The sequence below is a fragment of the Staphylococcus sp. GDY8P67P genome (genome assembly GCF_017892545.1).
GTDB lineage: Bacteria > Bacillota > Bacilli > Staphylococcales > Staphylococcaceae > Staphylococcus > Staphylococcus ureilyticus.
In genome coordinates this window covers 1-230,686 of sequence record NZ_JAESLH010000029.1, presented here as the reverse complement: position 1 = coordinate 230,686, position 230,686 = coordinate 1, and the positions used below count along the sequence as shown (strand labels likewise).

General features: G+C 32.9%; 234 protein-coding genes, 2 tRNA genes, 1 other RNA gene, 2 pseudogenes, 2 riboswitches and 1 other annotated feature (1 of these 242 cut by a window edge). Of the genes and pseudogenes, 165 read left to right on the top strand and 74 right to left on the bottom strand.

Annotation, left to right across the window (positions count from 1 at the left end):
- From recF to dnaA, 4 genes are all read right to left on the bottom strand, one after another.
- Positions 1-429: the 5' end (the start) of a DNA replication/repair protein RecF gene (gene recF, locus KA833_RS11825; protein ID WP_046207175.1), read on the bottom strand. The gene continues 687 nt to the left of window position 1, outside the view; only the first 429 of its 1,116 coding nucleotides appear in the window; it begins with the start codon at positions 427-429; the stop codon falls past the left edge of the window.
- A complete protein-coding gene (gene yaaA, locus KA833_RS11820) occupies positions 426-659 on the bottom strand; it encodes a S4 domain-containing protein YaaA (protein ID WP_174894798.1) in 234 nt (77 codons plus the stop codon). Before yaaA ends, recF begins: the two co-directional genes overlap by 4 nt.
- A gap of 613 nt (positions 660-1,272) precedes the next feature.
- Complete coding sequence (dnaN, locus tag KA833_RS11815; RefSeq protein ID WP_046207173.1) at positions 1,273-2,403, bottom strand: DNA polymerase III subunit beta; 1,131 nt, start codon at positions 2,401-2,403, stop codon at positions 1,273-1,275.
- 241 nt (positions 2,404-2,644) lie between these two features.
- Positions 2,645-4,012: a chromosomal replication initiator protein DnaA gene (gene dnaA, locus KA833_RS11810; RefSeq protein ID WP_046207172.1), complete on the bottom strand. Its 1,368-nt coding sequence runs from the start codon at positions 4,010-4,012 to the stop codon at positions 2,645-2,647.
- A gap of 721 nt (positions 4,013-4,733) precedes the next feature.
- Here dnaA and rpmH point away from each other — a divergent pair.
- The 11 genes from rpmH (at position 4,734) to KA833_RS11755 (ending at position 17,320) form a co-directional block, all read left to right on the top strand.
- Positions 4,734-4,871: a 50S ribosomal protein L34 gene (gene rpmH, locus KA833_RS11805; RefSeq protein ID WP_000240855.1), complete on the top strand. Its 138-nt coding sequence runs from the start codon at positions 4,734-4,736 to the stop codon at positions 4,869-4,871.
- Between the two features lie 145 nt (positions 4,872-5,016).
- Positions 5,017-5,364: a ribonuclease P protein component gene (gene rnpA, locus KA833_RS11800; protein ID WP_046207171.1), complete on the top strand. Its 348-nt coding sequence runs from the start codon at positions 5,017-5,019 to the stop codon at positions 5,362-5,364.
- Between the two features lie 159 nt (positions 5,365-5,523).
- Positions 5,524-6,903, top strand: coding sequence for a tRNA uridine-5-carboxymethylaminomethyl(34) synthesis GTPase MnmE (gene mnmE / locus KA833_RS11795; RefSeq protein WP_210128385.1), 1,380 nt, complete (start codon positions 5,524-5,526; stop codon positions 6,901-6,903).
- A 16-nt stretch (positions 6,904-6,919) separates the two neighbouring features.
- Entirely contained in the window at positions 6,920-8,797 is a 1,878-nt protein-coding gene (gene mnmG, locus KA833_RS11790; RefSeq protein WP_046207169.1) for a tRNA uridine-5-carboxymethylaminomethyl(34) synthesis enzyme MnmG, read from the top strand.
- Position 8,798: 1 nt separating this feature from the next.
- Positions 8,799-9,524: a 16S rRNA (guanine(527)-N(7))-methyltransferase RsmG gene (gene rsmG, locus KA833_RS11785; RefSeq protein ID WP_046207168.1), complete on the top strand. Its 726-nt coding sequence runs from the start codon at positions 8,799-8,801 to the stop codon at positions 9,522-9,524.
- A gap of 35 nt (positions 9,525-9,559) precedes the next feature.
- On the top strand, positions 9,560-10,396 hold the full coding sequence (locus KA833_RS11780; RefSeq protein WP_046207167.1) for a ParB/RepB/Spo0J family partition protein: 837 nt from the start codon (positions 9,560-9,562) through the stop codon (positions 10,394-10,396).
- Positions 10,397-10,657: 261 nt separating this feature from the next.
- Positions 10,658-12,118, top strand: coding sequence for a carbon starvation CstA family protein (locus tag KA833_RS11775; RefSeq protein ID WP_046207166.1), 1,461 nt, complete (start codon positions 10,658-10,660; stop codon positions 12,116-12,118).
- A 268-nt stretch (positions 12,119-12,386) separates the two neighbouring features.
- Positions 12,387-12,953 carry a helix-turn-helix transcriptional regulator gene (locus KA833_RS11770; protein ID WP_064209816.1) on the top strand — a complete coding sequence of 189 codons (567 nt, stop codon included), beginning with the start codon at positions 12,387-12,389 and terminating at the stop codon, positions 12,951-12,953.
- Positions 12,954-13,192: 239 nt separating this feature from the next.
- Complete coding sequence (gene glpT, locus KA833_RS11765; RefSeq protein WP_046207164.1) at positions 13,193-14,551, top strand: glycerol-3-phosphate transporter; 1,359 nt, start codon at positions 13,193-13,195, stop codon at positions 14,549-14,551.
- A gap of 410 nt (positions 14,552-14,961) precedes the next feature.
- The gene (locus KA833_RS11760) at positions 14,962-15,393 is read left to right on the top strand and encodes a universal stress protein (RefSeq protein WP_064209818.1); all 432 of its coding nucleotides are present in this window, start codon (positions 14,962-14,964) and stop codon (positions 15,391-15,393) included.
- A 331-nt stretch (positions 15,394-15,724) separates the two neighbouring features.
- A complete protein-coding gene (locus KA833_RS11755; protein WP_225792164.1) occupies positions 15,725-17,320 on the top strand; it encodes a BCCT family transporter in 1,596 nt (531 codons plus the stop codon).
- A gap of 448 nt (positions 17,321-17,768) precedes the next feature.
- Here the strand turns inward: KA833_RS11755 and KA833_RS11750 are convergent, their stop codons facing one another.
- Genes KA833_RS11750 through KA833_RS11740 form a run of 3 tightly spaced genes read right to left on the bottom strand, consistent with a single transcriptional unit; the run spans position 17,769 to position 20,154 of the window.
- Positions 17,769-17,918 (bottom strand): FeoB-associated Cys-rich membrane protein, encoded by a 150-nt coding sequence (locus KA833_RS11750; RefSeq protein WP_192946338.1) that lies wholly within the window; start codon positions 17,916-17,918, stop codon positions 17,769-17,771.
- A 12-nt stretch (positions 17,919-17,930) separates the two neighbouring features.
- Positions 17,931-19,925 (bottom strand): ferrous iron transport protein B, encoded by a 1,995-nt coding sequence (gene feoB / locus KA833_RS11745; RefSeq protein ID WP_046207161.1) that lies wholly within the window; start codon positions 19,923-19,925, stop codon positions 17,931-17,933.
- Positions 19,918-20,154, bottom strand: a complete 237-nt coding sequence (locus tag KA833_RS11740; RefSeq protein WP_046207160.1) for a FeoA family protein — start codon at positions 20,152-20,154, stop codon at positions 19,918-19,920. Before KA833_RS11740 ends, feoB begins: the two co-directional genes overlap by 8 nt.
- Before the next feature lie 388 nt (positions 20,155-20,542).
- Between KA833_RS11740 and KA833_RS11735 the strand changes: the two genes are divergently transcribed.
- Complete coding sequence (locus KA833_RS11735; protein ID WP_046207159.1) at positions 20,543-20,842, top strand: hypothetical protein; 300 nt, start codon at positions 20,543-20,545, stop codon at positions 20,840-20,842.
- Positions 20,843-21,071: 229 nt separating this feature from the next.
- Here KA833_RS11735 and KA833_RS11730 read toward each other — a convergent pair whose 3' ends face one another.
- Positions 21,072-22,007 (bottom strand): helix-turn-helix transcriptional regulator, encoded by a 936-nt coding sequence (locus KA833_RS11730; RefSeq protein ID WP_070038525.1) that lies wholly within the window; start codon positions 22,005-22,007, stop codon positions 21,072-21,074.
- A gap of 79 nt (positions 22,008-22,086) precedes the next feature.
- Between KA833_RS11730 and KA833_RS11725 the strand changes: the two genes are divergently transcribed.
- Entirely contained in the window at positions 22,087-22,728 is a 642-nt protein-coding gene (locus KA833_RS11725) for an FMN-dependent NADH-azoreductase (protein ID WP_046207157.1), read from the top strand.
- Between the two features lie 269 nt (positions 22,729-22,997).
- Entirely contained in the window at positions 22,998-24,422 is a 1,425-nt protein-coding gene (locus tag KA833_RS11720; RefSeq protein WP_107360312.1) for an APC family permease, read from the top strand.
- 281 nt (positions 24,423-24,703) lie between these two features.
- Here the strand turns inward: KA833_RS11720 and KA833_RS13935 are convergent, their stop codons facing one another.
- The 3 genes from KA833_RS13935 to KA833_RS11710 form a co-directional block, all read right to left on the bottom strand.
- The gene (locus KA833_RS13935; RefSeq protein ID WP_245336301.1) at positions 24,704-24,841 is read right to left on the bottom strand and encodes an LPXTG cell wall anchor domain-containing protein; all 138 of its coding nucleotides are present in this window, start codon (positions 24,839-24,841) and stop codon (positions 24,704-24,706) included.
- A gap of 146 nt (positions 24,842-24,987) precedes the next feature.
- On the bottom strand, positions 24,988-25,374 hold the full coding sequence (locus KA833_RS13930) for a hypothetical protein (RefSeq protein WP_245336300.1): 387 nt from the start codon (positions 25,372-25,374) through the stop codon (positions 24,988-24,990).
- A gap of 186 nt (positions 25,375-25,560) precedes the next feature.
- Positions 25,561-26,478 carry a DMT family transporter gene (locus tag KA833_RS11710; RefSeq protein WP_107365386.1) on the bottom strand — a complete coding sequence of 306 codons (918 nt, stop codon included), beginning with the start codon at positions 26,476-26,478 and terminating at the stop codon, positions 25,561-25,563.
- Positions 26,479-26,583: 105 nt separating this feature from the next.
- On the opposite strand from KA833_RS11710, the gene KA833_RS11705 reads away from it, so the two are divergent.
- The 3 genes from KA833_RS11705 (at position 26,584) to KA833_RS11695 (ending at position 29,851) form a co-directional block, all read left to right on the top strand.
- Complete coding sequence (locus KA833_RS11705) at positions 26,584-27,471, top strand: AraC family transcriptional regulator (RefSeq protein ID WP_046207153.1); 888 nt, start codon at positions 26,584-26,586, stop codon at positions 27,469-27,471.
- An 81-nt stretch (positions 27,472-27,552) separates the two neighbouring features.
- Positions 27,553-28,353: a Cof-type HAD-IIB family hydrolase gene (locus KA833_RS11700; protein WP_046207152.1), complete on the top strand. Its 801-nt coding sequence runs from the start codon at positions 27,553-27,555 to the stop codon at positions 28,351-28,353.
- 121 nt (positions 28,354-28,474) lie between these two features.
- Positions 28,475-29,851, top strand: coding sequence for an MFS transporter (locus KA833_RS11695; RefSeq protein ID WP_371090914.1), 1,377 nt, complete (start codon positions 28,475-28,477; stop codon positions 29,849-29,851).
- Positions 29,852-30,118: 267 nt separating this feature from the next.
- On the opposite strand, the gene KA833_RS11690 is transcribed toward KA833_RS11695, so the two are convergent.
- A complete protein-coding gene (locus tag KA833_RS11690) occupies positions 30,119-31,024 on the bottom strand; it encodes a PhzF family phenazine biosynthesis isomerase (RefSeq protein WP_046207150.1) in 906 nt (301 codons plus the stop codon).
- A 600-nt stretch (positions 31,025-31,624) separates the two neighbouring features.
- Between KA833_RS11690 and KA833_RS11685 the strand changes: the two genes are divergently transcribed.
- The 10 genes from KA833_RS11685 to KA833_RS11640 all read left to right on the top strand — a co-directional run bounded on the left by KA833_RS11685 (position 31,625) and on the right by KA833_RS11640 (position 42,504).
- Positions 31,625-32,083, top strand: coding sequence for a LytTR family DNA-binding domain-containing protein (locus KA833_RS11685; RefSeq protein ID WP_046207149.1), 459 nt, complete (start codon positions 31,625-31,627; stop codon positions 32,081-32,083).
- A 20-nt stretch (positions 32,084-32,103) separates the two neighbouring features.
- Positions 32,104-32,484 (top strand): DUF3021 domain-containing protein, encoded by a 381-nt coding sequence (locus KA833_RS11680; RefSeq protein WP_046207148.1) that lies wholly within the window; start codon positions 32,104-32,106, stop codon positions 32,482-32,484.
- A gap of 194 nt (positions 32,485-32,678) precedes the next feature.
- Entirely contained in the window at positions 32,679-33,437 is a 759-nt protein-coding gene (locus KA833_RS11675) for an SDR family oxidoreductase (protein WP_046207147.1), read from the top strand.
- A 33-nt stretch (positions 33,438-33,470) separates the two neighbouring features.
- On the top strand, positions 33,471-33,791 hold the full coding sequence (locus KA833_RS11670; protein ID WP_046207146.1) for a hypothetical protein: 321 nt from the start codon (positions 33,471-33,473) through the stop codon (positions 33,789-33,791).
- A gap of 45 nt (positions 33,792-33,836) precedes the next feature.
- A complete protein-coding gene (locus tag KA833_RS11665; protein ID WP_046207145.1) occupies positions 33,837-34,184 on the top strand; it encodes a MerR family transcriptional regulator in 348 nt (115 codons plus the stop codon).
- Positions 34,185-34,584: 400 nt separating this feature from the next.
- Positions 34,585-36,159, top strand: coding sequence for a fatty acid degradation protein FadX (gene fadX / locus KA833_RS11660; protein ID WP_210128318.1), 1,575 nt, complete (start codon positions 34,585-34,587; stop codon positions 36,157-36,159).
- Between the two features lie 18 nt (positions 36,160-36,177).
- On the top strand, positions 36,178-37,704 hold the full coding sequence (fadD, locus tag KA833_RS11655) for a long-chain-fatty-acid--CoA ligase FadD (RefSeq protein WP_210128319.1): 1,527 nt from the start codon (positions 36,178-36,180) through the stop codon (positions 37,702-37,704).
- A gap of 72 nt (positions 37,705-37,776) precedes the next feature.
- A complete protein-coding gene (fadE, locus tag KA833_RS11650) occupies positions 37,777-38,985 on the top strand; it encodes an acyl-CoA dehydrogenase FadE (RefSeq protein WP_046207142.1) in 1,209 nt (402 codons plus the stop codon).
- Positions 38,986-39,029: 44 nt separating this feature from the next.
- On the top strand, positions 39,030-41,285 hold the full coding sequence (gene fadB, locus KA833_RS11645; RefSeq protein ID WP_064209692.1) for a 3-hydroxyacyl-CoA dehydrogenase/crotonase FadB: 2,256 nt from the start codon (positions 39,030-39,032) through the stop codon (positions 41,283-41,285).
- A gap of 34 nt (positions 41,286-41,319) precedes the next feature.
- Entirely contained in the window at positions 41,320-42,504 is a 1,185-nt protein-coding gene (locus KA833_RS11640) for a thiolase family protein (RefSeq protein WP_046207140.1), read from the top strand.
- Between the two features lie 204 nt (positions 42,505-42,708).
- Here KA833_RS11640 and KA833_RS11635 read toward each other — a convergent pair whose 3' ends face one another.
- The 9 genes from KA833_RS11635 to KA833_RS11595 all read right to left on the bottom strand — a co-directional run bounded on the left by KA833_RS11635 (position 42,709) and on the right by KA833_RS11595 (position 53,705).
- The gene (locus KA833_RS11635) at positions 42,709-43,167 is read right to left on the bottom strand and encodes a DUF4188 domain-containing protein (RefSeq protein WP_210128320.1); all 459 of its coding nucleotides are present in this window, start codon (positions 43,165-43,167) and stop codon (positions 42,709-42,711) included.
- On the bottom strand, positions 43,160-43,630 hold the full coding sequence (locus tag KA833_RS11630) for a DUF3021 domain-containing protein (protein ID WP_046207138.1): 471 nt from the start codon (positions 43,628-43,630) through the stop codon (positions 43,160-43,162). Before KA833_RS11630 ends, KA833_RS11635 begins: the two co-directional genes overlap by 8 nt.
- Positions 43,627-44,067: a LytTR family DNA-binding domain-containing protein gene (locus tag KA833_RS11625; protein WP_052722064.1), complete on the bottom strand. Its 441-nt coding sequence runs from the start codon at positions 44,065-44,067 to the stop codon at positions 43,627-43,629. Before KA833_RS11625 ends, KA833_RS11630 begins: the two co-directional genes overlap by 4 nt.
- Positions 44,068-44,282: 215 nt before the next feature.
- On the bottom strand, positions 44,283-46,184 hold the full coding sequence (locus KA833_RS11620; RefSeq protein ID WP_210128321.1) for a diflavin oxidoreductase: 1,902 nt from the start codon (positions 46,182-46,184) through the stop codon (positions 44,283-44,285).
- A gap of 445 nt (positions 46,185-46,629) precedes the next feature.
- Positions 46,630-47,370, bottom strand: a complete 741-nt coding sequence (locus tag KA833_RS11615; protein WP_210128322.1) for a cyclase family protein — start codon at positions 47,368-47,370, stop codon at positions 46,630-46,632.
- 24 nt (positions 47,371-47,394) lie between these two features.
- Complete coding sequence (gene metE, locus KA833_RS11610) at positions 47,395-49,641, bottom strand: 5-methyltetrahydropteroyltriglutamate--homocysteine S-methyltransferase (RefSeq protein ID WP_107359941.1); 2,247 nt, start codon at positions 49,639-49,641, stop codon at positions 47,395-47,397.
- Positions 49,635-51,476: a bifunctional homocysteine S-methyltransferase/methylenetetrahydrofolate reductase gene (locus KA833_RS11605; protein WP_070038481.1), complete on the bottom strand. Its 1,842-nt coding sequence runs from the start codon at positions 51,474-51,476 to the stop codon at positions 49,635-49,637. The genes metE and KA833_RS11605 overlap by 7 nt, the downstream gene beginning before the upstream one ends.
- Entirely contained in the window at positions 51,430-52,605 is a 1,176-nt protein-coding gene (metC, locus tag KA833_RS11600; RefSeq protein WP_064209685.1) for a cystathionine beta-lyase MetC, read from the bottom strand. The genes KA833_RS11605 and metC overlap by 47 nt, the downstream gene beginning before the upstream one ends.
- Positions 52,602-53,705, bottom strand: coding sequence for a PLP-dependent transferase (locus KA833_RS11595; RefSeq protein ID WP_070038475.1), 1,104 nt, complete (start codon positions 53,703-53,705; stop codon positions 52,602-52,604). The genes metC and KA833_RS11595 overlap by 4 nt, the downstream gene beginning before the upstream one ends.
- Before the next feature lie 64 nt (positions 53,706-53,769).
- Positions 53,770-54,144, bottom strand: a binding site (T-box leader).
- 173 nt (positions 54,145-54,317) lie between these two features.
- On the opposite strand from KA833_RS11595, the gene KA833_RS11590 reads away from it, so the two are divergent.
- The 16 genes from KA833_RS11590 to add all read left to right on the top strand — a co-directional run bounded on the left by KA833_RS11590 (position 54,318) and on the right by add (position 72,013).
- A complete protein-coding gene (locus KA833_RS11590; protein ID WP_210128323.1) occupies positions 54,318-55,151 on the top strand; it encodes a ParB/RepB/Spo0J family partition protein in 834 nt (277 codons plus the stop codon).
- 331 nt (positions 55,152-55,482) lie between these two features.
- Positions 55,483-56,628 (top strand): globin domain-containing protein, encoded by a 1,146-nt coding sequence (locus tag KA833_RS11585; protein WP_210128324.1) that lies wholly within the window; start codon positions 55,483-55,485, stop codon positions 56,626-56,628.
- A gap of 405 nt (positions 56,629-57,033) precedes the next feature.
- Positions 57,034-58,215: a YhgE/Pip domain-containing protein gene (locus KA833_RS11580; protein ID WP_210128325.1), complete on the top strand. Its 1,182-nt coding sequence runs from the start codon at positions 57,034-57,036 to the stop codon at positions 58,213-58,215.
- A 55-nt stretch (positions 58,216-58,270) separates the two neighbouring features.
- Complete coding sequence (locus KA833_RS11575) at positions 58,271-58,810, top strand: PadR family transcriptional regulator (protein WP_046207128.1); 540 nt, start codon at positions 58,271-58,273, stop codon at positions 58,808-58,810.
- A gap of 175 nt (positions 58,811-58,985) precedes the next feature.
- Positions 58,986-59,077: transfer RNA gene (locus KA833_RS11570), tRNA-OTHER, on the top strand.
- Between the two features lie 93 nt (positions 59,078-59,170).
- Complete coding sequence (locus KA833_RS11565) at positions 59,171-60,409, top strand: aminoacyltransferase (RefSeq protein WP_210128326.1); 1,239 nt, start codon at positions 59,171-59,173, stop codon at positions 60,407-60,409.
- A 703-nt stretch (positions 60,410-61,112) separates the two neighbouring features.
- The gene (locus KA833_RS11560; RefSeq protein ID WP_046207126.1) at positions 61,113-61,835 is read left to right on the top strand and encodes a phosphoadenylyl-sulfate reductase; all 723 of its coding nucleotides are present in this window, start codon (positions 61,113-61,115) and stop codon (positions 61,833-61,835) included.
- A 194-nt stretch (positions 61,836-62,029) separates the two neighbouring features.
- Positions 62,030-63,853: an assimilatory sulfite reductase (NADPH) flavoprotein subunit gene (locus tag KA833_RS11555; RefSeq protein ID WP_046207548.1), complete on the top strand. Its 1,824-nt coding sequence runs from the start codon at positions 62,030-62,032 to the stop codon at positions 63,851-63,853.
- A gap of 58 nt (positions 63,854-63,911) precedes the next feature.
- Positions 63,912-65,579, top strand: coding sequence for an NADPH-dependent assimilatory sulfite reductase hemoprotein subunit (locus tag KA833_RS11550; protein ID WP_226861048.1), 1,668 nt, complete (start codon positions 63,912-63,914; stop codon positions 65,577-65,579).
- 23 nt (positions 65,580-65,602) lie between these two features.
- Complete coding sequence (cobA, locus tag KA833_RS11545) at positions 65,603-66,373, top strand: uroporphyrinogen-III C-methyltransferase (protein ID WP_064209678.1); 771 nt, start codon at positions 65,603-65,605, stop codon at positions 66,371-66,373.
- A gap of 19 nt (positions 66,374-66,392) precedes the next feature.
- Positions 66,393-67,127, top strand: coding sequence for a sirohydrochlorin chelatase (locus KA833_RS11540; RefSeq protein ID WP_210128327.1), 735 nt, complete (start codon positions 66,393-66,395; stop codon positions 67,125-67,127).
- 44 nt (positions 67,128-67,171) lie between these two features.
- Positions 67,172-67,783, top strand: coding sequence for an NAD(P)-binding protein (locus tag KA833_RS11535; protein ID WP_070038454.1), 612 nt, complete (start codon positions 67,172-67,174; stop codon positions 67,781-67,783).
- A 23-nt stretch (positions 67,784-67,806) separates the two neighbouring features.
- The gene (locus KA833_RS11530; RefSeq protein ID WP_046207121.1) at positions 67,807-68,712 is read left to right on the top strand and encodes a sulfite exporter TauE/SafE family protein; all 906 of its coding nucleotides are present in this window, start codon (positions 67,807-67,809) and stop codon (positions 68,710-68,712) included.
- Positions 68,713-68,733: 21 nt separating this feature from the next.
- Positions 68,734-69,915: a sulfate adenylyltransferase gene (gene sat / locus KA833_RS11525; RefSeq protein ID WP_064209676.1), complete on the top strand. Its 1,182-nt coding sequence runs from the start codon at positions 68,734-68,736 to the stop codon at positions 69,913-69,915.
- A 19-nt stretch (positions 69,916-69,934) separates the two neighbouring features.
- Complete coding sequence (gene cysC / locus KA833_RS11520) at positions 69,935-70,543, top strand: adenylyl-sulfate kinase (RefSeq protein WP_064209675.1); 609 nt, start codon at positions 69,935-69,937, stop codon at positions 70,541-70,543.
- A gap of 492 nt (positions 70,544-71,035) precedes the next feature.
- A complete protein-coding gene (gene add / locus KA833_RS11515) occupies positions 71,036-72,013 on the top strand; it encodes an adenosine deaminase (protein ID WP_064209674.1) in 978 nt (325 codons plus the stop codon).
- Between the two features lie 22 nt (positions 72,014-72,035).
- Here add and KA833_RS11510 read toward each other — a convergent pair whose 3' ends face one another.
- From KA833_RS11510 to solA, 3 genes are all read right to left on the bottom strand, one after another.
- Positions 72,036-72,896: a LysR family transcriptional regulator gene (locus tag KA833_RS11510; protein ID WP_210128328.1), complete on the bottom strand. Its 861-nt coding sequence runs from the start codon at positions 72,894-72,896 to the stop codon at positions 72,036-72,038.
- 93 nt (positions 72,897-72,989) lie between these two features.
- On the bottom strand, positions 72,990-74,123 hold the full coding sequence (locus KA833_RS11505) for a M20 family metallopeptidase (protein ID WP_210128329.1): 1,134 nt from the start codon (positions 74,121-74,123) through the stop codon (positions 72,990-72,992).
- A gap of 2 nt (positions 74,124-74,125) precedes the next feature.
- Positions 74,126-75,310 (bottom strand): N-methyl-L-tryptophan oxidase, encoded by a 1,185-nt coding sequence (gene solA, locus KA833_RS11500; protein ID WP_210128330.1) that lies wholly within the window; start codon positions 75,308-75,310, stop codon positions 74,126-74,128.
- Positions 75,311-75,695: 385 nt separating this feature from the next.
- Between solA and KA833_RS11495 the strand changes: the two genes are divergently transcribed.
- On the top strand, positions 75,696-75,827 hold the full coding sequence (locus KA833_RS11495; protein WP_046207113.1) for a beta-class phenol-soluble modulin: 132 nt from the start codon (positions 75,696-75,698) through the stop codon (positions 75,825-75,827).
- 177 nt (positions 75,828-76,004) lie between these two features.
- Here KA833_RS11495 and KA833_RS11490 read toward each other — a convergent pair whose 3' ends face one another.
- Positions 76,005-76,613 carry a class I SAM-dependent methyltransferase gene (locus KA833_RS11490; protein ID WP_192946317.1) on the bottom strand — a complete coding sequence of 203 codons (609 nt, stop codon included), beginning with the start codon at positions 76,611-76,613 and terminating at the stop codon, positions 76,005-76,007.
- Positions 76,614-76,937: 324 nt separating this feature from the next.
- Between KA833_RS11490 and KA833_RS11485 the strand changes: the two genes are divergently transcribed.
- The 5 genes from KA833_RS11485 to KA833_RS11465 all read left to right on the top strand — a co-directional run bounded on the left by KA833_RS11485 (position 76,938) and on the right by KA833_RS11465 (position 80,332).
- Positions 76,938-78,125, top strand: a complete 1,188-nt coding sequence (locus KA833_RS11485) for an FtsW/RodA/SpoVE family cell cycle protein (protein ID WP_064209670.1) — start codon at positions 76,938-76,940, stop codon at positions 78,123-78,125.
- Positions 78,122-78,706, top strand: coding sequence for a phosphatase PAP2 family protein (locus KA833_RS11480; protein ID WP_210128331.1), 585 nt, complete (start codon positions 78,122-78,124; stop codon positions 78,704-78,706). Before KA833_RS11485 ends, KA833_RS11480 begins: the two co-directional genes overlap by 4 nt.
- 74 nt (positions 78,707-78,780) lie before the next feature.
- Positions 78,781-79,248, top strand: coding sequence for a nucleoside deaminase (locus KA833_RS11475; RefSeq protein ID WP_070657284.1), 468 nt, complete (start codon positions 78,781-78,783; stop codon positions 79,246-79,248).
- Between the two features lie 310 nt (positions 79,249-79,558).
- Entirely contained in the window at positions 79,559-79,957 is a 399-nt protein-coding gene (locus tag KA833_RS11470; protein WP_046207108.1) for a hypothetical protein, read from the top strand.
- 57 nt (positions 79,958-80,014) lie between these two features.
- Complete coding sequence (locus tag KA833_RS11465) at positions 80,015-80,332, top strand: YflT domain-containing protein (protein WP_064209668.1); 318 nt, start codon at positions 80,015-80,017, stop codon at positions 80,330-80,332.
- Positions 80,333-80,520: 188 nt separating this feature from the next.
- On the opposite strand, the gene KA833_RS11460 is transcribed toward KA833_RS11465, so the two are convergent.
- The gene (locus KA833_RS11460) at positions 80,521-81,924 is read right to left on the bottom strand and encodes an MDR family MFS transporter (protein WP_145381334.1); all 1,404 of its coding nucleotides are present in this window, start codon (positions 81,922-81,924) and stop codon (positions 80,521-80,523) included.
- A gap of 265 nt (positions 81,925-82,189) precedes the next feature.
- Complete coding sequence (locus tag KA833_RS11455; RefSeq protein ID WP_145381335.1) at positions 82,190-83,086, bottom strand: DUF5996 family protein; 897 nt, start codon at positions 83,084-83,086, stop codon at positions 82,190-82,192.
- Positions 83,087-83,362: 276 nt separating this feature from the next.
- Between KA833_RS11455 and mbcS the strand changes: the two genes are divergently transcribed.
- Positions 83,363-84,940 carry an acyl-CoA synthetase MbcS gene (gene mbcS / locus KA833_RS11450; RefSeq protein WP_210128332.1) on the top strand — a complete coding sequence of 526 codons (1,578 nt, stop codon included), beginning with the start codon at positions 83,363-83,365 and terminating at the stop codon, positions 84,938-84,940.
- 140 nt (positions 84,941-85,080) lie between these two features.
- Here the strand turns inward: mbcS and KA833_RS11445 are convergent, their stop codons facing one another.
- Positions 85,081-85,692 carry a YIP1 family protein gene (locus tag KA833_RS11445; protein ID WP_210128333.1) on the bottom strand — a complete coding sequence of 204 codons (612 nt, stop codon included), beginning with the start codon at positions 85,690-85,692 and terminating at the stop codon, positions 85,081-85,083.
- Between the two features lie 256 nt (positions 85,693-85,948).
- Between KA833_RS11445 and KA833_RS11440 the strand changes: the two genes are divergently transcribed.
- The 11 genes from KA833_RS11440 (at position 85,949) to ychF (ending at position 98,543) form a co-directional block, all read left to right on the top strand.
- Entirely contained in the window at positions 85,949-86,977 is a 1,029-nt protein-coding gene (locus KA833_RS11440) for an efflux RND transporter periplasmic adaptor subunit (protein WP_046207102.1), read from the top strand.
- Positions 86,974-87,654 carry an ABC transporter ATP-binding protein gene (locus tag KA833_RS11435; protein WP_046207101.1) on the top strand — a complete coding sequence of 227 codons (681 nt, stop codon included), beginning with the start codon at positions 86,974-86,976 and terminating at the stop codon, positions 87,652-87,654. The genes KA833_RS11440 and KA833_RS11435 overlap by 4 nt, the downstream gene beginning before the upstream one ends.
- On the top strand, positions 87,651-88,826 hold the full coding sequence (locus KA833_RS11430; RefSeq protein ID WP_210128334.1) for an ABC transporter permease: 1,176 nt from the start codon (positions 87,651-87,653) through the stop codon (positions 88,824-88,826). Before KA833_RS11435 ends, KA833_RS11430 begins: the two co-directional genes overlap by 4 nt.
- Positions 88,827-89,349: 523 nt before the next feature.
- The gene (locus tag KA833_RS11425; protein WP_064209663.1) at positions 89,350-90,195 is read left to right on the top strand and encodes an ABC transporter ATP-binding protein; all 846 of its coding nucleotides are present in this window, start codon (positions 89,350-89,352) and stop codon (positions 90,193-90,195) included.
- Positions 90,192-90,818 (top strand): ABC-2 transporter permease, encoded by a 627-nt coding sequence (locus KA833_RS11420; RefSeq protein ID WP_070038414.1) that lies wholly within the window; start codon positions 90,192-90,194, stop codon positions 90,816-90,818. The genes KA833_RS11425 and KA833_RS11420 overlap by 4 nt, the downstream gene beginning before the upstream one ends.
- 430 nt (positions 90,819-91,248) lie before the next feature.
- A complete protein-coding gene (locus KA833_RS11415) occupies positions 91,249-92,769 on the top strand; it encodes an NADH dehydrogenase subunit 5 (protein ID WP_210128335.1) in 1,521 nt (506 codons plus the stop codon).
- A gap of 1 nt (position 92,770) precedes the next feature.
- Positions 92,771-95,377, top strand: a complete 2,607-nt coding sequence (locus tag KA833_RS11410) for a DUF2309 domain-containing protein (RefSeq protein ID WP_210128336.1) — start codon at positions 92,771-92,773, stop codon at positions 95,375-95,377.
- A gap of 169 nt (positions 95,378-95,546) precedes the next feature.
- The gene (locus tag KA833_RS11405; RefSeq protein ID WP_046207547.1) at positions 95,547-95,915 is read left to right on the top strand and encodes a Na-translocating system protein MpsC family protein; all 369 of its coding nucleotides are present in this window, start codon (positions 95,547-95,549) and stop codon (positions 95,913-95,915) included.
- Between the two features lie 408 nt (positions 95,916-96,323).
- Entirely contained in the window at positions 96,324-97,208 is an 885-nt protein-coding gene (locus KA833_RS11400) for a mechanosensitive ion channel family protein (RefSeq protein ID WP_046207095.1), read from the top strand.
- Positions 97,209-97,228: 20 nt separating this feature from the next.
- Complete coding sequence (locus KA833_RS11395) at positions 97,229-97,432, top strand: DUF951 domain-containing protein (RefSeq protein WP_046207094.1); 204 nt, start codon at positions 97,229-97,231, stop codon at positions 97,430-97,432.
- Positions 97,433-97,445: 13 nt separating this feature from the next.
- Positions 97,446-98,543: a redox-regulated ATPase YchF gene (ychF, locus tag KA833_RS11390; protein WP_107525538.1), complete on the top strand. Its 1,098-nt coding sequence runs from the start codon at positions 97,446-97,448 to the stop codon at positions 98,541-98,543.
- Between the two features lie 286 nt (positions 98,544-98,829).
- On the opposite strand, the gene KA833_RS11385 is transcribed toward ychF, so the two are convergent.
- Positions 98,830-99,627 (bottom strand): GH25 family lysozyme, encoded by a 798-nt coding sequence (locus tag KA833_RS11385; RefSeq protein ID WP_210128337.1) that lies wholly within the window; start codon positions 99,625-99,627, stop codon positions 98,830-98,832.
- 391 nt (positions 99,628-100,018) lie between these two features.
- On the opposite strand from KA833_RS11385, the gene rpsF reads away from it, so the two are divergent.
- The 3 genes from rpsF to rpsR are packed head-to-tail and all read left to right on the top strand — an operon-like array spanning position 100,019 to position 101,143.
- Positions 100,019-100,324 (top strand): 30S ribosomal protein S6, encoded by a 306-nt coding sequence (rpsF, locus tag KA833_RS11380; RefSeq protein ID WP_019469843.1) that lies wholly within the window; start codon positions 100,019-100,021, stop codon positions 100,322-100,324.
- 18 nt (positions 100,325-100,342) lie between these two features.
- The gene (gene ssb, locus KA833_RS11375; protein ID WP_046207091.1) at positions 100,343-100,852 is read left to right on the top strand and encodes a single-stranded DNA-binding protein; all 510 of its coding nucleotides are present in this window, start codon (positions 100,343-100,345) and stop codon (positions 100,850-100,852) included.
- A 48-nt stretch (positions 100,853-100,900) separates the two neighbouring features.
- Positions 100,901-101,143, top strand: a complete 243-nt coding sequence (gene rpsR / locus KA833_RS11370) for a 30S ribosomal protein S18 (protein ID WP_042737618.1) — start codon at positions 100,901-100,903, stop codon at positions 101,141-101,143.
- 349 nt (positions 101,144-101,492) lie between these two features.
- Here rpsR and KA833_RS14105 read toward each other — a convergent pair whose 3' ends face one another.
- Together KA833_RS14105 and KA833_RS11360 are read right to left on the bottom strand one after the other, a co-directional pair.
- A complete protein-coding gene (locus tag KA833_RS14105) occupies positions 101,493-101,633 on the bottom strand; it encodes a hypothetical protein (protein WP_481906380.1) in 141 nt (46 codons plus the stop codon).
- A 1,471-nt stretch (positions 101,634-103,104) separates the two neighbouring features.
- Complete coding sequence (locus KA833_RS11360) at positions 103,105-103,320, bottom strand: hypothetical protein (protein ID WP_210128338.1); 216 nt, start codon at positions 103,318-103,320, stop codon at positions 103,105-103,107.
- Between the two features lie 276 nt (positions 103,321-103,596).
- On the opposite strand from KA833_RS11360, the gene KA833_RS11355 reads away from it, so the two are divergent.
- The 8 genes from KA833_RS11355 (at position 103,597) to KA833_RS11325 (ending at position 107,698) form a co-directional block, all read left to right on the top strand.
- Entirely contained in the window at positions 103,597-104,142 is a 546-nt protein-coding gene (locus tag KA833_RS11355) for a hypothetical protein (protein ID WP_210128339.1), read from the top strand.
- 321 nt (positions 104,143-104,463) lie between these two features.
- A complete protein-coding gene (locus tag KA833_RS11350) occupies positions 104,464-104,661 on the top strand; it encodes a hypothetical protein (RefSeq protein WP_107359920.1) in 198 nt (65 codons plus the stop codon).
- A gap of 145 nt (positions 104,662-104,806) precedes the next feature.
- Positions 104,807-104,974 (top strand): hypothetical protein, encoded by a 168-nt coding sequence (locus KA833_RS11345; RefSeq protein WP_019469855.1) that lies wholly within the window; start codon positions 104,807-104,809, stop codon positions 104,972-104,974.
- Entirely contained in the window at positions 104,971-105,111 is a 141-nt protein-coding gene (locus tag KA833_RS11340; protein WP_019469856.1) for a hypothetical protein, read from the top strand. The genes KA833_RS11345 and KA833_RS11340 overlap by 4 nt, the downstream gene beginning before the upstream one ends.
- A gap of 114 nt (positions 105,112-105,225) precedes the next feature.
- A complete protein-coding gene (locus KA833_RS11335) occupies positions 105,226-105,837 on the top strand; it encodes a stage II sporulation protein M (RefSeq protein WP_204179743.1) in 612 nt (203 codons plus the stop codon).
- Positions 105,838-106,078: 241 nt separating this feature from the next.
- Entirely contained in the window at positions 106,079-106,201 is a 123-nt protein-coding gene (locus KA833_RS14025) for a hypothetical protein (RefSeq protein ID WP_280953368.1), read from the top strand.
- Positions 106,202-106,291: 90 nt separating this feature from the next.
- Positions 106,292-106,741: a GNAT family N-acetyltransferase gene (locus KA833_RS11330; RefSeq protein ID WP_210128340.1), complete on the top strand. Its 450-nt coding sequence runs from the start codon at positions 106,292-106,294 to the stop codon at positions 106,739-106,741.
- Between the two features lie 738 nt (positions 106,742-107,479).
- A complete protein-coding gene (locus KA833_RS11325) occupies positions 107,480-107,698 on the top strand; it encodes a hypothetical protein (RefSeq protein ID WP_107359917.1) in 219 nt (72 codons plus the stop codon).
- A gap of 219 nt (positions 107,699-107,917) precedes the next feature.
- Here KA833_RS11325 and KA833_RS11320 read toward each other — a convergent pair whose 3' ends face one another.
- From KA833_RS11320 to KA833_RS11305, 4 genes are all read right to left on the bottom strand, one after another.
- Positions 107,918-108,151 (bottom strand): hypothetical protein, encoded by a 234-nt coding sequence (locus KA833_RS11320; RefSeq protein WP_107359916.1) that lies wholly within the window; start codon positions 108,149-108,151, stop codon positions 107,918-107,920.
- Between the two features lie 22 nt (positions 108,152-108,173).
- Positions 108,174-108,314, bottom strand: a complete 141-nt coding sequence (locus KA833_RS11315; protein ID WP_157948043.1) for a hypothetical protein — start codon at positions 108,312-108,314, stop codon at positions 108,174-108,176.
- Positions 108,315-108,335: 21 nt separating this feature from the next.
- The gene (locus tag KA833_RS11310; RefSeq protein WP_107359915.1) at positions 108,336-108,542 is read right to left on the bottom strand and encodes a hypothetical protein; all 207 of its coding nucleotides are present in this window, start codon (positions 108,540-108,542) and stop codon (positions 108,336-108,338) included.
- Between the two features lie 64 nt (positions 108,543-108,606).
- Positions 108,607-108,807 (bottom strand): hypothetical protein, encoded by a 201-nt coding sequence (locus tag KA833_RS11305; protein WP_046207083.1) that lies wholly within the window; start codon positions 108,805-108,807, stop codon positions 108,607-108,609.
- Between the two features lie 188 nt (positions 108,808-108,995).
- Here KA833_RS11305 and KA833_RS11300 point away from each other — a divergent pair, with 188 nt between their 5' ends.
- The 7 genes from KA833_RS11300 to KA833_RS11270 all read left to right on the top strand — a co-directional run bounded on the left by KA833_RS11300 (position 108,996) and on the right by KA833_RS11270 (position 112,239).
- Entirely contained in the window at positions 108,996-109,175 is a 180-nt protein-coding gene (locus KA833_RS11300; protein ID WP_064209644.1) for a hypothetical protein, read from the top strand.
- A gap of 139 nt (positions 109,176-109,314) precedes the next feature.
- Positions 109,315-109,506, top strand: coding sequence for a hypothetical protein (locus KA833_RS11295; protein ID WP_107359914.1), 192 nt, complete (start codon positions 109,315-109,317; stop codon positions 109,504-109,506).
- A 117-nt stretch (positions 109,507-109,623) separates the two neighbouring features.
- On the top strand, positions 109,624-109,899 hold the full coding sequence (locus KA833_RS11290) for a hypothetical protein (protein WP_210128341.1): 276 nt from the start codon (positions 109,624-109,626) through the stop codon (positions 109,897-109,899).
- Between the two features lie 11 nt (positions 109,900-109,910).
- Positions 109,911-110,129 (top strand): epilancin biosynthesis-related protein ElxI1, encoded by a 219-nt coding sequence (gene elxI1 / locus KA833_RS11285; protein ID WP_046207080.1) that lies wholly within the window; start codon positions 109,911-109,913, stop codon positions 110,127-110,129.
- A gap of 557 nt (positions 110,130-110,686) precedes the next feature.
- Entirely contained in the window at positions 110,687-110,938 is a 252-nt protein-coding gene (locus KA833_RS11280; protein ID WP_064209642.1) for a GlsB/YeaQ/YmgE family stress response membrane protein, read from the top strand.
- Positions 110,939-111,068: 130 nt separating this feature from the next.
- Entirely contained in the window at positions 111,069-111,599 is a 531-nt protein-coding gene (locus KA833_RS11275; RefSeq protein ID WP_210128342.1) for a hypothetical protein, read from the top strand.
- A gap of 151 nt (positions 111,600-111,750) precedes the next feature.
- On the top strand, positions 111,751-112,239 hold the full coding sequence (locus KA833_RS11270; RefSeq protein ID WP_064209641.1) for a GNAT family N-acetyltransferase: 489 nt from the start codon (positions 111,751-111,753) through the stop codon (positions 112,237-112,239).
- A 145-nt stretch (positions 112,240-112,384) separates the two neighbouring features.
- Here the strand turns inward: KA833_RS11270 and KA833_RS11265 are convergent, their stop codons facing one another.
- Entirely contained in the window at positions 112,385-112,570 is a 186-nt protein-coding gene (locus tag KA833_RS11265) for a helix-turn-helix transcriptional regulator (RefSeq protein ID WP_107359912.1), read from the bottom strand.
- Between the two features lie 13 nt (positions 112,571-112,583).
- Positions 112,584-112,907, bottom strand: coding sequence for a hypothetical protein (locus tag KA833_RS11260; RefSeq protein WP_210128343.1), 324 nt, complete (start codon positions 112,905-112,907; stop codon positions 112,584-112,586).
- Positions 112,908-113,133: 226 nt separating this feature from the next.
- On the opposite strand from KA833_RS11260, the gene KA833_RS11255 reads away from it, so the two are divergent.
- The 4 genes from KA833_RS11255 (at position 113,134) to KA833_RS11240 (ending at position 116,084) form a co-directional block, all read left to right on the top strand.
- Complete coding sequence (locus KA833_RS11255; RefSeq protein ID WP_046207074.1) at positions 113,134-113,322, top strand: hypothetical protein; 189 nt, start codon at positions 113,134-113,136, stop codon at positions 113,320-113,322.
- Between the two features lie 201 nt (positions 113,323-113,523).
- A complete protein-coding gene (locus KA833_RS11250) occupies positions 113,524-114,840 on the top strand; it encodes a LysM peptidoglycan-binding domain-containing protein (protein WP_210128344.1) in 1,317 nt (438 codons plus the stop codon).
- 139 nt (positions 114,841-114,979) lie between these two features.
- A complete protein-coding gene (locus KA833_RS11245; protein WP_210128345.1) occupies positions 114,980-115,675 on the top strand; it encodes a hypothetical protein in 696 nt (231 codons plus the stop codon).
- 172 nt (positions 115,676-115,847) lie between these two features.
- On the top strand, positions 115,848-116,084 hold the full coding sequence (locus KA833_RS11240; protein WP_046207071.1) for a hypothetical protein: 237 nt from the start codon (positions 115,848-115,850) through the stop codon (positions 116,082-116,084).
- 98 nt (positions 116,085-116,182) lie between these two features.
- On the opposite strand, the gene KA833_RS11235 is transcribed toward KA833_RS11240, so the two are convergent.
- Complete coding sequence (locus KA833_RS11235; RefSeq protein WP_046207070.1) at positions 116,183-117,487, bottom strand: TrkH family potassium uptake protein; 1,305 nt, start codon at positions 117,485-117,487, stop codon at positions 116,183-116,185.
- 94 nt (positions 117,488-117,581) lie between these two features.
- Positions 117,582-118,319, bottom strand: a complete 738-nt coding sequence (locus KA833_RS11230) for a poly-gamma-glutamate hydrolase family protein (RefSeq protein ID WP_210128346.1) — start codon at positions 118,317-118,319, stop codon at positions 117,582-117,584.
- A gap of 392 nt (positions 118,320-118,711) precedes the next feature.
- Between KA833_RS11230 and KA833_RS11225 the strand changes: the two genes are divergently transcribed.
- The 3 genes from KA833_RS11225 to merA all read left to right on the top strand — a co-directional run bounded on the left by KA833_RS11225 (position 118,712) and on the right by merA (position 121,022).
- Entirely contained in the window at positions 118,712-119,116 is a 405-nt protein-coding gene (locus KA833_RS11225) for an SRPBCC domain-containing protein (RefSeq protein WP_064209637.1), read from the top strand.
- A gap of 162 nt (positions 119,117-119,278) precedes the next feature.
- Positions 119,279-119,713 carry a redox-sensitive transcriptional regulator HypR gene (hypR, locus tag KA833_RS11220; RefSeq protein WP_046207067.1) on the top strand — a complete coding sequence of 145 codons (435 nt, stop codon included), beginning with the start codon at positions 119,279-119,281 and terminating at the stop codon, positions 119,711-119,713.
- Positions 119,700-121,022, top strand: a complete 1,323-nt coding sequence (gene merA / locus KA833_RS11215; protein ID WP_107359908.1) for a hypothiocyanous acid reductase MerA — start codon at positions 119,700-119,702, stop codon at positions 121,020-121,022. The genes hypR and merA overlap by 14 nt, the downstream gene beginning before the upstream one ends.
- Positions 121,023-121,127: 105 nt before the next feature.
- Here the strand turns inward: merA and KA833_RS11210 are convergent, their stop codons facing one another.
- Positions 121,128-121,304 (bottom strand): hypothetical protein, encoded by a 177-nt coding sequence (locus tag KA833_RS11210; RefSeq protein WP_164987250.1) that lies wholly within the window; start codon positions 121,302-121,304, stop codon positions 121,128-121,130.
- Positions 121,305-121,515: 211 nt separating this feature from the next.
- On the opposite strand from KA833_RS11210, the gene KA833_RS11205 reads away from it, so the two are divergent.
- Positions 121,516-121,935, top strand: coding sequence for a GNAT family N-acetyltransferase (locus KA833_RS11205; protein WP_210128347.1), 420 nt, complete (start codon positions 121,516-121,518; stop codon positions 121,933-121,935).
- A gap of 41 nt (positions 121,936-121,976) precedes the next feature.
- On the opposite strand, the gene KA833_RS11200 is transcribed toward KA833_RS11205, so the two are convergent.
- Entirely contained in the window at positions 121,977-122,201 is a 225-nt protein-coding gene (locus KA833_RS11200; RefSeq protein ID WP_019469882.1) for a hypothetical protein, read from the bottom strand.
- Between the two features lie 259 nt (positions 122,202-122,460).
- Positions 122,461-122,558, top strand: a riboswitch (guanidine-I (ykkC/yxkD leader).
- A gap of 52 nt (positions 122,559-122,610) precedes the next feature.
- Between KA833_RS11200 and KA833_RS11195 the strand changes: the two genes are divergently transcribed.
- The 3 genes from KA833_RS11195 (at position 122,611) to KA833_RS11185 (ending at position 124,067) form a co-directional block, all read left to right on the top strand.
- Positions 122,611-122,937 carry a DMT family transporter gene (locus KA833_RS11195; RefSeq protein ID WP_210128348.1) on the top strand — a complete coding sequence of 109 codons (327 nt, stop codon included), beginning with the start codon at positions 122,611-122,613 and terminating at the stop codon, positions 122,935-122,937.
- Positions 122,937-123,251, top strand: coding sequence for a DMT family transporter (locus KA833_RS11190; protein ID WP_064209633.1), 315 nt, complete (start codon positions 122,937-122,939; stop codon positions 123,249-123,251). The genes KA833_RS11195 and KA833_RS11190 overlap by 1 nt, the downstream gene beginning before the upstream one ends.
- 189 nt (positions 123,252-123,440) lie before the next feature.
- Entirely contained in the window at positions 123,441-124,067 is a 627-nt protein-coding gene (locus KA833_RS11185) for a LysE family translocator (RefSeq protein WP_046207063.1), read from the top strand.
- 105 nt (positions 124,068-124,172) lie between these two features.
- Here KA833_RS11185 and KA833_RS11180 read toward each other — a convergent pair whose 3' ends face one another.
- Positions 124,173-124,538, bottom strand: coding sequence for a DUF4870 domain-containing protein (locus tag KA833_RS11180; protein ID WP_070658200.1), 366 nt, complete (start codon positions 124,536-124,538; stop codon positions 124,173-124,175).
- A gap of 109 nt (positions 124,539-124,647) precedes the next feature.
- On the opposite strand from KA833_RS11180, the gene KA833_RS11175 reads away from it, so the two are divergent.
- Entirely contained in the window at positions 124,648-125,226 is a 579-nt protein-coding gene (locus KA833_RS11175; RefSeq protein WP_046207061.1) for a histidine phosphatase family protein, read from the top strand.
- A 54-nt stretch (positions 125,227-125,280) separates the two neighbouring features.
- On the opposite strand, the gene KA833_RS11170 is transcribed toward KA833_RS11175, so the two are convergent.
- The 6 genes from KA833_RS11170 to KA833_RS11145 all read right to left on the bottom strand — a co-directional run bounded on the left by KA833_RS11170 (position 125,281) and on the right by KA833_RS11145 (position 132,163).
- Positions 125,281-125,496, bottom strand: coding sequence for a hypothetical protein (locus KA833_RS11170; protein ID WP_046207060.1), 216 nt, complete (start codon positions 125,494-125,496; stop codon positions 125,281-125,283).
- Between the two features lie 325 nt (positions 125,497-125,821).
- Positions 125,822-126,442 (bottom strand): NDxxF motif lipoprotein, encoded by a 621-nt coding sequence (locus KA833_RS11165; protein ID WP_070038372.1) that lies wholly within the window; start codon positions 126,440-126,442, stop codon positions 125,822-125,824.
- A 269-nt stretch (positions 126,443-126,711) separates the two neighbouring features.
- Positions 126,712-128,235, bottom strand: a complete 1,524-nt coding sequence (gene ahpF / locus KA833_RS11160; RefSeq protein ID WP_046207058.1) for an alkyl hydroperoxide reductase subunit F — start codon at positions 128,233-128,235, stop codon at positions 126,712-126,714.
- Positions 128,236-128,251: 16 nt separating this feature from the next.
- On the bottom strand, positions 128,252-128,821 hold the full coding sequence (gene ahpC, locus KA833_RS11155; RefSeq protein ID WP_210128349.1) for an alkyl hydroperoxide reductase subunit C: 570 nt from the start codon (positions 128,819-128,821) through the stop codon (positions 128,252-128,254).
- 700 nt (positions 128,822-129,521) lie between these two features.
- Positions 129,522-129,872, bottom strand: a complete 351-nt coding sequence (locus KA833_RS11150) for a helix-turn-helix domain-containing protein (protein WP_046207056.1) — start codon at positions 129,870-129,872, stop codon at positions 129,522-129,524.
- A 299-nt stretch (positions 129,873-130,171) separates the two neighbouring features.
- Complete coding sequence (locus KA833_RS11145) at positions 130,172-132,163, bottom strand: catalase (RefSeq protein ID WP_210128350.1); 1,992 nt, start codon at positions 132,161-132,163, stop codon at positions 130,172-130,174.
- A 386-nt stretch (positions 132,164-132,549) separates the two neighbouring features.
- On the opposite strand from KA833_RS11145, the pseudogene nfsA reads away from it, so the two are divergent.
- From nfsA to KA833_RS13925, 6 genes and pseudogenes are all read left to right on the top strand, one after another.
- Positions 132,550-133,304, top strand: a pseudogene (nfsA, locus tag KA833_RS11140) (oxygen-insensitive NADPH nitroreductase).
- 75 nt (positions 133,305-133,379) lie between these two features.
- Positions 133,380-133,946 (top strand): hypothetical protein, encoded by a 567-nt coding sequence (locus KA833_RS11135; protein ID WP_210128351.1) that lies wholly within the window; start codon positions 133,380-133,382, stop codon positions 133,944-133,946.
- Between the two features lie 546 nt (positions 133,947-134,492).
- Positions 134,493-135,527, top strand: a complete 1,035-nt coding sequence (locus tag KA833_RS11130) for a PTS sugar transporter subunit IIC (RefSeq protein WP_046207053.1) — start codon at positions 134,493-134,495, stop codon at positions 135,525-135,527.
- 12 nt (positions 135,528-135,539) lie between these two features.
- Complete coding sequence (sdaAB, locus tag KA833_RS11125; RefSeq protein ID WP_210128352.1) at positions 135,540-136,217, top strand: L-serine ammonia-lyase, iron-sulfur-dependent subunit beta; 678 nt, start codon at positions 135,540-135,542, stop codon at positions 136,215-136,217.
- A gap of 12 nt (positions 136,218-136,229) precedes the next feature.
- Complete coding sequence (gene sdaAA / locus KA833_RS11120; protein WP_210139566.1) at positions 136,230-137,120, top strand: L-serine ammonia-lyase, iron-sulfur-dependent, subunit alpha; 891 nt, start codon at positions 136,230-136,232, stop codon at positions 137,118-137,120.
- 90 nt (positions 137,121-137,210) lie between these two features.
- Positions 137,211-137,390 carry a hypothetical protein gene (locus tag KA833_RS13925; protein ID WP_245336298.1) on the top strand — a complete coding sequence of 60 codons (180 nt, stop codon included), beginning with the start codon at positions 137,211-137,213 and terminating at the stop codon, positions 137,388-137,390.
- A gap of 130 nt (positions 137,391-137,520) precedes the next feature.
- On the opposite strand, the gene KA833_RS11115 is transcribed toward KA833_RS13925, so the two are convergent.
- From KA833_RS11115 to KA833_RS11100, 4 genes are all read right to left on the bottom strand, one after another.
- Positions 137,521-138,903 carry an L-cystine transporter gene (locus KA833_RS11115; RefSeq protein ID WP_046207050.1) on the bottom strand — a complete coding sequence of 461 codons (1,383 nt, stop codon included), beginning with the start codon at positions 138,901-138,903 and terminating at the stop codon, positions 137,521-137,523.
- Between the two features lie 466 nt (positions 138,904-139,369).
- Complete coding sequence (locus tag KA833_RS11110; protein ID WP_046207049.1) at positions 139,370-140,398, bottom strand: hypothetical protein; 1,029 nt, start codon at positions 140,396-140,398, stop codon at positions 139,370-139,372.
- Between the two features lie 121 nt (positions 140,399-140,519).
- A complete protein-coding gene (locus tag KA833_RS11105) occupies positions 140,520-141,185 on the bottom strand; it encodes a hypothetical protein (protein ID WP_070658209.1) in 666 nt (221 codons plus the stop codon).
- Positions 141,186-141,444: 259 nt separating this feature from the next.
- Positions 141,445-141,858 carry a general stress protein gene (locus KA833_RS11100; RefSeq protein ID WP_064209625.1) on the bottom strand — a complete coding sequence of 138 codons (414 nt, stop codon included), beginning with the start codon at positions 141,856-141,858 and terminating at the stop codon, positions 141,445-141,447.
- A 226-nt stretch (positions 141,859-142,084) separates the two neighbouring features.
- A riboswitch (purine riboswitch) is annotated at positions 142,085-142,187 on the top strand.
- A 215-nt stretch (positions 142,188-142,402) separates the two neighbouring features.
- Here KA833_RS11100 and xpt point away from each other — a divergent pair.
- Genes xpt through guaA form a run of 4 tightly spaced genes read left to right on the top strand, consistent with a single transcriptional unit; the run spans position 142,403 to position 147,316 of the window.
- On the top strand, positions 142,403-142,984 hold the full coding sequence (gene xpt, locus KA833_RS11095; protein WP_046207046.1) for a xanthine phosphoribosyltransferase: 582 nt from the start codon (positions 142,403-142,405) through the stop codon (positions 142,982-142,984).
- Positions 142,981-144,249, top strand: a complete 1,269-nt coding sequence (pbuX, locus tag KA833_RS11090; RefSeq protein ID WP_070038350.1) for a xanthine permease PbuX — start codon at positions 142,981-142,983, stop codon at positions 144,247-144,249. The genes xpt and pbuX overlap by 4 nt, the downstream gene beginning before the upstream one ends.
- Positions 144,250-144,286: 37 nt before the next feature.
- Positions 144,287-145,753: an IMP dehydrogenase gene (guaB, locus tag KA833_RS11085; RefSeq protein ID WP_210128354.1), complete on the top strand. Its 1,467-nt coding sequence runs from the start codon at positions 144,287-144,289 to the stop codon at positions 145,751-145,753.
- A gap of 21 nt (positions 145,754-145,774) precedes the next feature.
- A complete protein-coding gene (gene guaA / locus KA833_RS11080; protein ID WP_019469906.1) occupies positions 145,775-147,316 on the top strand; it encodes a glutamine-hydrolyzing GMP synthase in 1,542 nt (513 codons plus the stop codon).
- A 93-nt stretch (positions 147,317-147,409) separates the two neighbouring features.
- On the opposite strand, the gene KA833_RS11075 is transcribed toward guaA, so the two are convergent.
- Entirely contained in the window at positions 147,410-148,546 is a 1,137-nt protein-coding gene (locus KA833_RS11075) for a site-specific integrase (RefSeq protein ID WP_210128355.1), read from the bottom strand.
- Between the two features lie 87 nt (positions 148,547-148,633).
- Entirely contained in the window at positions 148,634-149,260 is a 627-nt protein-coding gene (locus tag KA833_RS11070; protein WP_210128356.1) for a helix-turn-helix domain-containing protein, read from the bottom strand.
- Between the two features lie 189 nt (positions 149,261-149,449).
- Here KA833_RS11070 and KA833_RS11065 point away from each other — a divergent pair, with 189 nt between their 5' ends.
- The 17 genes from KA833_RS11065 (at position 149,450) to KA833_RS10985 (ending at position 159,915) form a co-directional block, all read left to right on the top strand.
- Positions 149,450-149,659, top strand: a complete 210-nt coding sequence (locus KA833_RS11065) for a helix-turn-helix domain-containing protein (RefSeq protein ID WP_210128357.1) — start codon at positions 149,450-149,452, stop codon at positions 149,657-149,659.
- The gene (locus KA833_RS11060) at positions 149,660-149,920 is read left to right on the top strand and encodes a DNA-binding protein (RefSeq protein WP_135023929.1); all 261 of its coding nucleotides are present in this window, start codon (positions 149,660-149,662) and stop codon (positions 149,918-149,920) included. It abuts the gene before it with no gap.
- 30 nt (positions 149,921-149,950) lie between these two features.
- A complete protein-coding gene (locus KA833_RS11055) occupies positions 149,951-150,091 on the top strand; it encodes a hypothetical protein (RefSeq protein ID WP_167752541.1) in 141 nt (46 codons plus the stop codon).
- 1 nt (position 150,092) lies between these two features.
- Positions 150,093-150,440 (top strand): hypothetical protein, encoded by a 348-nt coding sequence (locus KA833_RS11050; RefSeq protein ID WP_245336297.1) that lies wholly within the window; start codon positions 150,093-150,095, stop codon positions 150,438-150,440.
- A 1-nt stretch (position 150,441) separates the two neighbouring features.
- A complete protein-coding gene (locus tag KA833_RS11045; RefSeq protein ID WP_210128358.1) occupies positions 150,442-150,648 on the top strand; it encodes a TscA family type II toxin-antitoxin system antitoxin in 207 nt (68 codons plus the stop codon).
- Between the two features lies 1 nt (position 150,649).
- Positions 150,650-151,081 (top strand): hypothetical protein, encoded by a 432-nt coding sequence (locus KA833_RS11040; protein ID WP_245336296.1) that lies wholly within the window; start codon positions 150,650-150,652, stop codon positions 151,079-151,081.
- A gap of 12 nt (positions 151,082-151,093) precedes the next feature.
- Positions 151,094-151,399, top strand: coding sequence for a type II toxin-antitoxin system toxin TscT (gene tscT, locus KA833_RS11035; RefSeq protein WP_204171028.1), 306 nt, complete (start codon positions 151,094-151,096; stop codon positions 151,397-151,399).
- Between the two features lie 80 nt (positions 151,400-151,479).
- Positions 151,480-152,379 carry a primase alpha helix C-terminal domain-containing protein gene (locus KA833_RS11030; protein WP_210128359.1) on the top strand — a complete coding sequence of 300 codons (900 nt, stop codon included), beginning with the start codon at positions 151,480-151,482 and terminating at the stop codon, positions 152,377-152,379.
- A gap of 82 nt (positions 152,380-152,461) precedes the next feature.
- Positions 152,462-153,886, top strand: coding sequence for a virulence-associated E family protein (locus KA833_RS11025; RefSeq protein ID WP_210128388.1), 1,425 nt, complete (start codon positions 152,462-152,464; stop codon positions 153,884-153,886).
- A gap of 273 nt (positions 153,887-154,159) precedes the next feature.
- Complete coding sequence (locus tag KA833_RS11020) at positions 154,160-154,501, top strand: pathogenicity island protein (protein WP_210128360.1); 342 nt, start codon at positions 154,160-154,162, stop codon at positions 154,499-154,501.
- A gap of 313 nt (positions 154,502-154,814) precedes the next feature.
- Positions 154,815-155,453, top strand: coding sequence for a hypothetical protein (locus KA833_RS11015; protein ID WP_210128361.1), 639 nt, complete (start codon positions 154,815-154,817; stop codon positions 155,451-155,453).
- Positions 155,454-155,465: 12 nt separating this feature from the next.
- Positions 155,466-155,921 (top strand): hypothetical protein, encoded by a 456-nt coding sequence (locus tag KA833_RS11010; RefSeq protein WP_011303606.1) that lies wholly within the window; start codon positions 155,466-155,468, stop codon positions 155,919-155,921.
- A gap of 1,515 nt (positions 155,922-157,436) precedes the next feature.
- Positions 157,437-157,946 (top strand): phage terminase small subunit P27 family, encoded by a 510-nt coding sequence (locus KA833_RS11005; RefSeq protein ID WP_210128362.1) that lies wholly within the window; start codon positions 157,437-157,439, stop codon positions 157,944-157,946.
- Positions 157,947-157,972: 26 nt separating this feature from the next.
- Complete coding sequence (locus KA833_RS11000; protein WP_210128363.1) at positions 157,973-158,509, top strand: pathogenicity island protein; 537 nt, start codon at positions 157,973-157,975, stop codon at positions 158,507-158,509.
- On the top strand, positions 158,506-158,820 hold the full coding sequence (locus KA833_RS10995; RefSeq protein ID WP_069796046.1) for a hypothetical protein: 315 nt from the start codon (positions 158,506-158,508) through the stop codon (positions 158,818-158,820). The genes KA833_RS11000 and KA833_RS10995 overlap by 4 nt, the downstream gene beginning before the upstream one ends.
- Positions 158,817-159,152: a sigma factor-like helix-turn-helix DNA-binding protein gene (locus KA833_RS10990; RefSeq protein WP_210128364.1), complete on the top strand. Its 336-nt coding sequence runs from the start codon at positions 158,817-158,819 to the stop codon at positions 159,150-159,152. Before KA833_RS10995 ends, KA833_RS10990 begins: the two co-directional genes overlap by 4 nt.
- A 238-nt stretch (positions 159,153-159,390) precedes the next feature.
- Positions 159,391-159,915 carry a hypothetical protein gene (locus KA833_RS10985; protein WP_069796055.1) on the top strand — a complete coding sequence of 175 codons (525 nt, stop codon included), beginning with the start codon at positions 159,391-159,393 and terminating at the stop codon, positions 159,913-159,915.
- A gap of 115 nt (positions 159,916-160,030) precedes the next feature.
- Here the strand turns inward: KA833_RS10985 and KA833_RS10980 are convergent, their stop codons facing one another.
- Positions 160,031-160,210 carry a hypothetical protein gene (locus KA833_RS10980; RefSeq protein ID WP_210128365.1) on the bottom strand — a complete coding sequence of 60 codons (180 nt, stop codon included), beginning with the start codon at positions 160,208-160,210 and terminating at the stop codon, positions 160,031-160,033.
- 120 nt (positions 160,211-160,330) lie between these two features.
- On the opposite strand from KA833_RS10980, the gene KA833_RS10975 reads away from it, so the two are divergent.
- Both KA833_RS10975 and KA833_RS10970 read left to right on the top strand, forming a co-directional pair.
- The gene (locus KA833_RS10975) at positions 160,331-160,522 is read left to right on the top strand and encodes a hypothetical protein (protein WP_069796059.1); all 192 of its coding nucleotides are present in this window, start codon (positions 160,331-160,333) and stop codon (positions 160,520-160,522) included.
- A 27-nt stretch (positions 160,523-160,549) separates the two neighbouring features.
- A complete protein-coding gene (locus KA833_RS10970) occupies positions 160,550-160,936 on the top strand; it encodes a YbgA family protein (protein WP_069796061.1) in 387 nt (128 codons plus the stop codon).
- Positions 160,937-160,986: 50 nt separating this feature from the next.
- Here KA833_RS10970 and KA833_RS10965 read toward each other — a convergent pair whose 3' ends face one another.
- Entirely contained in the window at positions 160,987-161,580 is a 594-nt protein-coding gene (locus KA833_RS10965) for a hypothetical protein (RefSeq protein ID WP_210128366.1), read from the bottom strand.
- A 569-nt stretch (positions 161,581-162,149) separates the two neighbouring features.
- Here KA833_RS10965 and KA833_RS10960 point away from each other — a divergent pair.
- From KA833_RS10960 to KA833_RS10925, 9 genes and pseudogenes are all read left to right on the top strand, one after another.
- Entirely contained in the window at positions 162,150-162,890 is a 741-nt protein-coding gene (locus KA833_RS10960) for a YrzE family protein (RefSeq protein ID WP_210128367.1), read from the top strand.
- 679 nt (positions 162,891-163,569) lie between these two features.
- Positions 163,570-164,010: pseudogene (locus KA833_RS10955) on the top strand (terminase small subunit); the annotation flags it as partial.
- A gap of 186 nt (positions 164,011-164,196) precedes the next feature.
- A complete protein-coding gene (locus tag KA833_RS13920) occupies positions 164,197-164,487 on the top strand; it encodes a hypothetical protein (RefSeq protein WP_245336295.1) in 291 nt (96 codons plus the stop codon).
- A gap of 49 nt (positions 164,488-164,536) precedes the next feature.
- Positions 164,537-164,683 carry a hypothetical protein gene (locus KA833_RS13915; RefSeq protein WP_245336294.1) on the top strand — a complete coding sequence of 49 codons (147 nt, stop codon included), beginning with the start codon at positions 164,537-164,539 and terminating at the stop codon, positions 164,681-164,683.
- Positions 164,684-164,701: 18 nt separating this feature from the next.
- Entirely contained in the window at positions 164,702-165,028 is a 327-nt protein-coding gene (locus tag KA833_RS10945) for a hypothetical protein (RefSeq protein WP_210128368.1), read from the top strand.
- Positions 165,029-165,209: 181 nt separating this feature from the next.
- Positions 165,210-165,638 (top strand): Ohr family peroxiredoxin, encoded by a 429-nt coding sequence (locus KA833_RS10940; protein WP_046207036.1) that lies wholly within the window; start codon positions 165,210-165,212, stop codon positions 165,636-165,638.
- Positions 165,639-166,189: 551 nt separating this feature from the next.
- Complete coding sequence (locus KA833_RS10935; RefSeq protein WP_245336293.1) at positions 166,190-166,453, top strand: hypothetical protein; 264 nt, start codon at positions 166,190-166,192, stop codon at positions 166,451-166,453.
- Positions 166,454-166,977: 524 nt separating this feature from the next.
- Complete coding sequence (locus KA833_RS10930) at positions 166,978-167,739, top strand: hypothetical protein (protein ID WP_210128369.1); 762 nt, start codon at positions 166,978-166,980, stop codon at positions 167,737-167,739.
- Positions 167,740-168,065: 326 nt separating this feature from the next.
- Positions 168,066-168,230, top strand: a complete 165-nt coding sequence (locus KA833_RS10925; protein WP_186821097.1) for a hypothetical protein — start codon at positions 168,066-168,068, stop codon at positions 168,228-168,230.
- Between the two features lie 81 nt (positions 168,231-168,311).
- Here KA833_RS10925 and KA833_RS10920 read toward each other — a convergent pair whose 3' ends face one another.
- Both KA833_RS10920 and KA833_RS10915 read right to left on the bottom strand, forming a co-directional pair.
- A complete protein-coding gene (locus KA833_RS10920; RefSeq protein ID WP_164987248.1) occupies positions 168,312-168,479 on the bottom strand; it encodes a hypothetical protein in 168 nt (55 codons plus the stop codon).
- 136 nt (positions 168,480-168,615) lie between these two features.
- Positions 168,616-168,825 carry a hypothetical protein gene (locus KA833_RS10915; protein ID WP_046207033.1) on the bottom strand — a complete coding sequence of 70 codons (210 nt, stop codon included), beginning with the start codon at positions 168,823-168,825 and terminating at the stop codon, positions 168,616-168,618.
- A 193-nt stretch (positions 168,826-169,018) separates the two neighbouring features.
- On the opposite strand from KA833_RS10915, the gene KA833_RS10910 reads away from it, so the two are divergent.
- The 3 genes from KA833_RS10910 to KA833_RS10900 all read left to right on the top strand — a co-directional run bounded on the left by KA833_RS10910 (position 169,019) and on the right by KA833_RS10900 (position 170,423).
- Entirely contained in the window at positions 169,019-169,213 is a 195-nt protein-coding gene (locus KA833_RS10910; RefSeq protein WP_046207032.1) for a hypothetical protein, read from the top strand.
- Between the two features lie 172 nt (positions 169,214-169,385).
- Positions 169,386-169,547, top strand: a complete 162-nt coding sequence (locus KA833_RS10905; RefSeq protein ID WP_186297052.1) for a hypothetical protein — start codon at positions 169,386-169,388, stop codon at positions 169,545-169,547.
- A 570-nt stretch (positions 169,548-170,117) separates the two neighbouring features.
- Positions 170,118-170,423, top strand: coding sequence for a hypothetical protein (locus tag KA833_RS10900; RefSeq protein WP_046207031.1), 306 nt, complete (start codon positions 170,118-170,120; stop codon positions 170,421-170,423).
- A 151-nt stretch (positions 170,424-170,574) separates the two neighbouring features.
- On the opposite strand, the gene KA833_RS10895 is transcribed toward KA833_RS10900, so the two are convergent.
- A complete protein-coding gene (locus KA833_RS10895; protein WP_046207030.1) occupies positions 170,575-170,988 on the bottom strand; it encodes a YxeA family protein in 414 nt (137 codons plus the stop codon).
- Positions 170,989-171,326: 338 nt separating this feature from the next.
- Here KA833_RS10895 and cspD point away from each other — a divergent pair, with 338 nt between their 5' ends.
- Entirely contained in the window at positions 171,327-171,527 is a 201-nt protein-coding gene (gene cspD / locus KA833_RS10890; RefSeq protein ID WP_019469926.1) for a cold-shock protein CspD, read from the top strand.
- Positions 171,528-172,099: 572 nt separating this feature from the next.
- Here cspD and KA833_RS10885 read toward each other — a convergent pair.
- Positions 172,100-173,533, bottom strand: a complete 1,434-nt coding sequence (locus tag KA833_RS10885) for an MDR family MFS transporter (RefSeq protein ID WP_210128370.1) — start codon at positions 173,531-173,533, stop codon at positions 172,100-172,102.
- Between the two features lie 253 nt (positions 173,534-173,786).
- A complete protein-coding gene (locus KA833_RS10880; protein ID WP_046207028.1) occupies positions 173,787-175,406 on the bottom strand; it encodes a PucR family transcriptional regulator in 1,620 nt (539 codons plus the stop codon).
- A gap of 317 nt (positions 175,407-175,723) precedes the next feature.
- On the opposite strand from KA833_RS10880, the gene allW reads away from it, so the two are divergent.
- The 3 genes from allW to KA833_RS10865 all read left to right on the top strand — a co-directional run bounded on the left by allW (position 175,724) and on the right by KA833_RS10865 (position 180,466).
- Entirely contained in the window at positions 175,724-177,214 is a 1,491-nt protein-coding gene (allW, locus tag KA833_RS10875; protein ID WP_046207027.1) for an allantoin permease, read from the top strand.
- Positions 177,204-178,565, top strand: a complete 1,362-nt coding sequence (gene allB / locus KA833_RS10870; RefSeq protein ID WP_046207026.1) for an allantoinase AllB — start codon at positions 177,204-177,206, stop codon at positions 178,563-178,565. The genes allW and allB overlap by 11 nt, the downstream gene beginning before the upstream one ends.
- A 554-nt stretch (positions 178,566-179,119) precedes the next feature.
- The gene (locus tag KA833_RS10865) at positions 179,120-180,466 is read left to right on the top strand and encodes an alanine/glycine:cation symporter family protein (RefSeq protein WP_046207025.1); all 1,347 of its coding nucleotides are present in this window, start codon (positions 179,120-179,122) and stop codon (positions 180,464-180,466) included.
- 123 nt (positions 180,467-180,589) lie between these two features.
- Here the strand turns inward: KA833_RS10865 and KA833_RS10860 are convergent, their stop codons facing one another.
- The 3 genes from KA833_RS10860 to KA833_RS10850 all read right to left on the bottom strand — a co-directional run bounded on the left by KA833_RS10860 (position 180,590) and on the right by KA833_RS10850 (position 183,543).
- Complete coding sequence (locus KA833_RS10860) at positions 180,590-181,177, bottom strand: histidine phosphatase family protein (RefSeq protein ID WP_192946363.1); 588 nt, start codon at positions 181,175-181,177, stop codon at positions 180,590-180,592.
- 273 nt (positions 181,178-181,450) lie between these two features.
- Positions 181,451-182,701: a M20 family metallo-hydrolase gene (locus tag KA833_RS10855; RefSeq protein WP_210128371.1), complete on the bottom strand. Its 1,251-nt coding sequence runs from the start codon at positions 182,699-182,701 to the stop codon at positions 181,451-181,453.
- A complete protein-coding gene (locus KA833_RS10850) occupies positions 182,701-183,543 on the bottom strand; it encodes an alpha/beta hydrolase (protein ID WP_210128372.1) in 843 nt (280 codons plus the stop codon). The genes KA833_RS10855 and KA833_RS10850 overlap by 1 nt, the downstream gene beginning before the upstream one ends.
- A 174-nt stretch (positions 183,544-183,717) precedes the next feature.
- Here KA833_RS10850 and allC point away from each other — a divergent pair, with 174 nt between their 5' ends.
- The 9 genes from allC (at position 183,718) to KA833_RS10805 (ending at position 194,203) form a co-directional block, all read left to right on the top strand.
- On the top strand, positions 183,718-184,950 hold the full coding sequence (gene allC / locus KA833_RS10845; RefSeq protein ID WP_210128373.1) for an allantoate deiminase: 1,233 nt from the start codon (positions 183,718-183,720) through the stop codon (positions 184,948-184,950).
- 125 nt (positions 184,951-185,075) lie between these two features.
- Positions 185,076-185,864 (top strand): (S)-ureidoglycine aminohydrolase, encoded by a 789-nt coding sequence (allE, locus tag KA833_RS10840; protein ID WP_046207020.1) that lies wholly within the window; start codon positions 185,076-185,078, stop codon positions 185,862-185,864.
- Between the two features lie 15 nt (positions 185,865-185,879).
- A complete protein-coding gene (gene allD / locus KA833_RS10835; RefSeq protein WP_210128374.1) occupies positions 185,880-186,911 on the top strand; it encodes an ureidoglycolate dehydrogenase in 1,032 nt (343 codons plus the stop codon).
- 156 nt (positions 186,912-187,067) lie between these two features.
- Positions 187,068-188,117, top strand: a complete 1,050-nt coding sequence (gene allD, locus KA833_RS10830; RefSeq protein WP_210128375.1) for an ureidoglycolate dehydrogenase — start codon at positions 187,068-187,070, stop codon at positions 188,115-188,117.
- A gap of 15 nt (positions 188,118-188,132) precedes the next feature.
- Positions 188,133-189,893 (top strand): acyl-CoA synthetase FdrA, encoded by a 1,761-nt coding sequence (locus KA833_RS10825; protein ID WP_064209612.1) that lies wholly within the window; start codon positions 188,133-188,135, stop codon positions 189,891-189,893.
- Between the two features lies 1 nt (position 189,894).
- A complete protein-coding gene (locus KA833_RS10820; protein WP_064209611.1) occupies positions 189,895-191,160 on the top strand; it encodes a YlbE family protein in 1,266 nt (421 codons plus the stop codon).
- Positions 191,157-191,927, top strand: a complete 771-nt coding sequence (locus KA833_RS10815) for an oxamate carbamoyltransferase subunit AllH family protein (RefSeq protein WP_046207015.1) — start codon at positions 191,157-191,159, stop codon at positions 191,925-191,927. The genes KA833_RS10820 and KA833_RS10815 overlap by 4 nt, the downstream gene beginning before the upstream one ends.
- 13 nt (positions 191,928-191,940) lie before the next feature.
- Positions 191,941-192,888 (top strand): carbamate kinase, encoded by a 948-nt coding sequence (gene arcC / locus KA833_RS10810; RefSeq protein WP_070038326.1) that lies wholly within the window; start codon positions 191,941-191,943, stop codon positions 192,886-192,888.
- A gap of 106 nt (positions 192,889-192,994) precedes the next feature.
- Entirely contained in the window at positions 192,995-194,203 is a 1,209-nt protein-coding gene (locus KA833_RS10805) for a CynX/NimT family MFS transporter (RefSeq protein ID WP_046207013.1), read from the top strand.
- 168 nt (positions 194,204-194,371) lie between these two features.
- On the opposite strand, the gene KA833_RS10800 is transcribed toward KA833_RS10805, so the two are convergent.
- Positions 194,372-195,601: a pyridoxal-phosphate-dependent aminotransferase family protein gene (locus KA833_RS10800; RefSeq protein WP_210128376.1), complete on the bottom strand. Its 1,230-nt coding sequence runs from the start codon at positions 195,599-195,601 to the stop codon at positions 194,372-194,374.
- Between the two features lie 456 nt (positions 195,602-196,057).
- Between KA833_RS10800 and KA833_RS10795 the strand changes: the two genes are divergently transcribed.
- Entirely contained in the window at positions 196,058-196,798 is a 741-nt protein-coding gene (locus tag KA833_RS10795) for an alpha/beta hydrolase (protein WP_046207011.1), read from the top strand.
- A 77-nt stretch (positions 196,799-196,875) separates the two neighbouring features.
- Here the strand turns inward: KA833_RS10795 and KA833_RS10790 are convergent, their stop codons facing one another.
- Together KA833_RS10790 and brnQ are read right to left on the bottom strand one after the other, a co-directional pair.
- Entirely contained in the window at positions 196,876-197,247 is a 372-nt protein-coding gene (locus tag KA833_RS10790) for an iron chaperone (RefSeq protein WP_046207010.1), read from the bottom strand.
- 259 nt (positions 197,248-197,506) lie between these two features.
- Entirely contained in the window at positions 197,507-198,811 is a 1,305-nt protein-coding gene (brnQ, locus tag KA833_RS10785) for a branched-chain amino acid transport system II carrier protein (protein ID WP_046207009.1), read from the bottom strand.
- Between the two features lie 274 nt (positions 198,812-199,085).
- Here brnQ and KA833_RS10780 point away from each other — a divergent pair, with 274 nt between their 5' ends.
- Together KA833_RS10780 and lip are read left to right on the top strand one after the other, a co-directional pair.
- Positions 199,086-200,414 carry a sodium-dependent transporter gene (locus KA833_RS10780; RefSeq protein ID WP_070038324.1) on the top strand — a complete coding sequence of 443 codons (1,329 nt, stop codon included), beginning with the start codon at positions 199,086-199,088 and terminating at the stop codon, positions 200,412-200,414.
- Between the two features lie 375 nt (positions 200,415-200,789).
- Positions 200,790-203,042, top strand: a complete 2,253-nt coding sequence (lip, locus tag KA833_RS10775) for a YSIRK-targeted triacylglycerol lipase (protein WP_210139564.1) — start codon at positions 200,790-200,792, stop codon at positions 203,040-203,042.
- Positions 203,043-203,909: 867 nt separating this feature from the next.
- On the opposite strand, the gene KA833_RS10770 is transcribed toward lip, so the two are convergent.
- Positions 203,910-204,683 (bottom strand): helix-turn-helix domain-containing protein, encoded by a 774-nt coding sequence (locus tag KA833_RS10770; RefSeq protein WP_107365399.1) that lies wholly within the window; start codon positions 204,681-204,683, stop codon positions 203,910-203,912.
- Between the two features lie 23 nt (positions 204,684-204,706).
- Positions 204,707-205,285, bottom strand: coding sequence for a LysE family translocator (locus KA833_RS10765; protein WP_046207005.1), 579 nt, complete (start codon positions 205,283-205,285; stop codon positions 204,707-204,709).
- 184 nt (positions 205,286-205,469) lie between these two features.
- Between KA833_RS10765 and KA833_RS10760 the strand changes: the two genes are divergently transcribed.
- Positions 205,470-205,877, top strand: a complete 408-nt coding sequence (locus KA833_RS10760; RefSeq protein ID WP_210128377.1) for a DUF2000 domain-containing protein — start codon at positions 205,470-205,472, stop codon at positions 205,875-205,877.
- A 132-nt stretch (positions 205,878-206,009) separates the two neighbouring features.
- Here the strand turns inward: KA833_RS10760 and ilvD are convergent, their stop codons facing one another.
- Complete coding sequence (gene ilvD / locus KA833_RS10755; protein WP_210128378.1) at positions 206,010-207,710, bottom strand: dihydroxy-acid dehydratase; 1,701 nt, start codon at positions 207,708-207,710, stop codon at positions 206,010-206,012.
- Positions 207,711-208,155: 445 nt separating this feature from the next.
- Between ilvD and KA833_RS10750 the strand changes: the two genes are divergently transcribed.
- Together KA833_RS10750 and KA833_RS10745 are read left to right on the top strand one after the other, a co-directional pair.
- Positions 208,156-208,935, top strand: a complete 780-nt coding sequence (locus tag KA833_RS10750; RefSeq protein ID WP_046207002.1) for an arylamine N-acetyltransferase family protein — start codon at positions 208,156-208,158, stop codon at positions 208,933-208,935.
- Positions 208,936-209,098: 163 nt separating this feature from the next.
- On the top strand, positions 209,099-210,064 hold the full coding sequence (locus KA833_RS10745) for a LysM peptidoglycan-binding domain-containing protein (protein WP_210128379.1): 966 nt from the start codon (positions 209,099-209,101) through the stop codon (positions 210,062-210,064).
- A gap of 124 nt (positions 210,065-210,188) precedes the next feature.
- On the opposite strand, the gene KA833_RS10740 is transcribed toward KA833_RS10745, so the two are convergent.
- Entirely contained in the window at positions 210,189-210,458 is a 270-nt protein-coding gene (locus tag KA833_RS10740; RefSeq protein WP_019467864.1) for a hypothetical protein, read from the bottom strand.
- Positions 210,459-210,638: 180 nt separating this feature from the next.
- Between KA833_RS10740 and KA833_RS10735 the strand changes: the two genes are divergently transcribed.
- From KA833_RS10735 to KA833_RS10725, 3 genes are all read left to right on the top strand, one after another.
- Positions 210,639-211,031 carry an NUDIX hydrolase gene (locus KA833_RS10735; protein ID WP_070657465.1) on the top strand — a complete coding sequence of 131 codons (393 nt, stop codon included), beginning with the start codon at positions 210,639-210,641 and terminating at the stop codon, positions 211,029-211,031.
- Between the two features lies 1 nt (position 211,032).
- Positions 211,033-211,503, top strand: a complete 471-nt coding sequence (locus tag KA833_RS10730; protein ID WP_107520760.1) for a GNAT family N-acetyltransferase — start codon at positions 211,033-211,035, stop codon at positions 211,501-211,503.
- A 739-nt stretch (positions 211,504-212,242) separates the two neighbouring features.
- Complete coding sequence (locus KA833_RS10725; protein ID WP_210128380.1) at positions 212,243-212,875, top strand: hypothetical protein; 633 nt, start codon at positions 212,243-212,245, stop codon at positions 212,873-212,875.
- Positions 212,876-213,061: 186 nt separating this feature from the next.
- Here KA833_RS10725 and KA833_RS10720 read toward each other — a convergent pair whose 3' ends face one another.
- The 3 genes from KA833_RS10720 to gltC form a co-directional block, all read right to left on the bottom strand.
- Positions 213,062-213,850 (bottom strand): YibE/F family protein, encoded by a 789-nt coding sequence (locus KA833_RS10720; RefSeq protein WP_064209965.1) that lies wholly within the window; start codon positions 213,848-213,850, stop codon positions 213,062-213,064.
- On the bottom strand, positions 213,847-214,959 hold the full coding sequence (locus KA833_RS10715; protein WP_046206995.1) for a YibE/F family protein: 1,113 nt from the start codon (positions 214,957-214,959) through the stop codon (positions 213,847-213,849). The genes KA833_RS10720 and KA833_RS10715 overlap by 4 nt, the downstream gene beginning before the upstream one ends.
- Positions 214,960-215,040: 81 nt before the next feature.
- A complete protein-coding gene (gene gltC / locus KA833_RS10710) occupies positions 215,041-215,928 on the bottom strand; it encodes a glutamate biosynthesis transcriptional regulator GltC (protein ID WP_210128381.1) in 888 nt (295 codons plus the stop codon).
- 141 nt (positions 215,929-216,069) lie between these two features.
- Here gltC and gltB point away from each other — a divergent pair, with 141 nt between their 5' ends.
- The 11 genes from gltB (at position 216,070) to recR (ending at position 230,268) form a co-directional block, all read left to right on the top strand.
- On the top strand, positions 216,070-220,569 hold the full coding sequence (gene gltB, locus KA833_RS10705) for a glutamate synthase large subunit (protein WP_210128382.1): 4,500 nt from the start codon (positions 216,070-216,072) through the stop codon (positions 220,567-220,569).
- 18 nt (positions 220,570-220,587) lie between these two features.
- Positions 220,588-222,051 (top strand): glutamate synthase subunit beta, encoded by a 1,464-nt coding sequence (locus KA833_RS10700; RefSeq protein ID WP_064209968.1) that lies wholly within the window; start codon positions 220,588-220,590, stop codon positions 222,049-222,051.
- Positions 222,052-222,111: 60 nt separating this feature from the next.
- Positions 222,112-222,204 (top strand) — tRNA-Ser (locus tag KA833_RS10695).
- Positions 222,205-222,531: 327 nt separating this feature from the next.
- Entirely contained in the window at positions 222,532-223,959 is a 1,428-nt protein-coding gene (gene treP / locus KA833_RS10690; protein ID WP_210128383.1) for a PTS system trehalose-specific EIIBC component, read from the top strand.
- 88 nt (positions 223,960-224,047) lie between these two features.
- Entirely contained in the window at positions 224,048-225,682 is a 1,635-nt protein-coding gene (gene treC, locus KA833_RS10685) for an alpha,alpha-phosphotrehalase (RefSeq protein ID WP_210128384.1), read from the top strand.
- 30 nt (positions 225,683-225,712) lie between these two features.
- Positions 225,713-226,438, top strand: coding sequence for a trehalose operon repressor (gene treR, locus KA833_RS10680; protein ID WP_064209971.1), 726 nt, complete (start codon positions 225,713-225,715; stop codon positions 226,436-226,438).
- Between the two features lie 71 nt (positions 226,439-226,509).
- Positions 226,510-226,779, top strand: an RNA gene (gene ffs, locus KA833_RS10675) — signal recognition particle sRNA large type.
- A gap of 181 nt (positions 226,780-226,960) precedes the next feature.
- Positions 226,961-227,491: a GNAT family N-acetyltransferase gene (locus tag KA833_RS10670; protein ID WP_046206988.1), complete on the top strand. Its 531-nt coding sequence runs from the start codon at positions 226,961-226,963 to the stop codon at positions 227,489-227,491.
- A gap of 59 nt (positions 227,492-227,550) precedes the next feature.
- The gene (gene dnaX / locus KA833_RS10665; protein ID WP_046206987.1) at positions 227,551-229,260 is read left to right on the top strand and encodes a DNA polymerase III subunit gamma/tau; all 1,710 of its coding nucleotides are present in this window, start codon (positions 227,551-227,553) and stop codon (positions 229,258-229,260) included.
- A gap of 89 nt (positions 229,261-229,349) precedes the next feature.
- Positions 229,350-229,667 carry a YbaB/EbfC family nucleoid-associated protein gene (locus tag KA833_RS10660; protein ID WP_210128390.1) on the top strand — a complete coding sequence of 106 codons (318 nt, stop codon included), beginning with the start codon at positions 229,350-229,352 and terminating at the stop codon, positions 229,665-229,667.
- 4 nt (positions 229,668-229,671) lie between these two features.
- A complete protein-coding gene (gene recR, locus KA833_RS10655; protein ID WP_046206986.1) occupies positions 229,672-230,268 on the top strand; it encodes a recombination mediator RecR in 597 nt (198 codons plus the stop codon).
- The last annotated feature ends 418 nt before the right edge of the window (positions 230,269-230,686 follow it).

Sequence of the window (230,686 nt, the reverse complement as noted above, 5' to 3'; positions counted from 1 at the left end):
TGAAATTTGTCCAAGTTCCATATCTATAAATCTACGTCTTATTTGAGGTGCCCCTTTGACAATGTTTAAATCTTCAGGTGCAAACAAGACAACGTTTAAGTGGCCTATATACTGTGTTAGCCTACTTTGTTCTAAGTGATTGATTTTAACCTGTTTACCCTTTTTAGTTATAAACATCGTTAAAGGCATTTCTCCATATCTATAACTGAGTTCACCCTCTATTTTAGCATAGTCTCGATCAAAACGTATGAGTTCTTTATCATTTGATGTTCTGTGACTTTTGGCTAATGCTAATGTATAAATAGATTCTAATAAATTAGTCTTCCCTTGCGCATTTTCACCAATCAATATATTGACTTCAGGGTGACAATTTAGGGTAATTGACTCATAGTTACGATAATTGTCTAGCTGGAGTGTCTTTAGTTTCATTCTTCACCTTGATGTATAATCAAAAATGAACCGACTTCTGGTATAACGATGTTATCTTGATGGTTTAATTTTTTACCACGACGTATTTCGCGCTCACCATTGATCATTACTTCAAAATCTTGCAGGAACCATTTCGCTTGACCACCAGATTCAATAATACCTTCTGTCTTTAGAAATTGCCCTAAAGTAATGTCTCCATCAACAATTACTTCTTCAACCAAATCAATCACTCCATTCCTTTTAAACTCATCTATATATTATACCTTTTTTCGAGAAAAATTTCATGCAAAATGCAGATGGAAAGCGTTTTCTTATGTATGATTTTTACTATTTTTGAAAATTATTTATAAAGGTACTTTTAACAATGTAATACTCATATATTATAACAAACTTTTATTCGTATTATTCTATTTCTTTTAAAAATATTCTAACTAAATAATTATTTATTAATGTTTTTAACTACGCAATACTTCATAAAAGTATTTTTATATAAAGCGAATGGCTAATATTGTGATTTTGAATTTTAAAGACTTTCTCAGCTTAATTATTAATTTTAGGTATCATAAGTCTAAAAAAGTTTAAGTTGCTTATATTTAAGCTCTAAGTAGCTTGTACGTATCTTTGAATATTTATTATTAATATATCTTTATCAATATACACGTTTCATTTTATGAAATTACTTCTAAAAAAAAGAGTGAGACAATGATTTAAATGTGACAGAGTTTAAGACAAGATAAAATTCTGACCTTTTCTACTTAAGTTGTCTCACTATGCTTTAAATATCCATATTATAAAAACCCGAGACATCAATTTGTCTCAGGTTCTATCTCTTTAAACAAAAGTTTAATATGTTCTGATTGGTAAAATTAATTGTGTAACTGAATCATCATCTTTTGGTTTTAAAATAAATGGTTTCATCGTACCAAAGAACTCAACTTCCACTTCATCGTTATCGATTGCTTTTAGTGCATCCATCATATACTTAGAGTTGAATGAAATTTTTAAATTGCCACCATCAACGTTATCCGCTTTTACTTCTTCTTTTACAGTACCGATTTCTGGTGATGTAGAGGATAATTCAACTAATTCATTACCTGTACTTAATTTAATAACATTGTTTCCACCTTCACGTGCTAATAGAGAGGCACGATCAATAGCATGATAGAAATCTCCGTTATCGATGCCTATTTTAATTTCATAGTTTTCTGGGAATAAACGTGAAGTATCTGGATAGTGACCTTCTAAGAGACGTGATATAAAGTTTATATTTCCGACTTTAAATAGCACTTGGTTTGAAGCAAAGAAAATATCGATATCTTCTTCACTATCTGACATAATTTTATTTAATTCTGCTAAAGCTTTACCTGGAATAATGACATTTTTATTTTCAGATTCATCTTCTAAAGCTACTTTTCGCACAGCTAAGCGGTGTGAGTCAGTCGCTGTGCATATTAATTCATTATCCTGTATAAGCCAGTTAACACCAGTGAGTACTGGACGTGTTTCTGAGGTGGACACTGCGAAATTTGTTTGTGCTATCACGTTTTTAAGGACTTTTACAGATAATTGAATCGCATCATCACGTGAAACTTGTGGTAATAAAGGATATTGATCTGGATCTAAACCACTTAAATTAAATTCTGAATGTCCAGAAGTTATTAAAGTTTGGAATTGTTCATTTGTTGATAATTTAACTTCTTTTCCTGGTAGTTTTTTAATAATATCTACAAAGAAACGACCAGGGAGTACAACTGAACCAGTTTCTGCAACTTCAATAATATCTTCTCCATCTACTTGTTTAGGAATTGTAATTTCTATTGAGATTTCTGAATCTGAACCAGTAAGTATGACTTCATTGTTTTTAACTTCAATTTTTATACCCGTTAGTATCGGTAATGTAGTTCTTGGGGAGATTGCTTTTAATGTGTCATTTAATTGATTTATAAAATAATCTCTTCTAATTGTAAATTCCATTTTTAAACTCCTTCCAGTCGTTTATATAATAATTATATAGGTTTTAAACCCGTAGTAATAGTAGTAGGGCTTGTGGATTAGGGGATAACTCAAATTAATACAATCATGTCATTGTTTGACGACTGTGGATAACTTGTGCACAGTGTGTACTACTTTTGCACATTGTCCACAAAGTTAAAAAAATAAGTTATTTTGTTATACCTCTAAATTGATTCATTAATCTGTTATAGTACAGATTGTTTTATTGGTTTCTAATTTCTTTTTCAAGATTTTCGACTTCTTGTTTAAATGTCGGATCATTATTGATATCCTTCACAATTTTTTCATGTGCATGAATAACAGTAGTATGATCACGTCCACCAAACTCTTCCCCGATTTTAGGTAGTGAGAAGTCGGTTAATTCACGTGATAAATACATTGCAATTTGACGTGGATATGCAATTGATTTTGTACGTTTTTTGGCACTAAAGTCTTCTATTCTCACACTATAGTATTCTCCAACAACTTTTTGGATATCTTGTATAGTAATTTTTTTAGATTTAGGTGCTTGGATGATATCTTTTAGCGCAGCTGCTGTTAATTCAGTTGTGATCGGTTGTCCTTGTAATTTTGAAAAGGCTAATACGCGATTAAGTGCACCTTCAAGTTCACGTATATTAGATTGTATTTGATTAGCGATATACGTCAGGGCTTCAGTAGGAATATTTATATTTTCTTCACCAATTTTTTTCTGTAAAATTGCCATTCTTGTTTCGTAATCCGGTGGAGTAATGTCTACTATTAATCCCCATTCAAAGCGAGAACGTAATCTGTCTTCTAATTTAGCAATTTCTTTAGGTGGTCTATCACTAGAAATAACAATTTGTTTATTCGCTTGATGTAAATCATTAAATGTGTGGAAAAATTCTTCTTGAGTTTGCTCTTTGTTTTGAATAAATTGTATATCATCTATTAAGAGCACATCGATATTACGATATTTTTCTCTAAAACGTTCAGTTTTATTGTCTCGGATAGATTTAATGAATTCATTAGTAAATTTTTCACTAGATGTATAGATTACTTTGGCATCTGGATTATTATCTAATACATAATGGCCAATAGCGTGCATTAGATGGGTTTTACCTAATCCCACACCACCATATATAAATAATGGGTTATATGCTTGGGCTGGTGCTTCAGCTACAGCTAAACTTGCAGCATGTGGGAATCTGTTTCCGGGGCCGATGACGAATGTTTCAAATGTATTATTGATATTGAATTGTTCATCACCCATTTTTGCTACATCCACTGTATCAAGATCTATCTCTTTTTCATCAGTACTCTGATTAGCATCTTGCTTTTTTTCAGATTTTAAACTTTCTAATTCATCTTCAGAGTAAAATACTGGCGTAATTTCATGACCAATAGCTTCATATAATGCAGATTGTACGATTTCAACATAATGTGTCTTTAACCAATTAGCTACAAAGGGATCGTCAATGACTACAATAGCTTCATCATTTTGCAACGAATAAAGTTTTGTATCTTTCAAAAAAGTTTGATAGCTAGGATAGCTGACTTTTTCTTGAGCTAAAGTTAAAACGTTTTCCCAAATTTCTTGTTCTGACATAATAGCAAACTCCAACTTTCTATATTTTAAAAGTTATACACAGAAATAACATGTGTGAATAAACATAATCACAAGCTGTTAATAATTATCCACAAGTTACACACATTCAGTGGATAACTCACAGTGAATTATAAGTTATACACAACCATTTAGGATATATTTTTATAAATTAATCCCTTATTTATCAATATTTACATAACTTATCCACACAATTATACTTTTTAACAAACACCTCTGTCAAATGGATGTGAATATGTTGTTAAATCGTCAATAAACCTGTGTATAGATGGAATATTATCCACAAAATAAGCGTGTATATCTGTGAATAAGTGGATAACTTACAAGAATGAATAGTATATCAAAAAATAACCAATTTGTGGTTTTGGGAAATAATTTATAAAAGTGTATGAAATTTGTATAATTGAAAAATCGATAGATTTGAAGCGAAAAATATTTATATGCTAAGGTGAATCTACTATATTAATAGATGTATTTATCAATACAGTTTTAAAGTATCAAGTGCTGATTTGTATTATTAGCCAGATGAAAATATGCTTGAAATTGATGCTTGCTTTATAAAAAAGATTTTGTTATATTGTAGTAGTTGCTTGAATTATGACTAGAAATTAATAATATTAAATCAAGACTTGAAGCAAAAAGCTTATATTAATTTATCTATTATAATAATTAGATAACCGAATACAGATGGAGGTGTTTTTGCATGGTAAAACGTACTTATCAACCAAATAAACGTAAACATAGTAAAGTTCATGGTTTCAGAAAACGCATGAGCACAAAAAACGGTCGTAAAGTTTTAGCGCGTCGTCGTCGTAAAGGCCGTAAGGTATTATCAGCATAAGATCACTGACTCATCAGTGGTCTTTTTTTTGGTTTAAAATAACGTAAATTAATAGCAAAATTATTGTTATTATTAAAAATTCAATACATGTTATGGCTTGATATATAATAATGAATGTAATGAAAAGATAAGCGAGTGATGTTTCGTGGAGAAAGCATACCGAATTAAAAAGAACAGTGATTTTCAATTTATATACAAAAAAGGAAAATCAGTAGCAAATCGTCAATTTGTAGTCTATACGAAACCTAATAAAGAACTAGAACACTTTAGACTGGGTATTAGTGTTTCTAAAAAATTAGGTAATGCTGTTGTTAGAAATAAAATTAAGCGTGCTATTCGTGAAAGCTTCAAGGTGCATAAGCAAAATATATTACCAATGGAAATTATTGTCATAGCTAGGCAGCCAGCTAAAGATATGGATACTCTTCAAATCCAAGCAAGTTTAGAACATGTTTTAAAAATCGCTAAAGTTTTTAATAAACGAATTAAATAGGGTAGGGAGATTGAATATTTAAGACTTACGTCAGTCTTACCTCAGACAACCCTTAGACTAACTTATTAGATTTTTTAAACAAGATGTTAGCTTTTTAATCCAAAACTATTTACAATATTATAATGATAAATTTTAGAATAAAAGGAGGCGAGATGGATGATGGATTTAGATACGATAACGAGTATATCCACACCTATGGGTGAAGGTGCTATCGGTATTGTACGTTTGTCAGGTGTTGACGCAGTAAATATTGCAGACAAATTATATAGAGGGAAGGAACCATTAGAACATGTACCTTCTCATACAATAAATTATGGGCATATTGTTGACCCTGAGACAAATGAAGTGGTCGAAGAAGTAATGGTGTCTGTCTTACGTGCACCGAAAACATTTACTAGAGAAGATATCGTTGAAATTAATTGTCATGGTGGTATTTTAACCATCAACAGGGTATTAGAGTTGACGATGACACACGGTGCTAGAATGGCAGATCCTGGTGAATATACAAAACGTGCGTTTTTAAATGGGCGTATTGATTTATCTCAAGCCGAAGCGGTGATGGATTTTATTCGTTCTAAAACCGATCGTGCATCTAAAGTTGCAATGAATCAAATTGAAGGTCGTTTAAGTGATATGATTAAGCGACAGCGACAATCCATTCTCGAAATCCTTGCACAAGTAGAAGTTAATATAGATTATCCAGAATATGATGATGTGGAAGATGCCACAACAGAAGTATTATTAGAAAAATCGAATCAAATTAAGTCAGAAATTAGTAAGTTATTAGATACAGGTACACAAGGGAAGATAATGAGAGAAGGTTTGGCAACGGTCATAGTTGGTAAGCCTAATGTTGGTAAGTCATCCATGCTAAATAACCTGATCCAAGACAACAAGGCGATTGTAACAGAGGTACCTGGTACGACTCGAGATACTTTAGAAGAGTATGTAAACGTCCGCGGTGTACCTTTAAGGTTAGTAGATACTGCTGGCATACGTGAAACAGAAGATATCGTTGAGCGTATTGGTGTAGAGCGTTCACGCAAAGCTTTAGGTGAAGCGGATTTAATCTTGTTTGTGTTAAATTACAACGAACCTTTAACAGAAGAAGATCGCAAGCTATATGAAGTTATTAAAAACGAAGATGCCATTGTCATAATTAACAAGATGGATTTAGACAAACGATTAGATATTTCAGAAGTTAAAGAAATGGTTGGAGATATGCCAATCATTCAAACATCAATGCTAAAACAAGAAGGTATTGATCAGTTAGAGATACAAATTAGAGATTTGTTCTTTGCAGGAGATGTCCAAAATCAGGATATGACATATGTATCGAATTCAAGACATATTTCATTGTTAAAACAGGCGAGAAATTCAATTCAAGACGCTATAGATGCTGCAGAAGCTGGTGTGCCAATGGATATGGTTCAAATAGACTTAACGAGAACTTGGGAAATTTTAGGTGAAATTATCGGAGAATCCGCAAGTGAAGAATTGATAAATCAGTTATTTAGTCAATTCTGTCTAGGGAAATAAAAGGGAGGAAAAAAATATGGCTCAAGAATATGATGTAATAGTAATTGGAGCCGGACATGCTGGTATAGAAGCTGGACTTGCTTCAGCAAGACGTGGTGCCAAAACGTTAATGTTAACAATAAATTTAGATAATATTGCATTTATGCCATGTAACCCATCAGTTGGTGGCCCGGCTAAAGGTATAGTAGTTCGTGAAATAGACGCATTAGGTGGCCAAATGGCAAAAACAATCGATAAAACACATATCCAAATGCGTATGTTAAATACTGGTAAAGGACCAGCAGTCAGAGCACTTCGCGCACAAGCAGATAAAGTACTTTATCAACAAGAAATGAAACAAGTCATTGAAGATGAAGAAAACCTTGATATTATGCAAGGAATGGTAGATGACTTAATCATTGAAGATGAAGTTATCAAAGGTGTACGTACGAACATTGGTACAGAATACTGGGCAGATGCAGTCATTATTACAACCGGTACATTTTTACGTGGCGAAATCATTTTAGGTAATATGAAATATTCAAGTGGTCCAAACCATCAATTACCATCTATTTCACTAGCTGATAATCTTAGAAATCTTGGATTTGAAGTAGTGAGATTCAAAACAGGTACACCACCACGTGTTAACGCCAAAACGATTGATTATTCTAAAACAGAAATACAACCAGGTGACGATGTTGGTAGAGCGTTTAGTTTTGAAACAACGGAATATATTTTAGATCAGCTACCTTGTTGGTTAACATATACGAATGGAGAAACACACCAAGTTATAGATGACAATCTACATTTATCTGCGATGTACTCCGGTATGATTAAAGGTACAGGACCTAGATATTGCCCATCAATTGAAGATAAATTTGTAAGATTCAATGATAAACCTAGACACCAACTTTTCTTAGAACCAGAAGGTAGAAATACTAATGAAGTATATGTACAAGGACTATCAACAAGCTTACCTGAACATGTTCAACGTCAGATGTTAGAAACAATCCCAGGCTTAGAAAAAGCGGATATGATGCGTGCAGGATATGCCATTGAATATGATGCGCTTGTACCAACACAATTGTGGCCAACACTAGAAACTAAAAAAATTAAAAATCTATATACTGCAGGACAAATCAACGGAACTTCTGGCTATGAAGAAGCGGCAGGACAAGGCATCATGGCTGGAATTAACGCAGCGTCAAGAGTATTAGGCGAAGAAGAAGTCATCTTAAGTCGTTCAGATGCTTATATTGGTGTCTTAATAGATGACCTTATAACAAAAGGTACAAATGAACCATACCGTTTATTAACATCTCGTGCAGAATATCGTTTATTATTAAGACATGACAATGCAGATTTACGATTAACAGATTTAGGTTATAAATTAGGTATGATTTCTGAAGAACGTTATGCACGTTTCAATGAAAAACGTCAAATGATAAAAGATGAGCAAGCACGCTTAAATGAAATTAGAATAAAACCTCACGAACGCGTACAAGAAATTATTGAAGCGCAAGGCGGTTCTCGTTTGAAAGATGGTATATTAGCTTTGGAATTATTGCGTAGACCTGAAATGACGTATAACTTAATTCTAGAAATTTTAGAAGAAGAAAACCAATTACCAAGTGATGTAGCAGAACAAGTTGAGATTCAGACAAAATATGAAGGCTATATCAATAAGTCGTTACAACAAGTTGAAAAAGTAAAACGTATGGAAGAAAAGAAAATTCCAGAAGACTTAGATTATAGTAAAGTCGATAGTTTAGCGACTGAAGCACGCGAGAAATTAGCGGAAGTTAAACCGTTAAATATTGCGCAAGCATCTCGGATTTCAGGTGTGAATCCAGCAGATATTTCGATCTTATTAGTGTTCCTAGAACAAGGTAAAATACAAAGGGTGGAAAGTTAAGATGAGTGTAAAATGGTTAACTGAGCAACTCAGCACACAAGGTATCGAACTTACAGAGAATCAACAACATCAATTTCAAACGTATTTTCAAATGCTCGTTGAATGGAATGAAAAAATGAATTTAACAAGCATTACTGAAGAACATGAGGTGTATTTGAAACATTTTTATGATTCGATTGCACTCAGTTTTTATACGGATTTGACACAAGCGCAAACAATTTGTGATATTGGTGCTGGTGCTGGTTTTCCAAGTATTCCATTAAAAATTATTTATCCTAATTTAAAAGTTACAATTGTAGATTCATTAAATAAACGCATCCATTTTTTAAATCAGTTAGCAGAAGCATTAGATTTAGAAAATGTGAGTTTTGTACATGATCGCGCAGAAATATACGGGAAGGGAGACTACAGGGCGTCTTATGATATTGTAACTGCACGTGCAGTTGCTAGACTTTCCGTATTAAGCGAATTGTGTTTACCGTTAGTTAAAAAGGGTGGACAATTCATTGCTTTAAAATCAGCTAAAGGCGAAGAAGAATTGGAAGAAGCGCGTTTTGGTATAGGAGTCCTCGGTGGTAAACTTCAGGATGTCATTTCATATGAATTACCAGAAGATGCTGGTGAAAGGCAAATAATCAAGATAGATAAGAGAAGCGAGACACCAAAGAAATATCCAAGAAAACCAGGAATGCCCAATAAGTCTCCATTACTTGAAAAAGAAAAGTGATTTAATACAACTAATTTAGAGGGAGCGCATAAAATATGAAGAAACCTTTTTCTAAATTATTTGGTTTGAAAAATAAAGATGACATTGTTGGTTATATTGAAGAGGATCATAATAGTGTTGAATCTATTCATACTGAACGTATTGTGCCAAATCGTTATCAACCAAGACAAGTATTTGAGCCAAATAAGATTAAAGAACTCGCAGAATCAATAGATGAGCATGGATTGTTACAACCGATTGTAGTGCGTCCTATAGAAGAGGATATGTTTGAAATTATTGCTGGAGAGCGTAGATTTAGAGCCTTACAATCGTTGAATAAGACATACGCAGATGTCATTATCAGAGATTTAGGCGATGAAGAAACTGCAGTGGTAGCTTTAATAGAAAATATTCAACGTGAAAATTTATCTGTTGTTGAAGAGGCAGAAGCTTATAAGAAACTTTTAGAACTAGGCGATACGACACAAAGTGAATTAGCTAAAAGTGTAGGTAAAAGTCAAAGTTTTATAGCAAATAAATTGAGATTACTAAAATTAGCGCCTAAAGTGATAGAACGTTTGCGTGAAGGCAAAGTTACAGAACGTCACGCACGTGCGATGCTAAGTTTATCAGATGAAGATCAAGAAACATTAGTGGAAACGATTATAAGCCAAAAGTTAAATGTGAAACAAACTGAAGCAAGAGTAAAACAAAAAGTTGGCCCTGAAAAAGTGAAAGCGCAAAGTTTTGCATTTGAAAAAGACTTAACAGATGCACGTGAAGCGGTAGGCAAAAGTTTAGAAGAACTTGAAAAAAGTGGCATCAAGTTTGAACATCAAGCGAAAGACCATGATGATTATTATGAAATCAAAATTAAACTTTATAAAAAATAACATTTGAGGTTAATTAAACATATGACCTCCGCAAAAAGTACAACTTCGTTTTAATTTAAATGAGGTTGTACTTTTTTTATTTATTATAAATATTTATGAATTAGTTTTCATTTAAATACAAAGATTATTTTAAAAGTATTATTTATTTTATATTCCCTAAAAATTAAAAATAAATAAATAAAAAAACGTTTGTAGGATTGTAGAATAATAAAATATGTGATTAAATTAAGAAAACGCTTACATATTAAAGGGGGATTTAAAATGGTAACGTTTATTGTATCTATTATATTATTAGTTATAGGTTATTTCACTTATGGGAAGTATATTGATAAAATGTTCGGAACGAAACAAGATAGGCCAACGCCGGCATATAATCAACGTGACAATGTTGATTATTTACCTATGAAGACGTCATCAAATTCACTCATTCAGCTATTGAACATTGCAGGTGTAGGTCCGATTTTTGGACCGATTATGGGCGCATTATATGGACCAGTAGCATTTATATGGATTGTTGTGGGATGTATTTTTGCAGGTGCAGTGCATGATTATTTGACTGGAATGATTTCAATTAGAAACAAAGGGGCACACTTACCGGAGCTTGCTGGTAAATTTTTAGGTCAGGTCATGAAACACTTTGTAAATATCTTCTCAATTTTATTATTATTGCTTACTGGTACAGTTTTTGTGACAAGTCCAGCGTTGTTACTACATAATTTATTAGATGGTCGCATTGCATTAGGTATCATTATCTTTGTGATTTTTGTTTATTATATTTTGTCTACAATTTTACCTATAGACAAAATCATTGGACGCATTTATCCAATTTTCGGTGCATTATTACTCATTAGCGCAGTAGGTATAGGTTTCCGTCTTATTCAAACAGGTGCACCGATACCTGAAATTAATTTGAAAAATATGCATCCAGACGGTGCTCCCATATTTCCACTACTATTTTTTACAATTACTTGTGGTGCTTTATCTGGTTTTCATGCTACACAAACGCCTATTATTTCGAGAACGACAAACAAAGAGAAAAATGGTCGCTTTATATTCTACGGCATGATGATTGCTGAAGGTATTATAGCTATGATTTGGGCTGCTGCAGGCATGAGTTTATTTAATGGATATAGTGGATTAAATGATGTTTTAGCACGTGGTGAAGCCGCACTTGTTGTAAGTGAAGCATCACATCTATTATTAGGTTCTGTGTTTGGAACGATTGCAGTACTGGGTGTTATCATCTTACCAATTACCAGCGGTGATACTTCTTTCCGTAGTGCACGTATGATTATAGCTGATTATTTAAATTATGGTCAGCGTAGTATGTTAAAACGAGTGATTGTAGCCGCACCATTATTTATCGTAAGCTTTGGTTTGACTCAGGTAGATTTTACTATTTTATGGCGCTATTTCTCTTGGGCAAATCAAACTACAGCTGTCGTCGCCTTATGGGTAGGTGCAATGTACTTACTTATTGCGAAAAAGAATTTTTGGGTGGCAGCAATTCCGGCAGTCTTTATGACTTGGAATATTTTCACTTATATTTTAAGTCAGAAGATAGGTTTAGGTTTGGATCTTAATTTAAGTTATATTCTCGCCTTTGTATTCACAATTTTATGGATTGGTTACTTTACTTATCAATATAAAAAAATTACTGCAGGTGCTTCATTTGAATTAGATCATCCTATACCGTATCAACAACAACAAACTGTGACGTAAGTATAAAACGATGATGGATGCTGATTTTTAAAATCAGTGATAAAAGCGAGTTAAAGATGAATGACAATAATGAGAGTAAGATACGTAATTAAAACATAATTTAGTTGCGGTCTTACTCTTGTTTTATGTAAGACTAAGGGATGTCTAATAAATGCTGTAATAGCAGCATGACAAAAAGTTTTTACATAATTAAATGTGCGTATGTCAATATAATTTGGTAGTCTAAATTAGAAACACACTATAGTCTCAAGTTAAAGGAGCTTGGCAAATGAACATAGGTAATCAAATTAAATTTTTTAGACAGCGCGATCATTTATCACAAGAAGATTTAGCCGCAAAATTGTATGTTTCACGACAAACAATTTCAAATTGGGAAAATGATAAAAGTTATCCAGATATACATAATTTGTTAATGCTTAGTTCTTTGTTTCAAGTTTCTTTAGATAACTTAGTTAAAGGAGACATAGAGATTATGGAACAAAAGTTAAAACAGAGCAAATTTAATTTATGGAGTCATTTAATGATTTGGCCTATGTTATTATCCGCAATCTTAGCAGGTCCAACCCTCTACTATTGGACGCCATTATGGATTATAGCTGAAACTATACTTTTAGCGACAATGATTATTTCATCATTTAAAGTAGAATCATTAAAAAAATCGTATAGAATACAAACGTATGATAGGATAGTTGCTTTTATGCATGGAAAAGACCCTAATGATATCTATAGTAGTAAATTACGTAATACCGTAACTTTTATGTATAGTTTTATACTTTGTGTTGGGTTATTTATAATACTTGTGCTATTAAGTATGTATTTTTTTGATGTATTGTAATAGTTATTTTTCGTAACGCCTTGTAGTTAAAGATTTATTATAACTACGAGGTGTTTTATTTATTAAATATATGATTTTTTCAATCGTATACACTACGCATGAGCAAATATTATTTCTTATAGAATAATATTCAAATTTTAATAATAGTATTGCTTTACCACCCGGGAAATATTAATATTAAGTAAATAATTTGTAAATAAAATATTAAGAAAAATGATTGCTAATTTAGGGGTGATTGTATGTTTCGTTTTTTAAAACCGGCAAAGCATGTGGATCCTTTACCATCTGACAAGGTAGATGATACATATAAAAAATTACGATTACAGGTTTTTTTAGGTATTTTTATCGGTTATGCAGGTTACTATTTGTTGAGAAAAAACTTTTCATTAGCGATGCCTTCTTTAATTGAAGATGGTTTCAGTAAAGGGGAACTTGGTATCGCACTTTCAGCGATTTCAATCGCTTATGGTTTTAGTAAATTTGTAATGGGCACCGTAAGTGATCGCAGTAATGCACGTGTATTTTTAACATTAGGTTTGTTACTGACAGCAACTGTTAATTTATTGCTAGGATTCGTACCATTCTTTACTTCTAGTATTACAATCATGTTTATTATGTTATTTCTAAATGGATGGTTTCAAGGTATGGGATGGCCGCCATCAGGTCGTGTACTCGTACATTGGTTTAGTGTAAGTGAGCGTGGTAGTAAAACGTCTATTTGGAACGTAGCGCATAATGTTGGAGGAGGTCTAATGGCACCGATTGCAACATGGGGCATTTCTATGACTGCGCTTTATAATTTTGGTTATTTAAGAGGGTTTGAAGGCGTTTTTATTTATCCAGGGTTATTGGCGATTGTTATTGCAATTATTGCATATTTTTTGATCAGAGATACTCCTCAATCACAAGGCTTACCACCTATTGAACGTTTTAACAAAGATTATTCAACGACGACGCATGAAACACTTGAAACAGAGTTAACAACAAAAGAGATATTGTTTAAATATGTATTAAATAACAAGTGGGTGTGGGCGATCGCCTTTGCTAATATTTTTGTCTATTTTGTACGTTATGGTGTACTAGATTGGGCACCTACTTATTTAAGTGAAGAAAAACAATTTAATTTAAACGAATCAGGGTGGGCTTATTTCCTTTATGAATGGGCTGGCATTCCAGGAACACTATTGTGTGGCTATATTTCCGATAAAGTATTTAAAGGGCGTCGTGGTCCAGCAGGTTTCTTCTTTATGCTAGGCGTTACAATCTTTGTATTGATTTATTGGTTGAATCCACCAGGTCATGCATGGTTAGATAATTTATCATTAATTGCAATAGGATTTTTAATCTATGGACCAGTGATGTTAATTGGTTTACAAGCTTTAGATTATGTACCTAAAAAGGCAGCAGGAACAGCTGCCGGTCTAACAGGCTTATTTGGTTACTTATTTGGAGCTGTGATGGCAAACATTGTTTTAGGTTTTGTCGTACAACATTTTGGATGGGATTTTGGTTTTGTTTTATTAACCATTATTAGTATTTTAGCGATGTTAAGTTTTATTTTAACTTGGAATAAACGAGGACAAGAACAAGTACATTAAAAATAAGCAACATATGGCGCGAGTGTGAGGTCAACTGAGTGATATTGACTTCATAGTCGCGCCTATTTTTATAAACGAAAATCATTTTAGAAATTATTCGAGTAACGGTTAGTTGTTCATGTAAGCAATAAACCATAGGTATTATTAAAAGAAGAATATTAATAATTGAAATATTATGTTAATAATGGTTATTTAATGAATAATTTATATAAAAATGTGGTAATTAAATAATAAGTGAGTACACTAAAAATTTTTATGGTATCGATACTTCATTGTTTCAATATAAAATGCGGCTCAATACGTTAGTTATTTCATTAGTAAAATACGCATTAAGGCACCAAAAATATATTTAAACGAGCAAAATTGCATGTGCTGTTTTGTATCAGTTTAATTAAGAAAGGTGATTGATTATGTATAAAAATATTTTACTACCATACTCTTTTGATAATGATTTCGATAACATTCCTGAAAACTTAGCAAAATTAGTCGGCGAAGATTCCACTGTAGTTGTTCATAATGTCATGACTGAAAATGATTTATTAGCGAGTGTACGTTATGAAAATAAACATAAAGAAGATATCATTAAAGAAAAAGAAGAAGAGCTTTCTCCATTTCTTGAAAAATTAAAAGCACAAGGTATTAATTATAAAGTCGCTATCGAATTTGGACCTGTAAAAGATACCATACTTGAGAGAATTAGTTTTGGGGATATGGATGTAGGTGATTTTGATTTAGTAGTAATGAGTAACCATCGCGTGAGTATCGATATCAAACATGTACTTGGAGATGTTACGCATAAAGTTGCTAAAAGAAGTCCTGTACCAGTACTGATAGTGAAATAACATCAAAATTATGTATTGAAATGCTTTTAATGTAGTAACACGCGTTATAATTTCTCAAAAACATCATATTTTTAAGACTAGATTGTAATACTAAAATTATTTTCTAGTCTTTTGTTTTGAAATTAAAATATGCACAAGTTTATTTTAAAGTAAATGATTTTATCTTTCATAAATATATTTTTAGAAATATTGAACTTTTAGTTTTAGTTTTGTAACCCTTTGATGACGGCTTTAACCGCATTTTATTATATTAAAACAAGCTTTGCTGCTGTTGTTTTAATATATAAAGTCTGTTATTCTGCCTAATGTTCAATTATAAGGGAGGTTACTAATTTTGGAAAATAAACAACATAATGCTAATGGGAAGAAACTGTCTTCTGTTTTTACTTATAGTATTATTATTACCGCAATAGTTGTATTATTGGGTGCAATCTTTCCAACTCAGTTTAATGAAATAGGGACAAATATTACTGGTTGGATTACTGAATACTTTGGTTGGTATTATATGGTTATTGTAGCACTCATGATATTCTTCTGTGTTTTCTTAATATTTAGTCCAATCGGAAAATTGAAATTGGGAAAACCTGAAGATAAACCTGAATTTAACACAATTTCATGGTTTGCGATGCTATTTAGTGCTGGTATGGGAATTGGTTTAGTATTCTGGGGAGCAGCTGAACCAATCAGTCACTTTGTATCACCACCATCTGGAGAGCCACAGTCAGCACATGCTTATAAAGAAGCTTTAAGAGGCGCATTTATGCAATGGGGCTTCCATGCATGGGCAGTATATGGTGTTGTAGCATTAGCGTTAGCTTACTTCCAATTTAGAAAAAATGAACCTGCATTAATTTCAAAAACATTACGTCCAATTTTCGGAAATAAAGTAGACGGTCCGCTTGGTACTGTTATTGACGTAGTATCTGTTTTTGCCACAATTGGTGGTGTTGCAGTATCACTAGGTTTAGGCGCTATGCAAATCGCAGGTGGTCTAAACTACCTATTTGATATTCCGAATAATATTGTGACACAAGGTATTATTATTGTGATTGTTACAATCTTATTCTTAGCGAGTGCTTGGTCAGGTTTAAGCCGTGGTATCCAATATTTAAGTAACGCTAATATTGGTTTAGCTGGCATAATCTTATTGTTTATTTTTATTGTAGGACCAACTGTTCTTATTTTAAATATGCTAACAAGTTCAACAGGTGAGTATTTAAATACGTTATTATTTAACATGTTTGATACGGCACCATTAGATCCACAGAAAAATGAATGGATGAAATCGTGGACGTTCTTCCAATTAGCTTGGTGGATTAGTTGGAGTCCATTTGTTGGTATATTTATTGCACGTGTATCTAAAGGACGCTCAATTAGAGAGTTCGTATCTGGAGTTATGTTAGCACCGGTACTTGTAAGTCTAGTTTGGTTTGCAGCATTCGGTGTTCTAGGTATCGAAACTGCGAAAGATAATCCAAAAATATTTGATATGCCTCCAGAAACTGCATTATTTGGTGTGTTTAATGAAGTACCGTTAGGCTTTGTGCTGTCCATTGTGACATTGCTATTAATAGCAACATTCTTTATTACGTCAGCCGATTCAGCGACTTTCGTATTAGGAATGCAAACAACATTTGGTTCATTAAACCCATCAGCTATGATTAAAGTGGTTTGGGGTATTGCGCAAGCATTGATTGCATTTATCTTATTATTCTCAGGTGGAGATAATGGATTAAATGCTCTACAAAATATGGCAATCATGACCGCCTTACCATTCTCTATCATCATTCTTTGTATGATGGTCAGCTTCTATAAAGATGCGAATAAAGAACGTAAATTCTTAGGTTTAACACTATCACCAAACAAACATAGATTAGAAGAATATACGAAAATTGCAGAAAATAGAAGCGGCAATAAATCAGAGTAATTATTAAATATAAGAAATAACTGGGACATAAATTTCAATCTCAAAATAGAGGACTAATTCGTTTGAAAAACGAATTAGTCCTTTTTGTATGAAAAATGTTTTGATTTTGTTCGTGCATGCTTGCCTTGGGATATGACTCGAGCCTGTAATCTCTCGCTCATATTATTTTCCAGGATTTCATTAAAGTGCAAAATTGCGACTCAGCAAAACAATCGTTCAAAATGAGTAACTAATTGTATAACAACAAAACAAACGTCAACATCTATTATAGAAATAGGTGTTGACGTTTAGGCTTAATACAAAAATATTAAATACTCATCTTTACAGCTATTTTAAAACGTAGAACTTTTTTATTTTATCTTTGTGATGTGAATCGAACAGTATAAAAAGATTTTAGCATGCTGCCATTTTTACAAAAATTGATGAATCTATCAAAATTGATTGAGCGTCATAATGTTTTCTTTCCTGTACTACATCCACGTTTAGAGCCACAAGAATTACATTTACCTGCTTTGGCTTTCTTGAAAAAGTTGAATAATGTAAAAACAACATAACTAATAATAGCTAGTAAGATAATTACATTGATAATAATCGTCATTAAATCACATCCTTAATAAAATAATAATCCAATTTGATAAAAGACAAATGAAAGTAAATATGCAGTGATTAATGGATATGCTACAGCCAATATAGTCCATTTAAGAGAATATGTTTCTTTACGAATGGTCGCGACCGTAGATAAACAAGGAATATATAGCAAGATGAAAATCATAAACGAATATGCTGATAGTGGTGTGAAATGACTTTGTATAATATTTACAAGACCAGCTTCGTCTGATGCATAGATAATTGCCATCGAGCTAACGATAACTTCTTTTGCTAAGAATCCAGGTATTAACGTAGCACCCGCCTGCCATGAACCAAAACCTAATGGCGCAACTAATACAGCAAAGAAACTTCCAATTGAATGTAAAAAGCTATCATTAACATCGACATTGAAACCACCGGGACCGGTATAATTCAATAGCCAAATAATTACTGAACCAGCAAAGATAAATGTTCCTGCTTTTTTAACAAAACCTTTAGCTTTTTCCCATGTACTTCTCCACAGTGTTTTGACTGAAGGTAATCGGTAAGTAGGTAATTCGACAATAAATACAGAATCATCATTTTTTAATACTGTTTTCGTTAGTAATACACTTGTTAATAAAGCGACGACGATACCAAGTACGTATAAACTTAAGACGATGAGCGCCTGATGAGATTCAAAAAATACACCTACAAACAGTGCGTAAACGGGTAATCTCGCTGAACAAGACATAAATGGTGCAATCAAAATCGTTGTAAGTCTTTCTTTTTCACTTTCAATGCTACGCGCCGCCATAATACTTGGCACGTTACAACCAAATCCAATAATCATTGGTATAAAAGATTTACCACTAAGGCCAAAGTATTCCATAATACGATCCATTAATATTGCAATACGAGACATATAACCAGAGTCTTCTAACAGAGAAATGAAGAAGAAAAGCACCAGTATTTGTGGCACAAATACAAGTACTGCACCCACACCAGCAATAATACCGTCATTGATCAAATCTTGTAAAAATGGAACGAGGCCTAACTTATCCATCAGGTTGGATACTGTATCTGTAAAGGTACCGCCTAAAAATTCATCTAATGCATCGGATATAGGTGTTCCAATCCAAGTGAATGTAACGTGGAAAATAAGCCACATAATGATTAAAAAGATTGGGATACCTAAATATTTATTTGTTAAAATACGATCTATACGATGAGTGAAATATTGTCGTTCTTCATCAGGATATTCAACTGTATCTTTTAAAATATTGTCTATATATGTATTGCGTGTTGCTTGTATTTCATCTCGTATAGAATTATCTAATTCTTCTGATAAATTTTGACGCAATAATGTTATTTCTTTCAAAACAGCGTCATCTAAAAAGTCATGAATTTTTGGATTTTCTAATAAAAATTGTATTGAGATAAAACGTGCCAATTGTTTATCAATAGAGGTGCTAGATGTTAAATGTGATTCAATTTGTGATATTGTAGCTTCAATGTGCTTACCATAATTTAATTTTAATGGTCTATTTTTGGATAAGCCATTGTCTTTCAAAGAATCTAATAATTGATGTGTGCCTTTTCCATTTCTTGCTATTATAGGTAGTAGTGGCAATTTTAATTTTTTCATAAGTGCTTGCTGGTTGATACGAATACCACGTTTTGTAGCAACATCAACCATATTTAATCCAATAATTAAAGGTGCACCTAATTCCATTAGTTGAACTGTAAGCTGCAAATTACGTTTGAGTTGGCTGGCATCTATAATATTAATCATGCCAGAAAATTGACTATTCAATAAATAATCAGTAACAACCATTTCGTCTTTTGATATAGGTGATAATTCATAAATACCTGGTAAATCAACGAGGTCTCCAATATGTTGTTTGAGACGACCTACTTTTTTCTCTACAGTTACACCACTCCAGTTTCCTACATATTCGTATGTGCCAGTCAATGCGTTAAATAATGATGTTTTTCCAACGTTAGGGTTCCCTAAAATACAATAACTGTTAGTCATTGGCTTCCTCTAATTCGATCTGACATGCATCACAGCCACGAATACTTAAGCATTGACCATTCACTTCTAATATACAAGGACCCTTGAACAAGCACTTTTGTTTAATTTTTAACTTCGTACCATTCACTAAACCAAGTGCATTTAACCGATGACGCATGTGTTGATTTTTAATGTTCATTTCTTTGATTTTGTAACTCTTTTTTAAGTCTCCACTTTTTATGCTTAACATAAAACTCACTCTTTCTTATAATGAGATAATAATAATCATTATCAATTATACTATTATGTCAAATATAATAGAAGTAAATTTTAATATAATTCTGTGAATGTTTTGTTAAGCATTATTGCCTGTAACATATATTACTTTGTTTTTTTGATTTTAAAAAATAAAAAGACAAATCATTGAGCAAAGAAATTGCTATCACTAAGATGTAATATTACACTTAAATTAAACAATAACTATACTAAGTATGAGATGAAATAACTCAGTCAAAAGATGTTTGGAAGATTAACTGGTGTTCAATGCTTTTGAGTTTCGGATATGAATCATAAATCGTTATATGAAAATATATGTGTGTTTAAAAATTGAATTACATATTGAGATAGGAGGGATTCAAATGGTTATCCGTGATAATAAACGCATAAAAGTAAAACGTTTAAATGAAACGCGCTCAAGTGGGATTTCTGTCATGATTGAAGAAGGTGGTTTGGGAGCTGACCAATATTATCAAATTGAAAAGCAAAATGCGAAAACATCTGAAGAACACTTACATCAATTTGAACATGAAGTAAGTGAAAAAAATAATGCTGAACTGATTGATTTGTTAATTATAAATGCGCAAGAAAGTACGAATAAAGCGTATAGTGAGGCGTTAAAGACAATTCAGCAAGAAGTGTTAAACCGAATGAAATCATAAATATTGTATTTAAACCAAGATTTAATAAATAAGAAGATAACCAAGACTATTGATATAACTATTTACAGTTGTATCAATAGTCTTTTTAATATTTAAACATAGGTAAGACTTAGGGTACGCTAAATTAAGTACTGCAGAAGTGAAATAATATTCAAATTAAAGTAGGCCAACCACGATAATACAATCAACCATAAGGTATACAGCTATAAAAAGCCATGCAACACAGATATTACTCGTATTTGTCGATGATATTGTTCAATTTATTTAAATAAGCTTCTTTTAGTTGCTTAGGATATATGATATGGACATTTTCACCTAAAGCAATTAAATAATTCACCATATAATCCAGTTCTTCAATATTATAACCACCAGTAATATAAGGTGTACCTTTTATATATTCTAAGTTCATATTGGGATAGTTGTTTTTGGAATATTGCTCTACTCCAAATGGTGTGAGCTGACATTTAAATGTGACATTATGATAGGTGCTTTCATATTGTTTTTGAAATTCAGCAAGTTGTTCTTTTGTATAGTTATTTTTTCTCGAAAGATTGATTGTTAATTGTTCGATATAATCACATCGAAATGTGCCCCATTTGTCATTTTTTATATCATATGCGCTACAGAACCATATGCCGTTTCTATAAAACAACTCATAAATCTGTAATTCTGTATCAATTTTTTTGTATTGTGTATAACGGATGTGAACGGTTTGTTCATAGATGATAGATTTTAAAATACTAGATAAATATTTTACATGACTGACAGGTGGTACATTATGATAAGTAACAAAATCTAATGTTTTCAAGATCTTATGTTGCTGTTCCGTTGGTATTGTAGCTAATAATTTTTCACTGATTTGTGTATAAGATTTTTGAAAAGGTGTTGTAGATAATAAATCTAAAGCTTTAAGTGCAAAAAAGATTGCTAATACTTCATCATTATTAAAATATATGGGTGTTAACAAATTCTGTGAAATGATTTTATATCCGCCATAGCGCCCGTTTTCTACATATATACTAAGGCCCATGTTTTCTAATTCTTGTACATCTCTTAACGCTGTTCTTTTTGAAATATTAAATTCTCTCATTAAATCAATTAAATGAAAAGCATGTTTGTTACTTAAAAAGATAAGCTCTTGATTTAATCGTTCAGATTTTTTCATATTTTCTCCTTTAAAGGTGACTTATTTAGACACCATTGAAATATATACTTAGGTTAACAAATTTTTAAGGAGAATGTATATGAAAACTTTAATGATTAATGCACATCCTGATTTTAAAAAAGAAGATAGCTTTTCTTTTAAATTAAAAGAAATGTTTCTTGAAGCATATGGACAATTGTATCCAAATGAACAACCAGAAGTTTTGAATTTATATGACATTCAGTTGCCTCGTATTGAAAAAAATCAATTACTGAATGTATGGCACAAGCAACGTGAAGGAGAAAAATTATCCGAAGTAGAAGAACTGATTTCAACCAAAACATCAGAGTTACTACAACAATTTAAAGCGTATAAAAGAATTGTCATTATTTCACCATTACACAATTTTAATATTACGTCACGACTTAAAGATTATATAGATAATATTATGATTGCACGTGAAACGTTCAAATATACTGAAAATGGATCTGTAGGTTTAATGACAGATAACTATAAAGCGTTATACTTACAAGCAAGTGGTTCAATTTATACAAATGATGATCGTTATAAATTATTAGATTTTTCTTATCATTATTTGAAAGCGATGTTTGAAGATATTATGGGGTTTGAAGAATTTTATGTAGTTAGAGCTCAAGGAACTGCGATATTACCTGAAAATGACATTTTAAATGATGCAAAATTAGATTTAAAGCAAGTATTGCCATCATTTTATGCAAAATAAATTGATTGTAATAAGGAGATTAAGACAAAAATAAGATCATATCTTTCATATTATATACGTACCATATAAGAGATAGTTGTATGATAAATATATGAAAAAAGTATGTTTATATAGGTTTTGAAATTACTAAAATGTGTTTATTCAGCTAAGAAATATTTAAAATAATCATGCATTTGTAAAAGATTCTTTTTTAAAAGGATATGTACATTACAATTAAAAATCACTATACTGTAATACGTGTTTGTACATTATTAACAAGGAGAAAATTGATGAATCTTTTAAAACAAATTTTCAAAAAGGAAGATATTGCTAAATTTCAAAATAAAGATGCTCATTTAGAGCGTACATTAAGAATAAGAGACTTTTTAGCTTTAGGTGTCGGTACAATTGTTTCTACTGCTATTTTTACGTTGCCTGGTGTTGTAGCTGCAGATCACACGGGTCCTTCAGTCAGTTTATCCTTTCTAGTAGCAGCTATTGTGGCAGCATTGGTAGCATTTGTTTACGCAGAAATGGCATCTGTCATGCCTTTTGCTGGATCAGCATATACTTGGATTAGCATATTATTTGGAGAATTTTTTGGATGGATTGTAGGTTGGGCATTAATTGCTGAATATTTAATTGCGGTTGCATTTGTGGCATCAGGATTTTCAGCTAATTTGAGAGGTTTATTAGAGCCTTTTCATATATCACTACCTCAGTCATTATCTAACTCTCTCGGTACAGACGGAGGTATCGTTGATTTATTAGCAGCTATTGTAGTCATTATTACTGCGGTATTACTATATAGAGGAACGTCAGAAGCGGCCCGTGTTCAAAATGCACTCGTGATTCTCAAAGTATTGGCTATTTTCTTATTTATTATCGTAGGTTTATCAGTGATTGATATTGGTCATTACATACCTTTTATTCCAGAGTACCGTGAAACTGCAGCAGGTGCATTTGGTGGCTGGCAGGGAATATATGCAGGTAGCTCTGTCATTTTTGTTGCTTATATCGGTTTTGATTCTATCGCTTCAAACTCTGGTGAAGCGATTAATCCACAAAAAACAATGCCACGAGGGATTTTGGGCTCTTTACTGATTGCGGTTACTTTGTTTATAATCGTTTCACTTGTATTAGTGGGAATGTTTGACTATGCGCAATATAAAAATAATGCTGAACCAGTAGGTTGGGCTTTGCGTATGAGTGGTCATAGTACCGTTGCGGTTATAGTGCAAGCAGTCTCAGTGATTGGTATGTTTACTGCTTTAATTGGTATGATGATGGCGGGTTCTCGCTTACTTTATTCATTTGGTAGGGATGGCATCTTACCGTCTTGGTTAGGAAAATTAGATAATAAGAATTTGCCGAACCGTGCGTTAATCGTACTATCGATTGTTGCAATTATTATTGGTTCTGTATTTCCGTTTGGCTTTTTAGCACAATTAATTTCAGCGGGTGCGCTTGTAGCTTTTATGTTTGTGACAGTAGGTATTTTTTCATTGCGTAAAAGAGAAGGACATGATTTACCAGAACCAGCATTTAAATTGCCTTTTTATCCAGTGATGCCAGTGATTATTTTTATTTGTGTATTTATTGTGTTCTGGGGATTAAGTGGTCAGGCTAAAATCTATACATTAATTTGGTTCTGTGTCGGCATCATTTATTATGTATTGTATATTTTAAAAAATCTTAAAAACATCAAAAATTAAACACATTATGGTTTAGACAAAATCTAAGCATTGATTATTATAGTATGTGTTATTTCTTAGTTGAGTAGAAATTTGGAATTAATCGACATTGTTAATTCCGTTTCTACTCTTTTTTATAGCTTGTCTTAAAGTGAAAAGTAGGAAACATGTTAAAATCTCAGACTAAAATGTAATATAATATGGGTTTAATTGGTAGGAATTGATATGAAAATGCGTTTTAATTAAGTTTTAAAATATAAAATATCACTACTCAATTCTATTGAGTAGTGATATGTATATCATTATTTAGATTTATTAACAAAACGATTTTTAAACATTAGTAGACTAAGTCCAGCAGTTAATGCTAATAAACCAGCACTAATACTTAAAATTTCAGCATTGTTCTGTTGTCCAGTATCTGGTAAATTTTGTTGTTCCATTTGGTTATCTTGAGCGTTTGGTGTAACGACTCCTTGTGGTGTATTAATTGATTGATTATTTTTATTGGCAATTTTTTGTGTTTCATTTTCTATAGCTTGTTCGTATGCTTCTGGTGAAACTTCTGTTCGTTTTGGTACGTTATTTTCTAATTGTTGATAGTCTTCGTGAACATACCATCAGGTTTTACACCACCATATGGTCTATTACCTTGCGTAGTTTGATGTGCTTGTTGTTCTTCTTTTGCTTGTTCAAAGATACTTGCAACTTTTTCATTATAATTGACTTGAGATAACTCGCCAGAATCTTTTTGCTGAGTAAGTTGTGTTATTTCATCTTGATATGTTTGTGGTAGAGCAGAGATATCAAAGTCCATGTTTGCCCAACCATCACCGTCAGGGTCAGTACTACTTGGTAGCGTTTCTCCTGTAACAGTTTTAGCACCATTTTCCTCAGCATTAGCTGTGCCGTTGATTCCCGTCACTGCTATTGAACTTGCTAATAATGACGTAAGTAAAATGTTTGATTTTTTCATTAATTATCCCCCTTTACTATTATATTAATATCATAAATATAACCCCCTCATCAATATTGTTCAAAACATTTTAAAAGTAAATTAATAATGTTTGCTATAGAATTTTTCCTCTTCGCTAGCGATAACCTTTTTATTGCTAAGATCAATAGTGTTACAAGTACATATTAAATTTTTGCTTTATAGAAATTATTCTATGTTATGTTGTTTTTTTAATGATAAAGCCAAAATGAGTACGATAATCAGTAGAATGCCAATTAATTGAAAACTACGAAACGTAACATTAAGCCAAAAGGCACTTGCTAATATGGCCATAACAGGTTCAATTGTGCCGAAAAGCGTTGTTTCTTTTGCCGATAAGTAATTTAAACTTTCAATAAAGAAAAAGAATGCTATAGCGGTTCCAGCAATAATACCAAAAGTTAAATAAAGTGCAGTCGATCCTGTTAAATGAGACCAGTCAAACTGCCATATAGGTGCTTTGAAATTCATGACAATGCCTGAAATTAACATGGCCCAGCCGACAACTAAAATAGATGGAAACCGAGTTAATAATTGTGTTGCGTAAAGTGTATAGAAAGCAAGTGCTAAGCCTGATATAATCCCCCAAATTACGCTTGGTGTAGATACCACAAGCTTACTAAAAGATCCGTTGGTTAGTAGTAAAAATGTACCTGATAATGTGAGGATAATTGCAACCAAATCAAAAGGTTTAAAGCGTTCTTTACGTCTAATCACATACCAAATAATGATATATACTGGGGCTATGTATTGCAGTAAAGTAGCGACTGCGGCATTACCAAAATTGATAGACGCCATGTAAGCATATTGAACGAGTAACATACCAAGAATTGAGAAAATGATAAGTTGAAATAAGCTATGCTTATTTTTAAATATATCGAATAATGAAGATTTTCTATTTATTATTTTGTAAATCATTAATAAGACGAAGCCACTGATTAATAACCTCGCAGTTACATACCAATTGACATCAATGTCCCTTTGTTGAAAAAGAAAATCTGATACCGTACCACCGAGCCCCCAAAATGAAGCCCCTACAATAGCTAATAAAATACCTATGATTCGAAATTTTGTTTTATTTATCATATCATCACCTGTGAAATATTAATATATTTATACTATAGCGATAAAATAAGCGATATAATATATAAAAATAAGCTTAAAATAGCAAAATATTGAGGTGTCTCATTTATGTATCAAGAAATTATCGTAGAAAATACAAGAGAAGAATTAATACAATTTCCTGATAAACAATGGAAACATATTATTTTACATACACATTTAAATCGCACGATTTTTGGCTATATTCCTATACATTGGCACCACGCATTACAATTCATGTATGTGGTTAATGGAACACTCGATGTTTCAATTGGTGACGACACATTTAATATTAAAAAAGGAGACGGGCTTTTTATCAATTCAAATGTTGTGCATGAGTTAACAAGTGAATTTTCACAAACAGAGTATTATTGTTGGAATATTGAGATACCAGAAACTATCAATTATTTAGAATTTAATCATGTATCAGAAATTATAAATAAAGCACATTATGTCCCCTATATATACTTATCCCAAGATGACAAACAACAAAGAGAACTCTTAGAGATTATTAACTCAGCTGGTCAAATTTATGAAAAACAAAACTCATACTTTGAACTAGATATTACTGCCAAATATTATAAAGCAATAAAATGGTTATTACTGCATTTTGCAGTAGTAAATGAACAAAAGCGTTACTACTTTGATTATCGTATTAAAAGACTGATAACGTATTTGCAAAATCATTTTCACAAGAAAATTTCATTACAAATGTTAAGTGATGAGATTCATATGAGTAAATCTGAAACGGTTAGATGTTTCAAATTTTATGTAAATCAGACCCCTATGCAATACTTGGTGAATTTACGATTAGAACACAGCGTAAGAATGTTGCGTAGTAAACAATCATATACGATTACTGATATTGCAATGGCATGTGGTTTTTCAACAACGAGTTATTTTATTAAAGTTTTTAAAGAAAAATACAAGCTCACCCCAAAACAATTTCAGAAAAAGCAAATAACTGCGACGTCATGACTCAATACGGATTAGAAAAATTGCTAATTATAATGATAAGTAGATACAATAAGTTAAATGCCAAATAAAGGGGTCGTTTTTATGAATATTAAACTGATTGTCATGGACATGGATGGCACATTTTTAACTGATGATAGCCAATTTAATTACGAGACTTTTCAATTGTTAAAAGAAAATTGTGCAAATCAAGATATTCGCTTTGTCTTTTGTACTGGTAAGCAATGTGAGCGTGTAGAAACGATTGTAGGTGATCTCGCAACAAATACATTTATTGTAGGCGACAGTGCAACACGAATTAAATACAATGGGGATTTTATTTACAATGCAGTGATAGAAAATCAAAAAGCAAAAGAAATTATTGATACGATAAGAGCAATTGATGATACACAAACCATTTTGGCTTGTTCGAAAAACGGTGCATACGTGTTAGACAATATTTCTGAATCAGAGAAAAGGCACGTGCATGGTTCTTATCAACATGTGCACTATATTAAAGATTATAACGATATTGAAGATGATTTATTGAAAATTACTGTTCATGACGCAAGTGCTCACTGTAAAGAGACTGCCGACCGTCTAAAACATTTTGAAAAAGATGTTTATATCGTAGCTTCAGATGAATCATGGATTGACATTGCAGACTTGGGCGTGAATAAAGGAACTACAATTAATCGAATTCAGAATTTACTTCAAATTACACCTTCAGAAACTATTGCATTTGGTGATGGGTATAATGATTTAGATTTATTTAAAGCGGCGAAATATAAAGTCGCTATGGATAATGCTTATCCTGAATTAAAAAAAGAGGCAAATTTAATTGCAATTAATAATAATGAAGATGGCGTTGTACAAACTTTAAACTTACTTTTAGGATTTAAATAAAAGTAGATTTTTATATGAATTGGAAAAATAGTAAGAATTCATAAAATAAATTGTACTTTGTATGATAATATCTATCTAGTGCGTATTTTTATATGCAATATTTAGATGAGGAGGTTCATGCATCGTGAGTACAAAGCAACAATCAAACAACAAATTGATTTTAGCTATTGTGTTAAGTGTGTTAACGTATTGGCTTTTTGCTCAATCGTTTATTAATATATCTACACAGGTTCAACATACCTATCAAACAACACCAGGTGTTGTTAACTTATCTGTCAGTTTAGCATCATTTGCTACTGGTATTTTTATGGTCGGTGCAGGTGACGTTTCTGATAAAATTGGAAAACTAAAAATGACTTATATTGGTATCATTTTTAGTATTTTAGGCTCATTACTTATTATTGTGTCTAGTGTGACAGCGTTCTTATTGGTAGGACGTATGTTGCAAGGACTTTCGGCGGCTATTTTACTTCCTTCTACCGTAGGCGTGATTAATGAGCAATTTAAAGGTAAAGAAATGCGTAGAGCATTTAGCTACTTGATGATCGGTAGCGTTGGTGGTATCGGTTTAGCATCGATGGTTGGGGGATTGATAGCGACATATGTCAATTGGCAATCTAACTTTATCATCTCTATCATTATTTCAATTATTGCATTTTGGTTATTGTGGGGAACAGAAGAAGTAGAAAAAGAAAAAATTGACACAAGACCATTTGACTATATTGGGATGTTTTTATTTGCAGTTTTAATAGGAAGTATTACATTGTTTGCCACACAAGGGTTTGAACAAGGTTGGTTCAGTACCTTTTCAATTACATGTTTTGTGATTTTTATAATTTCTACAGTTATTTTTATATTCTTTGAAAGGCAAAAACATGCACCGTTCATTGATTTTTCATTATTCCGAAATCGTGGTTTTGTTGGTTCTTCAATGATCAATGTTGTACTCAATTCTGGCATAGGTACGACGACAGTATTTAATATGTATGCGCAGACAGAATTAGGATTAAATGCCTTTCAAGCAGGACTTGTGACTGTTCCTTATGTCATTATGGCAGTTGTGATGATCCGTTTAGGAGAAAAATTATCCTTACGTTTTGGAGGCAAGCCACTGTTATTGGTAGGACCACTATTTCCAGCAATAGGAATTATGTTTATCAGTTTAACTGTATTACCAACAGATTGGTATGTAGGCATTGTCGTGTTTGGATTTGTCATTTGTGCTATAGGAAATGGCTTATGTGCTACACCAGGAATTACAGTTGCAATTTTAACAATTCCTGATGAAAAAGTTGGTTTAGCTTCAGGTATCTACAAAATGTGTGCGACACTAGGTGGTGCACTAGGCATTGCGCTTAACACAACTATTTTTGCAGCAGTGCAAGTCAACCATAGTGCTAGTGTAGCTGCGACGACTTCATTTTTAACAGGTTTATTGATTATGATTATAGGTGTGATTTTGACTCAAATCATCATTCCTAAAAATATAAAAGCTTAAGCATATATTGAAATTCATTAATAAATGATACCGCGCTATAAATCTCATATTTAAAATAAGGACTAATCCGTAAGATAATCATGGATTGGTCCTTTTATATTGCCGTTATTATGAATTTGATATACATGTTTAATAAGCGAACGGTTTAAACTTATTAACTACTTAAACGATTAGTTACAGTTGTTGATGCTTATTTTACATCATTTATAATGCGAACTTTATAGCTATCACTAAGTCAATTACATATATTTATTAAGTTGATTTCAATTAAGAATCAGTTAAATGAACAATAAATGTTTTAACGCTAACGGCTGTTCCAGTTATTTTTATTTCCCATTCATTGTTTTTAAAAGTAACGTTAACCTTCACCTTACCATTTTTACCAATTTCTTGGCCTTGTTCAACGATAAGATTGAGTGGATGGTCTGAATTGTTATGTATGTATTTAACAAAGTAAGCTCCCATAATTCCAGAAGCGGTTCCAGTAACTGGATCCTCTGTTGTTCCAGAGAAAGGTGAAGAAAAATGACGTGCATGCATATTAGCATCTGGATGATATGTTTCAAAACAAAATGGATGAATAGACACGTTAGGCTTTTCGCTTAATATAGAAGGGAATTGGTCATTGTTGGGTTTCATTTTCTTACAAACAGCTAGACTTGTCACTGGAACCAGAAGTGTCCAAACGCCTGTACTTCCATATAAAACTGGTAAATTATCGACGATATCTTCTTCTTCGATACTTAGTGCATGAGCTAAATCTTTATTAGAGCCATTGAATGCCTCAAATTGTGGTGTGGCATGTTGCATAGTGATATATATTTGGTCATTATGAGATACATTCATTCCAATAGCTAAAATGCCTGCTTTAGTTTCAATTGTAATTTCGTTTTTATTTTTTAGTAATTGTTTTTCTTTTAAAGCATAAATCGTGGCAATTGTTGCATGACCACAAAGGTCCATTTCATGGCCTGGCGTGAAGAAACGTATTCTAAGGTCTGCCTTATCAGATTTAACAGGAAATGCAGTTTCATTAAAGCCAATTTTTGATGCAATTTCTTGCATTTCCCAATCTGTTAAATTTTCTGTATCCAATACAACGCCAGCAGGGTTCCCTTTATTGGCTTCTATACTGAATGAGTCATAATGATAAACCTGCACGGATTTAACCATTTCATTCCTCCTGATTTTTAAATTCTCTATAAGTTGTAGAACAATTTACATGAGTTTGTTTAGCAATTTTACTTGTAGCTATTATTTTAAAAGAATTTTAATTGATTTATCAACTTTATTATCTCTTTATATAGAGGTTATGACGCTTTTTAGCCTTTATATTAAACTTTGACTTATCCTTTTTTTACTGCTTGTACGCATATAAAATAGTTTTTAGTTAATCATTAGGTGTTATGTCGCGTTGTTTATGTATGGATTCCTCTACGTAATGATGAATAAAATTAGTCGAATAAGACACATTCCAAACCCCCCTTACTATTTTCAGTAATAAGGGGTTTTTGTGAATTAAACACAGCTATTGTTTTATAAGTGGATTATTACATTTTGATGGGTAAGAATACAAAATTATGTGTTCCGCAATAGACATAACTATTATTGATATTATTAAAAAGGAAACTATGAATGGAATTAGAAAAAGAGTTTGAATTTTATAATTATGTTTTCAACCGGTTACGTTATATTGGTGACCTCTTACGATAAAAGTACTGACAAAATAGCAGAGAATTATATAGTATAAGTAAAAAGAGGGGGGGCGGTACTATGGAAAGTGACGTACGAGTTCATCTGAAAGTAGACGAAGTTCGCACTATAACAGAAGTAAACATCAATACTTTTGATAGAAAAACAGGTGAAAGTTTATTAGAACACATTAATAATTTCACATTTTCAAATTTAGATAAACTAGGGATTAAAACATCAGAAGGTATATTCATGATCAGTAAATCAGATATCATGTTCGCTGAAATATTTGATAAAGAAATCACAATTACGACAACAGAAAAAGAACTTACAACACGTATGGCTTTAAGTACATTACAACATAAGTTGGCCGGCGCTTTCTTTATAAAAATATCTAAATCATCAATTATTAATGTTCATTTTATAAAGAAAGTTAATCCATCCTTCTCAGGTAATCTAATAGCTACACTTACGAATGGCAAGAAAGTGTCTATATCTCGAAGATACGTCAAAAATTTAAATAAAGCATTAGGCATATAACATATAAGGAGAGGATTATAATGAAAAGAACCTTAAAAGAAATGTTACAAGGTGTCGGATTTAGCAGTAGCATCACGATTATATTTCTCGCAGCTAATCACATGAGCATTGGTTTTGGTGATGTATTAGGAATATATTTCTTTGGAGCTATTTGTGGCTTATTATCTAGTATTTATGTAGTAGAAAGTATACCTTTATTACTGCAATTATTCATTCATTTAAGTGGTAGTGTTATTTCATTTATTGTTGTAGCTTATCTTAATCATTGGTTACCGATGGAGGTTTCCACAGTGGTTTCATCAATTACTATATTTGTGATTATTTTTCTAATATTATGGTTAATATTTTTTATTAATAATCTACTACACAGTAAAAAAGTTAACGCGCAACTAAAAAAGTAAGGAAATGAAGGTTGCCAACAAATAACGATATAAAAGCCAACAGAACAAAGTAATATCATCATTTTTCTTCACATACAGCACATTCTAATGAAACAAAGACGCCACTAAAAATATTAGCATTTTTCAGCAATCACTTGCTTGATATCGCGCTCTAAGGTTTACGATTGAATTATATTCAAAGGAGGTTATATAATATGGGTAAATTTGACAGTCTACAGGACAAAGTTGTAGTTATTGCTGGTGGTGCTAAGAACCTTGGTGGCTTATTAAGCACTACTTACGCTAAAGAAGGCGCTAAATTAGTAATCCATCACCATGATGAAAATTCTTTAGATGATGCAAAAGCGACACTTACAAAAGTTGAAAATCTGGGCGGAGAAGGTACATTATTTTCTGGTGATTTGACCAAGGTTAGCAATGTCAAAGCTTTATTTCAGCATGTTGAAGCAACGTTTGGAAAAGTAGATATTGCAATAAATACTGTAGGAAAAGTGCTTAAAAAACCGATTTCAGAAACGTCTGAAGAAGAATTCGATAGTATGGCGGACATCAACGCAAAGTCAGCTTATTTCTTTATTAAATATGCTGAAAAATCTATGAATGATCATGGTAAAATCATCACTTTGGCTACTGCATTGCTTGCTGCTTACACAGGTTTTTATTCAACTTATGCTGGTGGCAAAGCACCTGTTGAGCATTATACACGCGCAGCATCCTCAGAATTTATGGATAGAGGGATTTCAGTAAACGCTGTCGCTCCAGGGCCAATGGATACGCCATTCTTCTATCCACAAGAAGGCGATGATGCTGTAGCATTCCATAAATCCCAAGCGCTTCATAACCAACTTACAAAAATAGAAGACATCGCGCCGATTATTACTTTCTTAACTTTAGACGGATGGTGGATCAACGGTCAAACATTATTTGCAAATGGTGGTTATACGACTCGCTAGTTTACTTTTTAATCATAAGGAGGTCATTTTGATATGTATTACTTTTTAGCAATATTTAAAGGGAAAGAAACAGATATCAAAATTATTACAGAAGCCAAGGTAATAGATGAAAAGAATGTATCTGTGCCAAGTCATAATTACGTTAAAGCATTAGCCGAAGAGATTATTGAGCTATCGCATCAAAATAATTTATTCCATAATGATATTAAAAGCATTGGTTTGAGTATAGATAATCCTGAACACATTGGTTATAACAGTGTGGCGTCATTAAAACATGATATGACATCAACATTTGGATTTGAAGCTATCATTGACAATGATTATGAAGAACTGCTAGTTCAACTTATGAAATAGACAAAAAGGTGACTTTATAAGGTCACCTTTTTTAGGAGGTAAATTATGCAAGTCAAACAAGTTGCCGATAATTTAGGTATCAGTGAACACACCATTCGATATTATGATAAAGCAGGGCTTTTTCCTTTTGTTCAGAGAAATAAGAATGGCTATAGAGATTTTTCAGAAGAAGACTTATATTGGATTGAATTTATAAAATGCATGCGTCAGACACATATGCCTATATCAAAATTAAAAGAAATTGCGGAGTTATATCATCAAGGCAGTGACACAAAAACGAAGCGGAAAAATATATTTTTGGAACATCAAAAAAATTTAATTGAACAAAAAAAGATTATAGATCAAGGGCTTCAAACATTAGAAGAAAAATTTAAATTGTTGGAGAATGAATAGATAAAAGTACAGCGCGAGTGGTAGCAGCAAGTGATATACAAATGACTGTTTCCTTTTTTGTAGTACCTTACAACAGAAAATGTAATGAATACGTCTGGGACAAAGCAATCATGTTCCAGATTTTTTTATTATCTTTGGATATATCCTTTTTTTAATAAAACATTTTGTTTGCCTAGTTCTCTTTCAATGATTTTCATATTTTCCTTCACACACTTCCAAAACCGTCATAGCAGATGTTGTGGATATTTTCACAATTCACTATAATCGTAAAATTTAAAATTTTTGCATAAATTTCAAAAATAATGGTATATTACATGTAAGGGCTTACATACATGAAGAAAGGAGATATTTATCACTCAATATTTTATTAGTTGGATTAAACATAGATAGGAGAAACTGTATGAAAATTATTCCATTTTCAGATTTGAAAGACATCGTAAAAGAAGGTGATGTTATAGCTCTGGCAGCCTTATCTACAGCAAATTTACCAGCTGAGATACTTAAAACGTTAGTCGAACAATATGATGAGAATCAATCACTTAATAATTTAACGTTTATGCTTGCTAATGATATTAGTGACTATAGAGGTGACAGTTATGATTTAGATTCATTCGTTTCAAGGGGTATGGTTAAACGATTAATCACGAGTATTATTACTGGTTCACCAGCAACGATTCAAGCAATGCAGAACAATGAAATAGAGGCTTATTTCCTTCCTCAAGGTGTTATAACCACACATTATCGAGGAAGTACGGAAGCTTTTCCAGGGCCGATTACTAAAATTGGTTTAAATACAAATGTGGATCCACGTTATTCTGGTGGAAAAGTCAATACATGTACGACTGAGGATTTGGTTTCTTTAATAAATATCAATGATGACACTTATTTGAAATATCAGTTTCCAGAAATTGATGTAGCTTTACTAAGAGGTACATATGCTGATGAAGCAGGCAATATTTATATGAAGCATGAGACACACTTAGGAGAAGGTTTTAGTTTAGCAGCAGCTACGCATAAAAATAAGGGAAAGGTCATTGTTCAAGTGAAAGAAGTGATTCAAAGTGGTCGTTTCAATCCAAATGAAGTGTTTATACCTGGCAAATTAGTAGATTATATTGTAGTGAACCGTGATCCAAAATATCATAGACAAGTGATTCAAACGTACTATGATCCGGCACTTTCAGGACATTATCAAATTACAGAGATGCGAGAACCATATATAGAATTGAACACTCGAAAAGTAATTTTGAGACGTGCTGCTCAATTTTTACTTCAAGGTGATGTCATCAGTATTGGTTTTGGCATAAATAATGAGTTATCCAATGTTTTAACTGAAGAAGGGGTTAATAATTTAGTACAGCCCAATATAGATACAGGCGTGTTTGGTGGTTTGATTAGCAGCGGAAAATATTTTGGTATGAACTATAACTTAAGTGCACGTATGAGACACGATATGACTTGGGATTTCATTTATAACGGAGGCGTTGATATAGCCTTTCTAAGCTTTGCTCAAGTAGATTCCAAGGGTAATGTAAATGTCTCAAAATTTGGCAATAAAATGAATGGCTGTGGTGGGTTTATCGACATAAGTCAAACGGTAAAAACAATTGTCTTTTCCGGTTCGTTAGTTGTCGGGGGTCAACTAAGTTATGAACAGCGCAAGGTTAATGTAGAACAAGAAGGTCACATACCAAAATTTATCAATGAAATTGATAATATTGATTTCAATGTTGAAAATGCGTTTTTGCTTGAACAAGAGATTTACTTTGTCACCGAAAGGGCTGTATTTGAACTCACACAACAGGGATTAATGCTCATTGAAATAGCTCCTGGTCTTGATTTAGAGCGAGATATTCTAGCAAATATGGAATTCAAGCCGCTCATTGCAACGCATTTGAAAGAAATAAATAGCGATATTTATCAAGATAAGTGGGGAGGATTGTCTGATGCAATAAAGTCGGATTATCGTATTTAAACTAAGGGGGAGAAAAATATGAACTACGACTGGATTAAAACAAGAGCGACATTTGACGATGAAAAAGCCGCAGTGATTGACCCATTCAAAGGCACAGAATGGACTTATCAAGATTTAAATATTCGTGCAGAAAATTTAGCTAATCATTTACAAGATCAAGGTGTAAAACGTGGCGATGTCGTCGGTATATTCACACCTAATGACGTAGCATTATTAGATTTGATGTTCGCTTCATTTAAATTGGGGGCTGTATACTTACCAATTAACTGGCGTTTGAAAACACAGGAAATAAAAAGTGTGATTGCAGATTCAAATGTCAAACTCATTTTTTACGCTGAGAAGCATGTCTCAAGTATAGAAGGTATTGCAGATGACTTACTGCACATGGATATTGACTCAAAAGTATATGATGATATAGTAGATCCTTCGCAACACCGTCCTTTCAATACTGTTAATGTGGAAGGAAACGATTTAGCATCGTTAATGTATACAAGCGGTACAACGGGATTACCTAAAGGAGTTATGTTTTCATATGATTCTTTTGTAAATAATCCAATCAATATTGCACTGACTTATAAAATTAATTCGACATATACAACAATTATTTCCACACCAATGTTCCATGTCTTAGGATTTAACGATTTGACGCTGCCTTTATTAATGGCTGGAGGCACTCTGATATTACAGCGTTATTTTAATGGCGAAGCGCTAAATGATTTAATGGCTCAGTACAAACCAAATTATTTAATTCAGATTCCAACGATGTATTATGCCATGTTGGTAGCAGAAAATTTCGACTTAAAAAACTTTGAAAGTATCGATTTCTTAATTCAAGGTGGTTCATCACCTTTACCAATGGTGCAAAAGAAATTTAATAGTTTAGGCTATTCAATTATTAACGGTTATGGCTTAACTGAAGCACCGCTCGTAATGGTCAATACACCGGAAAATGGTGCGCAGAAACCAGGCAGTATTGGTAAACCAGTCATGTTTATGGATATATGCATATTCGATGATAACTTTGAAGAGGTAGAAGTTGGTGAAATCGGTGAACTTGGCGTTCGTGGTAATAATATAACACCTGGTTATTGGAACAAACCTGAAGAAACTGCAAAAACATTTCATGGCGAATATTTCTTAACAGGCGATTTAGCAAAAGTAGACGAAGATGGTGATGTCTATATCGTTGATCGTCGTAAAGAAATGATTATTACTGGTGGTGAGAATGTCCTACCTTCCGAAGTGGAAACGGTATTAGCAGAACACCCACTCGTAGCTCAAGGGGTTGTCGTTGGATATGATAGTCCTAAATATGGTGAATCAGTTGCTGCAGCAGTTGTGCTTACCGAAGATGATCCGGATTTTGAAGCAAAATTAGATGCGCATATGCGTGAAAATATTGCTGGTTATAAAATACCGAGATTATATTTGAAATTGACACACATGCCATTGAACTCTACATCAAAAGCAGACAAATTAGAACTTCAGAAATACATGAATGAAAAAGCTCAACAAGAAGCTAAAGGTGTTGACGATTTGAATTAAAATAAAATGCTGAAAAGCACAAAATTTTTTTACTATAAATGTAAGCGCTATCAAAAAATGGAGGTTTTAATTATGCCAACAAAAGAAGAAACACTAAAAGCATTGTACCCAGAAGATATTTTAAGTATTGGAAAAGATTTAACGGAAGGCGAAGTGAAATTATTAAAACAATTGAATGATATGTTAGAAGAAAAATATCGTGATTCTGTGAATGAACATTGGTTAAATGCCACTGAGCCAGAAGGTTATTTTGACGAGTTAGGAAAACTTAACTATTTTAATAATCCATTGCTGTTTGAAGGTCGTGAAGGCGCCCGTACACCGAGTCAAATGTTCCAGTTTTTCATGTCATATACGATTGCAAGATTTGATGTATCTTTAGCAACATTGTTAGGTGTGCATCAAGGATTAGGACATAATTCATTTTGGTTTGGCGGTAGTAAAGAACAACAGGCCTATTATCTACCCAAGTTACAATCACATGAATTACGTACTTGTTTTGCGTTGACAGAACCAGAACATGGCTCTGATGTCGCAGGAGGGTTAGAAACAACTGCAAAACGTCAAGGCGATGAATGGATTATTAATGGAGAAAAGAAATGGATTGGTGGAGCAAATGTTTCAGATGTCATGCCAGTCTATGCCGTAGATGTTGAAACTGGCAAACCGAAAGGATTTATAATTGAGCCAAGTCAAGAAGGCGTAGAAATTGAACTGTTAGAACATAAAATTGCACTAAGAATCGTACCTAATGCAAAAATTCGTTTGAAAAATGTTGTCGTCAAAGAAGAACAGCGTTTACAAAATATTAATAGCTTTAAAGATATCGCGAAAGTTTTATATTCAACACGTGCAGGTGTGGCTTATATGGCGACAGGTGCAATGGCTGGCGCATTGAAAGCAACGACAGATTACGTAACAAAACGTAAACAATTCGGTAAAGAAATTAGTAAATTCCAACTTATTCAAGAAAAATTGGCAATGATGCAAGGAAACTTAGCACAAGCCATGGCTACATGTGCACAGCTCGCACGTATGCAAGCTAACGGTGAATATGATGAAGTAGCGACTTCAACAGCTAAGATGATGAATTCATTAAGATTGAGAGAGACTGTAGCCATGGGTCGTGGTGTTCATGGTGGTAACGGTATATTAGCTGGAGAATATGATATCGCTCGTTTCTTTGCAGATGCAGAAGCAATATACACATACGAAGGTACACACGAAGTCAATGCATTAGTTATCGGTAGAGCAATTACAGGAGATTCCGCATTTATATAAAGATTTATGTGTAAGATGTTAATGAAAAAATTGGAGGGTTTAGTATGACGATAAGAAAAGCAACAGTGCTAGGTGCAGGAACAATGGGTAGTCAAATTGCTGCACTACTTGTAAATGCAGGCTTAAAAGTTAAATTATTGGATATTGTCATTGATGAAAATGATCCTAACAAAATCTCGAAAAAGGCTTATGAAGCAATTACAAATCCTAAACGTCCACAACTGTTTGATTTATCATTTGCCTCAAACTTATCATACGGTAATTTCAATGAAGATTTACAAGATGATGATGCAGATATATATATTGAGGCGGTTAAAGAAGAAGTGGACATAAAGCATCAAATTTGGGATCAAGTTAAAAAAGTAGCGAATAATGATGCAGTGTTTGCAACAAATACTTCAGGTATTCCAATTGAAGCAATTGCAGAGGTATTTGATGATAGTGATAAAGAAAGATTTTTCGGTATGCACTTCTTCAATCCACCTAGAATCATGAAATTAGTGGAAATTATCCCCAATAAACAAACACATTCAGCGGTTGTTGAACGGGTACAAACCTTTGCAGAAGATGTATTAGGTAAAGGGGTAATTGTAGCAAATGATGTACCTGGTTTTGTTGCCAATAGAGTTGGCACACAAACAATGAATGATATTATGTATCGCGCAGAACAGCAAGGTTTCTCTATTACTGATGTTGATGCATTAACTGGTCGCAGTATTGGTCGACCTAAAATGGGCACATATGGGCTGTCTGATTTAGTAGGATTAGATATTGCTATGGCTGTAATCAAAGGATTGCAAAAAATTCCAGAAGAGCAACCATTCTTCAAAGATGTAACACTTTCTGAAAAATTAGCCGAAAATGGTGCACTCGGAAATAAAACAAAACAAGGGTTTTATAAAAAAGTAAATAAACAACGTTATGTTTATGATGAACAGCAAAATGACTACGTTGAGCCAAAGCAGCCACAACTAGAAATTTTAGGTCATTTTAGTAAAGACCTTGCCTCAAATTTAGATGTTATCTTTAATGCACAAGATGATGCAGGTGTATTCTTATGGGAAACATTGAGAAATAATTTCTATTATTCAGCATTGAATGTACCAAAAGCTGCGGAAGATTTTAAAGATATTGACCGCGCATTAGTTTGGGGATTCAACTGGAAATTAGGACCATTCCAATTATGGGATTTAATGGGATATGAACGTGTTAAATCTCGTATGAAAGAAGAATTAGGTCAGTTACCAGATTGGATTGAGCAACGCAACGAACCGTTTTATGCTGAAGGTGAATCTATTGAACGCGTGACACCTGTAACAGCTTATATCGATTCAGAATTGTGGGATAGATCCGATTCTAATTTATCTATAGCAAATAAAGATCAATTATTATTAAAATTACAAAGTAAAAATAATGTCATTTCAAATAGCTTTTTATCTGACTTATTAGAAGCAATTGATAAGCTTGAAAATGAAGACTTCACGAGCATGGTGATTTACGCAGGTGGTAACAACTTTAGTGTAGGTGCTAATTTATATCAAATGAAGAAAGCACATGAAGACGGGAAAGTGGTTTCTGAAGTAGGTGAAGCGGTCGAACAATTACACCATGTATTTGCGAGACTAAAACATGCGTTGAAACCTGTTGTAACAGCTGTTCAAGGACGTGCATTAGGAGGCGGTTGTGAACTTGTATTACATTCACCAATTGTTGTAGCGGCGAGTGAGTCTTACATTGGCCTTGTAGAAACAGGTGTAGGTTTATTGCCAGCAGGTGGCGGACTAGCAGAACTAACAGATCGTATTATGCGTACAAATCATAAAAAAGATGATAAACAAGCGTCTATTACCAATATTTTAATGCAAATTGGCTTTGCTAAAGTATCTACAAACGCTTATGAAGCAAAAAGATATGGCTATTTAAAAGAAACAGATACAGTTATTTTAAATACCGAAAGACGTATTGAAATTGCATTGAAACGTGCGCGCTATGAATCTGAAGCGAATTATGTACCACTTCCAAAAACTCAATATATCGCTTTAGGTCGAGACTTTAAAGCGTTAGCGGAAGGTCAATTAGATGCACAGCGTGTGGGTCACTTTATTAGTGATTACGATTATGAAATAACATTGAAGATTGCAGAAGTACTAAGTGGTGGAGATGTTCCACGTAACACCTATGTAAATCAAAGATATTTACAAAAACTAGAAAAAGAAAGATTTTTAGAATTACTTCAAAATAAAAAAACATACGATAGAATTTCTCACATGTTAGAAAAAGGAAAACCGCTACGCAACTAATAATCGAACATTATAGAGGAAAGGGTGAAACTAAATGCGAGACGCGTATATAGTAGCTTATGGACGTTCAGCAGCTGGTAAAGCAAAAAATGGTGCAATGACTCATGAAAGACCTGATGAAGTAGCTGCAAAAGTATTGAAAGGTGTTTTAGAAAGAGTTGGAGGTTCATTTGAACCTAGTATGGTTGAAGATGTCATTGTTGGGAATTCATTTCCAGAAGGCTTGCAAGGACAAAATATTGCTAGAACAATCGCCTTATTAGCAGGGATGCCAAATGAAGTACCTGGTCAAACAGTCAATCGTTATTGTTCTTCAGGCTTACAAACAATTGCACATGCAGCAAATCAAATTATAGCGGACCAAGCAGACATTCTAGTTGCTGGAGGTATTGAACTTATGAGTGCGGTACCGATGGGGGGCAATGAGCCAACCAATAACCCGATACTACAAGACGAAGATTCTGGTGTATCTTATCCAATGGGGTTAACTGCAGAAATGGTGGCTGACACTTACAAGGTTTCTAGAGAAGATCAAGATGCCTATGCAGTACAAAGTCATGCCCGTGCTGCTAAAGCACAAGCAGAAGGTAAATTTGAAGATGAAATTATTCCGATTGAAGTGAATAAAGTGGATTATGATGAAAATGGTCCGGTCGTATCGCAGGCAGTATTTAAAGATGATGAATTGATTAGACCAGATACGAATCAAGAAGCATTATCTAAATTACCCACTGTTTTTAAGGCGGATGGCACAGTGACTGCAGGCTCCTCGGCACCCTTAACTGACGGTTCAGGCTTTGTAGTAGTAATGTCAGGTGAAAAGGTAAAGGAATTAGGCGTAGAACCAATTGCGAGATTCGTAGGTTTTAAAGCAGTTGGTGTAGATCCTAAATTGATGGGGATTGGACCTGCTTATGCAATTCCTGAAGTGTTAAAACAGGCAAACTTGAATGTAGATGATATTGATTTAGTAGAGTTGAATGAAGCATTTGCATCTCAAACAATCGCTTCAATGAGAGAGACAGGTTTAGATGCTCAAAAGACGAATGTTAACGGCGGAGCAATTGCCTTAGGTCATCCATTGGGTGCTACGGGTGCGATGTTGGTTGGCAGATTACTTTCAGAAATGAAAAAACGCCCGGATACACAATATGGTATGGTAACGATGTGTATCGGTGTAGGTATGGGTGCTGCCGGTATCTTTGAATATGTAAGATAATAGTTTAGTAATTAGCTAGTAAAGTAATAAAACACTGAAATAACTATATTCTGTTAGGAATGAGTATAGACAATGCATATGCTCCCTTCAAAGTGACATTTAAAAAATGAAACTTGAAGGGAGCTTTTCTATGCTGAAAACTATTTTAGTATATGTTCATCGCATATAAAGTGATAAGGCAGGATGAGCATTGATAGGTCAGGTTTATGAGCGTAAGCGTTGCTTTGCTGTGTGTGTAGCTTTGGTTACTTTTTCGTTAATACGTGCTTTTCCTAGACCAAAATCGGGCATGTTAATATAAATATTTTCATATTGATTCGCATCGACATTATAAGTCTCATGATAAAAACCTACAGCATCATTTTGCTTAAGTTCTTTCATAAAACGTCGCCATGCTTTTAAATGTACCGGCATTTTTGAATAAGAAAGTAATTTTTCATTGGATTCCCAATATTGAACAATCATCACACCACGATATTTAAATAGCATTTCAAAAGATAAACATCCCAGCGTTTTATCTTTTGATAATTCTCTGAGCATAGGTGGCATAGCTAAGAGTACAGGTAACCATTTATGAATTTTATACCATTTATTTATACGAAGTCCTATTAGAAAAACTGTGACTGAGGCATTGGGTATTACAGTGTATCTCCCTTTATTCATGTTTTTCCCCCTTTCTTTTTGAAAGCATAGCGTTAATTTCATTGATATCGTTTTGATTACGTTTCGCTTCTATTGACCAAATGATAAAATAGACAATTGTATAGATAATGATAAAAGATACTAAAGCTGAAACTTTAAGTGGAAACCATCCCGCTAGTATTGCTAAAGGGAGCATGATAACGAACATTAGGGTGAAGTGCACAGATGTTTTAAATAATAATGATTTTCTAGAACTTGAAAATATGAGTGCTCCAAAACTAAATGTAATACCAATTAATGCCCAGATGATAACTGCGATAAACATTGTTTGTAATTCGCTTAAATATTGAAAGTATAAATGACCCATTGTTGAGACAGGGGAGACTGGATGAAATGAAGTATGTGAAAAAACAACTGAAAAAAATAAAGAAATGATAACTCCAATAGCAATACCTGTGATTGCGCCGTGTAATAAGCGTTTCATAATTTTAAAGCCTCCTTGATTAATGGTAAATACCTTCTTGATGAATAAGTGAAATCATTATTAGTAAAACGAATTTCAATTGTGCCATTTTTATTGAGTTTCAAATAATCAATATAATTAATATTTATTATTTCAGATTTAGAGATTTGTAGAAAATAGGTGTTGATTTGAGATTTGATTTCGTATAGTCGCTGATTCATTGTAAATTGTTTGTCTGCGGTAATCATAGTAAGAATTTTATTTTCTATGCGAAAGGAAATAATATCTTCTTGTTTTATAAAGTGTGTTTCCCCTTTATATTTTCCGGGAAATAACTTCGTTTTGGCTAATTTGTTAATATAGTTTACAATGTCATTCACGTGCTCAGTGTGTTCATTGACTTCAATGATTACTTGATTGTTGTCTAAATGCTGATTATATATTACCTTCACATCCATGCTCAGTTCGCCTCCTTCTTATTGATAAGTAAAACAAATAAATGATTTGATTACCATACAAAATAGGTAAGTGGTTGTAATATTATTCTAAACGGCATTTTTAACAGCAATTTAGTATAAAAAAACCACCTCCGTGCGATTATCTGAAAAATAATCGCTGAGGTGGTTGTAGGATTCATATCAATGTAATGATGATGCAGTGATTGGCTCAACTATTAATAAACATCACGTTGATATCTTTGATTTTTAATTAGTTCTGTTAAATAATCTTCTGCTTGTGCTTGATTAAAGTTACCATGCTGAATGAGTACATTGACAAAAGATTGGTGTACTCCTTTTGCCATCTCTTCTTTGTCACCGCAAAGATAAATGGTTGCACCATTTGTTAACCATTGATAAAAATCTTCCCCATTTTCTTCAATTCGGTGTTGAACATAGATTTTATTTTCTGTATCTCTTGAAAATGCTAAATCTAGTTTACTAAGCACGCCTTGGTCAAGCCATGACTCTAAATCATTGCGATATAGGAAATCTGCATCAATATTTTGATTTCCAAATATGAGCCATTGGTTACCTTTCAGTCCTAAATGCGCTCTTTGTTGGAGATAAGCTCTGTAAGGCGCAATGCCAGTACCTGCACCAATCATAATGACTGGTGTTTGTTCATCGTAAGGGAATTTAAAATTAGGGTTCTTTTTAAGGTAAACAGGTAATTTATCACCTAATTGTGTACGATCTGCGAGTTGTACAGAACATACGCCATGACGTTCACGATGATGTGCGTCATATTTAACTACGCGTACAGTGATATGGACGGTATGTGGATTTACTTGATTACTGCTAGCAATAGAGTATTCTCTTGGCGGCAATTTTCTCAATAAGTCTTTTAACATATCAGGTGACAGCGCGACAGGTGTAAAATCTTTAATTAAATCAATGAAATCTCTGCCATAAATATAATCTTGTACCCATTCGTTGTTTTGAACATTTGCATTTAGCATAGGATTTCCAAATAACGCAGCTGCATTATTTAATATAGATGGTGTTAATTTAGCAATTTCAAATTCATTCGTAAGTGCATCCTGTATAGTGGTACTATTACCGCTATTGTCTATGTCTATTGTTGTTGTGCCATCCCAATCCAATGTTTGGATTACTTCTTCTACAAGTTCTGGGTTGTTTTGAGGGATAATTACTAAGCTGTCTCCAGGTTCGTAGGCTTCGCCATACCCTTCTATAGATAATTCAAGATGTCTGACTTCACGGGTAGCAGTTGGTTCAGTTAACACACTATTTTTGATGATTTCAGCATAAAATGGATGTGTTTTTGAATAAGTTGCTTGCGGTTCTTCGACAACGACATCTTCATCTTTAGGTTCATTTTTTGAACTACCAGGAGACATTTGAGACAAAAGTTCAAGCATGTCAATAATCCATTGCTCAGATACTTCTTCAAAATCAAAATCACATTCAACGCGATCAGCTAATCGATGACCACCTAAATCACCTAAGATTTTATCGAAATCTTTGCCCGCTTGACAGAAATCAGGATAGTCTTGGTCACCTAATGCGAGTACTGAGAAGTTTAAATGACTTAAATCAGGTGCCTCGTCACTATGCAGGTAGTCATAAAAATCCAACGCATTAATCGGAGGTTCTCCTACACCATGCGTTGAAGTAATGATAAACACATGGTTAACTTTTGATAAGTCCTCTTGAGGAAAATCATCCATTTCCCAAGTATGAACTGTAAAATCATGTTCTTTTAATTTTGTTTCAAATTCATCAGCAATTTCTTCAGCATTGCCTGTTTCTGTTCCAAATAAAATGTTTACTTCTATAGGCTCATCCGTAGATATTGTCGAATGCGTCGTATCTTCTGTTGGTACTTCTGAATTAGTTGTGTTAATGGACGATGTTAATTCAGCTGTTGCGTTTGCGTGTTCAGATGTTTCAGGATGATCGGTATATTGCGATGGGTCACCTTCATCTGTAGAAGCATTAAGCAAATAGCCACTTAACCAAGACTGTTGATTTGATGACAGTGTTGGCATAAGTTGTTGTATAAGTTCCAATTGATTTTCATCAAAAGGGGAATTTGATTTATTTAATTCCAAAAAGGTCACCTCGTATTGTATTAAAAATTTATAGTAAAGCATGCACAATAACACGCTATTTATATAATAGAATTTAATTGAAGTATAACATTGATTTTAATTTTTTAAATGATAGAGATTATCATCTATTAAAAATCCAACTTATGACCTATGTATTTATTCCATAAAAGTGGGACGGGATAGAAATCAAAAATTGTATTTGATATCAAATTCCCGCCCCAGTTAAGTTGGTAATATGTTGGTGTCTATAAACAGTTAATGATAATTGTTTGTGTAGCGTTATTTCAAATAGTTACGTATCAACATAATCATATTTTAGAATTTATTGTCTATTTATAAAAGAGATATATGAATATAAGAAGTGCTCAATTTCTTATATATGATAATGGCTAGGTTTTATAAGTTTCATATTATTGAAGCGAAATGGACCGTTTCGCTTATGGTTTTAAGGTTTGATAGCAAAGGCACGTACTGGAAATCCAGGTGCTTTGTTTGGTTTTGGACTGATAGCATAAATAATGGCGCCTCGTGTAGGCAGTTGATCTAAATTTGTTAGTAACTCAAGTTGGTAGGTATCTTGACCTAATACGTAACGTTCACCGACAATATCACCATTTTTGACAACATCTACTGAAGCATCTGTATCAAACGTTTCATGACCGATAGATTGGACTTGTCTATCTTCAAGTAAATATTGTAAAGCATCCAATCCCCAACCAGGTAAGTGTAGTTGTCCTTCTGCATCTTTATTTTCAAAATGTTCAATATCTGGCCAACGTTTGGACCAATCACTGCGAAACGCAACAAATGTGCCAGGTTCGATTGAACCATGTTCAGTTTCCCATTGTTTAATATGATCACGCGTTAAAATAAAGTCAGCATCAGCTGCCACTTCTTGTGAAAAGTCTAAAACAACTAATGGTAATACGAGTTCTTTTAGATCAATTTCATGAAGATAGCGCGTTTTTTCGACAAAATGTATCGGGGCATCTATGTGCGTCCCATACTGAGTCACAATATTCCAATTTTGGACATAGAAACCATCGTCGTCAACATTAAATAGTGTAGAAACCTTTGCGCGTTCAAATTCACTAAAACACGGAATTGTTTCATCAAAAGTATGGGTTAAGTCTACCCATGTTGCAGTTTTTAATTGTTCTAACTGTTCCCATAGTGGATATGTCATTGATATCACCTTCGTCATTTATGATTAAACTGTTGCAGGGTTTGTTGATTTACGTAATTTGTCTACTGAATTTACAAGCACAGTCAATGATTCTCTCACTTCATCTTCTTTACGTGTTTTTAAACCACAATCTGGATTAACCCAGAATAAAGAACGATCAATTTCTTGTAGCGCTCGGTTAATTGCTTCTGTGATTTCTGCTTCAGTAGGGATACGTGGACTGTGGATATCATATACCCCTAATCCAATACCTAAGTCATAAGTAATATCTTCAAAATCTTTAATTAAGTCGCCATGGCTACGAGATGTTTCTATTGAAATAACATCTGCATCTAAATCATAAATAGCATGAATGATTTGGCCAAATTGAGAATAGCACATATGTGTATGAATTTGCGTCTCATCGGCAACAGATGATGTAGCTAATTTAAATGAGTGCACAGCTTTATTAAGGTAATCTTCATGATATTCTGAACGTAATGGCAAACCTTCTCTCAATGCAGGTTCATCAACTTGAATAATTTGGATACCAGCTTTTTCTAAAGCTAAAACTTCTTCATTAATCGCTAATGCAATTTGGTCTTGTACGGTTTCGCGTGGCAAGTCTACACGTTCAAATGACCAATTCAAGATAGTCACTGGACCTGTAAGCATACCTTTTACTGGTTTATCCGTTAAACTTTGTGCATAAAGTGTCTCTTTAACTGTTAAAGGCTCTGTCCATTTTACATCACCATAAATGATAGGTGGTTTTACCGCACGTGAACCGTATGATTGCACCCATCCATACTTCGTCACTAAGAAGCCTTGTAATTTTTCGCCGAAGAACTCTACCATATCATTTCGTTCAAATTCACCATGGACTAAGACATCTAATCCGATATCTTCTTGGATTTTAATCCAGCGCGCAATTTCATTTTTTAAGAATGTTTTATAATCTTCATCTGTAATTCGATTATTTTTCCAATCTGCACGGAATTTTCTTACTTCTTGCGATTGTGGGAATGATCCAATCGTTGTCGTTGGTAAATCAGGTAAGTTGAGACGTGCATCTTGTGCTTTTTTACGCACTTTAAAAGGTGACTGACGTGTAGTACGCACACTGTCGAAATCATACTCTAGATTTTTAAATGATTGATTTTGGAAGCGCTCATAACGTGCTTTCAATTCATCAAATTTCTGACTGTCATTGTCATTAAATAATCGTCTTAAAGCATCCAATTCATCTAATTTTTCAGTGGCAAAACTCAAACCTTCTGCGATGGATTCGTCTAATGTTTCATCATCTAATGATACTGGTACATGTAACAATGAAGAAGATGGTTGAATGACAAGGTTATTTGTAGCACTTTGTAGTGTGTCGATTAATGATTTTTTAGCTTCAATGTCTGCTGCCCACACATTACGACCATCTATAATACCTGCATAAAGTGTTTTGTTTTTGTCTAGTTCGCCATTTTTAATTTGTTTTAAGTTATAGCCGTTATCATGTACAAAATCTAAACCTAATCCTTTTACAGGTAAGCTGTTGAGGAATTTTAAGTTGACACGTTCAAAATAAGTTTGAATCACAAGGTGATTACTTAACCCTGCTTCGTCAAAATAGTTATAAGCAGTACGTGTAATATCTTCAAATGATGCACTATCATCTTCCACAAGTACAGGTTCATCGATTTGAATGTATTCCGCGCCTGCATCTACTAAAGACTGTAAAACTTCTTTATATAAAGGCAATAATGTATTTACTTTTTCTTCAAATGATTGCGAACCGCCTTTAGAAAGTTTTACGAATGTTATGGGACCCACGATTACTGGGTGCGCATTCACATTAATAGATTGTGCATATTTGAAGCGCTCTAATAATACATTGTCATTTAATTTTGGCTCTACGTTGTCCCATTCAGGTACAATATAATGATAATTTGTGTTGAACCATTTGATCAATGCACTTGCAACATGTTCTTTATTACCTCTGGCAATGTCGAACAATAAATCGTTGTCTAATGCTCTGCCTTGGAAACGTTCTGGAATAATATTGAATAATAATGATGTATCAAGAATATGGTCATAAAGAGAGAAATCTCCGACAGGGATACTCGTTAGATTATAGTTCTTTTGTAGTAATAAATTCTCTTTATGCAAGTCTGTTAATTGTTGATTTAATGTAGGGGCATCTATTTTATTAGCCCAGTAACTTTCTATTGCTTTTTTCCACTCTCTTTTTCTGCCTAATCTTGGGAAACCTAAATTTGATGTTTGAATTGTCATAATATTGCCTCCTGTTTACTTGAAGTAATTGATTGTGAATATGATGCGAGTGCTAAAGTGTAATCGACTTTCTGGAACGGTGTAATTAAATATAAGCCGTTAAAATATTTATGGACGGTATCTATAAGTTCCTTAGAAAGTTTAAGGCTTAATGCTTTCGTTTTTTCTTTATCGTCTTTAACAGCTTCAAATTGTTCTAAAATGTCTTCGGATAGTTTGATTCCAGGCACTTCGTTGTGTAAAAATAGTGCGTTATTATAGCTAGTGACTGGCATAATGCCAATAAAGAATGGTACGTCTAAATGTTTGGTTGCTTCATATATTTCTTCGATTTTTTCGGTGCTATAGACTGGCTGTGTGATAAAGTAGTGTGTGCCACTCTCTATCTTTTTCTCAGCACGTTTGACTGACCCTTCGAGTTTTCGAACATTTGGATCAAAAGCACCTGCGATGTTGAAGTTCGTTTTCGTCTTCAGCGCATCACCATCTGTGTTAATACCTTCGTTAAAGCGTAATGCAATTTCTGTTAAACCTTTGGAGTTCACATCGTAAACATTAGTTGCGCCGGGTAAATGACCAATTTTTGATGGATCCCCTGTAATGGCTAGTATTTCATTTACATTCAGTAAGGATAGGCCTAATAAATGTGATTGTAGTCCAATGAGGTTACGATCGCGACACGTGATGTGAACGAGCGGTTCAATATTATATTGTTGTTTGATGATACTTGCTGCTGCGACATTACTGATACGCACAGTAGCTAAAGAGTTATCTGCTAAGGTCACCGCATCAATATGAGCATCATCAAGTTTTTTGATATTTCTGAAAAATGTTTCTGTATCTAAGTGTTTTGGCGTATCCAATTCTACTATAATAGTGGGACGTGCTTTGACTTTCGTTGTTAAGTTTTGTTGTTGTACATTGTTATGTGAAGGACTATTATATTTTTTAATAGGTATTACATTTTTACTGGATACCGGTTTGAGATTGGCTACAGAGGACTTAATGTATTGAATATGTTCTGGTGTAGTCCCGCAACAACCCCCGATAATCCTAACGCCTTCTTTGATCAACTGCTCTGCCACTTTACCGAAGTATTCGGCATTGTCACTATATTTAAATCGACTATTTTCAATATCTAATAAACTTGCATTGGGATAGCAAGATAAATAGGCATTGTCAGGTAATTCAATATGTGAAAATGATTGTTGCATGTGGTGAGGACCATGGTGACAATTGAGTCCAACGATATCAGCACCACTGTCGACAACGCGTTGTAAAGCTGTATTAATTTCCGTACCATCTCTCAAGTAATTTGTGTTTAATGCTGTTAATTGAGCAATAATAGGAATATGATGTTTGCGTTTTGTAGCTGTAATAATGTTGGTCAGCTCTTCTAAATCATAATAGGTTTCGAAAAGTAAACCGTCGACGCCTTCTTCAACTAAAGTATCTACTTGGATCTCGGTATGATATTGAATGGTTTCTAAACCTAAATCTTCCTGTTTCACACCTCTGAATCCACCTACAGTACCTAATATAAATGTTTCATCATTAGCTGCTCTTTTGGCAATTTGTACTGCGGCTTTGTGTATTTCTTTAACCTTGTGTTCTAAACCAAATACTTTTAATTTTTCAAAATTTGCACCATAAGTATTGGTCTGAATAATATCTGCACCAGATTCAATGTAGGAGCGATGAATCCGTTCTATTTTGTCAGGATGGGTTAAATTATATGCTTCTGGACAAGTATCTAAACCATCAGAATATAGAATGGTTCCCATTGCACCATCAGCGACTAAAATGTTCTGTTTCAGTTTGTTGATGAGTTGACTCATTGAAGGCCTCCTTCAGTGCGTAGTTTAAATCAGCAATTAATTCGTCAGCATTTTCTAAGCCTACACTTAATCTAAATAATCCAAATGTAATATTGCGTGCTTCACGAACTTCTTTTGGTACAGCAGCATGAGACATAGTAGCAGGGTGGGATAAAATCGTCTCAACGCCACCTAAACTGACAGATACAAGTGGTAGCGTGAGCGCATCTACAAAAGCTTGCGCTTTTGATTCATCTTTAAGTCTTAAGCCTAAAACAGCACCACCATGTTTTGCTTGAGATAAATGTAACTTGTCATTTCCTGGGTAATAGACTTCTGCAATTTCTTCGCGCTGCGTTAAGAAATCATAAACTTTTTGTGCATTCTCAACAGATTGATTGAAACGTACAGACAACGTTTTTAAATGCTGTGCTAACGTCCAGCAATCATGTGCAGACAATGCAGTTCCTGTACCGTTTTGCAATAGATAAAGTGCGTCTGCTACTGCTTTATTATTTGTGATAGCAGCGCCAGCAATGATATCACTATGACCACCCAAGAATTTTGTAGCACTATGTACGACGATATCTGCACCTAAAGCTAAAGGTGACTGACCAAGTGGTGTCATAAATGTATTGTCAACAGCGAGTAATAGTTCGTGTTGTTGTGTGATACGAGAGACGCCTTTAATATCAGTGATTTTAAATAATGGATTAGATGGTGTTTCAATATAAACCAGTTTTGTATTTGATTGAATCGCTTCTTCAATTTCTTGTAACTGTGTTGTGTCTACCGTGGTAAATTGAATATTAAAGCGTGTCAAAATTTGTTCTGTTAATCTAAAAGTACCACCATAGACATCATCTGGGAGAATGACATGATCACCTGCATTTAATGTGAGTAGTACAGCTGAAATGGCTGCAATACCTGATGCATAAGCAAATGCGTAATCGCCCCCTTCAAGTGCTGCTAATTTTTCTTCTAACAAAGCACGATTAGGGTTGCCACTTCGCGCATAATCATATTTGGCGTCACCACCTAAAACTTTTTGATGAAATGTCGAAGATGCATATAATGGTGGATTAGCTGAATCGTAATCAACACCTCTTTGTGCATCAAATATTACTTCTGTTTCTTTAGATAAACTCATATAATCACACTTTCTTTAGATTTTTCTAATGCTTGTATAATGTCTTGTTCAATGTCTGCGTAATCTTCAACGCCGATGGATAATCTCAGTAAATGTTCATCAATGCCTCGCTTTTCTTTTTCTTCGTCTGGCATGTCAACGTGTGTTTGTGTATAAGGAAATGTGATAAAAGTTTCTGTTCCACCTAAGCTTTCTGCAAAAATACATACTTTTAAGTTTTCTAAAAATTTATCGGCTTTATAATTTTTATTTAAGCGTAGACTCATCATTCCCGTTCGACCGCAATATAAGACCTGGTCAATGCCTGTTAAGTTACAACATCGTTTGGCTAATAATTGAGCATTATATTCTGAACGGTCCATTCTTAAATGTAATGTTTTTAAACCACGTTGTAGTAAGTAGCTATCAAAAGGTGATAAAGTTGCACCAATCATGTTATGAAATTCACCTAATTTTTCAGCTAAATTTTCATCTTTAACCGTCACGACACCAGCAAGTACATCATTATGCCCACCTATGTATTTCGTAGCAGAATGTAGTACAATATCTGCACCATCTTCAAGTGGTGTTGAGAGATATGGTGTTAAAAAAGTGTTGTCTATAATCGTTAGTAAGCGATGCTTTTTGCTTAAAATATAATATGGATCAACGTCTACTTCTTGCATTTGTGGATTTGAAATCGTTTCTATAAATAGCGCTTTAGTATTTTCTGTAATGCTTTCTTTAACAGTTTCATAGTTTAAGAAATCAACATATTTGAAATGTACACCGTATTGTTGCTCATAAAAATCAAATAGTCTAAATGTGCCACCATAAAGGTCGAATGAAACGAGTATTTCATCGCCAGCTTTAAATAAATTACATATTAATTGTATGGCTGCCATGCCACTTGCAGTAGCAAATGAAGCAGTACCACGTTCTAACTTAGCAAATGATTCTTCAAAAGCTGAACGTGTTGGGTTTTTAGTTCTTGTATAATCAAAACCCGTCGATGTTCCTAAATGAGGGTGCTGATATGCTGTTGATAAATAAATTGGATTTGCAATCGCTCCTGTTGCATCTTGTGTCAGTGCGATTTGTGATAACTCAGTATTTTTCATAATACAGATAACCTCCTTTAAAAATAAAAAAAGCTTCCGTCCTTTAAACCCGAATCAATCGGATGTAAAGGACGAAAGCTTAGCTCGCGGTACCACCTTTGTTTGTTACTTTATCACTAAAGTAACCTTATCCAGTACGCCAAATTGCATTCATTACTTGTACTGAACGTGCGCTACCGTAATATGATCAAATAAAAAAACTCACTGCCACTGAAAGTGAAATGAGTATTAACGACATATACAACGCTTGGAATAATCCAGTACGCCATTAAGCAAAATGTTAATACTGTATCGCTATAACGGGCGATCCCGTTGACACCTCATATTGGCATCAACACTCAAAGGCCATTTTCAAACTTTCTTTCTGTGTCTCCTTTCAGCAAGTGAAGACTCTCTGTGTCAGCAGTGTAAGTTCTACTTTCCTTATTACTGTGTGTTGCTATTTCAAATTTGTTATCACTTAGATTACACATTAAAATAACTTTTGTCAATAACTTATCTGAAAATTTTGATTTAACCGATAATTTAAAATGATATTTTTCATTGCTGTAGTGATGATATACTATGTTTAACTAAAAAGGTCATTTTTATTTAAGAAAGTAGGTGTAAACAATGAATGATGATATAGATGAACGACTCAAAGTAGATCACAATGCGCACGTAAAAGAAATAGCACTCAATAGCATTAAACCTAATCCTTATCAACCTAGGAAATCATTTGATCAAGAACGTTTGGAAGATTTGGCTGAGTCGATAAAACTACATGGTATTTTACAGCCTATCGTGTTACGAAAAACAATATCTGGTTATAACATTGTAGTAGGTGAGCGACGTTTTCGAGCATCAAAACTAGCAGGATCAACGACAATACCCGCCATCGTTAAAGTGCTATCTGATGAAGATATGATGGAACTCGCTGTGATTGAAAATCTACAACGCGAAGATTTAAATGCGATTGAGGAAGCAGAAAGTTATCGTAAATTAATGGATGAGTTAGCGCTAACACAGCAAGAAGTGGCACAGCGATTAAGTAAATCTAGACCATATATTGCCAACATGTTGCGTTTACTACAATTGCCTAAGGACATTACTCAAATGGTCAAAGATAACAAACTATCAGGCGCACATGGACGCACGCTATTAGCGATAAAAGATAAGCAAAAGATGAAAAGCATAGCTAAGCAAGCCTACCAGGAGTCTTGGAGTGTACGTACATTAGAACAATATGTAAATGAAAACACTGAAGATAAAAAATCTATTAAAGATAAGTCGCATACAACTAAAAAACCTAAGTTTATACAACAACAAGAGCGACAGCTAAAAGAACAATATGGTTCAGCTGTAACGATATCTAACAAAAATAAAAAAGGTTACATCACTTTTGAATTTAAATCTGAAACTGAGTTCAGAAGATTAATACACCAATTGAATGAGAAATATAATTAAAACAAGAAATTTTACCCATCGTTTGAATTAAGTAATAATAATAAATAACAAACCTAAAACCACATGCGAACTGATATACCACCAGGTGCATGTGGTTTTTAAGTTTGCAAAAATGAATTATCAATATAATATATTTTATTTTAGATTATATAGTGAATAAAAATGAGCGATATTTTTCAATATATTATCTTTTTTAAAAATCATTAATCAAAAAATAGTTACAAATTAATGAATATCGAATGTGAAATTTATGTGAAATTAAACACATTTGCTTGTAAGCAAAATAATGTAGTTCAATAATGGAAGTGAAGGAATGACTAGGAGGGGTTTTATGTTAAATCACGAAGAAATAAAAACAATAAGAGAAACGATACCATTATTGAAAGATAAAGGACAGACAATAACATCAACTTTCTATAAAAAATTATTCGAACAACATCCTGAATTGAAGAATATGTTTAACCAGACCAATCAAAAAAGAGGATTACAATCTTCTGCATTAGCGATGGCAGTATTAGCGGCGGCAGAAAATATAGATGACTTATCACCAATTGTTCCCGCAATTATGCCTGTGGTTTACAAACATTGTGCTTTACAAGTAAAAGCTGAGCATTATCCAATCGTTGGTGAAAATTTGATTTGGGCAATTCAACAAGTGACTGGCTTAAAAGAAGAAGATCCTATTATCCAAACTTGGATTAAAGCATATGGAGAAATTGCTGATGCATTTATTGGTTTAGAAAAAGAAGTTTACAGTAAAATGGCTTGGGATGGCTTTAAACCATTTACTGTAACCAATATCACTGATGAAACCGAAATCATTAAATCTTTCACAGTAACATCAGACGACATTGATTTAAGTCAATTTGTACCTGGACAATATATTACAGTAGATATATCTAGTGATAAGTTGCCTTACAGAGCTAAAAGACATTATTCCATTGTAGATGGTGACAAAGATTTCTTAACATTCGGTGTACGTAGAGACGTTACGGAAGAACATGAAGGTGAAGTATCTACAGTACTACATGATGAAGTCAAAGTGGGAGATACTCTATTTTTATCTGCGCCAGTTGGTGGATTTGGATTGGCAAACAAAGATCATAAACAATTATTCATAGGCTCTGGTGTAGGCGTGACACCTCTTGTTTCAATGTATAAAGAAGCGGTTGATGCTGATTTAACTTCAACATTCCTTCAATCAACATCAGATGCTCAAAACGTAGCATTCGAAGAAAATTTAGAAGCAATCACAGCACAATCTTCAGTAACACAATTTGATAAACATTTCCGTAATCAAGACGGATTTATAGACGCTGAACAATTAAAACAATACCTTGATGGTGAAACAGAAGTTTATGTATGTGGTGGTAATTCATTCTTAAAAGCTATGATTCAAGAATTACAAAAATTAGAAGTGCCAATGGACCAAATTCACTACGAAACATTCATTCCAAGATTGAGTTTTTCAGTATAGTGTAACGCGTTTTACACATTTTATATAAATTAAAAAATAAATCATAAAACAGATAGCTCATTTTATTTATCTGGAGACTTTTCATATTTTTTAAATAATAACCTCGACTAATAGTTTAGTCGGGGGTTTTTTATTTTATGTTGCGCAAATATTTTTCAAATATATTAAAAATACAAAGACATGCTGCCAATTAAGTAAAATTTCCCAATTCATAAAACCATATGAGCATAAATTGTATGTATAAAAACAGTCATTAAGTTGCCGCCTTATAACGCTTTGTAAAAATAATGAAAATTTTAGGTTTATATTATTGACCTATTTAATTCAAGAGAGTAGTATAAACAAAGTACTTTGTTAAAAGTACTTTTATAAAACTATATATGCGTGTTAGAAAGGATAATTAAGATGAAATTTAGTGATTTTTTAAAATCAAAAGGGGCAATTGGCGCAATATTTATGGGGATTTTTTATGGATTAGTGATGTTGGCCATCTTTTTACCTGGTTACAAAGCGATGCCAGGTAATATTGATAAATTACCTATTGCAATCGTTAACGATGACAACGGAGATTATGGTAACCAAATATCAAAACAATTGAACAACAGTTTACCGTTCGATCATATAAAAAAAGATATTTCTAATTCGAAAGCAAATAATCAGTTGGAGCATAATGAATTGAATCTTGTAATTCATATACCTCGAGATTTTTCAAGTAATTTAAAATCTGAAAAGGGTACACCAGGGCTAGATTTTAAAGTAAATGATGCTTCTCCAACAATGATTAGTCAATCTATGGATTCAATTGGAAGTGAAATTAATAGTCAGCTTAGCAAGCAATTTTCTAATCAAACAACTGAAGGTGTATTAAAACAAGCAAAAATACCTGATGAACAAATGGACGGTTTAATTAAGCAAATCAACGCTTCTTATTCTGGTAACATTAATCATATAAATAAAATGCCATCAAGCATGAATTTTAAAATGTTACCTATGTTTTTAACTTTAGCTGGATATGTAGGCGCAATGATTGGAGCGATGCAATTAGTTAGTGCATTTAAAGAAAACAGACACAGAGCTAGTAAAACTAAGTTGTTTATCTATGTGCAACTAACAGCTCTAATCATTGGATTAGCTTCTTCTGTCATTTCTTTAGGTATTGCTTATTTAGTCAATGATTTAGAAGCTGATAAATTCTTAAGTATTTTTGGTCAATTAGTATTGAATTATTGGGTTTCCTTTAACTTTACAGCAATCGTCGTATTCTTAATAGGACAGGCAGGTATGATTTTAAATATTCCTATTTTACTCATACAAACAATTGCTAATGGGGCAACAATGAGTCGTGATATGATGCCTACAGTTTATAACTGGATGAGTCATATTTCCCCAATGTATTATTCAGTTCAGGGTCACTTTGCAAACATTTTTGGAAGCATACCACAAACACCTTATATTTTATCTATGGCAGCTGTAGGTGTCGTTGCTATGTTCGTTAATATTGTTATCGTTACTGTTCTTTATAAAAAAGAATCCGATATCGTTTTTGAGAATTATAAAAATACTAACGAAACGCTTGCAAACTATTAACACCTTCTTTAGTTCTGTTAAAATAAAGGTATTAAGAAAAAAGGAGCCTTTAATAATGTCTATCCAAATATTTATATTAGGGAAATTAATGGAAAAAAACAGTTACCCTTATTTATTAAAAAAACAGCTATCAGAACCTATACCTTTTGATAAAATGAGCGGACTAACAGAAAGTAAGCTTTATTATAATTTTGAAGCATTATCCAAAAAAGGCCTTGTAGAAATAGTGGAGACAATTAAAGAAGAAAATCGTCCAGATAAACAAGTATTTCAAATTACTGAAAAAGGTAAACAAACTTTGCCTAAATTGATATATAAGTTATTCGAGAACGCTAAAGAAATTAATGAAATGTATGTTGGTATTGCTTATCTCAAATTTGTAGATAAGCAAAAAGTAATTAATATCTTAGAAAGCAAAGTTCAAGATTATAAACAAATGTTGATACAATCAAAAGAGATAAAGTATAAGATTCAGGTAACTACTGAAAATGAAGGGTTATTAAATTTTATGTCGGATCATTTTAACACTAAAACAAATAATACAATTCATTTTTTAGAAAAACTGATAACACTTATTGAAAATGATAATGTATGATATTAAAGATGGAACAAGTAACGTAAGAGGCGTTACTTGTTCTTTTTTACGTTGTTTTGAAAAGATTGCACTTTATATATATATCTACAATGAGAAAAAATGTTTAATATGTTTCGGACAATACTTTTAATTATTATAAAGAAGTAGTACAATATAATTAAAGAAATAAAATTTTGGAGGGATACCCAAGTCTGGCTTAAGGGAAATTAATAGTTAATATTAATTAGAAGCATCTTGCTTGCGTTGGTTCGAATCCTTCTCCCTCCGTTAAATCATTTACCAAGCCTTTCAAGAGCTTGGCTTTTTTTATGATATATATTGTTCAATGCATTATAAATTCAAATAGAAAGTAGGTTTACAATGTATTTCACTCACTTAAACATTGATGAATTTGAAAACTTTATTCATAACCACGCGGCACATTATACCCAAAGTGCTAACCATTTTCGTTACAGAAACCAACATAAAAATGATGTGCATATTGTAGGTGTTAAAGATAATGAAGATAACGTCATAGCAGCATGTCTTTTAACAGAAGCACGTTCCTTCAAATTTTTTAAATATTTTTATACACATCGTGGTCCTGTTTTAGACTTTTCTGATTATCAGTTAGTAAGATTTTTCTATAAAAGTTTAACGAAGTATTTGAAAAAGCATCGGTGCTTATATGTTTTAACCGATCCATACATATTAGAAAATATAAGAAATGCGCAAGGCGAAATATTAGAAAGCTATAACAATAAACCACTTATCAAGACTATGGAAGATATAGGTTATAAACATCAAGGATATACGGTAGGATATTCTCAAATAAGTCAAATTCGTTGGTTATCAGTTTTGGATTTAAAAGATAAAACAGAAGATGACTTGCTTAAAGAAATGGATTACCAAACGCGTAGAAATATTAAGAAAACATACGAAATGGACGTGCGCGTAAGTACACTGGCTATTGAGGAGACAAGTAGATTTTTTAAATTATTTAAAATGGCTGAAGAAAAACATGGATTTAAGTTTAGAGATCAGCAATATTTTGAAGAAATGCAAAATATTTATCATGATAATAGCATGTTAAAATTAGCATATATCGATTTGTCAGAATTATTAGTAAAGCAAAATAAGCAATTAGAAAAGTTGAATAAGGACTTAGAAAATACGAAAGAAAGCTTAGAAAACAATCCTAACTCGAAAAAAAGTAAAAATAAATATGATCAAGGATTACAACAAATAAAAGCACAAAAAAGAAAAATAACTGAAACAGAAGCATTAATCAAAACTGATGGCACTATATTGGATTTAGCAGCAGCGCTTTATATTTACAACGACTATGAAGTTTATTATCTTTCAAGCGGCTCTAACCCTAAATACAATACATATATGGGTGCCTATAGATTGCAATGGGAAATGATCAAGTTTGCGAAGGCGCATAATATCCAGCGTTATAACTTTTATGGCATAACTGGAGATTTCAGTGAAAATGCTGAAGATGCTGGTGTACAAAAGTTTAAAGCAGGTTTTAATGCACATGTAGAAGAGTACATTGGAGATTTTATTAAACCAATCAGACCTTTGCTTTATAAAATATATGACTTAATCAAATAGAGTATGTTTTGTTTGTCCGCGTTTAGTTTTATTTATATTTACAAAAAGAAATGAGTGAGACGCTGGGACATAAAGTTCTTGGACAAGTGAAAAAAGGGCAATTTCTATATTATTTTAATTATGGTTATCTCATTGATTCACTACTTGAGTTGATATAGGGCTTATTTTTAAAAATAATTTAATGTAAAATTACATATAAATATATTGTATTTTTGGTGAGACGCTGGAGGTATCAGAACAGGCTGAAGACTACAGATTAAATCTGTGCCCTAAGCAAACGAACCAACAATATGCCACAAGTATTGAATAACAAAGAGGCACGCAGATGTATAAATTAAATCATCTGTGTGCTATTTTTCTAGGATTTATGTTTCGGACTGTTTTAAAATACAATCAAGAATAAAAAAAGCAAAAAATTTCAGAAAAATTTGAAAAGGTTATAGCAAAGGCGATAATCCAATATAACAAGGTTGTTATAAAAATAAAATAAATTAAAAATCAGAAGTGCTAAAAACACTATAGCTATGCACTTTGTTTACAAATTTAATAAAAAATATACCTGATTCGTGTGTTCAAATATACACTTGACATAAAAATTTACAATGAGTAAAGTGTAAATCATAATTATTTTCAAATTATTCTAAATTAAAAATAACTCTAATTATAATATATTTATGAATGTTATGAGGGGGCGAATAAATTAATGTTTGAACCAAAAGTTACATATGCGCATTTTAACGCAAACGTCTTTGAGTCAATTGATATTGATGATGAAACAAAAGGTGCGCGTGAAATCGTCGCTTGGGCTTATCAAACCTATGGTGATTCAGTTATTTATGCTTGCAGTTTTGGTGCGGAAGGCATGATATTAATTGATTTGATTTATAGTGTTAAGAAAGATGCCCAAATTGTATTTTTAGACACAGGTCTTCACTTTCAAGAAACATACGATCTAATTGATCGTGTTCAAAAACGTTATCCAGAACTACGAATTAAACTTAAGAAACCTGAATTAACTTTGGAAGAACAAGCATCACAATATAATCCTGCACTTTGGAAAAATAATCCAAACCAATGTTGTTATATTAGAAAAATCAAACCATTGGAAGATGTTTTGTCTGGTGCTACTGCTTGGATTTCTGGATTACGTAGAGCACAATCGCCCAGTCGTGAAAATACTCAGTTTATAAATAAAGACGAACGCTTTCAGTCAGTAAAAATATGTCCGTTGATACATTGGACATGGGAAGATGTTTGGCAATATATTAAAAAATATGAATTGCATTATAACGAATTACACGATTTTAACTATCCAAGTATAGGGTGTATACCATGTACTACAGCTGTTGAAGGATCAGGAGATTCAAGAGCAGGCAGATGGACAAATTCAAATAAAACAGAATGCGGTCTTCATACTACAGATTAAACATCTTTATAGTTAAAAAATTTTTTTGCTATTAATCCTTAGTATTCCAATCGGATAGATATAACTAAAGATTGGTCATCAAATCAATCTTATAGTGATAGTTACAATTACCCGTGAAAAGTTATGGAATCAACTGTTGAGTGATTTTAGATAAATGATTGTTAAATAAAAAATTAAAATGAGGTGAAATGGTTGTGAACTTATCTGTAATAAATAGTCCATTTGATGAAAATCAAGCTACACAACTAAACCAAATTATTCAAAATCTTACGATTGAGCAGCAAGTTTGGTTAAGCGGTTATTTAACTGCAAATTTACAGAGTGTTACTACAAAACAAGAAACACCATCGGAAGTAGCTCAGTTTGTATTGAATAAAGAATCTACTTCAAATAGTGAGAGACATATCACTGTTTTATATGGTTCAGAAACTGGTAATGCACAAGGTTTAGCTGAAAAATTAGCTGATCGTCTTGTCGAACTTAATTTCAATGTGAAATTGAGTGCAATGGGTGATTACAAAACTAAGGATTTAAAAAAAGTAGAAGATTTATTTATTATTTCTTCTACTCATGGGGAAGGAAACCCACCCGATAATGCCATTAGCTTTCATGAATTTTTACATGGAAGAAAAGCGCCTCAGTTGGAAGGTGTACGCTATTCAGTTTTATCACTCGGGGACGCGTCGTATGAGTTCTTCTGTCAAACAGGTAAAGACTTTGATGCACGTCTAGAAGATTTAGGTGCTTCCCGCTTGGTGGATAGACAAGATTGTGACTTGGATTTTGATGATACGGCTGAATCCTGGATGGATCACATTATCGAACAGTTAAGTGATGCTTCATTGAGCGAGGAAAAAGTGACAACAACGAACACTGTACCATTGACAAATGACAAAAGGTATTCAAAAACACAACCATATGAAGCTGAAATATTAGAAAATATTAACTTGAATGGTAGAGGTTCTAATAAAGAGGTTAGACATATTGAATTACAATTTGAAGATTATGGTGAAGACTACGAGCCAGGTGATTGCTTGGTAGTGATTCCAGAAAATGATGAAAAACTGGTAGAAACGTTACTGAATCAATTAGATTGGGATGCTCAAACAGAAGTACCAATCAATGACAAAGGTGATGTACTTACAGTAAAAGAGGCACTACAGCACCATTTTGAAATCACTAAATTAACAAAGCCGTTATTACAAAAAGCAGCTGAGCTGTTTGGAAATAAAACATTGGCAGAAAATGTTATAGATCAAGATTGGATTAAATCTTATGTATATGGTCGAGATTTAATTGACTTAATTCAAGACTTTAGACCTGAAAAACTCGAGCCTGAAGTGTTGTACCAATTTTTAAGAAAACTGCCTCCTAGAGAATATTCTATAGCAAGCAGTTATGAAGCAAATCCTGATGAAGTTCATATCACCGTGGGCGCTGTAAGGTATCAAGCGCATCAACGTGAACGTCAAGGTGTTTGTTCAATTCAATTAGCTGAACGTATGGAACCTGGTACATCTATATCTGTCTATCTAAAGAAAAATCCGAATTTTAAATTTCCATTCGATGAAGCTACACCTGTCATTATGATTGGACCCGGCACAGGTGTCGCGCCTTTTAGATCTTATTTACAAGCACGTGAAGAATTAGATTTATCAGGACAAACATGGTTATTCTTTGGTGAACAGCATTTTACAACAGACTTTTTATATCAAACAGAGTGGCAAGATTGGCTTAAAGAAGGCGTTCTTAGTAAGTTGGACTTGGCATTTTCAAGGGATACAGAAGAAAAAATTTATGTTCAACACAAAATTGAAGAACAAAGTAAAACTTTTTATGAATGGTTGAAAAACGGTGCAGCATTATATGTATGTGGTGACGAACAAAATATGGCTAAAGATGTACACAAAGCGATACATCAGGTTTTAGTTAAAGAAGGTAATATGTCAGATGAAGAAGCTGAGACTTATTTGACACAGATGAAACAAGACAAACGATATCAAAGAGACGTTTATTAAAAAAGGAGTTGATCACGTGACAGAATCAAATTTAAATTTTTCTCAAAAACTTGATGAGATGGAACGTATCAAAGCTAATAGTAATTACCTTCGCGGCACAATTGTTGAAGGGTTAGCAGATAGAATTACAGGTGCGATTTCAGAAGAAGATACTAAATTATTAAAGTTTCATGGAAGTTATATGCAAGATGATAGAGATCTTCGCGACGAACGCCGTAGACAAAAATTAGAGCCTGCATACAGTTTCATGATAAGAGTGCGTGCGCCAGGTGGTGCTTCGACTCCAGAACAATGGATTGCGATGGATGATATTGCGAACCAATATGCAAATCAAACGATTAAATTAACAACAAGACAAGCGTTTCAATTCCATGGGGTTTTGAAAAGAAACTTAAAGCAAACAATGTTTGATATCAATCAATCTTTATTAGACACGTTAGCAGCATGTGGCGATGTTAATAGAAATGTAATGTGTAACCCTAACCCCTATCAATCTGATGTGCATGCGGAAATTAATCAGATTGCAAGTGATATTAGCCGTCATCTTTCACCTAAAACACAAGCTTATCACGAAATTTGGTTAGACGGAGAAAAAGTGTTAGATACAAGTGATCAAGAACCAGAGCCACTGTATGGTAAAACCTATTTACCACGTAAATTTAAAATTGGTATTGCAGTCCCACCTTCTAATGATATCGATGTATTTTCTCAAGATATTGGGTTAATTTCGATTATTGAAGATGGTGAATTAGTTGGATTTAATCTTACAGTTGGTGGTGGCATGGGAATGAAACATGGAAATACTGCGACATATCCACAAGTTGGACGTTTGATTGGCTATTTTCCAAAATCACAGGTCATCGATGTTTGTGAAAAAATCCTGACAATTCAGAGAGACCATGGAAATCGTGAAGAGAGAACAAATGCACGTTTTAAATATACGGTGGATCGTAAAGGCGTAACATGGATTACGGATGAGCTCAATCGTCGATTAGGTTGGGAACTAGAGCCTAAGCGTGCATTTCACTTTGAAGATAATGGTGATCGATATGGTTGGACTGAAGGCAGTGGCAAACATCATTTCACATTATTTATTCAAAATGGCCGTGTTAAAGATACAGAAGAATATCAATTGAAAACAGCGTTAAGAGCGATTGCTGAAGTGCATACTGGAGATTTTAGACTTTCGCCTAACCAAAATTTAGTAATTGCGAATGTTGAAACACAGAAAAAGCCAGAAATTGAAGCGCTGATAAAGCGATATGGTTTAACAGATGGCGAACATTATACGGGATTGCGGAAAAATTCTATGGCTTGTGTCGCTTTTCCTACTTGTGGTTTAGCAATGGCAGAATCTGAACGGTACCTACCTTCGCTAATAACGAAAATAGAAAGTCTGTTAGATGAAGCAGGCTTAAACGAAGAAGAAATAACCATTAGAATGACGGGATGTCCTAACGGTTGTGCACGTCCAGCATTAGCTGAAATTGCATTTATTGGAAAAGCACCAGGTAAGTACAATATGTACCTAGGTGGTGGTTTCGCTGGTGATCGTTTAAATAAGTTGTATAAAGAAAATATTGATGAAGCGGAAATATTAGAAAGTTTAAGGCCTATTTTATTGCAATATGCACAAGAAAGAACTGTTGGTGAACGTTTTGGTGATTTTGTCGTCAGGGCAGGTATTGTTGAAGCAGTTACAGACGGTCAATTATTCCACAGTTAATCAATTAAGAAAGTGGTGTTAGGATGGGAAAAGTATTTTTAGTAGGTGCGGGCCCTGGTGATCCGGATTTAATTACAGTTAAAGGTAAAAAAGCGATTGAAACGGCTGACATTATTTTATACGACCGTTTAGTTAACCCTGAGTTATTAGATTATGCATCTATAACTGCTAAGTTAATATATTGTGGTAAAAATCCTAACCATAAATCAGTGTCGCAAGTAGATACTAACCAATTACTTGTCGATTTAGCACTAGAAGGACACACGATTACACGTTTGAAAGGTGGAGACCCATTCGTGTATGGCAGAGGTGGCGAGGAAGCAGAAGTATTAGCCACAAATGATATATCATTTGAAATCGTACCAGGTATTACTGCAGGTATCGCAGCACCTGCATACGCAGGTATCCCTGTAACGCATCGAGACTATAGCTCTTCAGTTGCATTTGTTACGGGTGTTATCAATAAAGAAATTGACAAGGATGAATACTGGAGACATCTAGCTTTAGGGCCGGAAACGTTATGTATCTATATGGGAGTTAAAAAGCTGCCAGAAATTGTTGAGTTATTAACTAAAAATGGACGTAATAAAAATACGCCAGTAGCACTTGTACATATGGGTACATCTAAATTACAAAAAACCGTTGTAGGCACATTAGAAACCATTGTCCACGGTGCAAAAGAGATTGAAAATCCAGCTATGATTATTGTGGGTGAAGTCGTGAAATTACGTAACCGAATCAGTTGGTTTGAAGAAACATATAAAAATGAATTATTAACACAACTCACATCATAGTTGTTGGAGGGGTTATGATATGCAAGGCGTTTTATATGTCAGTCATGGTAGTCGTGTAGCAGAAGCAGTCGAAGAAGCAACGTCATTGATTGCGCGTGTACAAACAAAAATTAATATTCCTTTACAAGAAACATGTTTTTTAGAACTTGTAGACCCGGATATATCTGAAGGTTTTAGGAAATTAGTGCACCAAGGTGCAACAGAAATTTCAGTGGTACCTGTATTGCTACTTAGCGCAGGACATTACTACAAAGATATACCTGAAGAAATTGAACGTATGAAAGCACAATTTCCCAATGTGAAAATTAATTATGGTAAACCTTTAGGCGTACAAAAACGATTAACGGAAGTGCTTAAACAACGTTTAGAAGAACGTAAAATCACACCTCATGCTGACGCTAAATTATTAGTTATTGGTAGAGGAAGTTATAATCCGCAAACAAAGCAAGATTTTTCGGTAATAAAGTCACAATTATCAGAAATGTTCCCCTCTAAAAGTATAGAAGTGTGCTATTTAGCAGCTTGTGAACCGTTATTTGAAGATGCACTGGACCGATTAGTAAATGAAGGTCATTCGCAAATATTTATTTTACCGTATATCTGGTTTACAGGTATTTTAGACCAACACATCGCTAATGTTGTGAGTGCTTACCAATTTAAAAGTGACATTATTTTAGCAGCGCATCTGAGTCATCATGAGACATTACAAATTGCATTAAAAGAACGTGTGGAAGAGACATTTGATACAGTTTAGTCATTTTATCAAAGTTGAAAGTACCTTATCTGAGGAGTGACATTATGTCTTACATCCCTTTAATGGTTGATATTTCGCAAAAACAAATCGTTGTTATAGGTGGCGGAAAAATAGCAGAAAGACGTATCAATCTTTTAAAAACATATACAAAACTAATTCAAATTATTAGCCCCACGCTCACTAATAACTTAAAACAATTAGTTGATAAACAAGAGATTCAGTGGCGGAATAAAATATTTGAAAGCAGTGATGTGCAAGATGCAGATTTAATTATTGCTGCGACGAATGATACAAATGTAAACCAGTCTATATTACAAGCAAAGCCAGACAAGGCATTAATTAATATGGCAGGTCAAGCGTTAGCAGGTGATGTATTGATACCAAGTATATTGCGACGTGGTAAGTTAACGATCAGCGTTTCAACACAAGGTGCCAGTCCTAAGCTGGCCAGTCAAATTTTAGCTGAGTTACAACAACATTTTAATAGCGCATATGGTGATTATGTAGATTTCCTATATGAATGTAGACAGCAAGTTAAACGTAGCTCACTTTCATCGGAGGAAAAAGAACGGTTTTTGAAGCAAATTTTAAATGATAAATATTTAAAAATAAGTAAGCAAAATGAAGTTAGAAAGTGGTTATCAGCGCTGAAGTAAATTGAAAGGAAAGGGGACATCATATGTATAAGTTATTTGTTTTTGCACTGGCTGGTTTTCTCGCTCAATTAATTGACGGTTCATTAGGCATGGGATTTGGCGCATCATCTTCTTCAATATTATTGACATTTGGTGTAGCACCGGCAATAGTCTCAGCTACAATACATTTTTCAGAAATTGCTACTACAGCAGCGTCAGGAACGTCGCATTGGAAATTTGAAAACGTACATAAACCTACTATGATTAAATTAGCGATTCCTGGAGCGATAACAGCTTTTATTGGTGCTGCTATATTAAGTCATATACACAGTGACTTTATTAAACCATTTATCGCTGTATTTCTATTATCAATGGGACTCTATATTTTATACCAATTTTTATTTACTAAAGAAAAACCATTATCAAAAACGAATGAACAAACATCCCGCTTTGTATTAATACCACAAGGCGCCGTGGCAGGATTTTTAGATTCAATTGGTGGTGGAGGCTGGGGACCGGTTAATACGCCATTAATACTTGCTCAAAAGAAATTGGAACCTAGGTATGCGATTGGTACGGTATCGGCAAGTGAGTTTTTCGTGACAGTATCTGCGTCGCTAAGCTTTATTATTTTTCTTGGTTGGAGTCAAATTAATTGGTGGCTTGTCGTGTCATTAAGTGTCGGTGGTATGATTGCTGCACCGTTTGCAGCATGGTTAGTCAGACTGTTACCGATGAATATATTAGCTGTGTGTGTGAGTGGATTGATTATTTTCACAAATACAAATTCACTGATTAGTGTTGTTGAAATCAATCACGCTTTATCAATCGCAATAAAAATTGCATTGATTGTGATTTGGTTCGGATTAATTTTATATGCTTTATACCAAAATAATAAATTACCGTTTGCTACTTTTAAAGATGAAACCAATGTAAATAAATTAGATTAATTCATTAAGGAGTGTGACAACATGTCATTAATAAACGAAAAAGAACAATCTACCATCCAACCTCATGGTGGTGCACTTATCAATAGGGAGGTCTACGGCGCAGAGCGAGAACAATTGCTTAAAGAAGCTGAAACACTCGCATCTATCACTTTAAATCCGTGGAGTTTATCAGATTTGGAATTAATTGCAATAGGTGGCTTCAGTCCACTGACAGGCTTTATGAATAAAAACGATTATACCAACGTGGTAGAACACTTACATTTAGATAATGGTTTGGTTTGGAGTATTCCGATTACATTACCTGTGACAACAGCGCAATCTCAAAATTTGAATATTGGCTCTCGTGTGGCTTTGTATGGGGAAGATGGTGTTTTATATGGTGTGATTGACTTAGAAGAAAAGTACACGTATGACAAACAAAAAGAAGCGCAACTTGTATATGGAACGACGGATGTTGATCATCCTGGTGTCAAAAAGGTCTATGAAAAAGGGGACGTCTATCTCGCAGGCCCAATTTATTTATTAAATAGACCTAAACACGACGAATTTGTAGATTATCATTTGGATCCTAAAGAAACAAGACAACTCTTTACAGACTTAGGATGGCAAACAGTAGTAGGTTTTCAAACTAGAAACCCAGTACATCGCGCACATGAGTATATTCAAAAGGCTGCTCTAGAAGCAGTAGATGGCTTATTGTTGAATCCTTTAGTAGGTGAAACAAAATCTGATGATATTCCAGCATCAGTACGTATGGAAAGCTATCAGGTTATATTGGAAAATTATTACCCGGAAAATAAAACGCGTTTAGTTATTTATCCTGCCGCAATGAGATATGCAGGGCCTAGAGAAGCGATATTACATGCTACAGTACGTAAAAACTATGGATGTACACACTTTATTGTAGGGCGTGACCATGCAGGCGTAGGTGATTATTATGGCACGTATGAAGCGCAAGAACTGATTGCTAGATACGAAGCAGAATTGGGTATACAAATATTAAAATTTGAACATGCCTTTTATTGTAAAACATGTGAAAACATGGCTACAGCAAAAACGTGTCCACATGATGCTTCAGCACATTTACATTTGAGTGGTACGAAAGTTCGTGAAAAATTGAAAAACGGAGAAACGTTACCGAAAGAATTTTCAAGACCTGAAGTGGCTCAAGTTCTTATAAATGGATTGAAAGAACAGAAATAAAAGGAGTGTAGACATAGTAATGGGAGAATCTAAAAATATAACATGGCACGCATCAGAGGTTACCAAAGATGAAAGGTTACAGCGTAATCAACATAAGAGTGCAGTCATTTGGTTTACAGGACTTTCAGGCTCAGGAAAATCAACGATATCCGTAGAACTCGAAAAAGCACTATTTAACCATCAAATCCATACATATCGTTTGGATGGAGATAATGTTAGACATGGATTGAATCGGAATCTAGGATTTTCACCTGAAGATCGTAAGGAAAACATACGGCGTATAGGGGAAGTTAGTAAATTGATGGTAGATGCAGGTTTGATAACAGTTACTGCTTTTATTTCTCCTTATAAATCAGATAGAGAAGCGGTGCGCCAATTATTAGATACAGATGATTTTATAGAAGTTTATACGCAATGTAGTCTATCAGAATGTGAAAATAGAGACCCTAAAGGTTTATATAAAAAAGTAAGAAATGGTGAAATTGCAGAATTTACTGGCGTAAATGCGCCATATGAAGCGCCTACACAACCAGAGATTGTATTAGATACAGAAACCCTCTCTGTTGAAGCATCAGTATCTAAAATTATGGATTATTTACAACAACATCAGTATATCGATAGCATTTAACTTTAATAATAAAAAGCTGAAGGGGCAATCGAATGGAGATATTAAATATCATTGCCATAATATTATTTATTATATTTATTTTAGTAATGTTGAGTGGATTGTTACTTGTGCGTTTAGGTCAAAATAGAAAACACTTTCTTATAGAATTAAAAATAATGATCTCAATTATGGTAGTATCCTTTATTGGCATAGGTATATCAATGATAATACTAGGTCATTATAACCAATTATAAATTATGAATGCATTGATAAACAGGGTTATGAAATCAAATCACGAGGTTGGTTTCACCCTGTTTTTAAATGTTAATGCGCGTATCAACTTTTAAAAAGGCTTACTATAAGGTGTTTTGTAGGTAAGTAAACAGTATTGAATCATACTCATATATTTTATAGAAATGTGAAAATTAAAGTGTTATATTAAATAAATCAAATTTATCTGATTAGCATTTTAAAAGTAATGAACACAATATAAAGGTAGGGAAGTTTACTAAAATGAATCAAAGTATAAAGGAGATTCCTAAAATAGAATTACATTGTCATTTAGATGGTTCAGTCAGCAAACATTTAATTCGACAATTGGCTCAAGAACAAGGCGTACATCTAAACGAGGATCGTCTCACGGTGCAAGAGGATTGTGAAAGTTTAGCGTCGTATTTGAAGTGTTTTGATGAAGTATTAAAAGTATTGCAAACAGCAGATAGTCTTAAGCGTGCAATTGTAAATGTTGCGCAACAAGCTTATGAGGATAATGTTAAATATATAGAAATTCGCTTTGCACCATTGTTGCATATGGAACAGGGGATGACCCTTTTAGATGTACTAAAATCAGTAGAAGCGGGCGTTAATATTGTACAAGATACATTACATATGAAAGTGAATTTACTGATTTGCGCAATGAGGCAACATGCAGCGTCTGTGAATAAACAATTATTTGATGATGTGTCTGTATATAACAGTGAAAAAATATGTGGTATTGATTTTGCGGGTCCTGAAGTAGGATTTCCACCACATGAAATACAAGATACCATTCAATATGGGTTAGAAAAAGGTATGAATTTAACACTCCATGCAGGTGAGTGTGGATGTATACATAATGTTTTAGAGTCAATCAAAATAGGTGCTAAACGTATCGGTCATGGTGTTGCTGCTAATTTAGATGAAGCAATATTAAATGAAGTTAAAGCGAAGGATGTATTATTAGAAATATGTCCTAAAAGTAATTTGCAAACTAAAGCTATAGAGACGTTGTCACAAATCAATATTCCCTACTTATTAAAAAATGATATACCTTTTATTATCAATACAGACAATCGTATGGTGACACAAACTTCATTAAATGAAGAATATACGTTGCTATTAAAACATCAGTTAATCAATAAAAAGCAGATTAAATATATTAATAAGCGTGCCGTTCAATATGCCTTTTTAACTGAAGCAGAAAAAAGGCAAGTGCTTCAGTCAATGTCATAACGCGTATACACTACTGTTTATTTTAGTATTGATATGCAAAAGATTTGATAGTTTGAATAAAATGAGTCATAGCAAGACTTAAATGATAATTTCTATTCCAAATAAAGTCTGTCGAGATATTACTATATTTGTCTGGCAATTCATAGCTATATAATGAGCCGTTTTCCAAATCATTTTGTACCGATGATTTCGGAACTAAACTAATGCCGACACCTGATTTTACACTACCGATAATTGTTTCCATAGTGCCGAATTCTACAAGTAATGGCTTTTTAATATTTTCGGATTTTAACCAGGCTTCAAGATTTCTTCTATAATTACAGCCATTTTTAAATACCAAAAATACTGCGGATGTTATGTCTTCTAATTGGGTCATCTCTGTACCGGAGATTAATACAAGTTTTTCCTTAAATAACTCCACTTTATTTATATGATGATGATGTTTGAAACCAGTGACAAATCCACAATCTAAGTTTTGATTGACTATTTTTTTAGAAATATTGGCAGTAACATCGGTATGTAGTGAAAGAGAAACGTGTGGCGAATTTTTCCGAAACATAGATAATAACATCGGTAATTTAGTAATAGTTTCGACAATCCCAATATCAATTTTGCCACTAGATGTTTCTTGTTTATCAAAATCATGTTCTATTTCATTTAATGTGGCTAAAATTTTTTCAACATATATTTGGAATTTTTCACCATCTTTCGTCAAAGTTGTACCTTTATTATGACGTAAAAAAAGTTGTGTGTTGAGTTCTTGTTCTAGTTGTTTTATGCGAAATGTAACATGAGATTGAACATAATTTAGTGATTTAGCAGCCTTACTGATACTTTGATGTTGACTAACGCTTTGAAAAATTTTAAAGTCTTTGATTTCCATAATATCACCTGAGTTTTCGTTTGAGGCTATTATACATGAAACAATTTCTTTTATGCAGAAAAAAGTACTGCCGTCACTATGACGGCAGTCTAATTATGTTGCATATTTTTTAATTAATGCTTTGAAAAAGTCTATAGATCGTTCAAAAGCTGCTATTTCTACATATTCGTTGGGTTGATGTGCTAATGTTTCTATTCCTGGCCCATAAATTAATGTGGGAATGTCGCTGTTAGGATTTAGCACGGATCCATCGGTATAATAAGCCATTCCAGTAATATCATTTTCTTCCGAAATATCTAAGGCTTTTTGAATAATTTCAGCATCGACATCCGTTAAAACAGTCGCCCGGTCAAGCAATATTTTTGTGTTTACTTTTGGAGAGTTACTATCAGCAAATATCTGAGTTAAGCGTTGATTAAATTGCTTGTATAGTTTGTCATGAATATTAGGTGTAACTGTTCGTATATCAACATTTAATGTACATTTGTCGGGTATCACGTTCGTTTGAATGCCACCGTTAACCATATTTGCTGAGATGCTACTCTTACCTAAAGCTGCTGTTTCTTCTGACCATTCGTCTTTTAAATCATTTACCAATTGAATGACTTTGTTTATGCCCTCAACTGCATTAATACCTTGTTCTGGCATTGCGCCGTGTGCAGTTTTTCCAGTCAAAGTGACTTCTATCCATAATGCTCCTTTATGTCCAATTGCAACTTTCTCAGTCGTGGGTTCTGCTATGATGATAGCAGATACATTATCCATATTTGCGTTTTTGACATAATGTTCCGCACCGATTGAATCTACTTCCTCTCCTGCAGTGGCTAAAAATTCAATATCTTTTTTGAATTCATAGTTTTCCTCAATCAAAGATTCTAAAGCAAGATATAAAGCAGCTAAACCACTTTTCATATCTGTTGTTCCTCTTCCATATAATTTTCCATGAGCAATATCGCCTTTAAAAGGATCATAATCCCATTTTTGTGCGCCTATTTTTACAGTGTCGGTATGGCCAGATAATAAGAGTTTGCTAGCGTTTGGATGCTCAGATTTTAAAGTTACTAAAAAATTACTTCTTTTGTCACTTAAATGTGTAATGTCAAAAGGAATATTACGAGATGCACACCGTTGTTTAAAAATTTGTACAACGTTATTTTCGTTAGCAGGTGGGTTGGTGCTATCGACATTGATGAGCGATTGTAAGAATTCTAAATTTGATTGTGTCATGTTTAAACCCCCCTTGCTTTATTAAAAACTTTTTCTTTATTTTCAGGCTGTAAACTTGGACGTGTTATTTTAAATAGTGATATATCTTGTTTGGACTTACCTTTAGTGGCTAATTCATATAATATTTCTCCGACGGCACTTGAAAATTTATAGCCATGTCCTGAAAAACCAGCAGCAATGACAATATGTTCGTATTTGGGATGTTTGTCTATCACAAAATGCTCATCTAATGTATTGGTGAACATGCAAGTTTTACCTACATTGATATTTCCATTAGCTTGTTGCATATATGCGTTCAAAAAACCACTAATATCTTTTTCATCTTTTACATAAGACCCGAATGATTTATTGTAATAAGTTGGATCAATAGGGTCTCCGTTATCATAACGTCCTATTTTTAAACCAGTACCATCAATAGAAGGGAATCCATAATATACACCACTCGGAACGTCGGCAAAAAAGCCTGGAAATCCATCTGACTTGTATAAAATATCATTGAAATCAAACCATGCTATCGTTTGTCTAGAAGGTTGAAGTTGTAGTTTTAAATCTAAATCATCTAGAATTTTTTTATTCCAAGCACCACCAGTAATAATTAATTTATTTGCTGTAACTGTTTCAGAGGGGGTCTGAACTTCTACTGAGTCATTAAGAATATCAATATGCATCACTGGCGAATTGATTTTTAATTCGGCACCATGATTTAGAGCGAGTCGCTTAAAAGCGCGAATACAATTTTGAGAAAATAGCACACCTGCTTCAGGTTCATAGCAACCAATTTGGCCATCAGGTATTGTAATACCTGGCCAAGTTTCGTTAATTTGTTTAGCAGATAAAGTTTCAGTATTTAGATTATATTGCCGAGCACCATTGATTGCAGTTTGTACAAATAATGAATCACTAGGACCAAAAGTAATAACACCTGTATTTAAAAATATACGTTCATTTGTTTGTTTTTGAAGTTCATTCCAAAGTTCTTGTGCTCTCAAAGCAATGGGGACATACGATAAACCTTCTCCACAAGCATGTCTTATTAATCTTGTATCACCACTATGACTTCCATTTTCATGTGGTGGATCAAAAGCATCTATCATTAGTGTATTCCACCCACTTTTTGCTAAATAGTATCCAGCTGACATACCCATAGAGCCAGCTCCGACAACGATGACATCGTAATGTTTTCCCATTTCCATCTCTCCTTAATTGAAACAAATTTAATCATTTGGCAAGTATTTCTTTCAAGTCTAATAGCAATAGTTCTAGGTGTAAAATTACAAAAAGAGATGGTTGATATCTCTAAAAGTGATATCCATATACATAAGTATTTTGCCTAACTGTACTTTTATTATTAAATTAAGACAGTTAGGAACTTAATTAAACGAATTGAGAAAAATTTAACATTTTAATTATTAATTAGCATACAATGTAATTACACAAACAAGTAAAGGGGTGTATTGACATGATGATTGCAGATATTATCGGTGGTATCATTAAATTAATCAAAACTTTAGTTGACACTTTCGCGTAATTTTTAAATAACAAATTAAATCAATTTAAAGGAGTGCTTACATTATGTCAGGTATCGTAGAAGCAATTTCAAATGCAGTAAAATCAGGTTTAGATCACGACTGGGTAAATATGGGAACTAGCATCGCAGATGTAGTAGCTAAAGGTGCAGACTTCATCGCTGGATTCTTTGGTTAATAGACATATTTTCAATTAAATATATACTTAAGAAAAACTACTGTTTTACACATAAAGTGTTAGAAAGCAGTAGTTTTTTTTGTTGTTCAATTCATTGGGAAGGAAATTCGTGTTTGTATTGCATAACTATACAAAAATTATACATTTAAATTTGTATGATTATACATTTTTAGGAGATTACGTTAACTGTCCAGAAGCTAAAAAGAGACTGGCATCTTTGTTCATAAATATATTTTTGCCTTGATAAAAAGTATGGCTGTCTATATTCGAAAGTCCTATTGTGTGTAGTGATTTTTGGATATCTTTTTGTTCGAACCCATTATAGATATTCGGATGATTAACATTTTCGTTTTTATCGAAGTCTACTATGATAAGTAAGCCATTACTATTTAATTGCGTGACTAACTGTTGTAGTAATGCCATGTAATTCCCACTATGAAGTAATACAAGAGAAAGCAATATCACATCATAAGTTTGATGAAGCAGTATATTGTTCGAAGCGAGCAAGTCACCTTCAATGGCTGCAATGTTAGTTTTATTTAATGTTTTAATTTTGGTATTACATATTCCAACCATTTTCGGTGAAGCATCTAAAACAGTGATGTGATTGAAATTATGTTCGATATCGAATGTGACAAGGCCAGTGCCGCCACCATAATCTAATAATGAATCATACGTACCTTTGTTAAATAATAAATTTAATTCGGAAGAGATCGTTTTAGCGAGCTTTATTCTTTCGTTATTGTCATAATTTCGGGCTATTTGATTAAATTGAGATTGATTCAAATTTGTCATCCTTTAATGTAGATTTCCATATTATAGATTTTAAAGTTATTAAAGACTTTTAAAATCTATAATAGAGTTTAGCATAATGGACATAATCTTTTCAAATCAATACGTTTACAGTTATCTCGTGTAATTTAAAATTATAGATAATTAATTGATACTTTTTAAAAAGTAAATTTGTTCATTTTATGTATAGATAAAATATTTAAATAGAAATACATAATATACGAATAACATATTAAATTAGGTAAGCCTAAAGTCTGATTGAGCATGCTTGTTATATCTGGTTTACTAGGTGGTGGACGTTTATAATGAGGTGCAGAAATGAAGAATATTTTAAGAATGATTAAGCAACGGTTAAAAGGTCTAGATTATGGGATGCTAATTAGTTTTATTATACTAGGCATTTTAGGTGTCGTCATGATATATAGTGCGAGCATGGTATCGGCATCTAAAGGCGCTTTAACTGGTGGCGTTTCAATTGAAAGTAATTATTTTATGAAAAGACAATTTATCTTTTTGATTATGGGTATTGTAGTCGTTATATTTATTGCATTGTGCATAAATATAAATTTCTTTAAAAGTGCTCATATACAAAAATTGATGGTTATTGGCACCTTATGCTTGCTATTAATTACAATTTTGATAGGGAAAGAGATTAATGGTTCAAGAAACTGGATTAATTTAGGAATATTTAGTTTACAATCCTCGGAATTTTTGAAATTAGCTTCGATTTTTTATCTTTCTTACATTATTAATCAACGTGTGAGGAGTCACAAAGATTACCAATTAAAGCATATGTTACCGCCACTTGCCATATTAGGTATTGGTTTATTGCTTGTGTTGATGCAAGGAGATCTAGGTGGAACGTTACTAACAGTTGCTATTATTGGTTGTATTTTAATATACTCAGATATAAAAAATAAAATTAAATTTCAAATTATGGGAATTACACTCGTGCCATTAGTTATTTATGGAATTTATACACTGATTTTTGATTCTAAAAATTTATATAGACTAAAAAGGATAAAAGTGATGTTAGATCCGTTTAAATATGAAGATAATGATGGTTATCAATTAACGAGTGCCTTAACCTCGATTGGCAATGGTGGACTGACGGGTAAAGGTTTAGGCAATGGGATAGCCAAGTTAGGGTATTTACCAGAACCGCACACTGATTTCATATTTACTGTTATTTCAGAAGAGTTAGGACTACTTGGCGTACTATTCACACTTACAATTTATGGTTATCTCTTAGTAAAAGGGCTTATTTATGCGAATAAAACAAATAATCAGTTTTATAAATTGATATGTGTTGGCGTGGTTAGTTACATATTTATGCAAGTTTTTATTAATTTAGCTGGTGTGTCTGGTATTATTCCATTAACTGGTGTGACTTTGCCGTTATTGAGTTATGGTGGTTCTTCCATGTTGAGTATCAGCATAGCGTTTGGTGCACTCTTAGCAGTGGCTAGAAGAATTAACAACGAAAGAAAGGATACTGTAAAATGAAGCATATTTTAAAAATTACATCGCCAGTTATTTTGCTTATTGCTATATTGATTAGTATTGCAATAGGTATAGCAAAACCCGTAGACCAAACTGTATATAATATGTTACATACATATTTAAACGCAGATATTATAAAACGATATCTCTATTTTGTTTCAGTTATTTTTGACCCTAAAATTTGTTTGATTTTAACAATATGTGTTTTAGCTGGTTTGTTTTTCTATCATAAATTTAAATTTTTGTGGTATGGCTTTTGGTGCTTTTCAGTATTTTTAATAGGTACGTTTATGAAATATGTCATTCAACGACCGAGACCAACCGCATATTTTGAAGGTTATAGTTTTCCCAGTATGCATGTTTTAAGTGTGTGCATATTGGTAAGTCTAATATTATTAATAAAAAGGAATAAAATATTATATTGTATAGCAATTATTTTAGTAGCTTCAATCATAATTTCCCGTATTTACGTGGGCGCCCATTATTTTACTGATACTATGGGGAGTTTATTAGTCATTTCAGTTATGATTCAATCACTTAATTACAATAGTCATGTAAGCGGAAAACTAGATAAAATCGAATAATTTGTTAAGCTAAATGCTAATCTATAAATTAATTTTTGATTAATACATATGATGATGGAGGAGGGGGCATTTAATTGAATTATGAAAAATATTTAAATAGGTCAATCGAGCTTGCCGAGGAAGCGTTAAACTATGGTAATGAACCTTTTGGCTCACTATTAGTGGATGTTGAAGGTAATGTTTTATTTGAAGATTATAATAGAATCAGTAGCGGAGATGCGACTGAACACCCTGAAATTGCGATTGCAAAATGGGCAGCAACTCATCTTACGCCTGAAGAAAGAAAGCATACAATTGTTTTTACATCAGGAGAGCATTGCCCGATGTGTGCGACTGCACATGCACTCGTTGGTTTAGATAAAATTGTATATGTGAGTTCCTCAAAACAATTGAGTCAATGGTTGGAAGCTATCAATGTTGCGCCGGCACCTTTTAAAAATTTACCTATTGAAAGCGTAATTAGAGATGCGAATGTTGAAGGACCTTTCGAAGCCTTGTCGCCTAAAATTGAATCACTACATCTTCGGTATCATCAACAATAAATGAAAATATGAATCCTCTCTGGCAGTTAATAGCTGAAGGGGGTTCATATTTTTGCATAAATAAATGTTTTTCTTTTCCATTATAATTATCACTAAGGCATTTTAAATTATAGATGGATGTAAAGTGTTGGTTTGCGTTGTATTGTATGTAATTTTTATCATTGCTTTTTCGTTAAATGTCTATAAAATAAAATAGCTTTAATGACTGTGATAAAAGCTTTTGGCATGTTTAAGAATATGCAAAATGGGAAAATTATGCATAATATCGTAATAACACAACTAAGGGGTTAGTGATAAGGGGGACATTCTGATGAGCACGTTAATTTTTCTATTAATTATAGCTGTAATCATTATAATTTATTTACTAGTGAAACAACGTTTTGCTAAAGATTTTAAAGATCAAAAGCATAAACGTTATAGAGAGAAACGAGTGATTGATTTTATTCATAGTGCGTATAAAATTGAAAATATTGAAGCAATTCACCGGAAAAATGATCATTTAGAGCTAATTTATCATCGTAAAACGTTAGATGTAAAAAATGAACAAGTTATTTTTGTCGACGAAGCAAATCAGGAAGATGTCGAGACGAACTTCACCCTAAAAGAAGAGGATGAAAGAGAAGACTTATTTGATAAAATTTTAGAGAACACCTATTTTTATATGACAAAAGAACGTTTCGATCAGTTAATGATTCAGTCTAAAGCGTAATAATTAATATGAACTTGTGAATGATGATGAAGGACATTTTAAGAGGAGGTCTTTCTTATGAAACCAGTAGTTAAAGCTTATAAGAATGATAGTGAATTAGAAGTAGATGTTGCAGCATTACAGGATAAAGGTATCGGTAATCAGGACATTTATGTATTATCATTGGATAAATCTCGAACTGATAAAATTGTAGAAGATACGAGTATTTTAGGAATAGATATAAAAAAAGAAAATGATTCTGAAAGAGATGCATTGAAAAGAAAATTGATTGGGCTAGGCGTAGATGAAGGTGAAATCGCATCTTTTAAAAGTGATATGGATGACGGCAAAGTGTATTTAATTGTTACTGATTCAAGAGTTAGAGGACTATTGTAAAATTTTGAAGGAGAAAGACATTGCTTTAAGGTTGTAAGCAAACAAAAATGCAATGCAGCTCATGTTTTGAAAAACTTAAATGCTGAGATTTATCATAAACAAAAACGTCAATTTCTATTAAGGTAGAAATTGACGTTTTTTATCAATAATATCGATAGTCTAAACATTGTATTGTTATTTACGCATGTTTATAAGGTACGACGTTTTGGTTTGCTATCGTCCGTAAGTTTAAATGATAGTAGTAATCCAATAGCTGATATAACTGTAGCAACGATAAATGTTACGTTAACACCGTGAATAATACCGGTAATACCATCTTGAGGTATTGCTGAAACTGACATTAAAGTAATAAAGACTGCAGTACCAATAGCACCAGCCATTTGTCTGAAAGTGTTATTCATGGCAGTACCATGTGCGATTAGCTCATTTGGCAGTTGGTTTATTGCTAATGTCGTCATCGGCATCATAACCATAGCAATTGAAACCATTCTCAATGCATTTGAAGTAGCGAGATACGTAAATGTTGTATGCTCTGTTAACATTGTAAATGGTAATGTTGAAACAACTAGTACGAATAAACCGATTCGAGCGAGCCATTTACCTCCAAATTTATCGAATAAGTAACCAGTTATTGGGTTCATCATACCCATAATAATTGCACCTGGTAGTAATACTAAACCAGATTTTAAGGCTGAGTATTGTAGCATATTTTGCATATAAAGTGGCAAGATGATATTTGTTGCAATCAGCACACCAAATACAAACATACTTAGTATCGTACCTAACGTATAAATTCCGTAATTAAATACTCTAAACTCAAGCATAGGTTCTTTTAAATTTAATTGACGGCGAATAAATATAACGAGTGAAACGATACCAACGATGAGTGGTGCAATAAATTGAACACTAGTCCAACCTGCTTCACCAACAGAACTGAAACTATATAGTAAGCCACCAAATCCGAGTGTAGATAAGATAACTGAAGCAATATCTAGTTTTGGATGTGTTGTTTCTGTAACGTTCTTCAATAGGAATATAGAAGCAATAATAATAATAATCGCGATAGGGAATACAACATAGAAGACACTTCTCCATGTGAGGTGTTCGACTAAGATACCTGATAAAGTAGGTCCAATAGCTGGAGCAAATGCGATAACAAGTCCAAATAGACCCATTGCTGTACCGCGTTTTTCTTTAGGGAAAGTTAAAAATAGTATTGTTTGCATTAGTGGCATCATGATACCTGCGCCTGCTGCTTGTAGGACACGTCCGATTAATAGCATTGAAAAGTCAATACCAACTGCACATAACAACGTACCGGCTGCAAAAATACTCATTGCAGTTAAGAATAACTGCCTCGATGTAAAGCGTTCAATTAAAAATGCAGTTACAGGAATCATAATTCCGTTTACTAACATAAATATAGATTGTAACCATTGTACTGTACTTTCTGAGACCTGGAGATCTTTCATTATTGGTGGTAATGCCGTTCCAAGTAAAGTTTGGTTTAAAATTGTTATAAAAGCCCCTGATAATAGTACGATAAACAGAGGTATTCTTTTTTCAACATGGAAGTTTCCAGTTTCTGTCAATATACTCACTTCTTTCTTAACAAATTACACATCTAATTATTATAGCACTCGAATCGTCGTAAATCTAAAAGTTGAACTTATTTTTTCAAATTTATCTGTGATAAGTTTGAAATATTGTCATGAAAGGGATTTCTTAAGTTGAGTATATATTAATTCCACTCTGTTATACATCAAAAGTTGTATAAAAATATAAATGAGGGTGAGACATGATTGACGTCTCATACCCTCGATTTTATTAAAAGTAACTGTATTTAGTTAAAAATGATTATCTATTATTTAAATGGTTTGGTTTCATTTTTAAAGGAGAAAAAACATAATCGACATTATTCCAATTTAAAAAATCTGCGAATTTAAGATAAGATGCTTTGAAAAATTGAGTGATTGTATCAATGTCATGATGTTGTTGGTATTCAATCAGATATTCCATTAATTGTTTATCGAAATAACTATCTTTAGGAAATCGATCGTCAGTATCAAATGGCTGATCTGCAAAAGGATATGGCAAGACAAAGAAGGTTGGTCCTTCAAACTGATCATCACCAAACCAAAAGCCAAATTCAATCATTTCTTCATCAAAAGCTGCACGTTCAATAACCTTGCTATCATCTTCAAATGGTGCTGGTTGGTCTTTGACGATCATACAAGAAATATCAAAAGTCCCCCAAAATAAACCTGGTTTAGATTTTCTAACTCTTAGCCCATTAACGAAGTTTGCTTCAGCATGATAGGCGAATTTCATTAATGCTAATGCTTTTTTGGCAATTTTATCATCATAATGATGATGTTCTATGTCATTTTCAAATGGTATCGGGTTTGCTACTTCCTGTGGTAAAGTATTGATTTTTAAATGAATATCTGACTGGTTTAACAGTTTTTCAATTTCGTTATAATAATATTGTATAGTTCTTCCATTTTTTAAGGTAATGCCATGCACGTTTTGATCAACGACGACTTCAATGTGGTGTTGTATCAGGTTAACGCTTAGCGAAAATGTATGTGTTTCATAACTTAACATACCAGTTGAAAAGCCTTGGACATCTATATTTAGCGTCACGTGTGACCACTGGGGCTCTTGATAACTTGCTTCTAATTTATATTTACCTAATATCTGTGATAGTAAATGTAGTGTGTCTTTTTCATTTTCCCAATCTTTAAAATTCATAATACGAATACCACCTCATATATTATTTGCTATAAATTTTATACCACAGAAACTAAAGTTGAAACACAATATAAAAATGCTTGTATCAAGTATATTAAAGTATCATTTGTTATAATGATACAATGATAAAGATATATGAACTAATCAAGTATGTGCTAAGTTGTAGTTCATTACAAAATGAATGTGAACGCAATGCTATTTTCTGAATAATCAAAATACAACTTGATATTGTCATGTATATTGTAAAATTAATTACCGAAATAAGGAGAGTAACCAATGAATAATGCAGATTTAATTGCTCCAGAAACATATAATATAGTTAGCGAAATTGAAAAATATGCAAATGATCCGTCAAAAAAAGCGATTATTTTTAATGATCAAACTGGTAAAGAACGAGATATAACGTATAACCAACTGATAAAAAATGCAAACAAAATTGGCCATGTATTTTTAAAATATGGTCTGAAAAAAGGTGATAAATTATTAATCATGATGCCTCGTGCGATTGAGACATATGAAGTATATTTAGCCGCGTGGAAATTAGGTATTATCATTGTACCTAGTTCTGAAATGTTGCGTACTAAAGATTTACAATATCGTATAACGCATGGTGAAATTAAGGCAGTTGTAGCCACAGGCGATAGTATCGAAGAGTTCAAAGGCGTTCAAGAATATGACTCCTTACTTAAATTTATCGTTGGCAGTAAGGTTGATCATTGGATTAACGTTGAAGAAGCGCAAACTGATGCTTCAGATACACTTGATATAGAAGCAACTTCAAGAGAAGATATTGCTTTATTATCATATACATCAGGCACAACAGGTAATCCGAAAGCAGTGGTACATTCTCATGGTTGGGGCTATGCACATTTACAGATGGCTCCGAAGCATTGGTTAAGCATAACTGAAGATGATATCGTATGGGCGACAGCAGCACCGGGCTGGCAAAAATGGGTATGGAGTCCATTTTTATCAATCATGGGTTCAGGCGCAACGGCATTTGTTTATAATGGTAAATTTAATGCTGAGAAATACCTCGAATTACTAGAAACGTATCAAATCAATGTGCTTTGCTGTACGCCAACTGAATATCGTTTAATGGCAAAATCCCCTAATTTAACAAATTATAATTTGTCACATTTACATAGTGCTGTATCTGCTGGGGAACCATTAAATAGAGAAGTTGTTGATAAATTTCAACAAAACTTTAACTTAACTGTTAGAGACGGCTATGGCCAGACAGAAAGTACATTATTAATCGGTTTCTTAAAGGATACAGAAGGACGTCCTGGATCAATGGGTAAAGCTATCCCAGGCAGTTATGTTACGGTTATCGATGAGGATGGTAATCCTGCACAACCCAATGAAATAGGCAATATTGCAGTGCCGTTAGACTTACCTGCTTTATTTAAAGGCTATTATAAAGATGAAGCACGTACTGCAAATCCACAAATTGGCGAGTACTTTATTACTGGTGATTTAGCAAAAATGGACGCGGACGGTTATTTCTGGTTTGAAGGTAGAAGAGATGATATTATCATTAGTTCTGGCTATACTATCGGACCATTTGAAGTAGAAGATTCATTGACAAAACATCCATACGTAAAAGAATGTGCAGTCGTAGCGAGTCCACATGAAATCAGAGGGAATATCGTCAAAGCTTTTGTCATCTTACAAGATAACGTTACAGGTGATGAAGCAGTTGTTAAGGAATTACAAAATTTCGTTAAACAAGACGTAGCACCTTATAAATATCCGAGAGCAATTGAATTTGTAGATGATTTACCTAAGACTAACTCAGGTAAAATTAGACGAATTGAATTAAGAGAAGCGGAAAAAGAAAAATATTTATAAATCAATGTTGATTCATTTGAAAGCAAGCGCCTATCATACTGACAATAATAATGATGGGCGCTTGTTTTGTGTGTGAGTAGTGTTATATCAAAATAAAAACATGGAACGGAATGTTCCATGTTTTTTAGCAAATATATGTATTATTGGAAACTTGCTCCTATTAAGGCAAATCCAATTGATACAATGATGTATGCAATTGCCCAAATAATTGAAGCTTTTTTAGACAAACGATTCGTCGCAAAGAGCATAATGCCAAATACATATGCGCCGATTAGTGTTTGTAAGTTAAATGCGCCTAACATTTGGTTGCCTTTATCAAAGACATTTAAGCTTGCAATATTATAATCAGTAGGAGATAAACCAGCAATCCATTGGATTAATGCAACAATTAAACCTACGATGCCAGTAATTATAGTAAAACTTAATGTTGCAGAAAAGATAGGTTTTGCGGTTGCATCAGATTTCATTATTTTAGAAATAACTAAAAAGATTAAAAATGTAATACCAATACCAAAAATGCCACCAATTAAACCAGTGATGATGCCACCAATTAAACCAATCGTTTGCATATTACCCATATCTTGAGTACTTGCACCTGCATCTTGATAAATTTCATTGTAATCGATAGATAATGCGCTAACAGTTGTTGAGAGTGCAATGACTACGAATGCAATGATTAATTTGAGTCCCCATTTAGGTTGTTCGCGTAATTTTGAAAAATGTTGTGCGAATGGTAAGTTAGAATTTTCCATGAATCCCTTGCCCCCTATATATATTATTTTCCAAAGCATAACATTACCTACAATATTTTAAAACACTTTTAAGAAAAACTTTAAATAAAATTAAAAAAATAAAATCTTTTCGATTACTATTACTGATATTACAATATTGTTAGGTATATATTTATCAAAAAATATTGTATATAAAATAATGTTATGCATTATATTTTTTGTTGTGTGATTATGATAGTATCTAAAATGAATAATAATTTAAAGGAGTGTTTTAGCATTGAAGAAAAAGTGGATGTGGATTATCGGTGTTATTGTCGTTATCGTATTAATTGCAATTGCATTAATTTTAAGGCAAGCAAATAGTAGCTCAGATAAAAAGGATGGTTATGATACATATAAAGTGGAGAAAGAAAGTCCGCTCAATTTAGAAGGTAAAGCTTCACCTAAATCAGTTAAAACATATAATAATAACAGTCAATTGGGAACGTACGTAAGTACACAAGTTGATGATGGTCAATCAGTTAAACAAGGTGACCCACTCATCAATTATGAAATTAATAATAATAAACGCCAGCAGTTAGTTGATAAAGTGGACAACGCCAAAGATGAAAATGAAAGAGCGGAAGCACAACAACAACTTAACCAGTATGATCGTCAAGTGAACGACAGTATTTATGCTGCTTTTGACGGTAAAATTGATATTCAAAATAGAGAAAATGTCTCTGATGGAGAGCCTATTCTACAACTTGTTGCAGATGAACCACAAATCAAAGCAACAGTGACTGAATTTGATCTAGGAAAGATTAAAGAAGGCGACAAAGTAGACGTTAAAGTAACAAGTACTGGTAAAAAAGGTAAAGGTGAAATCAAGAAAATTTCAGAGTTGCCAAAAAGTTATGAAGAAAGTTTAAGTAAATCTGGAGGCGGAGCAGCAGCTAGTTCAGGTAGTGAAGAAGATGGTGGTGCTCAAGCTTCTAATCCAGTTTCGGACCCGAGCGGTGGCAGTGACTCAGATTCATCTAAATATACAATCGTCATTAGCGATATAGATATTCCTGTACGTGCAGGTTATTCTATGGAAGTTGAAGTGCCATTAGATGCAATCAAGTTACCAAAATCAGTGTTAACTAAAGACAATAATGTTTTTGTACTAGGTAAAAACAATAAAGTTGAAAAACGTGATATTAAAATTGATAAAGTCAACGGTGAAATATTTGTAAAAGAGGGTCTGAAAAAAGGTGACAAACTAATTAAAAACCCTAAAAAATCTATGAATGATGGAGACAAAGTTGAGGTGTCATCATGATAGAACTTGTAGATATCAATAGACATTTCAAAAACGGTGATGAAGAAAATCACATTTTGAAAGACATCAATATCAACATTAAAGAAGGAGAATTCATAGCAATTATGGGGCCTTCAGGTTCTGGTAAAAGTACACTCATCAACATATTAGGTTTTATTGACCGAGGTTATGAAGGCGATTATTTGTTTAATAGCGAGAATTATAAAAAAAGTTCAGATAACGAATTGGCAGAAATTAGAAATAAAACAGTAGGGTTTGTTTTCCAAAACTTTAAATTAATTCAAAACAATACGATATTGGAAAATGTAAGTATTCCTTTAGTTTATGCAGGACTGGGGTCTCAAGCACGTAAAGAAAAAGTGATCAATACATTACACGATGTGGGACTATATGATAAAGAAAATTTAGTACCTAACAAATTATCAGGAGGGCAACAACAACGTGTAGCCATTGCTCGTGCAATCATCAATAACCCGAAATTTATCATTGCTGACGAACCTACAGGGGCACTTGATTCAAAAACGTCTGAAGATATTATTGATTTGTTTATGAAATTAAATAAAGAACATCGCACAACGATGATTCTCGTAACACATGATCGCAAAGTAGCGGATAAGGCAGATCGTATTATTCATATACTAGATGGTCGTGTACAAAGAGAAGAGGTGGTTGAATGAAGAATTTATCGAACATCATCGCCATTTCATTCAAATCCATTTTAAAGAATAAGCGACGTAATATTTTTACTATGATTGGTATCATCATTGGTATTGCTGCTGTTATTACGATTATGTCGTTAGGTAATGGGTTTAAACAAACAGCGTCAGAGCAATTTGAAGATACAGGAGCAGGCAAAGATTCTGCTACAGTAAACTATATGACGAGTAGTGGTGAAGGTGCGAAAGATAATCCTTTTAGCCAGTCAGATTTGGATATTGCTAAACAAGTGAATGGTGTTACAGATGCAAAAATCAAAGAAAGTGACGATCAAGGTTATTCTGCAAAAATGACAAATGCCCAGAAAAAAGGCGACGTTAGTATTTTAAAGAAAAAAGAAATGACTAGCCCAGAAAAAGGCAAAGGTTTTAATGAAGATGGTAATGAACTAAATAAAAAAGTTGTTACCGTTGATGACAAAATTGCCAAAGATGTATTCAATAATGAAGCTATAGGTAAAACATTATACATTGATAATCAAGGTTTCGAAGTTGTAGGCATTGTAAACGATGCGATGAACCCATCAGCTGTTCATATGCCTTCCAATACATTTAATAGGTATATGGGGCAGTTAACGCAAGATTTTCCATCACTTCAATTATCATTAGTAGATGGCGCTGATAAGAAAGAAGTCGCTGACAAAGTCGCTAAAGAATTGAATAAAAAAGGTTCAGGCGCAGGCGATGGAAACTATAGTTATACAGATATGGAAGAATTCATGAAAAATATCAACAAAGTATTTGATGGTATTACTTACTTTGTAGCTGCTGTTGCAGGTATTTCACTATTTATCGCTGGTATTGGAGTTATGAATGTGATGTACATTTCAGTTACTGAGCGTACAGAAGAAATTGCGATACGTCGTGCATTTGGTGCAAAAGCGCGAGACATTGAAGTCCAATTCTTGGTAGAAAGTGTTGTACTTTGTGTGATTGGCGGTATCATAGGTCTAATCATAGGCATACTTGTCGCAAGTCTAGTAGATGCAGTAACACCAGATTATATTAAGAGTGCGGTTAGTCTAAGCTCAGTGCTCATTGCTGTAGGTGTTTCTACATTGATCGGTATCGTATTTGGTTGGATTCCAGCGCGTTCAGCTGCGAAGAAAGAATTGATCGATATAATTAAGTAGTATTTAAAAAAGATATAAAAAGAGCCATTCGCTTTTATAAAAAGGTTTCGTCATTTTATGCGATACAAGTTGGCTGCAAAAAGCATAAACATTTATAGCTCAAGTATAAATATGACATGCAATAGGCTGGGGCAAAAGAATTGTCTCAGCCTTTTATCCCATTCAACCCTAGTTTTTCTCGATGCAGTAGGGGCTACAGTCATTTTAAATACATCAGATTTCAATCTTGATTCACTACTTGTTTTAAAAATATGTTCATACAGGAACAAAATTTATGTCTATCAGATGGAAACATGAAATTTACGAGATCTGCTAGTGTCGACTTTTGAGATGCTTTGCCATATAAATGTAATTATCAGTTAATGTTTCCAGTGATTGTGCATTTAGATATATATTTAATTAAAAATAATAAAAATAAATATTTTAAGGAAATGTATTGTGTAATCCAGCTAGGTGTATTATGTTAATTTAGAAAGTGATTTCATGTAAAAGGTTAAGCTTTTATCAAAAAAGGGGGATTATTATGGAGTATTTGCTCAATGTACAAAATTTAAACAAAACTTACGTTGATTCAGATTTTAATTTAAATCAGATTAATCTATCGATTGAACCCAATACAGTGGTAGGGCTTGTTGGGAAAAACGGTTCTGGTAAATCTACGTTAATTAATACATTGGTGGGAAATCGATTTGCAGATGCTGGAGACATTCAATTTTTTGATACGCCAATTTCTCGTGATGATTATGCGTATAAAGAACATCTAGGCGTTGTATTTGATGATCTTCGACTGCCTAATAAACTTAATGCAAAACAAATTAGTAAAGTATTTTCTAATATTTATCGCACATGGGATGAACAGCATTTTTTTGAAATGCTGGAGAATTTTGAATTACCGAAAGAACGTCAGATTAAAACTTTTTCCCGTGGTATGAGCATGAAAATCTCAATATCTATTGCACTATCTCATGATAGTAAACTTTTAATTTTAGACGAGGCTACGGCAGGAATGGATGTTTCTGGACGTGAGGAAGTGTTAGAAATACTTGAAGATTTTGTTGATAAAGGTAATGGTATTTTAATTTCATCTCATATTTCGGAAGATATTGAGACGCTTGCAGATAAATTAGTATTTATGAAAAATGGGCGTATTTTATTACAAGAGCACAAAGATACATTATTAAATGATTATGGCATTGTTTCATTTGAAGAAGGAGAATTCGATGTTAATCACAGTAATGTTGTTGCGTATCGCATACATAAAGGTACAGGAAAAGCACTTGTAAATCAAAACAAAGATATAGATTTAGCACAGCCATTAAAAAATATTGATGATGCCACAAAAATATTAATGAGAGGAGAATTAGCATGAAAGGTTACTTAATGAGTTATTATTTTACAAATCAAAAATCAATTTACATATATTTATTGTTAAGTATTCCAATTTGTTTGTTTTTCTCTTTTACAAATCCAATAATGGCTAGTTTCATGCCTATGATATTTTTAGTATCACCAGCAACAGATAATTTAAAAAATGAAAAAGACTCAAAGTGGATGTATTTTGTTTCTACATTACCCTATAGCAGAAATACTTATGTGAGTAGTCATTTTGCATTTTATAGCTTATTAGCATTAACAGGTATGGTGGTATCACTTGTGATTAATGCAATTGTTGCGGGGAGTATAGTAAGTGGTGTGAATTCAGCGTTACTTGGTACAGGATTTATCGCGTTGTATTCGCTTATTTTCCCATTTACTTTTAAAATGGGGGCAGAAAAATCAAATGTCATATTTATGATTGTATCCATTATCGTAGTTATTTTATTCTTTGTTTATTATTTTGTAGGTATGGCCATATTATCTGGGACAGGTAATCTTATAGAAGAAATAAGTAAAAACTTGTGGTACGGTGGTATTTTTGCAGTGATTGGCTTAATTGTTATGGCGCTTTCATTTATTGCTTCGAAGCAAGCATTTAAGTATAAAGAGTTATAAACAACACGGCTTAACCTACTGTCTACCTTGACAAACACGAATAATCGTTATATCTTATTAATATTAAAAGTTAAAAATTTAGGCATACTTTTCTATGTTTTTCTACATAATTAAAGCTTTAGCAAGTTGTTAATAAAAGTATTGGCAAATTGAAAAAGTGAATAAATAGTGGTGAATATAAGGAATTGTACGTCTTACTGCATAAAATGTAGAATAAGCAAATTCTCAAATAAATGAATATATATATAATAGGTAGCAAAGCAAAACACTCGTCATAAGTGCGTTGTAATGAAGCCGACAATGATAATAAGTCAGTATGGATTTATTATTAATTGTCGGCTTTTTTTCGTGGAAAATGTAATTTTAAATCAAGTGTTGTATTACTATTATAAATTTAAATGTCGTATTACAGAAGGTAAGGTGATTGATCATGATTGACGCGCATATTTTTCTAACATTATTATTTCTAACTTTAACTATTTCAATTTTAAGTAGTCTCTTTTTCTTAATAAAAAAAGTACCGACTAAATATGCTCGAATACATATTTATATTGTAGCATTGCCAGCAATTGTAGCTAGCTTAGGTCTTATATTGTCACAGAAAAATATAGAGGTAGGTATATGGCGTTCTGACGTATTATCTTGGCTCATGGTTGGTTTTGTCCTCGTTATTGGTGTGATTATCCAACGTTACTGTATTCGTTATCTAGCTGGTGATAAGAGCTATAAAAAATACTTCACTTTATTTACTTTCACGACTACCTTTGCATCATTTGCTTGGTTAACTGCGGATATGAGAATGATGGTAATCAGTTGGGGATGTACTCTATTAGGACTTACGATTTTAATCAGTTTAACAAGTGCCTGGAAAGTTACACGTGAGGCAGCAAAAGTTACAGGAAAATTATTCTTGTTAAGTTGGGTTGCGTTAATCAGTGCTGTTTTGTGGATTGGATTATCGACAGGTGAATGGCATTATTCTGTAGCCTTAAATGAAGCACATCTATCCATGATTAGTGGTTTGGCACAATTTGGCATTAATTTACTCATTGTACTAGCTGTTATGATTCCAGCGGCACAATGGCCGTTTCAACGTTGGTTAATTGAATCTGTAGCAGCACCTACACCGGTTTCTGCGATTATGCATGCTGGTATCGTTAATGCTGGTGGTATTATGTTAACCAGATTTTCAGGTATCTTTAGCGGCGATATCGCATCTATTGTTTTATTAATTTTCGCAAGTATTTCAGTATTACTCGGTGCAGGTATTAGTTTAGTCCATGTGGATTATAAAAGATTATTGGTCGGTTCTACAATAGGCCAAATGGGCTTCATGCTAATTCAATGTGCATTAGGTGCATATATTCCTGCGATCATTCACTTGATTTTACATGGCTTATTTAAAGCGACTTTGTTTCTACGTTCTGGGTCGGCAGTGCGTCATTTTAGTGTCCCGAGTCGTGCAAATGAAAGAATGTCTTATGTATGGATAGTCAGTGGTCGTATTTTAGCGTTTCTAATTGGATTAGGTTTTTGGTTGAGTGCACCAGAAGAAAGTTATCGTCTGGTAAGTGGTCTCATCTTAGCATGGTCCTTATCTGTCTCGTGGACACAGTTGGTAGCTTTTGGTGAAGGTAATTTCGGGCGTGTCATGGGTATGTCGATACTCATTGTTGTTGGTGCAGTTTATTTTGTGGTACATCATTATTTTTCAGATGCATTACATACTTTGACAATTCATAGCGTGCAGCCACCCGCTTTTATCGTTATTGCCGTAGCATTCATTTTATTGCTCGGTAGCTTAATTAGTACGTGGGTAGCACGTCACCGATCTTCTGTCGTATTTTCAATTTTGTATATGTGGATAGTTCGTTTAGGAGATGCAAAAATTGAAACGGTTGAACGTCATCCTAATTATTTAAAATCTTATTTGTCAAAAGGAGGACACTAAAATGGGGAAACATAAAGCAGTGACAAACCAAAGTCAACATAAAGATAATATCGATCAAATAATTGCTAAAGCGAGCCGAGTTATCGTTCCTTTATCACCTATTTCTGTGTTTGCTGCAAGAAACCCTTGGTCAAATTTAGAACGGAATGCATTTCAAGATGTGGCGCAATGGTTAACAAATGTCCGTGACGTAGATATCTATCCTACAATGCATATGTTTGAACAAGCATATCAACGTGATGAAATTGATAAAGATATGATTGAATTTAAGTTACAAACATGGCTAAATCAATCGATGCTCTCGATAGATAGACAATTTGCTGAAAGATATGCTAGAGCAATGTTAGATTTGTCTAATATTGTAGACGTAACGCGTTATTCTGAAAACAAAAAACAAGTGAATCAACACAATGAAACAATAAATTTAGATGATGAAACTCATACAGTGCCATTAGTGAGCACCTATCTTATGGATAAAGATGGTAGACGATTGATAGATATTGTAGATTATCACGTTATTAAATGGTGCAAATTATATTTAGATGATGCACAATCCGGATGGACGATGCCTAACAGAGAAAAAGGTCTATTCTTTGCATGGCAACGTTTGGCACAACATGATCCAGCATTGACCAAGCAACAACGCGCACGGTTGAAAACACTGCCAAGTCAAGCTGAAGCGCTCATTCATATGGTCCTACAAAAGTTAGACATTGCTGAAGCACAGTATCAAACATATTTGGAAAATCATTTGCTATCTTTACCTGGATGGGCTGGTATGATGCTATGGCAAGATGAACAAACGTCTAATGATGATCAAATGTTATTGTCATATTTAGCTATTCGTCTTGGTATAGAATGGGCAATTGTTGAGCCATATTTACCCGTGAATTTACCAGAAAATTCAATAACATATGAATACGATGAATTAGCAGAGCATTGGCTTGATATTGGAATATTTACCAGTGAACAATGGCAACAATTATCTGAATCCGAAAAAAATGCTTATATAAATTTTGCATTACAATTTAAAAAACATGGTCGCAGACAAATTTTATTAACGGCTTGGGAAGCAACATATGAGCATCAATTAGAAGCGACCGTGACCACAAACCAAGATAATGAGCAAGAAAGCCAAAAGCCACAAGTACAAATGGCATTTTGTATAGATGTACGCTCGGAACCTTTTCGTCGACAAATAGAAGCGGCTGGTGCATTTGAGACAATCGGTGTTGCTGGGTTTTTTGGACTCCCCATTGTCAAAGAAGAACTGGGACAATCCCACAGTCACCCATCTTTACCTGTGATGAATCAACCGCAACATAAAATTAAAGAATACACGCATGAGCAAGAACCTACATCTTTTCGCCAGCATCAACACATACTCAAATCGATAACGTATACATTTAAAAAGATGAAACAAAATGCTTTACCGAGCTTACTTTTACCAGAGCTAAGTGGCCCTTGGTTAACGCTTCAAATGTTTTCAAGAAGTTTCGCACCGAGACCTATCGGTAAATTGATACGAAAATTTTATGATGGTTGGTTACAAAAACCGAATGATACAACGTTATCATTAGATCATTGCAATATTAATGAAGAAGGTATACCAGTTGGTTTTACAAATGAAGAAAAAGTGGACTATGTCCAACAAGCGTTGCGTTTAATGGGTTTGGAATTAGAGTTTGCCCCATTAATCGTATTGTGTGGACACGGCAGTCAAAGTGCGAATAATCCTTATGCTTCTTCACTTGATTGTGGTGCATGTGGTGGTGCAGCCAGTGGATTTAACGCGAAGGTATTAGCACAGCTTTGTAACTCGACTGAAGTTAGAACGGCATTAAATGAGCGAGGTATTGTCATTCCAGAAGATACTATTTTTGCGGCAGCGGAGCACCAAACATCTACAGATGAATTAAAATGGATATACGTACCAACAATGTCAAAAGCTGGACAAAATGCTTTAAATCAAATTCAAGCCGCAATGCCTGACATTACTTATCGCGCAAATGAACAACGATTGAAAGCATTACCAGACAATCACATCTTAAAACAAGACCCAATCAAAGAAGTGCATCGCTTAACAAATGATTGGAGCGAGATTAGACCAGAATGGGGCTTAGCGAGAAACGCTTCATTTATTATAGGTTCACGTGATTTAACAAAAAACAGCGACTTAAAAGGGCGTGCCTTTTTACACAATTATGATTGGAAACAAGATAATGATGGGAGCCTTTTAGCGAATATCATTAGTGGTCCAGCTACCGTGGCACACTGGATTAATCTACAGTATTATGCCTCAACTGTTGCACCTCATTATTATGGTAGCGGTAGTAAAACAACACAGACTATTACGGCAGGTATAGGCGTTATGCAAGGTAATGCGAGCGATTTGTTGACGGGTCTACCTTGGCAATCTGTAATGTCGGCAGACAATAAAATATATCATTCTCCGATTAGACTACTCATCGTCGTGCATGCGCCCAATGCTTATATTAAGCAGCTATTAAATGAGCAATATGATTTTTATCAAAAGGTGCACAATGGTTGGCTTAAATTGGCAAGTATTGATGAATTTGGTGATTGGCAACATTGGTCAGTTGATTAACTTAAAAAACGTTTTTCTGATTTCTTAAAGGACAGAAGAAGTAAGCGATAGTTATATTATTTTCTGGGTAATTGCATATAACTATGGAGAAAAGTATATAAAAATGATAATGTTAGCATTATTAAATAATACGACAATTAATTTTGATTCTATGGGAGATGCATTCGACATGAAAACAACTAAAGGTACCTATGAGTCTGAAATCAGCAAAGCAATTACACAATGGGAAAAAGACTTCCTTGGTCGTGGTTCACTGTCTGTGAAAACTGATATTTTGCGTGATATGATTATTGTTAGTTTGCAGGGTGTGTTAACACAAGCTGAATATAAAGTTTGTGAGACACATGAAGGATTATTAACAATTAAACGTACCAGATCTAAGCTTGTAGAATCTGGTATAGAGGCACTTGATGAAATTGTTTTTTCAGTTACTGGTGAAGCAGTCAAAGGCTTTCATACTGATTTGAGTTCTAAAACAGGTGAACGTGTTATGATATTTAAACTATACGATAATCTTGAGAAAAAAATAGCCGAATAAAGAAAATGATTGATGAAAGTGATGACTAAAAACTGAAAAATCCTTTATTTCAAGGTGTATTTATAGTAATATGACTTACTGAGAAATAGAGAATCATAATTTTAAATTATGGTTCTTTTTCTTTTGTCTTTTTTAAATTACATAATTTAAATTTAATTAAACATGAAAATTATATAAACTATATTTAAAAATTGATAGTATAAAGAGAGTAATGATAGTATGGTGTCTTCTGATTATTATCCTATAAGTTGTAGTATGCATTCTATGTAAATGAAATCAGATATATACTTCAAATGATCTGCTTATTTGTTTTGCAAATTTAAAATTTAGTCGGAAGTTGGATGTGTTTAACAGTTTAAATAATTATAATAAAATGAGAAGAGTCTTTGACTAAGGGAGGAAATATGATTGGATCAAATAAAAAGTATTATGTATTCCTTAATAGAACCTTTAACTAAACCGGAAACATATCAAACGCTACTTTCAAATCTCATTATGATTGTGATATATATCATTGTAGCGTGGATAGTATTGCGTTTTATTAATAAAGGAATAGAGCAATTTTTCAAAATACAAAATAAAGGCAAAAAAGCGAATAAAAAACGTTCAGCAACATTAATATCATTAGTTCAAAATATCGTATCGTATGTGGTATGGTTTATAGTGTTAACAACCATTTTAAGCAAGTTTGGTATCAGTGTTGAAGGTATTATCGCAAGTGCTGGGGTTGTTGGTTTAGCAGTTGGTTTTGGTGCACAAACCGTTGTTAAAGATATTATCACTGGTTTCTTCATTATATTCGAAAATCAATTTGATGTAGGAGATTATGTTAAAATAAATAACGGTGGTACAACTGTTGCAGAAGGTACAGTTAAAGTCATAGGTTTAAGATCGACAAAAATAAATACAATTACAGGTGAATTAACGACATTACCAAACGGCAGTATGGGTGAGATTACAAATTATTCAGTGACCAATGGTGAAGCAATTGTCGAAATACCAGTTTCGGTAGAGGAAGATATTGATCAAGTAGAAAATGTACTCACAGACTATTTTCAATCTATACAAACAAATTATTATTTGTTTATCTCTACACCACAAGTCGTTGGTATCAATTCAATCAGTCGAGATGAAATTGTATTGAGTGTGTCTGCTGAAACAATACCAGGTGAGGGTGCTTCCGGAGCGCGTATTTTAAGAAAAGAGATATTGAAATTGTTTAAGCAAAAAGAGATTAAAACACCTAAGCCGATGATGTTACAATATGACCCTAATCAACAAAATAACGCTTAAATATTCGGAGGAGTGACAGAATGACATCAAATTACGGTTTAAATGACATTGTAGAGATGAAAAAGCAACACGCCTGTGGTACGAATCGCTTTAAAATCATTCGTGTAGGCGCAGATATCCGAATAAAATGTGAAAATTGTCAAAGAAGCATTATGATTCCACGACAAACGTTTAATAAAAAAATGAAAAAAATATTAGTATCTCATCAAGATACGGAAAAATAAGGAGAATGAATAAATGGCTCTAACAGCAGGTATCGTTGGGCTTCCAAACGTAGGGAAGTCAACACTTTTCAATGCAATTACTAAAGCGGGTGCGCTCGCAGCGAATTATCCATTCGCAACGATTGATCCTAACGTGGGGATTGTCGAAGTTCCAGATCATAGATTAGATGTATTGACAGATATGGTACAACCAAAGAAAACAATCCCAACAACTTTTGAATTCACTGATATTGCAGGGATTGTTAAAGGAGCTTCAAAAGGTGAAGGGTTAGGAAATAAATTCCTATCTCACATTCGTGAAGTTGATGCAATTTGCCAAGTCGTACGTGCATTCGATGATGATAATGTGACGCATGTTTCTGGCCGTGTTAATCCTATTGATGATATTGAAGTTATCAATATGGAACTTGTATTGGCGGATTTGGAATCAGTTGAAAAACGTCTACCAAAATTAGAAAAAATGGCAAGACAAAAAGATAAAGATGCGGTTAATGAAGTTCGCATTTTATCAAGAATTAAAGAAGCTTTAGAAGAAGGTAATCCAGTAAGAAGTTTAGATTTTACGGAAGAAGACCAAAAATATGTAAACCAAGCACAATTATTAACATCTAAAGAAATGTTATATATTGCTAATGTCGGAGAAGACGAAATTGGCGATGAAGATAATGAAAAAGTTCAAGCTATTCGTGAATATGCTGAAAAAGAAAGCTCAGAAGTCATTGTTATCAGTGCTAAGATTGAAGAAGAAATTGCTACATTGGATGATGATGATAGAGCAATGTTCTTAGAAGATTTAGGCATTGAAGAGCCTGGTTTAGATCGTTTAATTCGCACAACTTATGACTTATTAGGTTTGGCAACTTATTTTACAGCGGGTGTACAAGAAGTACGTGCTTGGACATTCATAAAAGGTATGACAGCACCACAATGTGCAGGGATTATTCATACTGACTTTGAACGTGGTTTCATACGTGCAGAAGTAACGAGCTACGATGATTATGTAGAATTTAATGGTGAAAATGGTGCTAAAGAAGCTGGAAAACAAAGATTAGAAGGTAAAGAATACATTATGAAAGATGGAGACATCGTTCACTTTAGATTTAATGTATAAAATAAAAGCTTACGTGTTACTTAATATGGTAACACGTAAGCTTTTTTCAGAAATTTGGAAAGTAAGTATGCCGGGAGTCTTGAATGTTCATTTTGTTCATAGAAATTTTTTCGTTAAATTTAATTGGCATAAAGTTAAAATTTTAACTATATATACTTCTTAATCCTTGATGTATGAATAAATACAAACGGTGATACGAATATTGGTTAAAGGTAAAAGTGACATGACATTAGTTGTACTAAGTTTTACTTATCAAAATAGCATTATGAATGCTGCGATGAAAAACTTAAGATGTAAACCATGATGTGTCTACACCAGGTCCCGTATAATTTGCATCGACATTTTGGTTTAATTCAGGTGAAGCATAGCTATCTGTATATTGCCATAACACATGTTCTTGTGTTGGTTGCTCTTGGTTATAGTTAGCGAGCCAATAACCATCATATTGTCCCACTGATTCTGAAGCATGTTCTTTCATAAAGTTTTCATATGAATAAAATAAGATTTTTTTATCTCCAGCAAGGCTACGCATTTTGTCATACCAGGCAGTTGTACTTTCATCAGCGGTACCCGATGTCACAGTATTTTCTTCAAAATCATTGATATAAAAACTGGCTTTAGGTGCACGATTGTATAAAGTTTGCGCTTCATATCTGGCATCATCAGGATTTTCGTACATACTATAAGAATAAACACCAAAGTCCAAGTTATATTTATCTAATAAATTTGAGTTATGTTCTAATGTTGCATCGACTTTTTCAGAACCATATTGTGCACGAATAATAATGAAATCATAATTTGCTTTTAAATCTTTGACTTGTTGTGCTGAAAGCTTACCTTGCCATTCGGAAATATCTAAGACCCTTTCACCAGTAGCGATTGTATTGGGGTTTGAACGAAAGGCACTTTCTTGAGTTTCATTATTTTTTTCTTCAGGGTGTTTTTCAATATACTTTTGATAGCCATATCCCATGGTTCCTTTTTCGCTTGCTGTATTTTCAGTTGCATGTACAGTATTAAATGTTATTGTAGTTGCAAATAGGACACTCATGGACAGCAATCCTTTTTTAATAACTGAAGTCATATAAATCTCCTTTGATTAATTTTGAATTATGTAAACATGTCCTTTGATTTTAATGATATAAATCAAGAACGTATATGATATGCTATTAGAATTAAAATGATTTATCAAGTTTATCTGAAATAACTTTTAAATTTATTTATAATCATTTAAAAAGGAATATAATATTTTATGAGTTAGATGGAATATCGAGTGAATTTGCAAGTTGTAGGATGCTGAGGTAATGAAATGTTTCATATGAAACATGAGATAAAAATGTCATTTTGAACGTCTGATAATCATTGTAAAATGTAAAGCTCTGTGCTATAATTCTTAATTGTGAGTAATGAAAATTATTCCTTGCTTAGCACAAAGATGGTGAGCCGCATAGACCACAAGGAGGTGCAATTATAAAATGAGAACATATGAAGTTATGTACATCGTTCGTCCGAACATTGAAGAAGATGCTAAAAAAGCTGTTGTTGAACGTTTCAACGGTATCTTAGCTTCTCACGGATCAGAGGTTTTAGAAACTAAAGATTGGGGCAAACGTCGTTTAGCTTATGAAATTAATGATTTCAGTGAAGGTTACTACAACATCGTACGTATCCAAACTGAAGACAATGAAGCGACTGACGAATTCCAACGTTTAGCTAAAATCACAGACGATATCATCCGTTATATCGTAATTCGTGAAGACGAAGATAAGACAAGAAAATAATAAATGGGGGTCGTTTAAATGATAAATAGAGTTGTTTTAGTCGGTCGTTTAACGAAAGATCCAGAATATAGAACAACACCCTCAGGCGTGAGTGTTGCGACTTTTACTCTAGCAGTAAATCGTACGTTTACAAATGCGCAAGGGGAACGCGAAGCTGATTTTATTAACTGCGTTGTTTTTAGAAAACAAGCAGAAAATGTAAATAACTACTTATTCAAAGGTAGTCTAGCTGGCGTTGACGGTCGCATTCAATCACGTAGCTACGAAAACCAAGAAGGTCGTCGTATATTTGTAACTGAAGTTGTCTGTGATAGCGTTCAATTCCTTGAACCTAAAAACCAAAATCAGCGTCATGCTCAAGAAGGAAATAATAATTTCCAAAATTTTGGTGGACAACAATCCGGGCAAAATACGTCTTCTTATCAAAACAATAACAACAATAATCCATCAAACAATAATCAATCAGATAACCCATTTGCAAATGCAAACGGCCCTATTGATATTAGTGATGATGATTTACCATTCTAATTATAATGAACGTATAAAACTAAAAAATTTTAAAAGGAGGCAGTTACCATGGCAGGTGGACCAAGAAGAGGCGGACGTCGTCGTAAAAAAGTTTGTTATTTCACAGCAAACGGAATTACACACATCGACTATAAAGATACAGAATTATTAAAACGTTTTATCTCAGAACGCGGTAAAATTTTACCACGTCGTGTAACAGGTACTTCAGCTAAATATCAACGTATGTTGACTTTAGCTATTAAACGTGCACGTCATATGGCATTATTACCATATGTTAAAGAAGAACAATAATAGATATTGTATCTGAAAACCCCGTAGGCTAAGGCTTGCGGGGTATTTTTTGTGCGTTTGGATCGAAAAAGGCAGGATGTGAAAATTCTAACTTCCAAAATACATAATTAAAAACAAACCAATTAATAATATAATTCTTGTAGTAGATTCATTTGTTATCTCTACATATAAAAATAATAAAAGGAGACGATTTACCCATGAAGAAAATCATTTGTCATTTAATAAATCAAACTTTGACTTGTTCATTTTTTTCAGAACTATTCGTCATCTTCCAATAAATTAGCGACATTAACAGTTATCTCTTTTGTAACAGGGTTGATACTTACATCTTCGCTGTAGCCTAAAGATTTTATTTGCATGGAATCATTTTTATTTTCAACGCTATTTCAACGCGTTGAAATCCTTGTAAAATTAATAATGTATCGTCATTAACAACGACATCATGTGAACCTTTTCCATTTATAGTGACATTCCAATTATTAAACTGCATTCTTTAATTCCTCCTTGTTATTTACTACTTCTCTTTCTTAAAGCTAAATGCTAAAAAAGATATACTAATAACCAAAAATAAAGGCATTGTGGTAATAGATAATACTAGAAATGTCATTGCGAAAACAAAGTACGTTTCATCTACTTTATATTTACCGAATCTAATAATATTCCTCCTATTTACGCTTCTCAAATCCGTATATTAAGCAAATTACAAATACTACAAAAACTGCTGGTACAAATATAGATACTACTAAAAGTGGTATGGACATAATTAAATAGTTGTAATCGTATTTGCATTTACCTATTTTCATAATATCCCTCCCTTTATTTACTATCCTTATCATTTCTTCTGCGTTTTAAATATGATTTGATTTCTAATATTAGAATAAGTATAAAAACAATTAAACTGAGTATTGAAAAGCTCAAAAAGATTATACTATCTTTAGTTAATATATTATGAATTGATAAAATGATAAAAAATATAATTATAGGTAAAGATGATAAGTCTTCTGATTTGAACGTTTTAGAATTTTTGTGTATCATTTTATCTTCTTTTTTTCTGGAAACAATTAGTAATAAAGTAGAATTTATTAAAATTAAAAGGATAAGTAATATTGCCACAGTCAAATTAATAGTATTGAAATAATCTAATATTAATAGGAGTATCAATAGGACAAGATTAATTATGTGATGTATATACAATGGCTTGTTCATTACCTACTCCCCTTTCAACGCTATTTAATTAAAATTTCATTATGTATCTCGCAACCATAAAATAGGACGTTAGTGTGAAAAGACACGTAGTAAATGGTTAATCCTTATTCTTTTTTCTCTCTTTAATGAACTCCTTAAAATACAAGTAACCATCGAGCATTGTACTTAATATGAAACTTATTGCTTTAATTACTATACCTATAATGTACTCCACAGCGATACCCCTTTGTAAACGTAATAGGTATTATTATATTTTGCGTACGTATGATAGGACACAGTTATTGCTGCTATTCTTTTTTCTCATCGACTTTCTTATCCTTGCGTCTAAACATCTTACTCAATAACTTTGATGTTTCCTGTTCAAATATGCTTACTATAGCTACAATTATATCTATTATTTTGATTATGATTCCTATAAGTATATCCATAATAACGCTCCTTTATGTAAGTATTGGGTACGATTTATTGAATTTTTGTTTGATCTTTTAATTTTACAATCCATAAAATTGAAGAGGTCAACAAAACTTTTCTAGCATTTTGTTAATTTACGAGTTAATGCACTAAAATGGAGCATCTGTCTATTATTAGAATAAGACTAGATAACCAAAATAAAAAAAGTCCGATTGCATTAGTAAAAAAAATAATAATTGCCAATATCAAAAAATGTAATAGCTCAAGTTTATCAAAAGATCATTCCAAAAAGTTAGTATTTATAGAAACATCTTGTTTAATTAATAATATGGTTTTAAAGTAACTTATTTAAAATAACTTAAGTAGATTACAATAATAACGAAAATTGCAGCAAAAATACCATGTACTAATAAATTCCAATAGAATAACTTTTTAGTCATAGGTTTAAAATTGTTACGTCTTACTCTTCTATTATTTTCCCAACGATATATGGATGCCCAAAAATAAGCGTAAATAGGTATAATGATGATTCCTAATATTATCGCAACAGGTAAGCTCATTATTAATCACCTTTTTGTATAAGAATAGCATGGAAACAACTAATTGTTAACAATGTAAAAAATGAACGTTAGTTCTTGGGATGATATTGTATTATTACCGTTTAATGGATGTAGTGTTAGAGGTTTATAGATGTTGAGGAGCTATCGTTCATACACAACAAAAAATTATTTTTACACTACCTTAATTGAAATGAACTTTAATTTTGTTAAACTTATTTTGGGGATGTTATTTATATAGTAATTTGGGAGAATTATTATATAAAAGGAGATTTAACATTGAATAAGCAAATTAAAAAAATATTAACTGCTAGTGTAGCTACTGCGATTTTATCTGGTCCTGTATATTTTACTATTGATTCTGGTAAGGCGAATGCTGAAACTAGAAGTGAAATAGATAAAGAAATGAATCAAAGAAAAGCGATTGGTGATGCACTATTAAAAGAGATTGATAATAGTAAAAGTGATTTTAAAGATCCGGCAGTTGCTGACAGGCTAAAAGGCCAAGTGAAAAATTATAGAGATGGTGTAGCTGAAAGAGGAAAAGCTACAATGACTGCAAAAGCAGGAGCTCAAGCAATTAGAGCTACTGTAAATAAAGTCGGTGAAAAGGCATGGAATAAATTGGTAAAGAAAATAGAAAATACAACTGGTACTAAACTCGTTATGTTCCATTATCAAAGTATCAATAAATTTTGTGATATTTTAACAGGTTTTGAAGGCAACTTAGCAGATGGCATAGCGAATGGGTTAACTAATAACTTTGGTTTTAATAAACAATTTGCATATGTTGTTGCTAGAGCATTTATAGCAATTGTTTTGTAGGTTTTACATATGAGTAATAATAAAAAAATTTATCTAATATTTTTAGTAATAACATTTATAATTTATATTTCTTTGCCAATTATTTTTGATGATAATTCTTTTAACATACGTTTATTTGCCATATTCCCATTATTATTTTTTGGTGCATTTTTATTTTCTTCTAACTCTAATAATAAAAAGTAATGAAAATACTTCTGTTTAATATTTCTTTACACTAAGGCAATTTAAATAAATATTTAGCCTACTCCATAGATTTGTGGAGTGGGTTTCTCTTAATATTAATATTTAGCTTTTATATAATAAGAAATGAAGGTGTTTGTATTGCCTAAATCACAACAAGTAATATTAGCAATTTTATTAGTATTAATAGGTTTTAATATTTTCTTACCTATAATAGGTGCAATTTTTAAAATTGAAATTTTAGAGTTTGGCTCAATTTTTATAAAGGTACTTGATAGCATAACTTTAATGGTTGCAATCATCTTTGTATACAGACAAATTAAACGTAAAGGTTTATGAATAGAAGTATGTAACCCAATACTTTTGATATGAGGAGTGGTATGTAGGATAAACATCTATGTACTTGACCTATTTTTTATATTTATATTCTGAATAAGATTAAATAAACTGAAATAAAGGTTTCTAGAAGGGAGTATTTTAGTCTATGAAATTAAGTCAATGGATAATTTGTATAGTGACTGGAGGATTAATTTTTTTAGTTTCCTTTTATATGGGAGATATGAATTTTTGGCCATCTTTGATTAATGGGTTAATAGGGTTTGTAGGATCTGTTTTTGTAGGAGAAGGTTTAAAAAAAGGTGGAAAATTATGAAGAAAAAAGATTTGAAAATTTTAAAGATTACTTTCTCTGGGTTAACAGCTATTTTATTTTATATTTCTGGATTATGGATTGTTAGTGCTTTCTTTGCTTTACTGTCATTGTATTTTATGGATGAAAAAAAGAAATGAGTTATATGTATAATACAATTCTAAACATCAATACGTGCTGCTGTAGGTTGTTCATATTTCTAATATGTTAGTTTGTGTTTGGTTGTGAACTACACAAAATGCAAGGAGAAGTCTATGTTTGTTATTGATAAAGGTTTTATTATTAGAACTTTAAAAATATTTTTATTTAGTCTGAGTATAATGATCTTAACAATTGTAATTACATATAGTATCGATATGAATGTGGAAGCAATGATTAAAGGTATAGATAACGATATATCTCGTTCTGTTAAACAATCTTCAGGACTAGGTGCAGTTATTATATATATCGTAAATAATGGTTTTATAGTTCCACTACAAATGTTCCTGCTTTCACTAATACCTATTCAATTTTTATATTTCTTTAATTTGATATATAGTTCTGTATTGCCAGGTATTGTGATTGGTATTTTATTAAAAATTGATTTTTATAAAGCTATAGCCAATATCATATCTGTATTTCCTCATACTACACTAGAAATTTTAGGTTTCTGTATATTTGCAAGTGTATTGTTTCAACTAAATAAATCAATTCGAAGTAAAATCAGAGAGCTATTTAAAAAGAATGGTGAAAGAACATCAATAATAAAATCACTTTATAATACAATTAAAATCTATATATTTGTAGTGATACCAGTAATAGTATTAGCAGCAATTTGTGAAGAATATTTAAGAAAAATTTTATATTCTCTTCTTTCAGTTATATAAATAACTCACCATTAGCAGAAATATTGATAAGGGGTTGTATCTAAAAATTCGTAGAGTTTGAGAGTTAATAAATTTTGTATATAAAAGCAATAGAACAGAGATACATGAAATTAATTAGCAATATCTTAGAAGCAACAAAATAGAAGATAATGTTCACTTAAAAAATAAAGTAATATTCATACTAAATGTGTGATTATTTTATGGGGAAATAAGGTATCTATATAGTAAAGGGGAATGCTGTATGGACATAATTGGAAAAATATTAATATTTGTAATGAATACATTTTCTAACTTTGCAGGTAGTGGCTCCTTGATTAAGGATATTAAAAAAAGATTTAAAGAAAATTCAAAAAAAGAAAATTAGCTATTTCCACCCATCAGTATAATTTCTGATGGGTGTTTTCGTATTATATTTAAAAAGCACAAAAAATAACGTTTTGAAAGAGTGATCATTATGATTGAAAAGCTGAAATCTGTAGGTGAAGCACCGATTGAACTTCTTTTGCTGGCAGACCCATCAAAAAATTTAATTTTAAATTATTTAAAAAAAGGAGAATGCTTTGTATATAAAGAAAATAATGAAGTTTTAGGGTGCTATGTATTACAAAAAATTAATCAAGATAAAATTGAATTAGTTAACATAGCAGTACTAGAATCTAAACAGAAAATGGGGATTGGTAAAAAGTTGTTAGCAAATCCTTTTGAATATGCCAAGAAGAATGGTTACAAAAATATCGAGGTTGGAACAGGTAATTCTAGTATTGGGCAAATTATATTTTATCAAAAAATGGGTTTTAGAATGCGTAATATAGATGTAGGATTTTATGATAGAAATTATAATGAAAAAATTTATGAAAATGGCATATTGTGTAGGGATATGATTCGTTTTATAAAGGAATTGTAATGTGACTTTTAGGAAGATCTCATAACTTTACAATTGAAATACAGACTAATTTTACACAACATAAATTTAATCTAGGGTATGTTAGTATGAAATCATATTTAAAACAATATTTATTAGGACTTTTATATGAAATTTCTTAGAAAGGTGTTTGCAACTATCGCATCATTTATTGTAGATGTTATTGGAGGTAGCTATTTAGCAGATATCACTTTTTTTGAATAAGATTTATTACAAGAAAGATAATAAAACTAAGAAGAAGGACTGAATTTACGATGACAATTTGGTTTTCAATATTGGGAATGTGGTTTTGCATCGGAATTGCATTTTTAGCCATTTATTTAAATAAGAAAAATAATAAAAATTAATGAGTAACAGAACACATAAATTTGAAAAATGAAAGACTGTGTTTATTTGGTTTTTATATACATAATTTTATTCAGCTATTTTACTTTATTATGCAATTAAATACGGTATTAGAGATGGTTTAATTGATCATGATGCTAATAAAGAAAAACTTATCTATTTAAATAAAAGTGCAAATTTAGTTGAAGAAATTGGATATTTATATAGTATGATGGCTCAAGAAGACGAATCTAAAGCTAAGAGCATATATGATAGGTCACTAGATGTATTATTGTCTGAAGTGGAACCTAATGAAAAGTACAATACTATGATTGAACTAAAAAAACAGATAATCAATTTGAAAGATGGATAAATTATTATTAGGAGATGAATAAAATGGATATACTAAAAATTATATTTTTAATTTTAGTTGTGATTTCACTCGTGATTTTTATTGGTTATTCTATTTTTACTTTTTATTATATTTTGAGTAAAAAGAAAAATGAAATGTCTGATAATGAATATCAAGAAAAACTTAAAAAGGTAGGAATAACAAATGTTATAATTCTTGTTGTGGTGGTTCTAGTTACTATTGTTTACACTTTGATTCCTTGATTAATAATAAAAAGGTATAAATAAATTTATTTAATAAAGTTTGATATAAAACATACGTAATATTAAGGAAAAAAGGCATAACTTTGATAATAAAGGTAAGGATATGCATAATAAATCATATTAAATTGCTTATAAAAGCTATTTAACAGTGTTTTAAGTTTTTTAAGTGAACTTTCTATAATTTCATTATTGTTGAAGTTTGCGTAGTGATGATTTAGATTAATTGTCATCATCTAATAAATTTATAACATTTACAATGATTTCTCTTGTATCAACATTAAACGATACATCATTTCCATAACTTAGTGATTTAACTTTTATAGCATCATTTTCCAATTTTAAATATAGGGCAACGTGTTGATAGTTTTCTAAAATAACTAGTGTATCTTCGTCTCTGACTATATTATATGATCCTTTGCCATTAATTGTAACTGTCCAATTATTGAATTCCATTATACCAATCTCCTTTTATATACTATGTTTCTTTTTCTAATCCTAAAATAACCATTAACACCACTGAAATGAGCATGAATGGTACAAAAATAGATGTTATTAAAAATCCGCCAATCACAATTAGGTAAAATTCATCAATTTTATATTTGCCAAATTGCATCATAACACTCCTCGTAAAGTTATATTACTTCTTGTTATAATCATCTATCGTAACGCCATCTTTTTCTATTTTTTTCGTACTAGCCCGTATTAATAAAATTGCATTACCCATAAAGAGTACTGCTAATATTAATGAAGTGGTAAATCCACTAATGTTTGTATAATTAAAAATTATGAGTGTTATCATTAAAATGATATTAATTGTATGGTGTATAGCTATTCTCTTATTCACTTTCTTCGCCCCTTAGATATTGATTCTCTATTTTTAAAATTTGGATTCAAAAATTTGTAATGAACTACCCAGCATTATTGTATTTTGACTCGAAATCCATGAGTGCAATAGTATAATTTTTCCACCATGAATCTTTTTGATAATATTCTAAAAGTACTTTTAATTCCATAATGCTATATGTAACTGTGCAATCTGCAAATATTAAAGGATAAGATAGTGTATGTCCTTCATACCAAAAACCCATATCATCAATTAATCTATTCAAATTATGTCAACTCCTAGAATACTTTGGGTGTGTTGCTGTTTATTCGAATAACTTTAATGTATTTAAGTGTCATATTGCTTAAATCATATATATGAATTTAAAATTTTTACTTTTTGATGGATGCAACATATACTTTATAAAAAGTATGTTAGCATTGAAATAATATTATAACAAAAAGGGGTATTTATATGTGGAATAATATTGAGATAATTGTTTCATTTGTTATATTTATAGGTGCGCTCATATTTGCTGTTTATTCATTTTACAATAATTCTATTACAGTTGGCGTTGGTGCTTTAATTGTGACTACAGTAAATATCTATTACATGATTAAGGCATTAAGAGCTAAAAGAGAAGATAATTACTAAGTGTAGATAGTGTATTAAAGAAATATAGAGACATTTGGATAATTCAGCACATTATTAATAAATTAACTCAATATATAAATTTATGTAAATACGAGTGAAATATTTTTCTAAAAGTATTAGTTCAACAGGAGTGAGAAATTTGAGAAATAATATGGATATGAGTTTTATCATTGCTAATTTTATGAATATAATTTTAGTATTATTATTTGCTTTTGGTACATTCAATCATCTTAATGTTTTTCTTACCGTGATTTTTGCAATAATAACTGTTTTAAATGCAGGCTTTTTGCTTTATAAAAGTATTGAAATTTCAAAGAAAAGTAACCGTTAAAAGGCTTAACTAAAGTGCTTTCTACCTTTATAGTCCACTCATAGAAATTTAAAAAACATAAATACTAATCTTAAGTATTTTAAAATGAATGTTCATATTGCATTTGGGAGGCATTTTATGAATCATGAAAATAATAAGAAAAAATATAAGACAATAGAAGTTATAGCAAACACTTTTGGCATAGTAGCTTTGATCTTAGTATTTGCCTCATTGATTCTAGCTTTGATCTTTGAATGGAAATTTCTGGACTATATTGTTAACGGGTCTGGTATACTTATTATACTAAGTTTGATCATAGGTGCGATACCACACGTTATGGAAAAAAATATCAAGAAAATCATTTTTGATTTTCTCTTTATTGTAATTATAGCGTTTATTTTTTATAACTTATAAGGGGGCTATACATGAAACTTATCACTAAGATTTTAGATGTTTTAGTATGGATATGCGTTATTTTATTGTTTAGTAAGTATATTGTTAAATATGCGAATATGATGTTTGATTGGAATTTAAGATGGTATTTTCTTGAAGATATTCCTCATTTAGCATTGATATTATTTATTTTACTATTTGTATTTGCAGTACCTTCTGAAATGATCAAAGAAAAACATAATAATGAATAAAGTCATACATCATATTTTTGTGTTATTTGAAAAGAAGATTTGGAATGATTTTGAAGATATTAGCCATCTTTTTATAAATCAATCTCTTTCTAGCGCTATATTTAGGTAAAAAGTATAGTGCTTTGAAACAAAAAACTGCATCAAATCAATGTTTTGAAAGTTATCAAATTCAATGATACATATAGATAAGTTTATAATATAGCTGTCTATCATTATAGTTATAATCCCTTATTGCATTAAATGAAAAAATAAAATTATAAGATGAAATCAAGCACATGTTACAAATTTAAGATTTACATTACTGTCACGTAGTTTTATAATTAGTTTTGCATGCCCACGGGTGTGCGAAAATGAGGAGATGGGTTTTCTGTGTGCCCTTGGGCATGCAGAAGATTCATAACTCCCGTTATAAGGCCCCTTTTATTAGGGGTCTTTTTGTATTTAAAAACATTGATTACCATTTACGTAAATAAAGTAACTGTGGTATTGTATTTTCATGTTGATTATCGTAATATTCATGTGTTTAAAAATATACAAATAAAAAGGAGTTTATGCATATGAGTTTTATAATAATGATCATTGTAGGTGGCCTTATCGGCTGGATTGCAGGTGCTATCGTAGGTAAAGATATTCCAGGAGGTATCATTGGTAATATTGTTGCTGGTCTAATTGGTTCTGCGATTGGTAGTAGATTGCTTGGTACTTGGGGCCCAGTATGGGGCGGCGTACCAATTTTCCCTGCATTGATTGGCTCAATTGTATTTATATTTATCGCTTCACTTATTATTAGTGCGCTAAGAAAAAAATAATTAAGATAAATCGACTTACAAAAAGTTAGAAAAAATTTTTATTATAACGGGTAGAAATTATGATCTTTTTTGTGAAAATATTACGATAATCAACGACCATCTCTCAATGATAATATAAAGGTGGTTTAGTATGATAAACATTATTTCAGCTATTGGTTCTATTGGAACTTTTATAATGGCACTATTTTATTTTGTTTCAGTTTCAATACAACTGTACCAAATGAAAATAAGTTTTATTCCTGCGCTTGGATTTAATCAAATTTTACTTTCTTTAGATAAAGATAATCAATTACAAATGGTTAATACAAGTTCTGATTCTGTTGAACACCAAGATTATTTGAAAATTTTTAATCTAGGTGGCGGAGCAGCAAAAGATATTAAGATTGAAATTATTCTTAATGAAGATAACGTAATTCAAAAGAAATATGTAAGTATATTACCAAGTAAAGAAGGTTATTTATTACCAATTAATAAAGATGTTTTTGATGAATTGCAAAGTACCATTCAAAATAATGGTTATGAATCTAATTTAAATATTAGAATTAATTATTATCATAACGTTAGTAGAAAAGTAAAAACAATCATGTTAAATGGTAAATTAGATAGATTTAATACGTATGATGAAAAAGAACTTTATGAATTACAATTTATTAATAAATAATACTATTTGTGCTTTGTGCATATATAAATATATTTATGAAAAACACTCATTAGATAACTTTAGGGTTATGGTGAGTGTTTTTGTTATGTTTTATGACATAGATTTGCTGTAGATATGCTTTGAATATACAATGAAATAGAGGTGAAACGATATGATACGACAAGCACGTCAATCAGATTTACAATCGATTTTAAGTATATATAATCATGCAATATTAAATACGACTGCAGTTTATACATATGAGCCAGTAACCATTGAAGAAAGAGAAACTTGGTTTCATACAAAATTAGAGCAAGCTGAACCCATTTTTGTATATTTAAAAGATGGCCAAGTTGTTGGATTTGCAACATATGGTGCGTTTAGAAATTGGCCAGCGTATCAATATACTGTAGAACATTCGATTTATGTTGACCCAGAAACTAGAAATGAAGGTGTAGCTTCACAACTTTTAGTTAAATTAATTGAAGAAATTAAAAACAGAAATTATAAGACAATTGTTGCAGGTATTGACGCATCAAATACTGCTAGCATTAAATTGCATGAAAAATATGGTTTTGAATTATGTGGAACTATAAAAAGTGTCGGTTATAAATTTGACAGATGGTTAGATTTAGCTTTTTATCAATTGATATTGAAATAATTATGTTTAAAGCCAACGATGCTATTTTAGAGCAAGTAAATAAAGTATTATAGAAATTGTGCCGGACATGATGTTAGATAAGTTATTTTAATCGTTTGGTAAGTCAGTGGAAACATTTTGCGATACGTATTAGCATCAATGCTAATTAGCTAAACAAATCATCAACGGTAGTATCGAGCATTGATGCCAGTTTAAATGCTAAAGATAATGATGGATCATATTTATTATTTTCAATCGCATTAATGGTTTGTCTAGAAACGCCAAGTGCTTGACTAAGTTTTAATTGGGAAATGGCCTTCTGCTTGCGATAATATTTGATTTTGTTTTTCATTTTATCTTCCTTTTTATGTATATTTACGTTTTACGTAAAAATAGTTCATAATCGTTAATATGAAAATAATGATAATGACGGATAGCTCTGGATAAGTTGAAAAAAAGCTGTGATTAAAGTCCCATACATTAATTATACACAATATAAATGTTAAGAGTAGGGCGTGTATTGTCCAAACGCAAGTTCTAGCAAGTACTTCTGTGAATATTTTACTTTGCCTTTCGTCATATTGATGATTAGCTTGGTCAGATATCTCTGAAGGTAAAAATTTATGTGACAGTATCGTCCAGCTGACTGTAAATAATAAAACAACAATAAAAATGATGAATAATTTCATAATGATGCCTCCATGAGTAGAAAATTTTTCATTTTCAACATAAAAAAATATGTGCTTAAATGTCAAATGTTTTTGACATTTTTAAATAGAAAATAAAAGTGCTCGTTAGTTTAATAAGTAGAAAGGGTATGGATAAATAAATAATATGACCTTTTCATAAGAGATTTTTAGGTTTTTGTAGTGATACGGTTTGAAAATCTTATTCATATGACTTGGGGTGATTGTGATGGCTGTGTTTGCCTTGTTATTTCATTTAGTCTGTTTAATTATTGTTTTAATCGCAGGTTTTAAAGCATTAAAAGAGTTCAGAAAACCTATGAACCAACGTAATCAAAGAAAAATTGATTCCATTTTAGTACTTGTGTTAGTGGTGGCTTTGATTGCGATACTGTCTAGTGTTTTTACAGATATTTAATAAAATGTCGTTGCTCAAGTGAGCGACGGCTTTTAATTTTGTTTTAGAAACGGTAAATGTCGTTAATATGAAGTATAAAATAATATTTCATTTTGTAATTAATTCAATATTAATATAGAATGAATTAAAGAAGTTTTGTAAATGAAATTTTTTGCTACTTAATAGTAAACGGATTAATATTTTATTCAAGGAGATGTCGTTATGAAGTTTAGATTTAGTGTTTCATTGTTGTTGGTTTCAAGTTTATTATTGTCACAAACTGCAATGGCAGCACAAGAAAATAAAAGCACTCAGGATACAAAGAAAAATGATACACAAAATAAAGAAAATACGAGTAAAGCCATTGATTATGAAAAAGCTCAAAAAATGAGTCCACAACAATTGAAAAATGCATTAACACCAGGAGATTTAAAGTTACATAATAAAGATGGTGAACGTCAAAATACTGAAATGAGAAGTTTTTCAGCAAATCGAGCATATCAAGATGTAAATACATACATAGCAAATAATAATATAAAACCAGCTAAAATCGTACAAGATTCTAGAATGAATAACTTACCCAAGTATAATTATAAATCTGGCAAATATATCGGTGTAGTAATTCATGAAACGGCCAATCCAAACAGTACAATTGATGGTGAGGTAAATTACATGTACAACAATTATAATAGTGCATTTGTACATGCGTATGCGGGTAGCGATAAAATTGTGCAGACTGCGCCAAGTCAATATTTAGCTTGGGGTGCAGGTGCTAACGCTAATCCATATTTTTATCAAATTGAATTAACAAGATCAAACACATTTGATGGTTTTGCAAGATCAGTTAATAACCAAGCATATTTAACCGCAAAAATGTTGAAAGCCAATGGGCTACAACCTTCGCTTGCTGACAATAATCAAGGGACAGGCACAATTATAAGTCACAATGCGGTAAGTCAATATTGGGGTGGTTCAGACCATTCAGATCCGATTGGCTATTTCGGACAATGGGGATATAATATGAACCAGTTTTACAGTTTAGTACAAAAACACTATAAATCTCTATCAGGTGGTAGTAGTGATGGAGCAATTACTGGTAGCACTTATAAAGTATCAAAAGGTGATACGCTGTATAGTATTTCGAGAAGAAGTGGCGTTTCAATAGATAATATTAAGAAATGGAATAAATTAACGAGTAACACACTTTCTGTAGGACAAGTATTAAAGTTAAAAAATCCTAACACATCAAGTGATTCTATTACTGGAGATTCACATAAAGTGGTTGAGGGAGACACACTTTATAATATTTCAAAACGAAGTAAAGTGAGTGTAGCAAACATAAAAAAATGGAACCATTTAAAGTCTGATAATATTAGTAAAGGACAAATTTTATATTTAGTTAAGACATATACGGTTAAAAAAGGTGATACTTTATACAGTGTTGCTAAAAATCAAGGTACTACTGTAGATAAAATTAAAAAGGATAACAAGTTGAGTTCTAATAGTTTGAAAGTAGGGCAAATTTTAAAAATAAAATAGAAGTATTGCATATAAACGAGCAAGTCTTAATGGACTATGCTCGTTTTTTAATACATTGAAAAATGATTTTTGAATATAATTGTGAGCGTCATAGTTTCGTGTTACTTTAATAATATAAAATCATAGGTGGGTATAGATAATGAAAAAAATCATTTTAATACTGTCATTGTTATATTTATCAGTGATTTTGACAGCATGTGGTAACAACGAAAAAAATAGTGATGATGTTGAGCAAAGCAGTAATACAAACAAACAAGATGAAGACAATGACCAGCGTGAGGAACGACAATCTACAGAACAAAGTGAAGCAAAAAAGGATCAGTCGTTACCTCAAGATTCAACGGCTGAAAATGACAAGAATACAGATTCAAAAGCTAAAAAGAAAAACGATAATGTTTCAAAAAAGAAAAATGACGATAATAGTACAAGTTATTTAACAGGTTTAAGTGCTTCAGAGATCGAATACGCACGTGTTTGGCATCAACTAGGTATGATTAAAGATGTCAAAAATATTTATGTCAAAAAATATCCAAAAGGGTCACCAGTAAATGAAAATGCGGAAAAGAGCGCAAAGTATCCTGAGGATGTTGTTAAATTAGAAGCGCCAATGAAAGTGGGTGGCTCAATAACATATAGTAGTAATGGGGATGGAACTATTAATATTTATAAAAAAATTCCTTACAGATGGGAGACAAGCACATCTTCGAACCCTGAGGATGTTTATCAAGACACTAAAAATGCAGTTGAGCAAGATGTAGAAACAGTTGAAGTTAATGCAACAGACAATGCACAAATCAAAAAGTTAGCCCAAAGAATACAATTGGTTAATGAATGATGCTTTGTGGTATAAAGTAAAGAACAATTTTGAAGTGACTTGATCATGGCATCAACAATTCTAACTATTTTATGATTTTGTATAGTGTGATACATTATATGTAATCGTAATTAGGAAATCGTTAGCATACGATATATAGTTCGTAACTTTAAATTTAGTTGAGGTGAGACGCATGTTAACTAAAGGTATTAAATATCCATATGTTAAATTCTTTTTTGATGTGATTGGTATTTTATGTGCGATAAGCGTATTAGCGATCATATTTGTTAATGGTTTTACCAACAGTCAATCTGGTAACTTTAGTTTAGGATTCGAAATAACTGGTACACATATGATAATGATGAATATTTTGGTATTGGTGACAATGATTTGTGCAATAACATCAACAATTTTAAGAAGGGTAAAATAGTGTGATGAGGGTTTGATTAGATTGTACTGAAACGAATATTTATGTGAAGTAGAAACAGACCAGAAATTAAAAACTAATTTCTGGTCTGTTTTCATTTTTTATAGATGCACATTTTCTTTAGCATAATAAAATTTTTGCTTTTTTTCAGTAATAAATAATTGGAGAAATGTAAGTATACCAATTTTACCTATTAACATTGTGAGTACAATGACTATTTTCGTTGGGCTATCATATAATGTCGTGAAATTCATCGATAGCCCAACAGTGCCGAAAGCGGAAATCACTTCAAATAATACTTTAGAATAAGGTATTGCCGAATTCAAATAACTTACAATAAATGAGATAAATATAACGAATGTCCCGGCAGAAAATGTAATGGCCACAGCAGTTTTTAATGTATGGTCATGTATAGATTTTTTGAAAATAGAAGGGTGTTGTTCGTTTTTTAATGTACTTTTTATAAATAATAACGTTAAGACTAAACTTGTTACTTTAATACCACCTGCAGCACTGATAGGGGCGCCACCAATAAACATTAAAAGCATTAATAATATTGAAGTAGGTGGTGTGATTTGTCCGATATCGACACTGTTAAAACCAGCAGTTCGTGTCGTAACAGACTGAAAGAATGAAGCGCCAAGTTTTTCTAAAAATGATAAATGCATCATAGAATGGTTATATTCTAAAAAGTAAAACACAACCGAACCAATAAATATGAGTATGACATATGTCGTTAATACTATTTTTGAGTGTACGGTTAATTTACTTAACTTTCTTGTTGTAGCGACGTCTAAAAAGACAAGCGGTCCAATACCGCCCATGATGATAAGAATTGGAACGATTATAGTTATTATAGGGTCATTAACAGTGCGCATCATATTATCACTAAATAATGAAAAACCAGCATTATTAAAAGCAGAAATTGAAGTAAACACACTTAAAAATAGCCCTTTACCAAAGCCATATTTTGGAATAAATGATAGTGCGATACATATTGCTCCAATGAATTCTGTAAGGATACTATAAACGACGAATTGAAGAATCAATTTGATGACGCCACCAGGTGTTTCAATGTTCCAGGTTGTCATAATCAAATAACGGTTTCTTAAACTGATTTTTCGATGCATCAGTATCAGCGTTAAAAGTGTTACCGTGACTATTCCTAACCCACCAATTTGAATAAGTAATAAAATAATAGTATCGCCTAACCAATTAAATTGACTAGATATATCTATAGTCGCTAGGCCAGTAACTGTAAATGCACTAGCAGAGATAAAAAATGCGTCTACAAAATCTAAAGGTTTTACACCTGTGACCGGTAGATATAATAATAAGGTGCCAACGATTGTGGTGAATAAAAACAACATTAAATACATATATAATGGTTTGTTTAATAGTCTCATTTTTAAAGTCCCTCGCATTTTAATAATGAGTATTTTATACTCATTATTAAAAAAAGCAAGTTAATTGATAGAAGTAAACTGAAAAAATTAATTTTTAAGTTTGTGAACGAATGCCTTTAGTGACGGCTTCAGCGAAATCATAAATTGAATTTCGGTATTTGTTCGTGTTTTCTCTCGTCTTTCTGTTTAAATTGTCTTTTTTGAAAAATGATTTTCTAATAGATGTAGATATCTCCAGTTGAACACCAGAACCTGAGTCATTTTCATTGATGAAATTTTTAGAAGAACGGCCATTAATATTATTTGGACTTTTTTCTACATTAAACCCTTCTTTTTCTAATTCTTTTTTTATGGATTGCGCCATTTTTTTATCCTGGCCGCCGATATAAACGATATCTTTATCACCTTGAAATCCGTGTATTGAGATAGATTCTTGAGAACGATTTGTCATTTCTTTCAATTTAGGATCGTCAAAATTGGTAGATGTAATATGCAATTGTTTGTTACTTGATTTTAGTAAGCCTTCAAAGCTATATAAATTAAAGTCTCCTTTTTTAGAAATGATTTTAGCTAATTCGGAGGTGCCCGGTTCTATACCGCCACCATGTATCGCAGTAATAAGTATATCTTTATTATTTGTTTTTTTAACATTTCTTTGCCAATCACGCTGTTTCACTGTATCTGATTTTAATTGAGCGAAATTTTGATATTTATCTTGATTGGGTGACTTGTTATTGTTCCATATGTATGTAAAGTATAGACTAACTAGTATGATGCCAACAATAACAAGCATAACTAAATAATATACGTAAGTGCTTAGAATATTTTTCATCGTTAACTCCTGATCAAAAGTATTTACTGACTAGTAAAGTATAACAAATTTATTAATGCTGCATAGATTATATGTTATTTACAATTATGTTAATAACATTGTAATGAAATTTACATATTAGGGTATGAAAGATATAGAGTGAATTATTAAATTGAAAATGAAATAGCTTGGATATTTTAGAAAAAGTAATAACGACGGAGTGGAGAATAAAACATGTACTGACCGAGCATTTATGATAACCATGTTTATGAATTTATGATCAACGCTAACATGTGCGGTTAGTCTTTCCTGTTCGGTCAATCACGCTGAATGCCTTAATAAGACATAGTGATGTGTTTTTATGATTGAATGATTACAAAATATTTAATTTTAGAAGAAAGGTTGTGAATTTTTTGGATATAGTAACTAAAATGCAAGTCAATGTATCTAGTGATCAAGTGTTTGAAGCTTTTGTCAATCCAGATTATATAGGAGGATTTTGGTTTTCTTCAAGTTCTGAACGTTGGGAAGAGGGTAAAACAATTACCTTACGATATGAAGAGTATCATGCTGAAATCGATATTTTAATAGAAGATATGGTTGAAAATGAAATGATTCAATTTAAGTGGGGCGATAATCATGTAACAATCCAATTCGATGGTGATGATAATCATACAATTGTAACTACTACAGAAAAAGATATAGAAGAAAATGATGTAGCACGCTTATTAGGCCAAAAAGAAGGCTGGGTATATATGCTTAGTTGTCTGAAATCATATTTAGAATATGGCAATAAAATAAGAGGTGCATTATTGTAACTATCCAACTAGGATTGAAAGCATGGCAATGTTTAACTTTGATCACGCTTTCAATCCTTTTTATATATTTTTCAAATACCAAAACAAAAATTTTGCACGATATGGTTTAATATGTTTAAATGTAATTATAAAAGTTTCAATTAAAGATAAAAGGTGATTTCTTTGAATTTAGAATTCAATATAGCAGTACATTTACTGACTTTTTTGCTAAAACATGATGATGAGCGTTTTAGCAGCAATGAATTAGCGGAACGTATCTGTATTAATCCGGCTCAATTACGCAGGGTAACTCGTAAGTTAAATCAACATCATTATTTAGCTACTTCTAGAGGTAAATTTGGAGGGTATCAGGCTAATGATATGACAGCAAATGTTAACTTGTCTGAACTATTTGTGATGTTTAAAGAAGATCGCTCAGAAGGACGTTTATTTACTGGAGATGCTGGTAGTGACTGTGAAGTTTCAAGAGAAATTGGTAACACGATGTTTAAGTTTCATCAAAAAGAAGAAGAGCTATTAATTAATTATTATCAAAATGTAACGATTAAAGACGTTTTAAATGAAACGATTAAGGAGGATTATTATGAAAAAGTATGATTTATTAATAATTGGATTTGGTAAAGGTGGTAAAACTTTAGCAAAATTTGCGTCTGGCCAAGGAAAAAGTGTAGCGGTAGTTGAAAAATCGCAAAAAATGTATGGTGGTACATGCATTAATATAGGTTGTATTCCTTCAAAAACACTTGTGCATGAAGGTTTAGCACACGGTTCATTTGAACAAGCTTTTTCTAGAAAATCCGATGTAGTAAATGCACTAAACAGTAAGAATTATCATAATTTAGCAGATGATAATAATATCAACGTATTAGATTTTACTGCAGCATTTAAGTCTAATAATGAAGTAGAATTATTAGATGAAAATGGTGAAGTACAAGAAACACTTACTGCAGAAGATATCGTGATTAATACAGGTGCACAACCAATCATTCCATCCATCGAAGGTGTAGAAACATCAAAGCATTTATATGATTCTACTGGCATTATGGAATTGGCAACACAACCTCAACGTTTAGTTATTGTGGGTGGAGGCTATATTGCATTAGAATTTGCTTCTATGTTTGCGAATTTTGATACACAAGTAACTGTTTTAGAGAAACATGATGATATCATGCCTAAAGAAGATAAAGATATTGTTGCAGAAGTTAAAAAAGATCTTGAAAATAAAGGTGTTAATCTTGTATTAAATGCAGATACAGAGCGTTTTGAAGATAATGCATCTGGCACAACAGTACACACGACACAAGGAAGCTATGAAGCGGATGCGGTATTGTTAGCTACTGGTCGTAAACCAAATACAGACTTAGGTTTAGAAAATACAGATGTTGAAATTGGTGAACGTGGAGAAATCAAAGTAAACCAAAACTTACAAACAAACGTGCCAAATATTTATGCATTAGGTGATGTTAAAGGTGGCATGCAATTCACGTATATTTCATTAGATGACTTCAGAATTGTAAAAGATCAATTGTTTGGTGATGGCAAACGTACGACCGAAAATCGCGGTGCTGTGCCATACACTGTATTTATTGATCCACCATTATCACGTGTAGGTTTAACAGCAGAAGAAGCAAAAGCACAAGGTTATCAAATTTTAGAAAATGCAGTACCTGTAAACACAATTCCGCGTCATAAAATAAACAATGATACAAGAGGTTTGTTTAAAGCAGTCGTTAATAAAGAAACAAGTGAAATATTAGGTGCTACTTTATATGGCTTACAATCTGAGGAAATTATTAATTTAGTAAAATTAGCAATTGACCAACATTTATCTTATGAAGTATTAAAAGAAAATATTTATACACATCCTACAATGGTTGAATCATTTAATGATTTATTCAATATGTAAAGCAAATATTTTTAATAAATATTAAAAAGTCTCTAATCAAAAAGAGCAGGGTTAAGTAATCTAGTGTAACTGGATTACGACCCCGCTCTTTTTTAATATGATGATTTATATAATTGATTTAATAATTTGACCTATGAGTCCGAAAATACCGATGATTAAACAGACCACACCAAAGCTAACTAAACTTTGTTTTTTGCCGACACCCTCTTTTTTAGGTGTACGGTTATTTATGATGAGCAACACAATACCAACGATAATGAGTAATATTGAAACAATCCACATTTTGCGTCCCTCCTTACTTGTATCGATAAAATAATAACGTCTTTACTATCTCTTTACCCTGTTAACTGCTTATATTAACGCCTTCTTTGCACATCATATGTGATGTGACATTAACAGATGAGTTAAATATATTATAAATGATTATGTAATGTAAGGGTATAGTAAGTTATAAAATAGATTGATCCACATAAATGATGAGGGGGTGATAGAGATGAAAATAGATGATACTTATGTATTTGACTCAAATGATTTAGAAGATTTTATAACAATATATCACTCGAATGGTTGGATGGGGCATAATAAGGAAAAGATTAAGACAATTTTTAATGCTAGCACACATATCGTGGTGGCAAAGCATAATGGTAGTGCTATAGGATTAGCGAGAGCCTTATCAGATGGTGTATTTAACGCAGCTATTTATGATGTTATCGTGGATCAGTCCTATCAAAATAAGGGTATAGGTTATGACATTGTATGTAGAATGATTAACCAATTGGGGCAGGTGTCTTGCGTGCATTTAATTTCAACGCATGGCGTTGAAGGATTATATCAAAAATTAGGTTTTCGGAAATTAAAAACAGGTATGGCCATATATGCAAATCAAAAATTAAAAGATGAGTATACTGATTAATGTCTATCAGCTATACTCACCTTTTTGGTCGAGAATCTAGATTATAAAATATTGTGACTCACATCCTCATGTGAATAATTTTTCAATAGAGAACAACCCAGTGGATGATGACCATTGTCAACGTAATGGTTGATTTCTTCAAGTACATCTAAAATTTCATACTCAGGTGTATTAACATCAAACGTATATTTGAATACTTGCTTCTTGTCAGATAATACAGTTGCAACGAGTTCATTATTTTGCATTTTGTAATTTAATAATTTCATAATAATCCCTCACTTTTATTAATCGTTTTAGTCCGTTTATCAAAATACTCAATTGAGAATAAGTTTCATTGACGACGCCATTACATTATAATTATTATAATGTAATCTTTATTATACATTAAAATACATAAAATGTAGAGAGTTTTGACTTAAAAATTAATTTAAAATGCTTTCTTTATAAGAATTAATATAATTTATTATAAACTGAATCATCTTAACTTGAAGTTCGAAGTGTAATTTGATACGATTTCAGTAATTGAATAAACCTTTCTAGGGTTCCACAACGATGGTGTTGGTTCGGTCCGAGAGAAAGGCACATATTAATATGTGACACGGAAGGATAAAAGCCTGGGAGATAGTATAGATGACTATCTCTCAGGCTTTTTTAATCTTAAAGGAGGATTATGTTATGAATTGGTTGAAAATTGTGATTGCAGCACTCTTTGAAGTGGGATGGGTTATTGGCTTAACTCATGCTTCATCAGTATCTGAGTGGATATTGACAGTCATTGCTATATTTTTAAGTTTTTACTTACTTATAGATGCTTCAAAAGTATTACCGGTAGGGACATCTTATGCAGTCTTTGTAGGACTTGGTACAACTGGCGTTACACTAGCTGATTTTATATTCTTTGATCAACCATTTAACCCAGGGAAAATCATTTTAATAACGACATTGTTGCTTGGTGTAATTAGTTTAAAATTAGTGACGACAAATGAGAGGGGGCATTCATAATGGCTTGGATTTTATTGATTTGTGCAGGTATATTTGAAATGCTTGGTATTACATTTTTGAATGCTTATGTGCATAGTCGCAAATATAAATCGCTTGGTTGGATGATAACTTTCTTTGCAATTAGTTTTTTAACATTATCTATTGCTATGAAACAGTTGCCTATGAGTACTGCATATGCTGTATGGACTGGCATTGGTGCTGTTGGCGGAGCAGTTTTAGGTATGCTTTTTTACAAAGAGTCAACGGATATTAAACGAATTATTTGTATTCTAGTTATATTGGGTAGCACCATTGGTTTGAAATTATTAAGTTAAAATTAACTGAGTTATACCACATAAATTATTTTTCCATTTCACGGCTTTCAATGATTGACCATTGACCAAATTTTGGATTTCGTTCATATATTATTTGAACATCACCATAACAGAATCATAAAAGATTTGTTTCGCGTGTTGCGATACAGTGTGCATCTTGATAACATAATTAAGGTGGAGGTGCAGAAAATGGAAGGATTAGCCGCATTTATAACAATTACTTTAATGATTATTATCGTCCCAGGACCTGATTTTTTCGTCGTGATGAAAAATTCAATCACTTCTGGTAAAGGTAATGGTGCGATGGCAGCATTGGGTATAACGACAGGCCATGTTGTTTATTCTCTACTAGCGGTCTTTGGTATTATTTTTATTTTGGCAAATATGTATTACGTGTTTTTAGTGATTAAAATACTGGGTGCTTGTTACCTTATATATTTAGGTATCAAAAGTATTATTAGCGCACGACAAAGTATGAATTTTTCAATCACACAAATGAAAGCACAACAAATCAGCTATTTAAGTTCATATAGGCAAGGTTTCTTTAGTACCATTTTAAATCCAAAAGCATTACTCTATTACATAAGTATCTTACCGCAATTTTTAAGTGCGGGCGAAGGCGTTACCACACAAATAGCGGTGTTATCCGCGATTGTAACGACAGTTATTTTATTATGGTTTATTTTCTGTGTATATATTTTTCAATACATTAAATTACTTTTTGCAAACAGAAAGATTAAAGCTATTTTTGACTATACGGTAGGTGCAGTGTTAATTGGTCTGTCGCTTAATTTATTATTTAGCAAAAGTAGTTAATCTAGATTTAACAAAAAAAGCAGCTTGAGGAAACAATATTTTCCCAAGCTGTTTTTTTTAGTGTGTTTTTGTGTCTATCGAATATTCAAAAGTAAATGATTTATCTTAGGGGTTAAAATAAGCACTTTCAGAAATTAATACTTTGACGCCACGATAAATATTTTTAATTGTATACCAAATCGTGAATATGATTAAAATAATTCCTAAAATTATCATTATGACCATAATTGTATGATGTTGTTGATTGACGATCATGCCACCTAAACTTGCAACGATAATAATAAATATCGGTCCTAAATATGTGATGACATGATAGAATAGCGATTTAGCAGCATGCGTGGATGCTGGTTTATCAGCAAAAATCCAAATGATGATAGGTAATATGATTGGAGCAAAAAATATGCTGAAATAACTTACAGAAGCTAAAACACGTCCACCTTGCGTATCTGAATTTAAAGGTTGTTCATTCATTTTTATCACCTCACATTTAAAGTAACAAAAATAAATATTTTATTATAGAAGTTATACTTCATCTAACAAAAATGTTACCTTATTTAAAAATACAAAGGAGTACAAACATATGAAACTATACTTAATTCGCCATGGTGAATCAAAATCCAATTACGATAAAAAAGAAGGAAATCACTATTTTTGTGGCCAATTAGACGTTCCATTAACTGAAAAAGGCGCTCGAGACGCGCAATTATTACAACATCATTTTAATCAAGTCAAAATTGATCATATTTATTTGTCAGATTTAACAAGAACGAGACAAACATATAATGCAATTTTTGATAAAGATATTCCAGCTAGTGTAACGACATTACTGAGAGAACGTTCTTTAGGTCAGTTTGAGGGTGAAAAAGTGAGTGAAATTGAACAAAATGCTCAATTTGAAACTTATTTTAATGGCGGTCCAAACAGTTCATTTAGGCACAGCTTTACTCAAAAAGCACCAGAAGGAGAAAGTTATGAAGATGTTTTAAAACGTGTAGAAACTTTCTTTAAACAAGAGCTAGATACATCTTTAGATACAGTTGTAATCATTGCTCATCAAGTTGTAATTAGATGTTGTTTCGTATACTTAGGTTATGAAAATAAAGCATCTGTGATAGATAAGCAAATTGATAATTGTGTACCTTATGAAATTGAGCTTTAGCTTTGATAAAATGACGTATTAAAAAACCTGAACTGTTTATTTGCTCAGTTCAGGTTAATATCTTTTTGCTGCTGTTAAGCTATCGTGAAATCCTTGGAATATAGTGTTGATATTGTCTAAGAAACTACCAACAATAACTGCGAGTATGACGTAAGTAATGCTTAAAGCAATAGATTTATATGAAATTACGCCATAAGTTTCTTTTTTCTCAAAGAGATTAAAAGCTATGAAGACAGCAGCCATGGCACCTAGTAAAATCGTAATTACCATAGTGCAACCTCCCTATAAAGTTTTCGGCTGTGCTCCTACGTTTACTGTGTTCAATCTTATAACATAGGATAACAAATACATCTCCGAGAAAAAAAGTCATTTTATATTAAAAAACCTTACAATCATGTAAGGTTTTTTACAAATATAAGTCAAGATGAATCATTTAACTTTAAGTAAGCGCTTAAAAGGCTTTATAATGCTGGGAATTGGTATTGTCATCATTTTGTAATGCATAGCACTTTATTTGATATCAATAAAAATGAATTTGATAGTTATTCAAAGAATGTTCACAAATTCAAGTAGTTGAATAACCATGAATGATACATTATTTATCTATTGCATCACTTTTAATACCTTTATCTTTAAGGAACTTTTTGATTTTTTCTTGTTGTTTACCGTTTACATTTCCTGCATGTTCTGCTGATACGTCTACAACGTTTAGCGTGTTTTGCGGTTGATAATTTACTTCTTCGATTTGTTTATCAGCATCTTTAATCGTGGTGTTTAACGCAGTGAAATAGTTAATGATTCGATCCACGTCATCTTTATAACCTTTAGGCAGATGATTGTCCTTGACAAAGTTTTTAAATCGCACATCGTTTTTAATCGCATTGTGTGATAAATCAGATAATCTTTTGGCTTGTGCGTCTGTGATTTTAGTATCCGTACCGGTTTGCTTATCTAATTTATACTGTATTAGATATTTATTGTCGAGAATATCTGCATTAACATCTAGATATTTTTTTATCGCTTTGTTCATTTCATCTTCGCTTATATTTTCGCCTTTTTTATGAGAAGCAAAGATATTACTTTCTGTAACTTTTTTGACATTTGAAGGGGCATGTCTTTCACTGTGTTGTTTATCATCATTTGAATTTTCATTAGCACATGCTGTGAGTATGACAGTTAGCATGAGAACGAATGTTATAAGTATACTTTTTTTCATAAAACGTATTGCTCCTTTAAAAATAGTCCAATTTATATTAATTGATGTGCTTTTGAAATTATAACCTAAGACTATCATTTCAAGCTATTGATTGATATAGATGTCGTAAACTTAAACGCACAATCTTTTGAACAAAGTTTGAAACTTTGAGCGAAAACGTTTCATATTTGTGTAACAAGATTCGACTGCTTTTCCTTAGAAATGAAAACAACAAAAAAAGGAGAACCAAATTTGGTTCTCCTTTATCATCTATTTGAATAGGGAAGTGATTAGTGTCGAATGATATAATCAAATGCATTTAATGCAGCATTTGCACCAGCGCCCATTGAAATAATGATTTGTTTATTACGATCGTCTGTAACATCGCCTGCAGCAAATATACCTGGGATGCTTGTAGCGTTTGTACGATCAATGATTATTTCATTTGCTTGGTTTAACTCAACATAGTTATCTAACCATTCTGTATTTGGAAGTAATCCGATTTGTACGAATATACCTTCCAATTCTATAGTGTGGTCTTCACCAGTTGATTTGTCTTGATATTTAAGACCCGTCACTGAAGCTTCACCTAAAACTTCAGTTGTTTGTGCGTTCTTGATAATTGTAACGTTTGGTAAAGAGCTTAAACGTTCTTGTAATACGTCGTCTGCTTTAAGGGTAGCGTTACGCTCAAGTAGTGTAACATGTTCTACAATACCTGCTAAGTCTATTGCAGCTTCTACACCTGAGTTACCGCCACCAACAACAGCAACGTTTTTATTTTCAAATAGAGGTCCGTCACAGTGCGGGCAGAATGCCACCCCTTTATTGATAAGGGCTTCTTCACCAGGTACTTCTAGCTTACGCCAACGTGCACCTGTAGCAATAATCACGGTTTTACTTTGTAATTTAGCGTCATTATCTAAAGTGACAATAATACCATTGTCTGTTTTTTCAATATCACTTGCTCTGACACCTGTCATGGTATCTACATTATATTGCTTTACATGATCTTCAAGTGCAGAGGAGAACTTAGGACCATCCGTTTCTTTAACTGTAATAAAGTTTTCAATTGTTGCAGTATCGTTGACTTGACCACCAATGCGATCTGCAACAATACCAGTGCGTAATCCTTTACGTGCAGTATAGATAGCGGCACTACCACTTGCGGGTCCACCACCAACGATTAACACGTCGTAAGGATCTTTATCATTGAATTCCGAAGGGTCTGCTTTACTACCTAGTTCAGATAATATATCTTGTACAGTCATGCGTCCATTGCCAAATTCTTCACCATCTAAATAGATAGCTGGCACTGCCATAATATCTTCAGATTCCTCTCTGAAAATAGCACCGTCAATCATTGTATGAGTGATATTTGGATTTAATAAACTCATTAAGTTCAATGCTTGAACGACATCCGGGCATTTTTGACACGTTAAACTGATATAAGTTTCAAAATTGAGTGGGCGATCTAAAGCTTTAATTTGATCTATGACAGATTGCTCTTCTTTAGGTGCGCGACCACTGACTTGTAATAAAGCTAATACAAGTGAATTAAATTCGTGACCCATAGGTAAACCAGCAAATGTAATCCCTGTGTCTGCGTCAGGTTTATCTACTGTAAAGCTTGGTGTACGTTTTAGGTCTTTCTCTTCAATTGTGATATGAGATGATGCTGCTGCAACTTCGTCTAGCAACTCTTTTAGTTCTTTCGATTTATCATCTGAACCAAGACTTGCGCGTAGTACAACATCACCTTCCATTAATTGAAGTAATTGTTGTAATTGTGATTTTAGCTGATCATTAAGCATTCAAATCAATGCCTCCTTAGATTTTACCTACTAAGTCAAGACCAGGTTGTAATGTTTCTGAACCTTCTTCCCATTTAGCTGGGCAAACTTCACCTGGGTGTTGACGTACATATTGTGCTGCTTTAATTTTGTGTACTAATGTACTTGCATCACGGCCAATACCGTCCGCATTAATTTCAGCTGCTTGAACAACACCATCAGGATCAATGATAAATGTACCACGTTGAGCTAGGCCAACCTCTTCATCTAATACATCAAAATTACGAGTGATTGTTTGTGAAGGATCGCCAATCATTGTATATTGAATTTTATTAATTGCTTCAGAATGATCATGCCAAGCTTTGTGTACAAAGTGTGTATCCGTTGAAACTGAATATACGTTTACACCTAATTCTTGTAATTTATCATACTGATTTTGTAAATCTTCTAATTCAGTAGGACATACGAATGAGAAGTCTGCTGGGTAGAAGCAAACTACACTCCAAGAACCTTTTAAGTTTTCATCAGAAACTTCGAAAAACTCATCTTTCTTTGGATCATAAGCATTAGCTGTAAATGGTAAAATTTCCTTGTTGATTAAAGACATGTAAAACATCCTCCTATTTAATAACTTAGTGTTAATTTAAATATTTTTAATCAGATTATCATAATTTCTTAATTATAATAATTCTAATCTTTCAATTACTATTATTGCATGTAGCTATTGTTTCGTCAACATTAGTACCTTTAAAGCACAATAGATTTAAATCGTGCTCGCTATTTGTGTTAGAAGACAATAAAACTAGTTAAGCTACATAAGAAAATGAAAGCATATACATTATTTGTATTTTCTTTCACACTATATAAATAGCCTTCCTATTCTCAACTAAACATAAGAATTGAGAAGGAAGGCATTGAAAGTTTGATATGATAGGCTTATGAAAAATTATCACAAATTTGTGAACTTATTTACCGTTTTTGGAACTTGTAATGATAAGTAAATATTAAAGAAAGTATATTGATTTATTGGAAAACATTATCACCGCATTTTGATATTTACTAAATTGTTCCATGTTAACAATAGGTGTATGGGTGTATATGAAATGATTGAATCACATAAAGAGATTATTTTAGGTTGTGGAATTTAGGAGAATTTAAAAAGTGAATTGTTTATGCTACTCAAAACTTAAGAATAGAAGCATAACAAATAATTTATTAGCTACATTTCTATTCCTAAGTTTTTAAAATAGCTTATGAGTTGTTCATTGAAAAAAGTGAAATAATCATATTAATAAACAATTTTATAATCAAACAAACGACTGTACCATCCACCAAATAATAAACGCTACAGGGAAGAATAACCACCAAAAGTTAGATAGAAATTCCCAAACATTCATAGGACGATCTTTCTGATTAGAAACTGGTTGTTGATAGGTTTCAATAATTGTCTTTTTTAATGCTTTATCTCCTTTAATGAGTTCATCTAATGAGACGTCGAATAGGTCGCTCATTTTTATTAACATATCAATACTAGGATAGACTTTATTCAGTTCCCATTTTGAAATGCTTTGACGTGAAATATTTAATATTTCAGCAAGTTCGTCTTGCGACCAATTTTTGAGTTCGCGTTGTTCTTTGATACGTGGTCCAATTTCCATAGTTATCACTCCTTTTATATGAAATTAACTGTATCACCATGTAATGTCACGCACTTAATCGTTTACTCGTGTGCAACTCGAGGTTGCAAACACCTATTTGAAGGTGTTTTTGAAATAAATATAGCATGAAATCAGATCAATTTGATGTAAATTGAATCTTTAAATGTTTAGTAAGTATTTACCCATATTCACATAAAAAAGACGAGATAGAAATTAAATTACAATGAAAAATTTCTATCTCGTCTGCTTGTATCATTAAATATACCGTTGTAGGGATATATTATTTTAATTTTATATGCTTATCTGTCCCAATATCTTGCGCGTTCAAATGCTTGAATAATTGTTTGAGCATCATCTGAAATATATACACCGGGTGCGTTCAAGTCTAGTTTTGCATTTGATAATTTTTCTGATGCGGCTTGATTAACAACTAGCGGTTTGTTGTGTTTGTATGTGAGTTCTGCAAATGCCTCTGCATCCGGTGATAATTCTGCACCATCTGAAATTACAAACACACTATCAAATAATGTAGGGTGTGCAGTATCATACGTTTCAGTTATGCCGAAATCTTTAGTGATATCTTTAGGTTGTTTGCCTACAAAAGCATAGTTGAGTTTGTTGTCGGCAAATGTTTTGGCATATGATTTTAATGTTTCCTCATTTATCTCACCGTTCACAAGTACTGCTATAGAATGTCCAGGTAATGGTATATCGAATTTTTCCATTGTTAACTTACTATCTTTGGCATCAGTTTGTACTTCTTCATTTTCTTCTGGCACTTCAACGCCTACGTTTGCTGCGACGCGCTCTGTCAATGCGCGATCAACTTTGTTTAGTTGATTCACTGCATTTTGTTTAACTATAGCTGATTTACATTTACCAATTTCAAATGAAAATCCATCTACGGTATGGTCGAATTCAGGCTTTGTTAAACTATTCAAATAAAGTTTAGCTTGGCTGTAATAATCTTTAAAGCTTTCACTACGTTTTTGTATTTTACGTCCTTCAACTTTTTCTTGATAATGTTCGTAGCCGCCTTCTTCTTTAGGTGTTGTGTGGGGATCGTTGTTGTTTAATGCATTGTTGTGATATGCCGTTTGTCCTTTATGGACATTCATTTGATGCATAGCATCTCTTTGGTTATTGTGTACTTCATTAACTGGTCGATTAATTGGTATTTGATTAAAGTTTGGTCCACCTAATCTTGATATTTGAGTATCCGTATATGAGAATAAACGTCCTTGTAATAGAGGATCGTTAGAGAAATCAATGCCAGGCACGATATGACCAGGATGGAACGCTGCTTGTTCCGTTTCATCAAAAACATTAGATACGTTTTGATTTAACGTCATTTTACCAACAATTTCAACTGGAACTTCATCTTCTGGCCATATTTTTGTTGGATCTAAAATATCAAAATCAAAATCAAATTCTTGTTCTGGTCGAATCACTTGAAGGCCTAATTCCCACTCAGGGTAGTCTCCTTTTTCAATTGCTTCATATAAATCTTTGCGATGGAAGTCAATATCTTTACCGGATAAGATTTGTGCCTCATCCCATACCAATGATTCTAAACCGTGAACTGGCTTCCAATGAAATTTTACGAAATAGGATTGACCATCACGATTAACCAAGCGGAAGGTATGGATGCCGAATCCTTCAATCTGTCTAAAGTTTTTAGGGATACCTCTGTCACTCATAGCCCAAACCGTTGTGTGCGTTGATTCTGGGTTTTGTGCGAAAAAGTCCCAGAATGTATCGTGAGCAGTCCCACCTTGAGGCATTTCATTGTGTGGTTCAGGTTTAACAGCGTGAATTAAATCTGGAAATTTAATAGCGTCCTGTATAAAGAAAACAGGTATATCGTTACCTACTAAATCAAAAATACCTTCATCTGTATAGAATTTTGTAGCAAAACCACGCACGTCTCTTACTGTATCTGGAGAACCTTTTGATCCTTGGACAGTTGAAAATCTGACAAACACTGGGGTAGTCTTTTCAGGATGTGTTAAAAAGTCTGCAGAAGTGTATTCAGATAAATCTTTGTAAACTTGAAATTCACCGTGAGCGCCAAAACCGCGAGCATGTACGATTCTTTCAGGAATTCGCTCGTGGTCAAAGTGCATAATTTTCTCTCTAAAATGGAAATCTTCTAATAAACTAGGACCACGTTCACCAACGGTTAATGTGTTTTCATCTTCACTTACTTTAACGCCATTATTCGTCGTCATTGCTTTATCGTCATTGTTTTTTTCTACATTTTTTAATTGTTCCTGTTTTTTGTTACTCAAATGAATTACCCCCTTGTTATTATTGTTCCACATTTATGTTTTGGAAAACATTTCAATTTTGAATATTATTATTTTTAAAACAGGAGATATTACAAAAGGAAAATATACTTGTGGTTATATAGCAATATATGAAAAAATTTAAGAAGTATTTTTGTGTCCATTTCTGACATATATAATGTGCCAAGATGATTTATTTAATTGAAGCACACAAGCATCACATTCGTGTTTTATTTTGTTTATATATTTTAGGAATATTCAACATTTAAATAGGATGATAACATTTAATAAGAGTGAAAAAAGGGTAAACAAATAACAAGCAATTCACTGTGAGCTTTGTTAACATTTAAATACTATAGACACATACACAAAAGAGGAGCGGATAATACATGTCTGATTATGTATACAACTTATTGAAAAACACCATTCAGTCAGAAACTTTAAGCAAGAGCCTATTCCAGAGGAGCATATTAAAAAATTAATTGAAGCGGGTCAAAGCGCTTCAACGTCAAGCTATTTACAGGCTTATTCAATTATTGGTATAGATGATCCTGAAGTTAAAGAGGACTTGAAAGAAGTGTCAGGTCAACCTTATGTAGTAGAAAACGGTTATTTATTTGTCTTTGTTATGGATTATTACAGACATGCAATCGTTAATGAAAATACTAAAAAAGATATGGCAACATCATTTGAATCAGCAGAAGGTTTGTTGGTCGGTACGATAGATGCGACATTAGTTGCACAAAATATTGCTGCTGCAGCTGAGGACATGGGTTATGGCATGGTTTATTTAGGGTCATTGAGAAACGATGTTGAACGTGTGCGTGAAATTTTAGACTTACCTAAGCATACTTTCCCATTATTTGGTATGGCATTAGGCTTACCAGCAGATGACGAAAATGGAGATCCTAAACCACGTTTACCACTTGAAAATATCTTCCATCACAATAAATATGACAGTGATAAAGAAACGCAACGTAAAACATTAGCAGATTACGATGAAACTGTAAGTAAATATTATGAATCCCGTACAAGTGGCGAACGTACTGAAACGTGGTCAGAACAAATTTCTAATTTTATGAGTGCTAAGCAGAGACTAGATATGTTAGAACAATTGAATAAATCAGGTTTTATTAAAAAATAATTCACTGACAACTTCTGCTGCGTGTCACTTATGATGAAAAGGTCATATCATAGAAAGGGGTTGGTTATGTTGAGCATGTTTGACAAATTTTTTGGTAAGAAAACGCATGGAAATCATAAAGCTAAAGAGCAATATATTTATTCTTCTAGCAGTAAACTAACCCCTCAAGAAGCTCAAGCCTATTGGGTGAAATTGGCCCAAAAGTTAGTTGTTGGAGCTATTAATTCCGTTGATCACACAGCAGAACGTATATTTATTCTTATTTCATTTAACGAAAACGATTCTACGATAGATATATTCTTTCAAATGGATGGCCAGTTAAGAATGTGGAATGATTTAGATAATCAAACCCATAAAAGAACAATATCAAATAGTTTAATTTCACAAGCACCTAATCTCGTGAAGCATGTGAACTGCTTATATGATAGTGTTAAATTAACTCGGCTCGCATATTCACAGATTCAATATGAATTTGAAAGTAAGGCGTGGTATTTACATGATATTAGCGAAGATAGTGCTGAAGCGCATTTAGACAAAAATCCTGCATTTTTAAAATGGTTTGATGATGTTTCGAATACAATTGATAACATTCCGTTAGATAGTAAACAAAAAATTACTTGGGGTCCATTTAAACCAAGATAATAAATATTTAAAAGTGAGGATCAATTTTCTGTTAACAAAATAGAAGCAAAGACAGTCAGTGTTAAGGAAAACAATCAAAATGAAAAATTTAAAATTAAATCGACTGTTTCATTAAATTTAACTGTCCATATGTTAAGTACTTGTAAAATAAATACTTTGGTCTAAAAAAGAACCGTCAATTTCTATTGCAATGATAATAGAAATTGACGGTTTTTGTTTTATGTTATTTAGGAGTTCGTTACACAATGATAGTACTTAGTTACAATATTAGTACCAATTCAGTCATTTGTTCAAATTATTGCAGCTATTGAACGGTTATTTTAGTGAAAACTCATTATCTTTCGCAAATTCATTAACTTAATATAACAAACAATATAACAAATGTATTATTATATTATATAAAATTCATTATTTTGTGAATTTATTCACAAATATTTCATAAAAGTCTGTTTTTTGCCATTGTAAGTGTTTTCACAAAGTTTTATGATGTGGTTGGAAATAAAAAAATGATAGATATCAATGAAAAATAGAAAGAGGTTTGAGGAAATGGATATTATTTTAGGTGTAGGAACGCTACTCATTGTATTGTTAGCTATGACGTTATTTTTAAATTTTGCACCTTATGGTAAGAAAGGGCTACAAGCATTGTCGGGTGCTGCCTGTGCAACATTCTTACCACAAGCATTTTTAAGTTATGCCATTGGTGGCGTCTTTGACATTAAGTTTTTGCAGGAAATTGGTGACTTAGCCGGTAGTTTAAGTGGTGTAGCAGTCGGTTTTCTTACTTGTTTAAAATTAGGTGTCTCGCCAGTTTTTGCTGTAATCGTTGGTTTAGTACTTCACGATTTTAAATTATTACCCGCTTTTTTAGCTGCTTATTTGGTTTCATTTGCTATTAAATTTTTAGAAAAAAAAGTCCCAGAGGGCTTAGATTTAATAACTGTAATTTTATTTGCTCCTGCTGTTTCTTTCCTTCTTGCAAGTATTATGAGCCCAGGTGTTATCGCTTTATTAAAACAAATTGGTAGTGCCGTGACAGCTGTTGGTGACAACAATCCTTATGTATTAGCAATTATTTTAGGTCTTATTATTCCTGTTACAGGTATGACACCACTTAGTTCCATGGTATTAACAAGCTTATTAGGACTAACTGGTTTGCCTATGGCGATTGGTGCACTGACATGTACAGGTAGCTCATTTGTCAATTTCATTATGTTTAAACAATTAAAAATAGGTAACGCTTCCAAAGCTTTCGCTGTTGCAGTTGAACCATTAACCCAAATAGATATTATTGCGAAGTATCCTTTGCAACTCTATGGTACTAATGCACTTATTGGTGTTGTAAACGCATGTATCGTCACATTTAGTGGATTAGTAATCAATGTGACAGGTATGGCGACGCCAATTGCCGGTGCTATTGTATTGTTTGGATTTAATGACCCGATTAAATCTGTGATTACGATTATTACGGTATCAATTACTAGTATTTTATTAAGTCTAGTTATAGGAAAAATGATTAATAAATTTAATATGACTAGCTTGAATTTCAATCTACCTAGAATGAAAAAACAGACCAATTAAGGAGAGAGAAGAATGGCAAGAAAACAAGATTATCAAAGTGCTTTTGATGTTATTGGTCCTATTATGATGGGCCCATCTAGTTCTCACACTGCAGGTGCAGTGAAAATAGGCAATGCTGCGCGAACAGTATTACAGTCTGAACCTCAAAAGATTGTGATTCATTATTATGAATCATTTGCCTCCACGCACAAGGGTCACGGAACAGATTTAGCAATTATTGGTGGGTCAATGGGTTTCAGCACATTTGATGAGCGAATTAAAGACGCTATCACATTTGCGGAAGCACAAAATATTGATATAGAAATTATAGAAGAAACAAGTGCTAGCTTGGGTGAACATCCGAACTGCGCATTAATTAAATTAGATGGTAATGGAAGGCATGTAGAAATTAATGGTATTTCAATTGGTGGAGGTACAATTAAGATTAAAAGTATCCACGTGGATGGGCTTTGTATCCTCATGCATCATGCATTGCCTATTTTGGTTGTAGATGGAGAAGCTAATATTTCTTTAATTAACCATTTGATTAATGACTTGATTGAGTCTGAAGTAGATATTAATGAAGAAATTAAAACAATTAATAATGACAAATGTTTATTGGCATTACATTTAAATAAAGCTTTAGATGTAGATAGTTTAAGTAAATTACGTGAGAAATATAAAGAATTAAATTTTTCATATATTTGTTAGAGGAGTGGCAATATGTATCATTCAATGCGAGAAATTATAGATTATGCAGTGGCACAGAACACAACATTTGCTGAAATGATGATTCATGAGGAGATGGAATTAAAAGGGATTTCAAGGGATGAAGTTCGTGCATTAATGAAACAAAATCTTGATGTTATGAGAGAAGCGTTAGAAAAGGGACTTTCTGGAGATGGTGTGAAAAGTGTAACAGGTTATACTGGACATGATGCAGTGAAACTAGATCGATATAATGAAGATTACCATGCTTTATCTGGACATGATATGGTAGAAGCTTTAAAAGGTGCAATATCGACAAATGAAGTGAATGCTGCGATGGGTATCATTTGTGCAACACCAACTGCTGGTTCATCAGGTACAATACCAGGCATATTATTCAAGTTAGAAAAAACACACAGTTTAACAGAAGCGCAGATGATTGACTTTTTATTTGCTGCAGCACTATGTGGCAAAATTATCGCAAACAATGCAAGTGTGGCAGGTGCTATTGGTGGATGTCAGGCAGAGGTGGGATCAGCCTCAGCAATTGCAGCAGCTGCAGCAGTTGAGATATTTGGTGGAACACCTGAAGAAAGTGGTCATGCGATGGCATTAGCTATCAGTAATTTATTAGGGTTAGTTTGTGACCCTGTGGCAGGGTTAGTTGAAATACCTTGTGTTATGCGTAATGCTATTGGTTCAGGCAATGGTTTAATCTCAGCTGATTTAGCGTTAGCTGGAATAAAAAGTAGAATTCCAGTAGACGAAGTGATAGAGGCGATGGATAGGGTAGGACGCAACTTGCCGGCATCGTTGAGAGAAACTGGACTGGGAGGTCTAGCTGGAACGCCAACTGGAGAAGCAATAAAGAAAAAAATATTTGGACAAACAAGTGTTGAATCTTAAAAAGTAAAGATATATCCATTGAAGGTATTGAAAAATTAAATTGAAAAAATACATGTTTCCCACTAAACTAAATTAAAAGAGGTGGGAGACATGTTACTGAAGTTAGGGATTATTTTTATTGTGTTTGTTATAAATAGTATCGTGACGTATTACTTAACTACGAACGGTACATGGGTCAACATATTGTTGAAATCATTATCGCTAAGTTTGATTATTGTCTTTATTTATAATTACGTAAAACTGATGATAACAATAAAACGACAAAAATAGTAATATGATTAAAATTGAATTGATAATATAGTAAAAGTATAGAAATGAAAAAAGGTTGGAACGACTAGCGTTCCAACCTTTAATTATATTTATAAAAATATCTGAAGTTCATAGTGAGTGATGTCTTTTATTATGAACTTGTGATTTCCCCGTATTCTTTCGAATGATAAGTGTCAGTATCTAAGTTGTTTGTCAATTTAGCTGTACCTGTACCAGCAAGCATAGAGTCGTTAACGTTTAATGCAGTACGACCCATATCGATAAGTGGTTCTACTGAAATCAGTACACCCGCCAATGCAACAGGTAAATTTAATGTAGATAATACAATGATAGATGCGAATGTTGCGCCACCACCGACACCTGCTACACCAAATGAACTAATCACAACAATGCCTATGACAGATAAGATAAATTGTAAATTAACTTCGACACCAGCTGCCGGTGCTACCATGATTGCTAACATTGCTGGATAAATGCCGGCACAGCCGTTTTGACCAATAGAAAGACCAAATGAAGCTGAGAAGTTTGCAATACCATCTGGCACTCCTAAACGATTTTTTTGAGTTTGAACATTGAGTGGTAAAGCACCAGCACTTGAACGAGAAGTAAATGCAAATAGCAATACTTCAGACGTTTTCTTAACAAATGTAACAGGGTTCAGTCCCATACCAGTTACAATGAGTAAGTGAATGATATACATTACAATTAATGCCGCGTAAGATGCGATTACAAATTTTCCTAATGTCCATATTGCACCAAAATCACTTGTAGCGATTGTATTCGCCATGATAGCTAAAATACCGTATGGAGTTAGACGTAATACAAACGTTACAATTGCCATTACGATATTATAAACGGCATCGATACCACGTTTAAGTAAGTGACCACTTTCAGGTTGTTTACGCATTACACGTAAGAAGGCAAAGCCAACAAATGCAGCGAAGATCACTACAGCGATTGTTGATGTTGTACGCTGACCAGTGAAATCTAAGAATGGGTTACTTGGTAATAATTCTAAGATTTGTTGTGGTAGCGTGTTAGCTGTCATATCCTTAGCTTGACTTGCGATTTCACTACCTCTTGAGCTTTCGGCACTACCTAAATCAATCGTAGATGCGTCTAAGCCAAAGACAAGTGCTGAGATAATACCGATAATTGCCGCAATTGCTACAGTCCCAATTAAGAAAATGAAGATATAGATGCCAATTTTAGCAAATTTTTCTCCAATATTAATTTTAGTAAATGCGGAAACGATTGAAATAAATATTAAAGGTATAACAATCATTTGTAAGAATGAAATATAGCCATCTCCAACTATACTAAACCAATCTGTGGTTTGTTTAGTGACCTTTGAATCCACACCGTAAATTAAATGAATAGCAATCCCAAAGACAATCCCGATGCCTAAAGCTGTAAAGACACGTTTAGGAAACGAAACATGTCTTCTTGCCATTACATATAATCCGATAAGGAAGGCCGCAAAAATAATGATGTTTAAAATTGTTAATAACATAAAAACAAGACCTACACTTTCTTTTATTTAATTTATTTTATTAAATCCGATACGCATACTAAGGATAGTAGCAAAACGAATAATATTCAAGTCAATTACTCAAAAAAATTATAAAATTTATATGACTTTATTTTTGAAGCAGAATCAGAAGGGCTATAAATCTAGGCAGAATATGGTGTCAAGGCGTTTGTGGCTAAATTAGATAGAAATTCAATCAGGATGAAATTAAGGAAAATTTTTGATTTAGAAAAGCTGGTAGATATTTTAATACGAATTTCGATTCGAGTAATATTATAGTTTAAAGTGACCTTAGTAAAATCAAAATAGCTCTGTAATTTTTGAATAATAGCTATATCACAAACTGTGAAATTTTATGCAAAACAAAAAACGTCAATTTCTATACGATTTCAATAGAAATTGACGTTTTTTTAACCAAAGACTTTTTGGCTTTGGTATCATCTTTAACTTATAAATTAAAGAGGCGTGCGAAAAATCCTTTACGTTCTTCTTTGCGCTCTTCTTTAGCAAGTGGTGAAGCGTATGACGTTGTTTCTTGAGACGTGTTTGCTTGTTGTGCGTCTGACTCATTTGTAGTAGACGAAGCTGATGCGGTTTCTTTGTTATGATCTGTTTGTTGTTCAGCTTCAGACGTTTCTTTATGTGTATCTTGTTCAATTTGGTCATCTGTTTTATCGGCTGAATTTACTTCGGCAGCTTGCTTTTTAGTTTCTGAATTTGCTGATTGTGTCGAAGGTTGTTCGCTAATTTGTGTGATTTCTTCATCGGCAGTTTGTGTTGATACATTTTCAGAAACTGTATTTGTATGAGCATCTGCTGTGTCAGTCGCTTTTTCAGGTGTTGCTTTCGTATTTGCTTGCTCAGTTGTATTTTCAGTGAATGCATTCGCTTCATTATTAATTGAACTTTGATTTGTATGCACGCGTTCAGATTCGACATTAGACTTCACAAGTTCTGTTTGTTCTTTTTGGGAATCCTGAATGACACTTTGTGTAGATTTAATTTCATCTGTAGATGATTGAATTGCTTTCAGTGATTCTGTATTTTCTTCTAGTTTAGATGTAATTTGATCTTGCATTTTATGCAATTCTTGCTGTTGTTGGTGCACTTGATTAATCATTTGTCCGAGCATTTGGCGTTCGTCACGCATATTTTGAATTTCGGTACGTAAATCTTCTACGAGTAAAGACACATTTTGATCTGAAGGTAGGTTGTTGTCATCCTCTTTGACTAATACCTGTAGAAAATCTTTTTCCTTTTCAAGTTCTTCGAAGGCTAAATCATAGCTATTTGTCTGCTTCACTTTTTCAGCAATATCTTGGAAGAGTTCAATATCCTCTTCTTGGAAATCTGTGGCTTCGCGGCCACGGTATTCGGTTTTACTAAGTTGATAACCGCGTTCTTCTAAATGTTGAACGATTTTACGGACTTGCTTTTCACTTAGTTCAACACGTTGTGCAAATTCTTTAGTTAACATAGAAATGAGTCCTTTCATAAGTAATTTTATGTATACGGACGTTTGTCTTCGGTTAGTGAAACGTCAGTCTTACCTCTATGTTAGTCTAAACTGTTTTAACAGTGATTTCAAGTGGTGTACACTATGATTTACGTAAATCCATTTCTTCTAATAATGGGTAAATAATACTTCTAGAAATTCTGTTCGCAAATACATACTTTAATATATAGTTTGATTTAATACTTGGCCCATATATGTCTTTTGTCAGTTCTATATTAGATTTGATAAACAAATCTTTAGGCAATCCTTCTGAATATCCGTCTAAATTTGGGGCTAGATAATCTAAATCATATTGTCTTTCAAAACCATGGCTAAATAAAAACTCGCGTCTGTTACTGAGCACTTGTTGCTCATCTTCTGAAACAAGTTCTGGTTCTTTAGGTACTTCTAGCATAATAAAGTTTACATCGTGTTCATGTAATTGATTGGATAAATAATTAATTTCCTTTTCTATACGTGCCAAAGTATTTGTAATTAATTCATCGTGGTCCGGTTGGTCATTTGCAATTAAATAGATTAAAAAGGCAGAATTTGTTGTCGCTTCATAGTGTGCAGTTGCTAAGCTAACAACTTTATCTGACTGTAAGCCTACTAAAAAGATATAATCATCTTTGGTATGTTCATTTTTTAAAGATTGTTTAAATATTTGTTCATCTTCAGATAAATCAATGTCGAATTGCCCATCGTAAAGTTTTAATGCTGCTTTAAATAATGGATCATCAATTGATTTGATAGTCTTAAAATCCATGAATAGATGCCCCCCCAATAATAATGCGTTTATTATAACATAGTAAATAAATGGAAATCAGTGGAAATAATTTATAAAAATATTCTATGGGTCATTTATAAAAGGAATAAAATAGGAGCGAGACAGAAACCACAAAATACAAAGTGATTTCCTGCGTTCGCTCCTTATAAAGGTAGTCTATAATGTTAAGTAGCTATGTTAAAGTATTTTGTGATCTTATTAAAATAATAGTATAAATCACACTTTACTTGAGCGTAGATTAGGATTTTGGTCCTTCTGTTTCTTCTGCGTAATGCTTATCTTTAATAGCACTATTTGTATATGCAGCATTTGCTTCTTGTACTTCTTCATGAGAAGAGTTATCTTTAGTGGCAATCACGAGATAGTTATTATCAAGGATCTCTTTTTTATAACGCTCTTTATCATCATCGCTAATATCATAATAAGCTAAAACAGTTTCTTCACCGTCTTCGCCAGTTAAAATTTTAGCCATTTTGTCACTGAATGAGCCACTCGTTGCTGTTAGGTTTACTTCAGAATCATGTAATTCGTCAAAATGAAGTTTTGTCTTACTAATTACTGAAATTTCAGATTCAACATATCCTTCTGACAATTTTTGCTGGATAGTTGGTAGTATTTCGTCTTTACTTTGTACGATTGTAAAATCAGCCATTAACTGTCCCTCCGTCCACTTTTCTATTGTTTATCTAATACTTTCCCTATTAACTACTAGGTAAAACGAATATATATTTATTATATAATGAAGTGGCGTATCTGACAATCTTGATTTAAAAGTAAAGAAAGCGGTTACTAACATAATTGATTATTAATAAATCTCCTTCTTTAAAGCGCTTACTTATAATATTCGTGTTGAAAATCATGCCGAAATTTGCTATCATCAGTTAATAATTTATCTAACTCATATAATCTAGAGAATATGGCTCTAGAAGTTTCTACCATGTTGCCATTAACGACATGACTATGGGTAACCAATACAATACAAAGCATTCAACTTCAATCGTTTTAAAGTTTGATTTGGGAAATGAAGTGATTAATATATTCTTCTAAAACAATTGTCGTGTTTTCAATTTCTACATAATTAGGGAAATGAATGTTGAAGGCTATCAGTTCTTTATAGTATTGCACGTTCACTCATAGATCCTGAAACTAAGTTAGTTTAGGATTTTTTTTGTATAAAAAATGAGGAGGTTTTTTGAGTGGATTTGTTAAAACGGAAAGTTGAGGCAGACGGTGTCGTCATTGATGAGAAGATTTTGAAAGTAGATGGGTTTTTAAATCATCAAATAGACGCAAAGCTGATGCACGACGTAGGACTAACGTTTTATAATCAATTTAAAAATGAAGGGATTACTAAAGTATTAACGATTGAAGCATCTGGTATTGCACCAGCAATCATGGCAGCAATGCATTTTGATGTACCATGCTTATTTGCTAAAAAGGCAAAGCCTAGCACGTTAACGAAAAATACATATCAAGCTGATATCCATTCATTCACTAAAAATACGACGAGTACTGTAGTGGTTTCAGATGAATTTTTAGACGAAAATGATCGCGTATTAATTGTTGATGATTTTTTAGCTAATGGTGATGCATCATTAGGCTTAAATGAAATTGTTCAACAAGCCAATGCTGAAACTGTTGGTGTAGGCATTGTAGTTGAAAAGAGCTTCCAACCAGGCAGAGAACGTTTAGAAACAGCAGGGTTGAAAGTATCGTCTTTATGTAAAGTTGCTTCTCTAAGTGGAAATAAAGTGACATTTGTTGAGGAACAATCATGAAGACATTTATCTTAAGTTTACAACATCTATTGGCGATGTATGCAGGCGCCATACTCGTACCAATTATTGTAGGGACAAGCTTAGATTTTACTCCAGAACAAATTGCCTTCTTAGTCACTGTTGATATTTTTATGTGTGGTGTAGCCACATTTTTACAAGTTTGGAAAGGCACAGGCACCGGATTGCCTATCGTCTTAGGTTGTACATTTACTGCCGTTGCGCCGATGATTTTAATCGGGCAAACCAAAGGCATAGGTGATTTATATGGTTCCCTTTTCTTATCAGGTATATTGGTTGTCATCATTGCTCCATTCTTTTCATATTTAGTTAAATTCTTTCCACCAGTTGTAACAGGTAGTGTCGTTACAATTATAGGTATCAATTTGATGCCAGTAGCGATGAATTATTTAGCAGGTGGAGAAGGTGCTAAAAATTTTGGTGATGCCAAAAACATCTTACTTGGTGTAATTACATTAATAGTCATATTAATTGTGCAACGTTTTACAACAGGTTTCTTAAAATCTATTGCCATATTGATTGGCTTAATTGTAGGTACAGTATTAGCGTCAATATTTGGCATTGTTGATGTGAAACAAGTTGGTGAAGCACATTGGTTTTCGTTACCACAACCATTTAGATTTTCAACATTCAGCTTTGATTTTGGCGCAACTTTAGTATTCTTTATTGTTGCGTTAGTCAGTCTGATAGAATCAACAGGTGTTTACCATGCATTAAGTGAAATTACAGGTAAGAAATTGGAAAGAAAAGATTTTCGTAAAGGTTATACAGCTGAAGGTCTTGCGATTATCTTAGGATCTATTTTTAATGCATTCCCGTATACCGCTTATTCTCAAAATGTAGGCTTAGTATCATTATCTGGTGCTAAAAAGAACAAAGTTATCTATGGCATGGTTATCTTGCTCATTATTTGTGGTTGTATCCCTAAATTAGGTGCTTTAGCAAATATGATTCCACTACCAGTATTAGGTGGCGCAATGATAGCAATGTTTGGCATGGTTATGGCATATGGTGTTAGTATATTAGGTAATATTAATTTCAAAAATCAAAATAATTTATTGGTAATCGCGGTATCAGTTGGACTAGGAACGGGTATAAGTGCAGTACCACAAGCGTTTCAAGCTTTAGGAGACCAATTCGCATGGTTAACTCAAAATGGTATTGTACTCGGTGCGATTTCAGCAATTGTTTTGAATTTCTTTTTTAACGGCATTAAGAATCAACAAAACATAGAAACTATGGAATAATGGAGCTATAAAACAAATATTAGGAGGCTGTATTCATATGTGGGAAAATAAGTTTGAAAAAGAATCTTTAACTTTTGATGATGTGTTATTGTTACCAGCAGAATCAGATGTATTGCCGAAAGAAGTAGACTTGAGCGTTCAATTATCAGAAGGTATTAAATTAAATATCCCTGTTATTTCAGCAGGTATGGATACTGTAACTGAATCTAAAATGGCAATCTCAATGGCTAGACAAGGTGGCCTAGGTGTCATTCATAAAAATATGAATATTGAAGATCAAGCAGATGAAGTTCAAAAAGTTAAACGCTCAGAAAATGGTGTTATTTCAAACCCATTCTTCTTAACGCCAGAAGAAAGTGTATATGAAGCAGAGGCATTAATGGGCAAATATCGTATTTCAGGTGTACCTATTGTTAACAATGAAGAAGAAAGAACATTAGTCGGTATTTTAACAAACCGTGATTTACGTTTTATTGAAGATTTTTCTATTAAGATTTCAGATGTTATGACTAAAGAAAACTTAATTACAGCACCTGTAGGCACTACTTTAGATGAAGCTGAAGAACTATTACAGCAACATAAGATAGAAAAATTACCGTTAGTTAAAGATGGTAAATTAGAAGGTTTAATCACAATCAAAGACATTGAAAAAGTACTTGAATTCCCAAATTCTGCTAAAGACAAACTTGGCAGATTGCTAGTTGGTGCAGCGATTGGTATTGCAAAAGATACAGATATTCGCGCTGAAAAATTAGTTGAAGCGGGTGTAGATGCCTTAGTTATTGATACAGCTCATGGACATTCTAAAGGTGTTTTAGAACAGGTTAAACACATTAAAGAAAAATTCCCACAAGTGACATTAGTTGCCGGAAACGTTGCGACTGCTGCAGGTACTAAAGCTTTATACGAAGCTGGTGCAGATGTTGTCAAAGTAGGTATTGGACCTGGCTCAATTTGTACGACTCGTGTTGTTGCTGGTGTAGGTGTGCCACAAATTACAGCCGTGTATGACTGTGCAACAGAAGCACGTAAACATGGAAAAGCTATTATTGCTGATGGTGGTATTAAATTCTCAGGAGACATCATCAAAGCATTGGCAGCTGGTGGACACGCTGTGATGTTAGGAAGCTTACTTGCAGGTACTGAAGAAAGCCCTGGCGCAACAGAAGTATTCCAAGGTAGACAATATAAAGTATACAGAGGTATGGGTTCATTAGGCGCAATGGAAAGTGGTTCTAACGATCGTTACTTCCAAGAAGATAAAGCCCCTAAAAAATTCGTGCCTGAAGGTATTGAAGGTCGTATTGCTTATAAAGGTCCATTACAAGATACGATTTACCAACTTATGGGCGGTGTGAGATCAGGTATGGGTTACACTGGTTCAAGAAACTTAGAAGCATTAAGAGAAGAAGCACAATTCACACGTATGGGAACTGCTGGATTAGCAGAAAGTCACCCACATGATGTGCAAATTACTAAAGAATCACCAAATTATTCATTCTAAGTTAAAAGGAGATTTAAAGTTATGGAAATGGCGAAAGAGCAAGAGCTCATACTTGTTTTAGATTTTGGTAGCCAATATAACCAATTAATTACACGTCGTATACGTGAAATGGGTGTGTATAGTGAACTGCACGACCATGAAATCAGCATTGAAGAAATTAAACGCATGAATCCGAAAGGGATTATCCTTTCAGGAGGACCAAATTCAGTATATGAAGAGAACTCTTTTACGATTGACCCAGAAATTTACAATTTAGGTATTCCTATTCTAGGTATTTGTTATGGCATGCAATTAACAACTAAATTGTTAGGTGGCAAAGTTGAACGTGCCAATGAAAGAGAATACGGTAAAGCAGTGATTAATGCGAAAACGGATGAATTATTTTTCGGACTTCCTGAAGAACAAAATGTTTGGATGAGTCATTCAGATAAAGTGATCGAAATCCCAGAAGGTTTTGAAGTGATTGCAGATAGTCCAAGCACAAACTATGCAGCAATTGAAGATAAATCACGCCGTATCTATGGTGTTCAATTCCATCCTGAAGTACGTCATACTGAATTTGGTAACGATTTATTACGTAACTTCGTACGTCGTGTGTGTGAATGTACTGGTGAATGGTCAATGGAAAACTTTATTGATATTGAAGTTGAAAAAATCCGCGAACTTGTTGGTGATCGCAAGGTGCTATGTGCAATGAGTGGTGGCGTAGACTCATCTGTTGTTGCTGTATTATTACACAAAGCGATTGGTGACCAATTAACATGTATTTTCGTAGACCATGGTTTATTACGTAAAGGTGAAGGCGACATGGTCATGGAACAATTTGGTGAGGGCTTCAACATGAACATCATTCGTGTCGATGCTCAAGAACGTTTTATGAACAAATTGCAAGGTGTGTCAGATCCGGAACAAAAACGTAAAATCATTGGTAATGAATTCGTTTATGTCTTTGATGATGAAGCATCTAAGCTAAAAGGTGTAGATTTCTTAGCGCAAGGTACTTTGTATACAGACGTTATTGAATCAGGTACAAAAACAGCACAAACGATTAAATCACATCATAATGTAGGCGGATTACCTGAAGATATGGAATTCCAATTAATTGAGCCTATTAATACATTATTCAAAGATGAGGTACGTGAATTAGGTATCGAATTAGGTATTCCAGAACACTTAGTATGGAGACAGCCTTTCCCAGGTCCAGGTTTAGGTATTCGTGTGCTAGGTGAAATTACAGAAGATAAACTTGAAATTGTACGCGAATCAGATGCGATTTTAAGACAAGTCATTCGTGAAGAAGGTCTTGAACGCGATATATGGCAATACTTCACAGTGTTACCTGGTATTCAATCCGTAGGTGTCATGGGAGACTACCGGACGTATGATCATACTGTTGGTATTCGCGCAGTGACATCCATTGATGGTATGACAAGTGACTTTGCGCGTATTGATTGGGAAGTCTTACAAAAAATTTCAAGCAGAATTGTTAATGAAGTAGACCACGTTAACCGTGTTGTCTATGATATTACATCTAAGCCCCCAAGTACCATCGAGTGGGAATAATATATAAGCATATAAAAAGAGTTAGAAACGTTGCTATTATGCACTTTCTAGCTCTTTTTATTTTGCCTTGAATACGTTTTGAATACGTTACATCTAAAAATTGATATAATTAGCAAATTTATCGGCAACTTTATCACGTTGTTTTTCAGTAACATGTGCGTATATATCCATTGTAGTTTTAATATCACCATGCCCTAATCTATCTTGTACTTCTTGTATAGTTAGACCAGCTTCAAATAAAAGAGAACAATGAACATGACGGAAACCATGTAATTTAATACGTTTAAAATTGTTGTTTTTACATATATCATTTAATACTTTATTACAGTGTTCAGGATATAAAAGTTTATTTGTAGTAACATCGGTAAATACATATTGTTTTTTATTCATAGTATTGTGACCAAATTTTAATGATTCAATACGTTGTTGAGATTTCCAATGCTTTAATATCTCTAACGTTTTATCGTCAATACTGATTGTTCTGAATGATGCTTTAGTTTTTGGTGCTTGTATAACTAGCTTGTAGTCTTTACCTCTAGCGCATGTTTTATTTACAGATATAGTTTTCTTATCGAAGTTGATATCTTCCCAAGTTAAAGCCATTAGCTCGCCACGTCTAAAACCTGTGAATGCCAATGTTCTGAACATGGTATGATACATTGGTTTATCCTCTACAAAGCCTAGAAACGTCTGTAATTCCTCACTAGAGTAGTACGTGTATGAATCATCTTGTTTAGTTTCTTTCTTACGTGGTTGCTTTGTATGTTTGAACGGATTATCTGCAATGATTTTTAAATTCACAGCGTAATCAAGCACGTTAGATGTGTAAATTCTAATAGCTTTCATATCCTTATATTTCTTATTCCACTTATTAATAACTTTTTGACAGTATGGAATTGTAATCTTTTTAACTGGAATATCTTTAAAGTGTTCTAGTATTGCAGTATCAAATAACGTTAGTACACGCTGATAGGTGCTTTCTCTTACAGTATTTTGATATTGTTCTAACCACAACTCGTAAACCTCTTTAAAAGTTGTAATCTCATTATTTAGAAATCCGTTTTGTTGTACTTCGGTTTGCAACTTAGCTTCTGCAATTTTTGCTTCTCTTTCAGATTTAAAACCTCGTCTAGTCGTACGTTTTTGCTTTCCAGTAACTGGATCAGTGCCTAAATATGCTACAAACATATAGGCGTTAGTACCGTCTTTTTTCTTATATTTCTTAATCATAAAATCAATCCTTTCCTCTTTGCCCGCATGCGTGAGATTGGATTGACACACCATTAAGGATTGGCTACCTCATGGTGTGATGATTAATTATTTTAAAGTTATTTTTTTAAGCATATCAAATTTTGTATCACTGAATAAATGAATTAAGATATTATCATTTTTACTTAAATAGCCCTTTTCATTTGATAATTTTTTTCCTATGTTTTGATACAGCTTGTCAATTGATCTATTCAAAATTTCATTGATTAAATTAGTTTTAAAGTTTACAGATAAGTCCGACAAGAAGGAATAAAAATCTTCATTATTATAAGAGTCAGACCCTTCCAAATCTACTCTTACATAAAAATCTATATTTTTATCATCAGTAGGTAAAATTATGAATTTTTCTGTAGCATCGAATACATAAATTGAAATATAAAAGGTGCGTTTGTAGAACTGTTTTTTTAAAGTGATAGATATATTATTAAACTCTTCTGACCCACTACTAAAATCAGCATCATCTATATTTATCATATACGGTGCATAATCAAAGAATTCACAAGGGGTAATATCTAGATAATTACAAAGCTTATCAATAGTATCAAATTGTACTCCTTTACCACTGTTTTCTGCTAATGCCATTAGCGTAGTTTTTGATATTCCAGTTTCTTCATATAGATCTGATATCTTAAGTCCTCTTTCAGCCATCAGCACTGATAACTTACTTTGAATCATATTTGAACCTCTTTTCCTGTTTGATTTTTTAATATAAACATAGAATACCATAAAATAACAAACATCGCTAAAATATTATTGAGTATAAAGTTTAATTATTGAGCATTGACATATGTGTCAATTCATTGTAGTCTATAAATAGTTAGTGATATCAAAAAAATATCACAGACTTATGAGGAGGTGGAGAAAATGAAAAACGATTTTAGAATTCTTATTGCTGAAAGAAAGTTGAATATTGCTGAAGTTAACAGGGACACAGGCATAGCAAAAACTACTTTATACGGGTTGTATAAGGAAACAACTAAAAACCCAGATACTAAAACAGTAATGAAACTCTGTGAGTATCTTGAAGTTACGCCAAATGAATTTTTTGGAATCAAAGAAAGTGTGGTGAATTAAATGAACCAATTACTAAGCAATGAAGCAAGTCAACAACTTGTTAGTGATATTGTAAGCCTTGCTGAGAAATTAGCTATAGAAAAGGCTAGACAGTCACAGAAACGTTGGCTAAGACAGAATGAAGTTATGAAAGAGTACCGATGTACACATGCAGATATTACTAACTGGGAAATTGCAGGACTTCGCAAACGTAGACAAGGCAAATCATGGTATTACGATCGTAAGGATATTGACGAAGTATTAGAAACATTAAAACAATAAACGCCCGCATGCGTGAGAGGAAGAAAAATTATGAAATACCTAATCTACATTTCAATGCTATCAATACTTACTGTATTAATTGGCATAGCACTAGATATCTTTATAGCATTTGCATTATATATTGTCGCTTCAGCAGTTGGAATTAAATTTACAAATTTGGAGGAAGTATAAAATGAATAAAAAATTTGAAACAGTAAAAATTAATGATTTGAAAGTGGACTATAGTTATCGTTCTTCAAACAATCCTAATTCTGATGGTATTGTGGAAAATTTTAATAGATTGGCTATAGGTTTCATCACTGTCAGTGCAAGAGAAGATGGACTTTATATCGTTGATGGTATTCGCCGTGTGGAAGCCTTAAAACAATTAGGTTATGAAGAATGTTTTGCAGAATTATTGTTTGGTCTTACGGTTGAAGATGAAGCTAAAATTTTTGTTAATATGAATGAATTTCACGGTGAGTATGATGAAGAATATGATGTATATCTAGATGACGAAGAATTAATGGAGGTTGAGTAAAATGAATCAAACGCAATTAGAAATTTTAAACTTAGTATTTTATCAATTAAAAATAAGTGCTATGCAAACTGAAGAATCATACGAACATACAGTTTATGAAGATGGTAAAGAAACTACGTACGAAATCAATAGAGAACAACATTTAGAAGAAATCATGAAATGGGCAGTACAAGAATTAAATAATAATTTTGAGTTAGGAGAGTTTTAATATGACAAACCATGAAAACATTCCACAAATGGAAATAGTTAGAGAATTTAAAAGCAAATATGGCCGAGAAATTGCACTCATGCTTATAAGTGAGCGCATTAATAATAGAAATTTAAGTAAAGAAGATAGAGATGTACATGAGATGCAACTTATCCAAGCATATATGGACCGTCAAGGTGTGAATGATAAATATATTGGCGAATTAGATATTTTGGATATGATACAAGACTTTGAAACGATGATTCAGATGTCAGTATACGCAACAAATATCTTGAAGAAAATGCAGGTTAAGAATTACAACATGGCTGATGAAATCAGTTACTTCTCACGAGAAGATGATTTAAATAATTTATATCTTGCTAAGTTAGAAATTGAAAAGTTAATCAAAGCGATCGAGAAAAACAGACCAAATTACATTAATTTTTATAAATAAAGGAGTTTTAGAATGAATTGGAATCAAAAAGATTTAATATGTGAATTTGAATTATTGAAAGACAAAATCGATGACGTGATTACTGCACATGTGTGGCATGGTGATGAAATGTTCACTAAAAGAGATTTAACAACTAAAGAGGAAATGATGACTTACGCAATAGGTTATAACGAATCTCGTATACAACATGAACATACAACTGAGTTAATGTTAGCGTATCTAAAGCAATTTGATAAGTTAATCAAAGATTTTAAAGCATTAGATATAGAAATAGCGTCATCAGATGAATGTTTGGCGACAGAATCTGACAACGCATAGAAATTTTAAAATTATACATGAGGTGATCATGCATAGACAATTTAACATGGTTACCTCTTGTATTGAAAGGAGTACAAGAGATGAAAAATTTCAACAAAATAAAATTGGATAATGATTTCGATGTTTCTATTATACAATACGATAATCTTTACGCCAACTCTTTTAGACAATTTAATACGTGGAAATGGTCTGATTGGCTGAATAAATTACAAATACCAATGAATAATTCAGATAAATATAAACGTGGTTTAGTCCTTTATGGTGATGTTGAAGATGAAGTAAAAGACGATGAAACAATTCCTAAGTACCGTAAAGACGACAATATTATTAATCGTTCAGTAATTGCACTTGATTATGATGAAATACGTGAGCAGGACTTCAAATCGTTACACAAAGCGATTTCTAAGCAATTAGAAGGCCACTCATGGTCATTTCACACCACACACTCACATACCACCGAAAAACCCAGAATACGCTTGATGGTGCCTTTAAATGAGCCTGTGAGTGCAGATGACTATCGCAAATATAGTAGAGCATTAGCAAATCATATCGGTCATAAAGTAGACGAAGCAAGTTTTGTACCATCGCAAGCTATGGCACTACCAGTAAAAAATGATAAAGATGCAGTATACATTTTTAGATACAATGATGCGCCTGCAATAATGATTGAAGAATTAGTTAAAATGTCGAGAAATCTCGATAACTCTCAAAAAGACAATCCGATCACCACCAATTACTCAAACCAGTATAAAAAACGTGATTCATCTTATTGGCGTAATATTGCATTTGGTGTGGGTGAAGGTGAACGCAATCAAACATTGGCATCATTAATAGGCTACTTATTACGCAGGTATGTCGATGCCAATTTAGTTTATGGATTAGCACTAGCATGGGCAGAACAGTGTACACCACCAATAGATGATAAAGAAGTAAATACGACATTTAAATCAATACTGAAAAAGGACAGTAAAAACAACTAGAAAAGGGGGCTTTTGTTTGGGCGTAACAAAAGAAGATGTAAATAAAGATGATGTGTTTGAATTGATAGATCAACGTATAGAAATGGAAGAACAATCAGATTGGAAAAGCCATTTAAGAATATCCCCGTCTACAGGGGCTTATAAAAAAAGCACTACAAATGGTGAAATCATTTTAACAAATGATAAAGATTTAAAAGATTTAGTTGAGTATGACACATTCGAGCAAGTCACAAAACTAAAAAGATTACCTTATTGGCGTTCTAAAACAGACAATAATTATTATTGGTCGGATATTGATACAACCCATGTTATAGCACATATTGATAAATCATTTAATATTCAGTTTAGCCGTGACACGATGGATAGTGTAATAGAAAAAGAGGCTTACAAACAAAAGGTTAACCCTATTAAATCGATGATTGAATCTAAACCATGGGACGGTAAAGAGCGCATTAAAAATCTATTTATAGATTATCTAGGTGCTGAAGATACTCACTATAATAGAGAAGTTGCTAAAAAATGGGTGATGGGTGCCGTAGCAAGAATATACCAACCCGGAATTAAATTCGACACAATGGTTATCCTGTATGGTAAACAAGGTGGAGGCAAATCAACTGTAGCAAGTAAGATGGGTGGCAATTGGTATAACCAATCAATTAAAACATTTAAAGGTGATGAAGCCTATAAAAAGCTGCAAGGTTCATGGATATGTGAAATTGAAGAATTATCAGCCTTTCAAAGTTCAACAATCGAAGATATTAAAAGTTTTGTTAGTGCCGTAATAGACATTTATAGAGCATCATTTGGTAAACGTGCACAACGTTACCCTAGACAAAGTGTGTTCATTGGTACGACTAATAACTATGAATTTTTAAAAGATAAAACAGGGAATCGCCGTTTTTTACCAGTTACTACAGATAAAGAAAAAGCAACAAAAAGTCCATTTGAAGAATTAACTCAAGATGTTGTACAGCAAATGTACGCTGAAGCAAAAGTTTATTTTGAAGAAAATCCGATTGATAAAGCATTATTACTTGATAAAGAAGCAGATGAAACAGCATTAGAAATGCAAAATGAACATTCTGAAAAAGATGCTTTGGTTGGTGAGATTGAAGATTTTCTCGAACGTCCGTTACAGTCAGATTATTGGTATCTTCCATTAGAACAAAGACGTTGGAATTTAAAAGATATTAAGAATATCGATATAGACCAATTTAAATTATACGGCGATGGTTCAGTTATCGAGTTACCGAACTTTAAGCCCGGTGCACACGAATGGCGAGATAAGATATGCGCTTTAGAGGTATGGCGTGTCATGATGCAGCGTGACGATCAACCACAACCACATCATTTAAGAAAGATAGATGAAGCCTTAAGAAACTCACGTTATTGTGGGCAATCAAAAAAACGTAAAAGATTTGGTGATGGTGTTGGATTGCAATGGGGTTTTGAAGTGGATATGTCACCATATTATAAAGAGCTTAAAGAATTAAATAATAAAAATTAATAAAGAATTGGAACATTGGAACATCAATGGAACACTAATGGAACACCTCTAATCCATTGAGAGAGTAAATGCCATGCTATAAGTGTTCCGGTGTTCCAATAATTATAAGCTAAACTTTAAAAAAAGTATTTAAAGTTTTCTATAAGTATGAGGCAAAAACAGTGGAACATTGGAACACTTAATGTTAAAAGCATGGGAGAGTAGGTTTATCAGCGTTCCATAAAGTGTGACATGGTAAGTAAAATGGAACACCAAACACTAGGAGGTCAAAAAATGACAAAAGATAATATTAAACAAAAATTATTGGAATATATAGATGGCCATGAAGAAACATCATTTGTAGAAATTGAAAGGGTCTTTGAAGAACATGGTTTCAATTATGAAGGCGATCTAACTTTAACTTGTACAAATAATGAAACGCTTATATTATGGATCAATTGGAATAAAGAAGCTATTGAGGTTGTTACGGAATTAATGGCTGAAGAAAAAATATATATGGATGCATGTCAGCCTTTATATTATCTAATTGATGGTAAAAGCATAAATTTACCAATTCCTAAAAGAGCAGGCACTAAAAAACCACATTGGCTACCAGTAGCTTTTTCCACTTTATAAAATATGTAAAAAAATGCTATAAAAAACATCGCAAAAAACGCTTTTAAGCCAGTCATACCATGTGTTTAAGGCGTTTTTTATGGTATAATATAAGTATATTCAAAATACACAAAATGAGTATAAATTCATATAAGAGGTGATGAGCTGAATCACCAAAATATTGCTTATAAAATTATGATGACACTTCCTGCGAATGTGAATAAGGTATCGGATAGATATATTAGTTCATTGGTAAGAAAACATACTAGGAAAAAGAAAGATTTTATCGAAGTAAAACGCATAATAAATCAAAAACGAAAGAAGGCATTTAATTATGGTAAAAACAGTACAAGACAATACAATCAATATCTTTGATAATCAAATCTATGATAAGGGTGTTAAGGCAAAAGAGGTTAAACAGAAGTACCATCAGCTAACAAATCGTATTAAACAGCTTAATAGTAAAATTACACATTATCAAAATAATGATGAATTTGCAGAAGCAACTAAATTAAAAGGTCTACAAGCTGATTTGGAACAAGAATTAATTGAGGTAGATAGACAATTGAATACAGATGATTACAAAGTAACCGATGAAGAATTCAAAGAGTTCTATAAGGCATATAACGAAGAAATGACAGGATTTAAGGATGAACATCAAAAACTAGCGAAAGAGATGCAGGATAAACTGCAAGATGTTGTAAAAGTGTATCGTAAAATGATTGAGAATAAAAATGAGGCTGGTCGTCGTATATCTCGTGAACGTTATGTTAAGCAAGAGAAGAACAATCCTGGTAACATTCACAACCAGTATAAAGGCCAAATGTTAGCCCACGAAATTAATTTAGGTGATGGTGATAAATACAATGAACAAACGACTCCTAGAGGATATGCATGGCAACTGGAGAAAGCATTAGATGCCGTTTCTCGTGATGAGTTCCAAAAATATCATTATGGCAAGAAACAATGGTAAGGATGTGAGTATATGCTAACAACAATCAAACAATCAGATAATAACGTTAAATATAATAAGCAAAAGAATCGAATTACAGTACAAGCACTTACAACTGATAAACCTGTAGAAATGGGAACGACCAAAACAGTAGATCCTAACTATCAGACATTTAAACCATATGAGTTAGATAACAATGTATTTCAAGCATTAAAAGACAATGACAAGCTATGTGTGATGTTAGACAACAATAAAGATAGTAATATCCTAGCATCGATACATCGTGGCAATTTAACTGTCGTAGTCAATAAAGGACTGTATGGACTGTCTATAGAAGTGGATGACAAACCAATTATGCAAGAATTTATAAAGTTAGTGCAGCAGAACAAAGTTAAGAGTGTACAAATCTATACAGATGAAGTTACATCGATGAATAAGCTTATTGAAAAGATTGGTAAAATAAAAGCAATTTCTATTAATACTAGGTAATGTAAAGTGGCATTATGACGGCGTTCATGGTATAATATAGATATTAAAGATATACTAAATCTTTAATGTTGAGCGCTCAGTATTAAAGTCTAAATTAGCCATTGGGCATTTAACTCTTGTTATTTTCATTTGTTCCTAGTTCTTCTGTACGTTGGTTTAGGCCATCACTATTAATTGGTGGTGGTCTTTTCTTAAAGTATATATGTGAAAGTAATCACAATGATATATGTGGTACGCATTCAATGTGTAGCAGATACTTCAACATAGTATATAAAAGCACATGCAGTTATAAGACCCAAGTATTAAAGGTGCAGGCAAACAATGAGCGTAGATAATAAAGCGCCATCTGTTATAAAGTGCCCAAGCATTAAAGACACTGTGTATTAAAGCACACTGCTTATTAAGGTGGATAGTTTAGAGGACTGCACAATAAAGTACGCAGTGATTAAGCTACCTACGTTAAAGGTCAGGCTATTGAACACAGAGTTTATAAGGTCATTACATTAAGTGATCAAACTCATTGTGTAAAGAGTTTCATTTGTTTGTTGTGATTGTTCATTGATAATAAAAGAGAAGAAATAAAATGTAATATAAATTGATTCAATCAATTAACTTAAATCATTTGTTCTTATTTAACTAACATTAATTGTTTGTTAATGATCTTCTGTTTAGTTTCATTGTTGATTGTGTTCAGAAGATAAATGATTTCTATTGTTATTTCAATTCAATTGTGAAGTTCAATTGTGAAGTTCATTCATCAAATCAAAAAGTAAATATTAAAGACAAAAGTAAATTGAGATTTGAATTACAAAAAAGTTTGTGAGAATAAATTTAAAAAGTAAATCGAAAACTAAATTAAGATTCTGATTTCAAATAATAAAAATAAATATTAATTATTATTATTAGATTAGATGATAAGTTACAACAATATGAGAAGCACAAACGAGTTACTAATCGTTATGACTAAGCGTGAATGGTTTGCTTATATACAATGGTGTTTGTAGCCATTTAGAGAGTGATACAGCGCATGTATAGATGATTATATATTAAGTGTTACAAGCTGTTATATAGTGCGTGAAAGCTGTTTAAATAGATAGATTAAAAGTGAAGTTTTTAGCGATAAATATACTTGAATAAAGTAAGAGTGAATAAGATGGTATGAATAATTTTAATGGGATAGATAATTTAATCGGGCAGTGAAAATAATACTGGAGATTATAAAAAAATAAAATGAAATTTGAAAAAAATAATTTCTAAATTTAAAGGGAGGCGTTGAATTTGCGCCCAGCCTTTTTGAAAACGAATTAAACGAGCCCGCCTTATCCGTAACCGAATCTTGAAATGAAAAGCTAAAATTGTGTAAAAATTCACAATATCAATAGATAAAATAGCCTAATTTAAGCTGTTTATGGCCTAATATCCGACTATTAAGCGTTTCAATGCACTATAAGGCGTTTGTCAGAACTTAATATGAACGATTATTTCAATACATAATACTAATAGGAGATGATATGAATGTCACAAAGAAAACTATTATCACAACAAAAAGCATACCGTACAAAAGATGTACAGGAGCAAAGAAAAGCTACTGAAGAAGCGATGAATAATCTGACTAAACTAGCACCAGAAGCCCCTGGTTGGCTAGATTCAGAAGCTACAAAGGAGTGGTATAGAATTTATCCACTACTTAATGAGTTGCCTGTAGCAAGCTTAGATTTGGCGTTGGTATCAACGTATTGTCAAGCCTATTCTGATTACATTAACGCTAATAAACGACTAGAAAATGAAGATTCAGTGGTTGTGACTGAAAGAGGGTCAAAACTTAATCCTAATCATACAATCAAACGTGATGCATTATCACAGTTAAATAGTATTGCGCCTAAATTAGGCCTTACAGTTGAGTCAAGACTAAAAATTATGGAACCGAAACCTAAGCAACAATATGATCCATTCAGTGAATTTTTTGAGGATGGCAAGAAACCACAATCAGTGTATGAAGAATTTGGTATGGATAATAACGATTAAATAATAACGTTCTAGGGAGGACTGCAATGATTTTAAAGAGAGGTAAAAATGTGCTTTGGTATTATGAAGAGCCTAAGATTACTGAATATGAGCTTTTAACACAGTACTCACCAATGATGATTAACAGTAAAATTCGTACGATACAAGAACAGATTAATGTTATGTATGATTTGAATGTAAGTCACATGTGTTGTGATGAAGTAGAGGGAGTGACAACTGTGTCTTATCCATTAGAGAAGTTAGTATTGTGGATTATAGAACAAAAGGATGAATTAGAACGGTTTAAAACGAATAGCACTAAGAAATTGAATTTGTTAAAGAAAATCATTCGTAGATACACACCTAGAGAACAAAAAGAAGTCATGAGATATTTCCAATCAAATGGCAGTGAGAGGCCACACAAGACGATTGATAAGCTACAAGAAGATTTGTATAAAATTCATCATCATAAGCGTGTAGAACGCAATAAACAGCGTCAGAAAGAAAGTGAAGTTATATATCGAAACTTTTTAACTGAAACGAAAGCATCATTAAATCAAGAACATGAGGAGTTAGTAATATGACTGATGTAGACTATCCTATATTAGAACGTTACATGCGCAATTATCACATAATGGTAGACACTTATAAGAATGAATCTCACAATATGGACGAACTTCAATATATGAACCTAGAATCGATTGTGAAGGGTATTACAGAGGTATACAACAATAGCCAAGTAAAAGTGCAACAGATTATTAAATTGTCATGGTGGGACGATAAAAACTATACAGACAACGTTATAGCTGATGTGATAGGTATAAGTGAATTGACGTTAAGACATGCGAAAGAAGTTATATTAAAGCGTGTGGCAAAGGCAGTAGATTATGTATGAAGTATGATAAAAAGACAGTTAAGGCGTTTATACTGAATTACTACAAGACGACGAATAATCATAATGAGTGTGATGAAGATACAACGTTGGATGACTTCTTTAGTGTGAATAATCAAGTGGAAACAGTCCCTATAGACGATAATCATATTGAAGATAGCATATTTTATAATGAGCTAGAAATGTTAGTGGAACAAGTGGCCACAGATAAGGAGTTTTGCATATTTTGGCTTTTAGCAGAAGGCAAGACTTATCAAGAAGTGGGACGTATATTTGAAGTATCTGCAGAAAGAGTTAGGCAAATATTGGATAATGTATTAGATAAGTTGGGATGATAAATAAGGGTAGGCACTTAGGTGCTTGCCCTATTTTTTTATGTTATAATTTATTTACATGTATAAGGCCTTTCTCAAATTTTTTTATATCCACCACCCACACATGTCACTGGGTGGTTATTTGATGATTTTATACGTTGGTAGTACGAAATGTTAAAAAATCTACAAAAATATCAAATTAAATGTTATGATTAAACTCCTACTACTGTCTCCTAAAAATTAAAAAAGGAGATTTAATATGATAAATATTATTTCAGCAATTGGATCACTAGGAACTTTTATTATGGCATTATTTTATTTTGTATCGGTATCAGTTCAACTTTATCAAATGAAAATTAGTTTTATACCAGCACTAGGGTTTAATCAAACCCTTTTGGAAAAAGATGAAAATAAAAATTTGAATTTAAGAAATACTACTTCAAATTCTGAAGGAAACGAAGATTATTTAAAGTTATATAACCTTGGTGGAGGAGCTGCTAAAAACATAACTGTTGAAGTTATGTTAGGTAAAGATAAGGTAATTCAAAAGAAATATATAAATATGTTACCTAGCAAGGAGAGTTATATGCTACCTATTAATAAAACTGTATTCGATGAATTGGACGATACTATTCAAAATAATGGGTACGAATCAGATATGAATATTAGGCTTACATATTATCACAATGTGAGTAGAAAGATGCAAGAAGTAGTATTAAAAGGTCATATTGATAATTTTAATACTTATGAATATAAAGAGGTATATGAGCTACAATTTATATAACTTTTTTACCTATAATTTGTTTCCAATAAGAAAATTGGGGTATTTAATTACTAAGCGACGTGGAACGCTTAACAAAGTGTAATAAATTAGCCTATCTGATTAGATAGGCTGTTTTTTATTTATTTAAAAACTCATTAAGTATTGGGTTATTATTTTCTTTTTCAATAACCACTGATAGATCCTCGGTTACTTCTTCTTTTGTATCTATTACTTTTTCTTCTATTAAACTTTCGACTCGATTAGCTACTTCTTTTGTATTCCAACCTATTTTTTCAATTTCTTTTTTGTAATCCATATGTATTCTCCTTGATTGTCTGAATTTATCTAACGATTAATTATAATTGATTATAAGAAAAATAGATATTAAGTTGATTTATACGAACAAGTGTTCTATCATATCCATGAGGTGATAATTATGGAACCCAATTTAGATTGGAGTAAAAATTTTCAAGAATTTCAAGATATTTTGAATTCAGGAATAAATCCCGAATGGTTATATAATGCTAAAGCAAATTTGATACTTAATCCAGCATATACTGGACAAGGTAAACAATTTTTCTTTACTAAAGATATTATTGAAGCCAGTAAAAGAATTCCTTTTTATTAAATTAAATATTGAAAGTAGGTATTTAAAATCAATAAACGACTTCAAAAAGAAAAACTGTGGAGTAGATATAAATACGAAGTTTTATGGCATGATCAAAACGCTTATAATGATATTAGATTTTTGATGAATAATGATGTTGAAATTGAAATAATTCAACAAAAAATTCAATATGCTCTAAATAAGCAACCTTCTAAAGGATCAATAATAAATGCTTATTGCCATATGTGGGGATATTTTAAAAAAATAAGTACTGAACAAGAAAAGCAGTTATTTAAAAAACTAAAGACAGATTTTGAAAATCATATTATAACAGAAAAAGTATTAATTGATTTTATCAAGAAATTAGCCGACTTATATGAAGTCACTTATTTAAAACAATCTACTATTATAAATAAAGCCCACCTAAATGAATAGGTGGGTTTATTTAATAAAAATATATATACATAGTAGTGTGATCTTAAATATTATTGACTATATTTATTTTGATAATATTTTAAAGCTGCTAGTTTTTGCTCTGCGTCTTCAACTTCATATTGATTATTTTCAATTGCATACATAGTTTGCTTTTCGCCAGATGAAAGACCATCACCAGTGTTTTTACGCCATTCTTGGTCAGGCATGTTCATATATGGATTATTAGGGTCATATCCGTTAGCCTGTTGATTTTCTTGTTGTGTTTGTTGCGTGTTAGCATTGTCTTGTTGTTGGTCAGTATTCATTTGTTGATTTTGTTGGTCCTGTTGATCTGAATTAGCTTGTTGTGTATTGCTAGTAGTTTGGTTTTGGTTATCTACGTTAGTTTGCTGGTCATCACTATTTTGTGATTGGCTGTCATTGCTAGTAGTTTGATTATCGTTATCAGAGTTATCTTCTTTATCAGTTTTCTTATCCTTAGATACCATTTTATTATCATCTGATTTCTTATTTTCATCTTTCTTCTTATCATCTTTTGATGATGACTTGGTTTCTTTCTTATCTTCCGACTTACCTTCTTCTTTGTCACCACATGCAGCTAATACTAAAAAACTTGCTAATAATAAAAATAAAACCTTTTTCATTCTACTTATCCCCTTTTAAAAAAATAAATTATTAACTTAATTGTACTATACATAAAAAATAAAGGTGATAACAAAAAGTTATGGTTAATATAAAAATTTAAGAATTTGTTTATATTTAATGATAATATGGACATAATTATAGAACGTCAAACGAACAACTATACGTTAATTCATTTCTCGATGCAGCACAGAGTGAATGTCAGAGTCGATAATTAAATGGATTTGGTAATTTTGGTGTAATCTTTTAAGATAGAGGTGTGATGTTACTTAAAAATCAGTAAAATTGGTCGGACAAAAATGTCTTATTAAAAGTACACACACAAAAAAGTTTATGTGCTATTACTCAAAAATGAGTATGTGGTTTGGTAGCTTAAAAAAGAGCAACCAATGTAGACGGTCAAAAATGACCACATACTTTTATCCAAAAAAAGACGATAGCAAAAGGACGAAAAAGTCTAATTGTACATAAATGAAAATCATCCAGTGGTATTAATTTTAAATTCATCTTGTATTAGTGTATTGTTTAGAAGATAATTATAAAAAAACAATAATTAAGAGGTGAGTAACATTTGGATAGATTGGATGGTAAAACTGTTATAACTATTATTGGTGTAATTGGTTTAATGATATTCGCTTTTATTTTTACGATTGGCTACATATTAAGTAATATAGATCCTGAAAATAAGTTGGAAGGTTATACAATAGCGATTAGTTTTATTGGAATATTTGCCACATTTGGTGGTGCTTATTTAGGCGCTAAAATATCAGGGGAAAAAGCAAGTAAAATATCTAGAAATCAAATGATAATGGAAGATTTAAAAATGTATTCTATTAATAATAGAAATTTTTTAAAAGATTTTGATGAGAACATAGATAAAGTTTTAATCAAGAAAATACATAATAAACGAGAATTATCAAATGCTTTAGAATTTCAAAATTATAAAATTTCTGTTTATGAATTACATAACAAAGTAGTGGAATGTAGGAACAAATATGATGGTGAATTATCTCATAGTGTGTTTTATCCTTTTGAATTGTATAGAATTAAACTTCATTATTTAAAGGATTATGTAAAAAATATCGAGAATAAAATGGTGAAAAAATATAGAGAAATCATTTATAAAGAAATAAGTAAAGAATTTAAACAAGATGTTGACAAAAACCATTTGATACTTAAGGGATATGATAATTTTAACAAAGTTTTTCTTAAACCAAATAGAGATAATTCAGTTAATTTTGTTGAATGTAGAATTGAAATCATACAAAATGAAGTTACTATATTAGATACAATAAAAATGAAGAAAATTTAACAAGATATATAAATGAAAATTATGACCCTGATTATGTTTCTTTTCAAATAGGAGAAGATGAAAATTACGTCTATGAAAAAGAAGGTAAATATAAGGAAGAAACAATAAAACTTGAAATAGAAAAATTTGATGAAATAAACCGAATAGTAAATTATGCACAGAATGAATTGACAGAGATCTTAGCTGAAGTTAAACTTTACTATAAAAAAATGATTTTCAAAAATGAAAATGATTTAAATGAATATATTTTAGGATTTTATGAGAAATAACATCATAAAAAGATAAAATATTATTTGTGTGAAATCATTGTAGTTGATAATTTATTTTTGTAATTTCAACTACATTTATTTAGAGAATATAAATCTCACGCATACGGGAATGAATACGTAATTGAATACGTAAATTTTAAAATGTTGTAAATTAATGAGATTAAACAAAATAGTAAAACACTGATTTATCAACTGTTCACAAGTGTTACAAAACTATAAAAAATCACTGCTTCATCGAGTGGGAATAATATATAGAATGATGAACCCCCTTAAGTCTTTGGCTTAAGGGGTGTTTTTGTGGTTAAAGGAGGAAGTAAAGAGAAGAATAATTTGTGTATACTTATCTAAAAACAGTATATGTAAGACAATTATCATCAAAGGAATGATTCAGGTAGCAAAATGCTCATATACAAGGTTATAACCTATTTAAGAATGAAAAATAGTACAACTATAACTATGAAGATAAAAATAAGATTATTGATAATGATGTGCTTTCTGTGAATGAGATTCTACATTTATTATCTAATGCAGCAGTAGGGGAAGAAACTAAACTAAAAGAAGTAGTCACCAAACGTGGTGAATATGTTAAGAATCCAGACACAGGCAAATAAAATATCATATACAATGAAAGTGTTGAGATGGTGGAAGTACCTATTAAGATAAGTGATCGTTTAAAAGCGCGTGATCTGTTTGGCAAATACCACACACTATTTACAGATAAGTATGAACTCACTGGAGATACACCGGTAATCATTAATGTAGGTGAGTGGGATGATGAAACAGAAGAGGAAATGGATAAGAGATACCCTAATAGAACTAAAATTATTGATGATGTTCCTTTGGAGGATTAGGATAAGCCATTCACCAGTATAAGTTCTGGTGGGTAGTTTTATTTAATCTTTACACTACCTTAATTGAATTGAGTATTAATTGTGTAAATCTGTTATTGGTAATGTTGTTTGTAAAGTGATTTGGGAGGAAATTATAATAAAGGAGATTTTTATTTTAAAATCAAAAATATCTTTGGAACTTTTATTATGAGTGCAGTTTTATTAACTTCGGTTTCACCATTAGCAAATGCGGAGGAAGTATCCCAAACGAATTATTATAATCAAAATACAGAAACACAAAAAGAAAATAAAGCGTTAGACGAACTATTTAAAAACCCTGAATATGTAAACCAAAAGACAACTGAAAATCTACCTAAAAACCTTAAAGAAGGAACTTCGGAAAGAATTGGTGGCTCATTTGCAGTTAAAAAGGGTATTAAGGCAATGATAAGCAATAAAAAAACTGTTTTTTTCTGGTGTGAAGGAGTTAAGCCCTAGAGCTGGGAAGTCATTAGAGAAAAGATGGGACAAACATGTTGAGCCTACTTTGAATAATATCTTGAAACAAGAAGAAGCAACTTGGGGAAATGTTGAAGGTCAAGTCGCTCAAGCATTAATGGGAACAGGTATTAAGGATTCAACTGCTCGTAGTATAGGTTATTGGGTATCAACAGTAGGACAGACTTTAATATAAAGATATGGAAGTGATTTCATGAATAATGAAGAATTAGAATCGAAGCTATTACTAATAAAGAATTCTATAGATGTGCTACAAGAGCATTTGGCTCCAGACCTAATTACTAAGGATTTAGTGTTGTTACGCTATTATTACTCTGCAAATGAAATTAATAAATTGAATTTATATTTATATAATTTAGCAGTAAATAATGAAGTAGTAACAAAAAAGCAATTTCAAGAGAAACTTAGTGAAATAAGAGAAATGCCTGAAATACCACTTCGACAAGTAGAAGAAGTATTAAAAGGCTATAAAAATAGTGATTTATATGTTGAATTGATTGAAAGTATTTTAGCCCAATAGGACATTTACTTATGTACTTGTCCTATTTTTTTATGAGTAGAGACAAATGACAATTTAACACTTATGATTTTAAATATCTAAAAATTAATGATAGAATACAATTAGATTAAGCTTAATTCGATATGTAAAACGATTAATTAATCATTATTATTGAATTTCAAAAATTATTGGAGTGATTTTCATGGCAAAACCATTATTTGAAACAACTGTCATAAGTAATGGAGGAAGAGATGGAAAAGTTTTTAGTGAAGATAATACATTTTATCAAGACTTAGCTGTTCCAAAAGAAATGGGTGGCAACGGCGTTACAGAGTCAAACCCTGAACAGTTATTTGCAGCAGGTTACAGCTCTTGTTTTAACAATGCGCTAATGCATATTTTGAAAGGTGCAGGCAAAGGTACAATTGAGCCAGAAGTACGTGCGACTGCTTATTTATTGCCAGATAAATCTGATGGCGGTGTGAAATTGGCAGCTGAATTAGATGTATTACTTAAAGATCTCAGCCAAGAAGAAGCGGAGATGTTCGTTGAAAAAGCGCATAATTATTGTCCGTACTCGAAGGCACTAAAACACACGATTGATATTGAAATTACTGTAAGCGTTAATTAAGTAAAGTGATGCAAAAAGCTAGATAAGATTTTTTTGGAATTTTATCAAGCAGTCATATATTTATATAACCGTATCTTAATTGGTACGGTTATTTTTTATGAAACAATATAATTCAACTAAACGTTTATGTACGTTTATTAAGAAAAAATTATCAATTTGATCATAAACACATTGGTATAAATCAGAAAATATTTTTTGGAATTTAGCACTGTATTTTTAGTGATGATGATATTGTTACATCATTAAATAATGGGTCACCCTCAGTGGAAGCATCAACATTCTTAACAATAATTTTATAATTTGGAGTGGCAAATATGCCTAAATCACAACAAGTATTAGTTGGTATATGTCTAATATTATTTAGTTTTAATTTTATAGCCCCTATTATTGGAACAATGCTGCATATTAAAATATTAGAATTTAGCTCACCTCTAATCAAAACTGTACAATTCGTTTTTGTCATAATTTTTGGCATTTTTACATATCGACAAATTAAACGTAAAGGTTTCTAGAAGAGTAAGATTAAAATACTATATGATTGGAGTTTTAATATGTCTATGCCAACCATAGTCATGCTGATACTTACTATAATGATGCTGTTATTTGTATTTGTTTTTGGTCTATTACTTGATAAACCAGTGATATACATGTTTATTGCGTTGTTTGTTCATTCAACGCTTTTATTCATCATTCGTTACTTCTGGCAAGGAAAAGAATTTGGAGAAGCATTTACACATTCTTTTGATTTCATTACCATAACAATTGTTATTATATTTATAATTTTGAAAGTTCATAAAGCAAAATCAAGTGAATAATACGCTTAATTATAGGTTTACCTACTATTGATAAAACGAAGAGTGTATCTTTTATATAAAAGTACAATCAGAATAGACTAATAAAATTTGAAGATCAGTGTTATGGGAAATTATAAACACCTAAAATACCATTTTAAAATAAGATTGAATCATATTTAATCATATAAAAAGAGTTGGGAACATTGCTAAGGTATAGTTTCCAGCTTTTTTTATTTTGACTTAAACATTTTGACAGATTTGATATTATCAATATTTAAATTTAAAACTTACATATTATTACTATTTTCTATCTATATTTTTACTTAAACGGAAATATTCCCCTAATAAATGACTCCTTGCAATATTATGGTAATTAGTAATAAATCCATAAATATTCGTTATTAATTTATAAAATATATTGTATACATACAACAGATAACTTCTTGGTAGTTAAGGAAAATTTTATATTACGAAAATTCACTTTACCAGTAATAATGAGGGAGATATTCATATTACAATAACTTAATTAGAAAGGAAGTTTTAAAATGAAAAAGGTACTATTATCTACAGCTTTATTAATGACAGTTGTACAATTTAGCAGTCAAGGGGCAAATGGTGAAGAGATTCCTCATGGTATTTTACATAAGGATGGAAGCTTTACAGAACCAAATGTGTTTCCACATAAAGATATAGCAGAGGTTGAAAAACCGATAGAGTTAAAGGATGGTACGAAGAAAATACCACATGGTATTTTACATAAGGATGGAAGTTTTACAGAACCAAACGTGTTTCCGCATAAAGATATAGCAGAGGTTGAAAAACCGATAGAGTTAAAGGATGGTACGAAAAAAATACCACATGGTATTTTACATAAGGATGGAAGTTTTACAGAACCAAATGTGTTTCCGCACAAAGATATAGCAGAGGTTGAAGAGCCGAAGGAATTAGAAGATGCTACGAATGAATTTAATCATAAATCTAATAGTGAGACGTCATTGTACAATAATGCACTAAATGAAAAATTAAAAGATGAAGGTGTTTTAAACCCTAAAAATCCAGGAATAGAAAGTGATCGATTTAATAAAAATCAGCAGTTAGACGCTTCAAAAAATAATGATTTCTCAAAAGTTAACTCTGAAGTAAAAAATTCAAAAAATAGCGTGAAGCACAATGCAATAAAAGAATTACCTGATACAGGCATGATTTCAGATAATAGAACACTAACCATTTTTTTAGCGAGTATCTCATTGATTACGGGTAGTTTATTATTATGTAAACGTGTTAATTTTAAAGTTTTTCAAAAATAAGACATTTTAGGTATTACTATATGTGATAATCTTACAGTGATACCATTTTGAATAGCATTAACAAAAATTCAAATATTATGATGTGGATGTATTCACAATCGTGTACTTTCCATAAGATATTCATAGCTGAAACATTATTATGTTTCAGCTATTGTTTTTATTTCAAATATAGTTTAAATTGGGATATTTTCAATTATAATAAGTTAGATTATTTACAAACAATTCACGTTTTAAAATGTATGATATTATAAAAATATAATTCGAAGTATCTTTTTGAACTTGAACGAATAATAATCAGTTATACAGTACATTTTAGGAGAGGTAAAATGAAAACGATTGGCATTATTTTAGGGATTTTAGTTATTCTTTCTTGGCTATTTGTAATAAAGGAATATAAAAATGGAAATCAGGACACTCATAGAGCTCAAAATGTTATGTTATTAGCTTGTTTGTTAACTATAATTATGACCGTTTTACAATTATTTTATTAGCCGTTCGTGAAAATAGGTTTGTAAATGAACAAATAAGTAATGCTGTATAGAAGTCTAAACATATTTTCCTATACAATAAACTTAAGACTGAGACTTAACTTTATTGTAAAGAATACCTACGCCACAGCTGCTATATCCTAATTGATAATCGAATTTAATGATTTCGATATAGGGATTTTCCTCTAAGAATTCATTAACTTTCTTGTTTAGGCCTTTTTCTGTCATAGCTGTTAAATTTACAAATTTCATATGATGACTCCTTTACTATTTTTGTTTTTATTATATTATACAGTATTTTAGAAACATACTTTTTACAGTTCGAGTTTTAATTCAACTATATCATTGCTCATTTATGGTAGAAAGTTACCATATTTTGATTATTCGATTACAAATTTGAATTAAGTAATAATAGGTAAAATCCTGTTGCCATAACTGCAAACAAACACCACATAAAGCGACATTGTTTACCATTCATTGCTGCCGTACCTTCTTTTTTAGCTCGTCTAATAAGTTTGATATGTAAAAGTATTGTTGAATTTGAAGCATATACAAAAACGAAAATAATACCTAAAAGTGTAAGTAAAAATAGTTGCACAATACCCCTCCAACTTTATGATATTTAGCCCATATAATTTTAAAAATAACCACGTACAATGTTAATTATAAAATAACACATATGTTTTTAGGTTGTAATAAAAATTTGAATTAATATTTTTATATATATTTAATTATTAAAAATCTTATGGTACGATGTGGATTAAATGAGACGATATCTTGGGGGTTCAGTCATGTCAATGATACTGTTAAGCATTGTTTTAATCGTTAATTTTGTTGAAGCGTTGTATTTAGGAATCAAATTTATTCGGTTGAAAATGCGTAATGCACCAGATCAAGCGTATAAAGATTTAGTGAGTTCTCCGTTTTGGTTAATGTCACTCATTATTTCGATTATCTTATTTGTGATTGCATACATATTAAGTTGAAAAACGCAAAGATGTGGTTTAGTGGGATTTTCTATATTTATAAATAAAAAGTTATTGTATTTGTGATGCCCAATTTTTTAAAACTATACAACAGACTGTCTTTATTTCATTTTAAATGAATTTCAGTATAGGAATAATGTAAATTAACATAGCGAAAAAAGGGAGTAATCCAATGAAATTTTCATCTATATTAATCAGTATGATAACTGGTTTGCTTATGTTTTTAGTGACGTTTTATACTAGCAATCATGCTGTTATACCATCATTAGTTATGGGAATTGTCGGTTTAATAACAAATATATGGATTGGTATTGATGCAAAAAAACGATTATAAGCGTTGAAATGATAGAAAAATATTAGAAGTATCAAAGACTGAGGCAAATGTTGTCTCAGTCTTTATTTTATCATTCAGCAATTTTTGTATTTATGAATGTTATTATGGTGGTATTACTATCAAAACTTAGGAATCTATTTTATGCATCATCAATCCAATAAGGAATAATGAACTGTTAGACGATATCATCTTATACTCATAGAATATAATGTATTTTAATAGTATAAAATAATGAAATGTTTTAAAAATTTTTAAAAAGGATAGATATAAAATAGGTTCATTATAAGGAGATGATGTATATGGTTTCGGTGTTTTTAGAAACGATATAGAGAATCGATAATATTTTATAAATTTATTAAATTACTTCCTTGAATTATAAGTATAAAAAAGAATGATCTAAATTAAAGTTTAAAATATCATTTCAGGGTATAGATGTAATATATAACTTTTGGAGTAATTTTATTTTATTGTAAGTGGTACGGCATGATTTATTGTTTTACGTTTAGTGTCAAAAAGATAGCATGTAACCTTAATATGAGATGGATTTTGTGAATGAAGTGGGGGATATGTATGGTTAATTATTACAATAAAGATATCAAAATTGATAGAACTAATGAGATGCGCACGGATGAAATTTCTAAAATGATTGAAGAGGGTGGACTTGGTGCTGATCAATATTATGTTATAGATAAGTATCAGCCTAACCATAAGAGATTAGTAGAAAATATCGATCAATTTCGGCAAGAATTAGTTCAAATGGATAATGATGATTTGGTAGACATTTTGATTATTAACACTCAAGAAAATACAAGTTCTAAGTATAGCCAAGCATTAATGATTATTAAGCATGAAATAGTCAAAAGAATGAATAACTAAGGTGTAGTCACTAAAAAATTACAATCAAAGCGCACAAGTTAGAAAACATATTTTGCAAATAAATAATTCTATCTTGTGCGCATTATTATATTATTAGCTCATCAAAATAATATTTTTATTAAGTGTATTGTTTTGATTCATAATGTGATGTTTAAAGGTGATTGAATGCTTTTTTAGGTACTTTATTTTTAGGCACTTCTTTATAACTTTGGACATGCCCAAGTTCGGTGTCTAATTTTAAGTAATGATTTGTTTTTAATGGTTTTTCACCAAAACCATTAAAATCTAAATGTCTTTTTTCACCTTTTTTGTTATATCCATTTTGCTTATAATTATATGTGACAAGAGTTTCTCCATCATCACTTTTGTTGTGCTCAACTTTTGTTGGCTTTTGAGTTTTTACATAATATGCTTCATTAGTAATGAGCGGATTTAATTTGGCAAAACTAACAACATCAGGATTGTCCGAATGTTTTTCTGCATAAACTTTCCAGCCAAAAAGGCCGATAAAAACAATGATAATGATAACAAAGATATTTAGAAGTACTTTTACAAACCTGTTCATACTTATTACCTCCTTAAAGTAACTATCTATAATGTAAAAGTTATTTGATTTGTTCGCTATATTTTTAAGTTACAAAAATGCATTTTAATATAACGATTTTGTCATTTTCATATTCAATTAAATTATATATTTCAAATGGATTATATTACTAAAAATAAAGTGCAAAATATATTTATTTGAAAATAGGGGTATACAAAGGTCTGATTATTCGTTATACTAGGTATTAAGTAATTTAGTTCGTGAAATTGATTTGTAGTTTTATTCTTTTGAATTTACTCCTTTTGATTTTTTAGACAGATTACAAATTTTTGTGCAAAAGCACTTGGAGGATTTTTATTATGAATAACGGTACAGTTAAATGGTTTAACTCAGAAAAAGGTTTTGGTTTTATCGAAGTAGAAGGCGGAAACGATGTATTCGTACACTTCTCAGCAATTAACCAAGACGGCTACAAATCATTAGAAGAAGGACAAGCTGTTGAATTCGAAATCGTTGAAGGCGACCGTGGACCTCAAGCAGCTAACGTTATTAAATTATAATAACGCATAAAAAAAGACGAGCAACGCTCGTCTTTTTTTATTTGTCTTAAAATCGATCTCTGAAGTTATATACATGTATTTACTTTAAAAGGTGTTAATTCAAAGTCAACTTGTTAGTTATGACTCGGATTTGCACCTATTTTTTTACTACCAATAAAATATTAATGACTCTTGCAAGATTGCTTAGCATTAATACATCATTTGAAGCCAATTTTATAAAAGAATGGTAATAGCCACAAACAGCAGCATAAAAATTAATTTTTGGGTGTATGCATGTAGAATAATTTTTAACATCATTTTGGGTTGAAATAGAGCCTTTTTTAAGTACTTCAATGAGAAATTACATATAAATACGTTGTATTTTGACGAGACTCTTGGGGGAGCAGGACAAGTTGAAGACTACAAGCTGAAGTTGTCCCCTAAGAAAGTGAGTCAACAATACGAAATATTGAATAATAAAATAGCTATGAAAAAATCTATCGTCATAGATTTCTTCATAGCTAATCTTAGTATGTTTTTTACACCGTTCAAGTTGTTGAAGCGTTGCTACTTTCACTTAAATAGATTTAATATTATACTTCACGCGTATTATCCGCTTTATTTTTTGTTTTTATCAGTAGTGTTAATATAAAACCAATAATTAATAATAGCGTAGTGAATGCAAATGCTGCGTCGACACCTTGTACAGTCGCTTGTTGTGCAATATCTGCTTTGGACTGATGCTTACTTGGAACATAGTTTGTACGAACAATTGCCATAATTGTAATCATAATGGCAGTACCAATCGCACCTGCAATAATTCTTAAAGAATTAATAATCGCAGTACCGTGTGAAATATTTTTACTTTCTAATGCGTTAATACCAATTGTATTCAGTGGCATTATAATCAATGCTACAGCAAACATTCTTATAGCGTAAATGACGACAATATACCAATAAGGTGTGTCTGAAGTTAAGAAACAATGTAGTATTGTCATAAAAATTAAAAGGACAAATCCAGGAATCGCCAATACTTTCAAGCCATATTTGTCATATATTTTCCCTGTATAGACGGACATGAATGCGTTGACTACTGCACCTGGTAAGATAACAAGACCTGACAGAATTGCAGATAGACCTAAGCCTGATTGGACATAAATTGGAATCAATAATGCTGGGCCTACAATTCCGATAAATAATACCATAGATGAAAATGCAGATAGTGAAAATGTACGATTTGTAAATACGCGCATATTTAATAGTGGATTATCGATTCTAATTTGTCTTGTTACGAAAATGGTAACAATTAAGATTCCCACAATAAGTGAAATAATAACGATTGGTGATGTGAAACCTAAGTTGCCTGCGCTGCTAAAGCCGTAAAGCATTAAACCAAAACCTAATGTTGAATATATAACAGAAGTTTTGTCTAATTGTGTATGTTTGGTTTCGTTATTACTTTCTACAAATATCGCACCTACAATAAATGCGATAATCGCAATAAAAGCTACCACAATAAATGGTGCTCTCCAGCTAAATGTATCAATTAAAAATCCGGTTAAGGTTGGTCCGATTGCTGGGGCTGATTGTGCTACTATACCGGTAAGTCCCATTGCAAATCCACGTTTCTCAGAAGGGAACAGTGTAAATACAGTGAATTGCATAAGCGGTAAAAGTATCCCTGCACCAATCGCTTGAATCACACGTGCAAACATGAGTAAGCCAAATGTAGGTGAAAGTGCTGCAATGATTGAACCAATTAAGAACGCGCTCATAGAAAAAATATAGAGCGGTCTTGTGTGAAATCGATCCATAAGAAAGGCTGTTAGTGGAATCATGATACCATTCACTAACATAAAGCCTGTAATCAACCATTGAGCAGTTGTGTCAGTTATTTCTAATCCCGTAATAATTGCTGGTAGTGCGGTATTGAGCAATGTTTGATTTAGCATCGCTACAAAAGCACTACTTAGCATAACTAATATAATCGTATTTCTTTTTTTATTAGATATAACATTCTCCGACATTATAAATGCATCTCCTTTTTATAACATCCCATCGATAAATTTTAATTATTTTAAGTTAGCAAAGCAAACCATTCGGTTTAAAAAATTAATATTTTTTGCAAAGAATTTTTAGAGAAAATGAATGCATAGATAATATAGGTTGGAATTGCTTGTTTTAGAGGTAACATAAATCACTGTTGTTTTATTAATGGAAAAAGCTACGCTGTTTGCATGATTGCGCAAACAGCATAGCTTTTTTTAATAGATGGAGCGATTAATCGAAACGAATCATTTCAGATACATATAAAGCGATACGTATGTTTAAGGAATGAACAGGGTCTTCTATATTTGTGCCAATCATATTACTGCATTTATTGATTCTATATTTTACAGTATTTCTGTGTATAAATATTTTATCTGCCGTTTTTGTTATATCGCATTGATTATCCATGTACACTTTTAAAGTTTGTTTTAATTCTAAATCTTTTTTTTGTTTTGGATAACTCAGTGGGCCCAAAGTATGTTTTACGAAAGGTAATAGCTTTTCTTGAGGGATAAGTTGTAATAGCTCCTGAATATCTTTGGAATGATATTGTGAGATAAAAGTTTTTGCATGATTTAGCAGTTCATTTTCAAAGGCCTCATTTGCTTCAAAAAAGGAAGAAGGTAACTGTGTGAATTCTGTTACTTCATTTCCAATACCAAATGAAATCGTATCATCAAAGTACTCACTATAACTTTGTTGTATTTTTTTTAGGTATTCAAAGTAATATTCATGTCGATTTTGGATTAATATCGCAAAACGATCGTTACTCGGTAATTTATAAACGCTGATATAAGAATCAATATCAGTTAATTTATGCTTTAACCAAAGGAATGTGAGATGGTGCCGCTCATTTAAGTAGTAACTATTTTCTAGATTATTTTTGGTGTCAATGCCGCAAATGATAATTTGATAATAGTCAGAGGGATAAATATAATATTGTCTTAATAAATCAGCATGCTTTTTGATCGAAAGGGTTTGATCGTTTTGATTATTGACTAACGATTCGAAAAATCGATTAATATCATTTTCCTCGGCTTCTTGTATTTTGGTGTTTTTGTATAAGGCGAAACTTAACACGCTGACTACTTGTTCGAGTGTTAATAAACTAAAGGGGTAGGAAAGCTTATTAACTTGAGAAACCATTAAATAGTATGGAAAGTATGTGTAACCTAATACTTTGAAAATTACATGGTCTTTATTTTCAAAGACGAGGTTATTTTTATCATATGTTAGCGCATCTTGATAATGGTTCATGAAATACTTGGTATGTTCAGCCATTAAAGCGTTACCTTGTCTATAATGACGACTGTATGCTTCAGGTGCTTTGAAAGGATCGAATAGAATGATAGGTACACCTAAGAGTTTGCTCATGCGCTCAATCATAGTATCAATACTGAAGCCTTTGATTAATAATTGGTTTAATTCTTGTTGTACTTGTAATGCATAATTTAACTTTCCAGTTTCAGAGTCAGAAATAAATGAAGAAATTTCGTGTGTAATTTCTCCTAAGTTCCAACTTTCTGGTATTTCAATTAATGGGAATTCGATAGCATCCGCAAAATCAATGACATCTTGCTCGATTTCGTGTAAAAACCTTGAAACTTTGATTCCAAGTCCAGCAGTGTGTATATCATTTAAATCTTTAATTAACTTTTTTAAGTTATCTTGATTATCTTGAAACAAGACACCGGTTGTTAAAATAAAAGAATTATTTGAAGTAAAATGCTTAATATCATTATTTTCAGTAATGTCTAAATTTGTCACTTCTGCTGATAAATCTCCGTTGCTATTTAACAATTTTAAGCCTTTAAATTGGGGAACGGATAAAATTTCGTTTAGAGTAGTCATAATTATGTCCTCCGCTTCTGATTTACACAATCACTAGTAATGAAAATGCATGAAAATATATATAATGATAAATTCTATTTGTCTGTATTTATCTTAAAAATCAGGGTTTTTGTCAATTTGTGATAACGATTGTTCAAAATGTTCAAAAAATTTAATGTATATCATTAATTATACACTTATTTTGTTCGATTCCTATAATTTTATTGTTTAGAAATGTCATTAATAACAAAGAAAAACGCTTACACTCGTACTACACTTATAACTGAAGATTATACAACTAGTTATTAGCTTGTTAAAGTAAAGGAGATAAAAATAGAATGGGAAGACAGGAGAACAATGCGGCATTATCACAAGCGGTTTTCGAGAAGCGCGGTTATAATAAAGATATAATGCCTAAGACACCGACACAAAGAAATAACTCCGCATTTAACTTTTTCACACTATGGATGGGTGCTGTCCATAATATACCTAACTATACTGCAGTTGGGGGATTCTTATTATTAGGACTATCGCCATTACAAGTCATATTTGCATTAATATTAAGTTCTTTTGTAATCGCTTTATTATTAGTTAGTAATGGTTATGCTGGTTCTAAATACGGTATTCCATTTGCTATGCATTTACGTCATACATATGGTGATGTAGGCGCGAAGTTACCCGGTATCCTACGTGGCGTTGTCGCAGGTATCGCTTGGTTTGGTCTACAAACGTTTGCGGGGTCACAAGCACTATTAATACTATTAAATAAAATATTCCCTGGTTTTGCGGATATTGGACAAGGCATATCGATACTTGGTATTTCTGTTCCAGGTCTCATTGCATTTTTAATATTTTGGGCTATTAGTTTTGCAATTGGATTTGGTGGAGGAGATATTTTAAATAAATTCACAGCTATATTAAATCCACTTATTTATATTGTCTTTGGTGGTATGGCTATCTGGGGCGTTATGGCTGCTGGTGGCGTTGGAAATATTTTAGATTATGAAATTTCTACAAAATCTAGTGGTATCATTTACCCAGCGATTTTATCCTTTATTTTAATTATCAACTCGCTATTAGGTGTGTGGGCAGGACCTGGTGCAAGTGTTTCTGATTTTACGCAAAATGCAAAATCTACTAAAACACAAGTGGTTGGTCAAATTTCAGGTATTGTAGTTGCCCACATTTTATTCGCGATTGCTAGTGTGTTCATCATTATTGGTGGCTCGATTTATCTTGGACATCAAGAATGGAATATCCTAACAATTATTAATGAATGGAGCAACTTCTGGGCGATTCTGATATCTACTGGTGTGCTATTGATGACGACGATTTCAACAAATGCGACGAGTAATATCATCCCAGCAGCATATCAACTCACTGCACTTTTACCAAAATGGATTAACTATCGTCGTGGCGTAATTATTGCCTCGGTATTGAGTATAGTCATTATGCCGTGGAAGATGATGGAAGAGGAAGATAGTATTTTCTTATTCCTAAACGCGATAGGTGCTATTCTTGGTCCGGTAGCAGGTGTTATGATTGTTCATTTCTATATTGTGTCTAAATGTCACATTGATATAGATAAGTTGTATTTTGATTTGAAAGAAAAAGAGCACAAAATACCACGTATTAATATTTCTGCATACGTCGGAACGGTTGCTGGTGTTATCATTTCACTATTAGGATTTTTACCAGCATTTACAGTGATATCAGACTTTTCTTGGTTTATAGGCTTTGTCATTGCCGGTGGTGTTTACTTAATTTTACATTATGTATTCCATGCAGAAAGAAGAAAAAAAGGAGGAGCAGATTATAATGAAGTATGATTTGATTATTAAGAATGGTTTAGTCATTTTAGAAGACGGAGAGCAACAAGTTGAAGTCGGTGTTAAAGACGGTAAAATTGTCGCTATTGGTCAAGCATTGGGAGAAGCTGAACAAGTTATTGACGCACAAAATCAAATTGTTTCACCTGGTATGGTGGATGCGCATGTGCATATAACTGAGCCAGGCGGTGGCTATCGTGATGGTTGGGAAGGATATGTTACAGGGACAAATGCTGCTGCTAAAGGTGGCGTGACTTCATTTGTGGAAATGCCATTAAACCAAGTTCCAGCTACAACTGACAAAGCGTCTATCCAAGCAAAATTTGATGCTGGAAAAGATGAATTATCAGTGGATGTTGCAAGTTATGGTGGTTTAGTACCATATAACTTAAACGGTGGTATTCAAGAATTAGATGAAGCAGGTGTTGTGGCTTATAAAGCTTTCTTAGCAACATGTGGTGACCGTTCTATTGAGGGTGACTTTGAAAATGTTGATGATTATTCATTATATGAAGGTATGAAGCAAATTGCTAAGACTGGCAAAATTTTATCAATTCATTCTGAAAATGCGGCAATCACTGATCGATTAGGTGAGATCGCAAAAGAAAATGGTGAAACGACATTAAGTGCTTACGTGGATAGTCGTCCGGTATTTACAGAAGTTGAACCAATTCGTAAAATTATTTTATTTGCTAAGGAAACGGGCTGTCGTGTGCACATTGTACACGTTGCTTGTGAAGAAGGCGTTGATGAAGTCATCAAAGCACAGCAAGAAGGTGTAGACATTACTTGTGAGACATGTACACACTACTTGTACTTCTATAAAGAAGAATTAGATGACATTGGACCAGTTGTTAAATGTTCTCCACCAATCCGTGAGCAATCTCGTTTAGAGGGAATGTGGAACCGCGTATTAAACGGTGATATTAGTTTTGTAACATCTGACCATTCACCTTGTACGCCAGACTTAAAAGATACTGACAATGCATTTGAAGCATGGGGTGGTATTGCTGGATTACAAAACAACGTAGACATTTTATTCGACGAAGGTGTTCAAAAACGTCAAATGCCATTAACAAAATTTGCTGATATTATTGCGACAGCACCAGCAAAACGCTTTGGTTTAGATACAAAAGGTAGTATTGCAATCGGTAAAGATGCTGACTTCGTATTTATTAAACCAGACGCACCTTATACATTACAAGCTGAAGATTTAGCTTATCGTAATAAAATGAGTCCATATATCGGTCGTGAAATTGGTGCTCAAGTCACACGTACAATTTTAAGAGGACAAGAAATTTATAGTGATGAAGCAGGTATTTCAGACAAACGTATTGGACGTTTTATCTAAAAGTTTCTTGAAAAGCTTGAAGTTAAGAATGTTGGAATATTAAAAACAAGCGCAACAAGGATTAATCCGTTTACTAAATGGATTGGTCCATACTGTCGACAAAGTCTCTGACTTTGTTGGCAGTTTTTTTATGCGCGCTTTCTAGGGACACTACCTTAGCTGTAGTCTTTCGCTAGTGTGCTTACCACAGGAGTAGGTATAAACCACTGCCAATATCACTCAAAATGATTACAATATATCAATCAAATCAGTGAGACAAGTGATTCAAAGAAATAGAAGTAAATGTAGCAGACCATTGATATTTAGGATAGAGCTGAAGATTTGAAATTTGTTAATACTGTAAAGAAACAAAAACTGATCCATTTATTAACGGGACTATTTTTTGTTTTCACAAGCTCTGAACTCGGTTTGAGTGAACAACTCTAGGGAATAATATTACATATTACATTTTTAAGTATCTACATATATCGCTTTTAAAGTGATTGGAGCTTAAAGTCATATTACTTTGATCACAACGTATGGTGAGATGCTTTAAAGCAAAGGGGTTGTAATATTTGGAAAAATTAATTTCTTTTTCGGATTGGTTATGGGGTTATCCACTTGTACTCCTGCTTTTGTTTGCAAGTGTATTTTTGACAGTCTATTTAAATTTTATTCAATTTAGGCATTTTTTCTATATGCTCAAACAAACATTTGGGAGTGTTAATAAAAAACCTAGAGGGGAAGGAACAATTACACCGCGTCAGGCTTTAACTTCCGCCTTATCTTCAACTGTAGGTGCAGCTAATATTGTGGGTGTACCTACTGCGATAATGATGGGTGGGCCTGGTGCGGTATTTTGGATGATGGTTATCGCTTTTTTAGGCATGGCTTTAAAATTTAGTGAGAATGTCTTAGGTGTACACTATCGTGAGCAAAATAAAAAAGGTGAGTTTGTGGGCGGTCCGACTTATTACATGAAAAAAGGCTTTAAAAACAAGAAGTTAGGCACAATTTTTTCGTTGATATTTGCCTTTGCACTGATGATTGAAATTGTTCCAAGTATTATGGTTCAAGGTCATTCTGCGGCGAGCACGATGAAGGATACATTTAATGTGCCTATGGCGGTTTCTGGTGTTATATTAGCAGTTCTTGCTGCACTCGTCGTTTTTGGCGGTGTGAAACGTATTGCTTCGTTTGCTGAAAAAATTGTACCAATCATGGTTGGGCTTTACTGTTTTTTTGGCTTTTTAATCATTTTAATGAATATTAGTCATGTCCCTAATGTTATTTGGTTAGTGATAGAACAGGCATTTAATCCTACGGCAGCTGTAGGAGGTACATTTGGTGCAGCATTAGCTACTACAATTCGTTGGGGCTTTGCGAGAGGGATTTATTCTAATGAAGCTGGTCTTGGTACATCGTCAATTGCGCATGCAGCTGCAAAAACGGACCACCCAGTTCGACAAGCTTTCTGGGGTATCAGTGAAATTGTGGTAGACACGTTAATCATTTGTAGTACCACTGGTTTTGTTGTTTTAGTTTCAGGTGTTTGGAAAGCGAGTGATGCGAAAGCGCAGTCTGCAGCGTTAACTGCCAGAGCATTTGAAAATACTTTTGGTCAATTTGGAAGTATGATGGTATCTATTTCGATGATGTTCTTCGTATTTTCAACCGTTGTAGTAGTTATTTTTTATGGATCAAGAATGGCAGAATTTTTATTTGGACTTACGGCAGGTTGGGTGATGAAAACAATATATGTGCTTTCGATGATCGTAGGTGCGTTAGGTGCTGCACAACAATTGTGGGACTTGCTTGATTTGGCACTTGCAGCCGTATTGATTCCAAACGTTATCGCAGTGATAATGTTATCGCCAAAAGTGAAATCGTTAACCACAGATTTCTTTAAAAATTATAAATAAACCTTATTAATATAAAAAGTACCAAACCTCATACTTGTCATTACTAAAAGGAAATATTGGCTTTAACTTTTAGTACGATGCATCATGAATGGGTGTTATGGTACTTTTAATTGTTGATGATATTTATGATTTCGGGCTCTGAACTGGTAAATGATGTGTCGTATTATAGTCTAGGATGTGCGTGTTATTGTCGTTAATTTCTAATGTGCTGAAACTACCATTAGCAAGTCTAGTAATACCAGTGCCGATTGCTCCATTAGAAAAATAATAGAATATAGCATTAATAAAGGCGCCATGAGAGATAATTAAAATATTTTTATTTGTGTGATCTTGATGTACGGTCTGAATCCCCTTTAAAAAACGTTCGGTAACCATTGCTTCAGTTTCTTTGTTTGGATATTCACGATTCGGAAAACGCGCATCTCGTTCGTAATAAGTAAGGCCTTCTGCATCTCCAAATGCAACTTCAATAAATGATTCCTTTTCATAAAGCGGTATGTTTAACTTTTGTTGAATAATTTGTCCAGTTTCTTTAGCTCTTAGTAATGGGCTCGTAATCATGAGGTCCCATTCATTTTGAAGTAAGGAAGTGCCACAAGCTTGCGCTTGTTTTATGCCTGATTCATTCAATGGGATGTCTGTTCTGCCCTGTAATTTACCAGCAATATTCCAATCTGTTTCTCCATGTCTAATAAAACATATTTTTGTCATTATAAATCAACCTTTACCTTGATGTGTTTTAAGCAGTATCTCTTTGATATTATTAACGATTTTTCTATTTAATATGGTATAACACGAATTAAATTTCCACTTATTATAAATAATCATAACACGTTTGCTTGTGTTAGATGGTGAAACACATATCAACAGGCGTTGGTTTCAAGAACCCTGTGTTTATGAAATGATGCATGATCATGATTGGTGTGATTATGCTGAAAGATTGTATATTATATTGCGATTGATAGGTCAAAAGACTAATGTGCATTAAGTTTCCAGTACTGTGTCAACTTTTGCTAATTCGATCGTTGTTGCAATCATCACATTAATACCTTTTTCGATTTGGCTATCAGTTACAGACTCTTTTGGCGAATGACTAATGCCATTTTTACATGGAATAAAAATCATACTTGTAGGACAAATGGGTGCGAAATTCATCGCATCATGACCAGCACCACTATACATATAGCGATATTGATATGCTAGTGCCTTACAACCGTCTTCAGAAATCTTAGCAATCGCTTGATTAAATTGTCGAGGTTGATCCTGACCTAAATCTTCTAATTCATAATCTGCTTGACGTTTTGTGGTAATGGTTTTGATGTGCGTTTTCATCTCTTCGACAACTTTTTCTCGAATATCTTCATCTTTTCCTCGAATATCGATGAGTAGTGTGACTTCACCAGGAATTGCATTCATTGTATTAGGATAAACGTTGGCATACCCCACAGTCGTTACTATCCCCTTATCATGATAAGCCTGACCTAAGGCTTCGATTTTTAAAATGACTTCAGCAGCAGTAGTCAATGCGTCTGTACGCATCGGCATAGGTGTTGATCCTGAGTGGCTAGTAATACCAGCTATTTGTAACTTGAAGCGGTGTGGTGCAGCAATGTGTGTGACGATGCCAATATCTTTTTGATTATTTTCAAGAATTGGACCTTGTTCAATATGTAATTCTAAAAATGCTTTGATTTTGTTTCTTTCAAATAATGCTGCTTTACCGTTCATATCTTGTGCTAAAGGTGCAACAATATCGTAAAGTACGTTGCCATCGTTATCTTTGATAAATTTCATATCATCTTTTGTCATTTTACCAGTAAGGTATTTACTTCCTAAAGTTGCTTCGTTGAAACGTGTAGATTCTTCGCAAGCAAATGCAATAATTATAATTGGATGATCCGTTTCTATATGATGCGCGTTTAAATGTTCGACTACTTCCAGTGCACCAAGCACACCTAATAGACCGTCATATTGGCCGCCATCCTTTACAGTATCGATATGTGAGCCTAGTACAATTGGTTTTAAAGAAGGATGCTTTCCTTCTCTGCGTGCAATAACATTACCAAAGAAATCAAAGTAAACATCTAAACCTGCCTTTTGACATAACATTGAAAATTTTAAGGCTGCGACACGTTCTGGATGACTAAAAGCAATGCGGTTAATCCCCCCGTTTTTGGGGTTGCGAGCAAAATTATTAAATGTTTGAAAATTTTCTATTACATTTTGTAAGTTCATCATTTATCCCCTTCGATATTCAGTTTAATTTGATTCAAAAATTGAATAACTCGTTCATATACTGCTTTACTCGTTGAGTTAACTTCACGATCAAAATCATGGCTGTCTAGGTCTAAACGTTCAAAGTGACTCGTTTCAATTAATCTAGCTATATATTCACTTTCACTATAAGGTACATCAGAATCTCCTGTACAGTGTACAATGAACATAGGAGGGAAGTTTTTCATTTCTTGTGGTGTGATATTATAAGTACTTTGTGTAGATGATTGAATCCCTAAATAGGACATCCAACGTGCTTGACCACGAACATATAAGTAAATTGGATATCTTGTTTGCAACGGCGCAGATGTTAATGGTTTAGATTGAATCAATTGATTTAATATTTTCGGTGTAATTTGTGTAGATAGCGCTTGATATTGTTTATTTGGCTTCAAAAAGGCAGGCACATGTACACGCGAGTAACCATAGAAATCAATGATACTATCAACTTTACGATGACGTGCGACAAGCATAGCTAAAAATGCACCGGCTGAACGTCCGAAGGTAATCAGTGGTAACGAAGGATAAAGTGATTTTAAATGATCGTAGTTACTCAGTGCATCTTCAATAATCGTATCAATATGACTTTCTGGGGCAAGTCGATAGGAAACCATTATTAAGTGATAGGATTCGGATAAAATATCTATATACGCTTGCGGTAAATCGTTTGGTTGTCCAAAAATGAGTCCGCCACCATGAAAGTACATAATGACGCCTTTAGGGCTTTGGCTTTTAGCTGCTATGATGGAATAAGGTAATGGAAAACCATCCTTTGATAGACAAGTAGCTTTTTGTTGAGTCAAATTGACCTAGCCTCCTATTAGATATATTTTGCTAAATATATTATCTCAAATAAAAAACACGACGTATTTGTATAAATCGAATAAAAGTAAAGAACATTATTGTTAGAATTGTGAATGATAAGTCATATGTAAACGCTTATAATTGTATGTGAAATGAAAAAGGAGTTGAATTACATGGACATCCGATCTTCTTTTGAGGCTCTAGACAAAAAATTCACTGCGTTTGGCGGTTTGACTGGTGGAGGCATCACGCGTCTACTTTATTCTAAAGAATGGTCAAATGCTGTACAAGCATTGAAAGAAACACTAGAAAAAGATGGATTTGAAACAGAATTCGATAGCATCGGCAACTTAAAAGGACGTATTGAAGGTAGTAAATACCCTGAAGAAACAATTATGTCCGGTTCTCACATTGACACAGTTGTTGAAGGTGGCCATTTAGATGGTCAATTTGGTGTGTTAGCTGCTGTTGTTGCGATGCAGTCACTTAAAGCCGAATATGGCCAACCATTACGTTCATTAGAAATTTTAGCTTTAGCAGAAGAGGAAGGTAGTCGTTTCCCATTTGCTTTCTGGGGAAGCAAAAACTTCTTCAACTTAGCTAATAAAGCTGATGTAGATTCAATTGCTGATGGTGAAGGTGTTGCTTTTAAAGAAGCGATGCGTGAATGTGGCTTTGATTATCGAACAGCAGATAATGATTATAGTTACATAAAATCATTTATCGAAGTGCATATTGAACAAGGTAAAGTATTAGAGACGGAAAATAAATCAATTGGTGTCGTTAACGGCATCGTTGGTCAAAAACGCTATACGATTCACTTAAAAGGTGAAGCAAACCATGCAGGTACGACACCGATGGGCTTGAGAAATGACGCAGTTGTAGCTTTCAGCAAAATTGCTAATCAATTAACAGATCGTGCGCGAGAAATAGGGGATCCATTAGTCATTACATTTGGTCGTGTAGACCCAGTGCCGAATACAGTTAATGTGGTTCCAGGAGAAGTTACGTTCTCTATTGATTGTCGTCATATTAATCAAGATGAGTTAAATCAATTTGCAGAAGAAATTGATGCATGTATTAAACGTGTATCTGAAGAAGAAGGCGTGCAATGCGACATCGATTTATGGATGGATGAAGCACCGACTTTGATGGATGAACGCTTGGTTAAAGAAGTTCAAAATGCTGCTGAAACAGTAGTGGGTGAATCAAAGTGGAAATTAATGCCTTCTGGTGCAGGTCACGATTCTCAAATTTTTGCTAAATATGTGCCGACATCAATGTTGTTTGTACCATCTATTAATGGTGTGAGTCACAACGTTGAAGAAGAGACAAATGTAGAAGATTTAGTTAAAGGTATCGAAGTGTTAAAACAAGTATTATATAAACTTGCTTATAAAGAATAATACTTAGTCATAGACAACTAGAACAACATCATTGGGCTATATAAATAAACATGGTTCAACAAACTTTTTATAGAGAAAAGCAAAAAAGATTTTAAATACAGATAAAGAAAAGGAGCATTTTATTTATGGGTTATATTAATCATAATCAAGGATATAGAGAAGGTTTATTAGAAACACGTTCAGTAATTAAAAAAGATAACTATGCAGTCATCACACCAGATGGTTTAGTAAATAATGTTGTACCTGGTTTTGAAGATTGTGACGTAACGATTTTAGGTTCACCAAGACTTGGTGCGCGTTTCGTAGACTACCTCGTAACATTGAAAAATCAAGGTGGAAATAGACAAGGATTTGGTGGAAATGGTGTTCAAACATTCATCTATGTTGAATATGGAAACATCAACGCGTATGCAGATGATAAAAAATATGAATTGAGTGCAGGTGGTTATTTATATGTACCATCTCATCAAGTAATGACATTTGAAAATAGCAATCAAAATAATGACAGCCGAGTATTCTTATATAAAAAACGTTATCAACCTTTAGAAGGTTATACGCCAGAAGTTGTAACTGGAAACGTTAATGATATGGTTCAAGAGCCATATGAAGGCATGGAAGAAGTTAAAATTCTTGATTTGCTACCAAAAGAATTAGCATATGATATGAATATTCACATCTTGTCATTTAAACCAGGTGCTTCACACGGTTATATTGAAACACACGTTCAAGAACATGGGGCTTATGTATTAAGTGGACGTGGTATGTACAACTTAGACAACGAATGGCAACCAGTTGATAAAGGTGATTATATCTTTATGGGTGCTTATGCACCACAAGCAACTTATGCTGTTGGTTTAGACGAACCATTCGCTTACATCTATTCCAAGGATGCAAATAGAGATATAGAAATTTAAGGAAGGTTGTTAGTCATGGAAGAGGGAGCATTAATATACGTCGAACGTGGTAAACTACGCCAATTATTTAAAGAGAAATTAACACACGCAGGTTTACCTGACGCGCAAGCTGAAAAAACAGCAGATCTGATGATATTTGCTGACGAACGAGGCATTCATTCACATGGCTCAGTTCGAATGCAGTATTATGCAGAACGAATTGCTAAAAAAGGTTTTAATTTGGAACCAGATTTGAAATTTACGAAGACGGGTCCTTCAGCAGGCACATACTTCGGCGATAATGCTGTTGGCCATTATGTTGCATATCAAGCGATGGAAGAAGCGATCAATTTAGCAAAATCCAGTGGTATCGGCATGGTAGGTATTCAAGAGATGGGGCATAGTGGTGCCATTGGCTATTTTGCAGAACAAGCTGCAAAACAAGGTATGGTTGCATTAACCGTATGCCAATCTGACCCAATGGTCGTACCATTTGGTGGTACAGAATCTTATTTTGGTACGAATCCAATCGCTTTTGCGTCACCACGAAAAAGTGGTGATCCTATATTGTTTGATATGGCAACAACGGTACAAGCGTGGGGGAAAATATTAGATGCACGCTCAAAAAACAAATCAATACCTGATACATGGGCAGTGGACAAACATGGTGAACCTACTGCAGATCCTTTTGAAGTAGCTGCGTTATTACCTGTTGCCGGACCAAAAGGTTACGGTTTGATGATGATGGTAGACATATTAGCAGGTAGCTTGTTAGGTTTACCGTTTGGTAAGCATGTCACTTCAATGTATGAAGATTTAAGTCAATATCGTAGATTAGGACAATTTCATATCGTAATTAATCCAGCATATTTTGATGATGAAACACAGTTTTTAACACAGGTTTCTGACATGGTAGATGAGTTGCATGACGTTAAACCTGCTAAAGGTTTTGATCAAGTGTATTATCCAGGTGAGATTCAAGAAGAAGTTAAAAAACAATATGCAGAGCGAGGTATTCCAGTTCCGCAAGAAATTTATGATTATTTAATATCTGATGACATATATTAGGAAGTAATAAAAAGAAGTGAACGAGATAATTTAATGTAATAAATGGTGACTTATGACATTTAGCATGGTGCGTCTTTAGTAACTTCTTTTTTTACTGCTTGAAAACACAAATTTTAATGAAATATAACACAATAATAGTAATAAGGAGGTTGTAATATGCGTGTTTCTAAAAATGATTTATTTGATTTAATGAAAAATAAACTAGTTAAAGCAGGATTAAATGAAGATGCTGCAAAGGATGTCGCTGATGTTTTGACTTTTGCAGACCATAGAGGTATTCATTCTCATGGTGCAGTCAGAGTGGAATATTATGCGGAACGTATTGCTAAGGGAGGTATTACTGCTAACCCTGAGTATCAATTTGAGCAAACAGGTCCTTCGACAGGTGTTTTTGAAGGGGATAATGGCCCTGGACATCAAGCTGCGAAACAAGCGATGGAAAAAGCAATTGCAATGGCAAAAGAAAATGGTGTCGCAGTTGTTGGTGTGAAACATATCTCTCATAGTGGTGCCTTAGGTTACTTTGTGGAAATGGCATCTAAAGCAAACATGGTTGGTTTAAGTATGTGTCAATCTGATCCAATGGTCGTACCGTTTGGTGGTACAGAACCTTATTTTGGTACAAATCCAATTGCATTTAGTGCGCCGTCTAATGATGAGAGAATTATTACATTTGATATGGCGACAACAGTACAAGCATGGGGCAAAGTGCTCGATGCTAGAGCCAAACATCAATCTATTCCAGATACTTGGGCAGTAGATGCTAACGGCGAGCCAACAACAAATGCAAGAGATGTTCATGCACTAGTTCCAGTGGCAGGTCCAAAAGGTTACGGTTTGATGATGATGGTAGATATCTTGTCTGGAAGCCTGTTAGGTGTGCCACATGGTGTTCATGTTTCATCTATGTACAAAGACTTAACTAAAGGTCGTGACCTAGGACAATTACACATCGTCATTAACCCTGCATTTTTTACTGACTTAGATCAATTTAAAGCACGTATTTCAACGATGTTAGATGAACTAAAAGCGCAACCAGCTGCTGAAGGATATGGAGAAATATTCTATCCAGGTGAACGTGGACGCTTACGTAGTGAAAAATACGATGAAAAAGGCATTGAAATAGTTGATGAAATTTACGATTACTTAGTGTCAGAGGATGTACACTTTGATCGTTATCATGGAAAAAATAGATTTGCAGAATAATAACGGAGGAATAGTATGTTATACACAATAATTAAAGAAAACACGTACCAAGATTCGATTGTATTAATGTTGTTATCGAATAAATTGTCTGCTATTGATGGTGTGAACCAAGTTTCAATTATGATGGGCACGCCTGCCAATAAGGATATTTTCAAATCATCAGGATTTGACACTGAAGCATTAGATAATGCGAAACCTAATGACATCGTTGTTATCGTAGATACTGATGATGAATCTAAAGTTGATGAAGTTAATGAACAAGTTGATGCAGAACTCAAAGGTAAAGGTGAAGAGGATGACAAGTCTAAAAAGCAAGACGAAGCTTCAAACTGGAACCGTGCTTTAGAATTAGCAAACAATCCAAACTTGGCATTAATTTCAATTCCTGGTCAATATGCAGCGATGGAAGCTGAAACTGCTTTGAAAAACAATTTAAATGTATTTATGTTTAGTGATAACGTTGCAAAAGCTGACGAAGTGCGCTTAAAACAAATGGCGCATGAAAAAGGATTATTAGTGATGGGGCCTGACTGTGGTACAGGGATAATCCATAGCCTACCACTTGCATTTACTAACACAGTGAACGAAGGTGACATTGGCGTTATCGGTGCTTCTGGTACAGGTATCCAAGAAGTGACTACTATCATTGACCGTGAAGGCAAAGGTGTGACAAATGCAATCGGTACTGGCGGTCGTGACTTATCAACTGAGGTTGGTGCGATTACGATGTTAGATAGTATAAAAGCATTAAATGCCGATCCTAAAGTTAAAGTCATTACTGTTATATCTAAACCACCAGCTAAAGAAGTCGAAGAAAAAGTATTAAATCTTCTACGTAATATTGAAAAACCTGTGGTTACCTTATTCTTAGGTTCTAAACCAACTTACACAGAAGAAAATATCTATCATGCATATACTTTAGAAGAAGCGGCACGCGTATCTGTCCAACTATCTAATGATGAAACGCCGCAATTTAACCCAACTTTTAAGGAAAATCTTGGTATTAAATTTGCTGACAATCAAGACGGCATCAAAGGATATTATTCAGGTGGTACTTTAGCTTCAGAAGCAGCAATGTTAGTGAAGGATACTTTAGGCGACGCTTCAGGTGAAGTAACACCAGAAGGATTCTCATATAAAGGTGGAAACCATGAAATTATCGACTTAGGCGATGACATTTATACACAAGGTAGACCACATCCAATGATTGATCCATCGAAACGCATTGAAATGTTAGAAACATCATCTGATGATCCATCAACTGCTGTAATTATGTTAGATAATGTTATTGGTTATGGTAGTCATGATGATATGGCTAGCGAACTTGCACCGACAATCAAAACGATTTTAGACAAAGTTAAAGCTAATGGTCGTTCATTAGCAGTGCTTGCTACAGTTGTTGGTACGCAACATGATCATCAAGGGTATGATAATCAAGTTAAAACTTTAAAAGAAGCTGGTGCGATTGTTTGTGAAACAAACGACCAAATGGTTCGTACTGCGCTTAACTTAGTTGGCAGCAGCGTAGCACAACCAAAATTATCAACGAAATCATTTGATTCAGAACCTGTAGATTTAACTGTCGATGAAAAAGTGATGAATTTAATAAACATGAAACCAAGCGTGATTAACATTGGATTGAAGAGCTTTACTGAAGCAATCCAAGCAAGCGATGCACCAGTCGTGCAATTCAACTGGCGCCCAATTGCAGGAGGAGACGAAAAATTAATGAAAGTACTGCAATTCTTAAACAATTATGAAGGAGAGACGGTATAAAATGGCATATAAAACAATAGATGAAGCTAACCAAGCAGTCATTGATAAGATGATTGCAGCAGCACCATTTTTAGTGGATGTCGTGCCAGCTAAATCTAAAATTCCTGAACTCAAAGAAAACGTATTATTACATGCTGGTCCACCAATTAAATATGAAAATATGACTGATCCTATGCAAGGTTCTTGTGTCGGTGCAATTCTTTTTGAAGGATGGGCAGACAATGAACAAGACGCACGTAAATTGTTAGAAGAAGGTCAAATCACTTTCATCCCTTGTCACCACGTCAATGCAGTTGGTCCAATGGGTGGTATTACATCAGCTAATATGCCTGTACTTGTTGTGGAAAACAGAGAAACAGGTAACGAAGCATATTGCCAAATGAACGAAGGTATCGGCGCAGTATTACGTTTCGGTGCTTATAATGATACAGTAGTCAATCGTCTTCACTGGATGAAAGATGTTTTAGGACCGGTATTAAGTAAGGCATTACACAAAATGAACGATGGTTTAAATGTGAACGTATTAATCGCTAAAGCAATTGCAATGGGTGATGAATTCCACCAACGTAACATTGCAGCTTCATTAGCTTTCTTAAAAGAAGTTACGCCTATCATCTCATCATTAGATGATGTTGAAGCAGAAAAACGTACTGAGGTATTACAATTCTTAGCTGATACAGACCAATTCTTCTTGAACATAGCGATGGCTACAGGTAAAGCTATGATGGATGCAGCACGTACAATTGAGCACGGTACAGTTGTAACAGCGATGTGTCGTAACGGTGAAAACTTTGGTATTCGTATCGCTGGTATGGGCGATGAATGGTTTACTGCACCAGTCAATACACCACATGGGCTATTCTTCACAGGTTACTCTGCTGAAGATGCTAATACTGATATTGGTGACTCAGCGATTACTGAAACGATTGGTGTTGGTGGTATGGCAATGATCGCTGCACCAGCTGTAACTAGATTCGTTGGTACTGGGGGCTTTGATGACGCATTAGATATCAGTAATGAAATGACTGAAATTTGTATCGGTGAGAATCCAAACTTTGCCATCCCTACATGGAACTTTAAAGGTGCTTGCTTAGGTATTGATGCACGTAAAGTCGTTGAAACTGGTATTACGCCAGTTATTAATACAGGTATTGCTCATAAAATTGCAGGTTATGGTCAAATCGGAGCAGGTACCGTTCACCCACCGATTGAATGTTTCGAAAAAGCAATTACGGCATATGCTGAGAAATTAGGTTTTAAAGCGTGATTTTCCACGCAACAGCTATAGGCAATATTGCCCAGGAAATATTGGCAAATCATCAAACCTTTTATGTGCATAGTATATTTAACAAAGGATTCAATATTGTCAATGATGCGCAAGAACTGGTATTTATAGGTACAGATGAAAATGGCATGTTTCCGTTCGGCATATTAATAGATCAACAAACGAAACAAAGTTTGTTAAAAGAGATTGCTTTAAACCAACAAATCTCTATAGGTCCTAACACGATATATATTAGTAAAACGTGCCAACTTGTGTGGCATGTCCCATCATTGCCATTTAAAGACTTCGCTGAAAAGGTAAATAATGATGAACTCAAGCAGAATATATCGACATATGATTTTACGATGTATGAAGAAGGTGACTTTGACCGCCAAACAATGAGCCGAATCATACATGCGCTTAAAGATGAAGATGTTGAAACCGTAGAACATTATTATCGCTACTTAATTGGTAGAGGAAAAGGGCTCACGCCCTCTGGTGATGACATTCTAACTGGTATGTTGTTCATTCATTTTACTGATCCTTATATTAGAAAACCAAATTTAGAAAAGTTAAAACAACTACTTGATGAACCATTAACAACACTAGTAGGAGAAACATTTTTAAAATGCGCACAGCAAGGGTTGTTTAGTTCGAAAATATCAGAGTTACAACATGAGCCGTCACTGGCAAATATTGAGCGACTGCTTAAAGTAGGTTCGTCATCAGGAAGAGACACAGTATATGGCATGTTTGTAGCATTAACTTGAAGGAGTGAAACGTATGAGTAAGCGTGTTGTACTTGCTTTAGGCGGTAACGCTATTTTACAACCTAAACAAGAAGCGTCATACGACAATCAATATAAAAACGTGTTTGCTGCTACACGAAAAATGGCAGAGTTGAAAAAAATTGGACATAACGTTGTCATTACACATGGTAATGGACCACAAGTCGGTAATATTATTGCACAAAATGAAGCGGCAAAAGACGTTGTAGATCCACTTCCAATCAATGCATGTAACGCTGAATCACAAGGATTTATTGGTTATATGATGGAAGAATCTTTAAAAAATCATTTACATGCATTAAATATTCAAAGTGATGTGGTAACATTATTAACAATGGTAGAAGTGGATAAAGATGATAAGGCATTTGATAATCCAACAAAACCAATTGGCGTATTTTTTGACGAAATTGAAGCAAAACGCCTAGAAAAAACGCATGGTTTTGTGATGGTAGAAGATGCTGGTAGAGGTTACCGTCGTGTTGTTCCTTCACCAGAGCCACTCGTGATTCACGGTGTCAATCAAATTAAAGCATTGATTGACCAAGCGATCGTTATTTCATCTGGTGGCGGTGGTATACCAGTTTATCGTGATGAAAACGGGAATATTCAAGGTGTGGAAGCGGTTATCGATAAAGACCGCTCTGGTTTAAAACTTGCGCAGCAAGTTGAAGCAGACACATTTATGATGTTAACAGATGTATCAAATGTTTGTGTGAACTTTGGTAAACCGAACGAAAAGAAATTAGCAACAATTTCAGTTGAACAAGCAAAAACTTATGTTGCCGAAGGGCAATTCCCTGAAGGAAGTATGTTACCTAAGATTGAAGCTGCGATTCAATTTGCTGAAATGGGTAAAGAAGCGATTATCTGTTCATTAGATGATGCAGTTGAAGCATTAGAAGGTAAAGCAGGTACACGTATTTTATTAAATGTTGAACAATAATGGATGAGTTCTTTAGAAACAATACTTGCGAATCGTTCAAATGGTTTTCATTTGATCGATTCGTTGTATTATTATATTAAAAGATCTGGAAGAAAGGTGGTATAAGATGACTGAACCCTATCGTATACATAGAATTAAAGAAAATTGGGGCGTAATTTTGGCAATTGTGTTTATTGCTTCTACCTTACGTGCGCCACTCACATCAGTAGGGCCTGTAGTTGATGAGATCAAGCATGTAATGGAAATTAATAACAGTGTTGCTGGCATCTTAACTACTATACCGCTCATTATTTTTGCGATTGTTTCTCCATTAGTATCGAGAGTAACGTCGCGTATCACAATGTCACGTACAATTCTGTACTCTACTATATTACTAATAATTGGATTGTATTTACGTGTAGCTGGTGATTTTACTTTATTTATTATTGGTACATTAGTATTAGGGATAGCAATTGCATTTGGTAACGTTGTACTACCTAGCTATGTAAAATGGTATTTCCCAATGCAAATCGGCATTGCTACGGGCATTTATAGTGGAACTATGAACTTTACAGCAGGCTTAGGTGGCGGGTTAAGCTTCCCATTATCACAAACATCACTCGGTTTTAGGTTGTCACTGTCATTTTGGATTATTCTAGGTATTATCGCGATTATTTTGTGGATTCCTAAAGCACGTCAAGGTGCGCAATTAGAACAACATACAATTGATCAAACACAAGTCAAACATCGTAAGAAAGTCAATATTGTCAAATCTAAATTAGCTTGGATGGTTGCTTTGACGATGGGCTTCCAATCTATGGTATTCTATACCGTTGTCGCATGGGTGCCATCTATATTAGTTGATAGAGGGGTAGATCCATCCACAGCAGGTTATTTATTAATGCTCAATCAATTTTCTCAAGTACCTATGACATTTTCATTTCCAATTATAGCATCTAAATTGAAAGACCAACGTATATTGGTCGTTATTATCACAATTTTATTCTTAACTGGTTTTGGCTTATTCTTTACACAATCATTAGTGTTACTTGTTATTGGTATGGTTATTGCTGGTTTAGCAATGGGAGCATGTTTCAGTTTATGTATGACATTCTTCTCAATCCGTGCACGGACGAGTGATGGTAGTATTTCATTATCCGGTTTTGGTCAATCTGTAGGATACTTAATTGCAGCGATTGGACCATTTTTAATTGGATACTTGCATGATTTCACAGGAAATTGGATATCAGGCATTGTTGCATTATTACTCATGTCATTACTATTCTTTATTTTTGGTTATCCTGCAGCTAAAAATAGAGTTGTAGAAGATGAATAATAGCAAAGACTTAAATTTATAATGAAAAAATTAAAAAGGTACGACACCAATGGTTTTTGATGGGCACCTCTAAAGTTGGACTAAAAATCTAACTTCTGAGATGTGCATCATTTTAGGATTGGAGTTGTACCTTTTTTGATTTATATAGTCAAATGATGTGTTGAAATCTTATGATATCGCATTATTATCATAGTGATTGATAAGTGTTTTAATTGCATTTTCTATATCAAGATTTTTGATAAGGCCTTGAGCAAGAAGGTGAGTTGCAAATGCAGCTAAAAATGTTAAGATATTCTGTTTTTGGATAGCATAACCCATGATACCGATTCTCCATATTTTACCTTTTAACTCTCCAAAGGATCCTGCAATTTCTATGCCATAATTTTTTAATAAACTGTCTCTGAATGCTATATCATCTATACCATCAGGAATATTAACGCATATAACCATTTTCATTTCGTTCGATTCATCGCCGTATATTTCGAGTCCTAATGCCTTCAAGGCTGCTTTTAAACCTTCTTGGTGAAAGGCATGCCGTTGCGCACGTGCTTCCAGTCCTTCAGATAGTGCTAATCTTAGACCAGTATGAAGTGCATATATTGCAGTCGTTGCTTCAGTATGATGATTTAAACGTTTTGGGCTCCAATAATCTTGTAATTGTGCTAAATCTAAATAATTACTTCTGATAAAATGATCTGGTTCTGTGGTTTCAGTAGAGCGAATGCCAAGTTCTACACGTTTGCGCGCATTGATGGCATCACTAAATCTATCGTTGAAAGTAATTGGGGTAATACCTGAAGGAATAGATAAACATTTTTGAGCGCCACCGATGACTGCATCTAATTCCCACTCATCTACTGGAATAACCATACCTTGGTATGTAGCCACAGCATCAACAACAGAAAATATCCCTCTTTCTTTACATGCTCGACCAAGTTGATCAATTGGTTGCAATCTACCAGTCGATGTTTCACCGTGTACAATAGCAAGTACTTTTGGTTGATATTGATCTAAAGCTTCAATGATTTCTGATTGTTCAAATACCTCTCCCATTGGTTTATAAATGCTGTGAACGATACCACCAGCACGCGTAACCAGTTCAGCGAATAAATAGCCAAAACGTCCGATGACTGGAACTAGGACATCATCACCAGGTTTAACAATACTGGAAATCACAGCTTCTAAGCCAGCACGACTTGTGCCATCAATAGGAAATGACCATTGATTTTTTGTTAAAAAAGATTTACGAATTAGTTCCATTGTTTGATTCATAATGTCTACAAATTCATAGTCAAATTGACCTAAAATAGAGTTTGACATTGCTTGTGAAACGCGGGGGTCTACGCTAACAGGGCCAGGTGTCATAATTAATCTTTTGTTGATTTTTAAATCATCCATATTTATTACCTCGTTTTCCTTTAAATTCCGTCATTATATATTATACTTTATTAAAGCTGAGTTATATTCGTCAAAATCGATAATTATTTAACAATCATTTATCTGAATATTACAAAAATAAAGAAGATAAATAGAAATTATCCTATATACTTGCATGTAGATAAAATGAATTTCAATAGTTTCAGTATTTATAAATGTTTGAAAGAACTTACATAAAATTGTACACTATATAAGCATGCCAAGGGCATGCACACACTATGGGTCGCTGTGAGCATGCCTTAGGCATGTTTCCAGACTTCCTCATAGAAGCAAGCTACTTCCATTAAGGAAGTGGCTTGTATTTTTTTGAGAGATAGTCGTTTGAGCAATCTTGATTTTCATTAATCATAACGCGTTGTATCGTAAACGATTTTCTATTACAATGTGTATGGATGTTAAAAGTTGGAGTGACAATAGATGATAAATGTAAAAGAACCTAATCCGATATTTTTGGAAAATAAATCTTCTGAACGTGCTATATTGTTATTACATTCATTTACAGGTACGATTAGAGATGTAAAATTATTAGCTACAAAATTAAATAAAGCTGGTTTTACATGTTATGCCCCTTCCTATAAAGGGCATGGCTTATTGCTCGAATCATTGATGGCTTATGACGCAGAGGATTGGTGGCAAGATGCGCTAGAAGGATATCAATATTTGCAAGATCAAGGTTATTCAAATATAAGTGTATGCGGCATCTCATTAGGCGGTATTTTGTCTTTAAAATTGGCGGAAGAAAAGCAGGTTGCTTCTGTTGCAGTGATGTCGACACCGTTTAGTAAAGACGATGCTGGACTTGCAAAAAGGCTGGAATTTTATGGAGAACGCATGGGAAACTTAGTAGGTTTGTCACAAGAAGCAATACAACAACAGATGAATCAAATTGAAAACTATGCCGTTGGTTTTGATAAATTTAAAAAACTTGTTGATGATGCGATGGCACACTTAAATCAAATTTCTGTCCCTATTGCTATAAAGTTTGGCGAACAAGATGAAAAGGCTTATGAAGCTAGTGCAAATTATATTTATAATCAAATTGAGCATGAGGATAAAGAAATTCAAGGTTATCCTACGTGTAAACATTTAATGACGTATGGTGAAGGTCATTTGGATGTAGAGCAAGATGTGATAGCGTTTTTTGAAGATTATACATAAACAATTTAAATACTAAAAAGGATGGTTTCTACCCAATATGAGTAGAGCCATCCTTTTATGTTTCAATATGTTTAAAATTAAGTTCTCCAAAATGTAGTACAATTCGCTTTGTCTTCGATATTGAATTGAATCATGGACTGCAATAGTTCATAGTTAACGTCTTGTGTCCATTTAATACGAAATAAATTATTGGTTTGTGAATATCCAGATTCTGCAATCTGTTCAGTAAATTCAGCCATTCCTTTTGCTTCAGGTGCTACTGAGAAATGCTGTTTAGATTTACTAAAAGCAATAATAAACGTACCGTGATGCGTAAACATCGGTTGATTCCATTTTACTGTTGTTTCGAGTTCAGGAAAAGTCTCAGAAATCCAATTAAAGATAGCTTCCATTGTGGCTGTTTGTTTGTCATTTTCTAATGACTCCAAAAATTCATTAAATTCAGTCATACCCAATCACAATCCTTAAATAGCAAATTTTATTATATAGCTAACATGTATTATACCAATTACATACAAATATATCATTTTATAGGTGAATGAATATAATGGAAAATTCTAAATTATGCGTATAAACAACTTTAAAAATCCGAAAACCTTTTTGAAATTTTACTATTTTACATAAAAAATACATCCCATAGTTGAAGGGATTGTATTGATGAGAATGGATATGTGTTGACATACCGTCTGGTTAATAGTGCGCACTAACTTAAGTCATTTTAGCTTGCGATTTAGCATAGCAGAAATCGATAATAATACCGATTAGCAGACACACTATAAATGGTATCAACCATGCTAATTGGATATTTGCTAATGGGAAATGCGCATATACAACATTAAGTATTTTAATTAAATTAAAGTCATTTAATATTTGTAATAAAGAAATAATCAATGTTGCAATTGTTGGTATGATAAAGCTATATTTCATTTCAAATGAGATGAAGATACTCAATAACGAAATAAGCACTAATACGATAGATGTTGGATAAATAAATGTAAGTAATGGTACAGCAATTTCCAAAATAAGTTCTAATCCTAAAGTAGAAACAGTAAAACCTAATATTGAAAAGATAAGTACAAATAATTTATAAGAAATCTTTGGTAATTTTTTCATTGCAAACGCTGAACAAGCATTTACAAGTCCAATACAAGTTGTTAAACAAGCTAGTATCACAATTATCCCAAAAATTAAGTTTCCTAAAGACCCAAATACACGTAATGAGTTAAAAGTTAAAATATCTGTGCCATCTTTTAAGCCTGTTTGATCAGTTGTCGCGCCAACATAAGCTAAAGCAAAATAAATGATAAATAACAGCACGGCAGAAATAAAACCTGCTTTCACAACATTTTTAACTAATAACTTTGGTTCATTAATACCATTTAATTTAAAACTTTGAACAATGACTACTGAAAAAGCGAGTGCAGCAACGAGGTCCATTGTGAAATAACCTTCTAAGACACCAGACACAAGTGGTGTTTGCGCAAAGTCGCCACCAGCTTTACCAATTGAACCTTCTGGTTTAATAATAACTAAAATACATAAAATAGCGATAATGCATATTAAAATAGGTGTTAGGTATTTACCTAAATTATCTATGATTCGATTTGGATAAAGTGCAATCAAGTAAACAACTAAGAAGAAGACTGCTGAAAATATAATTAAAGTTAATTGATTATGTACAGGTAATACGTTTTTCGTGCCAATTTCGTAAGCGACATTTGCAGCACGCGGTATACCATATAATGCACCAATAGATGCATAAATACAGATTGCAAAAATCGTACCAAATAACGGATGGACTTTGTTACCAATACTTTCAACGCCACCGTTCATATAAGCTACGACGATGACTGTTAAATATGGTAATAAAATACCAGTGATTGAAAATCCTATCATTGAAACCCACATATTTTCTTGAGCTGTATATCCTAACATAGGTGGAAATATTAGATTTCCGGCTCCAAAGAAAAATGAGAATAACATTAGACCAGAAATCAGTATGAGTCTATTCATTTTAATACCTCTATTATTTTTAAAATTATTTGTTGCAAAACATACATTAATATAACACAAAAGTTATATGAATTCAATGAAATTTCAGAAAATTAGAATGTCTAAAATGTTAAATGAAGTAGTTTTTAATGTCATGTTTGTAAATGTGATGATATCGAGTGTTTTAAGTAATTAACTATTGAGCTCAATTCAAAAAAATGTTATAGTAGTTTCCTATGTTACATAAACGCTTTAACGCAGTAAAGAATAATAGGGTGTAAAGGATGTATGAAAGATGCATAATGAATCACAATGGAAGTCATCGCTCGGTTTCATATTGGCAAGTGCGGGGTCTGCGATAGGGCTAGGCGCAATGTGGAAATTTCCATATATGGCAGGTATTTATGGTGGTGGGGCTTTCTTATTAATGTTTTTAATATTTACACTGTTTGTAGGACTGCCATTATTAATGATGGAATTTACAGTGGGAAAAATGGGCAAAACATATACTACTAAAATATATGAAAAATTAACAAATAGAAAATGGTTAAATATTATAGGATGGAATGGTAATTTAGCTGTATTTATCTTATTTGGTTTTTATAGTGTCATCGGTGGTTGGATTATCATTTATATATTTAATGTATTACTTCAAATATGCTCGTTTAATGGTGGTAAATTAAGCCAAATAGAATTTGAATCTATTATAAGTAATCCATGGTTGACGGTTACAGGCCAAGGGATATTTATTTTGTTGACGATGTTCATTGTAATGATGGGAGTTGAAAAAGGATTAGAAAAAGCATCTAAATTTATGATGCCGTTATTATTTATCTTCCTTATTATTATTGTTGTTAAATCGCTAACTCTCGATGGCTCGTTCGAAGGATTGAAATATATATTGCAACCACGATTAGAAGATATTTCAATAGAGGGGATTTTATTTGCGCTAGGCCAATCGTTTTTTACACTGTCATTAGGAACAACAGGCATGATTACATATGCTAGTTATGCATCTAAAGAAATGACTATTAAAACTTCGGCTGTTTCTATTGTAGCGATGAACATTCTAGTATCTGTGTTAGCAGGTTTAGCAATATTCCCTGCGATTTCAGCTTTCGGTTATAGCCCAACTGAAGGACCTGGATTACTATTTAAAGTGTTACCAAAAGTATTTGATCAGATGGCATATGGTTCAGGTTTTTATTTTATTTTTTTAATATTATTTTTATTTGCAGCACTTACTTCTTCAATTTCGTTACTAGAACTCAATGTGTCAAACTTTACTAAAAATGATAATTCGAAACGTAAATCTGTATCGCTTTATATAAGTGTACTTGTTTTTATGATAAGTATTCCTGCAACATTATCTTTTGGAAGTCTGAGTCATGTAAAATTTGCAGCAGGTACTATCTTTGACAACATGGATTTCTTAGTTTCCAACATTTTAATGCCTATAGGTGCGTTGGGAACAACACTTGTTGTAGGACAATTACTTGATAAACACGCTTTAAAAGAACACTTTGGAAAAGATAAATTTAGGTTGTTTATGCCTTGGTATTATCTCATTAAATTTATTTTACCAGTCGTTATTATATTAATATTTGTCGTACAATTTTTATAGCAATTAAATAACATTAATTATTAGCCCTTTATCATATCAATGTGAAAATTGAGTATTGATAAAGGGCTTTTTTGAATAATTTGTAAAGTATGAATTAAGTTATTATATTTTTATTTATATTGTTGACTATTTTTTATTTGTTTAGTAAGGTCAAATTAAATTATTTATTTAAAAAATTTGTTGTATTGCATTAATTGTTTTAAATAGATAATTTAATTTTTACTATTATTTGAAAACGTTTTCTGAAAGGAGTAATTTATGAAAGAGATTATTGGTAAAATTTTCGAATTAGTACCGCGTTTTATTTTAAATCTATTCATTTAGCAAAAGGAAGTTTGTTATTTATTAAATTCTATTAACCAAGAGGTGTCTAGTATGGAACAGAAAAAAAACAAATATAGTATTCGCAAATTCACTTTTGGCGCATCATCTATATTAATTGGATCTTTACTCTTTATAGGCGTAGACAATGCGCAAGCTGCTGAAACAGAAAAACAAGCAAGCGAAATGAGTTATCAGGACATTGGGGAACATGTTGGGGAAACAAATAGTGATAACACTACTGGGGAAAGTAGTGTACCGGTTAATAAGAATAATAATTTAGAGCATGATAAACAAACTTCAGAAAATCAAAGCTTACATAATGATAAATTAACGACTGATGCAGAAAACGTAAATAATGAAAAGGTAGACTTAGAAAATAATAAAAATAACACAACAGAAGAAGTAGATCCAGATTACAATAAACAAGATAAAGCCAAAGTAGAGGCAACAGAAGAAGTAGATCCAGATTACAATAAACAAGATAAAGCCAAAGTAGAGGCAACAGAAGAAGTAGATCCAGACTACAATAAGCAAGATAAAGCCAAAGTAGAGACAACAGAAGAAGTAGATCCAGACTACAATAAACAAGATGAAGCCAAAGTAGAGACAACAGAAGAAGTAGATCCAGACTACAATAAACAAGATAAAGGCAAAGCAGAGGCAACAGAAGAAGTAGATCCAGACTACAATAAACAAGATAAAGGCAAAGTAGAGACAACAGAAGAAGTAGATCCAGACTACAACAAGCAAGATAAAGCCAAAGCAGAGGCAACAGAAGAAGTAGACCCGGACTACAACAAGCAAGATAAAACCGAAGCACAGACAACAGAAGAAGTAGACCCGGACTACAACAAGCAAGATAAAGCCAAAGCAGAGGCAACAGAAGAAGTAGATCCAGACTACAATGAACAAGATAAAGTAAAAGAGATGAAAGTAAATGAAAGTGCATCCCAATCAAAATCTCAAAATGATATTAAATTTGGGCAATTAAAAAATGACAATTTAGCTAACGAAGATAGCCAAAGCAATCAACAGAAAAACGATCCAGATAAAAATTTAGCTTTACTTAAGAAAAATGCGGTTGCTACAACAAATAATCAAGTGAACCAACAGAACGCTGAAAAAACGCAAGAACAACCAACAAAAAAAGCGAAACAAGGCCAATATAAAAACCAAGATCCCATTATATTAGTACACGGTTTTAATGGTTTTACAGACGATATTAAACCATCTGTTTTACCTCATTATTGGGGAGGCGACAAATTAAATATTCAACAAGACTTAGAACAAAAGGGTTACAATGCATATGAAGCAAGTATTGGTGCGTTAAGTAGTAACCATGACAGAGCAGTTGAATTATACTATTACATTAAAGGCGGTACAGTAGATTATGGGGCTGCACATGCTGAAAAATATGGTCACGACCGTTATGGCAAGACATATGAAGGTGTATATAAAGACTGGCAACCAGGTCAAAAAGTTCATTTAGTTGGTCATAGCATGGGTGGACAAACGATTAGACAACTAGAAGAATATTTACGTAATGGTGATCCAGAAGAAATAGAATATCAAAAACAACATGGTGGCGATATAGCACCAGTATTTCAAGGTAATAACGATAACATGATTAGTTCAATTACTACCTTAGCAACACCCCATAATGGTACACACGCAGCTGATCAATTAGGTAATGAAACGCTTATCAGACAAGTTGCGTTTGATTACGCGAAACTAAAAGGTAATAAAAATTCTAAAGTTAGCTTTGGTCTTGAGCAATGGGGTTTAAAACAAAAAGATGATGAGACATATAATCAATATGTTAAACGATTGAAAGACAGTAAATTATGGACGACAGACGATAATGGCTTTTATGATTTAACCAGAGTAGGAGCGACTGAATTAAATAAAAAAACTTCACTAAATCCGAACATCGTTTATAAGACATATACTGGAGAATCTACAAGAGATGGATTATTTGGTAAACAAAAATCAGATATTAACATGTATTTACCTATGGGATTAACAGGTAATGTGATTGGAAAAGCACCTGAAAAAGAATGGCGTGTCAATGATGGCCTGGTTTCAACAATTTCAGCATTACATCCATTTAATCAAGCACATGTAGAAGCATCGAACCAGGTTCAAAAAGGTGTTTGGCAGGTGACACCAATTATGCATGATTGGGATCATGCGGACTTTGTTGGACAAGATAGTAATGATACAAAGCGTTCACAAGCAGAATTAAGACAATTTTATGAAGGTATTGCTTCAGACTTAGTAAAAACTGAAAACGCTGAAGCATAGATCAAGCGATGCAAATACATTTTATGAAGGTGAGGGTAAATGATGAGTGGAGACTTTTTTGATTTAGTAGGTTCATTATTCAATATATTGAAAACTTTATTTTCGTAAGAAAGTAGAAATTGATAAATATAATGAAGGAAATTAAATATTATTATATAAAGAGAATGGTTTAAGGCGATTTGATATGAAAAATTGAGCGAGAATAAATAATCAAAATTTATGGTTTTGATTTTATCCTCGCTTATTTTTTTATTAAGCGTACTATGATTTGTGTCATATTATCTTGAATACAATTTTTGTATAATGATGAAGTATGATAGGTGAATAAGCTTATTGAACGGGTAAAAGAAGTGAAACAAGACGTTAAAGAAGGATGAGAGAAATAAAAAAAAGAACAACATCAGTGAATGGTTTCAGTGCAACTATTGGTTATAGTATGTATCAAAAAAAGACTGATACATACCGTACCAGTCTCTTTATAGAGGTTAGAAATTATTTACCTGTGAATAAACCAACGATTTTTTTGATGATATCAATGATAAAGTCCATGTCCTTCACCTCACTTTTATTTGTTAACTTCACTATAAAAGACTTGTGCTAAATTTTGTTTGAAATTCCCTAAATAGTAATAAATTATTCCAAAATGGAATTTAATAAAAAAATATAACAATAAAGTATTCAAAAGTGTATGAAAGATGATTACATTATCATTTATACTTAATAGAAGCTTATTTTCAAAAAGCAGCATTTTTTAAATATAAAATTTCCATAGAAACAAAGTAAATGTCAATTCGTAAATCAAAAACATTGATGTCTTAACATCATACTATTATCAAATTTTGTGAAATTAACTATATGTAATAAAGTTTAAAAAGACTGAGCGTAATTGTTTGCAGTGATACCGTATATTTTTTTGAATTGTCTATTTAAGTGTGTTAAATCAGAAAATCCTAATTCACTAACTGCTAAATGTATATCTTTATCTATTTCTATGATATTTTTTGCTTCTTCAATTTTGCTGTTTAATAAAAATTGATAAGGTGTTATCCCAGTTTGCTCTTTAAAATATCGTATAAATTGGAATTTTGACATGCCGAATTCATGTGCTAAATCTGTAATTTTCAAATTTTCTTTTAATCCATAAAGTATTCTTCCCTTAATCTTACTTATATAGGCGTTACTTTCAACATGTTTCTTAATTGTAGATTGATTTACTAAATCATCTACAAGTTTGATTAATTGCTCATCTATAATTTCTCCCTCGTATTCATGAAATATAGCATTCGCTAGATGATATACATCAGATTCAATTTTACTATTATAAATTATTGGTGTTGTAAATTGAATAGGTTCTTTACGTTCAGCTGCATCTAATAATACAGATGGTTCAATATATAACATAAAATATTCAAGGCCTGAACGATCGTGAGCCATTCCATCATGGACTTGTTCTGGATTAAATAACATGATGCCATCTTGGTATGAAAGTTGAAGCTTACCATCCAAATGATAATGTTGTATTCCTCTTTTAGTAACGCCAATAGCATATTCGCTATGTGTGTGATTTTTATATGAGAAGTCATTAATACTTGCAGATAAAGCAGTAATTCCCCCATTTTTTTTATATATGAATTCTTCCATCTTTTCACCTTCTTTTAAGTTCTTTAAACCCATAACATAATTGCAGCATAAATCAAAAGTATACCTAATACAATGTTTAAAATTTTATTATATTTTTGAAATATTTTATTAAATATAGCGCCAAAACCCACCCAAATCATAAAAGCAATAAACCCAATGGTACCTATGATAAATATATTTATCAGTAATATATAATTTTCACTTGAATAGGGTAATATAAAGCTAGGAAAAACGGTTAAAGTGAATAAAATTACTTTAGGGTTTATAAATTGCAACAATAAACCAGAAAAAAATGAACCTTTCACTTTTGACTCATCTTTTTTTGAAACATCCATATTGAATATTTGATAAGCCAAGTGAATCATATAAATGGTACCTAAAATTTGTAAATAAATGATGATATTTGGAAGGACTTTACTTAAAAAAGAGTTCAAAATAGCAGAAATTACAAGCAATACTACAAACCCAATGGTTGAGCCATATGTAAATCGCATACCAGATTTTATTCCATAGTTCTGAACATTAGATAAAATTATGATGTTGGTGGGGCCAGGTGTTGCAGTAACAATAAAACAATAAACAATCAAAGTAATCATATTCATCATATACTCCTTAAAATTTAATCGTTCTAATAGAGTATACGTAAATGAATATTTTATATAGGATATTATTGCATTGATAATTTTCCAAGAATATAAATACTGCAATTTTATCCTATATATAACACTTGATTCTATATAAGATATAGAAAAATATTTGTTATCACCTTAAAGGAGTAAATTATATATGGCTTTTGATACTAAAATTAAAATTGTTTTGAGAGAAGACTTAGAAGTATGGCAAAAATTAAATGTAACTGCCTTCTTAATGAGCGGAATTGCTGGAACCCAAAATATTATTGGGGAATACTATATAGATAAGGATAACGTACAATATTTACCGATGTCTCAGCAACCTGTGATGATACATTCATCGACACAAGAATCCATGGTAGAGTTGTTACAAAAATCTTTGAGTAAAGATGTTGTTATCACAGTATATACTGAAGAGTTATTCTCCACATATAACGATGCAGATAATCGCGCGGTAATTGCTAAATATAAAACAGAGGACTTAAACCTTGTTGGCATTGGTATACGCGGTAAGAAAAATCATGTAGATAAATTATTTAAAGGATTTGCGTTGCATAGCTAAATAAATTAATGACATTAACATAAAAAACCAACGTACATTTTTGATGTACATTGGTTTTTATTTAAGAGTTCAAATTATACTTTTAACATTAATTATAGAATGGTATTAAACAAATTAAACAAATGTGATGCATTAGTCAGTAATTGCACCTTTTGAAGCAGATGATACGAGTTTGGCATATTTTGCTAATGTACCACGCGTTTCTTTTAGTGGTGGTGCTTGCCATACATTGCGGCGACGTTCTAGCTCTTCATCAGAAATATCAAAACTAATTTCTAAATTTTTAGCGTCAATGGTAATGATGTCGTCTTCTTGAAGTAATGCCATTGGGCCCCCTGCTTGGGATTCTGGAGCAGCGTGACCAACTACTAGACCATGTGAACCGCCTGAAAAACGTCCATCTGTTAGCAATGCTACAGATTCACCTAATCCTTTTCCTACTAAAATAGAAGAAGCTGATAGCATTTCTGGCATACCAGGCGCCCCTTTTGGTCCAGCATAGCGAATCACCACAACATCTCCAGGTTGTATATCGTCATTGAGTATGGCTTTTGTTGCTGCAGGTTCTGAATCAAAAACCTTAGCAGGTCCTTTAATATAAGTCACACTTAAACCTGAAATTTTGGCTACTGCGCCCTCAGGTGCTAGATTACCTTTTAAAATAACAAGTGGACCCGTAGGATGTTTAGGCTGATCAAAATTAATGATGGCTTTATCGTCAGAAAGGCTAGGTTGTTGAGCTAAGTTTTCAGCAACGGTTTTCCCAGTAACTGTTAAACAATCTCCATGAATTAACCCTTTTTCATGTAATAATTTCATTACGCCTGGCACGCCACCTACTTCATCAAGATGTGCCATGACGTATTTGCCGCTAGGTCTTAAATCAGCAATATGCGGTACGCGTTTACGTATTTTTTCAAAATCATCAAGTGTCAAATCTACGTCAATAGTATGTGCAATAGCTAGTAAATGTAAAATCGCATTTGTAGACCCACCTAATGCCATGACAACAGTAATTGCATTTTCAAATGCTTCTTTGGTCATGATATCTTTAGGATATATACCTTGTTCCAATAAATGATAAACAGCTTTGCCTGCTGCACGACTATCTTTAGATTTATTAGTTGATACAGCTGGGTGAGACGCACTTCCAGGTAAGCTCATTCCCATAGCTTCAATGGCAGAGGACATTGTATTCGCAGTAAACATCCCGCCACAAGCACCAGCACCAGGGCAAGCAGCGCACTCTACTTTATGTAATGCTGCCTTATCTATTTCTCCATTATTGTATTGTCCCACACCTTCAAAAGCAGATACGGCATCCAAATCTTTACCATCTAATTTTCCGGGTAATATAGTACCGCCATATACAAAGACAGCGGGTAAATTAAGACGAGCGATACCAATCATACATCCTGGCATGTTTTTATCACAGCCACCGATTGCTACTACGCCATCTAAATTTTCTGCATTGACTACAGACTCAATTGAATCAGCGATGATTTCACGACTTGGCAATGAGAAACGCATACCATCTGTGCCCATGGAGATACCATCTGAAACTGTAATCGTATTAAAAATCAATGGTGAACCTCCGGATTCGCTTATACCGCGTTTAGTTGCACGAGCGAGCCCGTCGATGTGCATATTACATGGTGTGACTTCACTCCATGTACTAGCGACACCTATCATAGGCTTTTCAAAATCTTCATCTTCAAAACCAAGTGCACGTAAATAAGATCGGTTTGGTGTGCGACTTACACCTTCACTAATCACTTTGCTGCGAATTCGTAAATCGTTTGGTTGTTGATTTTGCGATTGTTCCTTGCTCAAATAATCCCCTCCAAAATAAAAAACATAATATATTAAGAATAGTCTGAAAATTAATAATAAACACCAAGCAGTGTGACGCTTAAACGTTCATACATATCACTAAACAGTGAGGTGCCAAAATGTGTAAAAATTATTAGATTAGCTATACAAATGTATAGACATACACAATATCTATTTATTTAATTGATGTCAATATCAAAAGATTGTCTATAATCATTATTACCCCTTATCATATAAAATAATAGAATATATTGAAGAAAATTATACATAACTTAGAATAACTATATTTTTGTTGTTTCGAGTGAATGAGTGGGGTTGATCGAGTTTAAGTTGAAGATGCTTTTTGATGTACTTAAAATTCCTGATTTGCTTGTTACTTCTAATTGAATTCATGCATCGTGAGTATCGAGCTTATTTTTAAGCTATTAAGAAATGGAGGAGTTGTATGACTAATTTTAACGTATTAGAAAATTATTTAGAGATAGACACACATACAGATCATGGCAATCACTTAGAAACATTGAACTATTATATTGAAAGATATGTATTGAATGTGCCATTTGAAAATATTAATGTGCAGAATGGACAACCTATTGCTTTAGATAATGCATCAATGATAGATAAAATTGTGAACCAACATAGAGGTGGTTATTGTTATGAACAAAACAGATTGTTTTGTGAATATTTAACAAGTAAAGGCTATAACGTTTATATGGTTTCTGCGACAATTTATAATGGTTCAGACTGGGCCATGGAAGGTTCACATATGGCATTAATCGTTATATTGAATCAGAAAAAATATTTAGTTGATGTCGGTTACGCGGATATACCTAAAGCAGCCATACCTATTGCACATGATGAGCAACCTGTTTATGATGTGAACGGTGAGTTTAAGGTAAGTAAAGTAAGTGACCATACATTTGAAATGAAGAAAGAAGTTGATTATAAATGGCAGACGCAATATCAATTTAAAGATGAACCTAGAGAACTGGCAGATTTTGAACCAGGTATAGCGTTTAATCAAAATAATGAATCATCTATTTTTGTACAGAAACTGTTAATTAGTAAAGCAATGCCATATGGTAGGGTGACAATGTCGAATGATCATATAACAATTACACATCATGGTCAAAAGGAAAAGAAAAATATAACATCTGAAAATTATAAATACTTTTTACATCGTTATTTTAATATTAAAGATATAGATATAAAAACATTTGACTGAAATATACAGTTTTCAAAGCCATGTTTCATTAGAAATAACAAAAGGTTTACTTTGTAATAATAATGTCATATAAATTATATACAAAAGTGTTAAATTAAATTGTATAATAGTAAGCGTGATGGAAACGAAAAGTATCGGATTTATATTTGGGAGGTTAACATAAGTGCATAAAAAAATAATAGCAACTGTAATTGGGACAAGTGCGCTTGCAGCTATTAACTCTGCAAATGCAGATGCAGCTACAACATACAAAGTCAAAAGTGGCGATTCTCTTTGGTCAATAGCGAATAAATATAATATTTCAATAGCAAAATTGAAATCATTGAATAATTTGACATCGAATGTGATTTTTCCAAATCAAACATTGAAAGTGTCAGGGACTACAACTTCAAGCACTTCAACAAGCAGCTCAAGTGCGACAACATATACAGTGAAATCAGGTGATTCATTGTCATCGATTGCTGCAAAACATGGGACGACATACCAAAAAATTATGAGTTTAAATGGACTCTCGAATTTTACAATCTATCCAGGTCAGAAATTAAAAGTATCTGGATCAACATCTACGTCAACAACTGGTTCAACTGCATCAGGTAGCACAACGACATACACAGTGAAATCAGGCGATTCATTATCGGCGATTGCAGCTAAATACGGTACGACTTATCAAAAAATCATGAGTTTGAATGGTCTTAAAAACTTTAATATCTATCCAGGACAAAAATTAAAAGTATCTGGTACTGCATCGTCATCTAGTGGCTCAACAGGTTCAACTGGCTATAAAACGCCGGTATTCAATCATTCAAATTTATATGACTGGGGTCAGTGTACATGGCATGTATTTAATAAACGTGCTCAAATCGGTAAAGGGATTAGTACTTATTGGTGGAATGCTAATAATTGGGACAACGCTGCACCAGGAGATGGCTACACAGTAGATCATAGAGCAACTGTAGGGTCAATCTTACAAAGTGACCTTGGATATTATGGACATGTAGCATTTGTAGAATCTGTAAATTCAAATGGTAGTATTACGGTTTCTGAAATGAACTACAGTGCTTCGCCTGGCATCGTCACTTATAGAACAATTCCAGCATCTCAAGTAAGTTCATATAAATATATTCATTAAAGCTGTCGAAGAAATAAATATTTTTGACACTCACGCATAAACGTCAATTTCTATTAATTATATAGAAATTGACGTTTGTTTTGCTTTTATGAAATTTTATAACACATTGATGTGCGGTTTATATTTATGGTTCTTGACGTAATGATTTTATACGCTTGGCAGTTGAGAACAACGTACTTGCCAAAGTGAATGTTGAAAATATTTTAGCGAATTTCTTAGGTGATTTTAAGGCAGTGTAGAAATCTAAGACTGCACCCACACTTGTAATAGCCATGCTCGTGTATAGTAATTTTTTATTTTTTGATTGATATGCATACCAATTAAAGCCTTCTACGGCAATACCTATGAAATTAATTGTATTTGAAATGCGGTTAATTTTTGTTTTTTTAGCCATGAATGAAATCCTCCATTTTATAAAATCCGTTTTATTATTATAACATTAAATAAATTAAACTCTATGGTGAGAGAGATACCAAATGTTTTCAAGGAAGAAAATATGATAACATAAGTGCTGAAAGTACAAAAATAGTTTGATTATGATGTTTATTCATGAGGGGGAGTGGAGACGTTAGTTATGATTAAATGTGTATGCTTAGTAGTTGAATCAGATGACAAGTTGTTATTAGTACAAGCTAGAAACAGAAATAAATATTATTTTCCAGGTGGAAAAATAGATTCAGGAGAATCCCTAAAACAAGCTTTACGAAGAGAATTACAAGAGGAATTACAGTTGGATATCTCGGAAGAAACCTTTACATATATGGGGAAAATTGTAGGAGATGCTTATCCCCAAAAAGATAAAAAGACGGAGTTAAATTGTTTTTCAACATCTTTTGAAATTGATTGGTCATCAGTAAAACCAGCACAAGAAATTACTGATATAAAGTGGATGAAAAAAGATGAAACAGAAAAAATTGCACCTGCCGTGCTTACATGGATTGAATATGCTAAAGAAGCGGGTATCTAAAATGGTGAAATTAAGACCGTATCATACATTGTTATTTTCTGATTTAGAGAAATTTACGTTGTTGGAAGAAGATCGTAAATTCACTAAAACCCCTTTGGAAAATATTGATTTGGCAAATCGAGATCAAGAACGTCACCCTACGTTAGTGTATGATGACAAAGATCGATGTGTTGGCTTTTTTACGTTACATGAAGGTGAAGGGATCAAACCTTATTCTACAAACCCAAATGCAATATTTTTTAGATCTTTTAGTGTGGATAGTCAATATCGAGGATTCGGGTACGGTAAAAAGGTTATGCAAGCATTGCCTCAATATATCAAGCGGTATTATCCGACGATCAATGAAATTTATTTAGCGGTTAATACAGATAACCATTTGGCTAGAAAACTTTATATTCAAAATCATTATGAAATCGTAGGGGAAACGTTATTAGAAAACAAACCTGTCTACATAATGAAACAAAGTTGTTGAAATTAAAAGTTGCGTCGTGAGAGCTAACAGAGTTTGTTAGACTTTGCGACGTTTTTTTACGTGAAAAACTTGATAAATGTGGTTGCGTAATAGAGTTACAAATGGAAAATAAATAAGAGTAAAAAATTGATAACTATAATTAAATTTGAAGATTTTAAACGCAGAATTAAAAATATATTATAATTATTTAAATTTAGATGAATCAATTATGTTTATTTAAATATGAAAATCTGCTATGGTTGGTTATTAAATGTTAAATATATAAATAATATAAAATAAGGATATGATTATTTTGAATGTATAAGCTGTTAAACTGAATTGCTCAAGCATGATTAGATTGAATAGACAATATGAACCGAAGATTTTTATTTGAACTTCTTGATGTGCAGTTTGGTTTATGAAAAATCATTTTTAAACCGTTAAGATTGGCTTTTGCAAGTGCTTCGCATATGAGATTGTACGTAGAGCTTAATAGATATTATGGTTGAAAGTCATTTATTAATGTTGTCTGCTGTCATAAGTTTAGATGATACTTTGTAGAAGTTTGATTTTTAAAAGTTTAGCATGACATAAATAGTAGATTATTTTATTGATTAATAATCATTGTTCTTAAGTTGAAAAGTAAACATGAGCTTTGGCACTTCACATTTGATGTGGGGTGTTTTTCTATGTGTGTCGACAGCGAGTATTGCGATAGCCAACTATTATGATGAAAAACAATGTAATAGGAGGTTATTTTATGCTTATAAAACGTAACAATGTGAGCCAAAATGTGAGTCCATTTAATATTATGTGTAAAAATTTTAATGAAGAAATAAAACCTTTTACATATCAAAGGTTCGTAGATTTTGGGGAATGTTACTATTATTTGAAAGGTACTTCATTTGATTATATTGCGACAAGCGTTATTACTAGATATGAAAATGAAGCTTACGATACATTTAGTTCTAGATTTGATCATTTTGATGAAACTGAAAAGGTATACATTGAAAAATTAGAGGTGGCACCTCCTTTTGAAAACAAAGGGATTATGACAATTATGTTTTGTGACATTATGTTAGCATTATTAACGAGAAGTTTAGCGAATGAAAACCATATAGAGATTAAATTTATCAATACTTCAGATTTAATCAAAGATGGGAAGATAGTCAATGTGTACCATAGTGTGATGCCCCAATATGAATTATCCTTAGCACAACCTAGTAGTTCGAGAATTGTATTGGAAGGTAGACGTACTAAATTTAATATTGATTTTTATCAAGATATTTATTATATATTCCCACTGCAAACAAGAGAAGAGGATATCGCATATTACACAAAGTTACGAGAACGTAAAATACGGTTATTAAATGAAAAATTGCAAGAACTTTAAATGATATCATTGCGTTGAAAAAACGCTTGGAAAGTTAAATTCACAAATAAAAGCTGAAAAATTTGTGCCATTGTAGGATGGAAAAAAGCTTTAATTATAAAAATTAGTATATATGCATTATATAATTATACAAATTTAAGAAGGAAGTGGGAGGCATTTAATGATGTCCCACTTCCTTTTCACTTTTTAATGTGACGATTGATGTGTGTGTTCTGGATGACGCTTTTTTTGATATTTAATTAAAAGTGCAGTTATCCAAGCAGTAATAGGGATGCTGATTGCAACAGCGATACCACCTAGAAGAATGGATATAAATTCTTGTGCGAAGATTTTAGAATTGATGATATGTCCAAAAGAATAGTTCAATCTAAAAAACCAAAAGAATAACGTTAATTGCCCACCAAAATAGGCTAGATAAATTGTGTTTGCAGATGTAGCTAAAATTTCACGTCCTACCCGCATACCAGATTGAAACAATGCTTTGCTTGATAAAGTTGGGTTGGTTTCGTATAGCTCATACATGGGTGAACTGATTGTTATTGCTAAATCAATCACCGCAGCTATGACGGCAAGCACTACTGTGAACACCATGAATTTCACCATATCAATGCCAATATTCATAGAAAAAATATACGTTTCATCTTGTTGCTCGGTCGTAAATCCTTGTAAATGTCCGATAGATACTGATAAATAAATGCAGACTATCAAGCATAAAGTAGTAATAATCGTCGCGCAAAATGCTGCTTTGGTTTTTGTATTGTAACTATTTAAAACGAATAAATTACATGCTGCGATAACGATACAGAATATCAGTGTTACAAGATAAATAGGTGCACCGAGCATAATGATAATAACAGTGATTAATAATATGACAAAATTTAAAAAGAGTGTTAAATAAGAGATGATTCCTTTTTTTCCTCCAAAGATTGCCATTAATAAGAAAAGTATAAAACCTAAGATTGTTATGACGCTCACTGATTAGCACCTCGCATTTTAAACCATAATTGCATTAATAAAATAGTGATTGGAATAGTTAAAACAATGCCAATACCACCAGTAATTGCCCGGGAAATTTCTAATGACCAATTCATGGAAATTGTATAAGTAACTGTATTGGCATTTTTAAGATATATCAGAAACATTGGAAGACTACCAGATAAATATGAAAATAATAAGATATTTGTCATTGTCCCCATAATATCTTGGCCAATATTACGTCCTGCGAGCGCCCAACGAGTCATGTTGATGTTAGGCGTTCTGCGTAATATTTCAGCCATGCCACTTGCTATTGTGATAGCAACATCCATGACAGCACCGAGTGTGCCAATCATAACAGAAGCGAGGAAAACGTCCTTAGGAGGCAAAGTTAAGAAACTCATAGTTTCAAACTTTAAGCCAGCACCGCCTGTTAATTCAATAACTAATTGGGTAGCACCAACACAAATAAAAGTCCCTAATAAAGTGCTTGCTATCGTAATTGACGTTCGCCATCGCCAACCAGTAACTAAGAGTAAAGTGAATATCGTGCTGAAAATGACACCGATACTCATAAGTGCAAATAAGTTTAAATTCGGGAATTTACTGTGTAAGTAGATAGCCAAGAGCACAACAATAGTATTGAAAACTAAAGACAGTATCGATTGTAAACCGATTTTTCGACCTACCAGTAAAACGGTTAATAAAAATATTCCAGTTATCATAACGACGAGGCTATCTCGTTTCTTTTCTATGATATAAGTATCACCTAGATGCTTGCCGATGTGTAACAAAACTTTGTTGTGTTTGGAGAATGCTTCACTATCAGCTTGTGATGCGATGTAATGGTGTGGTATCTTCGTCGTTTGCCCCTTGAACTTCCCGTTTAAAATTTTAAGTGTTAGGGTTTGGTTATATTTAGTATCTTTATTGTGATTATCATCCGTAATGTGTGATGTGGATTTATTTTCGATTTTTGTGATTTGACCGATTGGTGTATCGTAAAATCTGTCATTGAAAAATGTGAAAATAAATACAGCTAAAAATAAGATCATGAATATCAAGACGACCCAATCAAAAGGCCGTTTAAATAACGTTTTAAAAGGCATTGTTTTGTTTCAGTCCTCTCTATATAGACAATGCGATTATACGCTCACAACGATTTAAATTCAAAAGTTTTATGCATATGATTAATGATAAGTTGTGCTCCTACTTAATAATTTATCAATGAGTTCTAATAAAAATTGTAAATCGTGTTTTCGATTGTCTAGTCGAACAACTTGGCAAATGGTTCTTTTCAATGCAGTATGTTCTAAAGATATTTTTTCCCATTTTTGTAGATTTTTTGTTAGCAAATGATAAGAAGCTGTGACGATGTAACCACGCGATTTGCTTAGGATATATTCTGCTAGTTGATGATGTGTGATCGTTTGTATAGGTGTTTTGGTTGTTTTTACTAATGCTTGTCTGATTTTCGTTGGTAATGGATATAATTCGTAAATAGATTTATTCGAAAATTGTACTAAAGGTGGATTTGTAGCCATAGTGATGGGGTCATCTTTAGGTACATAGACATGAAATGTTTCTTCAAATAAAGGGCTTACTTTTAAAGAACGGTGTTGTTTGAGTTCATCTGACATAGCAGTAAAAGCAATATCAATTTTATCTGTGAGCAAAGCTCCAAATATATCGTCCTCTTCCATTAAAATAGGCTGAATGATAGATTTACTTTCGTTTTCAAAGGATTGCATTAATAAGGTTAATACCTGCGTTATATAGCTTTCAACGTAACCAATACGTATAATATAATGCTCTGTTTCAGATTGGTTATGAAATAAACGTACTGTGTTATCAAGTTGTTCGATAATCTTGGTTGCTTCAGAAAACAATTGTTGTCCTTCTTCGGTAATATGTATGTTACGTCCTTCTCTGTTAAACAACGTCACTTGTAACTCTTTTTCTAATAATGTAATTTGCCTGCTTATGGCAGATTGAGCAATGTTAAGTTCTAATGCAGCATCTGATAAATGTTCTCTTTTTGCAACTTCTATAAAATATTTCAATTGTTTAATTTCCATATAACCATCCCCAACATATTAATATTATTCGAATTATTAGAATAATATCATCTATTTTATATATTGAATAGATTAATGTATTACTATATAGTTTACTATACTTATTTAATATTCAGAATTTTCGAAAAAGAGGTGAGGGTTATGATCGAATATGGTAAGCAATTGGGGTTATATGATAGTCGTGAAGAGCACGATGCATGTGGTATTGGATTCTATGCCAATATGAATAATGAAAGGTCACACGATATCGTTGAAAAGTCATTGGAAATGCTACGTAGGTTAGATCATCGTGGAGGAATTGGTGCAGATGGTATAACTGGTGATGGTGCCGGTATCATGACAGAGATTCCTTTTGGGTATTTTTCTGAACAAACAGATTTTGAATTACCGGAAGAAGGTCATTATGCAGTAGGCATGTTTTTTTCAAATGAGAAGATAAAAAATTCAAAGCATGAAGCAACGTTTAATCGTTACTTTGAAAGCGAAGGATTGAATGTTATTGGTTATAGAGACGTACCAGTTGATGTCAATGCCATTGCCGAACATGTAGCTCAAACAATGCCATATATACAACAGGTATTCATCGCCTTAAATAATCAAACGCATATAGAAAAAGCATTGTTTTTAGCACGTAAGCAAATTGAATTATATGCTAAAAAACAACAAATAGATTTATATTTTACAAGTTTGTCTCATAAAACAATCGTCTATAAAGGGTGGTTGCGTTCTGATCAAATTAAGAAACTCTTTCAAGATTTAAATGATGAGCATTATATATCAAAACTTGGACTTGTACATTCCCGTTTTAGTACAAATACCTTTCCGAGTTGGAAACGTGCACACCCCAACCGATTATTAATGCATAATGGGGAGATTAATACCATTAAAGGTAACGTAAATTGGATGCGCGCAAGACAAAATGATCTCATTGAAAGTATTTTTGGTGAAAACAAACATAAAGTAGAGGAAATCATTGATGAAGACGGTAGTGACTCTGCTATTGTAGACAACGCATTAGAATTTTTATCTTTAGCAATGGAACCAGAAAGAGCAGCGATGTTAATGATACCGGAGCCTTGGCTTTATAATACGGCGAATGACAATAATGTCCGTGCTTTTTATGAATATTATAGTTACCTAATGGAACCGTGGGATGGCCCGACAATGATTTCTTTTTGTAATGGGGAGAAAATTGGTGCGCTAACAGATAGAAATGGCTTGCGTCCAGGACGTTATACAATCACTAAAGATAATTACATTGTTTTTTCGTCAGAAGTGGGTGTTGTAGATGTACCGGAAGAACAAGTTGCTTTTAAAGGCCAACTCAATCCAGGTAAATTATTATTAGTTGATTTTCAACAACAAAAAGTAGTTGATAATAATGAATTAAAAGCACGTATCGCTGATGAATTACCATATGAGAATTGGCTAAATCAATTTAAAATAGACTTAGATTTAAATCATGTAAAAGTGACACCATCGGATTGGGATGAAACAACTTTAACAAGGTTACAAAAGCAATTTGTTTATACGAAAGAAGAAATCGACAAATATATGACAGAATTAATTGAAAGTAAGAAAGATCCAATTGGTGCTATGGGGTATGATGTTCCAATTGCTGTTTTAAATGAAAAAGATGAATCGTTATTTAATTATTTTAAACAACTTTTTGCACAAGTTACCAATCCGCCAATTGATGCATATAGAGAAAAAATAGTGACAAGTGAATTGTCTTATCTAGGTTCAGAAGGTAATTTACTAAATCCTAATGAAGATGTGTTGAACAGAATTCAATTGAAAAAACCGGTGCTAACTGAGGCGCAATTAAAAACGATTGACGACAGTAGGTTTAAAGTTAAGCATTTATCTACATTGTATCAAGAAAATTTAGAATTGGCGTTAGACCATTTAGGGGAACAAGCAATTCAATCAGTAAAAGATGGCTATGAAATCATTGTCTTAGATGACCGTGTATTAGTAGAAGAGCAAGGTTATGCAATGCCAATATTGCTTGCGGTCAGTCATGTGCATCAGTTATTAATCAGAAAAGGTTTACGCATGCGCACAAGCATCATCGCACTTTCTGGTGAAACGAGAGAGGTGCATCATGTAGCGTGTTTATTAGGGTATGGGGCGAATGCAGTCGTACCATATCTAGCGCAACGTACAATAGAAAATTTAGTAGATAAAGGACGCTTAAACGGAGAGGTTACTGAAAATGTCCAAACATATACAGATACTTTGTCAGAAGGTGTCATAAAAGTAATGGCTAAAATGGGCATTTCTACCGTTCAAAGTTACCAAGGAGCACAAATTTTTGAAGCGGTAGGTTTGTCGCAAGATGTGGTTGACCAGTATTTTACAGGCACACAAACCAAGTTATCTGGTATCGATATAAACTTGATAGATAAAGAAAATAAAGCAAGACAATCATCTGAGAGCGAGTACTTGGAATCTGGCAGTACGTTTCAATGGCGTAAGCAAGGTCAACATCACGCATTTAACCCGACGACAATTCACTTACTACAACATGCGTGTCGTTTAAATGATTATGAACAGTTCAAAACATTTTCAAATGAAGTCAATCATCAACGTACAGATCATATTCGTCATTTAATGGAATTTAAAAAGCAAGACTCGATTGATATCAATGAAGTAGAAGCAACGACTGAAATCGTTAAACGTTTTAATACAGGTGCGATGAGTTATGGCTCTATTTCTGAAGAAGCACATCAAACACTTGCTGAAGCAATGAATCAAATGGGTGGTAAAAGTAATAGTGGTGAAGGTGGAGAAAACCCAGAACGATTTGTGGTGGATGATGAAGGTCGAAATCGATCTAGTGCAATCAAACAAGTTGCTTCCGGAAGATTTGGAGTGACGAGTCACTACTTACAACATGCCAAAGAAATACAAATCAAGGTAGCTCAGGGAGCTAAACCAGGGGAAGGCGGGCAGTTGCCTGGTTCTAAAGTTTATCCGTGGATTGCTGAAGTCAGAGGGTCTACGCCGGGTATTGGCTTGATTTCCCCGCCGCCACATCATGATATTTATTCAATTGAAGACTTAGCACAATTAATTCATGATTTGAAAAATGCTAATAAAAACGCAAATATTACAGTGAAGCTCGTATCTAAAACTGGTGTCGGAACAATTGCAGCAGGTGTAGCTAAAGCTTATGCAGATAAAATTGTGATTAGTGGATATGATGGTGGGACGGGTGCTTCTCCTAAAACAAGTATCCAACACGCAGGTGTCCCTTGGGAAATTGGCTTAGCAGAGACACATCAAACTCTGATGATGAATAATTTAAGGTCGAGAGTGATTGTAGAAACAGACGGCAAATTACTTACAGGTAAAGACGTGGCATATGCGTGTGCGTTGGGAGCTGAAGAATTTGGTTTTGCAACAGCACCTTTAGTCGTACTTGGCTGTGTCATGATGCGTGTATGTCATAAAGATACATGTCCAGTAGGTATTGCTACTCAAAACCAAGATTTACGCGCGTTATTTAATGGTAGAGCAGATCACGTGGTTAATTTTATGCATTTTGTTGCTGAGGAATTAAGGGAGATATTAGCCGAACTTGGATTACGCACGGTAGATGAATTGGTGGGTCGCACAGACTTATTAAAACGAAAAGATAATTTATCCCAACAAAGACCTAAAGCTGCTTCTATGAATGTAGAAGCATTATTATATCAGCACGACGGTGAAAGATATAAAAATATTGTGCAAAATCATCATCTTGATGAAGGTTTCGATTTAACGCAACTATTACCTGATGCTCAATCAGCAATTGAGCATCATAAGTCATTTACTGGCAATTATGTTGTAAAAAATGAACAACGAGACGTGGGTGTCATTACTGGCAGTATGATTACTGATATCCACGGTGCCGACGGTTTGCCTGAGGATCGTATTTATGTCAATACGGTAGGGCATGCTGGTCAAAGTTTAGGTGCCTATATACCTCAAGGATTAACAATACATCACACGGGTGATGCTAACGATTATGTAGGTAAAGGACTTTCTGGCGGTAAAGTGATTGTTAAGGCACCGACGCAACAACGAGAATCAGAAATTATAATTGGCAATGTTTGTTTCTATGGTGCATCATATGGCAAAGCTTTTATTAATGGTAAAGCTGGTGAACGATTCTGTATTAGAAATAGTGGTGTACAAGTAGTTGTTGAAGGTATTGGTGATCATGGTCTTGAATATATGACAGGTGGACGTGTCATTGTGCTTGGAGATGTCGGGAAGAATTTTGGTCAAGGTATGAGTGGGGGCGTCGCTTATATCTTCCCATCTGATGTTGAAAAATTTAAAGAAGCGCATCAATTAGACAGTTTAGACTTCGACGAAATCACTGTTGAAGCAGAAAAAAATGTTGTAAAAGAAATGTTAGAAGACCATTTACTTTATACAAATAGCGCTAAAGCTAAAAATATATTAAACCATTTTGAATCTGTAGTTGATCAAGTAGTAAAAGTCATTCCAAAAGATTATAAATTAATGATGCAAAAAATTGAATTGCAAAAGCGCGAATCTAACCAGCAAGATGAAGCGTTATTGAATGCTTTTAATGACAAGAGAACACATTTAGAACCAGCACAACAATTAACGGCTGTGTATTAAATTGAAGGGGGACTGAGTATGGGGGAATTTAAAGGATTTATGAGTTATGACAAACAACCCTTGCCTGAATTGTCTTTAGTAGAACGTTTGAAAGGACACGCACCCTTTCAGCAGAGGTTTACCAAAGAAGAAGCATCAGAACAAGGTGCGAGATGCATGGATTGTGGTACACCATTTTGTCAGACAGGTGAGCCACATGGTAGAGAAACAATTGGTTGTCCTATTGGAAATTACATTCCTGAATGGAATGATTTAGTGTACCAAAAAGACTTCAAGACAGCATATGAACGGTTGAACGAGACAAATAACTTCCCAGAATTTACTGGACGCGTATGTCCGGCACCATGTGAACAATCGTGCGTAATGAAGATAAATAGAGCATCTGTTGCGATAAAAGGGATTGAACGTACCGTTATAGATGAAGCTTTTGAAAATGGTTGGGTCGAACCTACGATACCAAGTGAGCGCAAAGCAGCATCAGTAGCGATAGTAGGAAGCGGTCCGGCTGGCTTAACAGCTGCAGATGAATTGAATAAATTAGGTTATTGGGTAACTGTATATGAACGTGCGCGTGAAGCAGGCGGGTTGTTAATGTACGGGATCCCCAATATGAAACTAGATAAAGCGGTCGTGCGACGTAGAATTAAATTAATGGAACAATCTGGTATCACCTTTATCACTGATACGGAAATAGGGGTAGACATCAGCAAAGAAAGTTTAGAGGAACAATTTGATGCCATTATTATTTGTACAGGCTCACAAAATGCTCGCGATTTACCATTAGAAGGCCGAATGGGCATGGGTATTCACTTTGCTATGGATTACTTAACAGAACAAGGCGAATATTTAAATGGTGAAATTGAAACGCCGTCCATTTCCGCAGAAGGAAAAAATGTGATTGTCATTGGTGCAGGTGACACAGGTGCAGATTGTGTGGCAACTGCATTGAGAGAAAATTGTAAATCTATCGTTCAATTTAACAAATACACGAAGCAACCAGAAGCCATTGAATTTGATGAAAATACGTATTGGCCGTTGGCAATGCCTGTGTTTAAAATGGATTATGCGCATAACGAATATGAAGCGCGTTTTGGTTTTGAACCACGAGCATATGGTGTGCAAACGATGCGTTACGAAGTGGATCGTATTGGTAATGTAACAGGCGTTTATACACAAATACTTGAAGAAACAGAGGATGGTATGGTGGTTGTCGATGGTACAGAACGTCATTGGCCAGCTGATTTGGTACTGTTATCCATTGGATTTATTGGTACAGAAACTACTGTGCCACATGCTTTTGATATACAAACTGAAAGAAATAAAATTGTCGCAGATAATAAAGATTTTAAAACGAATCAATCAAATATTTTCGCGGCAGGTGATGCAAGAAGAGGTCAAAGTCTTGTTGTTTGGGCTATTCAAGAAGGAAGAGCAGTCGCTCGTGCAGTGGATGAATTCCTAAATGAAAAAACATTGGTGTAATACTTTAATTATAATTGACTTTTTTAATGGGCTATAATATTATAATTATTGTGTTCATTTGGAGGAATACCCAAGTCCGGCTGAAGGGATCGGTCTTGAAAACCGACAGGGGCTTAACGGCCCGCGGGGGTTCGAATCCCTCTTCCTCCGCCATTATTATTAAATACCAAGACTAATAAATATAGTAGGCAAACGTTTATTTAATATAAAGTGTTTGTCTTTTTTGTTTTTAAAGTCAATGATGAAAAAAATAGACGAATAGTGAATATCGTCTTACTATTGCTTGTGTCACAGGTTATTAAACATAATGCAATGATTACATCAAATGCAAAACAATATATTTTTTGAAATAGGTCTATACGGAAATTAAAAATTAATTTCCGTATAGACCTTTTTTGTGAGTTGAGTGAAAGCCTTTGCAAAACTTGTCTATACAAGTTATACTCTGGATAATATTAAAGTTTAAGGGAGGGAATCATCATGGCTGTTAAAAAGAAAGATGTTCAAGATATCGTCAAGGCTATTGGGGGCAAAGAAAACTTGGACACAGCAACACACTGTGTGACGCGTTTGCGACTTGTTTTGAAAGATGATGATAAGGTAGATAAAGAGAGTCTGAGTAACAATGATTTGGTTAAAGGACAATTCAAAGCTGACAATCAATATCAAATTGTAATTGGACCAGGTACTGTTGATGAAGTTTATAAACAATTTATTGAAGAAACTGGGGCAGAAAGTGCCTCTAAAGATGATGCTAAAGCAGCGGCAGCTCAAAAAGGCAATCCTATACAAAGATTGGTTAAGTTATTGGGAGATATCTTTATTCCGATTTTACCAGCTATCGTAACTGCTGGTTTATTATTAGGGATTTATAATGTATTAACGATGGAAGACTTGTTTGGGAAGCAGGCATTGGTGGCACAATATCCACAGCTAGGGGACTTTGCAGATATCATTAATGTTATCGCGAATACTGCCTTCATATTCTTACCGGCTTTAATTGGTTGGAGTAGTATGCGTGTGTTTGGGGGGGGTCAAATACTCGGTTTGGTATTAGGTCTGATTTTAATGAATCCGCAACTCGCTTCACAATATGACATAGGTAAAGGTAACATTCCGGCGTGGCATATCTTTGGTTTAGAAATTAAACAACTGAATTATCAAGGTCAGGTCTTACCAATTTTATTAGCATCTTATGTATTAGCGCAAATTGAAAAATTCTTAAGTAAATATGTGCATGATTCAATCAAGATGTTAGTTGTTGGTCCCGTCGCCTTATTAATCACTGGTTTCTTAGCCTTTATCGTTATAGGACCAATTGCTTTATGGCTAGGAACAGGGATTACAAACGGTGTGACATTTGTGTTTGAACATATAGGCTGGTTAGGTGGCGCAATTTATGGATTCTTCTACGCACCTCTAGTGATTACAGGTTTACACCATATGTTCTTAGCGGTTGATTTCCAACTGATGGGAAGCAGTCTTAAAGGAACATATTTGTGGCCGATCTTAGCGATTTCAAATATTTGTCAAGGTTCGGCTGCATTCGGTGCATGGTTCGTCTATAAAAGACGTAAAATGGCAAAAGAACAAGGCTTGGCAATGACTTCTGGCGTATCAGGTTTCTTAGGTGTTACTGAACCAGCGTTGTTTGGTGTGAACTTACCGTTGAAATATCCTTTTGTTGCAGCGATTTTAACTTCAGGTGTGATAGGTGCTATCATAGGTGCAATCGGTGTCTTAGGTAATGTTGGCGTTGGTGGTGTACCAGCTATCATTTCTATTAAAAAAGATTTTTGGCTCATTTATGGCATAGGTACTGTTCTGGCAATGGTAGTACCAGCAATATTAACTGTGATCTTCTCGAAATTTAGTAAAGAAGAAGCGAAAGAAATAGTAGAAGAATAGTTAATGCAAATAGATAAGTACAACTAAACTCGCTAAGTTTGTTTAGCGAGTTTCTTAATTTAAAATACAAAGATAAGGTGGTAATCAAATGGTAGTCAATGATTGGAGAAAATCGGTAGTTTATCAAATTTATCCCAAATCATTTAATGATACGACAGGTAATGGTGAGGGAGATTTAAACGGCATAATTGAAAAGTTAGATTATCTACAATATCTGGGTGTGGATTATATTTGGTTAACGCCTATTTATGAATCACCTATGAATGATAATGGTTATGATATTAGTGATTATTATAAAGTGAACGAACAATTTGGCACGATTGAAGACTTAAAAAGGTTGATTGCTGAAGCGCATCGACGCGATTTAAAAATAATGATGGATATCGTCATTAACCATACTTCTACAGAACATGAATGGTTTAAACAAGCATATTCAGATAAAAGTAACCCGTACAGAGACTACTATTTCTTTAAGCGGTCAGCGGATAATCAACCACCAACTAATTGGGAATCGAAGTTTGGTGGTAATGCTTGGAAATACGATGACAAAACGGATGAATATTACCTACATTTATTCGATGTAACACAAGCAGATTTAAATTGGGATAATCCAGAAGTACGTCGGGAACTCTATAAAGTAATTAATTATTGGATTGACTTTGGCGTAGACGGCTTTAGATTCGATGTCATTAACTTAATCTCAAAAGGTGAATTTAAAAATTCAGAAAAGGTAGGAAAGGAATTTTACACTGATGGGCCACGTGTGCATGAATATTTACATGAAATGAATCAGCAGACATTTGGTAGTAAAGATATGATGACGGTGGGTGAGATGTCTTCAACAACGATTGAAAATTGTATCCAGTATACGGATCCTGCACGTCAAGAGCTAAGTAGTGTGTTTAATTTCCATCATTTAAAAGTAGACTATATTGATGGCGAAAAATGGACAAACGCTAAATTAGATTTTCATAAATTAAAAGAAATATTAATGGAATGGCAAATAGGTATTTATAACGGTGGCGGATGGAATGCCATTTTTTGGTGTAATCATGATCAACCACGTGTGGTAACGCGGTTCGGTGATGATTCGACTGAAGCCTTACGTCAAAGTAGTGCTAAAATGTTAGCCATCGTCTTGCACATGCTCCAAGGCACGCCGTATATTTATCAAGGTGAAGAAATTGGCATGACAGATCCTCATTTTAATGATATTGACCAGTATAGAGATATAGAATCTTTAAATGCATATCATAAGTTAAAAGGTGAAGGTTATCCAGAAGCAGAGATTCTAACGATTTTAGGACAAAAATCTCGTGATAATTCTCGTACACCTGTACAGTGGACAAATGGTGAAAATGCAGGTTTTACTTCCGGTACACCTTGGATTGATATTCCTGATAATTATAAGGAAATTAACGTTGAAGCAGCTATAGAAGACGACCAATCTATTTTACAAACATATAGAAAATTAATAAAGCTACGTCACGAATATGATATTATAACTTATGGAAATATTGAGCCACTTTACATGGATCACGATGAATTGTTTATTTATAAACGTCATCATGAAGATGAAACATGGTTGGTGATTGCTAACTTTTCAAAAGCAAAAGTTGAACTACCAAAAGCGTTAAACGTTGATGGGCAAGTCATGTTACAAAATGGGTCGATTGAGAATGGCTTAATAGATGGATTTGGTGCCATAGTAGTTAGACAATAATTTAAAGTAAAAGGCAGTGAGTGAAATCACATGAAACAGAAAAAATTTATTTCGATTTATGAAAATTTACGCACAGATATCATCGAATCAAAGTTACCCTATGGCGCTCAATTGCCCTCAGAAAATGAATTGGTATTCGACTATAATGCTTCTCGCGAAACTGTGCGCAAAGCGCTTAATCTACTTGTTAGAGATGGCATGATTCAGAAAATAAAAGGTAAAGGTTCAGTTGTCATCTATCAAGGTATTACAGAATTCCCATTTGCGAATTTAACCAGTTTCAGGGAAGTTCAACAAGGGTTAGGTCTGAGTCACGAGACTGAAGTTAGATTATTAGAACGCATACCTGCTAGTGAAGCGCCAGAAGTAAAAAGCGCTTTGGGCTTGCGTCAGAGTGAGACATTGTGGCATATTATTCGAACGCGAAAGATTGATCATCGTGTGAAAATTATCGATGAAGATTATTTAGTAGAAAAAATCGTTCCTAATATAACGATGCATATTGCTAAAGATTCGTTGTACCATTATATAGAACAAACATTGAAACTAGAAATTAGTTACTCTAATAAATCTATCACTTTTGAATCATTTGGTGATTTAGAATATGAAATATTTGGAGATGTAACGCCGTCGTATACTGCTACGGTCCGAGGAATCGTCCATTTAAAGGATACGACAAAATTTCAATATAATATTTCCAAACATTTAGCTACAGAATTTAAGTTTAACGATTTTTCGAGACGTCATAAAATTTAATGAAATAAGTTATAAAATAATGAATTGTATGACTTGCAATCAGTCATTACCTTATAGTATGATATATCTTGCCGTGCTAGGTGGGGAGGTAGCGGTTCCCTGTACTCGAAATCCGCTTTATGCGAGACTTAATTCCTTCGCTGAGGCTACGTTTTTGTGAAGTCTGCCCAAAGCACGTAGTGTTTGAAGATTTCGGTCCTATGCAATATGAACCCATGAACCATGTCAGGTCCTGACGGAAGCAGCATTAAGTGGATCATCGTATGTGCCGTAGGGTTGCCGAGATTTAGCTGTCGACTTTGGTTACGTTTATGATACGTATTCGAAGCGAAGGTGCACGGTTTTAATTTTTAAATAAATACAATTAACCATATATTATGAGTGACTTATCTTTTGATAGCAGTCACTCTTTTTTTATATTAAAATAAGAGCGATACATTAATTTAATTGATCGAACTGCAACGATATCATTCTGATTGTAACTGCTGAAAATTGAATTTAGTGAATTTGGAGGAACGACATATGCAAATTTATTTAAGTACATTAACTGAAAATGACTATGACGCAAGTTTAGAGGAAATAAAAACCGCTTTTGAAAACGTCGTAGAGTCCAACCATGATGAACAAGATTTAGTTTTGAAAATTAGAGCGTCGACAGAATATAATTACGAATTGGAAGTTGTTGCTAAGACAGATGAAGGTGATGTCGTTGGTCATGTGATGCTTTCGGAAATAGAGATAATTAACGATGAAACACGCTTTACCGCCTTAGCGTTAGCCCCTTTATCCGTATTGCCGAAATACAGAGGTAAAGGTATAGGTAAAGCCCTTGTCCAAGCAGTGGAGGAACGTGCAAAAGCGCAAGATTATACGACAATCATTGTACTTGGAGATCCTGGATATTATGGTATGTTAGGTTATGAAGAGGCGAGCCGTTATCAAATTTATAGTCCGTTTGATGTGCCATCGAAATACTTTATGGTTAAATTCTTGTGGGAACAACTTGTTGAGCAACCAAATGGTAATGTAGTTTATCCAGAGGCATTTAATTAATATTCAAAATATAAAGCACAGTGATATAATAGTTGTTGAATGTTATTGGAGGTGCAAAGGTGAATTATCAAGCTTTATATAGAATGTTCAGGCCCCAAAGTTTTGAAGATGTAGTTGGCCAAGAACATGTAACTAAAACATTGCGCAACGCAATTTCAAAAGGAAAACAATCACATGCGTATATTTTTAGCGGACCTAGAGGAACAGGTAAAACAAGTATCGCAAAAGTATTCGCGAAAGCTATCAACTGTCTAGAACGTTCTGATGGAGAACCTTGTAATGAATGCGCTATTTGTACAGGTATTACGCGCGGAACGAATTCAGATGTGATTGAAATAGATGCTGCTAGTAATAATGGTGTGGATGAAATTAGAAATATCAGAGATAAAGTTAAATACGCACCAAGTGAATCAAAATTCAAAGTATACATTATAGATGAAGTTCATATGTTAACAACAGGCGCTTTCAATGCGTTGTTGAAAACTTTAGAAGAACCACCAGCCCATGCAATCTTTATTTTGGCGACTACCGAACCACATAAAATACCTCCGACAATTATTTCAAGAGCGCAAAGATTTGATTTTAAAGCAATTAGCCATGATGAAATTGTAGAACGTTTGCAATTCGTAGCAGACAATCAAGAGATAGAATATGATCATGGAGCCTTAGATTTTATCGCTAAAGCTTCTGAAGGCGGTATGCGAGACGCGCTAAGCATTATGGACCAAGCAATCGCTTTTGGCGATGAACACCTTACATTACAAGACGCGTTGAATGTAACTGGTAGTGTAGATGCTCAAGCGTTGAATGATTTACTGAAAGAGGTAGTTGAAGGAGATGTAAAAACTGCATTTTCAACTTACCATCAATTTATTGCACAAGGTAAAGAAGTAAATCGCTTGATTAACGATATGATTTATTTTGTAAGAGATACCATTATGAATAAGACATCTAATATGGACTCTGAATATGATGCACTGATGCATTTTGACTTGGATACTTTATATAAAATGATTGACGTGATTAATGATACGCTTGTTTCAATCAGATTTAGTGTCAATCAAAGCGTTCATTTTGAAGTATTATTAGTTAAAATAGCAGAAATGATTAAAGGAGAACCTGAAAATGTGCAAACTGTTGCTACAACGAGTGTAGCCAGTGAGCCTAATAATGAAGTATTGTTACAGCGAATGGAACAATTAGAAAATGAATTAAAAACTTTAAAATCACAGGGCGTCGTAGCTAACAGTGCCAAACCACAAGCTAAAAAAACAGCTAGTAAAGGTCCACAATCGAAAAATGCATTTTCAATGCAACAAATAGCCAAAGTGTTAGACAAAGCTAACAAAGAAGATATTAAGCAACTTAAAGACCACTGGCAAGAAGTTATAGATCACGCTAAGAGTAATGATATGAAGTCATTAGTAAGTCTTCTTCAAAATTCAGAACCAGTGGCAGCAAGTGAAACCCATGTACTGATTAAATTCGAAGAAGAAATACATTGTGAGATTGTAAATAAAGATGATGAAAAAAGAGAGAATATTGAGAACGTAGTATGTAACATTATAGATAAAACAGTGAAAGTAGTCGGTGTCCCAGCAGACCAGTGGATGAGGGTAAGGACAGAATATCTTCAAAATCGTAAACAAGGTACAAGTGCCGAGGAAAACAGAACAGCGACAACAACGTCACCTGAAGATGTTGATGTCGTTCAAAAGGCGAAGGACTTATTTGGAGAAAATACAGTAAATGTCATAGATGAAGAGTGATACATGACAATGAATTAAAAGGCATGTATAATGAGACAAAAGATGAAATACAATCAGTTGAGATTGAAGTTTTTAAGGAGGATAAATATATGCGCGGTGGCGGAAATATGCAACAAATGATGAAACAAATGCAGAAAATGCAAAAGAAAATGAATGAAGAGCAAGAAAAATTAAAAGAAGAAAAAGTACGAGGTACGGCTGGCGGTGGCATGGTGACTGTCACAGTATCAGGTCACAAAGAAGTTCTCGATGTAGAAATTAAAGAAGAAGCAGTTGATCCAGATGACATTGAAATGTTACAAGATTTAGTTATTGCTGCTACTAATGAAGCGATGAATAAAGCTGATGAACTTACTCAAGAACGCTTAGGTAAGCATACACAAGGCTTAAATATTCCTGGAATGTGATTGTATGCACTATCCAGAACCAATATCCAAACTTATCGACAGTTTCATGAAACTGCCAGGCATTGGGCCTAAAACAGCCCAACGTCTGGCGTTTCATGTATTAGATATGAAAGAAGACGATGTCGTTCAATTTGCTAAAGCTTTAGTCGATGTTAAACGAGAACTTACCTATTGTAGTGAATGCGGGCATATTACTGAGCAAGATCCATGTTATATTTGCCAGGATAAACAGAGAGATCGCTCAATTATTTGTGTAGTTGAGGACGATAAAGATGTAATCGCTATGGAAAAAATGCGTGAATATAAAGGTTTGTACCATGTGTTACATGGTTCTATTTCTCCGATGGATGGCATAGGACCGGAAGATATTAATATTCCAAGTCTGATTAATCGTTTGAAAAATGACGAAGTAAAAGAGTTAATCTTAGCGATGAACCCCAATTTGGAAGGTGAGTCAACAGCAATGTATATATCAAGACTGGTCAAACCAATTGGTCTAACAGTAACTCGATTAGCGCAAGGACTTTCTGTCGGCGGAGATTTAGAATACGCGGATGAAGTAACCTTATCAAAAGCGATTATGGGCAGAACAGAGATGTAGTAAATGCTCAATTGTAAATTCAAATGAAACCGAAGCTACCTTTTTTTAAGGTAGCTTTAATTTTTCGAAAAGAATTTTAATAAATAGTAAAGTTTGTTTTATAGAGGTTTATCAGCTGTTTTTCGATAACAAACCTCATGATGAAGTGATAAAAACGAACTTTATGTATTTTTTGAGATTTTAAAGTATGTGAATTGAAGAAGTTATACTTTTGGTTTTACATAAAAGTGTAAATTTTACTGTTGTTCAAAGCGTTTTAAGCGTGTATAGTATTTACTTGTCGGACGAAACAAAACGACACACAAAACAATATTTCAAAACAAGCTTTAAAATTAATTTTAAAAAGTTCTTGACTTTCAAAGCTAAAACCTGTAGAATTAATTCTTGTGATTGAAACAAATGAACATTGAAAACTGAA

What these genes read in the sequence shown, in the direction of transcription:
- dnaN (WP_046207173.1), bottom strand. Translation starts at nt 2,403, where the DNA reads ATGGAATTTACAATTAGAAGAGATTATTTTATAAATCAATTAAATGAC.
- dnaA (WP_046207172.1), bottom strand. Translation starts at nt 4,012, where the DNA reads ATGTCAGAACAAGAAATTTGGGAAAACGTTTTAACTTTAGCTCAAGAA.
- rpmH (WP_000240855.1), top strand. Translation starts at nt 4,734, where the DNA reads ATGGTAAAACGTACTTATCAACCAAATAAACGTAAACATAGTAAAGTT.
- mnmE (WP_210128385.1), top strand. Translation starts at nt 5,524, where the DNA reads ATGGATTTAGATACGATAACGAGTATATCCACACCTATGGGTGAAGGT.
- mnmG (WP_046207169.1), top strand. Translation starts at nt 6,920, where the DNA reads ATGGCTCAAGAATATGATGTAATAGTAATTGGAGCCGGACATGCTGGT.
- rsmG (WP_046207168.1), top strand. Translation starts at nt 8,799, where the DNA reads ATGAGTGTAAAATGGTTAACTGAGCAACTCAGCACACAAGGTATCGAA.
- KA833_RS11780 (WP_046207167.1), top strand. Translation starts at nt 9,560, where the DNA reads ATGAAGAAACCTTTTTCTAAATTATTTGGTTTGAAAAATAAAGATGAC.
- KA833_RS11775 (WP_046207166.1), top strand. Translation starts at nt 10,658, where the DNA reads ATGGTAACGTTTATTGTATCTATTATATTATTAGTTATAGGTTATTTC.
- KA833_RS11770 (WP_064209816.1), top strand. Translation starts at nt 12,387, where the DNA reads ATGAACATAGGTAATCAAATTAAATTTTTTAGACAGCGCGATCATTTA.
- glpT (WP_046207164.1), top strand. Translation starts at nt 13,193, where the DNA reads ATGTTTCGTTTTTTAAAACCGGCAAAGCATGTGGATCCTTTACCATCT.
- KA833_RS11760 (WP_064209818.1), top strand. Translation starts at nt 14,962, where the DNA reads ATGTATAAAAATATTTTACTACCATACTCTTTTGATAATGATTTCGAT.
- KA833_RS11750 (WP_192946338.1), bottom strand. Translation starts at nt 17,918, where the DNA reads ATGACGATTATTATCAATGTAATTATCTTACTAGCTATTATTAGTTAT.
- feoB (WP_046207161.1), bottom strand. Translation starts at nt 19,925, where the DNA reads ATGACTAACAGTTATTGTATTTTAGGGAACCCTAACGTTGGAAAAACA.
- KA833_RS11740 (WP_046207160.1), bottom strand. Translation starts at nt 20,154, where the DNA reads ATGTTAAGCATAAAAAGTGGAGACTTAAAAAAGAGTTACAAAATCAAA.
- KA833_RS11735 (WP_046207159.1), top strand. Translation starts at nt 20,543, where the DNA reads ATGGTTATCCGTGATAATAAACGCATAAAAGTAAAACGTTTAAATGAA.
- KA833_RS11730 (WP_070038525.1), bottom strand. Translation starts at nt 22,007, where the DNA reads ATGAAAAAATCTGAACGATTAAATCAAGAGCTTATCTTTTTAAGTAAC.
- KA833_RS11725 (WP_046207157.1), top strand. Translation starts at nt 22,087, where the DNA reads ATGAAAACTTTAATGATTAATGCACATCCTGATTTTAAAAAAGAAGAT.
- KA833_RS11720 (WP_107360312.1), top strand. Translation starts at nt 22,998, where the DNA reads ATGAATCTTTTAAAACAAATTTTCAAAAAGGAAGATATTGCTAAATTT.
- KA833_RS13935 (WP_245336301.1), bottom strand. Translation starts at nt 24,841, where the DNA reads ATGGAACAACAAAATTTACCAGATACTGGACAACAGAACAATGCTGAA.
- KA833_RS13930 (WP_245336300.1), bottom strand. Translation starts at nt 25,374, where the DNA reads ATGAAAAAATCAAACATTTTACTTACGTCATTATTAGCAAGTTCAATA.
- KA833_RS11710 (WP_107365386.1), bottom strand. Translation starts at nt 26,478, where the DNA reads ATGATAAATAAAACAAAATTTCGAATCATAGGTATTTTATTAGCTATT.
- KA833_RS11705 (WP_046207153.1), top strand. Translation starts at nt 26,584, where the DNA reads ATGTATCAAGAAATTATCGTAGAAAATACAAGAGAAGAATTAATACAA.
- KA833_RS11700 (WP_046207152.1), top strand. Translation starts at nt 27,553, where the DNA reads ATGAATATTAAACTGATTGTCATGGACATGGATGGCACATTTTTAACT.
- KA833_RS11690 (WP_046207150.1), bottom strand. Translation starts at nt 31,024, where the DNA reads ATGGTTAAATCCGTGCAGGTTTATCATTATGACTCATTCAGTATAGAA.
- KA833_RS11685 (WP_046207149.1), top strand. Translation starts at nt 31,625, where the DNA reads ATGGAAAGTGACGTACGAGTTCATCTGAAAGTAGACGAAGTTCGCACT.
- KA833_RS11680 (WP_046207148.1), top strand. Translation starts at nt 32,104, where the DNA reads ATGAAAAGAACCTTAAAAGAAATGTTACAAGGTGTCGGATTTAGCAGT.
- KA833_RS11675 (WP_046207147.1), top strand. Translation starts at nt 32,679, where the DNA reads ATGGGTAAATTTGACAGTCTACAGGACAAAGTTGTAGTTATTGCTGGT.
- KA833_RS11670 (WP_046207146.1), top strand. Translation starts at nt 33,471, where the DNA reads ATGTATTACTTTTTAGCAATATTTAAAGGGAAAGAAACAGATATCAAA.
- KA833_RS11665 (WP_046207145.1), top strand. Translation starts at nt 33,837, where the DNA reads ATGCAAGTCAAACAAGTTGCCGATAATTTAGGTATCAGTGAACACACC.
- fadX (WP_210128318.1), top strand. Translation starts at nt 34,585, where the DNA reads ATGAAAATTATTCCATTTTCAGATTTGAAAGACATCGTAAAAGAAGGT.
- fadD (WP_210128319.1), top strand. Translation starts at nt 36,178, where the DNA reads ATGAACTACGACTGGATTAAAACAAGAGCGACATTTGACGATGAAAAA.
- fadE (WP_046207142.1), top strand. Translation starts at nt 37,777, where the DNA reads ATGCCAACAAAAGAAGAAACACTAAAAGCATTGTACCCAGAAGATATT.
- fadB (WP_064209692.1), top strand. Translation starts at nt 39,030, where the DNA reads ATGACGATAAGAAAAGCAACAGTGCTAGGTGCAGGAACAATGGGTAGT.
- KA833_RS11640 (WP_046207140.1), top strand. Translation starts at nt 41,320, where the DNA reads ATGCGAGACGCGTATATAGTAGCTTATGGACGTTCAGCAGCTGGTAAA.
- KA833_RS11635 (WP_210128320.1), bottom strand. Translation starts at nt 43,167, where the DNA reads ATGAATAAAGGGAGATACACTGTAATACCCAATGCCTCAGTCACAGTT.
- KA833_RS11630 (WP_046207138.1), bottom strand. Translation starts at nt 43,630, where the DNA reads ATGAAACGCTTATTACACGGCGCAATCACAGGTATTGCTATTGGAGTT.
- KA833_RS11625 (WP_052722064.1), bottom strand. Translation starts at nt 44,067, where the DNA reads ATGGATGTGAAGGTAATATATAATCAGCATTTAGACAACAATCAAGTA.
- KA833_RS11615 (WP_210128322.1), bottom strand. Translation starts at nt 47,370, where the DNA reads ATGACATATCCACTATGGGAACAGTTAGAACAATTAAAAACTGCAACA.
- KA833_RS11605 (WP_070038481.1), bottom strand. Translation starts at nt 51,476, where the DNA reads ATGAGTCAACTCATCAACAAACTGAAACAGAACATTTTAGTCGCTGAT.
- metC (WP_064209685.1), bottom strand. Translation starts at nt 52,605, where the DNA reads ATGAGTTTATCTAAAGAAACAGAAGTAATATTTGATGCACAAAGAGGT.
- KA833_RS11595 (WP_070038475.1), bottom strand. Translation starts at nt 53,705, where the DNA reads ATGAAAAATACTGAGTTATCACAAATCGCACTGACACAAGATGCAACA.
- KA833_RS11590 (WP_210128323.1), top strand. Translation starts at nt 54,318, where the DNA reads ATGAATGATGATATAGATGAACGACTCAAAGTAGATCACAATGCGCAC.
- KA833_RS11585 (WP_210128324.1), top strand. Translation starts at nt 55,483, where the DNA reads ATGTTAAATCACGAAGAAATAAAAACAATAAGAGAAACGATACCATTA.
- KA833_RS11580 (WP_210128325.1), top strand. Translation starts at nt 57,034, where the DNA reads ATGAAATTTAGTGATTTTTTAAAATCAAAAGGGGCAATTGGCGCAATA.
- KA833_RS11575 (WP_046207128.1), top strand. Translation starts at nt 58,271, where the DNA reads ATGTCTATCCAAATATTTATATTAGGGAAATTAATGGAAAAAAACAGT.
- KA833_RS11565 (WP_210128326.1), top strand. Translation starts at nt 59,171, where the DNA reads ATGTATTTCACTCACTTAAACATTGATGAATTTGAAAACTTTATTCAT.
- KA833_RS11560 (WP_046207126.1), top strand. Translation starts at nt 61,113, where the DNA reads ATGTTTGAACCAAAAGTTACATATGCGCATTTTAACGCAAACGTCTTT.
- KA833_RS11550 (WP_226861048.1), top strand. Translation starts at nt 63,912, where the DNA reads ATGGAACGTATCAAAGCTAATAGTAATTACCTTCGCGGCACAATTGTT.
- cobA (WP_064209678.1), top strand. Translation starts at nt 65,603, where the DNA reads ATGGGAAAAGTATTTTTAGTAGGTGCGGGCCCTGGTGATCCGGATTTA.
- KA833_RS11540 (WP_210128327.1), top strand. Translation starts at nt 66,393, where the DNA reads ATGCAAGGCGTTTTATATGTCAGTCATGGTAGTCGTGTAGCAGAAGCA.
- KA833_RS11535 (WP_070038454.1), top strand. Translation starts at nt 67,172, where the DNA reads ATGTCTTACATCCCTTTAATGGTTGATATTTCGCAAAAACAAATCGTT.
- KA833_RS11530 (WP_046207121.1), top strand. Translation starts at nt 67,807, where the DNA reads ATGTATAAGTTATTTGTTTTTGCACTGGCTGGTTTTCTCGCTCAATTA.
- sat (WP_064209676.1), top strand. Translation starts at nt 68,734, where the DNA reads ATGTCATTAATAAACGAAAAAGAACAATCTACCATCCAACCTCATGGT.
- cysC (WP_064209675.1), top strand. Translation starts at nt 69,935, where the DNA reads ATGGGAGAATCTAAAAATATAACATGGCACGCATCAGAGGTTACCAAA.
- add (WP_064209674.1), top strand. Translation starts at nt 71,036, where the DNA reads ATGAATCAAAGTATAAAGGAGATTCCTAAAATAGAATTACATTGTCAT.
- KA833_RS11510 (WP_210128328.1), bottom strand. Translation starts at nt 72,896, where the DNA reads ATGGAAATCAAAGACTTTAAAATTTTTCAAAGCGTTAGTCAACATCAA.
- KA833_RS11505 (WP_210128329.1), bottom strand. Translation starts at nt 74,123, where the DNA reads ATGACACAATCAAATTTAGAATTCTTACAATCGCTCATCAATGTCGAT.
- solA (WP_210128330.1), bottom strand. Translation starts at nt 75,310, where the DNA reads ATGGGAAAACATTACGATGTCATCGTTGTCGGAGCTGGCTCTATGGGT.
- KA833_RS11495 (WP_046207113.1), top strand. Translation starts at nt 75,696, where the DNA reads ATGTCAGGTATCGTAGAAGCAATTTCAAATGCAGTAAAATCAGGTTTA.
- KA833_RS11485 (WP_064209670.1), top strand. Translation starts at nt 76,938, where the DNA reads ATGAAGAATATTTTAAGAATGATTAAGCAACGGTTAAAAGGTCTAGAT.
- KA833_RS11480 (WP_210128331.1), top strand. Translation starts at nt 78,122, where the DNA reads ATGAAGCATATTTTAAAAATTACATCGCCAGTTATTTTGCTTATTGCT.
- KA833_RS11470 (WP_046207108.1), top strand. Translation starts at nt 79,559, where the DNA reads ATGAGCACGTTAATTTTTCTATTAATTATAGCTGTAATCATTATAATT.
- KA833_RS11465 (WP_064209668.1), top strand. Translation starts at nt 80,015, where the DNA reads ATGAAACCAGTAGTTAAAGCTTATAAGAATGATAGTGAATTAGAAGTA.
- KA833_RS11455 (WP_145381335.1), bottom strand. Translation starts at nt 83,086, where the DNA reads ATGAATTTTAAAGATTGGGAAAATGAAAAAGACACACTACATTTACTA.
- mbcS (WP_210128332.1), top strand. Translation starts at nt 83,363, where the DNA reads ATGAATAATGCAGATTTAATTGCTCCAGAAACATATAATATAGTTAGC.
- KA833_RS11445 (WP_210128333.1), bottom strand. Translation starts at nt 85,692, where the DNA reads ATGGAAAATTCTAACTTACCATTCGCACAACATTTTTCAAAATTACGC.
- KA833_RS11435 (WP_046207101.1), top strand. Translation starts at nt 86,974, where the DNA reads ATGATAGAACTTGTAGATATCAATAGACATTTCAAAAACGGTGATGAA.
- KA833_RS11430 (WP_210128334.1), top strand. Translation starts at nt 87,651, where the DNA reads ATGAAGAATTTATCGAACATCATCGCCATTTCATTCAAATCCATTTTA.
- KA833_RS11425 (WP_064209663.1), top strand. Translation starts at nt 89,350, where the DNA reads ATGGAGTATTTGCTCAATGTACAAAATTTAAACAAAACTTACGTTGAT.
- KA833_RS11420 (WP_070038414.1), top strand. Translation starts at nt 90,192, where the DNA reads ATGAAAGGTTACTTAATGAGTTATTATTTTACAAATCAAAAATCAATT.
- KA833_RS11415 (WP_210128335.1), top strand. Translation starts at nt 91,249, where the DNA reads ATGATTGACGCGCATATTTTTCTAACATTATTATTTCTAACTTTAACT.
- KA833_RS11410 (WP_210128336.1), top strand. Translation starts at nt 92,771, where the DNA reads ATGGGGAAACATAAAGCAGTGACAAACCAAAGTCAACATAAAGATAAT.
- KA833_RS11405 (WP_046207547.1), top strand. Translation starts at nt 95,547, where the DNA reads ATGAAAACAACTAAAGGTACCTATGAGTCTGAAATCAGCAAAGCAATT.
- KA833_RS11395 (WP_046207094.1), top strand. Translation starts at nt 97,229, where the DNA reads ATGACATCAAATTACGGTTTAAATGACATTGTAGAGATGAAAAAGCAA.
- ychF (WP_107525538.1), top strand. Translation starts at nt 97,446, where the DNA reads ATGGCTCTAACAGCAGGTATCGTTGGGCTTCCAAACGTAGGGAAGTCA.
- KA833_RS11385 (WP_210128337.1), bottom strand. Translation starts at nt 99,627, where the DNA reads ATGACTTCAGTTATTAAAAAAGGATTGCTGTCCATGAGTGTCCTATTT.
- rpsF (WP_019469843.1), top strand. Translation starts at nt 100,019, where the DNA reads ATGAGAACATATGAAGTTATGTACATCGTTCGTCCGAACATTGAAGAA.
- ssb (WP_046207091.1), top strand. Translation starts at nt 100,343, where the DNA reads ATGATAAATAGAGTTGTTTTAGTCGGTCGTTTAACGAAAGATCCAGAA.
- rpsR (WP_042737618.1), top strand. Translation starts at nt 100,901, where the DNA reads ATGGCAGGTGGACCAAGAAGAGGCGGACGTCGTCGTAAAAAAGTTTGT.
- KA833_RS14105 (WP_481906380.1), bottom strand. Translation starts at nt 101,633, where the DNA reads ATGCAGTTTAATAATTGGAATGTCACTATAAATGGAAAAGGTTCACAT.
- KA833_RS11360 (WP_210128338.1), bottom strand. Translation starts at nt 103,320, where the DNA reads ATGAGCTTACCTGTTGCGATAATATTAGGAATCATCATTATACCTATT.
- KA833_RS11345 (WP_019469855.1), top strand. Translation starts at nt 104,807, where the DNA reads ATGAAATTAAGTCAATGGATAATTTGTATAGTGACTGGAGGATTAATT.
- KA833_RS11340 (WP_019469856.1), top strand. Translation starts at nt 104,971, where the DNA reads ATGAAGAAAAAAGATTTGAAAATTTTAAAGATTACTTTCTCTGGGTTA.
- KA833_RS11335 (WP_204179743.1), top strand. Translation starts at nt 105,226, where the DNA reads ATGTTTGTTATTGATAAAGGTTTTATTATTAGAACTTTAAAAATATTT.
- KA833_RS14025 (WP_280953368.1), top strand. Translation starts at nt 106,079, where the DNA reads ATGGACATAATTGGAAAAATATTAATATTTGTAATGAATACATTTTCT.
- KA833_RS11330 (WP_210128340.1), top strand. Translation starts at nt 106,292, where the DNA reads ATGATTGAAAAGCTGAAATCTGTAGGTGAAGCACCGATTGAACTTCTT.
- KA833_RS11325 (WP_107359917.1), top strand. Translation starts at nt 107,480, where the DNA reads ATGGATATACTAAAAATTATATTTTTAATTTTAGTTGTGATTTCACTC.
- KA833_RS11320 (WP_107359916.1), bottom strand. Translation starts at nt 108,151, where the DNA reads ATGGAATTCAATAATTGGACAGTTACAATTAATGGCAAAGGATCATAT.
- KA833_RS11315 (WP_157948043.1), bottom strand. Translation starts at nt 108,314, where the DNA reads ATGATGCAATTTGGCAAATATAAAATTGATGAATTTTACCTAATTGTG.
- KA833_RS11300 (WP_064209644.1), top strand. Translation starts at nt 108,996, where the DNA reads ATGTGGAATAATATTGAGATAATTGTTTCATTTGTTATATTTATAGGT.
- KA833_RS11290 (WP_210128341.1), top strand. Translation starts at nt 109,624, where the DNA reads ATGAATCATGAAAATAATAAGAAAAAATATAAGACAATAGAAGTTATA.
- elxI1 (WP_046207080.1), top strand. Translation starts at nt 109,911, where the DNA reads ATGAAACTTATCACTAAGATTTTAGATGTTTTAGTATGGATATGCGTT.
- KA833_RS11280 (WP_064209642.1), top strand. Translation starts at nt 110,687, where the DNA reads ATGAGTTTTATAATAATGATCATTGTAGGTGGCCTTATCGGCTGGATT.
- KA833_RS11275 (WP_210128342.1), top strand. Translation starts at nt 111,069, where the DNA reads ATGATAAACATTATTTCAGCTATTGGTTCTATTGGAACTTTTATAATG.
- KA833_RS11270 (WP_064209641.1), top strand. Translation starts at nt 111,751, where the DNA reads ATGATACGACAAGCACGTCAATCAGATTTACAATCGATTTTAAGTATA.
- KA833_RS11265 (WP_107359912.1), bottom strand. Translation starts at nt 112,570, where the DNA reads ATGAAAAACAAAATCAAATATTATCGCAAGCAGAAGGCCATTTCCCAA.
- KA833_RS11260 (WP_210128343.1), bottom strand. Translation starts at nt 112,907, where the DNA reads ATGAAATTATTCATCATTTTTATTGTTGTTTTATTATTTACAGTCAGC.
- KA833_RS11255 (WP_046207074.1), top strand. Translation starts at nt 113,134, where the DNA reads ATGGCTGTGTTTGCCTTGTTATTTCATTTAGTCTGTTTAATTATTGTT.
- KA833_RS11250 (WP_210128344.1), top strand. Translation starts at nt 113,524, where the DNA reads ATGAAGTTTAGATTTAGTGTTTCATTGTTGTTGGTTTCAAGTTTATTA.
- KA833_RS11245 (WP_210128345.1), top strand. Translation starts at nt 114,980, where the DNA reads ATGAAAAAAATCATTTTAATACTGTCATTGTTATATTTATCAGTGATT.
- KA833_RS11240 (WP_046207071.1), top strand. Translation starts at nt 115,848, where the DNA reads ATGTTAACTAAAGGTATTAAATATCCATATGTTAAATTCTTTTTTGAT.
- KA833_RS11235 (WP_046207070.1), bottom strand. Translation starts at nt 117,487, where the DNA reads ATGAGACTATTAAACAAACCATTATATATGTATTTAATGTTGTTTTTA.
- KA833_RS11230 (WP_210128346.1), bottom strand. Translation starts at nt 118,319, where the DNA reads ATGAAAAATATTCTAAGCACTTACGTATATTATTTAGTTATGCTTGTT.
- merA (WP_107359908.1), top strand. Translation starts at nt 119,700, where the DNA reads ATGAAAAAGTATGATTTATTAATAATTGGATTTGGTAAAGGTGGTAAA.
- KA833_RS11210 (WP_164987250.1), bottom strand. Translation starts at nt 121,304, where the DNA reads ATGTGGATTGTTTCAATATTACTCATTATCGTTGGTATTGTGTTGCTC.
- KA833_RS11205 (WP_210128347.1), top strand. Translation starts at nt 121,516, where the DNA reads ATGAAAATAGATGATACTTATGTATTTGACTCAAATGATTTAGAAGAT.
- KA833_RS11200 (WP_019469882.1), bottom strand. Translation starts at nt 122,201, where the DNA reads ATGAAATTATTAAATTACAAAATGCAAAATAATGAACTCGTTGCAACT.
- KA833_RS11195 (WP_210128348.1), top strand. Translation starts at nt 122,611, where the DNA reads ATGAATTGGTTGAAAATTGTGATTGCAGCACTCTTTGAAGTGGGATGG.
- KA833_RS11190 (WP_064209633.1), top strand. Translation starts at nt 122,937, where the DNA reads ATGGCTTGGATTTTATTGATTTGTGCAGGTATATTTGAAATGCTTGGT.
- KA833_RS11185 (WP_046207063.1), top strand. Translation starts at nt 123,441, where the DNA reads ATGGAAGGATTAGCCGCATTTATAACAATTACTTTAATGATTATTATC.
- KA833_RS11180 (WP_070658200.1), bottom strand. Translation starts at nt 124,538, where the DNA reads ATGAATGAACAACCTTTAAATTCAGATACGCAAGGTGGACGTGTTTTA.
- KA833_RS11175 (WP_046207061.1), top strand. Translation starts at nt 124,648, where the DNA reads ATGAAACTATACTTAATTCGCCATGGTGAATCAAAATCCAATTACGAT.
- KA833_RS11170 (WP_046207060.1), bottom strand. Translation starts at nt 125,496, where the DNA reads ATGGTAATTACGATTTTACTAGGTGCCATGGCTGCTGTCTTCATAGCT.
- KA833_RS11165 (WP_070038372.1), bottom strand. Translation starts at nt 126,442, where the DNA reads ATGAAAAAAAGTATACTTATAACATTCGTTCTCATGCTAACTGTCATA.
- ahpF (WP_046207058.1), bottom strand. Translation starts at nt 128,235, where the DNA reads ATGCTTAATGATCAGCTAAAATCACAATTACAACAATTACTTCAATTA.
- ahpC (WP_210128349.1), bottom strand. Translation starts at nt 128,821, where the DNA reads ATGTCTTTAATCAACAAGGAAATTTTACCATTTACAGCTAATGCTTAT.
- KA833_RS11150 (WP_046207056.1), bottom strand. Translation starts at nt 129,872, where the DNA reads ATGGAAATTGGACCACGTATCAAAGAACAACGCGAACTCAAAAATTGG.
- KA833_RS11135 (WP_210128351.1), top strand. Translation starts at nt 133,380, where the DNA reads ATGTTTGACAAATTTTTTGGTAAGAAAACGCATGGAAATCATAAAGCT.
- KA833_RS11130 (WP_046207053.1), top strand. Translation starts at nt 134,493, where the DNA reads ATGGATATTATTTTAGGTGTAGGAACGCTACTCATTGTATTGTTAGCT.
- sdaAB (WP_210128352.1), top strand. Translation starts at nt 135,540, where the DNA reads ATGGCAAGAAAACAAGATTATCAAAGTGCTTTTGATGTTATTGGTCCT.
- sdaAA (WP_210139566.1), top strand. Translation starts at nt 136,230, where the DNA reads ATGTATCATTCAATGCGAGAAATTATAGATTATGCAGTGGCACAGAAC.
- KA833_RS13925 (WP_245336298.1), top strand. Translation starts at nt 137,211, where the DNA reads ATGTTACTGAAGTTAGGGATTATTTTTATTGTGTTTGTTATAAATAGT.
- KA833_RS11115 (WP_046207050.1), bottom strand. Translation starts at nt 138,903, where the DNA reads ATGTTATTAACAATTTTAAACATCATTATTTTTGCGGCCTTCCTTATC.
- KA833_RS11110 (WP_046207049.1), bottom strand. Translation starts at nt 140,398, where the DNA reads ATGTTAACTAAAGAATTTGCACAACGTGTTGAACTAAGTGAAAAGCAA.
- KA833_RS11105 (WP_070658209.1), bottom strand. Translation starts at nt 141,185, where the DNA reads ATGGATTTTAAGACTATCAAATCAATTGATGATCCATTATTTAAAGCA.
- KA833_RS11100 (WP_064209625.1), bottom strand. Translation starts at nt 141,858, where the DNA reads ATGGCTGATTTTACAATCGTACAAAGTAAAGACGAAATACTACCAACT.
- pbuX (WP_070038350.1), top strand. Translation starts at nt 142,981, where the DNA reads ATGAAGACATTTATCTTAAGTTTACAACATCTATTGGCGATGTATGCA.
- guaB (WP_210128354.1), top strand. Translation starts at nt 144,287, where the DNA reads ATGTGGGAAAATAAGTTTGAAAAAGAATCTTTAACTTTTGATGATGTG.
- guaA (WP_019469906.1), top strand. Translation starts at nt 145,775, where the DNA reads ATGGAAATGGCGAAAGAGCAAGAGCTCATACTTGTTTTAGATTTTGGT.
- KA833_RS11075 (WP_210128355.1), bottom strand. Translation starts at nt 148,546, where the DNA reads ATGATTAAGAAATATAAGAAAAAAGACGGTACTAACGCCTATATGTTT.
- KA833_RS11070 (WP_210128356.1), bottom strand. Translation starts at nt 149,260, where the DNA reads ATGATTCAAAGTAAGTTATCAGTGCTGATGGCTGAAAGAGGACTTAAG.
- KA833_RS11065 (WP_210128357.1), top strand. Translation starts at nt 149,450, where the DNA reads ATGAAAAACGATTTTAGAATTCTTATTGCTGAAAGAAAGTTGAATATT.
- KA833_RS11060 (WP_135023929.1), top strand. Translation starts at nt 149,660, where the DNA reads ATGAACCAATTACTAAGCAATGAAGCAAGTCAACAACTTGTTAGTGAT.
- KA833_RS11055 (WP_167752541.1), top strand. Translation starts at nt 149,951, where the DNA reads ATGAAATACCTAATCTACATTTCAATGCTATCAATACTTACTGTATTA.
- KA833_RS11050 (WP_245336297.1), top strand. Translation starts at nt 150,093, where the DNA reads ATGAATAAAAAATTTGAAACAGTAAAAATTAATGATTTGAAAGTGGAC.
- KA833_RS11045 (WP_210128358.1), top strand. Translation starts at nt 150,442, where the DNA reads ATGAATCAAACGCAATTAGAAATTTTAAACTTAGTATTTTATCAATTA.
- KA833_RS11040 (WP_245336296.1), top strand. Translation starts at nt 150,650, where the DNA reads ATGACAAACCATGAAAACATTCCACAAATGGAAATAGTTAGAGAATTT.
- tscT (WP_204171028.1), top strand. Translation starts at nt 151,094, where the DNA reads ATGAATTGGAATCAAAAAGATTTAATATGTGAATTTGAATTATTGAAA.
- KA833_RS11030 (WP_210128359.1), top strand. Translation starts at nt 151,480, where the DNA reads ATGAAAAATTTCAACAAAATAAAATTGGATAATGATTTCGATGTTTCT.
- KA833_RS11025 (WP_210128388.1), top strand. Translation starts at nt 152,462, where the DNA reads ATGGAAGAACAATCAGATTGGAAAAGCCATTTAAGAATATCCCCGTCT.
- KA833_RS11020 (WP_210128360.1), top strand. Translation starts at nt 154,160, where the DNA reads ATGACAAAAGATAATATTAAACAAAAATTATTGGAATATATAGATGGC.
- KA833_RS11015 (WP_210128361.1), top strand. Translation starts at nt 154,815, where the DNA reads ATGGTAAAAACAGTACAAGACAATACAATCAATATCTTTGATAATCAA.
- KA833_RS11010 (WP_011303606.1), top strand. Translation starts at nt 155,466, where the DNA reads ATGCTAACAACAATCAAACAATCAGATAATAACGTTAAATATAATAAG.
- KA833_RS11005 (WP_210128362.1), top strand. Translation starts at nt 157,437, where the DNA reads ATGTCACAAAGAAAACTATTATCACAACAAAAAGCATACCGTACAAAA.
- KA833_RS11000 (WP_210128363.1), top strand. Translation starts at nt 157,973, where the DNA reads ATGATTTTAAAGAGAGGTAAAAATGTGCTTTGGTATTATGAAGAGCCT.
- KA833_RS10995 (WP_069796046.1), top strand. Translation starts at nt 158,506, where the DNA reads ATGACTGATGTAGACTATCCTATATTAGAACGTTACATGCGCAATTAT.
- KA833_RS10990 (WP_210128364.1), top strand. Translation starts at nt 158,817, where the DNA reads ATGAAGTATGATAAAAAGACAGTTAAGGCGTTTATACTGAATTACTAC.
- KA833_RS10985 (WP_069796055.1), top strand. Translation starts at nt 159,391, where the DNA reads ATGATAAATATTATTTCAGCAATTGGATCACTAGGAACTTTTATTATG.
- KA833_RS10980 (WP_210128365.1), bottom strand. Translation starts at nt 160,210, where the DNA reads ATGGATTACAAAAAAGAAATTGAAAAAATAGGTTGGAATACAAAAGAA.
- KA833_RS10975 (WP_069796059.1), top strand. Translation starts at nt 160,331, where the DNA reads ATGGAACCCAATTTAGATTGGAGTAAAAATTTTCAAGAATTTCAAGAT.
- KA833_RS10965 (WP_210128366.1), bottom strand. Translation starts at nt 161,580, where the DNA reads ATGAAAAAGGTTTTATTTTTATTATTAGCAAGTTTTTTAGTATTAGCT.
- KA833_RS13920 (WP_245336295.1), top strand. Translation starts at nt 164,197, where the DNA reads ATGAGTGCAGTTTTATTAACTTCGGTTTCACCATTAGCAAATGCGGAG.
- KA833_RS10945 (WP_210128368.1), top strand. Translation starts at nt 164,702, where the DNA reads ATGAATAATGAAGAATTAGAATCGAAGCTATTACTAATAAAGAATTCT.
- KA833_RS10940 (WP_046207036.1), top strand. Translation starts at nt 165,210, where the DNA reads ATGGCAAAACCATTATTTGAAACAACTGTCATAAGTAATGGAGGAAGA.
- KA833_RS10935 (WP_245336293.1), top strand. Translation starts at nt 166,190, where the DNA reads ATGTCTATGCCAACCATAGTCATGCTGATACTTACTATAATGATGCTG.
- KA833_RS10930 (WP_210128369.1), top strand. Translation starts at nt 166,978, where the DNA reads ATGAAAAAGGTACTATTATCTACAGCTTTATTAATGACAGTTGTACAA.
- KA833_RS10925 (WP_186821097.1), top strand. Translation starts at nt 168,066, where the DNA reads ATGAAAACGATTGGCATTATTTTAGGGATTTTAGTTATTCTTTCTTGG.
- KA833_RS10920 (WP_164987248.1), bottom strand. Translation starts at nt 168,479, where the DNA reads ATGAAATTTGTAAATTTAACAGCTATGACAGAAAAAGGCCTAAACAAG.
- KA833_RS10910 (WP_046207032.1), top strand. Translation starts at nt 169,019, where the DNA reads ATGTCAATGATACTGTTAAGCATTGTTTTAATCGTTAATTTTGTTGAA.
- KA833_RS10905 (WP_186297052.1), top strand. Translation starts at nt 169,386, where the DNA reads ATGAAATTTTCATCTATATTAATCAGTATGATAACTGGTTTGCTTATG.
- KA833_RS10900 (WP_046207031.1), top strand. Translation starts at nt 170,118, where the DNA reads ATGGTTAATTATTACAATAAAGATATCAAAATTGATAGAACTAATGAG.
- KA833_RS10895 (WP_046207030.1), bottom strand. Translation starts at nt 170,988, where the DNA reads ATGAACAGGTTTGTAAAAGTACTTCTAAATATCTTTGTTATCATTATC.
- cspD (WP_019469926.1), top strand. Translation starts at nt 171,327, where the DNA reads ATGAATAACGGTACAGTTAAATGGTTTAACTCAGAAAAAGGTTTTGGT.
- KA833_RS10885 (WP_210128370.1), bottom strand. Translation starts at nt 173,533, where the DNA reads ATGTCGGAGAATGTTATATCTAATAAAAAAAGAAATACGATTATATTA.
- KA833_RS10880 (WP_046207028.1), bottom strand. Translation starts at nt 175,406, where the DNA reads ATGACTACTCTAAACGAAATTTTATCCGTTCCCCAATTTAAAGGCTTA.
- allW (WP_046207027.1), top strand. Translation starts at nt 175,724, where the DNA reads ATGGGAAGACAGGAGAACAATGCGGCATTATCACAAGCGGTTTTCGAG.
- allB (WP_046207026.1), top strand. Translation starts at nt 177,204, where the DNA reads ATGAAGTATGATTTGATTATTAAGAATGGTTTAGTCATTTTAGAAGAC.
- KA833_RS10860 (WP_192946363.1), bottom strand. Translation starts at nt 181,177, where the DNA reads ATGACAAAAATATGTTTTATTAGACATGGAGAAACAGATTGGAATATT.
- KA833_RS10855 (WP_210128371.1), bottom strand. Translation starts at nt 182,701, where the DNA reads ATGAACTTACAAAATGTAATAGAAAATTTTCAAACATTTAATAATTTT.
- allC (WP_210128373.1), top strand. Translation starts at nt 183,718, where the DNA reads ATGGACATCCGATCTTCTTTTGAGGCTCTAGACAAAAAATTCACTGCG.
- allE (WP_046207020.1), top strand. Translation starts at nt 185,076, where the DNA reads ATGGGTTATATTAATCATAATCAAGGATATAGAGAAGGTTTATTAGAA.
- allD (WP_210128374.1), top strand. Translation starts at nt 185,880, where the DNA reads ATGGAAGAGGGAGCATTAATATACGTCGAACGTGGTAAACTACGCCAA.
- allD (WP_210128375.1), top strand. Translation starts at nt 187,068, where the DNA reads ATGCGTGTTTCTAAAAATGATTTATTTGATTTAATGAAAAATAAACTA.
- KA833_RS10825 (WP_064209612.1), top strand. Translation starts at nt 188,133, where the DNA reads ATGTTATACACAATAATTAAAGAAAACACGTACCAAGATTCGATTGTA.
- KA833_RS10820 (WP_064209611.1), top strand. Translation starts at nt 189,895, where the DNA reads ATGGCATATAAAACAATAGATGAAGCTAACCAAGCAGTCATTGATAAG.
- arcC (WP_070038326.1), top strand. Translation starts at nt 191,941, where the DNA reads ATGAGTAAGCGTGTTGTACTTGCTTTAGGCGGTAACGCTATTTTACAA.
- KA833_RS10805 (WP_046207013.1), top strand. Translation starts at nt 192,995, where the DNA reads ATGACTGAACCCTATCGTATACATAGAATTAAAGAAAATTGGGGCGTA.
- KA833_RS10800 (WP_210128376.1), bottom strand. Translation starts at nt 195,601, where the DNA reads ATGGATGATTTAAAAATCAACAAAAGATTAATTATGACACCTGGCCCT.
- KA833_RS10795 (WP_046207011.1), top strand. Translation starts at nt 196,058, where the DNA reads ATGATAAATGTAAAAGAACCTAATCCGATATTTTTGGAAAATAAATCT.
- KA833_RS10790 (WP_046207010.1), bottom strand. Translation starts at nt 197,247, where the DNA reads ATGACTGAATTTAATGAATTTTTGGAGTCATTAGAAAATGACAAACAA.
- brnQ (WP_046207009.1), bottom strand. Translation starts at nt 198,811, where the DNA reads ATGAATAGACTCATACTGATTTCTGGTCTAATGTTATTCTCATTTTTC.
- KA833_RS10780 (WP_070038324.1), top strand. Translation starts at nt 199,086, where the DNA reads ATGCATAATGAATCACAATGGAAGTCATCGCTCGGTTTCATATTGGCA.
- lip (WP_210139564.1), top strand. Translation starts at nt 200,790, where the DNA reads ATGGAACAGAAAAAAAACAAATATAGTATTCGCAAATTCACTTTTGGC.
- KA833_RS10770 (WP_107365399.1), bottom strand. Translation starts at nt 204,683, where the DNA reads ATGGAAGAATTCATATATAAAAAAAATGGGGGAATTACTGCTTTATCT.
- KA833_RS10765 (WP_046207005.1), bottom strand. Translation starts at nt 205,285, where the DNA reads ATGAATATGATTACTTTGATTGTTTATTGTTTTATTGTTACTGCAACA.
- KA833_RS10760 (WP_210128377.1), top strand. Translation starts at nt 205,470, where the DNA reads ATGGCTTTTGATACTAAAATTAAAATTGTTTTGAGAGAAGACTTAGAA.
- KA833_RS10750 (WP_046207002.1), top strand. Translation starts at nt 208,156, where the DNA reads ATGACTAATTTTAACGTATTAGAAAATTATTTAGAGATAGACACACAT.
- KA833_RS10740 (WP_019467864.1), bottom strand. Translation starts at nt 210,458, where the DNA reads ATGGCTAAAAAAACAAAAATTAACCGCATTTCAAATACAATTAATTTC.
- KA833_RS10735 (WP_070657465.1), top strand. Translation starts at nt 210,639, where the DNA reads ATGATTAAATGTGTATGCTTAGTAGTTGAATCAGATGACAAGTTGTTA.
- KA833_RS10730 (WP_107520760.1), top strand. Translation starts at nt 211,033, where the DNA reads ATGGTGAAATTAAGACCGTATCATACATTGTTATTTTCTGATTTAGAG.
- KA833_RS10725 (WP_210128380.1), top strand. Translation starts at nt 212,243, where the DNA reads ATGCTTATAAAACGTAACAATGTGAGCCAAAATGTGAGTCCATTTAAT.
- KA833_RS10715 (WP_046206995.1), bottom strand. Translation starts at nt 214,959, where the DNA reads ATGCCTTTTAAAACGTTATTTAAACGGCCTTTTGATTGGGTCGTCTTG.
- gltC (WP_210128381.1), bottom strand. Translation starts at nt 215,928, where the DNA reads ATGGAAATTAAACAATTGAAATATTTTATAGAAGTTGCAAAAAGAGAA.
- gltB (WP_210128382.1), top strand. Translation starts at nt 216,070, where the DNA reads ATGATCGAATATGGTAAGCAATTGGGGTTATATGATAGTCGTGAAGAG.
- KA833_RS10700 (WP_064209968.1), top strand. Translation starts at nt 220,588, where the DNA reads ATGGGGGAATTTAAAGGATTTATGAGTTATGACAAACAACCCTTGCCT.
- treP (WP_210128383.1), top strand. Translation starts at nt 222,532, where the DNA reads ATGGCTGTTAAAAAGAAAGATGTTCAAGATATCGTCAAGGCTATTGGG.
- treC (WP_210128384.1), top strand. Translation starts at nt 224,048, where the DNA reads ATGGTAGTCAATGATTGGAGAAAATCGGTAGTTTATCAAATTTATCCC.
- treR (WP_064209971.1), top strand. Translation starts at nt 225,713, where the DNA reads ATGAAACAGAAAAAATTTATTTCGATTTATGAAAATTTACGCACAGAT.
- KA833_RS10670 (WP_046206988.1), top strand. Translation starts at nt 226,961, where the DNA reads ATGCAAATTTATTTAAGTACATTAACTGAAAATGACTATGACGCAAGT.
- KA833_RS10660 (WP_210128390.1), top strand. Translation starts at nt 229,350, where the DNA reads ATGCGCGGTGGCGGAAATATGCAACAAATGATGAAACAAATGCAGAAA.
- recR (WP_046206986.1), top strand. Translation starts at nt 229,672, where the DNA reads ATGCACTATCCAGAACCAATATCCAAACTTATCGACAGTTTCATGAAA.